Raw genomic sequence first — 226,622 nt, forward strand, 5'->3', positions numbered from 1 at the left:
CGCCTGGCCGGCCGAGACCACTTGGCCGGGCTCGCCAAGCGTTTGGGTGACCGTGCCGTCCGCGTCTGCCACCAGGATGGAATAGGTCGCCTGGTTCTCGGCGACCCCTGCCTCGGCTTCGGCCGCGGCGAGCTGCGCCTTGGCTGTATCCGAGGCGGCCTTCGCCTGCTCGTAGCGCTGCTTGGACGTCCATCCGTCGTTGACCAGGTTGGCATATCGCCGCTCATCGGCATCCGTCTGCACGACTACCGCGCGAGCCGCGGCCACGGCGTTACGCTTCGCCGCAAGCGCAAGGCGGAGGTCGGTCTCGTCGATCCGCATGAGAGGCTGCCCGGCTTTGACCTGCTCGCCGACATTCACCAGCCGCTCGACGATCTTGCCGGCGACGCGAAAGCCGAGATTGCTCTCCACCCGCGCGCCGATGGTGCCTGTGAACCCGCGCTCGGAGCCGTTCACCCGCGCGGCCTTCACCAAGCTGACCATCGGCGGCTCCTGCCTCGGGTCGCTCACGGCAGAGGCCTTTGGGGTGAAAATGCCGAGACTGACGAATGTGGCCACCCCCGCCGGGATCATAATACCGGCCAAAACGGCAGTTCCCCTTTTCATGACAGTCTCCTGTGCGATTTAGATTTCGTTCGAACTCTATATCGAATTAGAGGTCGAACACAATCTAAATTTGGCGACCTGACGGGAACGTGATCTCAGGAAATCACCGGTCCAGCTGCAACTGCCCACTTGATAGATGTCATTCGACATCTATATTGGACATAGATTTCGGCTGAAATCCAAATGGAGGAGCACGATGCGCGTCAGTCGCGTTCAAGCCGCGGAGAACCGCCAAACCGTGATCAATGTGGCAAGTCGCCTCTTCAGGGATCGCGGCTTTGACGGCATTGGCCTCAAGGATCTGATGGAGGGGGCCGGGCTCACCCAGGGCGCCTTCTACAAGCAGTTCGCGTCCAAGGAGGACCTGGCGGTCGAGGCATCCAAGCGCGCGTTGGAGAGCGCTTCCGGCCGATGGTCGGACGCGGCCGCGCGCAATCCTGACGATCCGCTCAGCGCAGTGATCGGATTCTATCTCAGTGCAGATCATCGCGAAGAGAGAATGGACGGCTGTCCGATCGTGGCCCTCGGCGCGGACGCCGCCCGGCAGGGTCCCGACGTCAAGGCCGAGTTCGAAGCGGGCATCAAGACCCATCTCGACGTGCTCGGCCGCTTCATCACCAAGGACGGCGACCAGGGGTCCAGAGACAAGGCCATGGCCATTCTCGCGACGATGGTCGGCGCCGTGACGCTGGCGCGCGCGGTCAACGACACCGACCTCGCACGAGCCCTTCTGGATGCCGCAGCCGCGCTGGTCCGTGAAGCCGCCGCCGCCGCTTGAACGACCGCCCCCTCGAAACTTGGAGAGATCGGATGCTTGACGTGAGCGAAGCCGGGCCGAGTTTGCTCAAATTATCGGAGAGGCTCAGTGTGCGTTTTCACAAGACCGGCAGCGGGCCTCCGCTACTCCTCGTCCATACGATCCGGACGCAGCTCGAGTATTTCCGCAGCCTCGCGCCTCTCCTCGCCCGGTCGCACACGGTGTACGCCATCGATCTGCCCGGCCACGGACACTCACCGATCGATCCGGGCGCGAGCTTCAACGAGCCCTATTTCAGGCAGGCAGTCATACGCTTCATCGAGGCGCTAGACCTCTCGGATGTAACGCTCGTCGGCGAGTCGATCGGGGGCGCATTGGCTCTCACGGTGGCGGCCTCTCTCCCACACCAGGTGAAGCGGGTTTATGCAATCAACCCCTACGACTATGAAACCCGCTACGGGGACGGCATTCGACGCGGCAACTGGCTCGCGAACTTCATTATCGGAAGTCTGCAGATCCCGGTGCTCGGGGCGATCAACGCGTCGCTCGAAAACAAGATCGTTCTCGGCAAGATCATGGGTGGTGGATACCACGACCCGCGCAAGCTGCCGGCCGATCTGCTCGCCGAGTTCGACAAGGTGGCCCATCGCCCGGGATACAAGCTGGCCGCACGCAAGGTGTTGGCCGGATGGCGATCCTGGAGCCAGGCCCGCGACTATTATTGGCAGATCTCGGCGCCGGTGACGCTCATCTATGGCGACAGCGATTGGTCCCGGCCCGACGAGCGCGAGCGCACACGGTCTCTCATTCCCAACTCGCAGGTGGTGACGCTCAGGAATACCGGCCACTTCTCGGCTGTCGAGAATCCGTCGGAGCTGGCTCGCACGATATTGGGGGCAGAATGAGCGCATGATCAAACAGAGCATGCTCCTCCGACAGAAGGAGGCGAAGTGCGGCCAATATGCTATCCTCCCCGCCACCAACGGAGACAACCCAATGCCAACCAGCGTCAAGCAAATGCTCGAAGCCGCCAACGCGGCGGTGCCCAAAATCACGTCGGAACAGGCCACTGACATGATCAAGAACGGCAACACGCTGGTCGTCGACGTGCGCGATGCGCCGGAGGTGGCGGCCAGTGGCAAGATCGCAGGGGCCGTGAATGTCTCGCGGGGGATGCTGGAGTTTCGCGCGGATCCGGAGTTGCCCTCCCACGACAAGGCGTTCGACAAGGGCAAGAGCGTCATTCTCTACTGCGCGTCCGGCGGCCGGTCGGCGCTGGCCGGCAAGTTGCTGAAGGATTTGGGCTACGAGAAGGTCTACAACCTCGGCGGCTTCAAGGACTGGACGGGCGCCGTCGAGAAATAGGACGCGCGGGCCGGTCTGCAGGGGCTCGTTGCCGCCGAACGTCATCGCCGGCGGCTCGGCGCGCGATCCCCGCTCTAGTCGATCGACGTCATCTGCCGCCGGCGCAGCTCGGACGGGCTGTGGCCGAACTTCCGGCGAAACACCGTGCTGAAGTGCGACGAGCTGCTGAAGCCGAGGCGATAGGCGATCTCGGTCACCGACAGCGCGCGCAGCTCCGGGCGCATCAGCGCGTCGTAGCAACGCTGCAGGCGGCGGTTCAGGATCCATTCGGACACCGACATCTCGGTCGAACGAAACAGGTAATGCAGATGCCGGAGCGAGACGCCGTTGTTCCTGGCAATCTTCTCCAGCGACAGATCCGGATCGGTCAGATGCTCCTCGATCCAGCCCTTGACCGAGCGCAGGCGCGCGTTCCGCGCCGTCGCGTCTTCCGAGAACTCGTCCTTGTCGCCCATGTCCAGCGCGAGCGCCAGCACGTCCATCAGCTCATGACCAAGCCGGGTTCGCGCCGTCTCCTCCAGGCTCGAGGCCTCCGATGCCAGCAGCGCGCAGAATTCGGCGGCGATCCGCCCCAAGCCCCGTCCCGTCGCAATTGTCGCCGCCGACGGCATCTTTCCTTCGGCGAAGCGCGACGAAAATTCCTTGCGCGGGATCTCCAGATACAACGACCGGAATTGGTTCGAGCATTCGAGATCGTAGGCGTCGGACGCCGAGAAGATCGCACCAACGCCCGGGCTGGTCACCAGGGTCTGGCCGGCCTGGAGCACGTCCATGCTGCCCTGTTGCAGAAACTGGACGTAGTAACAATCCTTGTCGAGCTTTGCGATGTGCCGGTCGCGCCGCGATATCCGCTGCTCCGACAGGAAGACGTCGCTCATCGTGACCGAGCCAAATTGCGCCTCGCGGATAAAGCCCTGGTAGTCGGCCGGCTTCACCGCGTTCACGTCGACATGAACATAGTGGTCGCAGATCGCATCTTGCCAGGCTGCGAAGCGCTTGGCGGGGTCTAGCTCCTCGGTCGTAAACACGAGATCCATGGTGGCCCGTTGCAGCGAGGTCTGGCTGTGCAGCGCACAAAAGTTGCCGGCCGATCTTAGGTTCCTGTCAGCTTCGCGCAAGACTCTTTGCGCGCCAACGCAAAAGGTTTGCGCGTTCAAGCAAGCCGCCTTGAGGCTCCTCGCTTATCAAGCGCAAAACAAATCTTGGGACGGGGGGAGGCAAGCGCGCGCCGAGACGGCGATCCCGCACGCGCGATGCCGATCCCAGGGATGGCAAGCGATGAAGCGCGTTCGGATCAGCCAACAGGAGATCGTGTTTGCGGTCTTCGCCGCACTTTTCCTGACCTTCTCGGTCTTCCTCAGCGGCTTTCTCTCCGCAGACAACATGCTGACATTGCTGCAGAACGTGGCGGTGCTCGGCATCCTTGGCCTCGCCATGGCAATCGTCGTGATCGGCCGCGGCATCGACCTGTCGCTGATCGCCGCACTCGCGGTCCCCGGCGGCCTCGTGCTGCAGATGGTGCAGAATGGGCATTCGCTGCCGGCCTCGCTGCTCGCCGCCGGCCTGCTGTCGATCGCGATCGGGCTCGTCAACGGCTGGCTCATCGCCTATGCGGAAGTGCCGCCCTTGTTCGCGACGCTGGCGACCGGCCTGTTCGTCGCTGGTCTCGGCCAGGCCGCCCTCTTCCAGCTCGACGTCGTGCAATGGAGCGACGGCATGGCCGGGTTCGAGCGGCTCGGCCAGGGCAGCATCCTCGGCATCCCCACCTCGATCGTCATGTTCGCGATCGCCTGCGTCGTGGTTTTCATCCTGCTGCGCAAGACGCGCTGGGGCGCCTACATCTACGCGATCGGCGACAACCCGTTCGCCGCGCGCGTGACCGGCATCCCGTCGCGGCCCATCATCGTGCTGCAATACGTCCTTGCGGCGCTGATCGGCTGCTTTGCCGGCCTCGTGCTGGCGGCGTCCGTCAACTCCATGCCGACCAGGATCTTCAATTCGACGCTGATCTACGACGTCATCCTCGTCGTCGTGCTCGGGGGCATCGGCCTGTCGGGCGGACGCGGCGGGGTCGTCAACGTCATCATCGGCACGCTCCTAATCGGAACGATGCTGAACGGAATGACGATCCTCAACGTCCCCTATGCCGGCCAGAACCTCATCAAGGGCCTCGTGCTCCTGGTCGCGGTCATCACGGACACGCTGCTCAACCCACGAAACGAAGAAACGGCCCAACAGGGCGACATCTGATCTGCCTGAAAAAAACGCGTATCCAACAAGGAGGAAGACAATGGCCTGCGTTCATAAATTCGCGCTTGGAAGCATCGCCGCATTGGCGCTTTCAGCCGGCGCCGCTCCGGCCCTTGCCCAGCAGGGCCTCGACGAGCCGTTCCAGAAGCCTTTCCGCGAAGCGCTCGCCGGCAAGACCGTCGCCTACGTGCCGGTGGCGATGAACTTCGACCTGACCGAAGGCTGGTACGCCGGCCTCAAGAAGGAGCTCGAGCCGTTCGGCGTCAAGTTCGTGATTCGCGATCCCAACTGGAATACGAACGCCGGCGCGCAAGCCGTCACCTCGCTGATCTCGGAGAAGCCGGCGGTGATGGTGATCCACAATCCCGACGTCCAGACCTACGCCAAGCTGCTGCAGCGCGCCGAGAACGAAGGCATCTACGTCATCCAGATCAACATGGGCTCGGCCTATCGCAGCTCGGCCTTCGTCGGTGCCAACTGGATCGAGATCGGCGAGCGCCAGACCGAAGGCGTGGTGAAGGCCTGCCAGGGCAAATCGAACAAGATCGCCATCATCCAGGGCGCGCTCTCGGCGGCGGCCAGCGCCTACACGCTCAAGGGCGTCGAGAACATTCTCGCCAAGCATCCCGAGATCAAGGTCGTCTCCAGCCAGGCCGCCGATTGGGATGCCGCCAAGGCCAAGGCAATCACCCAGACGGTGCTGAAGCAGAACCCTGACCTCTGCGGCATCGTCGGCTTCTGGGACGGCATGGACATCGGCACCGCCGCCGCGATCAAGGAAGCCGGCCTGACCGGCAAGGTGTTCCTGGCGACCTCGGGCGGCGGCGAGCGCAAGGGTGCGTGCGAGCTCGTGAAGAACGGCTCGTTCGATCTCAACATGAGCTACGACGTCCCGACGCAGGCCGCGCAGATGGCCGGCACGATCAAATGGCTGTTGTCGTCGGGCGCCAAGCCGGGTTCGGTCAAGGGCTCCGAATACACGACGCTGATCCCGATCACGAAAGAAAACGCCGACACCCAGACGGCGTGCTGGAATCTCTCCGATCTCAAGAAGTGATCGCACACTAAAGCTGCGCGTTCCGTCGCTCCGGGTGCGGAACGCGCAACCTTGCTCATGGAATCAGCGGAAGGCAGATGCGCGAGACACTGACGAGGCTCCGATATCGCTACTGGCCGGACCATCTCCTCGGCGAGATCCTGTCCAAACGCTGGACCGAAACCGCCATCCCGGTGATCCTGCTGCTGATCGTCGGCTTCGCGCTCAGCCGCTCGCTCGAGCATTTCCTGTCCCCATCGAGCCTCGCCGACACGGCGCGGCAGGCCGGCGAGATCGGCTTCATCGGTCTCGGCATGGCGCTGGTCGTCATCGTCGGCGGCATTGATCTCTCGGTCGGCTCGATCTTCGCCCTGACGGATTTCTGCGCGCTCTATCTGCTCGACGTGCTCAACTGGCCGGTCCCCGCCGTGGTGGTCGTCACCATGATCGTCGGAGGGCTGCTCGGCGCGGTGAACGGCGTGCTGATCGGCTATCTCAGGCTCCGCGCCTTCATCACCACGCTGATCACGCTGATCATCTATCGCTCGGCCTACGATCTGCTGATCCAGCGCTATTCCAACGCCATCGCGTCGGCTTTCCCGGACATTCCGTCCTGGGATTTCATCGGCGGCGGCAGCGTTTTCGGCATTCCCAGCGTCGCGCTGGTCTACATCGTCATCGCGATCTTCGGCCACGTCTTCCTGACGCGGCTGCGGCCGGGCTGGCACATCACCGCGATCGGCGGCTCGCGGCGCTCGGCCTACAATTCCGGCATTCCGGTCCGCCGCACAATCGCGCTCTGCTACGTCGCGAGCGGCGTGCTGACCAGCATCGGCGCGCTGTTCTTCGCGGCCCGGCTCGGCACGGTCGGCGGCGATATCGGCGTCGGCCTCGAGGTGATCGTGCTGACGGCAACCGTGCTCGGCGGCATCACGCTCGGCGGCGGCAAGGGGTCGGTCGTCAAATCGATGGTCGGCGTGCTCGTCGTCCTGCTCGTCACCAACGGCCTGACCGCCATGAATGCGCGCGGCGGCGTCAACCGCATGGCGCTGGCGACGATCCTGCTGGCGGCGGCGATGGTCGACATCCGTTGGCAGAAGAATCGCACCCGCATCATCAGCAAGGTCTATGTCGCCCCGACCTATCACGCGCTGCCGCCACCGCCGCCGACCGAGATCGGCAGCGGTGGGCCGTTCGAGCAGAACGACAAGCTGCGTGACGTCTCGCTGATCGGGCTCGGCCGGATCGAGGCGCCCGAGGACGTCATTCTCGACCGCAACGACGTGCTCTACGCGGGATCGCGGCACGGCGACATCATCCGCTTCTTTCCGCCCGATTACGAGCGGATGGAAGTGTTCGCACATATCGGCGGCCAGCCGCTCGGCATGGCGTTCGACAAAGAGGACAACCTCTATGTCTGCATCGGCGGCATGGGCCTCTATCGCATCAAGCCGGACGGCACCGTGGAGAAAGCCACCGACGAGACCAACCGCAGCATCTACTCCGTGAACGACGACAGCCGTCTCCGGCTTGCCGACGATCTCGACATCACAGACGACGGGTTGATCTTCTTCTCCGAAGCCACCGTCCGCTACGAGATGGACGAATGGCCAGTCGACGGGCTGGAAGCGCGCGGCAACGGCCGCATCATCTGCTACGACACCAAGACCGGCACCACCCACACCGCGCTGCGCGGGCTCAAATTCCCGAACGGCGTCGCAGTCGCCAGCGACGGGCAATCCATCCTGTTCGCGGAGACGTTCGGCTGCTCGATCAAGCGCTACTGGTTCGCAGGTCCCAAGAAGGGCAACGTCGAGACCGTCATGGACAATCTGCCGGGCTATCCCGACAACATCAACCTTGCCTCGGACGGCAATTACTGGCTGGCGCTGGTCGGCATGCGCAGTCCGTCACTGGATCTCGCCTGGAAGATGCCGAGCTTCCGCCGGCGCATGGCCAAGCGCGTGCCGGTCGACGAATGGCTGTTTCCGAACATCAACACCGGCTGCGTCGTCAAGTTCAACGAGCAGGGCAAGATCCTGGAATCGTTCTGGGACCTCAAGGGCCTCAACCACCCCATGATCACCTCGATGCGGGAGCATCGCGGCTATCTCTATCTCGGCGGCATCGCCAACAACCGGATCGGCCGCTTCAAGCTCGACAATGCCGATCCCGACTTCGTTCAGTACGACAAGCGCTGGGGGAAGCCGTCGTGATCGTCGCTATCAGAGAATTCGCCAACCGCTTCCTCGGCCGTGGCGAGGCGGCTATCACCGTGCCGTCGTTCGACGGGGCGTTGAAGCCCAACCAGGCGCTCGAGCAGGCGGAGATCCTGCTCGAATGCGACGCGCCGGAGGATCTCGCCCCGGACGGCACCTCGCTGCTCATCGCCGATGGCGCGCGGCTGACGCGTTTGACCGGAAACTCTACAACGACGGTTCGCAGCTTCGAGCGGCCGATCTCCGCGCTGGCGTCCTTGCCCGGTGGTGGCCTTGCCGTCGCGCTCGGCGGCATGGAGGTCCGGCTCTACGACAACGCCACGGCCGAGACACCCAGGGCCGCCTTTACGCAGGGGCTGCACGCCGTCAATGCGCTGGCGCCCGCGGCCGACGGGAGGTTGATCGCAACCGATGGATCGTCGTTGCACGATGTCGGCGACTGGGCGCGCGATCTGATGGAGCTCGGCAGGACCGGCCGGCTGCTGCGGCTCGATCCGAAGACGGGCGCGATCAGCGAGCTTGCCGGCGGATTGGGCTACGCTTTCGGCGCCATCACAAGCAACGGCGCCGTACTCGTCAGCGAAAGCTGGCGGCATCGCCTGGTCTCGATCGCACCGGACGGAAGCCGCAAGGATCTGCTGCGGCACCTGCCCGTCTACCCATCCCGGCTTTCTCCAGCGAGCGGCGGCGGCTTCTGGCTCACCGCGTTCACCGCGCGCACCCAACTGGTCGAGTTCGTGCTGCGCGAGCCCGCCTATCGCCGCCGCATGATCGCGGAGATCGACCCGGAGTTCTGGGTGGCGCCGCGTCTGCGCTCGGGCCACTCCTTCAAGGAGCCGCTGCAGGGCGCCCACATCAAGACCATGGGCGTGATGAAGCCCTGGGCGCCGCCGCGGTCGTATGGTCTCGTCATCCGGCTCGGAGCCGACGGCTTTCCACGCTACTCGCTCCACAGCCGGGCCGACGGCGTCAACCACGGCATCGTGTCCGCCGTCGAAGTCGGCAACGACCTCGTGATGATTGCCAAGGGCCCCGGGCGCGTCATCAAGCTGCCGCTGGCATCCCTCGGCGAGGAGGCCCGCGCATGAACGACCTCGTCCTGTCGCTGTCGAAGGCGACCAAGCTCTACGCCGGCGTGCCCGCCATCGACGGCGTCGATTTCGAGCTTCGGCGCGGCGAAATCCACGCCCTGGTCGGCGAAAACGGCGCGGGAAAATCGACGCTGACCAAGGTCATGGCCGGCGTCGTGACGCTGACGTCCGGCGGCATGATTGTCGACGGCGTCGACGTCACTCCGAGGACTCCGCTGGAGGCGCGCAACCTCGGCATCGCCATGGTGTTCCAGGAGAACAGCCTGGTGCCGACGATGACGGTGGCGCAGAACCTGTTTCTCGGTCAGGAGAAGTTCTACAATCGCCTGCGCGGCATCTACATCGCGGCCCAGCAATTCCTGCAATCGCTCAACTTCGACGTGACGCCCACCGCGACGGTCGGCGGATTAGGAGCGGCCAAGAAGCAGATGGTCGAGATCGCACGTGCGGTCCTGCACAAGGCCAAGGTGATCATCTTCGACGAGCCGACAGCGACGCTGACGCCGGAGGAGAAGAAGTACTTCTTCGACCTGGTCAAGGACCTGAAGAAGCGCGGGGTCTCCATCATCTTCATCTCGCACGCCCTCGAAGAGGCGCTGCTGCTCGCCGACCGCATCACGGTGCTGCGCGACGGCAGGCATGTCGTGACCGACGACGCTTCCCGCTTCGACCGGGCGCGCATCGTCCAGGCGATGGTGGGGCGGGATCTCTCAAACACGCTCTATGGCGCGCGCAAGGCGACGGTCCGCGCCTCGGGCAAGCGGGTGCTGACGGTGCAGAACCTGAAGATGGCGCCGATGGTGAAGAATAATTCGCTGTCGGTGTTCGCCGGCCAAATCACCGGCGTCTTCGGTCTTGTGGGCGCGGGACGCACCGAGACGTTCAAGATCGTCGCAGGCATCATGAAGCGCGACTTCTTCCACGGCGGCGAGGTGATCCTCGAGGACAAGCGGGTACGCTACCGCGTCCCCGCCCCGGCGGTGCAGGCCGGCATCGCCTACGTGACGGAAGACCGCAAGGTCGAAGGATTTTTCGAGACCGCATCCATTGCGCGCAACATCTATCTCGGCCTGCTCGCCAAGTTTCCCAAGGGACGCGCCTGGCTGTCACGACGCGAAGGCGCGGCGACCGGAAAGTCCTGGATCGAACGGCTCAAGGTGCGCGCCATCGGCGACGAGGCCAAGGTCGTCGAATTGTCCGGCGGCAACCAGCAGAAGGTCGTGATCGCCAAATCGCTGATCCAGGATCCGGACCTGATCATATTCGACGAACCGACGCGGGGCGTCGATGTCGGAGCCATCGTCGAGATTCACGAGCTGATCAATTCGCTGGCCGACAAGGGCAAGGCGGTGGTCGTGATCTCCTCCTACCTGCCCGAGATCATGGCGCTGTCGGACCGCATCCTGGTTTGCAGGCAAGGCAAGGTCGTCGAGGAGTTTTCCGCGCTGGAGGCGACCGAGGAATCCATCATGTACGCGGCGATCCATTGACGGTTGCCCTTCCGCCACGTCGCTGCACAATCAACGCGGACGGATCAGGCGGAACGCGACATCGAGGCGGGCTGCGCGCTTCGCTCGCCCAGCAGCTTGCCGGTGGTGCTGTTGACGAAGTGCAGCGACATGCAGGCCGGGCACCTCACGGACACATAGCTGTCCGCCGGCTCGGAACTCTCGGGCCGCTCGTCATCGATCCGATGCTGGACGTTTATGCCGGTGCGCGGGCACCTGAAGAGAATCTGGCGCTGCATGTCGTTATTCATGCGCCCGAACCGCGGCCGGCGAAATTGCGGATGATTCCTTAGGGGCCCTCCCTGTGTTTGAGATGGGTCAATGCAAAGGCCCTGCTCACGCCTATGCTCTGCATGACATCGGCCGCGCTCCTGCTCCGGTGCCGAACGAAGCGGAGCCCGGACTCCTAGGCACTCCGGGCACCGCTTCGCAAGACGGGGACCGACCGACCGCGACCAGGAGCCGGCTCCGGACGAGCGGCTTCGCCGACGGGTTCGATGGAACCAGGGCAAAAGCCGCGGGTTGAATGCAGCCCTGGACGAACACGCGATCGGCCTCGGTGCTTCCAAGGAAGCCGGGGTGGATTGACGTCGCCCTTGTCGCCTGACCGGACCGACACGGCCGTACGGTACCCCCGCCGCCGGAAACAGGCCACCATCGGGACCGCCACGATCAGGAGAGCAGCCATGATATCCGCCAACGTCGACGATCTGACCGCAGTGGTACGCTACGCGCTCGAAACCACCCGTGCGACCACGGTCTGCCCTTTCCACGATGAGGTGATCGTTCGCGTCGGCGACGACGCCGCCGAGAGCCACGCCTACGAACGCGCCAAGCGAATCCTCAGGAGCGACGGCACGGCCTTCGAGGCAGACGCTCTCAGGGAAGAGATCGGCCACCAACTCGCCGCCGCCGCGGACGGACGATGCCCCAAATGCGACCGGACCGATCCGAACAGATAGGCCTCAATCCCTTCAATCCTCCACCCGAAACAGCCGCCACCGCTCCGGCACGCCCTTGAGCTGATGCACGCCGTGATCCCTGAAGCGGATCTCCGACTGCGCCATCAGGTCCTTGACCGCGCTCGAGACCAGGACTTCGCCGGCGCGCGCTTTGGCGGCGACGCGCGTGCCGATGTGAAACGCGAGACCGACCATCTCGCCCCCGCTCACACTGTACTCGCCCGCATGCAGCCCGACCCTGATGTCGAGCCCCAGCGTGCGCACGGCCTTTTGAATCGCGGTCGCGCAGCGGACGCCGGAAGCCGGCGCCTTGAATGTCGCCAGCACGCCGTCGCCGGTCGTCACCACTTCCTTGCCACGCGTACTCTTCAGCTCCTTGCGCACGGCCGCGTAATAGTGGCCCATGACCTTGGTCCAACGCGCATCGCCGAGCTTTGCCGCCTTTTCGGTGGAGCGGACGATATCGACGATCAGGATGGTGGCGAGTGCCTGCTTGAGTTCCGCGCTCCGCTCGGCGGATCGGCGCCGGAGCGCGATCGGCCCGGCCAGCGGCTCGTAGCGGTGGCTGCGGCGCCGGGCGATGGCGGCTTTGGCGTAGTCCTGGGCGCGCTGCGTCGTGCCGCAGCGAACTGTCTTCTCCTGCGGCAATCGCGTCCAGTAGACCCTTCGTCCATCACCGGCGCCCTGCACCTCAACGGCACCCCACTTCAGGAACACCGCCGAGCCGACGCGCCGAACGCACCACGCCTTCGACGTGTAGCCGGATACGTTGGACTGCAGGACTCCGATGCGAAGGAATTTGGGCATGAACGTGCGGCCGATTTGAAGGACCGTTTGGGCGTCTTCGGGGCGGAAGCCTATTCGTACAATCCTGCATCGGCAATAGGGGCTTCCCAAGACTGTCGGCGGCACCTGACACCGGGATCGTGCTGACAGTGCCAAAACGCGAGCCGCCCGTCCATTCGTCGGTCGAGAGTTTTCACTCGTCCAAGCAACGATCAGCCTTCAGACGTGTTCTTCCGACATCAGACACGGTGAGGCGCGCCATGAGCAAGGATGACGGACTGAAGCCTGACGACTTCCCGATCGAGGCCGACAAGGACAAGCTCAGGACACGCAAGGGCGAGCCCGTCGCCTCGGCGGAGTCGGAGCAGATTGCGGACCAGATCGCCGAACGTCTGAACGAGCACGCGCACCAGCAAGAGCAGGATCGCTGGTCCGCGTAGGCGTTACGGGGGTGCCACCCCAGGGCCTGGGCCTGCACCGGGTCTCACAGGTCCGGCGAATGGCGGCCTCGGCTCGACCTCCGCCCCCTGGACGAACCGCAAATAGATGCCGCCGCTGGGAATTCGTCCCGGGTGAGGCAGTCGCCCTACCCGTGATACGCGAACAGCTCGATCGGATCGCTGAAGCCGCGCACCTCGTGCTTGCCGACTTGCTCCAGCTCGAACTTCCGCTCCACCAGCTCCGCAAAGTCGCGTGACAGCAGCACCGTTCGACCGAGCTGCTTGGTAAGGGCTTCGAGGCGGGAGGCCATGTTGACGGCGGGACCGATCACGGTGAAGTCGAGCCGGCTGGTCGAGCCGATATTGCCGTACATGACATCGCCGACATGGACGCCAATACCGTAATTCAACGGCGCGCGGCTGGTCGCATTGTTCCGCTCGTTCAGCGCGGTCATGGCCTGACGAGCCTCGGTCACGGCGTGGAGCAGGTTCGCGCAGGCATCGGGCTCTTGAAGCGGGAAGATGGCGAGCAGGCCGTCGCCGATGAACTTCAGGATCTCGCCGCCGTGCCGCGCGATCGGCTCGGACATCGCGTCGAAATAATCGTTGAGCAGATCGATGACGTCGTCGCGCGGCCAATTGTCGGAGATCTTGGTGAAATCCCTGAGGTCACAGATCATGATCGCGGCGCGCACCGTCGTGCCGCTGCCGCGCCTGGTGGCGCCGGCGAGGATCAGCTGGCCGGCATGGGAGCCGACATAGGTCTCCAGCAGCGTGCGCGCCAGCCGGTTCTTGATGCGGATCTCACTGACCAGCGCCAGCACCGGCAGGAGCTTCTTGAGCGCGGCGATATGCGAATCCTCGAAGCCGCCCGGACGGTCGGTCGCGAAGGTGATGAGATGCCGCTTGCCGAGCGTGTGGTAGAGCGGCCAGGCCACATAGTCGGTCAGGCCCTTTTCGCGCATCTCGTCGTACAGGGCGTGCTTGCGGCCGAGCAAGGGATCGCGTTCGAGATTCTCGCGCACCTCGCTCGCGCCGTCCTGCATTTCATTGGCGGGGCTGCCGATGAATTCCGACCGCTCCCGGACGTCATAATCCACCCGCGCGATCTCCGCCTCGCGCATGCCGTCGGACCACATGAACCGGGCGCCAAGCCATTGCGGATGGTGGATCAGGACATGGAGCGTCGACCGCTTCAGCGGAATGCCCGCCTGCTGCAGACGGATGCACATGTCGGCGAAGATATTGTCGATGAAGCGCTCGTCGCGCGTGCCGTTGGTCAGCCAGTCGGCGACACCGTCGGCCTGCGTGGCGGGGGCGTGATTGTCTTGCGCGGTCATATCCTGCCCTTCACGGCGGTCTGCATCAGGGCAGATATCGTGCCCCGGCTCCGCCGCGTCAACCTAGCCAGTTGCATGGATTGTGCGCATCGGGCTGTCGGGGCTGTGCCCCCTTAACCGACGATCCGGATCGACCCCAGCACCACCGGACCCGAAACGAGCGCGAGCCTCGATGTCTCGGTCAATTCGATCCTGAGCGTGCCGTTGCCGGGGATGGCAAGATCCTCTCCATCGAGGCGAATGCGGCAATCGCCGTGCGGCGCGTAAACCAGATGCGTGCCGGCATGCAACGGTCGATCGCCGGCTTCCCTGAGCGCTTCGAGCTCGATCTCCGCCGCACCGCGCCGCGCCATCAGGTTAACGACCTCGACCGGCCCGGCCTGAAGCTCCGTCACGATCTCGAGCTCGCCGGTGAACCGCACGGTCGTAAAAGGTTCACGCTCGTCGAATTCCTGGCCGGGGGCCTTGAGCACCAGCCCGCGCCCACTAACCACCATTTGCAAGCGGTCGATGCCCGGCATGTGGGAGAAGGGACCGGGCGCCACGATCGGCGTGCTCGCAAAGCGCCAGAGCAGGCTGCTCCAATCCTTCACCCCAGCGTCAGCGCGATGTGCATCCGCGATATCGGTGAAGACGCCGCCGCCGTTCTTCCAGGGCGAGCGGGTGTAGTCTTCAGGTCTGAGCAATGTCGTCTTCATGGGGATCCTCGATGCGAAGAGGCTGCAGGGAAGCGCGTTCGTGTGCGTCCAGGAACGGCTCGGCCTCCTTGCGCACCACGTTCAGGTGCGTGAACAGCGCCACGTGGCCGCCGTCGGGGAGCGCCAGCAGCTTTGCCTGCGGGATCGCCCGGCAGACGTTCTCGGCATGTGAGAACGGCACGACATTGTCGGCGCGGCCGTGAACGATGAGCGCGGGTGCCGAGATCGATCCCTCGGGCAACTCCCCCAGCGCGGCAAACTGCGCGATGTCGTTGACGGTCCCCGGAAGCCGGGCGTGCAGATGCTCGAACACCGTCGACTGCAAGGCGCGGAACAGCGGCCCTGCCTCCGGATGTCCCAAGGTCCGTTCGCGCATGGCGTCATCGGGAATCGCGCGGCGCGCGGCAGCCTGCGGATTCCGTTCACTTCGCCACTTCAGGATGCGGGGCAATCCGGGAAGACGCGCAAGGTGGCGCATCATGCGCAGGCGCGCGGTGATCTCCGGCGGCGTTTGCAGTTTCCCCGTGCAGGCCGATACCAGCACGAGCGAGCGGCAGCGCGAGGGATGCCGTGCGGCGAATTGCAGTGCGGAGGGACCGCCGGCGGAGACCGCGACGACCGCCACGGTCGAAATCCCCAGCGCATCGAGCAGCGCGCCATAGACGTCAGCCTGGTCGTCGGGCGACGCGCCAAGCTCGAGGCGCGAGCCGAGATAGCCCGGGCGGGACACGGCCACCACCCGCTTGTCCCTGAGCGTCGCGGCGAGGGCGCGCGCCAGCAGCCACGACTGGTCGTGGCCGCCCATGCCGCCATGGATGGCCATGATAGCGGGCCCCTCGCCTGCGATTGCGCATTGGACTGTCCCGCGGGAGGTCCGCACCGAGACCGGAGCGGGCCCGGCGAGCGGCAATGCGTCCGGATTTGCGATCATGTCGCGGCTTCCGGTCGTCCGGATGCGCTGGCCTTGAGGTGGCGCAGAAGCGCTGCCGCCTCCGTCGGCGGCCGACGCTCGATCCTGCGATACGCGCGTCCGTCGGCCGTGCGGGAGACCAGGCCGTGATCGCACAGCGCGCGGCGGAGCAAGGCATCATCGGCGAAAGCGTGCTGACGGCTCAACAACGTCTTCACTTGCGCCTCGGCCAGACTGCACCGCGGCGGGAAGCCGGCCCACAACACCCAGAGGCTCAACTGCTGCAGGCTGTGGCGGGCCGGCCAGCGAAGCAGCCTGCCGTGGTCGTCGAAATGGCGCGCGGCGCGCTGCACGCGCTTCAGATCGACCGCATCGACTTGTGGTGCCGGCGTGCCGCGATCGTCCACGGCAGTGCCGACCGCACGCGCGCGGAAATGCTGATAGTTCCTGTGCCCCGTCGCACGTGCAAGAATGTTGAGGAGCTCGACGTGACCGGGCGGCGACGTACGCTCCAGAAGCTGGGCGCGCAGGGATTTCGCGAGCGCGGAAATGTCGCCCGCAACGAATTCAATGGGGGTTCTGGTCATGACCAATCCTCGATGTGCCGTTCCACAGATGGATTGTCGGAGGTCACCAGCTTACGACGCGGCACGAGGTTTGGTGTCGATTCGATTGAGCCTTGCAGGTTTAGCTTCCCTCGCGGGACGGTGACGCCTGGGTGAACTGCAGACCCGGCCGAACCCTTACTATAGACGCCCGGCAAGCTCAAGAGCCCCGCCCACCGGATGGGGCGCGGGTGCACGTGGTGCGCAGCGCAATCCGGACTACGTATCCGCTCTCACATTCCGCTCAGGCCGCTATCGACCGCGAGCGTCTGCGCGGTGACATAGACGCTTTCGTCCGACAGGAAGAACAGCACCGCATAGGCGATCTCCCACGCCGTGGCCTGGCGGCCGAACGGGACGTGGCCCTTGCCGCGATTGGGACGGCCGGCGCCGGCTTCGCGGCCGTTCGGGGTGTCGACGAGGCCGGGATAGACGAGGTTGGCGCGGACGCCACGGCGCGAGCCGAGATGAGCGATGTTGCGCATGAGGCCGCCGAGTGCGGCTTTCGATGAATCATACACCGCCATCTGCGATCCCGCCTTCAACGCCGCAATCGAGGAGATGAAGACGACCGAGCCGCCATCGTCGAATTTCGGCATCGCGGCGCGGCAGCACAGCATGGGACCGCGGACGTTGACGTCGTAGATCCTGTTCCACTCCTCGGGGCTGACGTTATCGAGGCCGGTCTTGCCGAAGGTGCCGATGTTCAGCACCATGCCGTCAAGGCCGCCCATCGCGCGGTGGGCTTCCTCGATCATGCGCTGGACGTCAGCCTCGGACGTCACGTCGGCCGCGATGGCAAAGGCCTCGCCGCCTTCATCGGTGATGTGCTTGACGGTCTGCTGAGCCGAGGCATGGTTGAGGTCAGCCACTGCAACCTTCGCGCCCTCCCGCGCGCATAAAATGCTCATGGCGCGGCCGTTGCCGATCGGATCGGTGGCGGCATCGAACACGCGCTGGCCGCCGCCGACGATCAGGATGCGGTGGCCCTTTAGCCGTCCCCTGCCCGGCGCCTCACCGAGCGATTCCGCGCTCGGCGGACGAACATAGCGCTCCGGCTTGCTGTCGGTTTCAGTCATCGCGACCGCCTACTTCTTGCCGCCGTCATAGACCGTCATGCCGGCTGCGGGATCGAGATCGGTTTCGGTCGCCTCGGTCAGGCGCGCCATCATCATGTAGAAGCCGAGCGCGACGATGGATTCCACGATCTCCTGGTCGCTGAAATGCTTGCGGGCAGCAGCAAAGGTCGCCTCGGGCACGCGGACGTTCTTGACGACCTCGCGCCCGAAGTTCAGCAGCGCGCGTTCGGCCTCGTTCAAGGCAGCCGCGCCGTAGTCGGAGCGCTCGACCGCGTCGACCTGCGCTTGCGTGCAGCCGACGCCGAGCGCGATCGGAACATGCTGACGCCATTCATAGGCGCCGCCCTCTAACTGGGCAGCTTGAAGGATCAGGAGCTCGCGGTTGACCGCGCTGAGCTTCTGCTTGTGCAGGATCGAATTGCCGAGCCGCATCGCCGGGATCATGTTGGCCTCGGCATGGGCCATCATGCGAAAGATATTGAGTTTGACCGGCATGCGGTCGAACGAGGCGCGGATATCGCCGCTCGTGGTCTCCGGATCAATCAGGGGCAGCCTTGCCACGCGTTTCTCCCTTAGGCTTTCGTTTCTTGTCGGTGTCCTCGCCTGCCGCGATCAGCGACAGGAAGAAGGCGAGATAGCGGTCGATCGCCTCGATCACCTTCTGCCGCGGCGAGGGCGCGGCGCCCATCACGTAGTGCTCGAGGCGGATGTAGATCAGGCCGGCCGCGAACAGCCGCGCGGTCTCGCGCGGGTCCGGCGTCTTGACCAGGCCGGCGAGCGCAAAGCCGCGGAAATAATCCGTCATCATGCTCTGCTCGCGAGCATAGAAATGATCGGCGAACTTGGCGCGGATGCCGGGCACACGGTTACGCTCGGCGGTGATGACCTTCTGAAACTGGTGCTCGCGCGGATCGGACCATTGCTCGACGAGGTCGAGCGCAAACTGGCGGCAGAACGCGGCGGGCTGGCGCGCGAGCTGCTTGTAGCGCGGCTCCTCCAGCCGGCTCGCCGAGCTTGCCGGACCGTGCTCGCTGACGATCGCCTCGAGGATCGCCGCCTTGCCGGAGAAATGATTGTAGAGGCTGCTCTCGCGGATGCCGACGCGGCGCGCGAGCTCCCGCATCGAGGCGCCGCCATAGCCGCTCTGCGCGAACAGGTCGAGCGCTTCGGTGAGGATGCGCTCACGGGTCGTGGGCGCAGCCGCTTCCGCCGCGCTGGAGGTGTGGAGAGCCATGCGACTTGACTAACGAACGATCGTTCGCTAGTCAACCGTACGAACGATCGTTCGTCTCGCCCACTCTGGCGGCAACGGTCGCGGCCCGCAAGCCTGCTTCGGGCGCTGTTCTCGCGTTTCAACTCCGCTCGATCGAGAGGCGGAGAGCAATTTTTGGGAGACGACCCATGGCGCGCTTCGCCCGCCCTCGCCTCACTGCGGCCTGCATCCTGTTGCCGCTGCTCGCGGCCAGTATCGCCTCAGCCCAAACCGCAAAATACGATCCCGGCGCCGACGACAAGACCATCAAGATCGGCACCACCGCGCCGCTGAGCGGCCCGGTCTCGGCCTTCGCGCAGATTGCGAAGTCGGCCGAAGCCTATTTCCGGAAAGTGAACGACGACGGCGGCGTCAACGGACGTCGCATCCAGATGATCATCGCCGACGATGCCTATAGCCCGCCCAAGACGGTGGAGCAGACCCGGCGCCTGGTCGAGAGCGAGGAGGTGCTGCTGATCTTCGGCGGCGTCGGCACGCCGACCAACAGCGCCGTGCACAAATATCTCAACGACCGCAAGGTGCCGCAGCTCTTTTTGGGCTCGGGCGCGGCGAAGTGGGACGATCCCAAGAATTTCCCGTGGACCGTCGGCTGGCAGCCGACCTATCGCGACGAAGCGATCGCCTATGCAAGATACATCAAGGCGAGCCGCGCCAATGCGAAGATCGGCGTGCTCTACCAGAACGACGATCTCGGCAAGGATTACCTGAAGGCGCTGGAGGAAGGCCTCGGCAGCGGCGAAGCGATCGTCGCGCGCGCGGCCTATGAGACCTCGGCCCCGACCGTCGACACCCAGATTTTGCAGTTGAAGACCGCGGGTGCCGATGTCGTGCTGGTCGCGGCGACGCCGAAGTTCGCGGCTCAGGCGATCCGCAAGATCGGCGAGATCGGCTGGAAGCCGACGACCATCATCTCCAACGTTTCGGCCTCGATCAGCGGCGTGCTGGAGCCGGCCGGCAAGGACAATTCCACCGGTGTCATCTCCAGCCAATATCTGAAGGACGCAACCGATCCCGCCAACAAGGATGACCCCGGCTACAAGGAATGGCTGGCGTTCATGGACAAGTACATGCCTGATACCAACAAGAGCGACTGGCTCAACGTCTACGGCTACACCATCGCGCAGACGCTGGTGACGGTGCTGAAGGCCTCCGGCAACGACCTCACCCGTGCCAATGTGATGAAGCAGGCGACCACGATGAAGGACGTGAAGCTGCCGATGCTGATCAACGGCACCGCGGTGAGCAACTCGCCCGAGCGCTTTACGCCAATGACGAGCCTCCAGCTGATCCGTTTCGACGGCACGCGCTGGGTGCCGTTCGGCGATCTCCTGAAGAACTGACCGATGCGGCAGGTGACGATCGGCAGCATGCGGGTCGATCTCGTCAGCGAGATCCCCGCGCTTGCCTTCGACAAGAGCTGGCTGTTCGCCAACGTCACCGACGAGGTGATCGCGGAAAACCGGAGCTGGCTCGATCACCGCTACATCGAGCCGGAGACCGGCCGCTTCATCCTCAGCCACCACTCCTATCTCGTGCGCACGCCGCGCTGGACCGCCATCGTCGACACCTGCTGCGGCAACCACAAGAGGCGGCCGCGCGTGCCGGCGTGGAACAACCTCGACCAGCCTTATCTCGAGAACTTGCAGGCGCTGGGCGTTACGCCCGAACAGGTCGACTTCGTGATGTGCACGCATCTGCATGTCGATCATGTCGGCTGGAACACGCGGCTGATCGACGGTCGTTGGGTGCCGACCTTCCCCAATGCGCGCTATCTGATGGGCCGCGCCGAATATCGCCACTTCGAGGCCGCGCACAATGCGGCGCCGAGGAGCCCGGTGAACCACGGCTCGTTCGAGGATTCCGTGCTGCCGGTGGCGGCGGCCGGCCTTGCCGAATTCGTCGAGACTGATCATCGCCTGTTTAGCGACCGCGACGCTGCCTTGCGCTTTGCGCCGGCACCTGGGCACACCGCCGGCAACATGCAGATCCACCTCACCGGCCGCCACGATCACGCGGTGATGTCGGGCGACGTCATTCATCATCCGATCCAGTGCGCTGCGCCGTGGCTATCGAACGCTGCCGACGTCGATCCGGCCGCGGCGCTCGCAACGCGCATGGCGCTACTGGAAGAGCTCGCGGATACCCCGAGCTATCTCCTCGCCGGCCATTTTCCGGCCCCGACCGCGGGACGCGTGGTTCGGCACGGCGACGCCTACAGATTTCGTTTCGAAGATTAGGGAATGCCATCATGATGCTGCGCACCGTCACGCTTTCGTTTCTCGCATTGCTGTCGGCGGCACTGCCGTCACACGCCGAAGAACCCGCCGCCTATCCCACGCACAAGATCAAGATGCTGCTGCCCTACGCGGCCGGCGGCGGCGGTGACGTGGTCGGCCGGCTGCTCGCCGACAGGATGGGCAAGACGCTGGGGCAGAGCATCTATATCGAGAACCACACCGGTGCGGCCGGCACGCTCGGCACGCAGATGGTCGCGACATCGCCAAACGACGGCTACACCATCACCGTCGGCGGCATGACCACGCATGTGCTGGCCCCCGCGATCTATCCAAAACTGCCCTACGATCCGATCAAGGATTTCACGACCATCGGCCGCGTCGGTACCTCCTCGATCATGCTGGTTGCAACCAAGAATTTTGCCGCCCACGACATCAAGGGCCTGGTCGCTCTGGCCAGGAAGGGCGAGCCGATCCAGTACGGCAGTTGGGGCGTCGGCTCGACCGGCCAATTCTGCGCGGAGATCCTGATGCAGCAGACCGGCATCAAGATGGACCACGTGCCGTTCAACGGCATCGCAAAACTCGCCGGCGACCTGCTCGGGGGACACATTTCGCTGGCCACACTCGACGTGGCCACCGCAACACCGTTGGTGAAAGACGGTTCGATCAAGGCGCTGGCCGCCTGCGGCGAGCGCTCGCCGAGCCTGCCCGATGTCGCCAGCTACGGGGAGCAGGGCGTGCCGTTCGACCGTAGCCTGTCCTGGGCGATGTATGCGCCCGCGGGCCTCGCGCCGCCGGTTGCGCAGAAATTGTCGGGGGCGCTGAAGGAGGCGCTCGATGACGAGGTGGTGAAGCAGAAGCTGCTGGCACTCGGCATCACCCCGCAATTCGTCCCCGGCGACGAGCAGCGCGATCTCAACGCGCGCGACATCGCGGCCTGGAAGCAGGTTGCCAAGGACGCCGGCATTGAGGTCAAGTGAGCAGGAACGTGGCGGGCAGCTCGCGTGCACCATCCTTCGAGACGCCCGCCGGCGGCGGGCCGTCAGGATGAGGTCCCGTCGTGAATAGGCAGAGAACAGGAGCGCGGGCATGAGCCGCATCTTCGGCGCGGTGCGCCAGAACGGATATGTGGTGCGGGACATCCAGGCCGCGATGAAGCACTGGATCGAGGTGATGGGTGTCGGCCCCTGGTACTACATGGACCGCGTCAAGACCGACTGGTTTCGTCACCGCGGCGAGGACTCCGCCGTGGAGATGAGCATCGCGCTGGCAAATTCCGGCGACCTCCAGATCGAGCTGATCCAGCAGCGCAACGACGCGCCCTCGCTGTACAAGGAGTTTCTCGATGCCGGGCACGAAGGCCTCCAGCACATGTCCTACTGGAGCCACGACTATCAGGCCCTCTACGACAAGGCGATCGGGCTCGGCTACAGGATCGGCCATGAGGGCCAGATCGGCGGCGACAAGGGGCGCTTTGCCTATTTCGACACGCAGGACCATCCGGGCACGGTGATCGAGATCTCGGACATCAGCGGCACCAAGGGACCGTTCTTCGAGAAGGTCCGGCAAGCCGCGATGAGCTGGGACGGCACGCGGCCGATCCGCGAGGTCGGTGGGGCAAAATCATAGCCGGCAAGGCCGGTGCATCACTTGCACGCCTGTGTGGTAGGGTCCGCTGATTGAAACCGCCTTGGCCGGAGGTCCGCTCGACGGGGATATCATCAGGGGCGCAAGATGAGCCGAGACCAGGTCTTTGGGTTGCTCCGCAATCTCAAATGGTTCGTCGTCCTCAGCCTGGTCTTTTCTGCGATCCTGTCGCTGCCGGCGCAGATCGTCGAGCTTTATCGCATCAGCTACGCCGACCTGAAGTTCCTGAGCCTCGTCCTGCTGTGGCTGACGCTCCTTCTCGTCGGCAGCCTGATATGGTTCGGCTCCGCCATGGTGGTTCTGGAGAGCCGGGCCCGGCTCTCCGGCAAACCGACGAGGATGTTCAACTGGACTGCCAGATTCGCACCGATCGTGCTGGGAGCGCTCCCGCTGATCGCAGGTGCGGCCGGGCACTTCGGCGCAATTCCGCTGCGGCTCGGCGAAGCCGACGCCAAGCTGAACGAGATCTACAACGCCCCCGGAAGCGCCTTCGACAAGTTCGACGCCTCGCTCGCCATCTCGGTCGGGCAGTCGCTGCACCGAAGCGGCTATGCAGTCCTGTTTCTCACACTTCTTGCGGCCTGCCTCTGGTACGCTGTGGGAAAGGGGCACGCGGCCGACCCATCCTACGTTCAGCGCTTTCGCAGCCGATCGTTCCTGCTCGGCACGATTGGGCTTATCCTTGCCACCACCGCGATCTTCGCCGTCGGGCCGACGGGGTTTGCCGGCGCGCTCGGGCCCTTCGTCGTCCTCGCGCTCTTCGCCGTTTGCATCACCGCGTTCTGTACCTATGCGAGCCTCATTACCGTCCGTTCGCGCATGCCGTGGTTGCCGCTGTTTCTCGGCCTGGCGGTCGTCCTGTCCTGGATCGACTGCAACGACAACCACGGGATCCGGACACTGGACGGTCCGGCACCGGCGTCGGGCCTTGATTCGGCGACATCCGAATTCACACGATGGCTCTCACTCCGCCCCGACCGCGATCAGTTCAGCAAGGACTATCCCGTCTATGTCGTCGCCGCCCGCGGCGGCGGCATTTACGCCGCCTATCAGAGCGCGATCTTCCTGGCCCGGCTGCAGGATCTTTGTCCGGCCTTTCGCCATCACCTGTTCGCAATCAGCGGCGTATCCGGCGGGAGCATCGGCGCTTCGGTGTTCTCGTCGGCGCTTGCGACCGTTGCGCAGAAGGAGGCCGGCGAGACGGCATGCCCCAAGATCGCCAGCTATCTCGAACGGCAGTCTCCGCTGGACGCGGCGATCGAAACGCCGGGACCGAACGAGCGGTACGTTCGACAGGCGCTTTCTGCCGACCTGCTCTCGCCGCTCATCGCCTCGACGCTGTTCGGCGACTTTCTCCAGCGCTTCATCTTCCGTGCGGTCGGACCGCTCGACCGGGCCCGCGCGCTCGAATATTCGCTCGAAAGCGCGACGAGATCCGGCGCGACGGCCGGGCCGCTGGAGCAGCCGTTCATGGCGCACTGGCTGGCGGATGGCAGCAGGCCGGCGCTGCTGCTCAACGCAACCGATGCGGCGAGCGGACGGCGCGTGGTATTTTCACCGTTCACGTTCGGGAGGGAGGCGAACGGAGACAATGTCGATTCGCTGTCGTTCTTCCAATCCCTCAAGCCGCCGGACGGCGGGCCACCCAACTCCGGTCCCATCAACGTTCCCCTGAGCACCGCCGCGTTCGTCAGCGCGCGATTTCCATGGGTCTCGCCCGCAGCCAGCGTGACGGCGAAGGACCCTTCGTCGCCCGGCATCGACAAGATGCGGCTGGTCGACGGCGGCTATTTCGAGAATTCCGGTGTCGATACGGCCATGGATCTGATCGACTCGCTGCGGGGAACCATCGCGGAGATCAACAAGTCCGCCGATGATGCGCCTGATGGTGCAGCGAAGCCGAGCCCCCGTGTCTCGATCAAACTGATCGTGCTCGGAGGCGGCAGCTATCCCGAGCGCACCTCGTTCAGTTTCGGGGAGATGCTCGAACCGATCAAGGCGCTGCTGAACACACGCGACTCCCGGGCCTACATCGCGATCAACCGTGCGGCGCGGGCGCTGTCGGCTCAGTCTTTCGTGATCGACGTCCATGGGACGCAGGAGACCAGCATCGTCAGGAATCTGCGTCTCGCTTCACTGAGCAACCCGTACTACCCGCTCCCGCTCGGATGGACCATGTCGGACAAGACCCGCGAGATCATCGAAAAGCAGAGCGGCCGTTTTTGGGATTGTGAAGCCGGGCGAGACTTCACCCAGAGCGATCGCAGCGGCGCGACAGCGGATTGCATTCAGGTCCTGCTCGCGCACGAGCTGGATGAGACGGTCGACTTGGCCGCCCACGAGATCGCCATCGAGAACCACTATCGAGAGCTCGGCGATGCTCGTCAGGACGTTCCGTCGCGGCTCGACATCAGGGCGATCAGCCGATGCTACGCCGACGGATCGGGACTTCCGGTGAAGTCGTTCCAGGTCCATGCGCTGCAGGCGCTGCTCAGGGAATGGGACCACCATCCAGAGCTGACTGACCTGCGGCAGCTCGCCTATGTTCTCGCCACCGCGGCCTACGAAACCTGGGATTTCAGGATGTTGTCCGAAAATCTCGTCTACAGGAACGCGACAAGGCTGACGTCCGTATTTCGTATCCCCCAGGACGAAGCGCCACGGTTCGTCAACAATCCCGAGGGTCTGGCAAACAGGATTTACAGCGGCAAGATGGGAAACACGGAGCCGGCCGACGGCTGGCGCTATCGCGGCCGAGGCATGATCCAGTTGACCGGCCGCGGCAACTATCAAAAATATGCGGCACTGATTGGCGAACCGCTCGAAGAGGAGCCGGACCTGCTGTTCAATGCCAGCGTCGCCTCCCGCGTGACCTTTGCGCTCTTTTTCGGTGGTGGCGTCAACAAGCTGACATCTTATTTCAACGACGCGCAGGACGACTGGGAAGGCGCGCGCGCCGTGGTCGCGGGACGAGCGCCGGCCCAAATACTTCGCCAACAGGCAAAACCCATCCTCACGACCGGCAAGCGATTGCTTGCCTGCCTCAGAGCTGCGCAGCCGCAGGAGACGCCGGCCAAGCTCAAATAGAGTTTGTCTTGCGGCCCCGGCCGGCTATTCTCGCAAATATTGCAGATCCCGGCTTGGGGGCCGTGATGAAATTCTTTTTTTCTTTCTTTTTCAGCGGGCTGACTATGGCATGCGTGCCCGCTGGCGCGTTTGCCGACCAGCGCATGGCGCTGGTGATGGGAAATTCGCATGTGCCCGTGTCCGAACCTTCAGCGAGGCAATCATGTCCGACACTGACAAGGTTTTCGCCGGCTCGATTCCGAAAATCTACGACGAGTATCTCGTTCCGATGATCTTCTCTGTCTATGCGGAGGACATCGCAAGACGCATCGCCGCCCGCTCGCCCTCCGTGCTGCTCGAGATCGCCGCGGGCACAGGCGCAGTGACGCGCGCCGTGGCGGCGGCGCTGCCGCGCGGCATCCGTTACGTAGCAACCGATCTCAACGAGCCCACGCTCGCGGTCGCCGCGCAGCGCCAGAAGGACGATGACCGCATCAGCTGGCGCCAGGCGGATGCATCGGCCCTGCCCTTCGGTGATACCGAGTTCGACGCGGTCTGCTGCCAGTTCGGCGCCATGTTCTTTCCGGACCGCACCAGAGCTTACGCGGAAGTGAAGCGCGTCCTGAAGCCGGACGGCACGTTCGTGTTCAACGTCTGGGATCGGATCGAGGACAATGTGCTGACGCATGAAGCGACGGTCGCGCTCGGCAAACTGTTTCCCGACGACCCGCCGCGCTTCATGGTCCGCACGCCCCACGGCTATCACGACAGAGACGTCATCAGAGCCGACCTCGAACGTGCCGGCTTCCGCGAAATCTCGATCGAGACGCGAGCTGAAACAAGCCGCGCGCCATCGCCCGAATATGTCGCGCTCGCCCTTTGCCAGGGCACGCCGCTGCGCGGCGAGATCGAGGCGAGGGATGCCAGCACGCTTCAGGCCGCGACCGACATCGTCGCCGAGGCGATCCGGACGCGTCATGGCGCCGGACCGGTGGAGGGCAAGATTCAGGCTGTGGTGATCGAAGCGCGTCCGTAACTGCAGGTCGTCCGGGCGGCTATCCCGCGTCCTACCACCAGCTTCCCTGCATCGGCTGCGTCGACTGATAATATTGGTACTGGCCGCGCTGCCGGCGCGGATTGGCCGGCTGTACGTAGGGGTCACGCTGGTAGAAGAAGCCGAAGCCGTTACCGCCGTTGTCCCAGCCGTCATCGCTGGCGATCATGGCAGGTGCGGTCGGCTTGCGCGTGATGAAGCCGCCTTGCGGCTGGTCGCTTAACACCGCGACGAATTCGGTCCGGTAATTGGTTTCGCTGCTCAGCGGCTCGTCCGAGACGATGATGGAAGAGCGCGGCAATGCGGTCGGCCCGATGCGATCCCACACCTCTTGCGGGATGGTGATGCGGTCGAGCGCATTCCTCGCCTCGTCGCCGTTTTCGATCGTGACCACGCTCCAGCGCAGGCCCGTAGCGGACTTCGCCATCGCCGTGAAGATATGCGTGCCGATCGGCTGCTCGGGATTGCGGATCGTGACGGGGACTTCGATGCTGGTGTCGAACACCTCACCGCCGCCATCGGGTGCTGGCTTATGCGTGTTTCGCCGCACGTAGAGCTTTTGCGTCGAGCGGCTGATGTAGACCGAGACCGGCTCACCGGCGAGCTTTGCGTCGGTCGCTGCCTTCACCGCGTCGGCCTTCCTGGCCGCGGTGGCCTTCGCGGCTTCCTTCGTCGCGGCCACGGCATCGCGCTTCGGCTGCGCGGCGGCCTTGGCGGCGTCGAGCTGCGTCGCCGCGTCGGCGGCCTTGGTCGCCGCCTTCTGCTTCAATTCCTCGGCCTTGGCGCGGGCCTGATCGTTCTTGGCATTCGCGAGCGTCTTGTCGGCGAAGGCGAGCTCGGCGTCAGCGCGGGCCTTCTGCTGTTCCAGCTTGCGCAGAACGGCAGGAAGCGAAGCAGCTTCCTTCGCGGCAGCGGAAGCAGCCTTCTTGGCCTCGTCGGCAGCCCTTGTGGCCTCGTCGGCTTCGGCGGAGAGCTTGTCGGCCTGCCTGGGCGCTGCCGCGATCGCTTCCGGCTTCGGTACGAACAGCGAGGGGTGAGAGATATCGGTCGGGACCGTATCGTGCGGCGAGATGATCACCCGCATCCCGATATACGTCTTGTCGAACAGGTTCTCGGCAAAGCCGAAGGGCATGCGCACGCAGCCGTGCGAGGCGGCATAGCCGGGCAGCGGTCCGCCATGCAGCGCGATGCCGTTCCAGGTGATGCGCTGCATGTTCGGCATCCAGGCATCGTCATACATGGTCGAGCGGTGGTCCTTGTCCTTCTCGATGATGGCGAAGACGCCGGCCGGCGTCTCGCGTCCCGTTGTGCCGGTCGACACTGGCGCGCGCAGGATCCAACCATCGGCATCGTAGAACGTGACCTGCTGACTCTTGATCGACACGATCGCCATGATGGGGTCGCCGGCCTGGCGCTGGGCCACCGCCTCGGCCGGCTGGCGCGCCTGCTTGGCCGCGCTCGCCGGCGCCACCGCCGCCAGGACCGCCATTGCCGCCAATGTCACGATTCCGGGAGGCACCCGACGCCGCATCGCCTTGGTGGGTTGCGCCGTCGTCAGTCGGTTTTTCATGCCATCCTCGGTCGAAATGCCGGCCCGCTCGTGCCGATCATGTATCAGATTGCGGTCATTCAATTAAGAAATCGCAGCCGCCATACGTTCCGTCTGTGGCGATATTCGGCCCGGTCCGGCGACAAATCCCTCATATACGACGGCCTGAGCCGGCGGAAGGTCGGTTGCAGCCGCGAACCAGGTGCAGTCACTGCGGCAGAATGTCCGGCTGTGCCGGCGAGGACACGCCCGTCAGACGCCCAGAGCCTTACGGTTGAAGCCTCGCAGGAAGCGCAGCGACAGCGTCCGGACATTGGCGACGTTGAGCAGCCAGGCCGCTCCGACATAGGCAAGGCCGCCGGCGAGGCTGACGATGACGAGCGCCACGAAGCCGGTGCCGCCCGCTTGCGACCGCGCAGCCAGGATCGCAGCCACCATCGCCGCAGCGGAGGCCGCAATACCGGCGAGGCGGCCGAGGTCGAACGGGACCGGGTGGGCGCGATGCATCAGGACGACGGCAACGAGGAAGCCGAGCGCCTCGGTCGCAAGCGTCGCCAGCGCCGCGCCGTAAAGGCCGTAGCCGGCGACCAGCGCGAACATCAGGACCACGCCGACCACCAGCGTGAGGAAAGATTGCGCCGCCAGCATGAACGGCCGCTCGGCCAGCTGGAAGCTGATCTGCACGTAGAACTGATTGGCGATACCGAAGAAGCGGGCAAGCACCAGGGTCGGCAGCAGCGCCGACACGCCGGCGCGGAAGTCGACGCCGACGAGCGTGCCGGCGACCTGATCCGCTGCCAGCGCGAGCCAGATCGCAACGGGCGTGACGACGACGAGCAGCAGCTCGAGACTTTCAGTCAGCCGCTCCCGCGTCGTCTCCTTGCTGTTCTCGGACAATGACCGGAACACCAGCGGCACGGTGGCCGCGGCGACGCTGGAGGCGATCATGACCATGAACTGGCGCGGCAGGTCGGCGGCAACGCCGAAGATGCCGGCGGCGTCCTTGCCGAGCAGATAGGCGACAATCAGCCGGTCGCAGGCCGAATAAACTGCGACGGAAAGCCCGGCGAGCGTCAGCGGCAAGCCGTAGCGCGCGAGCTGCATGAACTGGCTGCGCTGGAAGCGGGCAATCTTCGTGCGGTCGCCGACGAGGTTCAGGATGATGCCGGTGAGCGACCCCAGGCCGAACGCGGCCAGCAGGCCCAATCCACCCCAGCCGAGCCAGATGCCGAGGAGGCCGAAGCCGACGCTCGACACGCTGCGCACGATCGAAATCGCGGCAAACCGGTAGGGTCGCAACTTGGCGCGTTCGAACTCCTGGCCGACATCGACCGCATTGGCCATGATCGCGACGAACATGCTGGCGAGCAGCAGCTCGACACTGAGGTCGCTGCGGAACAGGAAGACCAGCGGGGTCGTGGCGCAGAGCACCGCGACCGTGAGCCCGAAAGCCACCATCGCCGGGCCGCGAAAATCCACCTCCGCCGACATCGCCTGATAACGCGACACCGACAGCTTGATCCAGGCGAAGAAGATCGCACCCAGAATGCCGGCGAGGCTGATGCCGACGACATAGACGCCGTACTCCGCCGGCGTCAGCAGCCGCGTATAGGCCGTGACCGCGAAGAAGCCCACCGCCGCAGGCAGGATGTAGGCGACGAGATAAATCGAGAAATGGCGGTTCAGCATGCGAGCATGGGACCGGCAACGGTCTTGCGAGTGTGGCGGCCGTTCATCAATGGGGCCTTGAATGTGGCCTTAAATGGGACCTTGGCGGGGCGAGCGAATGCGCCGCAGCATCGCTCAAGAGTGTCACATAAGTCTGCAGATCGGGCGGCGAATGAAGCCTTGAAGCCGCTTTCGCGCGTTAGCGTTAAATTTGCCCTTCCTCGAATGGCAAGGCGCGATCACGAAAAGGAACCGACTTCCAAGCGGCAGAGGTTAACCCAACAAGCCGAAACCCCGGCGTCGCGAGGCGCCGCTTGGTACGATGGTGCGTTGGTTCGAAAAGGACTGAAGTGACCAGGCTCGACAGACGCGAATTTCTCCTCGGCAGCGCCGCAGCACTCGCGGCGGGCGCATCCGCGTCGGCGGCGCCGGCGTCGAAACTGGCGCAGCGCCGTCCGGGGTTCGGCGCAGCGGCCACGCTCTGGGACCTGCAAGCCGATCCCAGGCTCGGCGAAGCCATCAGCACCTATTGCACCCAGGTCGTCCCGGTGCTCGAGTTGAAATGGCCGATGCTGCGGCCGAATGCGCACACGTTCAATTTCGAGCGCGCCGACGCGATTCTGGATTTTGCGCGGGACAACGATCTGACGATGCGCGGCCACGCGCTGGCCTGGTATCACGACATTCCGGACTGGGCCAAGCAGATCAAGGACACCCGCGGCGTCGAGCGCGCCTATGTCGACCACATCGGCACCGTCGTCTCCTACTACAAGGACAAGCTGACGTCGTGGGACGTCGTCAACGAGCCGATCCCGGACAATCCCCGCAGCCCAAAGGACCGGCGCGACACGTTCTGGACGCAGCATCTCGGTCAAGGCTGGATTCCGCTGGCCTTCCGCACGGCGGCTGCGGCAGATCCGTTCGTCAAGCTCGCGATCAACGAATATGACATCGAGTCGGCCAAGGACTCCTTCATTGCCAAGCGCGCGGCTTACCGCAATCTGATCATGGACCTGCTCGACCAGGGCGTTCCGCTGCACGCCGTCGGACTGCAATCGCATCTGCATGCCGAGCTCGAGATTGACACCCATGGGCTCGCCGAATTCGTCACCGAGCTGCGCTCGTGGGGACTTGAGGTGTATGTCACCGAGCTCGACGTCGACGACCAGAAGCTGACCGGAAGCCCGGCGGAGCGCGACGCCATCGTCGCCAAGCGCGTCAACGACCTGCTGACGGCGATTTCGACCAGCGGCCCGGTGCGCTCGATCCTGACCTGGGGTCTCTCGGACCGCTACAGCTGGATCAACGGCACCTTCGCCCGCGCGGACAAGCAGCCGAACCGCCCCCTGCCGCTCGACGGCGAGTTCAAGCCGAAGCCGTTCATGGACGTGATCAGCAAGTTCACGAAGGATGCCTGAACGCGCGAGCTTAGCCGCGCGTCTTCACCTCGAACTCGGCCGCCTCTCCCATATCTTCGGGCGACAGGCTCGGAGCCCGGCGATCGCGCGAGCTGAGGCGGAACACATCGCGGATGTCCTCGACCGAGGTCGACGAATAGGACTGGATGCAGAGCGCGACCTGCTCGGGCGAGGCGGCACGCATCAGCGCTTCGATAGCCGGGCGGTCGAGCGGCGTGTCGTCCCAATGCGAGACCGCGACGCTGTCTTCGGTGACCCGATGGGCGGCAAGATGCCCGGGCGAGTTCGCGACGAAATGGCCGTACATCAGATATTCCGAGAACTTCTTCTTCCGGCACAGCGCCAGAACCCAGTTCAAGCCGGTCGCCGACTTGATTTGCGCAGTCATCGCGCGCGCGGTGTCCTTGTCCCAGACCAACGCATTGCCGACATAATCGTCGGCGGGGAAGGAGCGGTTCTTGATGCCGAGCAGCTGATCGACGGTGCGCAGCCACAGCCCATGCAACGGGTGGTCAGCACCGATGTCCTTCGGCGTGACGAACAGCGGCGTCTTCTCAGCCCCGGCATATTGCCCGACGTCGAATTCGCGGAAGAACAGATTGTCCGAATCCAGGATGCAGATGCGCTGCTCGGGCGCGTTGAGGACGCCGGCAATCTTCAGGATCTGCTGGATGTGCCAGCCGTGCACCGGCGAGGACAGCAGCGACAGCCAGACGCGGCGCTTGCTGATGAACTGAAGCGCCGGCGGCAGCGCAAACAACCATTTCGGCAAGTAGCGCGAAGCCGGAACGATGACCCGCTTGTCGGAGGCGAAGCGCTCGAACAACGGCACGTCTTCATCGTTAACGAGAACATAATGCCGCGTGTATCCCGTGAGCCAGGTATCGATGCTCTCGCTGAGCAGCGAAAAGCGTTCGATATCCTTGGCATAGCTGGCGGTCAGCAGGGCAACGGAATGCATGGAGCGCGCTCAAATGGCCATCAGGCCGTACTCATAGCGGCGTCGGGGTGCGTTGGATACTTCCATTCGCAATCAAGGTAAAATGAAACGAAGCGTTAGCCATCCGACGGCAGTCCCTGCTCGATCCCGCGAAAGCGCAGCGGCGCCAGAGCTGAGGCGCGCTGCCACCAGTCGGCGACGCGGTCGTCGAGCGCGGTCGTGCCGCGGCCGTGGCCGGGGAAGATCCGGATCTGCTGCACCGCCTCGGCTTCGTACCCCCTGCCCTTGCGCGTGATCTTGAGGGCGGCGCCTTCACGGTCCCGCTGGGTCAGCGGCACCAACAGGCGGCCGCGCGGCCGAAGTGCCTCGAGCCAGAGCGGATGCGGATGTGAGAAGCCGGCGTGGATGATGATCACGTCAGCGGGCTCGCGGATCTCCTCACATCCATCGCCATGAAACATGATGACGTTGCGATAGGGGCGAAGATAGTTCGCAGCACGGAACGCCAGGCGCTGGTCGCAATCGACCGCCATCACGCGCCCTTTCGGACCGACCATCTTCGACAGGATCGCAGTGAAATAGCCGAGCCCGCAGCCGATCTGGACCACGCGGTCCTTCTCCTTGATGTCGAGCACGTCGATAAGATGGGCCCACAAGCTCGGCAGCCCGGTGTCGAGCTTGCGGCGCGCGTCGATCGCGACCAGCACGTTGTCATAGAGATGAACCGGATCCGCATCGGGCGTCAGCCGGTAGCTGCGCGCCGCCTCGCTCTTGATGCGCCAGCGGCCCCTCGGCAGAAAGTCTTCGCGCGGGACGGCAACGAGCGCTTCGAGCAGGCGCTTTGAGGCAATCCGCTCGCGCTTTGCAATCAGCTCGACGTAACGCGCTCGCGCGGCGGCAAGATCACTCATGTCAGGGGTCGGCGCGTTCGCGGACCGGCGCGTCCGCACCGAGCTCGTTGACGAGCTGCACCGCCTGCTTCAGGTCCGGGGTGTAAAAGCCCTCGCTGAACTTGCCGACAACGGGCACGAGCAGCAGACTCGCGTGCTCGCGCCTGCCGGCCTGATGCGACAGGCGCGCGAGGCTGACGGCCGTGCGAAGCTCCCAGGACAGCGCGCCCTGCTTGCGCGCGGTCTCCAGCGACAGCGCGAACAGATCGCCGGCCTCCTGGGCCGAGGCCGGGTCGCCGTCCGACAGCGTGATCTCGCCTTGCAGGCGATAGACTTCGGCGAGATAGGAGTGATCGCCGGTCCGCCGCGCGGTCGCGAGCGCACCGTCAAGCGCGCGCAAGGCGGCCTCGCGCATCCCGACCTTGGCGTAGGCTTCCGCAAGCAGGCAGCGGAACCAGCACCCGGCGAGCCAGGAATCCATCGCCTCGTACTCGTCGAGGCCGAAGCGCATCTGGCTGAGGCCTTCGTCGGCCTCGCCGAGTTGCGTCAGCGCCCAGCCGCGCAGGATCGCCGCCTGCTGCTTCCAGTGCAGGAAATTATGTTCGGTGGCGATGATCATGGCGCGGTTGGCATGGTCGCGCGTGCCCTCGACGTCGCGCAAATGCTGGCAGAGATACGCACCGAACACGAGCGCGAAGGCGAGCGTGAAGGGATGGCGGATCTTCTCGGCATTCGCGATCGCCTGCTCGCTGTGCTGGCGCGCCGCGTCGGGCCGGCCGAGGAACCACAGCAGGTAGCCGAGATAGGACAACGAGACGACGCCGGGATCGGTGCCGTGCCGCTCCATCAGATCGGAGTGCAGATCGGGGCTGTAGAGATTGATGCAGCGGTGCAGATGATGCTGGGAAGCTGCAAAACGGCCGCGATAGAGCATGGTCATCGCGATCGAGCGGTGCGCTTCGATCAGATAGCCGGTCTGCTGCGCCGGCTGCGTCCGCTCGTTGAGCCGCTCGCGCTTGGCGAATTTCAACAGCTCGACGCTGAGATCGTGCGCGCGGGTGAGATCGGCGCGGATGAAGTGGCAGACCCACAGGCCGCGGGTGGCGGCAAAGATCTTTTCGTCGTCGTCGAGCTGCTGGCCGAGCTCGAGCGCGCGGATGTAGTTCTCCTCGACCTCCTGGACCGCGTAGCCCTTGGCGGCGATCAGCGCGTTGCCGAGCGCGATGCGCAGCTCGAGCTCCATCTCGTCCGCGCCCTGCATCCGCGCATTGGCCTGCACGACGCTGAGACCGCGGCGCAGATGGCCGATCGCCTCCAGATTGGCACCGCTCTTGGCCGCCTGCTTGCCGGCCTTGAGCCAGAAGCTCGCGGCGCCCTCGCTCTGGCCGGATTCGGTCATGTGATGGGCGAGCAGCTCCGGTTCGCGCTCGGTCTTCTCCGGATACATCTCGGCAAGCACCTGGGCGATCCGCGAATGCAGCTTGCGCCGCTCGCTGTGCAGCAGGCTCGCATGCGCGGCGTTCTGGATCATGACGTGCTTGAAGGAGTAGAGCGCATCGGGCGGAAGACCGCGTCGCATGATCAGCCCGGCCTGCTCCAGATGATTGAGCGCCGCCTCGATCTGTTCGGCCGGCGTGTTGGCGACGGCATGCAGCGTCTCGTAGGAGAACTCGCGGCCGATGGTGGCGCCGATCTGCGCGATGCGCTTGAACGGCCCCATCCGGTCCAGCCGCGCCATCAGCGAGTCGGTCAGGGTTGCCGGGATCGCGAGCTGCCGCCACGGGCCCGACAGTACGTAGCGCCCATGCCGCTCGGTCAGCAGGTTGGATTCGAGGACCGTCTTGGTCAGCTCCTCCAGGAACAGCGGCACGCCGTCGGTCTTGACGATGATCTCCTCGACGACCTCCTTGGGCAGCTCTCTGCCGGCGACGCGCTCCACCAGCGTGGTGCGCAGCTGCCGGCTCAGGCGGTTCAGCACCAGCGTCGTGATGTGCGAATGCGCGTTCCAGCTCGGCTGGAATTCGGACCGCGCTGTGATGATGGCCAGGATCGGCCGGTTCTGCACCCGGTCGACCAGGAGATCGATCACCTCGCGGGAGGTCGGGTCGATCCAGTGCAGATCCTCGAACGCGATCACCAGCGGCATCTCGCGCGCAAGGCCGAGGAAATGATTGACCAGCGCCCCGACGGTCGCATCCTTCTGCTGCTGCGGCGACAGGTCGAGCCGCGGATAGCGGTCGCCGGTCGGTATCGACAACAGCGCGGCAAACAGCGGCGTGACCTGCTCGATGTCGCCATGAGCGGCGGCAATCGCGCTCTCCAGGCTCGCCAGCGACAGCGCGGAGGCATCCTCGCGGTCGAGGCCAAGGGAGAATTTGAGCTGCTCGGCGAACGGATAGAACGCAGTGGACGTGTAATAGGGCGAGCACTGGAACGAGACCTGTCCATGCCGGTCGCCCGATATCCGCTCGAATATCTCCTGGATGATGCGCGACTTGCCGATGCCGGGCTCGCCGAACTTGACCACGACCTGACCGTCACCATCCTTGGCCTGCTCCCAGCGGCCCATCAATAGCGCGATCTCCTCCTCACGGTTGACGAGCGGCGTCAGTCGCGTGCCCATGGCGGCGGCGAATCGGGTCTCCACCCGCGAGGCGCGCACAACGTGCCAGGCCTGCGTCTTCTCGGATATCCCCTTCAAGGCGTGGACCCCGAGATTGCGGTAGTCGAACTTCCCCTTCAGCAGCGACTGGGTCGATGAGGAAATCACCACGCCATTGGGCGGCGCGAGGCCCTGCAGGCGCGCGGCGAGATTGACGGTTTCTCCGACCGCGGAGTCGCGCTCTTCGGTACCCTGTCCGACGAGGTCGCCGACCACGACGAGGCCGGTCGCGATCCCGATGCGGACGGCGGGTGCGTGGCTGAGCCCACCGCGCAGCTCGGTCGCGCGTGCGGTCGATAGCAATCGCACGATCTCGAGCCCGGCGCGCACCGCGCGCTCGGCATCGTCCTCATGCGCGGTCGGATAGCCGAAATAGACGAGGATACCATCGCCGACGAAACGGGCGGCAAAGCCCTCGTAATGCTTGACCACGCGGACGCAGGTTTCGCGGAAGCTCGCGATCATGTCGCGGACGTCTTCCGGATCGAACTGCACGGACAGCGAGGTGGAATCCACCATGTCACAGAACATGGTGGTGAGCTGACGCCGTTCAGCGCCGACCTCGGTGCGGGTTTGCGGCACCATTGTCGCGGGCGCCTCGGCCGTTTCCGCCTGGAACAGCGCCGCCATCGCCCGCTGCAGCCGCTTGCGATCGCCGAGCGGCAATCCGAGCTCGACCAGATCGGATTCGGTCAGGTCGCCCATGACGTCGAGATCGAGACGGTGCTGTGCGAAGAGATCGGTGTAATGGCCGAGGCCGACGCCCTCGAGCCAGCGCTTCAGCCCGCCATCCGTTCCCGTGTCCGGCTCATTCTCCAGCATGGTGATTTCCGCCCGACCATAATTCCGTCGAAGGGCTTAGGGCCCCTCAACCACAGATTTTGCGGCCAAAACTTCACCTCAGACTGGACGCGTTCCCTGACTTCTTGGAAGAATAGCTCAATCGGATCAAAAGGGAACGGAATTGTCGGACGTCACACTCCCAGCCCCGGAGGAATCAAGCGGCACGGCAGCCGAAACCAAGACATTCGCCCATATCGGCGGCGTTCTCGATTTCTACGCCCGCAAGACGCCAGCGGCACCCGCCCTCCTCGCCCCGGGTCGGCCCGTCCTCAACTACGGCGCGCTTGGCGAGGTGACGCAAAATCTTGTCGACACGCTGCGCCGGCTCGGCATCACCACTGCCGACCGGATTGCGGTTGCATTGCCGCGCGGCGCCGACAGCGCACTGGCGCTGATCGCGGTTGCCTCGAGCGGCGCCTGCGTCCCCGTCAATCCCGATCTGACCGCGGACGAGCTGCAGCGCTATTTCAGCGAACTGAAGCTGACCGCGCTCTTGACCCGGGCCGACATGAACTCGGCGAGCCGCGACGTCGCCAAGGCGCTGGATATCGCGGTGATCGATTTCGTGCCGGGACCGCAAGACGATCTGGGCGGCTGCAAATTCATCGGTCCGACGGTCGGGCCGGCGGCGACCGGGGGCGCCTCGCGCGGCGACGACGATGCGTTCATCCTGTTGACGTCGGGCACGGCAGCGCGGCCGAAGATGGTGCCGCTGACGCATCGCAATGTATGCCTGTCCGCCGCCAATGCCGGCCGCGTGCTGTCGCTCACCTCTCACGATCGCCTGCTCAACGTCCTGCCGCTGTTTCACGCCCATGGCTTGATCTCCGGCCTTCTGACGGCGTTGGCCGCAGGCTCCAGCGTGATCTGCACCGACGGTTTCGATGCACCGTCCTTCTTCGGCTGGATGCGGGAGCTGCAACCGACCTGGTACACCGCCGTGCCGACCATTCACCGCGCGCTGCTGACGGCGGCGGAATCCGACCCGGACCGCGCCCGATCGTCGTCGCTGCGCGTGATCCGCTCGGCCTCGGCCTCGCTCGCGCCCACGATCCTCGAAGGGCTGGAGGCGACGTTCGGCGTTCCCGTGCTCGAGACCTACGGCATGACCGAAGCGGCCTCGCAGATCGCAGCCAACCCGTTCGAGCTGCGCAAGGTCGGATCGGTCGGGCGCGCTGCCGGCCCCGAGATCGCCATCATGGACGAGACGGGCCGCGCACTTGCGAGCGGCGAGCGTGGCGAGATCATGTTGCGCGGACCGAACGTGAGCCGCGGCTATTACAACGACGAGGCGGCGACGCAGGCCGCCTTCCGCAACGGCTGGTTCCGGACCGGCGATCTCGGCTATCTCGACGCTGACGGCTATCTCTTCATCGTCGGCCGCATCAAGGACGTCATCAACCGCGGCGGGCAGAAGATCTCGCCGCTCGAGGTGGAAGAGGTCCTGCTCAGCCATCCGGCCGTGCTGGAGGCTGGCGTGTTCGCGGTGCCGCACGAAAAGCTCGGCGAAAACGTCGCCGCCGTCGTGGTGCTGCGACCGGATGCCGAGGCGACCTCGGATCACCTGCGCCAGTTCGCGCGCAAGCGGCTCGCTGCCTACAAGGTGCCGAGCTTGATCCGCAGCGTGGCAGCCCTGCCGAAAGGCGGCAGCGGCAAGGTCAAGCGCAACGCGCTGGCCGAGCTGATCGCCGAGCCGGAGGACGGCGACGAGGCGCGGCTGCCCCGCACCGCGCTGGAGACACAACTCGCCGCGATCTGGGCCGGCCTGTTGGAGCTGCCGCAGGTCGGCGTCGATCAGGACGTCTTCGCGCTCGGCGCGGATTCGCTCGCAGTGACGCAGATGCGCTCTCGTCTGCGCGAACGCTTCAACATCGACTTCTCGTTCGAGGACATCTTCGATTGCGCCACGGTCGCCGCGCTTGCAGCCCGGATCGATACCGCCGCAAGCCGGCATGGGGCGGCACTGCCGGCCTGGCGGCAGGTGACGGAAGCAGACGCGCCGCTCTCGTTCCAGCAGCAGCGGATGTACGTGCTCTCGCGGCTCGATCCGACCCGCTACAATTACAACGTCGTCGAAGTCGCCGTGCTCAAGGGCCAGATCGACGTCGCCGCACTTCAGGCAAGCCTTGCGGCGATCTGCGCACGCCACGAGGCGCTGCGCTCGGTCTTCATCGAGCGGCAGGGCGAACCGGCGCAGCTCGTGCTGCAATCGCCGCCGCGGTTCGAGCGGATCAAGCTCAAGCCCTGTCCTGCCGACAAGCGGGCCGCAGTGATCAGGCGCGAGGCGCTCAAGCTGGCGCAATACAAGTTCGATCTGGCGCGCGAGCCGCCGCTGAAAGTCACCCTGCTGTCGTTCGATAGGACGAGCCATGCGCTGGTGGTCAATGTCCATCACCTCGTCACCGACGGCTGGTCGCAACGCCTGTTCTGGGAGGAGCTTGCCGCCCACTATGCCGCCGCACACAAGAAGAGCGTGGCGGCCCTGCCCGCGCCAGCTTTTCAATATCGCGACTTCGCGCTCTGGCAGCAGAGCTGGGCACAGACGCCGGCAGCCAAGGACCAGTTCGACTATTGGCGAGGCCAGCTCGACGGCGTCACCACGCTGCCGCTTCGGACCGACCGGCCAAGGCCGGAGGCCTGGAGCGGTCACGGCGCTCGCCACTATTTCGCGTTCTCCAAGGCTCTCTCGGGCGATGTCCGCGCATTGAGCCAGGATCAGGGCGTCACGCCCTTCATGACGCTGCTCGCGGTCTTCCAGTGCCTGCTGTTCCGCCACACCGGGCATGAGGACGTCGCGACGGGATCGCTGATCGCCAATCGCAACCAGATCGAGAGCGAGCGCCTGATCGGGTTGTTTGCCAACACGCTGATCCTGCGCAACGATTTTGGCGGCGACCCGAGCTTCGGCGAGATGTTGCGGCGGGTCCGGCAGGTCACGCTCGATGCCTACCGCAACCAGGACCTTGCGATCGAGGAGGTGTTGCGCGCATTGCAGATCGCACGCCGCAGTGACGGCAATCCGCTGTTCCGGATCATGTTCATCCTCCAGAACGCCTCGATCGAGGCGGCACGCTTTCCCGGCCTCTCGACGCGGCGGCTGGAGATCGATCCGAAAGTGGCGCGCTTCGACATCACGCTCGAGCTGGTCGAGGCCGACGGCCACTTCACCGGCTTCTTCGAATACGCCACCGACCTGTTCGACGCCGCGACGATCGACGGCATGGCCGCGCAGTTCAAGACAATGCTCAAGGCTGCCATCGCTAATCCGGAGCAGCGCATCTCGCGCCTGCCGCTCCTCAACCAGGCCGAACGCCGGCAATTGCTGGCGACAGGCCGGGGCGTGCCGGCCAATTTCACCACCCGCGGCAATGTGAGCGAACGCTTCGACCGCCAGGCCAGGACGACGCCGACCGCAATCGCGGTAACGGACGGACACACCTGCCTGAGCTATCGCGAGCTGGCGCGCCGCAGCCGGTCGGTTGCGCGCTGGCTGGTGCGCGAAGGGATCGGTGCCGAGAGCGTGGTGGCCTTGCTTGCGGATCGCGGCCCCGACTTGCTCGCCGCGATGATCGGGGTGCAGCGCGCGGGCGTGGCCTTTCTCAATCTCGATCCCGATCTTCCACCGGCGCGGCTCGCGACCATTCTCGGATCGAGCTGCGCCCGCATGCTGCTGACCGGCCGCGCGCGGTCACCCATGGTCGGCGCGCTGCTCGAACCGCTGGTCGAGCGCATCCCGGTGGCCGAACTCGAAGATACGATCGCCTCGGGATCGACCAAGCCGGCCCGTGCGGTACGGCGCGCAGCCTCCGGCCTCGCCTATCTCATCTATACGTCCGGCTCCTCCGGCGCGCCGAAGGGCGTCATGATCGAGCAGCGCGGCCTGTCGAACCATCTGGCCTCGCTGATTGCCGAGCTCGGCCTCTCCGCCAGGGACGTCATCGCGCAGTCCGCGCCGCAGAGCTTTGTCATCTCGGTCTGGCAGTTCCTGGCGGGGCCGATGGTCGGCGCGCGCGTGCATGTCTGCGACAATGCGATCGTGCAGGACCCGATCCTGCTGGCGCGGGAGATCGAACGCGAAGGCATCACGGTGCTCGAGATCGTCCCATCGCTCTTGCGCGTCATCGTCGAACGGATGAACGAGGCGCAGGTCCAGCGCGCCTTTGCGAGATTGCGCCTCCTGATCTCGACCGGCGAGCCGCTGCCCGTCGAGCTCTGCCGGGCCTGGTTCGCCTGCTGCCCGAAAGTGCCGCTGATCAACGCCTATGGCGCGTCGGAATGTTCCGACGACGTCTCCCTGCACCGCTTGACCAAAGCGCCGGCGACCGCGACGGGCAACGTTCCGGTCGGCGCGCCGCTGCCGAACACCCAGCTCTACGTGCTCGACGCCAACCTGCAGCCGCAGCCGGTCGGCGTGATCGGCGAGCTCTGCATCGGCGGCGCCGGCATCGGCCGCTTCTATGTCAACGATCCCGCGCAGAGCCGGCAGCGCTTCCTGCCCGATCCGTTCTCGCGCCAGCCAGGCGGTCGGCTTTACCGCACCGGCGATCTTGCCCGTCGCCGCGCCGACGGGACGATCGAATGCCTCGGCCGCGCCGACCATCAGGTCAAGGTCCGCGGCTACCGTATCGAGCTCAAGGAGATCGAGAACGCGCTGGCCGACCATCCGGGCGTGCGGGCCGGCATCGTCGAGCCGCGCCGCGAGGCGAGCGGCGACGTCAGGCTGATCGCCCATATCGTCGCAAAGCCCGACAGCCGGATCAGCGCCAGCGAGCTGCGCGAATTCCTGAAGAGCCGGTTGCCGGGCCACGCCATCCCGTCCGCATTCCTGTTCCTGGATCACGTACCGCTCAATGCCCATGGCAAGATCGACCGGTCCGCACTGCTGGCGCCGACGCAGCACGAGGCGCCCGGACCGGACGCGCCCGTGCCGGCGCGGCGCTTTACTGAAAAGGTGCTGTCCGACATCTGGATCGACCTGCTCAAGGTGGAAAGCCTCGGCGTCACCGACAATTTCTTCGACCTCGGTGGCCATTCGCTGCTGGCGGGCCAGGCGATGGCGCGCATCGCCCGCGCGCTCGGCGTGTCGCTGCCGATCAAGACCATCTTCGAGGCACCGACGATCGAGGAGCTTGCCCGGCGGGTCGACCAGGCCATGGCGGCGACGCCGCGCAAGCCTGTCGCAAGCGTGACGAGCCTGGCTGAAGCGAGCCGGGCCGACAGCGGCGGGCCAACGCTCTCGATCGCACAGGACCAGATGTTGCGGATCGAGCAGAACCTCCCGGGGTTGCCGCTGTTCAACCTACCCTTCGCCTTCCGTCTTCAGGGTCCGCTCGATGCGGCCGCCTTGGCACAGGCGATCGAGGACCTCGTGCGCCGGCACGAATCGCTGCGGACCGCGTTCGGCTGGAACGGCGAGGAGCCGGTCAGCCATATCGCCGCACCCGGATCCCTCGGCCGTGTCCTGACCATCGAGACGATCGGCGACGGTCACGCTCACAATAACAAGCGGCGCAAGGCCCTGGAGCTCCGGAAGATCGATCTTCTGATCCAACAGGAGACCTCTACGCCGGTCGACACGTCGCGCGCGCCGCTGCTCCGCGCCCGGGTGTTGCGGCTCCACGACGACGATCACGTGCTGCTGCTGACGCTGCATCACGCCATTGTCGACGGCTGGTCGATCGGCGTGCTGTTCGAGGAATTGTCGAGCCGCTATGCGGCGCTGGCCGGATATCCGTCGGTACCGCTACCGAAGCCGCCCCCGGCCTTTTCGGACGTCGCACGCTGGCAGCGCTGGTGGTGCGGCACGGACGCCGCCCGCCGGCAGGCGGCGGATTGGACGGAAAATTTGCGCGGCGCGGTCCCTGTCTTCGACGGCGAATCGAGCCCGGGCGCGTCCACCGGGCATCATCCGGTCAATCTGGATCGTGAGCTGCTCAGCCGGCTCACGGCGTTCGCCGGCCGGCACAATTGCACGCTGTTCATGTGCCTGCTCACCGGTCTGAAGGCCTTGCTGCTGGCCCGGACGGGTCGCACCGACATCTCTATCGCCACCGCCATGGCCAATCGCGCCCAGCCGGACACCGACCGAATCGTCGGCCCGTTCGAGAACACGGTGATCGTCCGCACCAAGATCACGCCGGAGCTGTCGTTCACGCAGGCGCTGGTGCGGGTACGCCAGAGCGTGCTCGACGCGCATGCGCGGCAAGAGCTGCCCTTCAACATCCTGGCTAACCATCTGGAGCGGGAGGGGATCGATCCGGCCTTGCTGCTCCAGGTCTATTTCACGCTGCAAAACCCGCTGCGCCAGCCGCTCGATCTGCCGGATCTCACGACAGGATCGATCGGCAACATCGCACGCGAAGGTCAGCCGGTGCTCCCGATCGACCAGACCTGGCTGTCGCTGATGCTCAAGGAGCGCCCGACCGGCATCACCGGCTCATGCAATTACAAGCGCGAGCTGCTCGACGGCCGCACGGTCGGCGCGTGGATGGAGGATCTCGTTGCGCTGCTGGGGGCCGCGGTCGCCCAGCCCAACACGCCGCTCGACGGATTACTCGCGCGCAACGCGGCGTGAGCGGATGACATCACGGACGAATACGGGTTCACTCGTCAAAGCTGTGCATGACCAAGTTGCATCTTGATTATTTGGCGTCGTCGCGCAAGATTATTCCGGCGTTTTGATTTGGACGATTATTTTCAACCGGGGGAGTGTTATGGGTTTCATCAAATTTACCAAGGGTACCTCGTTGAGCGACAAGGACCGCAAGGCCCTCCAGAAGCTGCTCGGTGCCGAGAAGAAGAAACTCCAATCCGCGCTGAAGGACGTCGACGCCAGCCTTTCGGTGCTTGGCGGCTCGAAGAAAGCCAAGAAGAAGAAGAGGTAAGATTCGTCGGCCGGGACGCCGTACGAATCTTCAAGCTTCGCTTTTCGGGGATGGGCCGCTCGCGTGTCGAGTTAAGGTCTCGCACAAGCTTGCGCCTGTAAACCGGCCTGCAAATCGACAAGAATTCGCCCGGGTGGACCGCTAGAAGCGGTCCGCTTGATTGATTCTTGCTCAGTTGTTTCTTCCGTCGGGACCGGGGATCATCCCTCGGCCTGACGCAAAAGGCCCAATTGATGGCGGACGACAGAATTGAACTCTTTGTCGGACTGATCGAGTCCATTGACGCACCGGGCGCGGTCGAGGCGTGCCGACGGCTGCTCTCGGTCGACGAACGGGTCCGGGCCGATCGCTTCATGTTCGAGCGGCACCGACGGCAATATATTTTCGCGCATGCGATGCTGCGCCTGGCGCTGTCGCAGATCGCCTCCAACGTCGCGCCGTCCGACTGGTCCTTTGCAGCCGGCCGCTATGGGCGGCCGTTTGTCGCAGCGCCCGCGACCTCGAGCGCGCTGCATTTCAGCCTGTCTCATGCCGACGGCTGCGTCGCCTGCGTGGTGTCGAGGCATGAGTCCGTCGGCGTCGACGTCGAAACCGTGTCGCGGCGGGTGGCGCCGCTATCCACCGCGCTCCGCTTCTTTGCGCCGGAGGAGGTCGAAACGCTGCGCGGACTGCCGGAGCCCGCGGCGACCGAGCGCTTCTTCGACTATTGGACGCTCAAGGAGGCCTATCTGAAGGCCAGGGGCTTTGGGCTCAATCTGCCGCTCGACGCTTTCGCGATGCAGGTCTCGCGCGAGGCCATCGAGATCAGCTTCAAGCCCGATATCGCCGACGATCCCGACGGCTGGCGCTTCTCGCTGTGCTCGCCCTCGCCCTCGCATCGCCTCGCGATCGCCGACGGCTCCCGTGCGAACGGTGGCCTTCCCATCAGCCGCAATGCCTGGCCGCTCCAGGAAGCGGCTGAATGACGCCGCCGCGGCTGCGCGTCTTTCCCGCGATTTCGCGCAACCGCGACCCCCAGAAATATATCGGCGAGCTGATGCGGGTGGCTGAGTTCGCCGACCGCAACGGCTTCGAAGGCATTTTGCTGTTCGAAGGCAACGACGTGTTCGTCGAGCCCTGGGCGATGGCCCAGCACATCATGGCTGCGACGACGCGCTCTTCGCCGCTGATCGCCGTCAATCCGGTCTACATGCACCCGTTCACCGCGGCGAAATTCGTCTCCTCCCTGGCGCAGCTTCACGGCCGCAAGGTCTATCTCAACATGATCACGGGGACGGCGGTCAGCGACTTGCAGGGGCTCGGCGACGACCAGTCGCATGCCGACCGCTATATCAGGCTCGGAGAATTCGTGGGGCTGATGCGGCAGTTGCTGGCGAGCCCGCGACCGGTGAATTTCGCGGGCCGCTTCTACCGTGCGCACCATCTGCAGCTTCGCCCGCGCCTGCCGGCGGAGCTGATGCCCGAATTCCTGATCGCGGGGCAATCCGAGGCGGCCCAGCGCGTGGCGAAGGAGACCGGCTGCATCAAGATGCAGATGCTGCCGCCGGATCTCGATCGCGGCCTTGACGCGCCCGGCATGAATTTCGGCATCTTCGCCCGCGAGGGACGCGAGGAGGCGCGGCAGGCCGCAAAACTGCGTTTCCGCGACAACCCTGACGATCGCGAGCTTCTCGTGCTCACCATGGAGAACACCGATTCCGTGTGGAAGCGGCATCTCTATGCCGGCCAGAGCGGCGAGCTCGGGGACAATGGCTATTGGCTACTGCCGTTCCTGACCTTCCAGGCCGACTGTCCCTATCTCGTCGGCAGCTACCAGGAGATCGGCGCGAAGCTGAAGGACTTTGCGGCCAAGGGTCTGACCACTATTATGCTCGACATGGTCGCCGACGAGACCGAGATGCAGCACGTCTGCAAGGCGCTCGCGGCGAGCGGGATGTTTAGATCACTCTCGCCGTCATGGCCGGGCTTGTCCCGCCATCCACGCCTTGCTCCACGCTCGAAGAACGTGGATGCCCGGGACAAGCCCGGGCATGACGACCAACGCGGGAAGAGGTGAAGATCCCTCACCGCGCCTCTTCAAATCCGGCCAGCACCGAGGTCAGGTTCGCGCCCAGAATATCCGAGAGATAACCGCCCTCCTGCACGAACACGGTCAGCAGGCCCATCCTGGCGATGGCCTGGCCGATGCGGCGGAAGCCGGGCGTGGTGACGGCCAATCCCTTGAGCGGATCATGCTCGGAGGCATCGAGGCCGAGCGCGATGACGAGCGCGCCGGGCGCAAAGGACTCGATTGCCTTGCGCGCCACGTCCATCGCCTGGATGTAGCCGTCATCGCCGGTGCCGATGGCGAGCGGGATGTTGAGATTGGTGCCGAGGCCGGGCCCCTCGCCGCGCTCATGGGCATAGCCCCACACATAGGGATAGTAGGCAATGGGATCGGCGTGGATCGACACCGTGTAGACGTCGGGCCGGGCGTAGAAGATGCCTTGCGTGCCGTTGCCGTGATGGACGTCGACGTCGAGGATCACGACGCGCTCGTGCTTCTGCCGCAGATGCGCCGCGGCGATCGCGCTGTTGTTGAGGAAGCAGAAGCCGCCGGCCATGTCGCGATAGGCGTGATGACCGGGCGGACGGCAGAGCGCATAGGTCGCATCCTCACCATCCATCACCATCTGCGCGGCGGTGACCGCAACATCCGTCGCGGCGCAGGCCGCAGCCCAGGTGCCCGGACCGATCGGCGCCGCGGTGTCGGCGGTGTGCCAGCCGAGCTTGCCGACGATGTGGGTCGGATAGGTCGCAGCGTGGCGCACCGGATGGATGTTGCCGATCATCTCCGGACCGGAATCGCCGAGCGCGGTCCAGGCGTCCCAGGCTTCGCTCAGGAACGACAGATATTCCGGACTGTGAATGCGCTCGCGAGGGCCCTGTCCGAATGTGGTCGGCTCGACCAGCTGGTGCTTGCCGTCCTTCAACCCCTTCAGCAGGCGGTCGGCGCGCTCCGGCTGCTCGGTGGTGCGCTTGACGACACCGCGAACCAGGAAGAATTGCGGATCGTGGCTGCGGTGCAGTTCGGTATGGACGGCTTTCACTCAAACACTCCGTGCTTGCATGCTCTGGTCTTGAGGCGTTTTCTTCACGCGAACCGGTATCCACTTCGCTCGAAAACGCTTTGAGGCGTTGCCACAGACGTCTTGATCGCTGCGGCGGCCAGATGCAAGCAAGAAGAATGCCGTCTCGCCCTGCGGCGGAAGCAGATCGCAATCGGCGCTCAGCAGCGCCCGCGCTGCAGGCAGTGCTCGCGGCCCGGCTGATCGGTGCGGAAGGACTCGATGAAGCCGCCCTGACGCTGGGTGACGAAGACGGTCTTGCCGTCGCTGCCGCCGAAGGCGAGGTTGGTCGGCTCCTTGGCCTTCAGCGCGATCTCCCGCTCGACCGCGCCGTTCGGCTTCATCAGCGCGATCGTGCCCTTGAGAATGCGCGCGACGTAGAGCCGGCCGGCAACGTCGGTGCGCAGCCCGTCGACGGTGTCGGGCTGAAACGCCTTGACGAGTTTTGCAGCCGTCAGCTCGTTGCCGTTGATCGCATAGGACCAGATCTGGCCGCTGTTGGATTCGCCGACATAGAGCGTCTTGCCGTCAGGGCTGAGATCGATGCCGTTGGTGGTGCCCATCGCGCGCGGCGCCGACATGATCTGTCCCTGCACCGTGCCGTCGGCGGCTTTCGTAATCCGCCAGATATGGCCTTCCCGGCCCTTCCAGTTCGGATCGCTCGCATAGATCGTGCCCTCGCGGGCGATCGTGATGTCGTTGGGCTGGTTCATCTCGTCGGAGTGAAACCAGATGCCCGGCTCGGTCGTCCCCTTCGCAATCGCGAAGATGTTGTGCTTCTTGTAGTCGGCGATGAACATGGTGCCGCTCCGGTCGAAGCGGATGGCGTTGCCGACACTGCCATCGGGCAGCGCCGTGAACGGCTCCGACGCGGTGCCGCCGGCGGGCAGCCGGCCGATGGTGCCGGGCCTGCCGAGATTGACCACGAACAAATTGCCCTCGAGGTCAGCCGCCGGGCCCTCGATGCCGAAGGTGTATTCGCCGGGAGGCGTCACCTGCGCACTCTCGAACAGCTTCCTTTCCGCATGGGCGGACGCAGCCGCGACGGCGAGTAGGACGCTACTGCACAGGCACCAGAAATTCCTGCCGGATGTAATAGCCATCGCCGTCGGTGCACTCGCCATTCAAATAGGGATCGGCCGGCCGGAAGAATCGGCTGAAGCCGGGTTTGTCTACAGCGCTCCTTTGTGTCACGACAACGACCTTTCCGGCCGGTATTTCGCCGCATTCCTTGCTGGTTTTGCCAAAGAACTTGCGCTGCGGCGGGCCCGGCTTGATCCGCATCCGCGTACCCGGAACCATTGTCGCGACGAGCAGATCCGCCGTGTCCAGCAGACGTCTGTAGCCGGGCTCGGTCTTCGGCAGGCTCTCGCCGCCCGGCGGCATCAGCTTCTCCGCGCCGAGACCGCGGAGCCGCGTGCGCAGCTTGCCGGCGTCGGGATCCCCGGGATAGATCCAGCCGTCCTGCGAAAGCATGAAGCGGAGCACCGTTGCATCCTTCTCCGCCTCCGATTGGCCGCCCTTCAAGCCGAAATCGGAATGGCAGCCGACGCAATGCTTCTCGACGAGGCCTTTGCGCAGCGTGGTCAGCCGGGCGCTGTTCTGCGCATCCCTGGCGACGAAGGCCGCGAGCTGATCGATCATCGCCTGGCTGCGCATGTCGCACGGCAGCGGTGGCGGCGGATCACCCGCGGCACGATCGATCCGGATCACCGTCTGGTTCTTGTCCTCGACCAGCCAGATCGCGCCGTCTTCCGCGACCGTCATGCCGACCGGCGCCCCTTGCGGCCGCGCGCCGTTGACGCGGTGCCAGCCTGCGATCAGCTCGTCGAACGGCGCGGCGGCGACCTCGCCGGCGTCGGACTGAAAACTGCGCACCGGATCCGCGGCGCAACTGACGTGGTAGCGCACCGGCGCGGGGGAAGGCTTGGGGAAGCCGCGATCGTCGACGTCGTAGACGAGGACGCGGCTTCCGGTCGGACGATAGCCGTGCAGGCCGACCAGCAGCTTGCCCTCCAGCTCCGGAAATTTGCTGCCATGATAATAGAGCATCGCGAGCGGCGCGCCGTGCGGCGGCATCAGCGAGAGCGGCGGCTTGTAGAGCGCGTTGGCCGTGCAGAGCGATTTGTAGAGCCCGCCTTGCAGCACGTTCCTGAATTCCGGGCTCGGCGTCGACAGATCGTAGCAATAGGGCCAGCCATAGTGCCTGCCCTGCTCGATCGCGTTGATCTCCTCGTTCGGCTTGAAGATGTCGGGCAAGTCGCGGCTGTTCTCGCCCTGCAGGAAGGCGTAGCCGGCCTCGGGAAACTTCGGATGCAGCGCCAGCGCCATCGAATTGCGCAAGCCTCGCGCATAGACGGTGTGCGGCGGATCGGCATCGCCGGGCTTCAGCGCCGGGAAGACACCACCCGGGGGCGGCGTGAACAGCCAGATTGCTGCCATCGCGAAAGCGCCCTCGGCCGCCGCGCAAGGCTTTGTGATTGGCGCCGGCGTGATGCAGTCGTCGCTGTGCGAGCCGACATTGACGAATAGCCGTCCGTTCCAGTCGAAGACAAACTGCTTGAGCGGATGCGCGCTCTCCTGGAGCCTTGTGCCGTCGGGAAGCGTGATCCGGCGGCCCGGCATATGACGGATGATGGTCTCGACCGTGCCGCGCGGATTGTCGGCGATGGGATCGAACCGGAAGATGGTCTCGGCGGTCGAGGCGTAGAGCTTCCTGTCCGGACCGATGGCGAGGCCGAACGGATATTCGATTCCCGCCAGGAGCTCCCTGAACCGCTGGCCCTGGGCCGCGCGCGGATCGAGCAGCAACAGCCGTCCGTCGGTGTGGCCCCAGCCACCCATGTCGGCCACCACGAACAGCTCCCGGCCCGGCAGCTGGACGATCGCGCGCGGGAATTTCAGGCCATCCTCTTCGCTGGCGACGAGCCCGGCGCAAAATCCGGCCTTCATGTCGATCTGGATCCTGGGAAAAGCGAGATCGCCATTGCCGCAGGTTTCCGCGCCGATCGCATAGCCGCTGCGGCGGAGCGGCTCCGATGACGCCGCCGAGATGAGCCCAAGCAGGGCCGCCAACACCCCCGCACACGCGCGCAGGCTTCGGCGTTCACGCCTGGATGTGAAGTAGCTCACGGCGGCCCCCCAGATTTCCCCCGAAAAAGCTGTTTCATGCCGTCCGAACGCCGTCCAGCCGAACATCACTCGCCTGTGATTAAACCTGTAACGACCTCTGAGCCGACCAATATCCGTAGATTCCCTTACCGGGCTCGACCCGAATGTTTCGCGAAGGCTTCGGGTGGTATCGATTTGCCATCCAAGTTGCTCCGCCAGGAGGCGCATATGGTCCAGGTCTATTTTCACTGCTCCAACACCGAGGGCACGCTGATCGACCGCTACGGCGCCGCCGTCTCCAATCTCACGGAGGCGCGCGACCGTGCCTCCCAGATCATGAATTCGATGATCCAGACGCCCGGCGCTGAAGACTGGCGCGATTGGGTGATCCATGTCAGCGGCTCCGACGGCGAGGATCTGTTCGATCTTCCTTTCACCGCCATGCTCGGCAAGCCGCATTGAGGTGATGTCATGTTGCTCGCTTCACTGAGCCTGTTCCGCCAGCCCGTGAACTTCGTCGCCGCCAAATGGCAGACGCTGATCAGGGTCGCGGGCGACCCCTACCGCCCCGAGTTGCACTACATGCGCGGGCCGGGCCCCAAATGGCGCGCCAAGTATCAGGGCAGCCGGCTGAACCGCTCGCTCTGAGCGCTACGGCCTCGCCGCTTCCAACTCCGTCTCTCCTTCGTCATGGCCGGGCTTGTCCCGGCCATCTACGTTTTTAGATCACCTAAGCGAGACGTGGATGGCCGGCACAAGCCCGGCCATGACGGCTTGGTGATAGGACCCCACCTCACCTCCCGGTAAACGTAGCCTTGCGCTTCTCAACGAAGGCATTGCGCCCCTCGATCGCGTCCGCGCTCTTGCGAACCACCGCCTGGAGCTCGATCTCGCGGCGGAATTGCGCCTCGTAGGTCGCATGCTCGCTCTCCTCGACGAGCAGGCGCGTTGCCACCAAAGCGCGTGTCGGGCCCTCCGCCAGACGGCGCGCCAGAATCAGCGCCTCGTCCATCAGCTTCGCGTCGTCCACGACCTGCCGCACCAGGCCGATCTCCTGGGCCCGTTCGGCCGTCAGCGGCTCGTTCAGCAGCATCAGCTCGAGGGCGCGCTGGCGACCGATCAGCCGCGGCAACAGCCAGGTCGAGCCGAGATCCGGCACCAGCGCGATGCGGCTGAACACCTGGATGAAGCTCGCCGACCGCGCCGCCACGATCATGTCGCCGGCCATCGCCAGGCTGAAGCCGCCGCCGGCCGCGACGCCATTGACGGCGACGACGACGGGCACGCGGCATTCGCGCAGCGCCTTGAAGGCGGGCCAGTAGAGGCGCATGACGCCGGCAGCAAGATCCTCACCCAGCGCTTCCGACGCCTTCAAATTCTGTCCTGAGCAAAAACCGCGCCCCGCGCCAGTGAGGATCAGGGCTCGAATACCCTCGTCCTGCGCCATCTCGCCGATGGCGGCGGCGAGCGCGCCGAGCAGGTCCGGCGTCATCGCGTTCAGGCTCGCCGGCTCGTCCAGCGTCAGGATCCCGACCGCGCCATCCCGCGCCTGTTTCACACCAGCCATGTCGCGTCTCCCTTAGGATTTTCTCGTTGGTGGCAATGTGCCATCCTTCGGATGCCCCGCCAATGCTGAGCTTCCGCGCCAACACAGCTGGCGCCAGAACAACAGAGATCAAGACGACATCATGCCTCATCAGTTCAGCCTCAACCAAACCGTCCGCAAACCCGCCGTCACCTCCAAGGGCGGCATCGTCGCCTCGCAATCGCGGCGAGCGGCCGAAGTCGGGGCGCAGGTGCTGGCGGCGGGCGGTGACAGCGTGGACGCGATTGTGGCGACCACCATGGCGCTGAATGTGCTGGAGCCCTGGAATAGCGGCATCGGCGGCGGCGGTGCGATGGTGCTCTACCGCGCCAAGGAAAATCGCTTTGAGGTGATCGACTACGGCATGTGCGCGCCGCAGAGCCTGCGCGTTGCCGACTATCCGCTCAGCGGCGAAGGCGCGGCGTCCGATCTCTTTCCCTGGCCGCGGGTGAAGGACGATCGCAACATCCACGGCCCCGGGTCGATCGCCGTGCCCGGCGTCGTCGCCGGGATGGAAGAGGCGCATCGCCGTTACGCCAGAATGCCGTGGAAGGATCTGGTCGCGCCGGCAGCCAGGCTCGCCGGCGAAGGCCTGCTGGTCGATTGGTGGACCACGGTGACGATCTCGGGCTCGGCCGCCGATCTCAGGCGCTATCCCGCCAGCGCGGCGGCGTTCCTGAAGGATGGGCTGCCGCCGAGCGCGCCATGGGGCATCAAGGCCGAGACGCGACTGCCGCAGGACACGCTGAAAGCGACGCTGTCGCATCTCGCCGAGGCCGGACCGCGCGATTTCTACCAGGGCGATCTCGCCAGGAGCATCGCCTCCGACATCAAGGCCGATGGCGGTTCGCTGTCGGTCGAGGACCTCGCCGCCTTCCGCGCGCATCTGCGCGAGCCGCTGGCGATCCCGTATCGCGGCGGCAAGGTGTACGCGACGCCTGAGCTCACGGCCGGGCCCACCATGGCGCACGCGCTGCGCCTGTTGCAGCAGAGCCTGAAGCCGGCAAGCGCGCCGGACGCAGCCGCCTATGTCGAATATGCGCTCGCTCTGCAAGCGGCCTTCCGCGAGCGGCTCAAGGACATGGGCGATGCCGACGGCAAACGCTCGCTCGGTGCCGAATATCTGGCGCCCGCCTGCACCACGCATTTCTCCGTGGTCGACCGACACGGCAACATCGCCGCGGTGACGCAGACGCTGCTCTCGTCCTTTGGCTCGAGATATGTGACGCCGCACACCGGCATCGCCATGAACAACGGCATCATGTGGTTCGATCCGACACCGGGCACCACCAATTCGCTCGCGCCCGGCAAGCGCTGCCTCTGCAACTACACGCCCGTCATCGCCGAGACCAGGGACGGCAAGCGGCTCGCGGTCGGCGCCTCAGGCGGCCGCCGCATCCTGCCGTCGGTGATGCAGCTCGTGTCGTTCGCGATGGACTTCGGCATGGACCTCGATGCCGCCATCCACCAGCCGCGCATCGACGCCAGCGAGGGCGCGGTGGTGATCGGCGATGCTCGCTTGCCTGAGGACGTGCGCAAGACGCTGGGCTCGCGCTTCGACTATGAAGAGACCCGCGTGCAGGCCTTGCCGCAAAAATTCGCCTGCCCGAGCGTGGTGATGCGCGAGGGCGACACGAATTCCGGCGCGGTCGAGATCTTTCAGCCCTGGGCCGAGGCGGTGGCAGAAGCCTGAGCGTTCGTCGAATAAGAAGCGGGCGCTAGCAGAGACGCGCAACTGCTTCAACGGGTCATCGCGCCCACGCGGCCACGACGCGAGCCTCTCTCGTGTCCCGGACGCGCTGCAGCGTTCTTACGCTGCTGCGCAGCGTCCGGGGCACGCTCGACGCGCAGATCAGTACCAGACTGCGCCAGCTTGCGTTGATTCGATGCGCCATCGCGCATCTCCGCGAGCGTCACGACTCCTCCACATTCGCAGGGAACTTACCTACCCGTCGTTCATTGATTGAACGGACAAATGCGCTCGCCCCAGTGGAGGACATGATGAAGAAACTTGCGCTCGCCGCGTCGCTGATCCTTGCAGCCGGCCTCACATTCACCAGTCCTGCCCTGGCCAAGGGCGGGCATGGTGGCGGACATGGAGGCGGACATGGGCACGGCCATGGTCATGGTCATTCGATGGGCCATCATCACCACGGCTCACCGCCCGGATGGTCGCGCGGACGCAAGGTCGGCTGGCGCGGTCACGGGTGCCCGCCCGGCCTGTGGAAACAAGGCCGCTGCTGAAGTCGGATATCTGCCAATGATGCAAGGCGCCGCTCCTGACCGGGCGACGCCTTCTTCACATGCCGAGCCGGTCCCGTATGCGGCCCGTAATCACCGCGGTCGTCACACCCACCGGCCAGAACGCGTGCATCGGGATCGGCTTGATGCCCGTGATGGGCATGTCGATCTCCGCCTTGGCGCCGCCGATCAGCCGGCGCGCGAGCTGCGCCCCCATCGCGGTCGCGAGCGCGACGCCGCGGCCGTTGCAGCCGAGCGAGATCAGGATGCCTTCGGCCGGCTCATGCACATGGGGATAGTGATCCCCGGTGATGGCGAGACGGCTATTCCAGCCGTGAGTCCAGGCAACGCCTTTCAATTGCGGCCACAGCCGCTCGGCATAGCGCATGAGATAGGCGACGTCGTGCGGCGACTTGATCCAGCGCATCGGGCCGCGGCCGCCCATTAGCAGGCGATTGTGCTGGTCGATGCGGTAGTAGACGGTGATGTGGCCGCTCTCGTACAACACGGACCGCGTCGGCATGATCGAGCTGGCCACCGCATCGGAGAGCGGCGCCGTGGCCGCGATCGACGAGAACACCGGCACGATGGTGCGGCGGAGCGCGGGCCAGAGATCTCCGGTAAAACCGTTGGTGGCGAGCAGGACCTTGTCGGCATGAACCACCGCCCGCGGCGTCTCGATGCGCCAGCTTCTGCCATCGCGGCGCAGTGACAGCGCCGGCGTCTCGCCATGCACCTTCGCGCCGGCCGAGATCGCGGCGCGTGCGAGACCACGGGCGTAGCTGAGGGGATGCAGATCGCCGCCGCGCGCATCCAGCATGGCGCCGATGTAGCGGTCGGTGCCGGTCATCTCGCGCAGCTGCTCGCGGTTCAGATATGTCACCGGCATGCCGCGGCGGGCGCATTGCTGCGCCGTCGTCTCGATCGCCGCGGCGCTGGCCGCGTTATAGGCCGCACGCAGCGTGCCGTTCTGCCGCGCCTCGCAGGGGATCTGGTAACGGCGGATCAGGTCATGGGTGAAGTTGGTGGTGCCGTAGGAGAACGCGATCATGCGGCGGCCGAGGTCAGCGCCGAAATCAGCCTCGATCTGATCAGGATCGTGCTTCAGGCCGGGATTGGTGTGCCCGCCATTGTTGCCGGACGCGCCCCAGCCCGGCTCCTGCGCCTCCAGCACCAGCGCCTCGACACCCTGCTCCGCCAGATGCAACGCGCTGGACAGGCCGGTGTAACCACCGCCAATGATCGCGACCGAAACATTCTTGTCCGTATCGAGCGGCGGCGTGGCAACCGGCGCGACGGCGGTGTCGGCATAGAGCGAGGGCGGCAGAGGCAGGCGCGCGGGCATGGCGAAGTCCGGTCAGAGCGGATGCAGCACACGCCGCAAGAAATCCTGCGTGCGCGGATGCTGGGGGTGGTTGAGCAGCGCCTTGGCCGGCCCCTGCTCGACGATGACACCGCCGTCAATGAACAGCACGCGGTCGGCAACGTCGCGGGCAAAGCCCATCTCGTGGGTGACGACCACCATGGTCATGCCGTCGTCGGCGAGCTTGCGCATCACGCCGAGGACATCGCCGACCAGTTCAGGATCGAGTGCCGAGGTCGGCTCGTCGAACAGGATCGCCTTGGGCTGCATGGCGAGGGCCCGCGCGATCGCGACGCGCTGCTGCTGGCCGCCGGAGAGTTGCGGCGGATGCGCATCGGCCTTCTCGGCAAGCCCGACCTGGGCGAGCAGCGCGCGGCCGCGATCGAGCGCCTGCGCGCGCGATTCCTTCTTCACATAGAGCGGTCCTTCGATGACGTTCTCAAGCGCGGTGCGATGCGGAAACAAATTGAAGCGCTGGAACACCATCGAGACCTGGGTGCGGATGTTCACGATCGACGGCGCGTCGCGGTCGACCTTGAGCCCCTCGACGCTGATCTCCCCGCGGTCGTAGCTTTCGAGCCCGTTGATACAGCGCAGGATGGTGGACTTGCCGGAGCCGGAGGGACCGACGATGCAGACCACCTCGCCCTTCTGCACCGAGGCCGTGATGCCCTTGAGCACCTCGTTCTCGCCAAAGCTCTTGTGGACGTCGTTCAGATCGATCATCGCTTGCCGGCCCGCTTCTCGAAGTGACGGACCAGCAGGATCAGCGGGATGCTCATGGTGAGGTACATCAGCGCAACAAGCGTGAACACGCTGGTGTTCTTGAAGGTCGAGGACGCGATCAGCTTGCCCTGCAGTGCGAGCTCGGCGACCGTGATGGTCGAAGCCTGCGAGGAATCCTTCAGCATCATGATCATGACGTTGCCGTAGGGCGGCAGCACGATGCGCACGGCTTGCGGCAGCACCACGCGGCGCATGGTGAGCCACCAGCCCATGCCGATCGACTGCGCCGCCTCGATCTGGCCCTTGTCGATCGCCTCGATGCCGGCGCGAAAATTCTCCGCCTGATAGGCCGAATAGGCGATGCCGAGCCCGAGGATCGCAGCCTGCAAGGCGGACAGCGTGACGCCGAGATCGGGCATCACGAAGTAGAGGTAGAACAACAGCACGATGATCGGGATGCCGCGGATCACGTTGATCAGGCTGGCGCTGATCATCGACAGCGCCTTGATGCCGGAGACCCGCATCATCGCCCAGATCAGGCCGAGCACCGTCGAGAGCAGCAGCGAGCCGATGGTGACGACGATCGTCAGCACGACGCCGTTCATCAGGATCGGGAAGAACTCGGCGGCGTCGTGCCAGAAGCCTTTCATCGGGCAGCCTAGTCTCTACCGATCAGCCCTGAGCCTTCAGGCCCCATTTATCGAGGATCTTGTCGATGGTGCCGTTGGCTTTCAGCTTGGCGAGCGAGGCGTTGATCTTGCCGAGCAGCGCGGTCTCGCCCTTGCGCACGCCGATGCCGACCGAACCGACGGTGACGGGCTTGTAGCCGTCGACGAGACGCACCTCGGGGAAGCCGCCCTGCTTCAGGTTATAGGCGAGGATCGGATAATCGGCGTAGCCGGCCTTGAGGCGGCCGGTGTTCACGTCGCGCAGGATGTCCGGAATGGTGTCGTAGGCCTTCACGTCGGCGAACAGGCCGGACTTCTTCAGCGCGTCGACGAAGGCGGTGCCGACCTGGGCGCCGACCGTCTCGCCCTTCAGATCCTCCTGCGTGGCATAGGCCTTGGTGTCGCTCTTCGGCACGACGAGGCCTTCGCCATAGGTGTAGATCGGATCGGAGAAGTCGACGACCTCCTTGCGCGGCGCGGTGATGAACATCGCGGCGGCGATGATGTCGATCTTGCTCGAGGTCAGCGACGGGATCAGCGCCGAGAACTGCATCGGCTCGATCTGCACGTTGAAGCCGGCATCCTTGCCCACTTCAGTGACGAGATCGACCATGATGCCCTGGATGGTGTTGGTCTTGGTGTCGAGGAAGGTGAAGGGAATGCCTGTCGGGGTCGAGCCGACCTTCAGCACCTGCTGCGCCGAAGCGGGCGTCACGGCCGCCAGTGCGAGCGCCGCGACCGCGGCCAGACCAAAACGCTTCATCGCATCCTCCTTTGGGTCTGGCCGATGGCGGCGCTCGCGGGTGTTGCGAGTCGAGCCGTTTCGGCCTATTTTCACCAATATGAAAATTTGGTCACACTTTCGCTGATGATGCAAGTGGTTTTCATGCACATGAAGGAAGCGGTTTGACGTGAGCGGTGGCAAACGAATGCGCAAACCGGCGGCAACCAAGCCGGCGAAGCGGGTGAAGCCCAAAGCCGTCACCAAGCCGGCGGAGCCTGCGATGGACGTGGCGGTCGGCCGCCGCATCCGGGATCTCAGGCGCGTCAGGCAATTCTCGCTGGAAACGGTCGCGGCGCGCACCTCACTGTCGATCGGCTTTCTCAGCCAGATCGAGCGCGGCCTGTCGTCACCATCGCTGCGCGTGCTGGCGACGCTCGCGGATGTGCTCGGCGTCGGCATCGCCGCACTGTTCGGCGCAAGCCCGAGCGCCGACGGCACCTCCGATCAGGTGGTGACGCGTGGGCTGCAGCGGCCCGAGTTGAAGCTCTGGCGCACCGGCGTGTCGAAGCAATTGCTGAGCCCGGCCAGCGCTGACAACAAGCTCAATCTGTTCCTGGTGCATCTGGAGCCCGGCGGCTCCACCGGCGACGAGCTCTACACCCATGACGGCGAAGAGGCCGGCCTCGTGCTCGAGGGCGAGATGATGCTGACAGTGGACAGCGAGACATGGTCGCTGAAGACCGGCGACAGCTTTCGCTTTGCCAGCCGAAGGCCGCACCGGTTTTCAAATCCGGCCGAGGATGCGAAGGCTGTGGTGCTGTGGGTGAACTGCGTGACGGGCTAGCCGAGCTTACGATCAAGCAAGGCGCCCACAGGGAACTGCATCGCATAGATCATGCGACAGACTTCATAGCGGTGTAGCAGCCCCCTCTCCTAGGCCCACTGAGGCTGTGAGTGCGGAGCATCGTGGACCGTGGGAGAGCAACCGTCAGTTAGCAGCTTGAAGTAAATATGATAGATCAAGTTGAACAGAACTTCGCAGTATATACTTGGATTGTTATAACCATTTTCCCTCGAGTAGCGGTGGGGTACAAAGCCCGACCTGCAGATATTGTAGACCGGACACTCGGAACATTTTTGGGGTACCCGTTCCGTCTGGTTCAACTTCTTGAAAGTAGGATCATCAAAGACCCTCGAAATCGAGTCACGATGTACATTGAACTCGAAATGTGCCCCACTCTTGTTTATTCGCGAAACGTCGTGGGCTTCAATATCGCCATCGCTGTCGATAATGATCGACCGACACTCAGCCGATCCGACAAGGTCAGAGCTGGCGTCCGCTCCGACTATTTTGTTGATAATATCCTCAAAGAAGCGAATATTTGTGCGTGGATAACCACAATTTTGCGGCCTTTTTTCCGGTGTGGGATTTGGTGTTTGGCACCTACCAAGCGCCGATTCGGGATGAATTCCCTCCCACAGGTTTGATGTCGAATGAAAAGATTGAGTCTCTGACAGAGGTTGTGGGCTGGCCTATGAGGCGATGGATAGCAACACTGACTAAAATGAATCGTCGCTTGAGACGATAGTGACCTTCTTAGCCCACGGCTCACGCTTCGATCTTTCCAAAGCGCAACGGTAAACCGCCTAGCTTATCGTGCCGGGAAGCACATTACCCGAACCGGTGCTGATACCGCTCCACCGTCAGCGCACTCACATCGATGTCCGGCTTCTTGCCCGACAGCATGTCTGCGAGCACGCGCCCGGAGCCGCAGGACATGGTCCAGCCGAGCGTGCCGTGGCCGGTGTTGAGGTGGAGATTGGCGTATTGCGTCGGGCCGATCACCGGCGGGCCGTCCGGCGTCATCGGACGCAGGCCGCTCCAGAACGTCGCCTTGGCGAGATCGCCGCCGCGCGGGAACAGATCGGTCAGCGAATGATCGAGCGTAGCGCGGCGCGCATCGTAGAGCTTGTCCGAATAGCCCGAGATTTCGGCGGTGCCGCCGACGCGGATTCGATTGCCGAGCCGCGTGATCGCGACCTTGTAGCTCTCGTCCATCACGGTCGATTCCGGCGCGCCTGCGGCCTCCTTGATCGGCACCGTGATCGAATAGCCCTTCACCGGATAGACCGGCAGCGAAATGCCGAGCGGCGCGGCGAGCCGCGACGACCAGCTTCCGAGCGCGAGGACGTAAGCGTCGGCCTGCAATGTGCCGGCACTGGTCACAACACCGCTGACGCGCGCGCCGTCGGTGATGATGCGGTCGATGCCGGTGTTGAACATGAAACGCACGCCGAGCGCCTCGGCATGCTTGGCCAGCGCCTGCGTGAACATGTGGCAGTCGCCGGTCTCGTCCTGCGGCAGACGAAGCCCGCCGACGAACTTTTCCTTCACGCCTGCGAGCGCCGGCTCGACCGCGATGCAGCCCTCGCGGCTCAGTACCTCGAACGGCACGCCGTATTGCTTGAGCACGGCGATGTCCTCAGCGGTGCCGTCGAGCTGGGCCTGGTAACGGAACAGCTGCAGCGTGCCTTGCGAGCGCTCATCATACTGGATGCCGATGTCGCGGCGCAGATCGCGCAGGGAATCGCGGCTGTACTCCGCGATCGGGATCATCCGGCTCTTGTTGACCGCGTAACGTGCGCTGGTGCAATTGCGCAGCATCTTGAGCAGCCAGACCCACATCACCGGATCGAGCTTCGGCCGGATCACGAGCGGGCCGTGCTTCATCAGCAGCCACTTGACCGCCTTTACCGGCACGCCGGGGCCCGCCCAGGGCGAGGAATAGCCGGGCGACACTTCGCCGGCGTTGGCGAAAGAGGTCTCCAGCGCCGGCTCAGGCTGACGGTCGACGACCGTGACCTCGTGGCCGGCACGCGCAAGGTAGTAGGCAGAGGTGACACCGATGACACCGCTGCCGAGGATCAGAACTTTCACGCTTGGTCAAACTCCCGCGGCATCACGCTCGCCGCTGCAAGGAAACAACTCGCAACGGCGAGAGCAATTATCAGGCCACCCGCTTGATGGCGTCACCAAGGATCGACACGATATCGTCGATATGGCTCTTCTCGACAATGAGCGGGGGCGACAGCGCAAAGGAGTCGCCGCTCATGCGGAAGTACAGCCCGCGATTGAAGCAGTCGACCATGACGTCGTAGCCACGCGCACCGACCGCGCCGTCGCGCGGCGACAACTCTACCGCGCCCATCAAGCCGCAGTTGCGGATGTCGATGACGTTGGGCAGGCCTTTCAGCGAATGCAGCGCGTCGCGCCAGTATTCGGCGATCGACGCACCGCGCGTGAGCAGGCCCTCGTCCTTGTAGATGTCGAGCGTCGCGATTCCGGCGGCACAGGCGGTCGGATGCGCCGAATAGGTGTAGCCGTGGAACAGCTCCATGACGTTTTCCGGGCCGATCATCATGGCGTCATGCACCTTGCGATGCGCGAACACCGCGCCGCAGGGAATGGTGCCGTTGGTGATGCCCTTGGCGGTCGTCATCATATCAGGCGTGACGCCGAAGAAGTTGGCGGCGAACGGCGTGCCGAGACGGCCGAAGCCGGTGATGACCTCGTCGAAGATCAGGAGGATGCCGTGCTTGTCGCAGATCTCGCGCAGGCGCTGCAGGTAGCCCTTCGGCGGCGGCAGCACCGCGGTCGAGCCCGGCACCGGCTCGACGATGACGGCGGCGATCGTCTCGGCGCCGTGCAGAGCTACCAGCCGCTCGAGATCGTCGGCGAGCTCGGCGCCATGCTCCGGCTGGTCCTTGGCGAAGGCGTTGCGGGTGAGATCGTGGGTATGGCGGATGTGGTCGACGCCCGGCAGCAGCGTCGCGAAGGCGCGGCGGTTGGCGACCATGCCGCCGACCGAGGTGCCGCCGAAGCCGACACCGTGATAGCCGCGCTCACGGCCGATCAGGCGGGTGCGGCTCGCCTGGCCGTTGGCGCGGTGATAGGCGAGCGCGATCTTCAGCGCGGTGTCGACCGATTCGGAGCCGGAATTGGTGAAGAAGATGCGGTCGAGGCCCTTCGGCGCGATCTCGGCGAGACGCTCGGCGAAGTCGAACGCCAGCGGATGGCCCATCTGGAACGACGGCGCGAAGTCCAGCGTCATCAGCTGGCGCTCGACTGCGGCGGCGATCTGCTTGCGGCCGTGGCCGGCATTGACGCACCACAGGCCGGCGGAGCCGTCGATCACCTTGCGGCCGTCCACGGTGGTGTAGTGCATGCCCTCGGCCGAGGAGAACAGGCGCGGCGCCTTCTTGAACTGCCGGTTGGCCGTGAACGGCATCCAGAACGAGTCGGTCTTGATAGTGTTCGGAATCTGATGAAGGGTCACGGCCGCGCTCCTTTGCTGACCCTCTAGCAGAGCCACGGCTTGGAATGCGCAACAAGTCCTTTTCTGGTGACCTGCAAGCCATTGATTTAGCTGGGGCTGTCGGGCCATATTTGCGCGATCCGCAACACCTGCAACACAGGACCTGGGCCATGAGCGTCGACATCGGTGGACGGCTGCGATTCATCCGGGCGCGCCACAAGCTGTCGCAGCGCGAGCTGGCCAAGCGTGCCGGGGTCACCAATTCGACGATTTCGCTGATCGAATCCAACCAGATGAACCCCTCGGTCGGCGCGCTCAAGCGCATCCTCGACGGCATCCCGATGGGGCTCGCCGAGTTTTTCGCGCTGGAGCCGGAGTCCAGGCGCAAGATCTTCTACCGCGCCGAGGAGCTGACCGAAGTCGGCAAGAAGCCGATCTCGTACCGGCAGGTCGGCGACAATCTGTTCGGTCGCAGCCTGCAGATCCTGAAAGAACGCTACGAGCCCGGCAGCGACACCGGACGCGTCCATCTCGTCCACGACGGCGAGGAAGGCGGCATCGTGATCTCGGGCAAGCTCGAAGTCACCGTCGAGGACGAGCGGCGCATCCTCAATCCGGGCGATGCCTATTATTTCGAGAGCCGCCGCCCGCATCGGTTCCGCTGCGTCGGCGGCAAGCCGTGCGAAGTGATCTCGGCCTGCACGCCGCCGACGTTCTGAATTGCGAACAGTCGCATCCGGAAGGTTACGGGCGGCCACCGGTATCTTACGGTGGTTGAGCCATCTCAATTTCTGTGCGTCAGACCGCTATATATTACGAACCGTAGCCGAGCAGCCTGGCTTAGAGGTGCTGAGGTTATGGCCCCGGACTCCAGGGTATTCCGGGGCCGCTTCGTAACAGAGGCCCGCGCATGAAGATCACTCTTGTCAATGCGGAAGCTGCGCTCGACGAAGTCCTGCGCGACACGGATAAGCTCCACTCGCGCGAGCTGCGCAAGGCCATCGCAAAACACATCGAAGCGCAGAGAGAGCAGATCAAGGCTCTCCGCAGGATGATGAACTGATCGCCGCTGCGGAGCGAGCAGGGCTCGCCCCGCCTGCCGCCTCAACGCTGCGTCAGCAACTCCTCAATCCGGATCGGGAATTTGCGCACGCGCACACCGGTCGCGTGCCAGACGGCGTTCGCGACCGCGCCGGCACTGCCGGTGATGCCGATCTCGCCGACGCCCTTGATGCCGAGCGCGTTGACGTGCGGGTCGTGCTCCTCGACCGTGATCATTTCGAGCGGCGGCACGTCGGCATTCACGGGGACATGGTACTCGCCGAGATCAGCGTTCATGATCCGGCCGCTGCGCCGGTCGGTGACGGCCTCCTCGTGCAACGCAAACGACATCCCCCAGATCATGCCGCCGAACAGCTGGCTTTGCACCATCCGCGGGTTGACGATGCGCCCGGCCGCGAAGGCGCCGACCATGCGGGTGACGCGGACCTGACCGAGTTCGGGATCGACCTTCACCTCCGCGAATACCGCGCCATGGGCATGCATCGCATATTCCTCCATCGCCGCAGGGTTCGGCGCACCAGTGCCGCGCGCCTCGACCTCGGCGAGGCCGGCGCGCGCCAGGATCTCGGCATAGCTCTCGCCGCGGCTCTCGTCGTCGCGTCGGATCAATCTACCGTCGCGCGCGATCACGCCGGCATTGCCGGCCCCGAACAGCGGCGAGCGCTCGTCATTGGTGGCGAGATCGGCGAGCTTTGCGATCACGGCCGCGCCAGCGCTGTGGATCGCCGCACCCGCGGTCGCGGTGTGCGCGGAGCCGCCGGCGATGCCGGCATCGGGCAGGTCAGATGTCCCCGCCTTGAACGCGACGCGGTCGATATCGAGGCCGACGGCGTCGGCCGCGATCTGGGCCAGTGCCGTCCAGGCGCCCTGCCCCATGTCGTGTGCGCCGATCTCCATGGCGCCTGAGCCATCGCGTCGAATCGCCGCGCGCGCTTCGGCCTGAAACATCAGCGCGGGGAAGGTCGCGGTGCCCATGCCCCAGCCGACCAGCAGGCCGGCATCGTCGCGCATCTGCCGCGGCTGCAACGGACGCTTCGCCCAGCCGAAGCGCGCCGCGCCCTGGTCGTAACAGGCCCGCAGCGCCTTTGAGGAGAACGGCTTGCCGGTGATCGGCTCGACCTCGCCATAGTTCTTCAGGCGGAAGGCGAGCGGATCGACGCCGCAGGCCCAGGCCATCTCGTCGATCGCACTTTCGAGCGCGATCGATCCCGTTGCCTCGCCCGGCGCGCGCATGAACAGCGGCGTGCCGGTATTGACGCGCACGGCGTCATGCGAGGTGCGGATCGCAGGTGCCGCATAGAGCGTATGCGAGGCGTCGGCCGCCGGCTCGTAGAAATCGTCGAACGTGCTCGATACGGTTCGCGCATGGTGATCGAGCGCGGTGAGGCGCCCCTCACCGTCGGCGCCGATGCGCAAGCGCTGACGGGTCGGCGCGCGATGGCCGACCGGGCCATACATCTGCTCACGGCGCAGCACCAGCTTGACCGGCTTGCCGACCAGCTTCGCGGCCATGATGCCGAGGACCGGCGGACCGCCCATGAGCCCCTTCGATCCGAAGCCGCCACCGAGGAACGGGCTGCGGATGTGGATCTTGTCGTGCGCGATGCCGAACAGCTCGGCGATGCGCGCGAGCGACAGCTTCAGGCCCTGGGTCGGCATGTCCACGGACAGCCTGTCGCCATCCCAGTGAGCCACGACCGCATGCGGCTCCATCGCGTTGTGATATTGCGGCGGCGTCTCATAGGTCGCGTCGATCTGCGTCTCGGCCGAGGCAAGGCCCGCCTCGACATCGCCGCGGTGATTTTCGGTGGGGTTGCCGACGCCGACGACTGGCGGCACAAAACTCTCGCCGGCATCGAGGCCGATGAGCGGAGGCTGCGCCTCGTAGCGCGGCGCCAGCAGCGCGGCACCTTCCGTCGCGGCTTCAAGCGTCTCGGCGATCACGACCGCGATCGGCTGATTGGCGTAGCGGACCTCGTTGCTCTGCAAAGCCTCCATCCGAAACACGAAGGGATTGGTCTTGATCTCGGGGTCGATGGCGAGCGGTGGCTTGTGGTCCTGCGTCATGACGTCGACGACGCCGGGATGACGTTTGGCGGCAGCGACATCGAGCGACGCCACACGTCCGCGCGCGATGCTGGAGGTCGCGATCACCGCAAACAGCATGCCGGGCGGATGATTGTCGGCGGCATAGGTCGCCTGCCCCGTGACCTTGAGGACGCCGTCACGGCGGGTCAGCGGCTGGCCGATGTTCGAGCCGTGGCGCAGATGGGCAGGCGCGCTGGTGAGATTGAGCTCAGGCATGGATGGCTCCGGACGTCGAGGCAAAGGGAGAGGCCGGCAGGGCGGGCAGGCGCGCGGGCGTCCCGGCGGCGGCGAGGGTCAGCGCGCGCACGACGATGCGGCGCGCGAGCTCGATCTTGAAGGCGTTGTCGCCGGACGGCTTTGCGTCGGTGAGCGCACGCCAGGCGGCTTCCTGGAAGGCGTCGGCCGTGGGCGCGACGCTCTTGAGAACGTCCTCCGCAGCGCGGGCACGCCAGGGCTTTGCGGCGACGCCGCCGAGCGCAAGCCGCGCTTCGGCAATCCTGCCGTTCTCGATCCGCAACGCAGCCGCGGCCGAGACCACCGCGAAGGCGTAGGAGGTGCGCTCGCGAACCTTGAGGTAGCGCGCATGCGCGGCAAATTCGCGCGCCACCGGCGGCAGGCGCACCGCAACGATGAGATCGCCGGGCTCGAGCGCGGACTCGCGCTCGGGCGTATCGCCGGGCAGGCGATGTAGTTCGTCGAGCCCGATCTCGCGCCGGCCGCCCCGGCCCTCGATCTCGACGACCGCACCGAGCGCGACCAGCGGCACGCAGAAATCGGAGGGATGCGTGGCGATGCAATTCTCGCTCCAGCCGAGCACCGCGTGGGTACGGTTCTCGCCGCCGCGGGCGTCGCAGCCGCTGCCGGCCTCGCGCTTGTTGCAGCGGCTGGCGGTGTCGTAGAAATACGCACAACGCGTCCGTTGCAAGAGATTGCCGCCGACGGTCGCGGCATTGCGCAGCTGCGCGGATGCGCCGGAGAGCAGCGCTTCGGCGACGGCCGGATAGGACCTCGCGAAGTCCGCATCATGCGCGAGATCGGCGTTGCTCACCAGGGCGCCGATGCGCAGGCCGCCGTCGGCGAGGCGCTCGATGCCGTCGAGCCCTTCGAGGTGCGTGATGTCGACGAGACGATCCGGACGGCTGACGCCACCTTTCATCAGATCGAGCAGATTGGTGCCGGCGGCGAGATAGACGGCGCCGGGCTGGGCGGCGGCGGCAACGGCTTCAGTGACGGTGGCGGGCCTGACATAATCGAACGGTTTCATGCCGGGCGCCTCTGGTTGGATTCGTCCATCTGTCCTTGCGCGTCGAGCACGGCGTCGACGATGCCGGCATAGGCGCCGCAGCGACAGAGATTGCCGCTCATGCATTCGCGGATGCGTTCGGGATCGTCGCCGGCCTGGCCTTCACGCATCATGCCGATCGCGCTCATGACCTGACCCGGCGTGCAGAAGCCGCACTGAAAGCCGTCATGGGCGATGAAGGCGGCCTGCACCGGATGCAGCTGGTCGCCGCGCGCAACGCCCTCGATGGTGAGGATATCGGCGCCGTCATGACTGATCGCGAGCGCGAGGCACGAGTTGATACGCTTGCCGTCGACCAGAATGGTGCAGGCGCCGCACTGGCCGCGGTCGCATCCCTTCTTGGTTCCGGTGAGATGGAGGCGCTCACGCAAGAGATCGAGCAGCGTGACGCGCGGATCGTCGAGGACGAAGTCGCGCCGCGCACCGTTCACGGTGAGGCTGATGGAGTGGTTCATACAAGGCTCCGATCAGATTTGGACATGAGTGATCGCGCAGCGCGCCACCGCCGTGGCCGCCGTCGATCTACGTTGACGCGGGCAGAAGCCGGCCAACATCCAGGCGAAGATACGGAGGCTCCCTCCGTTTAACAAGGGCCGGTGGAAAAATATTGGAATTTGTCAAAAGCCCGTGCGCCACCAACGCGATGCAGCCCGGCAAGGGTTCAACAAGGGTTCAATCTAACCAATTCGTGATCTACATTGCCCGATATGGACGACCACAGCGACCAGACCCGGAAGCCCCGCGCCGATGCCGTGCGCAATCGCGAGCGCGTGCTCGAAGCCGCCAAGGCCGTGTTCAATGCGGGCGGCCCGGAAGCGAGCCTGGAGGCCGTGGCCAAGCGCGCCGGCGTCGGCATCGGCACGCTCTATCGGCATTTCCCAACGCGCGAGGATCTGTTCGAGGCCGTGTATCGGCGCGAGGTCGAGCAGCTCAGCGAGCTTGCCGAGCATCTGCGAAGCGCCAAGGATCCGGTCGAGGCGCTGCGGCGCTGGCTGCAATCCGCCGTCGAGTTCGTCGCCACGAAAAAAGGCATGTTGGCCGCGCTGGCGCTTGCGTATCAGAGCTCGTCGGAACTTGCCGTTTTCTCGATGGACCGGCTGACCAAGGCGATCGGCTCGCTGCTCGAGCGCGCGGTCGCGGCCGGCCAGATGCGCGCCGATATCAGCCCGGAGGACCTGCTGCGGGCGTTTTTCGGGATGTGCTACATGCACGATCAGCGGGGGTGGCAATCCTCGGTGCTGCGCCTGCTCGACGTGTTCGTCGACGGGCTGCGGGTGCAATCCGCTGCCAAGACCAGGGCGCGCGTGGCCAAGCCAGCGAAGCCGGCGGTGAAACGGAAGCGATAGCGCGCCCGTATTTCCCTGAGGTCATGCTAGGATCAGCATTGCCGGGATTTCAACGCGGAGCCTGTCATGCGCATTGCCGCCTTGCTGGTCGCTCTCATTATTGCCTTCAACCCTATCTCAGCACGCGCCGACGATGTCGCGACGGCACAGGGCGTCATCCGCGCCCAGGAGCAGGCTTTTGCGCGCGACGATGCGGCCGCGGCCTATTCCCACGCCGCGCCGGCGATCAAGGAGATCTTCCCCGCACCTGGCGCCTTCATGTCGATGGTGCAAAGCGGTTATGCGCCGGTCTACCGGCACAAGAGTTTCGAGTTCGGAGACAGCAAGAGCGAAGGCAGCTGGATTGCGCAGCGCGTCCACATCATCGACGCCAATGGCGAGGCGTGGGAAGCCCTGTACACGCTCGAGCAGCAGGCGGACGGCAGCTACAAGATCACCGGCTGCTCGCTGCTGAAGGCGGGACAGGCGGCTTAGGTTGCAAAGCCCGGTCCGGTCCTGGCCGACTTCATCCGCGAGCGGATCAGCAGCGTCAGGACGATGCCGATATTGAGCGCGTTCCACGCCACACCGTTCGCGAACGCCGCGGCGTAGGAACCGGTCGCATCGAAGATGATGCCCGACACCCAGCCGCCGAAGGACATGCCGAACACCGAGGCGAAGATCACGATGCCGACGCGCGTTGCGGCTTCGCTCGCCGGCATCGCCTCGCGCACGATGATGGCGTAGCTCGGCACGATGCCGCCCTGGAACAGGCCGAACATCGCGGAGATGAGATAGAGCGAGGCGAGGCTGTCGAAGAACAGATAGAACACCAGCGCGAAGCCCTGCGCCAGCGATCCCACCAGCAGCGTGCGGATGCCGCCGATCTTGTCGGCGAGGAAGCCCGAGCCGATCCGGCTGACGATGCCGCAGGCCATCATCAGCGACAGCATCTCGGCGCCGCGCGCCACGCCGTAGCCGAGATCGCCGCAATAGGCGACGATATGCACTTGCGGCATCGCCATGGCGACACAGCAGGAAATACTGGCGATCGAGAGCAGCACCGTCAGCGTGTTGGTCGACAGCCTGAGATCGACGCGCGGCGGCGGCGCATTGGCGTGGTCGTGGACCTTGTCGTGACCTATCTGCGCGCGCAGGACCAGCACGAGGATCGTCATCAGGCTGACGCAGACGAGCCCGATGCCGATATGAGTGTAGCGCCAGCCAACCTCCTGCATGCCCCAGTTCACGATCGGGGGCCACATCGTTCCGGCGAAATAATTGCCGCTCGCGACGATGGTCACGGCGAGGCCGCGATAGCGCTCGAACCAGTGCGAAGCCTCCGCCATCAGTGGCGCGAAGGTCGCCGACGTTCCGAGCCCAATCAGAAAATAGGCCGCCACGAACTGCCAGAGTTGTCCGGACAGCCCCGCGAGCACATTGGCAACGCCGAGGAAGGCGATGCTGATCGCCATTGCCGGCACGATGCCGAACCGGTCGGTGATCTTGCCGGCGATCACGCCGCCGAGCCCGAAGCCGAACATCATGAGGGTGAAGGCCAGCGACACCGCGCCGCGGGTGGCGGAGAATTCGGTCTGCACCGCGGGAAGCATCACCACGATCGCCCACATGCCGACTCCACCGATCGAGCCGATCACCAGCGCAAGCACAAGCCGTATCCAGGCCTGACGGGAATCAGGGCTGAATGTTCCAGGCGTTTGTCCGGAGTGATTTGGCGCGTGCACGGGGCGGAACATGGCCCGCGGATCGTCACAGGGTCAAGCATCGTGGCGCGATATTGGGCATGCGCGGTGCACTGCGGTAAGAAGCAGCTTGGCGAACGCGCGATTTGCCATTAGTTTGCAATCCGCGTGAGCAAATCGCCGCGCGAAAGCATGTCGGCGGAATGTTGCTGCGATTGACACGATCGATGCGGATCAAGGTGGGGCGCTTCATTGCCCTCGCCTATCTGTTCTGCGTGCTCGCGCCGGCGGCAAGCCTCGCCTGGGGCAGCGGCCCGGCGCCGTGTCTCGATGAGACCTTGCTGGCCGATCTCGCACCGGTGCATCAGCAGATGCCGGGCGGTCACATGCACGACGGCAGCTCGCACGATCACGCGGCGGCACACGCGCATCACCAGGCCGCCGCGCAGGACGCGCCCGCTTCTTCGCATCATCATGGCGGCAAGGGCACGGCCGGACCGTGCTGCGCGATGATGTGCATCAGCGCGCTGCCGGCCGATCTGCCTGGCTTCGCCAAGCCGGTTCAGCCCGTCTCCGCCTGTGCCCCCGAGATCGTGGCCAGCCTGCACAGCACGGCGCCGCCCCTGCACTACCGCCCTCCCATCGCCTGATCTGACACGACGATTTCGGGCCGAGCGCGCGTTTGCGCGCGCGGACCTGTGGTCTTTCAGATCAGGGATGAAGCATGCTGACGCTTTCCGTGGCGACGTCCGCCGCCGCATCTACGGCGCGAGGACGACACTTTCGATTCCATTGGCCGTTGCTGGCCGCACTTGCGCTGGCGCTGTCCGGCTGCATGCCGGCAACGACGCAAGTCGCCGGCGCCGATCCCGCTGATCCCTCGGCGAAGGTCGCGCCTGTCGGCTATGGGTCGACCATTGCGCCCTACACCAGCCTGCGGCCTGCAGCGCCGGCGCCATGGCGCGACCGCAACGAGGCCGTGACGCCGCAGCCGAAGCAAGACCGGTAGGAGCGCGCCATGACACATCAATTCGCGCGAGGCCTGCTCGTTCTCGCCACGCTCAGCCTTTGCGCACCCGGTCTTGCCGGCTGCGCCGCGTTCTCGCCCGACAGCGGCATGAGCGCGGTCTCCGAGCTGACGAGCCAGACCATCAACAAGGATGTCGCCTTCGTTCGCACGCCCGAGGGAGCGGGCGTGGTCGACGCGCGCGTTCGCCAATTATTGTCGCGGACGCTCGGCGTGGACGCCGCCGTTCAGGTCGCACTGCTCAACAACAAGGGATTGCAAGCCGTCTATAACGAGCTGGCGCTGGCCGAGACCGATCTGGTCGAGCAGAGCCTGCCGTCCAATCCCGTGTTCTCGATCTCGCGGATCTCAGGCAACGGCGCCAGCGAGATCGAGCGCCAGGTGGTCGGCGACATCCTAGCGCTCGCCACCCTGCCGTTCCGCTCCGACATTGCCCGCGACCGGTTCCGCCAGGCGCAGTTGCGCGCGGCGCTGGCGACGTTGCGGCTCGCCGCCGACGTCCGCGGCACCTACGTGCGTGCTGTCGCCGGCAACGAGATGGTGGCGCTGCTGACGGATGCGAAGGCGACGGCGGAATCGACAGCGCAGCTCGCGGTCAAGCTCGGCGAGACCGGCTCGCTCAACAAGCTCGACCAGGCCCGCGAGCAGGTGTTTTACGCCGAGACCACCGCCGACCTCGCCAGCGCGCGCCAGGCTGCGGCGAGTGCGCGCGAAAAGCTCGCGCGGCTGATGGGATTGTGGGACGGCGGCCTCGACTTCCGTTTGCCCAACCAATTGCCACCGCTGCCGCGCCGGCCGCAGGCACTGCCCTTGATCGAGGCCGATGCGGTGGCCCATCGCATCGATTTGCAGATCGCCCGGCTGGAGCTGACGGCGCTGGCGAAGTCGCTGAACCTCACCGAGGCGACGCGCTTCGTGACGCTGCTCGATCTCGCCGGCATCTCCCGCCGCACTCGGGATCCCGAAGGCGCGCCCTTCCGCGAACGCGGATTCGACGTGCAGTTCCAGATCCCGATCTTCGACGGCGGCGAAGTCCGCGTGCGGCAGGCGGCCGAGACTTACAATCTCGCCTTCAACCGCCTGACCGAGCGCGCCGTCAACGTGCGCTCGGAGGCACGCGATGCTTATCGTATCTATCGCTCGGCTTACGACGTCGCCAGCCACTACCAGCGCGAGATCATCCCGTTGCGTAAGATCATCACCGAGGAGATGCAGCTCCGCTTCTCCAGCATGCAGGTCGATATCTTTGCGCTGCTCACCGAGGCACGACAGCGTCTGGCCTCGCTGCGCGGCGCGATTGACGCCCGGCAACGATTCTTCCTCGCCCAGTCCGATCTGCAAACCGCCGTCAACGGCGGCGGCGCGCCTGCTGCGGGCGGCGACACTTCAACCACCATCGCCGCGGCAACGCCTGCCGACGGCGGCCACTGAGATGGAGGCCGGCATGTTTTCCCGCAGAGGGTTTTTGGGCACCGCCGCGCTCGTCGGCGCATCCGCGGTCCAGGGCCGCGTGCAGGCGGCATCTATCCCGGAAGCTGCGCACATGGACAAGGTGGTGATGCAGCCGCCACTGCATCCCGTCAGCGGGCCCGACTATCGCCCCGTCGTCACGCTGAACGGCTGGTCGCTGCCGTTTCGCATGAACGGCGACTGGAAGGAATTCCATCTCGTCGCCGAGCCCGTGGTGCGCGAATTCGCCGAGGGCATGAAGGTGAATCTGTGGGGCTACAACGGCCAGTCGCCGGGCCCGACGATCGAGGCGGTCGAGGGCGACAAGGTCCGCATCTTCGTCACCAACCGCCTGCCCGAATACACCACCGTGCACTGGCACGGCATGATCATTCCGAGCGGCATGGACGGCGTCGGCGGGCTGACCCAGCCGCACATCCAGCCGGGCAAGACCTTCGTCTACGAGTTCGAGATGAGGAAGAGCGGGACCTTCATGTACCACCCGCATTCCGACGAGATGGTGCAGATGGCGATGGGCATGATGGGCATGGTCGTCGTGCATCCGCGCGATCCGAACTTCCGGCCCGTCGACCGCGACTTCGTCTTCGTGATGAGCACCTATCGCGTCGATCCCGGCACCTATCTGCCGCAGGTCAACGAGATGACCGACTTCAACATGTGGACCTGGAATGCGCGGGTGTTTCCCGGCATCGATCCGCTGCCGGTCAGGCTCGGCGACAAGGTGCGCGTGCGGATCGGCAATCTCAGCATGACCAACCATCCGATCCATCTGCACGGCCACAGCTTTGCCGTGACCTGCACCGATGGCGGCTGGATTCCGGAGAGCGCGCAATATCCGGAGACGACGACCGACGTGCCGGTCGGCGCGGTGCGCGTGTTCGACGTGCTCGCCGACAATCCCGGCGACTGGGCATTCCACTGCCACAAGTCGCATCACACCATGAATGCGATGGGGCACGCGGTGCGCAATTTGATCGGCGTGTCGCGCAAGGACCTCGCCAAGGCGGTCGGCAAGCTCGCGCCTGACAGCATGGCGATGGGCTCGACCGGCATGGCGATGGGCAACATGGAGATGCCCGCGCCCGACAACACGCTGCCGATGATGACGGGCACCGGCCAGTTCGGGCCGATCGAGATGGGCGGCATGTTCACGGTGATGAAGATCCGCGAGGACCTCGCACGCGACGATTATCGCGATCCCGGCCCGTACAAATTCCCGCAAGGCACCGTCGCCTACGAGGTCGAGGCGCCCGATGCGGCACCAGTGCGGCAGCCGGGCAAGCCGACGCACAAGATGAAGATGTGAGCGTTTCGATGAACCACCAACTGGAGATGACGATGAAGAAGACGATCAAGCTCGGCCTCGCGCTGGCGGCGCTGTCGACCGCGCCGGTCCTTGCGCACGACAAGCACGGGCACGCGAGTTTTTCGGCCGGCGAACCCGGCGATCCCAACAAGCCCGCGCGCACCATCGAGATCCTGCTCAACGAGATGGACTACGCGCCGGCCAAAATCGACGTCAAGCGCGGCGAACAGGTCCGTTTCGTGCTGCGCAATGTCGGCAAGGAGGACCATGAATTCCTGCTCGCCACGCCCAAGGAGAATCTCGCGCATGCGGTGGAGATGAAGAAGCATCCGCACATGGAGCACGACGATCCCAACGGTGTCAGGCTCGCACCGAACAAGACGGCCGAGATCCTCTGGAAGTTCAGCAAGGCCGGCACGTTCGAATTTTCGTGCCTCATTCCCGACCATCGCGACTACGGCATGGTCGGCCACGTCACCGTGAAGTAGCGACAAAGGAGCCTCCCATGAACCGCATCATCCGCATTGCCGCAGCGCTGACGCTGGCTGTCGGCCTTACCACTGCCGCCCTCGCGGCGGGGGCCGCCGCGATCAACGGCGAGGTCAAAAAGATCGACGAGGGCGCCGGCAAGATCACGCTCAAGCATGGGCCGGCCAAGAGCCTCGGCATGGAGGACCCCATGACCATGGTCTACCGCGTCAAGGACGCGGCGATGCTCAAGCAGGTGAAGGTCGGCGACAAGGTCACCTTCGAGGCCGAGGAGGCGGCGTCGGGGTATACGGTGACCAAGATCGACAAGGCGAAGTAGGGGTCGCCCGGTCATTCCGGGGCGCGCGCGGCGCGAACCCGGAATGACGAACTTTGCTCCCGAAACACCCCGGTCCGCCCCTCTTCCCACCCCGCGTTAACCCTTTGCTAACCATACACCCGGCAAGAATTGCCGGGTGAAGTCGAGTGTCGTCAGCCGCGTAAAACGGGAGCTCCCGTGGACGCCAGTGCGGTGCCTCACTTTCGGAACGGCGGCCCTTCGGCCGCCGCGCAGACATTTGGGGCGCGCGGACGGCAGTCGCGCGGGGAGGCAGCTACCATGGTCGACGTCACCGCGGGACAGGGCGTAGGCAGCGCAAGGCCCTCGATTCCCTCCCTCAACGAGATCGTCAACGTCCTCAAGCGCGGCGACATCGCGCTGGCGCTCGGCATCCTCACCATCCTGGTGGTGCTGATCCTGCCGCTGCCCGCGATCGTGCTGGACCTGTTCCTGGCGATCTCGATCACGCTGTCGATCCTGATCCTGATGACCTCGCTGTTCATCCAGACACCGCTGGAATTCTCGGCCTTCCCGACCATCCTGCTGATCTCGACCATGCTGCGCCTGTCGCTCAACATGGCCTCGACCCGGCTGATCCTGTCGCACGGTCACGAGGGCACGGCGGCCGCCGGTCACGTCATCGAGGCCTTCGGCAGCTTCGTGATGGGCGGCAATTTCGTCATCGGCATCATCGTCTTCGCCATCCTGATCATCGTCAATTTCGTCGTCATCACCAAGGGTTCGGGCCGTATCGCCGAGGTCGCCGCCCGCTTCCACCTCGACGCCATGCCCGGCAAGCAGATGGCGATCGACGCCGACCTCGGCGCCGGCCTGATCGACGAAAAGGTCGCCAAGCACCGCCGCAAGGAGCTGGAAGACGAGAGCGGCTTCTTCGGCGCCATGGACGGTGCCTCCAAATTCGTCCGCGGCGATGCCATCGCCGGCCTGTTGATCGTCTTCATCAACGTCGTCGGCGGCATGATCATCGGCGTGGCGCAGCAGGGCATGTCCTTTGCCGATGCGGGGCGCAGCTACACGCTGCTGACCGTCGGTGACGGCCTCGTCACCCAGGTGCCGGCGCTGATCGTCTCGACCGCGGCCGGCCTGCTCGTCTCCAAGGCCGGCGTCTCCGGCGCCGCCGACAAGGCTCTGATGAAGCAGTTCTCCGGCTATCCGCAGGCGCTCGCGATGTCCTCGGCGGTCATGCTGGTGCTGGCGGCCCTGCCGGGCATCCCGACCCTCCCCTTCCTGGCGCTCGGCACCGGCGCCGGTGCGCTCGCCTGGCACGCCCGCAACCGCAATCGGGTGACGGCCAAGGCCGAGGAAGCCGCCATGGCCGCACCCGCTCCGGGAACGCCCGGTGCGGCGGGCACGGCTGCGGCCGAAGAGCCGATCTCGGCGGCGCTCAAGATCGACGACCTCAAGATCGAGCTCGGCTATGCGCTGCTGCCGCTCGTCAACGGCCCCGACGGCACCGACCGCCTCACCGAGCAGATCAAGGCGCTGCGCCGTTCGCTCGCGATCGAGATGGGTTTTGTGATGCCGGCGGTGCGCATCCTCGACAACGTCCAGCTCGAGGCCAACACCTACATCATCAAGATCAAGGAGGTCGACGCCGGCACCGGCAAGATCTGGCCGAACCAGTTCATGGTGATGGACCCCGGCGGCAGCCAGGTGCAGGTGCCCGGCATCCACACCACCGAGCCGACCTTCGGCCTGCCCGCGACCTGGGTCGATGCCAGTCTCAAGGAGGAGGCCTCGCTCAAGGGCTACACCGTCGTCGACGCCGCGACCGTGCTCTCGACCCATCTCACCGAGCTGCTCAAGGCCAACATGTCGGACCTGCTCTCCTACGGCGAGGTGCAGAAACTGCTCAAGGAGCTGCCGAAGGAGCAGGGCGAGCTGGTCAAGGACATCGTGCCGGGACAGGTCACGGTCTCCGGCATCCAGCGCGTGCTGCAGCTGCTGCTCGCCGAGCGCATCTCGATCCGCGATCTCTCCACCATCCTCGAAGGCATCGCCGACTCGCTCGCCTTCTCGCGCAATCCCGCCACCATGGTCGAGCACGTCCGGGCCCGCCTGGCGCGGCAGATCTGCGCGCAGAACACCTCCTATGCCGGCTATCTGCCGCTGATCGCGCTGTCGGCGCGGTGGGAGCAGGCCTTTGCCGAATCCATCATCGGCCAGGGCGAAGAGCGCAGCCTTGCGATGCAGCCCTCGAAATTGTCGGAGTTCATGACCGGCGTGCGCGAGGCGTTCGAGCGCGCCGCCCGCGAAGGCGAGGCGCCGGTGCTGGTCACCTCTGCGGCAATTCGTCCCTTCGTCCGCTCCCTGGTGGAGCGGTTCCGGGCCCAGACGACGGTGCTGTCGCAGGCCGAGATCCACCCCAGGGCGAGATTGAAAACTGTCGGAAGCATCTGATTTGCCTTAAGAAGCCGTGTGTTTTTCGGCCACAGGCAAATGGTTTCTGAGTTCCTGGCGCCTTGTGGACCAAACCTCGACAAGGCGCCTGACAGGCACATTACAGCTTTGAAATAATTGCAAAAATGCACGATCAAGGGTCGCTTTTGATCGCGATCTTTCACGTCTTGTCACGCTCTTGTGATGGCCTCTTGGGAACGAATCCCCCCAATACTAGGTTGTTGGGCACCGGAAGCATGAACCTGCCTGAAACGGCCGGCGACTACTTCGGGTAGATGGCGGCAGGAGGCTTCCATGAACCACTCGATCTACAGCGCAGATCGCGCGACCCATTTGAAAGTCGTGGTCGTTGCCCTCGTCGCAGGGATCGCGGTGGCGGGCCTCGGCATCACGGCACGCACGGGTTCGGACGAAGGTCTGACCCAGACCGCCCGCGTCATCAAGGCCGACAAGCCGGTTGTTATCACCAGCGCGAATGCATCCCTCGTTCGCTAAGGAGATCTGACGAGTTTTTTGAATTCACGCGGCTCTTTACCAGCCCCCCAAAGTCGCCACGTGGATATGTAGACGACCCCAACCCCAAGTCGACTACAGAAAGCGCCCGCCCCCCACGGGCGCTTTCTCATGTCTGGGGGTGTGATTGCAGGCGCGCTCGCCAAATTCATCAAACACACGACTGTCTCCTCTCGTGTTCCGGACGCGCTGCAACGCGATTTCAGCACCCGCCTCACTCCGTCATTCCCGGCCCGCGTAGGATGGGTTGAGCGCAGCGATACCCATCATCTGCCCTCTCCTCTTTCACCGTATTCGTGTGCATCCTCCGAACGATCGCCGGCCCAGTCGACCGGATAATTGCCAAGCCTCACATGGCGATGAAACGAGGACCATGCCCAGTCGCATACGCGCGGGACCAGCCCATGCTTGACCGGATTGATGTGGACGTAGTCGACATGGCGCACGAAATCGCCTTCATCGCGTATGGCATGCTCCCAATAGCGGCGCTGCCAGATTCCGCGTTCGCCCCTCGCGGCGCGGCTCGATGATATTCGTTCACCGCGCTCGACGCCGCGAGAAAATGCCGACTTGACCAGTCGCCAGCGTGTTGCGAAATCGGAATCGCCTTCGGGTAACGACCATACCGCATGGAGATGATCGGGCAGCACAACGACGGCGTCGATCGTGAAGGGATGACGTCGGCGTGTTTCGCGGAAGGCCGCGCGCAAGATCTCGACATGGTCCGTCAGCAGGGAAAGCCTGCGCTCCGCCAGATTGACGGTAAAGAAGAAGCTGCCTCCCGGGACGAAGTTGCGACGATAATTTGTCATCATGAATTGGCCGAGAAGAAAGTGATGGGTTTCGCAAGGGCTCAACCCATCCTACGGGCTCAGCAAGACTTGTTCACTTTTTCCTGAGCTGGACCTTTTGAAGCCAACTGCAACTCCCGCCGGTCCCGAATATCAAAATGCTCGAATCGGAATGCGGGAGCATGAACGAGGCACGCCCATTCGATCCGTCGCACACTCGCTCTACCGTATTGGGGAGAAGATCACGGGTGATTTGGGCCGTTGCCCGCTCTAGATAAAAAAGGTTTGTACCTTCCGCAGCGACACAGAAGGTGATCAGACCACCGTCTAGAGGAGCAACAACGGTACGAGGGCACGGCATGGGTCCTAGGCGACCTGGCACAACAGTATCGGGAACGTCTTTCTGCCAAATAATCTGGCCCTTCGGAGTGATGCGCGCAACGCTCAATGGCTTTGCCGAAGGAGGCTTCGACCATGGCTCAGTCCACGCAGTCGCTGCGTAAAGGTCGCCCCGTCCGGAAACAACTTTCATTAGCCAAGCGGAGCTTGGATTTTGAGCCGGCTCTTCACGGACAAGTTGACGATCAAGAAGTCGACCTTCAGTCTCAAACCGCCATAAAGCGACTCGCACAGCAGCGCCGACAGGATGGCCATCGACAGCTTCGAAAGCCACTACCGCAATCAAATCATTCAATACAGTAACCGAGGCGATTTTGCCCGCGCCGAACGTCTTCTCCCAAACGATCTCTCCATCTCCAGATATTCGCGCGAGCCAGCTTGCGTCGTCTTCTCTCCCGACGATCACCGCGTCACCGCTGGGCAAAACCGCTATATCAGCAATTGTGTTATCACGATTGCGCGCAACCTCAATTTCCCGAATCACGTGCCCGGCCGGGTCGAGCTTTGCGATGTAGCCATCAGACAAAGGAGCACCACCGATCGAACGTCGGATGTTCTGCGTTCCCCCGACCCAGAGCGAGCCGTCCGCTGCCACTGCCAAATGGATGGCGGAGGCAGCAAGCATCTTCGCACTCAGAATTGGAACGCGGGTACCAGTGCTAAGCTCGCTCGCGCCGATCGACAATGCCAGGCGCTTCTCACGATCTTGAAGAAGGAGGACCGCGGTGCCGTTCGTCGCTGGAGCAACCTCCAGTACCGTGACCTCCGGGATAGACCAAAGGTATTTTGACGATGATATAAGTCCGTTACCGCTACTCGGCTCGGCAGATAGAGGAAAGTTCAGACAGCTAAGCGAGCTGAGGAAAAACAATGCAGCCGGAAGCGCCCTAATGGTAGGCTCTAGGCAGCTCGCGGCAACAGACAGCAGCCGACCACACCAAGCTGCATTAGCCAATCGATACGCATAAACGCGGAACACAGGCGGCATCGAATTTACCACTTACCGGGCTCTATTTGATCGCGCATCTCGCTTTCGCCCCCAAACGGAGCAACCACATCGATGATCTTCCTGTTCGCCCCGCTCTTCCATTCCGTCGGCGTCAACCGCACATCCCCCGCATCGATCCGCTTCGCAACGGTCTCATCCGCCAGCGCCCAGAATGCGACGCCAACCGGCTGCTCGCCCTTGTAGAAGATGCGGAACTGCTGCAGCAGGATCGCCGGCATCACCAGCCATTCGAGATCGCCGAGCGGGATCGCCTTGTGGCGCGGCGACTGCGTCATCAGCCAGGTGATCTCGCCGAGCACCTGCGACACGGTCTTGGGCGGCGGGACCGCTTGCGCGGCGGCGGTGGAAGCCCCGGATTCGTTCGCGGCCTGGGCGCCGTTCGCGTGCGGAGCGCTGCCGGACGCTCCGCCAAGGCCGGCGCTCGCCTGCCCCGCTGCGCCTGGCGTCGGCTCTTCGATCCGCTTCGCGGCTCCGGTCTTCGTCATCCGCTTCTCTCCACGCGTCTTCTTCCCGGTGCCCGGCATCGGCCTGTTCTCCTTGCGAGAAAGGCCGAAGTTGAGAGCGGCCGTAGGATGGGGAGCGAAGCGATACCCATCGTTTCAGCGGCAGAGGATGATGGGTTTCGCAAGGGCTCAACCCATCCTACGGGCTGCTATGGACAGAATGCCATTCCCAACCCCTGCGGGTGACGCTAGACGAAACAACCTGGGCACATCAAGCAATAATTTGATGACGGAGTTGTCGGCGCGCGAGGCGTGTGGATTTCGCCACGCCGGCGTCATGAAGGATGTTGCAGCTTGCCGCGTCACGATACCGCCTGCTCTGTTGTGCGAACGCCGTGACGGAGTGTGAAGTACCAGCGCCCACCACTCTCGTGTCCCGGACGCGCTGCAGCGATCTTACGCTGCTGCGCAGAGCCGGGACCCAGGAAGCCACAGCATTTGCTGCCACGTGGGCCCCGGCTCTGCAGCGCATCGCTGAAGAAGCGCTGCGCTGCGTCCGGGGCATGAGAGCGGAATTTGGACGCAGCTCGTAGGATGGGTAGAGCGCAGCGAAACCCATCAACACTTCCCCTGTGTTGAAACATGATGGGTTTCGCAAGTGCTCTACCCATCCTACGCTTCCGAGACACGCCTTCGCATCCTCGCGGCTGATCTCGCCCGAGCTTTGCTTGATCTCTTCACCCTCTTGAATGGAGAGGGCGCAGGGAAGACCGGGCGCCGGCTGGCACCCGCGGTCCACTGTGCGAATCCTGCGTAACAAGAAGCTGCACAGCGGCATACAGGTGTAGCCAGGACATCCCGGCCTTCCCTGCGCAGTGGCTTTACGGCTTATGTCGTGATCTCCCCGGGGAGCGTTGCACTATTGCCCCCGTCGCCTTGCGGATGGCTGATGCGTGGGCCCGGTTGGACCGCACACATCACCACAAGACTTGGCGCACAGACCCCGGGCGCCAGGACCACACGATTTTGCCGTACGCCGATCTCACCGGTCGTGTGCGCGATGCTTTCGCTCACGGCTCTCCGCCCTGCGAAAGCTCTTCGCGCCGATGCAATCAGCGTCCACCGCCGCCCGGCCCGCGTTCGTGACGATCGCGATACGCCCCTCTTCCTTGGGCCGGGTTGCGACGACACATACGCCCTTTCCGAAATTCGGTAAAGTGGAATATTTTTAAGGCGCCGATTGACCGATGGATTGGGTGTTTTGCCCGTCGGGCAACACAAGGGCTTGTAAGCTGGGCCCATCCACCGAATTGGTCTCGGTCAGTAGCCTCCGTGTCAAATTTCCAGGATTGCAATCAAGGCTGATGTCGGCGAACCGCACCGCAAGTCAGGTATAAAGCTTAAAGCCGCTCTTCCAGCGGCGTTCCTGGAAAGCTACATGGAAATCACGATCAGCCGCTAGACGTCGCGCCCAATGGCTTTCCATCTCGAGAAAAACGCCGACCGCTTAAATGAAGCGCAGGCGGCGGCTTACCAGCCCCCGGGAGGGTGAGAGCAAAATCCCGATGAAGGAGAACGAGACCTGAATTCAAGATGGCGGCAGTAGGCCCGGCGAGGTCAGCCACTTGTTGAGCTCCCCAGCAACATCGATCTGGCGGGCTTTTCGCAGAAGCTCCGCGCGGCGGACGCCAGCGGGCATCCCGTTGGCCTGTAGGCGGAGATTGATCGCCTCTTGCGCAAGGCGGTATTCGAATGTCAAGGATTGTCGTGGGGACCGTTGAGCCGGCATGTATGACGCTCCGCTGCGGGGTTGAGCGGGAGCGCAACTTGCGTTCACACCACCGATAGATGCTATGGGCCGCTCGATGGTCGTGGGACAGTGCGCCTTTATCTGCCGGATAGCGAGCGCTTTGTTCGGTTCCTGGCAGCAACTATCCGCATCCACTGGCGCCTTGTGCGGTCTGCCCTCCCATCCAATACCGTGCCAGCCAGATGAAGAGCACGCTTTCGTTGGCGCACCACTCGACAACCTTTGGCATCATCGTTCGTCATCTCACAGGCTCTCTCAATTGGCGCGCATGTTCGGAAGCGAGACTCAGCAACCGCGGCAAATATTCTTGAGCTTCGCGGCGGTTCGGGCTTCTTCCGCACGAAATGGATCTTTGTAACCTGACGATGGGTCGATGCCGGCTTCATCGGGCTTCCTGGTTCTTGGAGGAAATGCCGCATCGTAACAGGAAAGGCGCGCGCTGGTACTTTCGATCGCACGGCAGTTCGGCTCGGCGGCAAAAGCTGTTGGCGTGAATGTGCCCAGTGCGAATGCCAGCAAGAGCGCCGCGGTCCATGTGCCTGTTCGAACCATCCTCATGCTGAACACTCCATAGCTATTTGGTTTTACTCGCCCAGGTGGGACGCTCGCCGGTCCAGGCCGGAAGAGCATCCCATTCGGACCAACGCATCCGGCGCTCCTCACCTCCGACCCTCACGAAAACAAAGGGCGCATCGTCCCGGCCAGTCTTCGAACCAACGAAGATTGCCGGAACCCCGTAGGCATCCCTGATGATCGCCGTGTTTGCCATTTTGGGCTCCCGTTAGCTTGAACTGGCTCAACGCCGCGGTTTGCAGTTCTGACGCATGGTGATTGAACCGACTTGCCGCTACAAAATGGCCGTCACCGCAATCAGCAGCACGAGAAAGACCGGCACCAACCACTCACGAATGTCGAATTTGTCGAAATCTGACATCTGACCGCCTTCTCTTGGGTTGAGGCGGGAGCGCGAAGCTCTCAGTCACCGATAACGGCCACGTAGCGCACGGTGATGCGAACTGTGTAGCAGTCTTCTAATCAGTTAGCGAGATCAATCTCAGCCGCCTGGCACCCAATCGCCCAAGGCGAGCGCTCTACACAAGTTCATCAGTCCACACCTTGAAGCTGACGAGCGTGTTGGGTCCGAAAGTCTGGGCAATCGGAACATCCGCCGCATCGCGGCCTTGTGCAATCAGGACGCGCCCAATTCGCGGAGTGTTGTTGCGTGCATCGAATGTGTACCAGCGACCGCCAAGATAGGCTTCGAACCAGCCTGCAAAGTCTCCGGGGGCGTGGGGCGGCGGGATGCCGATGTCGCCGAGATAGCCGGTGCAATAGCGCGCTGGAATGTTCAAGCAACGGCAGAATGCAATGGCAAGATGCGCATAGTCGCGACAGACGCCCTTGCCCTCGTTGAATACGTCCCAAGCCGTCATGGTGGCCCGCGCATGCTGGTAGCCGAATGCGATGTGATTGTGCACGAAATCGCAGATCGCCTGGACCCGTGACCAACCCGGCGCCACGTTCTCGAACAGCTTCCATGCGATGTCAGAAAGCCGATCGGTTTCGCAGTAGCGGCTGCCAAGCAGATAGACGATGGTATCAGGTGGCAGATCCTGCACCGCGCATTGCGTGGCGGAAGGCACAATGACATCAGGCAGCCCGCTATCGCGCACTGTGCCGTTGGCGGAAAGACGCATGCGGCCGGCGGGCGCGACAAATCGATTGCACCAGTTTCCAAAGCCGTCGCGGTAGGGCGAGATCGGCACGGGAGGCTCGGTGATGAGATAATCCGGCACGATGATGTCGGATGCCCGGGTGAAATGCATACCGACGACAGCAATCAATGGTGTGACTTGCTGGAATTCGTAGGTCATCTCGAAGCCAACCTGTATTTTCATGTTCAGGGCCTGCCTCGACTGCATTGACTCGAAATGGCTGCGGGGACGATCGCGTTGGCAACGGCGGCCGGCGGTCCGCTACTTCAAACTAGAGGCCTCCTTGGTGATGGCCGAGATTGAACTGCCAGACTTGCGAACGACGTTGGTAAATTGCTCATCCGATAGCTTGAGCCGCCTGCGCAGGATCCTGACCTGCACTTTATCTCTTAAATCCAGCGAATTGCGGAAATGGGTCGGCTTTGGTCTGTTCATATGTTTCTTTCGCGATGAGGGGATGGACTAGATCGCGCGACCAGGCGGGCGTTACGCCGCTCCTGCTGCGACGGCGACTGTCCGCTGCTCACGAAGATTTTGTCTCCGTCAAGCCAACATTCGCCAGGGAGCGACGTTCCTCCGTTTTTAGGATTATCTGGTCGTGAGCGGAGGGGCAGATACGCACGAGCCAGCTCAACGACGCGGAGCCCCGTAAGTCGGCGGCGGTGCCTGCACCGTCGGCGCAGCGGCGGCGAACAGCTCATCCTTGCTGCCGGTCAGCGGCGGATAGATGCGCTTGCGGTTGATGATGTTCTTGGTCGCCTTCGCAGCCTGACCGGTCGCCTTGACCTCGCGATCCCAGCCCTCGGTATAGAGCGCGCCCCAGCCGCCGAGATCGAGCACGGTCACGTACCAGTCGATCCGCAGCGGCAACATCGGCAGGCCGGCGAGATCGGCGACCACGTTGTGGCCGGCGAAACGACCCATGGGACGCGCGAACTGGCAGGACATCACGGTCGGATGCAGCCCGTCGACCACGCTGGAGGCGACGTCGCCGGCCGCGAACACGCCACCGACATCGGCAACCCGCATGAAGGGATCGACCAGCAGGCGCCCGAGCCGGTCGCGGGCGTCCGGAAAGCGCGCCGCCAGAGGGCTCGCACGCATCCCGGCACACCAGATCACCGTCTGCGCCGGAATGAACTCGCCGGAGCTCAAGCGAATGCCGGCGGCCTCGACCGAGACGACGCGCACGCCGAGACGCGTCTCGACGTCGAGCGCGGCCAACGCCGTCTCGATGATGGGACGCGCCAGCGCGCCGATGGTGGCGCCGACCGCGGGATTGGGATCGACCAGGATGATGCGGCGGCTGCCGGCGATGCCTGCCCGCGCCAGCCTGTCGGGCATCTCGGCTGCGACCTCGATGCCGGTAAAGCCGGCACCGACCACCACGACGGTCGACCGCCCCGGCGCGGGCGCGCTGCGGCCGAGCGAGGCGAGATGGTCCTCGAGGCGGAGCGCCGCAACATAGGTATCGACATCGAAGGCGTGCTCGGCAAGGCCTGGTATGTCGGGACGCATCACCTCGCTGCCGAGCGCCAGCACCAGGCGGTCATAGGCCAGCGTCCGCTCGCCGCTGCTCGTGACCAGCGAAATCTCGCGCCAGACCGGATCGATGGCTTCGACCTCGCCGATCTCGTGACGGACACCGACGGGATCGAGCAGCTTCGGCAACGGTATCGCGACCTCGCGGAGATCGACCTCGTAATTGCGCACCCGGATGTTGTGATAGGGATTGCGATCGATCACGCAGATCTCGATGTCGCTGACAGCACCGATCTCGTCGCGCTTGCGCGCGGCACCGATGGCCGCCCACAGGCCTGCAAATCCGGCGCCGAGCACGACGATACGCGCCATGTCCGTTGACTGCACTTTCCCAATGGAACGACGAGCGAACAACAAGCGATCGAGCGGTCTACCCGCACAGGTAGATATAGCTCATCGCCGCCAACGGGCCAACCGTGATCCGCAGAACGAAACCGGTGCGCCTCACGCCTCGCGCAATTCCGACGGTGTCGCGCCAAAGCGCTTGCGGAATGCACGGTTGAAATAGGACAAATCGGAAAAGCCCGAGGAATGTGCGATGTCGCTGATCTTGCGCGTCCTGGCGCGGGGATCGCCGAGCAGCTTGCGTGCCTGCAGCAGGCGCTGCTCCAGCACGAATTCGGTGAAGGTCGTGCCGGCCTGCTCGAACAGGCGTTGCGCCTGGCGCGGGCTGAGGCCCGAGCGCGTCGCGACCTCGGACAGGCAGAGATCGTTGCGGCCGAGCGCGGCCATCACATCGGCGCGCATGAGGTCGAGGCGCGCCGCCGCATGGCCGCGGCCGCGCGCAAGGCTGGCATGCTCGGCATCGGTGCCGAGCAGGAGGCCGACGAGATCGACCATATGCTGCGCGGTCAGGCGCTGGCCCACCGCGTCGAGATGCGGCGCGTGATTGGCAGCGAGCGCGTGGTAGCGGAAGATGGTCTCTGCGACGGCACCGTCGCTGAGCACTTGCGACAGCTTGTCCTCGGCACGCGGACTGATGTCAAGCAACGCGCGGCGCGGCATGCGGATGGTGGTGAAGCGGTTTTCATCGGTGTGACCGACGGTGCCGGTGATGCTCATGTCGACGAGCACCATCTGCGCGGGCGCAAGCTCCACGGTGTGGCCGTTCTGCCCGACACACACGAGGCCGGCATGTGCGGCGATCAGCACGAGGTCGTCGCTGCCGTCGGCAAGGTGGCTCTGGGTGCGGGAATATTGCGCGGAGGCGCCTTCCGGAATGGCGAGCGCGATGTTGTCGACCACGCTGATCTGGAGCCGGCAATCGATGCTGTCGCCATGACTCGGCCCGATATCGAGGCCGCAGGCCCCGAAAGCCCGCTCGCGCCAATGTTCGAACGCAGGGCCGTGCGGCAGTCCCGTGTATTGGTGAACGAAGATGCCGGACGTTTTCGCTGCATCCATCTGATTTCTAGCCCCTCTCCGGCGTCACGATCGGCGGCGCCGACTGCAAATTCCGGGGATTTGACGCCGCAAATTGCGGCGAGGTTCAAATCGGGGGCGGATTCAGGGAGACTTGTCGGGATGCGACGGCGAAGCGGACCCTGACGACAGGGTCGTAGCCCGCATGAACGGCACCTATTTCTTCGCGGGCGCCTGCGGCTGGGACGGCGGCACGGTCTCGATCAGCTTGCCGGAAAACACCGGGGCCGAGGTCGGCCGGCCGTCGGGCGAGCCGCCGGCCTGCTCGACGGTGACCGCGTAGGTCGCGCCGTTGACGACGTCGGCATCATAGGAGGCGAGCAGCGGACGCGCGGTGAATTCGCCCGCGCCGATCACGCCGAGCGAGCGCGGGCGCGGCAGCTTGTCGGAGATCAGCCAGAGCTCGAAGCTCTTGCCGGGCTCCGGCGTCGCGCCGACCTTGCGCACCGTGAAATTCCGCGTCGCGCCGTCGATGGTGAGGATGAAGGCGGGGCCACCGCCCTGGCCCTGCAGCAGCGCGACATATTGCGCCGCGGCGGCGAGCGGTGCGGCCGGTGTCTTCACTTCCACCGTCTGGATGCGCGGCGCCGGACGTAAAGCCCCCGGCAGCGCGTCGGGCAGGAAGATCTGAAGCGATAGCGTCACCAGCAGCGCAGCCGCGAGCGCACCGACCGCGGATGCGATCGAGCGCCAGCGCTTCACGCGGCCCTCGAGACGGATCACGTTGGTGTCGTCGGCGATGGGCACCTGCGGCGTCCGGACGACCTCAGGATCGGGCGCATGGACCTGCGGCATGAACACCGGCGCGATGTCGGGTATCACATCGGATCCGGAGCGCATCGGCTCGGGCTGCTCTGCTTCGGGAGGCTGCGGCTCCGGTTGCGGTCCCTGCTCCAGCGGCGCTTCCGGCGGCGCGGCCTCGACGGGCGGGATTGGCGGCGGTACGATTTCGGCCAGACCGGGCGGCTGCTGCGCAAGCGCCGTGCGCGCGATCTCGGACCTGATGTTCTCCCACACGATCGGACGCGGCTCGACCGAGCCGACCATCTGGTTGAGGGCGCCGAGCCGATAGGCCCAGGCCTGCACGATGTCGGCGAACGCCGGGTCCACCGCCATCATGGTCTCGACCTGCGCGCGCTCATCGGCATCGAGGGTGCCGAGCGCATATTCCGCGGCGAGCGCGATATGGTCCTCCGAGTAGGCCATCACATGCAGTCCAGAACCACCCTCACAGTATAAACCCTCATAGTCCGAGGCACTCCCGGATATCCAACATGCTGCGCCGGAGCCACGTCTTCACCGTGTTGACGGGAGCGGCGAATTTCTCCGCCAATTGCTCGCGGCTCCAGCCGTTGTAATAGGCGAGAAGCACGAGCCGCTGACGGTCCGGCTCGAGCCGGCCGACGCATTCCAGCAGCCGCTTCAACTCTTCGGTCATCTCCCGGCGCGCCAGCGGATCGGGGCTGTCGGCCGCGACCTCCATCGCCTGAGGCTCTTCCTCGATCGAGACCTCAGACTTCTTGCGCACGATGTCGATCGCACGGTTGCGCGCAATCGAGGCCATCCACGTGATCGGCGACGACAGCGCCGGATTGAACCCGCCGGCACCGTTCCAGATCTTGACGTAGGTCTCCTGAATGACCTCCTCTGCGAGATCCTGTCGGCGCAAGATACGGAGCACGACGCCATAAAGTTTCGCGCGCGTGGCGGCGTAGAGGCGCTCGAACGCCGTCTGATCGCCCTTCGCCACCGCCTCGATCAACCCGACCAGCTCTGCTGGCGTCAGCATTCAGCCCCCCGACACGCGGGCCATCGCGTTCCGCGCAGGCCCCGGCACTTCGCTACCATAGCGCGCGGCCAAGCCGTCCACCAAGGGGTGCGGCGCCACACTGTGGATAGCACATGCGAAAACCCGGACCTTGCGGGTCCGGGTTTGGCAATAATTCCAGGATGGTCTGGCGGCTAGCGGCTCAGGCGACGGCGCCGATGCGGGCGCGCATCAGGCCGATGCTGTCGAGATCGGCCTGCTCGCGCGCATTTTCCTCGGCGCGCTCGCGGGCCTGGTCGCGCTCGTCCAGGAGCTCGACCTTCTTGAGCTCCTCGAAGGCCTCGGCCAGCGCGGCCTTGGCTTCGTCGAGCTGGCCCTTGAGCTCGTCCGCCGAGCGGGTCAGGTTCTCGCGGCGCTGAATGGCGGCCTTGGCATAGGTCGGATAGGCGAAGTGCGAGGGATCGTTGATCCCGGCTCGCTCCTGCTCGGTCGTGATCTCGCGCTCGAGATCGGTCGACATCCGCTGGAAGTCGGCGATCATGGTCTCGATCTGGGTGACCCGGCGGCGCTTCTCGTCGACCTGAAACTTCTTCAGGCGGATGAGGGTATCTCGTGACTTCATCGACTCGTACTCCCCAGAAGTCCCCTCGCTGCACGTGGGACGTCACCGGTCTCCCCACAGGCCCAACAGGGGCCAAGACCGGCTCTGCTACTCTGTGGGATGGGATGATGACCTGACAAAGTTAGCGTTCCGTTTCCAAATTACCGAGGATTTGCGCCAATTGGCGATACCCGTCCGCCAGAGACGCATTTTCGTCCTTGCGCTGGCGCAGGAACGCCTCGAGCGGTTCGTGCAGGCGGATCGCCTCGTCGACCTCGGGGCTGGAGCCGGCCCGGTAGGCGCCGAGCCGGATCAATTCCTCCATGTCGGCATAGGTCGCCATCACCGCCCGCGCCTTCTGGATGACGGGCCAGAACTGCGGATCGGCCGATTTCGGCATGGTGCGGGAGACGGATTTGAGGATGTTGATGGCGGGGTAGCGGCCGCGCTCGGCGATCGAGCGCTGCATCACGATGTGGCCGTCGAGGATGCCGCGGACCGCATCGGCGATCGGCTCGTTATGGTCGTCGCCGTCGACCAGCACCGTGAAGATCGCGGTGATGGCGCCCTCCCCCAGGCCCGGTCCGGCGCGCTCCAGGAGCTTCGGCAGCTCGGTGAAGACGGTCGGCGTGTAGCCCTTGGCCGTCGGCGGCTCGCCGGCGGACAGGCCGATCTCGCGCTGGGCCATGGCAAAGCGCGTCACCGAGTCCATCAGGCAGAGCACGTCCTGATCCTCGTCGCGGAAATATTCGGCGACCGCGAGCGTGAGATACGCCGCCTGCCGGCGCATCAGCGCCGGCTCGTCGGAGGTTGCGACCACCACGACCGAACGGGCGAGGCCCTCCTCGCCGAGGTCGTCCTGCAGAAATTCCTGCACCTCGCGGCCGCGTTCGCCGATCAGCCCGATGACGCTGACCGCGGCATCGACGTTGCGCGCGAGCATCGACAGCAGCACCGATTTGCCGACGCCGGACCCTGCGAAGATGCCCATGCGCTGGCCGCGGCAGCAGGTGAGGAAGGTGTTCATCGCGCGCACGCCGAGATCGAGCGGGGCGCCGACACGCTTGCGCGAATGCGCCGGCGGCGGCGCATTGCGGAACGGCATCGGCGAGGCGCCCTGCGGCAGCGGTCCCTTGCCGTCGATCGGCTCGCCCAGCGCGTTGACGACGCGGCCGAGCCAGGCCGACGACGGCCGCACCAGATTGGCGGCATTGGCGATGACGGCCTTGCAGCCGCGACGCACGCCGTCGAGGCCGGCGAACGGCATCACGACAGCATTGTTGCCGGAGAAGCCGATCACCTCGCAGGGAATCGAACGGTTGGCGCCGGTCTCGATCACCAGCCGCGCGCCGACCGACATCGCATGAATCGGGCCGGCCACCTCGACCATCAGGCCGCGGACACCGACGACGCGGCCATAGATATTGATGCCGTCGATGTCGCCGATCTGTTCGGCAAGCGCCTTCATAAGGGAGCCTTCATTAAGGACCGCGCCTTGGTCATCCCCAGGGTCGCCCTTTGCGATCCCCGGGACTTCACGGTGAAAACCTTAAGTTTCGCCATATTTCTGAACGGCGCTTAACTTCGTGTTTACCCGCATCATTAATCATTGCGTCACTGTCTTTGTGACTGAGCGTGACTCCCCTTCAGAAGAAGGCTGAGTCGCGGGAGTCGGTTAGGCCCGTCTCTTAAAGTGGAACTTGAACTGAGCTGGGTGACGAAAGCTGCTTCGCGCACAGGACCTTAGGGCGATTCGACAAAAATTGCACCCGGGGGACTTGCGTTCCAGAATCAGGATTTGTTAACCATCTGTTGTCAGGATCCGAATCAGTTGTTCAAAGGCGTTTTGTTGAGTGCCGCGAATGCGGCCGACCTGACGCCCAGGAGCGGCGACTATGGGGAACTGGCATGCGCGTTTTGCTGATTGAAGATGACAGCGCCGTCGCGCAGTCGATCGAGCTGATGCTGAAGTCTGAGAGCTTCAACGTCTACACGACCGATTTGGGGGAAGAAGGCGTCGATCTCGGTAAATTATACGATTACGACATTATCCTTCTCGACCTCAACCTGCCCGACATGTCCGGCTACGACGTGCTCAAGCAGCTTCGGGTCTCCAAGATCAAGACACCGATCCTGATCCTCTCCGGCCTCGCCGGCATCGAGGACAAGGTCAAGGGTCTCGGCGTCGGCGCCGACGACTACATGACCAAGCCCTTCCACAAGGACGAGCTGGTGGCCCGCATCCACGCGATCGTGCGCCGCTCCAAGGGTCACGCCCAGTCGGTCATCCAGACCGGCGACCTCGTCGTCAACCTCGACACCAAGACGGTGGAAGTCGGCGGCCAGCGCGTGCATCTGACCGGCAAGGAATACCAGATGCTGGAGCTGCTCTCGCTCCGCAAGGGCACGACCCTGACCAAGGAAATGTTCCTCAACCATCTCTATGGCGGCATGGACGAGCCCGAGCTGAAGATCATCGACGTCTTCATCTGCAAGCTCCGCAAGAAGCTGGCCAACGCTTCCGAGGGACGCAACTTCATCGAGACCGTGTGGGGCCGCGGCTACGTGCTGCGCGAGCCGCACGAGCACGAAGAGCGCATTCCCGCCTGATCTTCTGGGTTTACGTCGCGGGCCCTTTCGGGCTCGCTCCTCCCAGCCTGGACCCCGCCGCAAATGGCGGGGTTTTGTTTTTTGGGGACGTGAAGGCGGCTTTGTCGCCGTCCCGCCATTGAACCGCTATGCTTCCCCCGCCGACGAATGGTCGCTGCACGATGGGGGAACGATGATCCTGCAATCACTGGCCGGCCTGCCCGCCTTCCTGGTCTATTTCTGCACCGGGCTGATCGCGATCGTGGCGTATCTGTTCGTCTATACCCGCATCACCGCGCATAACGAGTTCCAGCTGATCCGCGACAACGAGCCGGCCGCGGCGATCGCGCTCGGCCTCAGCCTGCTCGGCTTCGTGGCGCCGCTGGTCAGCGCCATCGCGCATTCGGCCAATGTGCTGGACTGCCTGATCTGGGCGACGATCGCGCTGATCGTGCAGATCATCGTGTTCTTTCTCGTGAGAGTGCCGGTGCCGAAGCTGTCGGAGCGGATCGCCGCCGGCGAGCTTGCGCCCGCGATCTGGCTCGGGCTGTCCTCGCTCGCCGCGGGCCTGCTCAACGCCGCCAGCATGATCTATTGAGATGGCCGACAAACCGTCCAAACAGCAGTTCGGCAAGCGTCGGCCGCGCCTGCCACGGCCATTGCCGCTGCCGGCCAAGGAGCCGACGAAGCGCTCAGGCCATGTCGCCCTGCTGGTGATGGGCACGCTCGCGGTCGGCACCACCGCCTACACGATGATGCCGCGGCAGAATTGCGAGCCCACGCCCGGCGCCGTGCCGGGGCAGACGACCACGACCTGCACAAGCAGCAGCGGCAGCAGCTCGTCAGGCGGCAGCAGCTCGCGCTGGTCGTCGCGGTCGAGCTTCTTCAGCAGCGATTCTTCGAGCCATTCCTCCTCGAGCACGTCGTCCGATTCCGGCCACAGCAGCGTCAGCCGCGGCGGCTTCGGCTCGTTCGGCCATGGCTTCTCGGGCGGCGGTTGATCCATGCAGCGCATCAATTGCCTGGAGCGCGACGACTGGCGGGAGACCGCGGCGCAATGCGGCTTCGTCTTCCACACCATCGACGGCGAACGCTATTGGGACGAGCGCGCTTATTACGGCTTCACGCTCGACGAGATCGAGCGCGGCATCGAGACGCCGACCGCCGAGATCGAGGCGATGTGCCTGGAGCTTGCCGGCCGCGTCATCGGCGAGGAGCGATATTTGCGGCGCTTGCAGATTCCGGAAGCGTTCTGGAGCCTGATCGCCGAGAGCTGGCAGCGCGACGACCGCAGCCTCTATGGCCGGCTCGATTTGAAATTCGACGGCAAGTCGCCGGCAAAACTGCTCGAATACAACGCGGATACGCCGACCTCGATCTTCGAGGCCGCGGTGTTTCAATGGACCTGGCTCGAGCAGGCGATCGAGCGCCGCATCGTCCCTGTTCGCGCCGATCAGTTCAACTCCATCCATGAGCGATTGATCGCGGCGTGGAAGGAGATCGCCGCGGGCCGCCACGTCCATCTCACCGGCACCACCGACAACTCGGAAGACGCCGGCACGCTCGCTTATCTCGAGGACACCGCGCGCCAGGCCGGCCTCTCGACCAGGTTGCTCGACATCGAAGAGGTCGGCTGGCGCGATGAGCCTGCCGGCTTCGTCGATCTCGACGAGGCCGACATCGCACTCGCCTTCAAGCTCTATCCCTGGGAATGGATGTTCCAGGATTCCTTCGGCGCGAAGCTGAAGGAGGCGCCGACGCGCTGGATCGAGCCGCCGTGGAAAGCGGTGCTCTCCAACAAGGGCATTTTGCCGCTGCTGTGGGAGATGTTTCCGAACCATCCCCATCTGCTGCCGGCGTTCTTCGAGGACGACGCGCGGGCAGCGGAGCTCGGAACGTCGTATGTCCGCAAGCCGCTGCTGTCGCGCGAAGGCGCCAACGTCACGATCGTGTCCGGCGGCGTATCGCTGGACGAGCAGGAAGGTCCCTACGGCGCCGAAGGTTTCGTGCGCCAGGCGCTCTCGCCGCTGCCGAATTTTTCAGGCTTCTATCCGGTGGTGGGAAGCTGGCTGGTGAACCACGAGCCGTGCGGATTGTCGATCCGCGAGGACGAGAGCCCAATCACCGGCAACCGCTCGCGGTTTCTGCCGCATGCGATTTTGTGATTTGTCGTTCCGGGGCGCGACAAAGTCGCGAGCCCGGAATCCATAGTCACAGGCGGATCGAATGGCCCCGCGTCTAACCACCTGCCTGTTACGATGGCTTGTGGTTATGGATTCCGGGCTCGGCGCTGACGCGCCGCCCCGGAATGACGAGGAGAAGATTCACCTCGCAGCAGTATCGTAGGGTGGGCAAAGCGAAGCGTGCCCACCATTTCAGTTGCACAATTGGATCGATGGTGGGCACGGCGCAAGTGCGCCTTTGCCCACCCTACGATTCCTAACGCGTGGAGGAATTCACCTCGCCGCAGCAATCTTCAGCGGCTGCGGCATCAATCCGCCCATGGGGCGGCCGGAGCGTGCGGGGTTGAGCTGGTAGAGACCGCGGCGGTCGGTGATGGGACGGAACGCATCGGTGATACCGACGACGGATTCGGCGGCGCCAAGCAGCAACGTGCCGTCGGCCTCCAGGCCCTTCGCCATCCGCTCGAAGATCACCGCCTTGGTGTCCTGGTCGAAATAGATCAGCACGTTGCGGCAGAAGATCACGTCGAACGTGCCGAGATGGGAGAAGTCCTGCAGCAGATTGAGCTGGCGGAACTGCACCATGGCGCGAATGTCGGCATTGAGCTGCCAGGTCTCGCCGGCTTGCGTGAAATACTTCATCAGGTGCTGGATCGGCAGGCCGCGCTGCACTTCGAACTGGCTGTAGATTCCGGCCTTGGATTTCTCCAGCACCTCCTGCGACAGATCGGTGGCGACGATCTCGATGCGCCAGCCGGCCAACGCTGCGCCCATCTCCTTCACGCACATCGCGATCGAATAGGGCTCCTGACCCGTCGACGACGCCGCCGACCAGATGCGCAAGCTCTTGCGCGCCGCGCGCGCCTTGATCAGGCCCGGCAGGATGGTGTCGCGCAAGTGATCGAAGGGAATCTTGTCGCGGTAGAAGAAGGTCTCGTTGGTGGTCATCGCTTCGACGACGTCGGTGGCAAGCCGGCCGTCGCCGTTCCTGATCTTCAGCACGAGATCGGGAATGCCTGACAGACTCGCCTTGCGCGCCAGCGGCAAGAGCCGGCTCTCGACCAGATATTGCTTGTCAGGGGACAGATCGAGTCCGGAGCGCTCTTTCAGGAACTTACGCAGATAGTCGTAGTCAACCGGCGTCACGCGCGATCTCCCGCGAACAGGCGGTTGACCTTGGCGCCGATCTGGTTGAGCGGAAGGATCGCCGCGCAGATGCCGGCATTGGCCGCCGCGCCCGGCATGCCCCAGACCACGCTGGAGGCTTCGTCCTGCGCGATGACGCTGCCGCCGGCGGCAACGATGTCCTTGCCGCCGCGCATGCCGTCCGAGCCCATGCCGGTCAGGATCACGGAGAGGATGCTGCCGTGCCAGATGTCGATGGCGGAGGTGAAGAGCGGATCGACCGCGGGCTTGCAGAAATTGACGGCGGGGCCGTCGTCGAGCGCGATCACGGTGTCCGCGCCGCTGCGCACCACGCGCATGTGCTTGCCGCCGGGCGCAAGATAAATCCGTCCCGGCTTCACCGGCTCGCCGTCGACCGCCTCGGCTGCCGGCTTACGGCTCGAACGCGCCAGATGCTCGGCAAGGATGGTGGTGAAGGTCGGCGGCATGTGCTGGGTGATCAGCACCGGGAAGCGGTCGATCACCGGGCCGAGCTCGGTGACGAGCGCCATCAGCGCCTGCGGACCGCCGGTCGAGGAGCCGATCAGCAGCACCTTGGGCGCCTGAGTGGAGAACGGGCGCATGGTGAGCGCCCCTGACGACGCAGCAGGCACCGCCGGAACGGGCGCTGTGGGCCGCGCAACAGGACTACGCGGGGCCGGAGCCGGGCTTGCGGGCGCCAGCGGCGGGCTTGCGACCGCGGCCTTGCGACGCAGCCGCGCACCGAGATGGCGGATCTTCTGGATCAGGTCGTGATGAAAGATGTCGGCGGCCGACGCCTCGCGCGTCGATTCCGGCTTCGGAATGTAATCGGCGGCGCCGAGCGACAGTGCCTTGAAGCTGATCTCCGCGTTACGGCGGGTCAGCGTCGAAGCCATGATGATGACGAGATCGCGCTTCTTCGCCAGCAGCTGCGGCAGCGCCGAGATGCCGTCGAGCTCGGGCATTTCGATGTCGAGCACGGCAACGTCGGGATTGATGCGTTCGATCTGGTTGACCGCTTCGAGCCCGGTGCGCAGCGAGGCAGCGACCTCCATGTCGTGCTCGGCACCGATCCAGCGCGAGATCAGACCGCGGATGACGACGGAGTCGTCGACGATCATCACCCGCAGCGGCCCCGCTTCGCGCGAGCCGGTCGTGGTCGAATTACCTGCGAACGCAACACTCATTACTCACCAACTCAGACTGAAAGGGTACAGTTGAAAACGAGCGCCGAAGCATCCTTCGGCCTCCGGCCGATCGCTCAGATAAGGCCGACTTCCTGGAATTTCGCCGTCACAATGTCCTTGTCGAACGGCTTCATGATGTATTCGTTGGCGCCGGCATGCAGTGCGCGCGCGATATGCGCGACGTCGTTCTCAGTGGTGCAGAACACGACCTTGGGCTGATCGCCGCCGGGCATGCGCCTGAGATGGCCGAGGAACTCGTAGCCGTCCATCACGGGCATGTTCCAGTCGAGCAGCACCGCATCGGGCAAGCCGCGCTTGCAAGCCTCCAGCGCCTTCTCACCGTCCTCAGCTTCGAGGATCTGGAAGTCGAGGCCCTCCAGGATCCGGCGCGCAACCTTGCGAATGACGCTGGAATCATCAACGACGAGACAAGTTCGCATGTGAACCTCTGCTTCCTCCCCCTTTGCGGGGGGCACTTCCAATTGCAAGTCCGTCGGCGACGATGCCGCAGTATCAGGCCGCCATCATCTCGGGCGCGAGCTCGAGGACGCGATCGACGTCGAGGACGACCATGAGCTGGCCGTCGAGGCGATGGACGCCGCCGGCGAGCTTGGCCATGCGGGGGTCGAGGTTGACGGGATTTTCTTCCATGCCGGCTTCGGGCAGGCGCAGCACCTCGCCGATCTGGTCGATCAGGAGGCCATAGGATTCGCCGCGGAGGTCAACGCCGACCGCCATCGGCACCTTGCCGTCCTCGGGCTGCGGCAGGCCGAGGCGGGCGCGCATGTCGACCACGGTGACGATGCGGCCGCGCAGATTGAGCACGCCCGCGATCTCGCGCGAGGACAAGGGCACGCGGGTGACGCGCTCGGGCATGAACACGTCCTGGACCCGGGAGATCGGCAGGCCGAACAGCTGGCCGCCGATCATCGCGGTGACGTATTCGACCATGGCGCCTTCGCCCACTTGCGTCTTCTTGTTCATCTGCTTCTCCTGATCCCTGTCCTACCCTTACGCCGCTGCCCGGTTCAGCTCGGAGGCGCCGGCGGCACCCGCGGTCTGCTCCTTCAGCGCCGCGATCAGACCGGGACGGTCGAACTTGGCGACATAGTCGTGGAAGCCAGCCTGACGGCCGCGCTCGATCGCCGCCGGCGACACCAGCGCGGACAGGCCGATGATCGGCATCGAGCCGAGGTTGTTGTCGGAGCGAATAACTTCCGCGAACTCGAACCCGTTCATGTCGGGCATCTCGATGTCGGTCAGGACCACGTCGAAGCTCTGGGCACGGAGCGCAGCGAGGCCCTCCTGCGCGGTCGGCGCGGTGCGGACGCGGTAGCCGGCGGCCTTGAGCACCGGCGCCAGCATGTTGCGGAAGAAGGCGCTGTCGTCGACCAGCAGCACCGACTGCGAGTGCATCGACGGCTTCATCTCCTTGCGGGTGAACCAGTCGGCGAACGCCATCGGGAGGAAGTGGCCGACGTCGATCACCTCGGTGGCCTGGCCCTTGATCACGGCCGAGCCGAGGATGCCGGAGGCGGAGCCGCCGACCTCGATGTTGAGCCGTTCCTCGACGATGTCGATGATCTCGTCGACGACGAGGCCCATGGAGCGGCCGTCATCGGCGAACACCAGGATCGGCTGGGCGCCCTGGCTGGCAATGGTGACGCTCTCCATGGCGACGAGCGGCATCAGCTGCTCGCGGTATTGCACCATGTAGCGGCCGTTCGAGAACTCGATCTTGTCGGCGGGCAGCTCTTCCAGGCGGGTGACGAGGCCAAGCGGGACCGCCTTGGGCTGCGACGAGCCGGCGCGGAACACCAGCAGCGAAGTGGTCTGCTCGCCGCTTCCGATGTGATGCGCGCCGTTCTCGTCGCCCATGTCATGGGCCGAGGAGCCGGCGGCGCCGAGCGCCTTGGCAATGCCGTTGGGGTCGATGATCATGATCACCGCGCCATCGCCCAGGATGGTGTTGCCGGAGAACATGTCGATGTGACGCAGCTTGGTCGACATCGGCTTCACCACGATCTCTTCGGTGTGGAACACGCCGTCGACGACGATGCCGAAGGTCTGGCTGCCGACTTGCGTGACCACGATGAAGCCGTTCTCGGGATCCGACGCGGCGCCGTCGTCGATCTTGAGCAGCTTCTTCAGATGGATCAGCGGCAGCAGCTTGTTGCGCAAGCGGAGGACCGCGGTGTCCTTGATGCGCTCGATGCGGTGCTCTGAGTTGGCGCGGGCCCGCACCAGCTCGACCACCGAGAGCTGCGGGATCGCAAAGCGGTCGCCGGCGGCTTCGACGATCAGGGCGGAGACGATGGCCAGCGTCAGCGGGATCTTGATGGTGACGGAGCTTCCCTCGCCGGCCACCGACTTGATGTCGATGGTGCCGCCGATCTGGTCGATATTGGTGCGCACCACGTCCATGCCGACGCCGCGGCCGGAGACCGAGGTGATGGCGGCTGCGGTGGAGAAGCCGGGCGCGAAGATGAACTTGTGGATCTGGGCTTCGCTCATCTTCTCGAGCTCGGCCTCGGTGACCAACCCTGAGGAGATCGCCTTGGCCTTGATCTTCTCGGTGTTGAGGCCACGGCCGTTGTCGGCGATGCAGATGATGATGTGGCCGCCCTCGTGATAGGCGGACAGGCGGATGGTGCCCTGCTCGCCCTTGCCGGATGCGAGACGCTCGGCGGGGGTCTCCAGGCCATGATCGGCGGAGTTGCGCACCATGTGGGTGAGCGGGTCCTTGATCAGGTCGAGCACCTGGCGGTCGAGCTCGGTGTCGGCGCCGTGCATCTCCAATTCGATCTGCTTGCCGAGTTCGCTCGACAGGTCGCGGACGATGCGGGGCAGCTTCTGCCAGGCATTGCCGATCGGCTGCATGCGCGTCTTCATGACGCCTTCCTGCAGCTCGGCGGTGACGTTGGACAGGCGCTGCAACGGCACCTTGAACTCGGTGTCCTCGTTGCGGCGGGAGATCTCCAGCAGCTGGTTGCGGGTCAGCACCAGCTCGGAGACCATGGTCATCAGATGCTCCAGCGTATCCACGTTGACGCGGATCGACTGGTTGGCGATGCGGTCGCCTTCGCTGGCGCCCTCGTCGGCCATCGACTTCTTCGGCGCGGCCTTCTCCTTGGCGGGCTTTGCGACTTCCTTGGCAACGGGCGCGGGCGCTTCAGCGGCCGGCGCGGGCTCGGCCTTGGCTTCAGGCTTGGCGACGGGCGCGGGCGTCGGCGCTTCGATCGCGGTCTCGCGGAAGGCACGCTCGAGCTCGTCGAGCGAGACTTCGCCCGGACGCAGCGGGCGCTCCAGGGTCTGGTCGATCAGCGTGCCCGAGGTCAGGTTTGCCGGCGCAGCAGCGGCAACCGGTGCTTCCGGCACCAGCGGCGGAGCTTCGGCAACGGGAGCGGCGGCAGCGCCCGCGGCCATTGCCGCCATGCCCTGCTCGACCATCGCTTCCAGCTTGTCGATGAGATCGCGGTCGGTCCCCTCGGGCTCGGCTTCGGTCGCCTCGAGGCCGGCGAGGATTTCCTTGATGCGGTCGATCGAGGACAGGATCACCGTCACCGCCTGCCCGGTCACCGGCATGCCGTCACGGAATTTGCCCATCAACGTCTCGCCGGCATGCGCCAGCGCTTCCAGCCGCGGCAATCCGAGGAAGCCGCAGGTGCCCTTGATGGTGTGGACCAGGCGGAAGATGTTATCCAGGATCTTGGCGTTGTTCGGCTCCTGTTCGAACTTCACCAACTGGTTGTCGACGGTGTCCAGGCTCTCGCTGGTCTCCGTCAAAAACTCCCGCAACAGATCATCCATGAAAACAGGCCTTCATACAGGGCGGGCACGCACGAATTGTGATGCGCCTATTCGGAATGGGGCCAGCTTCACCGCAAAGCGTTTAATATTGGTTGAGTATGTGCAAAAGAACGGAACCAACAAAGAGATAAGGCGCTCCGGACAAGCCGAAGCGCCTCGTAAAGTTTTGATTAAGATGCCGAGCGCTGCGCGCGTTTACGAAGCGGTAATGATGATGGCTTCGCCTTCCGGCTTGAGCGTCACGGTGAGCCCGCAGGCCTGCGCCAGCAGCCGCGTATAATAAGGCTGGATCGCATGCGCATCCGCGGCAGGGCCGCGCTCGCCGCTCAAGAGCTCGGAGATGTTCTGCGGCAGGCGCGCATTATGTCCGGTCGCGGTGATGCGAAAGCTCATCGTTTCGCCCTCGCCGATCGGGTCGATCGTCAGCATGCCGCCGCGCGGGATCGTGTGCTGGGACACGACCAGCATGTTGAGCAGCAGCTTGACGCGATTCTTCGGCAGCAGGAGCCGGGGCAGATTCCAGGTGATCGAGCACTTGCCATCCTCGATGTGGCCGCGCGCCATGGTCTGGGCATCGCCGAGATCGATTTGCGCCCCGGACGAGCCGGCGGCGCCGAAGGCGAGACGGCAGAACTGCAGCCGGGCGGAGGCGGTCTTGGCGCTCTTGCGAATCAGGTCGAGCGCGAATTCGCGGTCTTCCGGCTTGGGATCGTCGTCGAGCACTTCGAGCCCGTTGACGATGGCGCCGACGGGGCTGATGAGATCGTGACAGACCCGCGAGCACAGCAGCGCTGCGAGTTCGAGCATATCGGGAGCAGTAGCAGTCGCGGGCGACGAGGCGTCAGACATATAAAGGGGTCCTGGAGGGTTCCTGAAATTGCACGGCGGACGCCGCGAATCACGCATGCTTGACGGATGCTTCGGGTTCTAACATTCGCCAGCCCGTGGCAGCTAGCTTGCGATAGGTTCGAAGCGGCCATAAAGGGGCTGCGGGCGAATCAACTGAGGGGCGAGACTTGCTGACGAATGAGGCACACAGGTGAGGATCATCGACGCCGAGGCCGCATCCCGGTTGATGGAGCCGCTCACCGCGCTGGTGGTGAAGGCGGGCGAGGCGATCCTCAGCGTCAACCGCGCGGCGATGCGGATCGACGGCAAGCAGGACGGCTCGCCGGTAACCGAGGCGGATCTCGCCGCCGACCATATCATCGCGGACGGCCTGGCCCAGCTTGCGGGCGACGTGCCGACCCTTTCGGAAGAGCGGACCCAGCTCGCCTCGCCCTCGTTTGATGGCAGCTTCTTCCTGATCGACCCGCTCGACGGCACCAAGGAGTTCGTCGCCGGTCGCGACGAGTTCACCGTCAACCTCGCTTTGGTGACATCAGGCGTGCCGCTGCTGGGCATCGTCAGCGCGCCTGCGCTCGGCCTGCTCTGGCGCGGCATCGTCGGCCGCGGCGCCGAGCGCGTGAGCTTTGACGGCGCTACCATCGGCGTGGCCGAGCCGATCCACACCCGCAAGCTGCCTGCGCAAGGCGAGCCCTGGATCGCGGCGGTGAGCCGCTCGCACGGCGATCCCAGGAGCGAAGCGTTCATCGACAGCAGGCCCAAAGCCGTCAGACGGACCGTCGGCTCGGCCGTGAAATTCGGCCGGATCGCGGAAGGCAGCGCCGACATCTACCCCCGGTTCGGGCCCACCTGCGAATGGGACGTCGGGGCCGGCTCTGCGGTCGTAACCGCGGCCGGCGGCAAGGTGACCGACGGCAAGGGCGGCGAGCTCCGCTTCGGCGAACGGCACGCCAGCGGCTTCATCATCCCGGAGTTCATCGCCTGGGGCGACCCGCAGGCGGCAAGACTCTGAAGGCTGCTACTGACCGAGCTTGTCCTGAAGGGCCGGCCAGCGCTTGCCCACCTCATAGAGGAACCGCTCGGGATTGGCGGCGAAGGCGTCGCGGTTGGCTTCCCGGCTGAACAGATAGAGCCGCTGCGCCACGATCGCGAAGAAACGGGGATTGCCGGCGACGGTCACCCCGCGGGCGATGTCGGCGGGGTCGTAGCCGCCGAATTGCGGTCCATAGATTTCGGGATGGGCCAGGAAGGAGGCGCGGTTGCCCTCGTTGCGGAAGCGCCAGACCGCGCCCCAGAGGTTCGCCTCGAACTCCGCCGTGCCCTGCATGGCCGCCCCCGCGACGAAATAGGCGACGGGATCGAACCCTTCGATGGCGACGCCGGTGAAGCGGTTGACGACGACCCGCTCGGTGGTGGCGGCCCCGGCCGGCGTGACCGGGCCGGTCAGCCATATGCCCGACAGCAGGCAGACGAGGAGGCCGATCAAGGCAATTCCGGGGCGCAAAGGGCTATCTTCCTGCCGTTGTGCCGTCATAGTTGCTGCGGATAACATCCGAGTCGAGGGGACATCCGGCGCAACCTAGAGCCTCGCCTGTTGGCGTCAGGTTAAGGAAGCGACCGGTTTCGGTACCAGGGGTTCTTTTATGACTTTCGCATCACGCCTTGCTGCGCTCGCGCTTGCCGCGATGGTCGGCTGGATCGTGCCGGCCTCCGCCCAGCAGGCGCCGCCGCCCAATCTGCCGCCGCCGCAGCGGACCCCGACGCCCAGCACCTATGGGCCGGACGAGCTCGTCGGCGCCGGACACCGTTTCTTCGGCAACGTCTCGCGCGGGCTCGCCTCGATCATCGAGAAGGCGATCAGCCAATGGGGCTTGCCCAACGGCTATATCCTGGGTGAGGAAGGTTCCGGCGCGTTCGTCGCCGGCCTGCGCTACGGCGAAGGCACGCTCTACACCAAGAATGCCGGGGATCTGCGCGTCTACTGGCAGGGCCCCTCGCTCGGCTTCGACTGGGGCGGCGACGGCGCGCGCACCATGACGCTGGTCTATAACCTGCCCGCCACCAACGCGATCTACCAGCGCTTCGCCGGCCTCGACGGCTCGGCCTACATCATCGGCGGCTTCGGCATGACGGCGCTCACCGCCAACAACATCGTGCTGGTGCCGATCCGCTCCGGGCTCGGCCTCAGGCTCGGCGCCAATATCGGCTACCTCAAATACACGCCGCGTGCGACCTGGAACCCATTCTAGGGTTTTCCTCTCCCATCGGGCTTACGGATCAAGGTTAACGACAGGCCGGGGCTGGCTTTTTGCCGGGTCGCCATGGCATGGTCGTTGGTGAATTTTTCCTTAAGCTTGGGAGTTCTGCCCCATGGTCGAACCGATCATGTACCTGGCGATCGGTTTCCTGCTTTCGATGCTGTGCGGGCTCGCGATCGTGCCGCTGGTGCATAACCGCGCCGTGCGCCTGACCACGCGCCGGCTGGAGGCCGCAACGCCGCTGTCGATGGCCGAGATCCAGGCCGACAAGGACCAGCTCCGCGCTGAATTCGCCATGTCGGCGCGGCGGCTCGAGATGAGCGTCGATCAGCTCAAGAACAAGACCACCAGCCAGCTCGCCGAGCTCGGCAAGAAGAGCGACGCCATCAACCGCATGAAGATCGAGCTTGGCGAGAAGAACGCCACGATCTTCGCGCTGGAGGCGCGCGAAAAGGCGGTGAAGGAGCAGCTCCGCGCCACCGAAGAGGAATTCAACGCCAAGACCGAAGCCCTGCGCGCCGCCGAGAACGCGCTGACCGACAAGCAGAACGAGCTCGCCAAGATCAACTCCGAACTGTCCGACCGCTCGATGATGGCGGAGAGCCGTCAGGTCGAGCTGGTCGCGGTGCGCGCCCAGATCGAGGAATTGAAGAACCGCGTCGACGATGCCGAGAAGGAATTTGCCGCCACCCAAGCCCGCCTCGCCCAGGAGCGCACCGAATCCGAGACCGCCTCGCGCGAGCTCGGCGATGCCCGCGGCCGGGTCGAGAATCTGAGCCAGCGCGTCACCGAGCTCGATCGCCAGCTGATCGGACAGGTGAAGGAAGCCGAGATGCTGTCGAGCCGCGTCGCCGACCTCGAGGGACGGCTCGCCACGCAGGGCAAGCTGCTCGCCGAGCGCGACTATGAGAACAACCAGCTCCGCCAGGCCAATGAAGGCGCCGAACGCACCGTCAAGGAGCTGCGCGTCGAGATCGCGGCCTTGAGCGGCGGCAAGTCGTCGGCCGCCATGGAAGCGCTGCGCGCGGAAAAGACCGCGCTGGAGGAACAGCTGCGCACCGCCCGCGACGAGCGCGCCAAACTCCAGCGCGACATCAACGCGATCCAGCAGCAGGCGGAAAGCTCCTGGGCGACCGAGCGCATGGAGAACGCGCTGCTCCGCGAGCGCATCAACGACATCGCCGCCGAGGTGGCAAAACTCGCGATGCAGCTCGAAGGCCCGAACTCCCCGATCGAGGCGTTGCTGGCGGCCGAGGCCGGCCAGCCGCCGAAGCCGGCGCCGCGCCCGGCCAACGACGCCGCGACCAATGGCGCGCCGAGCCTGCCCGAAGGCGGCGGAACGCTGGCCGAGCGCATCCGGGCGCTGCAGGCCCACGCCTCCCGGGCCCGCCAGCAGGGCGCGTAAGCAGCCCGAAATCCGGTCTCCCTTGCGAATTGCGCGACCGGGCCAAGGTTTTCCGCCCCCCGCGGCGCCTGGAAACTTGACACCTTAAGCCCGCACTTCTAAATCGCGGGCTCCGATGCGCCGGCCGGCCGAACAGGTCCGGCCGTCTGCATGATGGTCCCGGGCGCATAGCTCAGCGGGAGAGCGTTCCCTTCACACGGGAGAGGTCCAAGGTTCGATCCCTTGTGCGCCCACCACCAAAACCTCTGTTATTCCAGCCTTTTTTTGTAATTTCGGCCGCGGGCATATTCGGCTGTTGCAGGCACGAAAGAGCAGAACTAAGCAGCAACACTCGGGGAAAGGCGGGGGAATTTGTTCTTGCAGCGTTCTGGCTCATAGAAGCTTAGCTCCCGCCTCTTCATCCCACTCCAGTTCACATAGCACCTCGGTATGGACCGACGTCTCCGCGGTAAAGCAGTTGGCATTCTCGGTCATAAGTCTCCGAGCCGCCTCCTCTGCTTTCGCTTTGGAATCGCAGCGCTCACCGACGCTTGCGATCACTTCTCCAGTTCGTTGAACCGCATCCCATCGCAGTATCTCCACAAGCGCGTACCAGATACCCCGTCCTGTGCGTCGGCGAACCTGGATCTCGTGATAGCGATCAGCCGCCGCGGCAATCCCGAGCCACAGCGGCCCATCCGCTTCGATCTTGGCGTTCTCGCGAGCCTCGAACGCGGCGCCTTTCAGAGCAGGCTCGCTTAGCCATTGAAGCTTGTTGGCGATGCTAATCAGGCTCGTCCTGATCTCTCGGATCGCCTCCTTGGCCTCGTAGGTGACCTTAGGAGCTTAGGAGCGATCCCCTGGGCGCGCTCGATGCGCGGCTGACTCGCTTCCTTGCGTCTCCAGATATCGTCCGCAATGGCGTCCAGGTCGTCCTTGGAGAGTGTCCATCGGTTCTCTCTCTCCCACTTCTCGCGATTGAGCTTTGGCGTGAGGTCCACGATCTTGGTCTGCGGTTGCTTTAAGGCTTCCTCGAGCGCCATGCCGGTTTCGAGCGCCGCAAAGCCAGATGCCACGAGGTCCTTGTGCACCTTACCCTTGTCGTCGAACGTCAGGAAACTCCCCTGCACTGTTTCGATCCGGAGCGGTTTCTTGCCCTCATTCTCAAGGATGACGTCGGCAACCTTCTGCTTCGTGCCAGCGTACTGCGGCATTGCGTCTTGGCCGCGGATCAGTCCCATCATGACGCGCTGCGAGATCGCTAGAAGCCCGTCCTCGGCGAACAGATAAAAGCGAATTGACAGACCCATGCGTGTCACCGTTTTACGGAAGCCGATGCTCTCGTGACATCGCTCTACCAATCAAGAGCTATTGGGTTGGATATTTCCGAAAGTTCGAGCCGCGCTCTACCGGGCGTGAAATCGGAGCGCTTCAAAGCAAGCATCTTTGACTGGGTGGTTACCTGGTGCAACGCGGGCTGCGCTCACGTCTCGTAGTTTGAGCCAGTGACATGGACCGACGGAAAAGGTTATTCCCGAACGATTTTCTACTTGACCAGCCAGAACCACTTAGACACGCTAGGGATGTATGGGGTGGCACCTGCTCGCTTTGTCGGTGGGCTCGAGAAATTTCGTCAGTAAGAATTTTTAGTTTGCGAAGTCTTTTAAGTTGGACGGGGGCAACGATGCGCGCGGTGAATTGGGCTGTCTGTATCTTGACGGCGGGGCTTGGAGGTTGTTCATTTTATCCCATACCCGACGACGTCGGCTATTCAAAGACTGAGGACATCGTTCGCTATGCTCGTTGCGAGATGAGGTCCGCAGTCATCAACTACATGCTTTCCAAAGAACTCATCGATCTTCCAGCTACCCCCGAACGGATTGCAGCACAGATTGCCGCAGCGAACGGAGAGTCGAAGAAACCCCTAACAAGCTTGAGCCCAAAGCAGAAGGTGTTGCTCCGAAAGATAGCAAAAGTCGCGGTGGTTTACGCGTTCGACTTCGATATCAAAGAGCGGAACATCTCTGGCGCCAGTGCAGCATTTAATCTTCCCTGGATGACGTCAAATGTGCTGGACGCCGGGGCTTCCGCGTCGCTCGATCTGACGCGCCAAGGTCACCGTGTTTTCACCTCCGAGGACACTTGGGACGAACTGCTCACCAATCGCGAACGGTGTCTGGGGGTTTTTGAACAGCCAGAAAATCCAGCAAACTTCATCTATCCGTTAACAGGGGCGATCGGAGTGGGACGCGTTGTCGAGACTTTCATCGATATCGAACAGCAAGGGGGTGCTAAGGACAGCTTTGTCGACACACTGACCTTTACGACAGACGCCGGTGGAGGCGCTGGCGCCGCGGTAAGACTGGACCCAGTGCCTAATCAGTTCCGGCCTGTGGCGGCGACTGCCGGCATCAGCGCGTCGCGACTGGACATTCACAAACTGACGCTTAGCCTTGTGTTTCCCCGTTTGGATCCGCCGTCAGAGGGGGGAATCAAAAATGTTGTTCGTTTTGATGGAGACCTAAACGCGCCATTCTTGCGGCCTGCACCTTGGCGAGCGCGCTATAACCTTTGCGTCCAGGATGCCCGCACAAGAGAGAACACATTTAAGCAGCTGCGTCTCACTGATCCCGTTGTCTATTGCATCACTTACGCTGACGAATTTGCACCCCAATATGGCCGCCAGCCACAGCGCACAATTGCGGTAACCTTGACGCAAGGCGCCAACTTGGCACCTGGGCCCGGCGGAGTAGAACAAGGGAAGCGCAGGAATACGGACGATGAACGCGAGCTGCGAGAGCGGATACCAGTGCGCCCTAACCGCCCCGCCGGCCTTCTACCTTTCTGAAGTTAAGACAGGGCAGCAGCTCAAACCGTAAGCCCAACCCGAATTGTTTCTTCTACGAATTTGGATCGAGCGACATTTGAGGAGAGTGAAGATGCTAGTCCGCGCATTGTTGATCGTTGGATTGGCTGCGGCGGCTTCGAGCGGAGCGTTTGCCCAAGCGGCACCCACAGCGGTGCCGTCTTGCGATCCGCCTAGCACGATGGAACTTCAGGTCACCTTACGCCCACAAAAGACGGGTATGTGGTGCTGGGCGGCAAGCGGTCAGATGGTCATGGAGTATCTAGGAAAGTCGGTCGAGCAATGCATTCAGGCGAACTATCGTCTGCACCGCAGCGACTGCTGCAATTCCCCGACACCCGACGAATGTGTTTCGGGCGGTTGGCCGGAGTTCGAGAGATACGGATTTCAATTCAAGCGTACAAACGGCACTCCGTTGACTTGGAATCAGCTGCGCAGTCAGCTTGCCGCCAAGAAGGTGGGCGAGCCTTGCAGCTTCACGCCTTTCGCATTCAGTTGGCGCTGGATCGGGAATGGTGGCCATATGATGGTCGCAACGGGCTACACCACGACACCCGATGGAAAGAACTACGTCCATGTCAACGATCCATGGGAACCGAATATCGGAGCGACTCGGACAATCCTCTACGAGGTCTACGACCAGCTTCCAGGTGATCACACTCATTGGGACGACTTCTATGACATTCGCTAACACGGTAGCTCTGTCGAGCATCCTCGTCCTTGCCGCGGCGCCAGCCATATCACAGGACGCCAAACTGCAAACTGCAGCGCCTGCCGCGGCCACGTCCGCTGCGGCCCAATCCCTCGACACTTTCCGCTCGATCTCGAACGCTCCGACGCAGTTCAAGACACTTGGTCTTGACGCTCCCGGTGACGCCTCCCACGCTTCGATCGGAGACCCCGTTGCCGACTACATGATCGGGCTTGATCCTCTGCGGGAGTGGGACGGCGGCGATCCGATGAAGCTGCTGCGTCCGACGGGCCAGTTTGTTTATTCGATCACCGTCGATGGAAAGACCAAATCCTCCGTCACTATCGCAGAGATAAAAGGGGAATGGGTCGCTGCAGCGTTCGGAACGCCAAACGAGGCACGTGCCCGCAGCGATATAAAAGCGAACTCGACCGCGCAAGCACCTGGCGGTACCAACCATTTTGCGCAGGTACGCGTGCCCGCTTTGCGCACTACGTTTGTGGCCCTTCAAGCAAATGACGGCCTCGTCCTGACGTCCTTGACGTCACGTCCTGAATTTGGCCTTGAGCCTGGAAAGTGGGAGTCCGCATCAACGGTACTGAGGCGCTTGCAGCCATTTGCGAGACGAATTGATCCGAACCTACCAAACTGATCACCATCACTGTCTACATGGATCACGGTATCGCCAGGCAGCAGGTCTTTCCGCTCAACCTTGATCATAATCATCCTGTTGTAAAATCTCTCTGACCACCGCCCGATCATCAATACCCGTCCGACGGCTTGCAAAGGTCAAACCATGACAATTATAGCTGGATGAAGGACCACCGCGCCGATGATCAGCTTGGGGATGCTTACTCTCCCAGTTCCTGCATTCAGCCCTCTGCGAGCTCGGATCGATCGAAATAGTTCTTGATCTGTTTTACCGTGCCGAGTTTCGGTATTTAGGGAACCCCTTACTTGAATTACCAATTCCAGCCTCCCCGGGGACGTTCCGGCGCCCACTATATCCCGACGGCGCCGATTCAGGCACGTCTAGACTTCGAGCGGGCGCGGTGCATTAGCCCTTAGAGGCATGCATTCCCACTCTGGTGGGGCCGGCGGCTTGCGCAATAGTCTGACCATCCGCCATCGACCCCGCCCTTCTCCCGCATGTTGCCGAGGCGGTAGGCCGGCTCGACCTTGTCGGCTATCGTGTGGGGCTAGGCCATGTCGGAGATGGTTGGGGGAGCCGGCCTGTTCGGTGCACCAGTCCTTGAATGTCGCCCGGAAGCCGTGCGGCACGGCGTCCCTGCTGAGGTTGGGATCGGCCCAGCGCGGGGCGCCCAGCGCCTCGCCGGCCCCGTTAAAGCGATTGATCGCCGCAGCCACTGCGTCCGTGCTTACAAACTAACCAGGCCCTCGGCCGGCAAGCTCTCGGGGACGGGCGGCGTTGCCTGCAGCCATAGGGGCAATCCGCAGAATCTCCGATGAGCCGGCGCTGTGCGGGTTAGCGGGCCCATAGCTCCAATCCCCTCTGGGGTGGGGAAAAGACGGGGAGATCGCGTTGGTCACGAAATTTGCAAATTGCATCAATCGCAGGTCTGGCCTTCACACGGGAGAGGTCCAAGGTTCGATCCCTTGTGCGCCCACCATTCATTTTCCTGACCGCTGCCGGTTGCGGACGATCGCCCTGGCCTCACGGCTGTTCGGGACCGCCCATATCAAGAACATCGAAAACAACCCCATGCACGGTAGCCGGCCTCAGTCGGATCAAGGGGCTGCGCCTTTTCCGAATCCTGGTTTGACCCGGGGCAAGACAGGAGCAGGGTTGCATGATCTGAAGAGAATCGTGCGGCGCTAATGAGCCATCAGGACAGGCAGATCCGCATGCTCCATGATATAGCTGGTCGCCCCGCCGAATATCATTTGCCGCAACCGGGCGCGGGTGAAGGCTCCCTTGATCAAGAGGTCGCAGCCCTCAGCTCTAACGGCATCGAGGACTGCCTCTCCGGTGTCGCGATCCTCCAGTTCAACCGTTCTCGCCTGCGCTGCAATGTCATTGTACCGCAGTTGCTGGACGATCTGATCGGCAGACGGTCCCGGTACCGCTTGGCCGCCAACGACGGTTAGGACAGATACCTTTTCGGCCAGACGAAGCAACGGCATGGCAAATGCGTTTGCCCGAGCTTGCTCGGTACTACCGTTCCAATGGATCATGATGTTTGTTGCGATGCTTCTTGGTGCATTCGACGGCACAAGTAGAACGGGCCTGCCGCTCTCGAACAGCGCAGATTCAATCGCGCGACGGTGAGGGCCCGCAGCATCAATGTCAGACCGTGCCATCACGATCAGATCGAAAGCGCGCCCATAGCTTCCGACAAAATCTTCGCCCTCAGGGGCGGTCTCCAGCCAGCCGAAACATGGTCGACCCAATCCAGCGGATCGAGGAACATCGTGCTTCAGCATGAATGCTTCGAAAAAGACGCGCATGTCGTTCAATTCGGCTGCGCTCTTCACTTCATACGAATCTAACAGAATGCCGGTGGCCAACTCCGCGGCCAGATATTGAGGGATGCCGAACCGGAGCGGAAAGCCTTCGATATAGGCGCCGGTACGATGCGCGAGGCGTACGGCGGCATCGAGCGTGGGTGTCATCATCGGAATATTCTGAAGCGGGACCAAGAGCGTCTTCATTTTCGACCTCCGGTGTTTGCAGTGAAGTTCGACGCAGGATTCCTAGTTTCGCTTGAATTGATGCCTACGATAATTTCACTTCGCGTCGTTCCGGTGCGCCGCCAGCCTACGCGGCAGCCTGATGATGAACTCCGTATAGTCGCCGGGCTCGGTATCGACCTCGATGCTGCCGCCGTGCTGTTTCACGATGATGTCGTGGCAGATTGAAAGGCCAAGGCCGGTTCCTTCGCCTGCGGGCTTGGTTGTGAAGAATGGGTTGAATATTTTCCCTCTCACGTCGGCCGGGATGCCGGCGCCATTGTCGCGAATCCGGATCTCGACGGCGCCGCCGAGGTTTGTCGTCGTCGCGCGCAGCCTTGGCTCGAAGCCGTCGCCGGCGGCGTCCTTTTGTTTGCTCGCCGCGTAGAAGCCATTTGAAACGAGATTGAGGAACACCCGCGTGATTTCCTGCGGATACAGATCGAGCGCCCCCGCAGACGGATCGAGGTTCCTTTCGAGCGTGATGTTGAAGCCTGCTTTCTCGGCGCGCGCTCCGTGATAAGCAAGGTTGAGGCTTTCCTCGAGGATGGCGTTGATATCGGCCGCGCGGCGTTCGCCAGACCCTTCGCGAGAGTGCAGAAGCATATTCTTGACAATGGAATCGGCGCGCGTTCCGTGCTGCACGATCTTTTCCAGGTTGCCTTGTAGCATGTGTATCAGCACGTCGATGTCCAGCCTTGCTGCCTCGCCGAGTCCGGCTGAGCGCAGCGCGTCGCCGAGTTCTTCGATCAGTTCGGAGGAAAGCGCAGCAAAATTGTTGACGAAATTGAGCGGATTCTTGATCTCATGCGCAATGCCGGCGGTGAGTTGCCCGAGCGAGGCAAGCTTCTCGGTCTGGATCAACCGATCCTGCGCATTTCGCAATTCCTCGAGCGATTGGGACAGTTCCATGGTGCGCTCGCGCAGCTCGTTCAGCAGGCGTGCATTCTCGATCGCGATCACGCCCTGGTGTGCGAAATTGGACACGAGCTCGATCTGCTTGTCAGTGAAGGATCTAACTTCCTGGCGAAAGATCGTGATGGTGCCAATCAGCTCATCTTCCTTCAGCATGGGCACGATGACGAGGGTCCGTGCGCCGGCAAGGTCGGCAAGCGCGCGAACGTTCGGGTTGCCTTCGACGTAGGGCGGCTGAGTCCTGATATCGTCGATATGAACCGTCTGATGAGTTTTCTCGACGGTGCCTAGCCCGCTCGCCGGATGTGGGCGAATGCTCTGGTACAGCCGGGTATCAACATAAGCCTGTGGCGCGTTGTGTAACGCAACCGTGCGAAAGCCGCCATCCTCGTAGAGATTCATGGTGCCGAAGCCGGCCCCGCAAATTCGCGTCGCGTTCTCCAGCATCTTGTGGAAGACCGGAGTCAATGCGCCCGATGAAGCGCTTATGATTTCCAGCACCTCCGACGTTGCCGTCTGCCGCTCCAACGATTCATTCAATTGTTCGAACAGACGCACGTTACCGATGGCGATGACAGCTTGATCCGCGAAAGTCTGAAGCAGGTTGATCTGCTTCTCGCCAAATGGACGAATCTCCGTGCGACGAAGCACGATCGCACCCATGCTCTCGTCATCGCGCAACAGCGGCACGCTCAGAACGGTCCGAACGTTTGAGCGAAGCGCATATTCGCGTCCGGTCGGGAACTCCTCGCCTTCGGGCCCGAGCAGGTCGTGCACATGAACGGTGCGACGGTCGATAATCGCCCGGCCGGTGGGCGATTTGACACTGATCGCCCGCCGGCTCCACACCACGGGAACTTGTCCATGATGGGCCTGGATGACGATGTCGTCGCCGTCCCTCAGAACCACCAGTGCATCATATGCCTCGCAAAGTCCGCATGCGCTTTCCACGATCGCCTTGAGCACCGGACCGACCTCGGTCGGCGAGGAAGCGATAACCCGCAAGATATTGGCGCTGCCGGTCTGGTACGTCAGCGCCTCAGACAGATCTCGCGTTCTGGTCTGCAATTGTTCGAACAGCCGTACATTCTCGATGGCGATCACGGCCTGGTCGGCAAATGTGGCGACCAGTTCGATCTGTTTTTCCGTGAAGGGCTGCACGCGCTTGCGAGCGATTACGAGCGCGCCGATCGGCTCATTTTCGCGCATGAGGGGAACACCGAGCGCCGTGCGCTGACCAGCCATGGTGATGGACTCGTGCAGGCCGTATTCGGCATCGGCAGCGACGTCGAGGATCTGCACTGGGCGGCGCTCAAGTACGGCCCGACCTGTTACCGTGCTCCGGCCGGGCGTAATCGGGTGACCCTGCAGAAACTCGATGTATTCCTCGGAAAACCCCACCGCTGCTCCGGCCTGATATTCATCGCCTTCGCGGCGCATGATGAATGCCATCTCCGCTTCGCACAGCCGTGCCGCCGAATCGACCAGCGTGTTGAGCACGGTCTGCAGATCGAAGGTCGAGCGGCTGATCACTTTCAGCACATCGGCAGTCGCGGTTTGCTGCTGGAGCGATTCGGCGAGATCGCGCGTCTTCGCCTGGACCTCATCGAACAGCCGGACATTCTCAATCGCGATCACGGCCTGATCGGCGAAAGTTGAGACCAAGTCGATCTGCTTGTCCGTGAACGAGTTCACGGCCTTGCGGCCCAGGAACAGCACGCCGATCGTTTCTCCGGATCGAAGCAAAGGTACGCCCAGGAGGGTCCGGTAGCCGCCGGCCCTCTGCTGCTCGGGATAAGCGTATTCGGGATCGACCAGGACATCCTGGATCTGGACAGCCTTGCCGGACAGCAGGACACGCCCAACGACGCTGCCGCGTCCAGCATTGAGTCGAATGCCCGCCGAGACCTCGGCCCACTCGGGCGAGAAATTGTACCGAGTTGCATGATAGTATGCGCCGTCGGTGTCCTGCCGGACGATTGCCGCCATGTCGGCACCACACAGCCACGCCGCCGATTCCGTGAGCGTGTCGAGCACCGTTTGCAAATCAAACGCGGAGCGGCTGATGACCTTCAACACATCGGCAGTCGCCGTCTGCTGCTGCAGCGATTCCCGCAAGTCGTCAGTGCGCGCCTGCACCTCATCGAACAGCCGCGCATTCTCAATGGCGATAACGGCCTGATCGGCGAAAGTCTGCAGAAGTTGCACATGATGCGGAGCGAAGGCACCCGGCGCGACCCGCGTGACGCTGATCATGCCGATCACCACGCCGCCGGTCGCGAGCGGAACGAACAACATGCTGCGAAAGCCGCGGGCGCGCGCGATGAATTTGATGTCGTTTGTCAGCGCTTCGGTATCGGGGGTCGGCACCACCTTACCGGCCCGCGCACTTTCAAAACTCTCGAAATCGGCAATCGGCCGCGGAAACATCTGCTGCAAAGCTCGATCGGCCGCAGAATTCGTCGGCGTGAAGGCCGCCAAATGGGCAGTGCCGTCAATGAAGCGGAATACGGTCGTCGAAAAGCCGCCGAGCAGGGCATTGGCGCGCCTCGCGATCGCATCGAATACCGGCTTCACCTCCGATGGCGAACTGGCAATGATTTTGAGGATGTCCGCGGTGGCGGTCTCGCGATCTTGTGCAGCGCGCAATTCGGCCAGGAGCCGCGCGTTCTCGTGCTGCAATTCCGCCACAACGCCCTGAGGAAGCGCGGCCATGATGAAAATCCAGGTCGCCAGCCGGTTCGCGGCCGACGTCAAAATCCAATCAAGAAAGCGTCGGAATTATTCCACCATCAGGTGCCTCCGACCAGACGTATCGCTAGTTGATTTTCAATCGACCACGCGTCAATTCGCCTCCTCGATCTACCGAGGCAGCGAGCTCCACAAGTCGCGCCGCTTTGGTCCACATGGTGGCAGATCGCCGGATCCAAGTGCGGCTATTGCGGCGGCTGATTTCGGACCGCCTCTAATCTCTCAATGGGAGATACGGGTTGATTTAATTTTGCGCTAGCTTTTTCCGCACCAATGCTTCAGACTTGCCTTTATTATGGATTTAATTTTTCAGGGCGCTGCGATGGGAAAACCTGCCGTTTCCCGCGATGCTTTCCGTGGGCTGTTTGCTTTATATGCTGCGAAGGCGCATCACGACCGTAAGGCCGAGGGCGAACATTGTCTCTTGAAGCTATTCGGATCTGCGGAAGATTTACCCGATGCTTTACTGCTGCAGTGTTCGGACAGAGCTGAGCTGCTCCGCTCTGAAACTGTTGGTCGCTTGGTGAGCCCGCGCGTCCGTCAAATCACGAACGGCAACGCTCAATATGACCATGCCAGCGACTTTCTGCACGCGCTACTGAGAGACCTTGAGCAAAAAGTGCACTAATCGATACTCGCTGCGCTATCGTCGCTGATCCAGGAGCAATTGAATCTGGTGATGCGAGCCAACTCATGCCGGGGCGAAGCGGAGCGATCAATCAGCTGCACCAGATACCTGGAGCATGGCAGGGACGCCTACGGGCCAACGTGACGAGCCGAATGTTATGTCCGTTTACGATCCATTACGGGAAGAGCTACAGCGCACAGGGCCGCAAACGATTCGGCTCACATTCTCGGAAATTGAAGCAATTCTCGGCAGACCGTTGCCGCCGTCAGCGTACAAGTTCAATGCCTGGTGGGGAAACAATTTGCGCAAAGCCGGTCACACGCAATCTATGGCTTGGCTGCATGCCGGCTTTGTAGCCAGGGTTTCACTAAGACAGCGAGCCGTGGAGTTCATCGACCTCGACGAATTCCACCGCGCCGGGCTAGCGCCCCGCCCGTACCGGCAAGGTCCATCAGAGACATCGCCAAGAGGGCACCTCAGGAACGCATCGCGTCAATCGCGTGGGCTATCAGGACCGCAACGCTGACGCCGATAAGGATAACGAGGACCCAGTTCAAAAACACGTTCGCCTCCACCTTTGGAATTGAACGCGAGCAACCGTGCACAGTCAAAAACAACCGGCCAAAACTATTAATTTCGGCTTGGGTTGAGGATTCAATGTAACTGTTGCGTCCGTTGTCGGCCCTATCGATGGAATGCCATAAATAGAAGAACCCCGACAACGCACGCCGCGAGCGAGAGCAAGTAAATACCCACGGCAAATCCCGACTCATCTCGAACTGGAGATTTAAATGGGAACTCGCATTATGCGCCGGTCAAGCCCAAAGCTTACTGGAAACGGTTGATAGGACCTTTAAGCTTCCTGCTGCGGCAATCATGGCACGGCAGCCGAGTCTCTGCCGCGACACTCCAGCTTTAAATGGCTAAATTAAATGCACTTTGCCATGGAGATTAGGTCTGATTTAATTCCGCTCTCACGCGACTGCGACCGGCGCATTCAAAGCAAGAAGCGCGCGATTTGCGTTTGCTCGCACAGGCCTTACCGACGCCTTTTTCCACATTTATGACAAGCGACCTCGGTTTGGGGCCGAGATCGCCAACCTTGGGGAAGGTTTGCTCCCGACGGGGGCTTTTGATTTGGGGACTTGTCGGAAGCTTGGATTCGACTCGGAATTGGGAAAGTCGTTCCGCTTACCGAGCAAATAAAAGCGGCCTCAGCGAACGGGTGCCGGGGCCGCTGCATTTCCGACCATTCATTCAGCTCACCTGTCCTATCGGGGTTCGTCCCCATAGTCATCGGACTTGTAAGCGCTATCGGTCCACCTGATGGGTTTGTCCCTTCCTGATGCGGAAGGCAATAATGCTCATCGAATTGTCCTCAAAGAGCAGCCGTGGCCGCGCGCGTTCTTGAAGCAGTCTGGGCGGCTGAGGCCGGCTGGGCTCTGCTTCGGCTTAGAGAGCCTTTGGGCCAGAGCAAAACAGCAATTCACACTTCACGGTCGCGTGCACGAAACCATTTTGGCGGCCAAACGAAGCGGCGCTGAAACAACGGCGTCCGATGCTGAGATCGAGTGAGGGAGGATTAAATGCGCAGCCTAATTTTCGGGGTAGTGCTCGTAGCGCTAGCAACGATCGGATCTTCATCGTTTGTTTCGGCCGCTCTTTCGGCAACGCGGGATGCGAAGTCCGCAACGATCTCAACGCGGTTCGCGCCAGCACCAAATGCTCCCAGTTGCACTTTCGCCCCCAGGCCGCGGGCGGGTTTGAGCGTGCGTTCTTGAGCGGCTATTTTCCGAACCATGGATCGGCACTTCGCTGGTCGATCAGAACCTGATTCAATCTCAACGGCTTGAACGAATAGCAATTGCGACCAAGGATAATTGCGCATTGTGCGTAGCTTGGGGATACCTGCTAATAGGTCAACGCATCTGCATTTTCCGAATCGACGTTCCATGGTCGCTGGCGCATGCGCCGTATTCGGGGGTGTAGGTGTGAGCCAGTTTCTATCGATGCTGCTGCTAACAACAGCCGTGGTTTTAACCGTCTGCTTCGGGGTGGCGGCGTGGCGCCTCTCTGACGAAAAGGACACCGATATCACTGGCCAGATCGCACGCCAGTCGTATGGATGGAAAGCGGCACCGGCCAGATAACCCTTTCGCTTGCCTCCTGCGCGCTCTCTGGCCTGAAATGCCGGTTGCGCTTCCCTGGCACGGTCCTTGCCAATCCCGGCCTATCTTTACCGGTCCTGGCAGGGAGCCGTTTCGCGATGAAACAGAAATCTCGAACCTCAAAGCCGCAAAAGCCTACTCTGGCACACATAGCTTCCGATTTGGTGAGATTGCTTAAGGCGATACAGGATCTCGAGGGCCTCAGAGAGAAAGTCCGGCTAGCAGAAGCCGCTCGCGTATTGCACTAAGCTTGGCGGGTAGAGGCGCATTATTTAGGTGTGGCTAGATCAGCGCCGTCGCCCTGAAGCTGTCGATCGCAGGCGATCACGGCGCCCGCCAGCGGTCCTTCGAGCTGCCTCAAAATGTCGAAAACAACCCCATGCACACAAGTTGACGGGCGTTGAGCTGCCGGAGGTGTAAGACGGAGCAGGCTTCAGGCGACCCGCTCCGGCCGCCAGGCCGCGTAGAGGCCAACAAGCGTCCCCATGGCGGCCAGCGCTGCCGCCAACAGCACCTGCAATTCGCCGTCATCAGCAGGGCCGACGGACGATACCAACCTGGTCACGATCACGAACAGGATGCCCACGGCGGCCGCTGCACCCGCGCAGAGATAGGCGAGCTCTCGCGTCAGGCTGCGGCCGAGAAGTCCGAGCGCCGTGAAATACATCGCGCAGGCGTTGGGATGAACGAACAAGGCAATGCGCGCGTAAGCGCCATAGGCGTCGAACAGGGACTCACATCGGCGCAGGGCCGCCTTCGAGGCCACCCGCTGCAGGAACGGCCTGAAGAAACGAGCCTGTCCGTAACTCAAGACGGCGCCCAGGATGATAGCGAGCCACGCCACCACAAAGACGGAAGCATCCGCCGACTTTGGATTGAGCGCCACGGACATCAGGATGAGGGCGGTTCCGGGAAAATAGCCGAAATACGGGAAGACCGACTCCAGGAGCACGCAGACGAACATGAACACCAGAAACCACGACGAACCGGTCGCACCCTGGACGATGGCGTTCAGATCGAAAAGGTTTGCCCTGTACAGGACGAGATACATGCACATGGCCAATGCAGCCAGCGCGTAAAACGGCAATGCTCCCGACAGAAACCGTCTCATCCAACCATCGGGCTTTGTTTCGCGGACACGGCGGGGATCATCGATATCAGGACAAGACAACGGAAACACATAACTCATGCTTTAGGCGAATGGGATTGCTCCTGCAATCCTCGCCTCACCCTGCACGCTGCTACGCAATCGACAGAATCTCGATCTCTTGCGCGCCCGTCCCTACGACGTCACCCACCGCCTTCCCCATCAGCGACCGCGCGACCGGCGCGACGAACGAGATCGTCCCCGCCTTCGGGTCGGCTTCGTCCTCGCCGACGATGCGGTAGGTCTGCACGCGGCCGTCGGTGCGGCTGAAGGTCACGGTGCTGCCGAAGGCGACCGTTTCGGTCGAGGTCGGATCGGGAATGAGCTGCGCCGTGCGCAGCCGTTCGGTCAGATAGCGGGCGTCGCGCAACGGCACCGCCGACTGCCGGCGCTTTTCGTTGACGTCCTCGATGGCCTGCGCGGCCTCATAAGCCTCGCGGGCCTGCTGAAGCTGCGTCTGCAACGCCTGCAGCCCTGCTTCCGTCACGAGGTTGGGATGCGGCGAGATCGGGCGATCCGGCAACAGCGTCTCGGACGCGGTTTCGGCGCTTTCTTCCTTGGTAAAGGCGACGCTCAATTCAAAGATCCTGTCGAACTGTTTCGGGTAACGGCGCGCACCATCATGCTGCGATTCACCGAGGGGAAATCGCGCAGAGGCGCCGCTGACGATTGCCCTGGACTATATCTCAAGTTCGACGAAACGACGGAGCTTGAAGACGAGGTCCGGCATGGCCTGGCGGAACCGCGTCGCGTTCTGGAAATTGGTCGAGAACGGGGCGAAGGTAATCATGGCGTTCCAGTGCCGGTAGCCATAGACCGTGACCGAGGCGCCGGTCGCCGGGAAATTCTCCAGCTTGCGCAGCTCGCCGAGCACGAGATCGGCGATCGCTTCTGCCGGCAACAGCTGCTTGCCATCCCGCGTCGTGACGATTTTCGCAGGCGGCTCGACCGGTTCCACGGTGGCCGGCGCGGCGCTGGCCGCATCCTCCTGCCCGGTCGACGTCGCCTCAGGGACGGGCGTCGCGACCGCGTCCGCTCCGTTCGACGGCACGGTCGGCGGCCCCTCGGTGAGCGGCGGCGGTGCAACACTGTCTGCGCGCTTGTTGCCTCCAAGGATGCTGCTGATCATGGCCACAAGGCCAGCATCCTTCACGTCGTCACTCATCACTCCCCCCAGGCTTCGGCCTACTCTAGCACTGCGCTCGCAGACCGCCACCGGGGATATGAGGTCGGCAGCCGCCCGGCCGGCGCCCATCTGGGCAGGCACCGGCGGCGCGACGGCTGATCACGTCGCGCCGCCGTGCGACCCGTCACTGCTTATCGAACGGGATATATTGCTGGTACTGCTTGGGCACCGAGCTGCGATAGCGCGCGGGCACGGTGCCGCTGTCGACGGAGTGGTCGATTTCCTGCTGCCGCGTCATCTTCTTCTTCGCCGGCTTCTTCGACGCGCCCTTCTTGGAGTCGGTCGGCTGGCTGGACGTGTCGGTGGTTGCGCTCGGCGCCGCCGTCGTGGCCGGCGCAGTGGTTGTCGCCGCAGGCGCCGCGGTTCCGCCGGCAGCAGGCGTGCTTTGGGCCAGGGCATGCGGCGTTTGCGTCATGAGCGCCAGCGCTGCCACTGCAGCCAGCAAATATGATTTCTGCATCAGAACCTCCAAATGCCTTGATCCGTATGAGGCAAGCCTAGTCCCACGGGATCGAGGCGTGCAAGTTCGCCGAGGATAGGTCGGAACCCGTGCGCGAACTGTGGCGGAGATCACAGTGCAAGCCGCTGGCTGCGTCACGATGTACCTCGCTTCGAACGCATCCGGCGTCGCGGACACCAACACAGCATGACCCCGCGTCAGACAGGCCACGGGAACGCCAAGGCTCGGTCGTTCCACCTACCATTGAAGGAGATCGAAATGCGTCGCACCATCCTCACGCTTGCATCGTTCGCAACGCTGATCGCCGCATCGTTGTCGGCGGCCCCGGCCCAGGCCGGAAGCGACAGATACTGCCTGCAGGGCCGCAACTGGGGCTATCCCGGCAACTGCCAGTTCGCGAGCTACCAGCAATGTGCCGCCACGGCCTCCGGAACGTCGGCCTATTGCGGCATCAACCCGCGCTACGCCTATTCGCAGCCGTATCATTACTGATGACGCAGGTGGTGAGACTCCCTCTCCCGCAAGCGGGAGAGGGAGAGCACCTGTTGTGCCGGAAGTGATTAGCCCGGCCTCTGCGCGCTGGCTCCCAATCCGCTTTCCTCGAGCCGCGTCGCGAACCAGAGCGAGAGCGGCTGATCGATTGCGGCGCTGACATACACCTCCGACATCGTCACATGATGCTTGTCCAGCACGAGCAGCACGCCGATCCAGTAGGGAAACCAGACATGCACGTCGGTCAGCGCCCGCAGCTTGTGCTGGTCGTGCTCAAGCGGGGTGTGATTGCTCGCCTTGCGGATCTCCACCGTGAGCAGATTGTTCGGGATCTCGCGCTGATGCACGACGACATCGGGGTAGATCGACTTGCCGAGATGGTCGTCGGTCGAGATGATGGTGCCGTGCGGCAGATGCAGCGTGCGCTCGCCGAGCCGGTCGTAATTGCAGTCGACCGACCAGCCGGCGAACTGCTTCTCCAGATGCACGGCGAACCGGTGGGTGACCGCGCGCTCGCCGATGTCCTTCTCGAACAGGAAGCCCTCGTGGGCGTAGAAGTCCCGCAGCGCCGCGATCACCTTGTTCAGCTCGGTCTGCATCGTGCCTCCGGGCCCATCTCACGCACCTGGTTCGGTGTCGTCCCGGCGAACGCCGGGACCCATACCGCGAGGTCTATCGAGTGTACACGGCGCACGTACCGAACTCCGAGTCTTCGCCAAACCTCTCCCTGGGGTTATGGGTCCCGGCGTTCGCCGGGACGACGTGGGGAGAGAGCTTGTTCAATCACCCCCCTACATCTGGACTTCGATCAGCCGCGGCCCCGGCTCGGCCACGGCTTCGGCCAGCGCCTTGTTGAACTCGTCGGCATTGGTGACGGCGCGGCCGGGCACGCCCATGCCCTTGGCCAGCGCGACGAAATCCAGCGTCGGGCGGTCGAGCCGGAGCATGTCGTTGGCGCGCTGACCGGGCTCGCCGGCGCCGACATTGTCGAACTCGCCGCGCAGGATCTGGTAGATGCGGTTGGCGAACACGATGGTGACGATATTGAGGTTCTCGCGCGCCTGGGTCCACAGCGACTGGATCGTGTACATCGCGCTGCCGTCACCGACCATGCAGATCACCTTGCGGTCGGGGCATGCGATCGCGGCGCCAATCGAGAGCGGCGTCGAGAAGCCGATCGAGCCGCCCATGTTCTGGAGCCAATCGTGCGGCGCGGCGGCGGCCGTCGGCGGGAAGAAGGCGCGGCCGGTGGTGAGAGACTCGTCGACCAGAATCGCATTCTCGGGGATCGCGTACGCAATCGACTGCGCGATCGAGGCATGGGTCAGCGCGCCGGTCGGCTTGATCAGCTCCTGCACCGCCTGCGGCTTGACGTCCTTGGCGCTGGCCTTGACGGCGCCGGCGAGCGCTTCGAGCGCTGCGACCGAATTCTCGCCCCACGAGGTCATGCGATGCACGTCGCAGCCCTCGGGCTTGAGCATGCTCGGCTTGTTCGGATAGGCGAAGAACGCCACGGGATCGTCGGACTCGACCAGCACGATGTGACGGAACTTGGCCAGCATCGGCAGCGCGTTCTCGATCACGTAATGGATGCGGTCGATCGAGTAGCGGCCGCGGCCGCGCGCCATCTTGGGGCGGAAGGTCGGACCCATCACGGTGCAGCCGGTCTTGGCGGCGATGCGCTCGGCCAGCGCAAGGCCCTGCTCGCTCAGGGCGCTGCCGGTCATCAGCAGCAGCGTACCCTCACCGTCGCCATGCAGGATTTTTGCGGCCTGCTCGACCGCCTGCGGCGAATAGCTCGCGCGCTGCTGCTCGGCTGGAACCTCGGCAACGCCGTCGGCCTCGTTCCAGGCGGTGTCGGCGGGCAGGATCAGGGTCGCGATCTGCGGCGGGGCGCTCTTGGCGGCGGCAATCGCCGCGGCGCCGTCGGCGGCGACCGATTTGGCATCCGGCGAGGTGCGGACCCAGGACGACATCGGCCGGGCCAGGCCCTCGATGTCGGAGGTCAGCGGCGCGTTGAAGCCGATGTGGTAGACCGCATGCTGGCCGACGATGTTGACGATGCCGGAATTGGCCTTCTTGGCGTTGTGCAGATTGGCAAGGCCGTTGGCGAGGCCTGGGCCGAGATGCAGCAGCGTCGAGGCCGGCGTGCCCTTCATGCGGAAATAGCCGTCCGCTGCACCGGTCACGACGCCCTCGAACAGGCCGAGCACGCAGCGCATGCCGGGCACGCGGTCGAGAGCTGCGACAAAATGCATCTCGGAGGTGCCTGGGTTGGTGAAGCAGACATCCACCCCACCCTTGACCATCGTCCGCACCAGGCTTTCCGCACCGTTCATTCGTTCTGCTCCCGCAACCGGCAATATCCAAAGACCCGTTCGATCAATCATTGTTCGCTCGTCCCGTCAAAGCAATAGGCGGCATCGCGGCCCTGCCCCGCGCGACGATGCGCCGGCTTGGCTAATAGCCCGTTCCGATAGAGTCGGAACGGGGTATTAGCCCCATGTTTTGACGCGTTTTCTTGATGCGAACCGGTATCCACTTCGCTTGAAAACGCTCTGGCGCTTTTCGGCAAATGGCATGGTTGCCGATTTGATAACGCCTGTGCTGGATGATGTCCCTCACGGGGCCGTGGCTTGCGAAAAGCCCGCAAATATGGCCTGTGGCCTGTGTTGAATCGATTTTTTGCTGGGGGAAACAATGATCCGGTTTTTTGCCGCGCCGATTGCCGCCGTCGCACTGCTGTCGGCCATGGCGGGCGGCGCGTTCGCCGAAGAGTTCGACTCGCGCGACATCATGGGCGGCGGCCCGAACTTCTTCCGTTCCGGCGCCAATCCGATCCCCCGCACCACCGTCATGTATAACGGCAATTACGCCCCCGGCACGATCGTGGTGAACACCAGCGAACGGCGGCTGTATCTGGTGCTGCAGAACGGCCAGGCGCTGCGCTACGGCATCGGCGTCGGCCGCGACGGCTTCCGCTGGGGCGGGGTGCACAGGATCACCGCCAAGAAGGAATGGCCGGACTGGACGCCGCCGTCGCAGATGCTGGCGCGCCGGCCGGACCTGCCGCGCCACATGAAGGGCGGCGTCGAGAATCCGCTCGGCGCGCGCGCAATGTATCTGGGCTCGACGCTCTACCGCATCCACGGCTCCAACGAGCCGGAGACGATCGGCCAGGCGGTCTCCTCGGGCTGCTTCCGCATGACCAATGACGACGTCAGCGATCTCTACGGCCGCGTCTCGGTCGGTACCACGGTGGTGGTGCTGAACAACTGACGCAACTCTCGTAGGGTGGGCAAAGCCGGAGGATCGCGCGAACGCGCGGTCTGCCGGCGTGCCCACGGGTTTGAGATGGTGGGCACGGCGCTTTCGCGCCTTTGTCCACCCTACGACACTGTAACTCTCTTGTTACAGACAACGCCGGGAACCCGCAGGCCGCGTGAATCTGCGGCCTTGTGCGCGCGACGTGAATACGGCAGCGTCGCACGACGATGAGCGCACTCAATCCGTCCTCGGCTGCCCTTCGCATCGCCCTGCTGGCGCTCGGCGCGCTCACCTTGCTTCCTGATACCGCTACCACGGCCGCCCCGGGCGAATTACCCGCGATCTCCTCGCGCCAGCGCTCCGAGAAGAAGAATTTCACCGACGGAGAGATCGTCGAGGGCTTCCTGAAGACGGCGTTCGGCGCCGAATATCATCTCGCCGGCCGCGTCGACCGCATCCGCAAATTCGACGGGCCGGTGCGCGTGTACGCCGAGAGCGACCGCGCCGACCGCAAGACGCAGCTCGCCAAGGTCGTGGCCGACATCGCCCATCGCGTGCAGCACCTCGACATCGCCATGATCGCGACCGCCGAAGCGGCCAATGTGCGGGTGAAGCTGGTGCGCGACCGCGACCTCTTCCGCACCATCTCCAGCTTCTACGGCGCCGAGAAGGCGCGCGAGATCCGCACCTCGCTCGACCCGCAATGCCTGTCCGGCTTCCGCAAGAACGACAATTTCGAGATCGAGCATTCCGACGTCATCCTCACCGTCGACAACGGCGATTTCGTCTTCCTCGACTGCGCCTATGAAGAGCTGCTGCAATCGCTCGGGCCCATCAACGACACCGCGAGCGTGCCGTGGACCATGTTCAACGACAACGTCTCGATGGGCTATTTCGACGTCTACGACCAGTACATCCTCAATCTGCTGTACGATCCCCGCATCAAGCCCGGCATGACCGTGGCCGAGGTCAAGGCGGTACTGCCCGCCGTGCTCGCCGACGTGCGCACCTGGGTCAGGCAGGTGAATGATCTGAAGGAGTGAGCCGCGCGACCCTCCCCATGGTTCGAGACGCCTGCTTTGGCGGGCTCTCACATGAGGCAGAATCTCACGGTCAAACGCGCCTCACACCTTCCTTGCCTTCGACATCAGGAACTGCTGGCGCATCACATTGTGGCCGGCGTCGAAATATTCCGAGATCAGCGCCTCGAACTCGGCTCGGAAGCTCTTGAGCTTGTCCGGTTCGTCCTTGTACTGGGCGACGAGCTTGATCAAAGGCCCGATCGTCGCTTCCATGGTGCGGCGGAAATGCTGCGGGCTGAGGGCGGACGGCGTCATCATGTCCATCTCGAAGGAGAGATCCTTCGTTTTCCCCGCGAGACGCTCGGCGACGATCTTCGGATCGCCCCACAACACCGGCGATGCCACGCCCTCGGGCGGAGGCAGATGGCGGCCGATCAGCGCGAACATCCGCCCGACATACAGATGCGGCGGCCAGGTGGAGAAGGCGATGGTGCCGCCGGGCTTCAGCACGCGCAGCATCTCGCCGATCGCGACGTCCGGACGCGGCGCGAACATGTGGCCGAACTGGCTGAGCACCACGTCGAACTCGTTGTCGCCATAGGGCAGGCTTTCGGCGTCGCCGTCCTTGAAGTCGACATCGAGGTTCAACAGTTGCGCATGCTCGCGGGCGCGTTCGATCAGGACCGGCGACAGATCGAGACCCCTGACCTTCGCACCGCGGCGCGCCGCCGTGATCGCGACCACGCCGGTGCCGCAGCCGACGTCGAGCAGCCTTTGGCCGGCGGCAACGCCGGCAAAACCGACGAGCCTGGCGGCGGTCGGTGTCGTGAAAACTTCCATCGGCGTGAACAGCGACCAGGCTTCCTTCTGGACTGCCTTGAAAGCTGCAAACGGGTCCTGCGCAGTCATGGAACTCTCCCTTTGCTCGAGGTCGATCTCCATGAGGCTGGCGAAGGTCACCGAAGGTTCAACGCGGGCTCATGACGGCGACGGCACGGTCTTTCATCGTCGCGGCCCTATTGCACGAGATCGGCAACCGTGGTCGCGGCCTTCAGGCCGGTGCCGGTGAGGACGGCAACCGTGGTCTCGTTCGCCTTGATGGCGCCGATGGCAGATAGTTCTTCCAGCGCGGCGGCAGCACTTGCGCTGGTCGGCTCGGCGAACAGGCCTTGGCGCGCGAGGCGCCGCAGGGCGGCGACGATCTCGTCCTCGGTGAGCGCGACGGTGGCGCCGCCGCTCTCGCGCAGAGCTGCGACGATCTCGCGCAGGCGCAGCGGGTGCTTGATGGCGGTGCCTTCGGCGATGGTCTTGTTGACCTCGCGCGCGACTGGCGTATCGACGCCCGCCTTGAAGCTCGCATCGATCGGCGAGCAATTGAGCGGCTGCGCCGCGAACAGCCGCGGTAGCTTCGCGATCTGACCGGCCTTCAACAGCTCGCGGAAGCCGAAGGCGCAGCCGAGCAGAGAGCTGCCGGCGCCGACGGGAACGATGACGTTGTCGGGCGCGCGGAAACCGAGATCCTCCCAGATCTCATAGGCGAGCGATTTGGTGCCTTCGAGGAAGAACGGCTGCCAATTGTGGCTGGCATAGAAGGACTGGCTCGACTGGCGGATCGCCTCGGCCTCCGATTCCTCGCGCGGGCCCTCGACGAGCTGCACCGCAGCGCCGTAGGCGCGCACCTGCGCGATCTTGGCCGGCGACGTCGAGGCCGGCGCCAAAATCTTCACGCGCATGCCGCCGGCGGCACCGAGCCCGGCCATCGACGAGCCCCCATTGCCGGAAGAATCTTCGAGAATTGCGTCGACGCCGATCTGGCGCAGGAACGACAGCATCACGGCGGAGCCGCGATCCTTGAAGCTGCCGGTCGGGTTGAACCATTCGAGCTTGAACAACGGCCGCAAATCGCCCCAGTCCTGCTGCACCAGCGGCGTGCAGCCCTCGCCGAGCGTGATCGGAGCCTTGATCTCGACTGGCAGCGCCGCCCGGTAGCGCCAGAGCGAGCGCGTGCGGCCATCGATGTCCTCGCGCGTGATCCCCGCCCCCGGCGTCACCAGTAGCGGCGTGCGCTCGTCCGAGCACCAGCGCGGCTGGTCGAGCGGGTAGAGCTTTGCGTTGCGGGGGTCGATGTAGCTGGCGGGCATGGGGGTCTCCGGGGCGGGCAGCCGATCCAGTCGATATGTCTGAATATACGGGCTTTATCCAGTCACGCGTTTGGAGGCCGAGGCGCCGCCCGCCCCTTTCAAAAATTCAAACGATTACATAGATATAGGGAGCATTTCGGCGTCGACCGCCGATCCGGACGGGCGCGGGAATGATCCTTCCGGGGCGCGCAGCACGATTAACTTGTCTGTCGCGTCTTGCCGCTACAATATGTTGGATTGAGCTTGCGTCGCCGATGTTCCGCGTCGGCAACGCGACCGAGCCAGGCCCGTCCGAGCGGCGGGCCGTTGGCTTTTTGGGAGTTTGGTCATGAGCCGCGCGAACCGTACCGACCACATCCGCCTGACCTCCCATCCGGAGCCGGGCCGGAAGTCCGCCTTCCCGATCCACTGGGGCGCCCCTGACGCGCGCGCCCGCGGACCGATCATCGGCACAGTCTCGCGCGCCGGGGATCGCAACGTGATCGGCAGCCATGGCGGGTCCTATGCGATGTACCGCGCGCTCGCAGTGTCCGCCGGCGCGCTCGATCCCATTCGGAGGCCCGACCTCACCAACACCTTTCCGGCGGCAACCATCGGTCCGTTCGAGCAATGGCGCGATCCCGCCAAGATCGTCGCGCTCGATCCCTGGGGGCATCTGGTCGCGGAGAATTTCGGCAAGGAGATCGCAGAAGGCTCCGACATCCGCCCGAGCATCGCGGTGACGCGGGCGCGGCTCGACCTGCCGGAGATCCGTGAGGCGCTGGCTGCAAAACGCTTACGTGCCGACGGCGAGGTCGTGCATGCCAATGGCAGCGTCTCCGTGGTGAAGATCGCGATCGATCCGGTCTGGCACCTGCCCGGCCTTGCGGCGCGCTTCGGCACCGGCGAGACCGAGCTGCGGCGCACGCTGTTCGAGCAGACCGCCGGCATGTTCCCCGAGCTCGTCACGCGGCCGGACATGAAAGTGTTCCTGCCGCCGATCGGCGGTACCACGGTCTACATGTTCGGCGATGTGACGAAACTGCCGGACCATCGCACCAAGATCATCTGCCGCGTGCATGACGAGTGCAACGGGTCCGACGTGTTCGGCTCCGACATCTGCACCTGTCGGCCCTATCTGATCCACGGCATCGAGGAATCCGCACGCGGCGCGCAGGAGGGCGGGCTCGGGCTCGTCGTCTACAATCGCAAGGAAGGCCGCGCGCTCGGTGAGGTCACCAAATTCCTGGTCTACAACGCGCGCAAGCGCCAGGAGGACGGCGATGCGGCCGCCGCCTATTTCGAGCGCACCGAATGCGTCGCCGGCGTGCAGGACGCACGCTTCCAGCAGCTGATGCCGGACACGATCCACTGGCTGGGCCTGAAGCGCATCGACCGCTTCCTGTCGATGAGCGACATGAAGCACGACGCGCTGACCTCCCAAGGCATCGACATCGTCGAGCGCGTGCCGATCCCGCTGGAGCTGATTCCGGCCGATGCCCATGTCGAGATCGCCGCGAAGAAGGCCGCCGGCTATTACTCGACCGACATTGCGCCCGAGAAGGACGTGGACGGCGTGGTCGGACGTTCGCTGGAAAAATACTGATCGCGCGATGGCGGAGGCTTTGGAATTGCAAGCACGCTCCCTGCTCACCGCAGATGCGGTGCGCGCGCGGGCCGGGCAGATGCTGGAGATCGGCCTTGCCGGCGGGTTGAGCCACTTCACGATCGATCTCGACCACATGGACGGCGTTGCCGACGCCGTGATCGCGGTCACCCGAAAAGCCTATCCGACGCTGGACGTGCCCTTCCACGCGCGCTGGCGTCACTTCGTGCTCGGCGGCGTCGACTGCTGGGCGAGGCTTGCCGAGGCTGCATTATGGCCGGATCGCGCGGCGCGGGCGCGGGCCGAGTTCGACCTCGCGATCGTCTCCGTCCTGCTCGATGCCGGCGCCGGCGCTGCGTGGCGCTATCGCGGCGCGGTGACGGGCGAAGCCATCGGCCGCTCCGAGGGGCTTGCGATTGCGAGCCTCGACATGTTCGCGAGCGGGCTCTTTTCCGGCGATGCGCGTGCGCCGTTCAGGGCTGATGCGGATGTGCTCGCACAGCTGCCCCTCGCCTTCCTCACCTCAGCGTTTCAGGTCAGCGATGCCAACCCTCTGCTCGGCCTCGAAGGGCGTGCGGATCTGCTGCGGCGCCTGGGCGAGCATGTTGCGAACTACCCGGAGATTTTTGCACGGCACGATGCGCCGCGGCCGGGCGGGCTGTTCGATCATATCGCAGCTCGCGCTGTGAGCGGCACCATTGCCGCGCCCACCATCCTGACCGCCGTGCTGAACCAGCTCGGGCCGATCTGGCCATCGCGGCTGGAGCTTGCTGGGATTCCGCTTGGCGATTGCTGGCGCCACCCGGCGATCAAGGCGAACAACTCAACGGAGGGCCTCGTGCCCCTTCACAAGCTGTCGCAATGGCTGAGCTATTCGCTGATCGAGCCGCTGCAGCGCGCAGGCTTCGAGGTCACCGACATCGACGGCCTGACCGGGCTTGCCGAATACCGCAACGGCGGCCTGTTCGTCGATCACGAGGTGCTGCGCCTGCGCGATGCCGCCGATGCCGAGCGCGCACATGCGGTGGATTCGCTGCTCGTCGTGGAATGGCGCGCGCTCACCGTCGCGCTGCTCGATCGGCTTGCGGAGCGCATCCGCACCAAGCTCGGTCGCTCGCCGGAGTCGCTGCCGCTCGCCAGCATCCTGGAAGGCGGCACCTGGGCCGCCGGCCGCGCCATTGCGTTTGCGCGCCGTCCCGATGGCTCCCCCCCGCTCAAGGTCATCAGCGACGGCACGGTTTTCTAATCCTCGCTGCCGCTCACACATTCACTTGATGAATTTCAGGAGCATCCCATCATGGAAGGCGTCACGATCGTCGATCACCCGCTGGTGCAGCACAAGCTGACGCTGGTGCGGGACAAATCGATTTCAACAAAGTCGTTCCGCGAGCTGATCAAGGAGATCGGCATGCTCTTGTGCTACGAGGTGACGCGCGACCTGCCGCTTGCTGACACCGTCATCGAGACGCCGCTGGCGACGATGCACTCGGCCAAGATCGCCGGCAAGAAGCTGGTGTTCGTGCCGATGCTGCGCGCCGGCACCACCTTCGTCGACGGCATGATGGATTTGGTGCCGACCGCGCGCGTCGCCCATATCGGACTCTACCGCGAGCCGCACAGCTTTGCGGCGGTCGAGTATTTCTTCAAATCGCCGTCCGACCTCGGCGAGCGCCTCGCGATCGTGGTGACCCCGGTGGTCGCCACCGCCAACACGGCTGTCGCTGCCATCGACCGCCTGAAGGAGCGCGGCGCCAGGGACATCCGCCTCGCCTGCCTGATCGCCGCCCCGGAAGGCCTCGAACGGCTGCGCGGCTTGCATCCGGACGTGCCGATCTGGACCGCGGCGGTGGACGAGGGCCTCGACGAGAACGGGTTCATCCTGCCGGGCCTCGGCGACGCCGGCGACCGCGCTTACGGGACGCGGTAAGAGAAGTTCACACCTTCCCGCTGCCGCAAATCCCCTTCAGTGACTGCCATTCCTTGTCCGTCAGCAGCGGCGGGCCGCTGGCCGGGCGATCTTCCCTGGTCATGCGGGCGAGGCGGTCCTCGGTCAGCGGGTGGCTGGCGAGGATCGACGTGAGCGTGGAGCCGCCCTCCTTGCCGGTGATGCGGAACATCAGCTCGGCCGCGGGCTTCGCCGAACGGCCGAGCTTGTGCATGATCTCGATCGCGAACGTATCGGCGGCGGTCTCGGCCTCGCGCGAATAGGAGGCTTCGACGACGGTGCGCGAGGCAAAGATCACGGCGGATGAGCCGGTGACGTCGCCGAACAACAGGCCGATCAGGAACGACGTGCCGCCGTTGTAGATCAGGCCGCGCATGTTGTCGTAATGCTTGAGATGGCCGAGCTCGTGGGCGAGGATGCCGGCGAGCTCGTCGGGGTTTTGCGCCTTGTCGAGCAGGCCCCTCAGCACGTAGACCTTGCCGCCGGGCAGCGCGAACGCGTTCGGCACCGCGGTCGGCAGCACGCCCGCCGTCATGGAATCGTCGTCGAGGCCGGCGGCATCGCGCAGGCGGTTGACCAGCTTTGTGAACGCGGCCTTGCCCGCGGGGTCTTCGCACACGCTGCGGCCGAAGATGGTCTTCACCTGGACTTCGGAGGCATCGCCGATGCGCCGCTCGATCGGTTTCGGCACCAGCGGCGCGAGGCGGTCGGCGGCGAGCGGCACGCCGAACAGCACGACGCAGACGATGGAGACGGTGGCGGCCACCGACCAGCCGACGATTTTTGCGACGCCGCGGCGCGAGGTCCGGTGCTCGTCGAGATGGGTGCAGCGGATGGTCACGTCTGCCGCGAGTACGGCGTCGCGGATCTCGAGCCGCGCCAGCGGCGGCGCCGTGGTGCAAGCCAGACGCAAAATCCCGGGCGGACTGTCGGCGCGGCGAATGTCAGCATAGGACCAGCGAACCGGCGTTCCGCCCTCCTCAAGGATATCGAGCGCGTCGGCGAACGTCAGCGTCACCTGCCGCCGGCGGCTCGACGTGCCGTCGAAGAAGATGGTCGGCTTGGCGGCCTGCGCCGGCGCCTCGGCAAATACGTCAGTCACAGCTCAGAATCCCGCGACATCGAGCCCGTCGGCAAAACCTTCGCCGAGCGCGCTGGCAAGTACGCCGCGCCCCTGCACATCCGACGCCGCGCCGATGTCGTGCACCTTGACGGTCTCCAGCACCTTGGCCCAGAGATCACGCTGAAGATAGACCCGCATGACGATGTTGATCGCAAGCGCCAGCGCGAGATAGCCGATCACCATCATCACCACCATCGGGATGCTCCTGGCGGCATTGTCGGAGCCGAACACCTGATCGGCCGGAACGCCGCTCAGCTGGACGACCGCTAAGGCGCTGCCGCCGAGATAGGCGGAGAACACCATCGAGAGCAGCGTCCACCAGCCGATCACCTTCCAGTACAGGCCGTAGAAGGCATCGTGCGGCAGGTCCGAGGACAGGCTGACGCCGCCGATGCGGATGCCGTCGAGCCACCAGCGCCACTCGCGCGCCTTGAATTCCGCATAGAAGAACGGCGCAAGCGGGAAGATCACCAGCGCGATCGGGCTGAGCAGCCACAGCCACCAACCGCGCTTGAAGAAGGTCCAGCCGTTGCCCTCAAAATCGCCGCGGAGATCGCCGTAATGGGTGTGCTGCATCTTGTAGCGTTCGAGCGCGGCCTCGCGCCAGGGCAGCGCCAGGCCGAGCGTCAGGAACACGAGCAAGCCCCACGCCATGGCGCGGAACGAATAGGCCCAGCCCGAGCCGTCCATCCAGAAGCGGACGCCGCGCCAAACGGTGCGCGTCAACCGGTAACGTCGCGCGCGAAAAATCGCGAACTGGCCGAAGGCGTAGAAGCCGATGAACAGCGGCGTCGAGGCAAACCCCTGCCAGCGCTCGAACTCGATGCCGATCAGGAAGTAGGCGAGGTAGATCGGCACCAGGATCGCGAGCGCGAACAGGAAGCCGACCAGCAGCTCCTTGGCGCGGCCGGTATATTCGGCGGCATCGCCGTCGATCGCGGTGTTCGCCCACAGATGACGACGGATGTCGGTGACGAGCCAGAACCGGTAGAAGCCGAAGGTGACCAGCTCCAGCATGGCACCCTTGGTGACCATTTTGCGGAACTCGGAGCGGTCACCGCTGAAATCGACCCGCGTGGGCGGCAGCGGCGGCGGTAAGGGCTCGGAGCCGATGGGGGTCCATTGCATGTCGTTCACGGCGGCAACCTCGGGATGCGGTCTTGATCGGGTCAAACTATAGATCAGAGGTTGGTCGGCCCCCAAGATGGCGGGGTTCGATTTACCTTGATTCCAGTCGGTTTCTGGCACGTTTTCACGACAAACGGTGTGCGGAGGGTCACGCTGATCGAGATCCCGTCAGCGTAATCCGTGATCGTGCCCCAAGCGACGCCGGCCCCGGATGACGCGGAGCCTGTCATCGGGCGGCGCTTTGCGCCGACCCGGTGGCTCCATTCGGGCTTCACATCCACCCTCTCGCAAAGGTTGGATGTGACAAAACTCTCCCTTGCTCCGGCGCAGATAACCGGCTGTAATTGCACATCAAATACCGCAGCGCAGAATTCAACGAGAACGCGCGGTACATGCCAGGGAGAACGGTCATGCATGGGACCATCGAGAGCGCGGCCAAGCTCGACGCCCTTCGCGAGCGCGCCACGACACTGCCGCTGGAGCAATTCGATCCGGGCGATCCGGAATTGTTCAGGACCGATACGTTCTGGCCGTATTTCGATCGGCTGCGCCGCGAAGATCCCGTGCACTACTGCAAGGACTCGATGTTCGGCCCGTACTGGTCGGTGACGCGCTACAACGACATCATGGAGATCGAGACCAACCATTCGGTGTTCTCCTCGGCCTCCTCCCTCGGCGGCATCACCATCCGCGACATCGATCCGGACCTGCGCCGCGAGAGCTTCATCTCGATGGACCCGCCGCGCCATGCGGCGCAGCGCAAGACCGTGGCGCCGATGTTCACGCCGACGCATCTGGACAATCTCGCCCTCAACATCCGCAAGCGCTCGGCCGAGTGCCTGGACAATCTGCCCCGCGGCGAGGTGTTCGACTGGGTCGATCGCGTCTCGATCGAGCTGACGACGCAGATGCTGGCGGTGCTGTTCGACTTTCCCTGGGAGGACCGCCGCAAGCTGACGCGCTGGTCCGACATCGCCACCACCATTCCCGGGCCTGACGGACTCGTCGCCACCGAGGACGAGCGGCAGGCCGAGCTGACCGAATGCGCCGGCTATTTCGCGCGGCTGTGGAAGGAGCGCATCGCGCAGCCGCCGAAGAGCGACCTGCTCTCGATGATGGCGCATGGCGCCGCGACCCGCGACATGGACGCCAAGAACTTCCTCGGCAATCTCGTGCTTTTGATCGTCGGCGGCAACGACACCACGCGCAACACCATGTCGGGCTCGCTCCACGCGCTGAGCCAGCATCCCGAGCAGTATCGCAAGCTGCGCGAAAATCCCGCTCTGCTCGACAGCTTCGTGCCCGAAGTGATCCGCTGGCAGACGCCGCTGGCGCATATGCGGCGCACGGCGCTCGCCGACTTCGGGTTCCGGGGCAAAGAGATCAAGAAAGGTGACAAGGTCGTGATGTGGTACGTCTCGGGCAACCGCGACGAGGAGGCGATCGAGAAGCCCTACGAATTCATCATTGACCGCGCCCGCCCGCGCACGCATCTGTCGTTCGGCTTCGGCATCCACCGCTGCGTCGGCCTCAGGCTTGCCGAACTCCAGCTCAAGATCATCTGGGAGGAGATCCTGAAGCGGTTCGATCATATCGACGTGGTCGGCGAACCCAAGCGGGTCTATTCGAGTTTCGTGAAGGGTCTGGAAGAACTGCCGGTGAAGATTGCGGCGTGAGACGAAAAACCCTCCCTCCGTTCTTACGGGGAGAGGGAGGGGGTGAGGGGCTCTCTCCCCGAAGACGGCGACAGCCGAATCGCAGAGAGTCCCCCTCACCCGGATCGCATCTAACGATGCGATCCGACCTCTCCCCGCAAGCGGGGCGAGGTGAAGGAAGAGCCAACTGGAGCCACGACGATGAACATCCAAGCGCCGGTTAAAGTGGACAAGGCCGAACGCATGCGCAGGGCCCGCGAGGAGGCCTATGCGACGCCGTTGGCGCAATTCCACCCCGGCGCGCCCAGGCTGTTCCAGGACGACACGCTGTGGCCGTGGTTCGAGCGTCTGCGCAAGGAAGAGCCGGTGCATTACTGCACCAACGCGCCGATCGAGCCGTACTGGTCGGTGGTGAAATACAACGACATCATGCATGTCGACACCAATCACGGCATCTTTTCCTCGGACTCCACGCTCGGCGGCATCTCGATCCGCGACGTGCCGGAAGGCTACGACTATCCGAGCTTCATCGCGATGGACCAGCCCAGGCATTCGTCGCAGCGCAAGACGGTGTCGCCGATGTTCACGCCGACACATCTGGACGAGCTGGCAAAGCTGATCCGGCAGCGCTCGCAGACCGTGCTCGACAATCTGCCGCGCAACGAGACCTTCAACTTCGTCGAGCGCGTCTCGATCGAGCTGACGACGCAGATGCTCGCGACCCTGTTCGACTTCCCCTGGGAGGAGCGGCGCAAGCTGACGCGCTGGTCGGACGTTTCGACCGCGCTGCCCAAGAGCGGCATCGTCGCCTCCGCCGAAGAGCGCCGCCGCGAGATGGACGAGTGCTACGCCTACATGTCAAAGCTGTGGAACGAGCGCGTCAACTCCGCACCGCGCAACGATCTGCTGTCGCTGATGGCGCACAACGATGCCACGCGCCACATGGACCCCGACAACCTCATGGGCAACATCATCCTGCTCATCGTCGGGGGCAACGACACCACGCGCAACACCATGACCGGCTCGGTGCTGGCGCTGAGCGAGAACCCGGAGCAATACGACAAGCTGCGCGCCAATCCGGAGCTGATCGACTCCATGGTGCCCGAGGTGATCCGCTGGCAGACGCCGCTGGCGCATATGCGCCGCACCGCCTTGCAAGACACCGAGATCGGCGGCAAGCACATCAGGAAGGGCGACCGCGTGGTGATGTGGTACGTCTCCGGCAACCGCGACGAGGAGATGTTCGACAAGCCGAACGACTTCATCATCGACCGTCCGCGCCCGCGCACCCACCTCTCCTTCGGCTTCGGTATCCACCGCTGCGTCGGCATGCGCCTCGCCGAGCTGCAGCTGCGCATCGTCTGGGAAGAGATGCTGAAGCGCTTCGACCGCATCGAGGTGGTCGGCGAGCCCAAGCGGATCTATTCGAGCTTCATCAAGGGGTACGAGACGTTGCCGGTGAGGATTCCGGGGTAGGCTCTAACCTCCGTCATTGCGAGCGAAGCGTCTTCTTCGCTCATGTCCCGGACGCAGCGCGTAGCGGTGCGGCGCAGAGCCGGGACCCAGCAAGCAACGGCCTCGCTGCAACATGGGCCCCGGCTCTGCAGCGCATCACACACCGGACGATGCTTCGCATCGCCGGGCGTGCTGCGCTGCGTCCGGGGCACGAGAGCGGTATGTTGGCGTTCCAGCCCAGCTATAAAATTTCGGCATGACAGCTCGCGCCAGATGCGATGGCCGGGCGGCGCGCGGCTGTTCTACGACACGAGCCGCATCTAACTCAATTTGATATCCCACACGCCTTCCTTGCGGCAGGCGGCGACTTCCTCGCGCAGAAGCGCCGTGACGGCGAGCGAGGCCGTCGAGACCGGGCGGTCGATCGGAGAAGCGAAAATGAGCTCGCGCGTCATCGGCTTGGAGACGACAGCGGTTTCCAGCCGCCCGTCCGCGACCTCGCCGTGGACCGACGACGGCGGCAGCAGTGCAAAGCCGAGCCCCTCCTCGACCAGGCTGGTCAGCACGCGGAACGAATCCGCCTCGAGCTGGACGTCGAGCTTGATCTTGCGCTGGGCGGCCGCGTGCTCGATCAGCGCACGGAGGCCGTGCGAGTGAGAGGGCAGCACCAGCCGTTGCCGCAGCAGCCAGCCGATGTCGACGCTCTTCTTGCGCGCGAGGCCGCAGCCGCGCGGGCCGACCGCGACGATGTTGTCGCGCCCCAGGCTCTCCACGTTGAGATGCAGATCGGCCGAGCGGCCATAGAGGATGGCGAGATCCATCTCGCCGCGATGCAGCCATTCGACCAGATGGCCGCTGTAGCTCTCGACGATGCGCAGCGAAATGCCGGGAAATTTTTCGACGCAGCGCCGCGCAAAGCGCGCCGACAGCACGCAGCTCACGGTTGGAACCAGGCCAAGCACGACCTGGCCGGACGGCGGCCCCTGGGACGACTGGATATCGTCGCGGATCTGGTCGATCTGACGCACGATGCCCGAGGTGCGCGCCAGCAGCAGGCGCCCGGCCTCTGTGAGCACCATGCCGCGGCCGTTGCGCGTGAAAAGCTCCGTGCGCAGCTCGTGTTCCAGCAGCTTGATTTGCCTGGAAAGCGCCGGCTGCGCCACGCGCAGCGTGTCGGAGGCCTTGCTCAGACTGCCGAGCTCCGCCACGCAACTGAAGGTCCTGAGCTGCCGGAAATCCATGCTTGCCAATCCTGGAAGGCTACTCCATACGCTATAACAAATGAGCATAGGGGGTTGGCGTTGTTTTCACAACGCCTGAGGATCGGCCGGCGTTATCTTAACTGCCGCTAAGAACTGGAAACGCCATGAGTGAAGAACACCACACCGAAGATTACGCCGACATCCGTGAAGCCGTCGCAAAGCTCTGCGCCCAGTTCCCCGGCGAATATTGGCGCAAGCTCGATCGCGAGATGGCCTATCCCAAGGCGTTCGTCGACGCGCTGACAGCGGCCGGCTATCTCTCGGTGCTGATCCCCGAGGAATATGGCGGTGCGGGGCTGAAGCTGTCCGCGGCGGCCGCGATCCTCGAAGAAATCCAGCGCGCGGGCTGCAACGGCGGCGGCTGCCACGCCCAGATGTACACGATGGGCACCGTGCTGCGACACGGCAACGCCGAGCAAAAAGCAAAATATCTGCCGAAGATCGCCAGCGGCGAATTGCGCCTGCAGGCCTTCGGCGTCACCGAGCCGACCAGCGGTACCGACACCTCCTCGCTGAAAACCTTCGCGCGCAAGGACGGCAACGACAGCTACATCGTCAACGGCCAGAAGATCTGGACCAGCCGCGCCGAGCATTCCGATTTGATGGTTCTGCTGGCGCGCACCACGCCGAAGGAGCAGGCCAAGAAGCGTACGGATGGCCTGTCGGTGTTCATCGTCGACATGCGCGAGGCCAAGAACAACGGCCTCGAGATCCGCCCGATCCGCACCATGATGAACCACGCCACCACCGAAGTGTTCTTTACCGACATGAAGGTGCCGGCGGAGAATCTGATCGGCGAGGAAGGCAAGGGCTTTCGCTACATCCTCTCCGGCATGAACGCCGAGCGTATCCTGATCGCCGCCGAATGCGTCGGCGACGCCAAATGGTTCATCGCCAAGGCGACGAACTACGCCAAGGAGCGCAGCGTGTTCGGCCGGCCGATCGGCCAGAACCAGGGCATCCAGTTCCCGATCGCCAAGGCCTATGCCTCGATGCGCGCGGCCGAACTGATGGTGAAGGAAGCCACGCGCAAATACGAGGCCGGGCTCGACTGCGGCGCGGAGGCCAACATGGCCAAGATGCTGGCGGCGGATGCGTCCTGGGAGGCGGCGAACGCCTGCATCCAGACCCATGGCGGCTTCGGCTTCGCCGAGGAATACGACGTCGAGCGCAAATTCCGCGAGACGCGGCTCTATCAGGTGGCGCCGATCTCGACCAACCTCGTGCTCTCCTTCGTTGCCGAGCATGTGCTCGGCATGCCGCGCTCGTACTGAGGCCGTCATCATGGGAGCATTGGACGGGATCAGGGTGATTGCGGTCGAGCAGGCGGTGGCGGCGCCGTTCTGCTCCTCGCGCCTGGCGGATGCCGGCGCGGAGGTGATCAAGATCGAGCGGCCCGAAGGCGACTTCGCCCGCGGCTATGACGCGGCGGCCAAGGGCCAGAGCAGCTATTTCGTCTGGCTCAACCGCGGCAAGCAATCGGCGGTGGTGGATCTCGCAACGAAAGAAGGCTGCGCCGAGCTGGAGAAGCTGATCGCCAGCGCCGACGTGCTGATCCAGAACCTCAAGCCGGGCTCGATGGACAAGCTCGGTTTTTCGCGCGAGCGGCTGCTGAAGGACTATCCGAAGCTGATTTCCTGCACGATCACCGGCTATGGCGACGAAGGTCCCTACGCGCATCGCAAGGCCTATGATCTGTTGATCCAGGCCGAGAGCGGCCTGGCCTCGATCACCGGCAACCCTGATGGCGCCTCGCGCGTCGGCATGTCGATCGTGGACGTCGCGACCGGCGCGACCGCGCATGCGGCGATCCTGGAGGCGCTGATCGGGCGCGGGCGTACCGGCAAGGGCTGTGACATCCGCATCTCCATGTTCGACGTGATGGCGGACTGGTGCACCGTGCCGCTGCTCAACTCCGAAGCCGGCAATCCGCCCAAGCGCATGGGGCTGCGGCATCCCTCGATCGCGCCCTATGGCGTGTTCACGTCGAAGGACGGCAAGGACATCCTGATCTCGATCCAGAGCGAGCGCGAGTGGAGGACGCTTTGCGCGAAGGTGCTGGATCAACCCGATCTGCCCGCCGATCCCCGCGTCGCCAACATGGTCGAGCGCGTGCGCAACCGCGACTTCACCGATACGACGGTGGCGGATATCTTCGGCAAGATGACGCGCGACGAGCTGCTCAAGCGGCTGTCGGATGCCGATATCGCCTTTGCCGAGGTCAACACCATGGCCGACCTCACCAACCACCCGCATCTGCGCCGCATCGAGGTCGACACGCCGCAGGGACGCGTCAGCTATCCCGCGCCGGCGCCGATCGTCGTCGGCGAAACGCGCGCTTACGGCGCTGTGCCCGCCATCGGCGAAAACCCAAAGTCCAAGACGTAAGAAGAGCGAGGCGTCATGACCGAGAAGCTCGACATCGATCACTTGCGGCAATGGATCGGCCGCAGCACGGAGGCCACCGACATCGTCACCGCGCAGCTCGTGATGGGCCTGCGCGCGACGCTGTTCCAGGAGGTCGGCGAGCCCAGGAGAGGCGACGCCGCGCCGTTCACGGTGCATTGGTGCCTGGCGCAGCCGGTGTTCCCGATGTCGATGCTGGGGCCCGACGGCCATCCCACCCGCGGCGGCTTCCTGCCGCCGGTGCCGCTGCCACGCCGGATGTGGGCCGGCGGCGAGATCGAGTTCCTGCAGCCGCTGCAGGTCGGCGATGAATCGACTCGGACCTCGCGCATCGCCGACGTGCAGGTCAAGACGGGCTCGACCGGCACGCTGTGCTTCGTCTCGGTCGAGCACAGCATCTCCTCGCCGCGCGGCGTCGCCATTCGCGAGCGGCAGGACATCGTCTATCGCGAGATGACGAGCAGCGCGCCGGCTGGCGCCAAGGCCCCGCCTCCGCCGCCGAAGGCGCAGCACCGCGAGACCCATGTCTCCGACCCCGTGCTGCTGTTTCGCTATTCCGCGCTGACCTTCAACGGTCACCGCATCCATTACGACCGCGACTACGTCACCAAGGTCGAGGGCTATCCGGGCCTGATCTTCCACGGCCCGCTGCAGGCCGCGCTGATCATCGAGCTGGCCGCGAAGCTGCACGGCGGCGAGGCGCCGAAGAAGTTCACCTATCGCGGCCTGCAGCCGCTGTTCGAGGGCACGGAGTTCTCGGTCAACGCCAACGAGACCACTGATGGCATGGAGCTGTGGACCGCGAATGCGGAAGGGCAGCCGACGATGAAGGGCACGGCGGTTTGGTGAGGGACGTCCCGTCGTTCCGGGGCGGTCCGCAGGATCGGACCTCAGGTGCGCAAATTGCGCACCGGGGAATCGCGAGATTCCGGGTTCGCCTCGCGCCCCCCGGCATGACGCCGCCAGGAGCGCGCCCTTCACAGTTCATCGAGCGCCGTCCACTGCGGGACATGCTCGGCCAGCTTGTCGAGCAGACCTTCGAACACCTTGCGTTCGGACACGCTGAGGCATGACAGCATCGCCCGTTCGCGCTCGCGCAAGGTGGGGATGTATCTGGCATAGAGCGTGCGTCCGGCTGGCGTCAGATACAGACGCTGGCGGCGATTGTCGTTCTTGTCGACGTCGCGACGCAACAGCTTCTTCTTTTCCAGCGCAATGATCCCGCGGCTGATATTGGCCTTGAGATGACCGGAAAACTCGCAGATCTCGCTGGCGGTCACGCCCTCGCGAAAACTCAGGAAGATGAGCGTGACGATCTCCGGACGTGTGATGCCGAGCTCCATCTCGATCTTCCGAAACGACGGCTCACGGTAGAAATTCAGGACGTAACCCATCTTGTAGGCGATCCTGACTTCGGTGCCGCCGAGCACGTCCCTGGCGCGGTCGGCGCTTTCCCCTGAATTGGGCCGGGTCGCGTCTTTGCTAGATCGTCTCATATGTGACTTTCTCATTGCCTTTCGGATTGATCTCATCCTAACATCGCAGCGGAATAGAACAGAACTCTGGGAGATCGCCGGCTGTGAACAAGGCGGGACCCGTCGCGTCCGCGCGACGGAGGCATTTGCTGCGCGCGCAGGGGCCATCGTGCTTCTACGCAGGGACTGAGGTGCATCCGATCTATGTCGATCACGTCCGACCGCCCGAAGGCGGAACCGAGCGGACGCCCGTCGTGATGGTACATGGCGCTGCGCACACCGGCGCCTGCTACATGGCGACGCCTGATCTGCGGCCGGGCTGGGCGCCACGATTCGCAGGTACCGGCCGCCATGTGTTCGTGCCTGATTGGCCCGGCCATGGCCGCTCGCCACAGCGGGCGGATTTTCCGACGCTTGGCAGCGCCGACGTCGCCAACTCGTTGCTCGCACTGCTGGAGGAGATCGGCCCCGCCGTATTGCTGGTGCATTCCGCGAGCGGGCCGATGGCATGGTGGATGACCGAGCGACGGCCCGATCTGGTCCGCGCCGTCGTCGGCATCGCGCCGGGCCCGCCCGCCGATTTGCTGAAGGATCTGCCCGACGATCCGGCCGCGCTTGCAGCGCTACGCGACGACGCCAGCGCCGGTCGGCCGGTGCATGCCGCCGAGGATCGGCCCGTCCGGCTGAACGCCGAATTCGCCGCTTCTTCCTGGGCGAACACATCGCGATTTCCGCAACATGCGTTCAAGCACTATTTCGCGTCCATCGTGCCCGAAAGCCCGCGTATCCTGAACGAGCGCTTCAACATCGGCGGACGCGGCCTCCGCGTCGGCGATCTCAACAGACTCGGCAACCATCGCATCCTGATCGTCACCGGCGAGCTCGATCCGCGTCATCCACGCGAGGTGGACGCTGCGACCGCGGCCTATCTCGATGCCGACTTCATCTGGCTGCCGGATCGCGGCATCACCGGCAACGGCCACATGATGATGATCGAGGACAACAGCGATGATCTCGCCGCGCTGGTCCTCGATTGGCTCGATGCGGCCGGCTGCTGACCCGACAAGACACGAGAAGATCAGGAGGAGATGAAGATGAGATCGAACCTGCTCGGCGCGGCCCTGATCGCGCTGATCGTTCCGATTGCGGCACAGGCGGAAGTCTCGGGTGGCGTCGTCAAAATCGGCGTCCTGACCGATATGGCTGGTGTAACCGCTGATGTCACCGGCAAGGGTTCGCTTGTTGCCGCCGAGATGGCGGTTCGCGAGTTCGGCGGCACCGTGCTCAGCAAGCCGGTTCAGGTGATCTCAGCCGATCATCAGCACAAGCCCGACATCGGCACCGGAATTGCCCGCCAGTGGTTCGATGTCGAGGGCGTGGATGCGATCGTCGACGTACCGAATTCCGGTGTCGCGCTCGCGATCCAGGGCCTCGCGCGCGAAAAGAAGAAGATCGTGCTCTATTCCGGCGCGGGCACGACGGCACTAACCAACGAGCAGTGCTCGCCGTTCGGCGTGCACTGGACCTACGACACCTACGCGGTCTCGCACGGAACGGCCTCGGCAGTCGTCGAGGCCGGCGGTACGACGTGGTTCTTCCTCGCCGCCGATTATGCCTTCGGCCAGCAGTTGCAGAAAGACGCCAGCGACGTGATCGCGGCGGCCGGCGGCAAAGTGCTGGGCGCCGTCCGCCATCCGCTCAACACGCCGGATTTCTCCTCGTTCCTGCTCACCGCGCAGTCTTCCGGCGCCAAGGTCATCGGCATTGCCAATGCCGGTAACGACACCATCAATGCGATGAAGCAGGCCAACGAGTACGGGATCGTGAAGGGCGGGCAAAGTCTTGCGGCGATGATCCTGTTCTTGCAGGACATCCACACCCTGGGCCTGGAAGCCGCACAGGGCACGTATCTGACGACGGCATCGTACTGGGACATGAACGAGGCGACGCGCGCCTGGTCGAGGGAGTTCATGGTGAAGACCGGCGCGCCGCCGTCGATGCTGCATGCCGGCGTGTACGGCGCGGTGCGGCACTATCTGAAGGCTGTCACCCAGGCCGGCACCGACGACGCCGAGCGGGTCGCCGCCGCCATGCGCGCGATCCCGATCGACGACATCTTTTCGCAGGGCGCGACGCTGCGCGAAGACGGCCGCGTGACACGCACGATGTATCTGGCCCGCGTCAAGAAGCCTTCGGAGTCGAAATATCCCTGGGACTATCTGGAGATCGTGCGTCCGATTCCATCGGAACAGACCGCGTGGCCGCTCTCGGAGAGCAAGTGCCCACTGGTCAAGGGCGCCACGCGCTAGCGCCCCAGCATCACACGCAGCCTCATCTTGACTTCGCCAAGCAATCCACCGAGAGGTAGGTTGCTTTTGCCTGTGCTCAAAGGCCAAGGCGGACAAATCGTCGCTCATGCTCGGCACGGCGACGGAACACAAGAAGATCAGGGGAGCCGTCCGATGTCGTCCCGCAAGCCCGCCGCGACAAAAAGCAAGTCCGTCACCGTCAAGCAGGCGACGCTCGACCTGCTGCGCTCGTTCGGCATCACAAAAGTGTTCGGCAATCCTGGTTCAACCGAGCTGCCGTTCCTGAGCGACTGGCCCGATGACATCGACTACGTGCTGGCGCTGCAGGAAGCCTCCGCCGTCGGCATGGCCGACGGTTACGCGCAAGCGACCCGCAATGCCGGCTTCGTCAATCTGCATTCGGCCGCCGGCGTCGGCAACGCGCTCGGCAACATCTACACCGCGCATCGCAACCAGACCCCGCTGGTGATCACCGCGGGCCAGCAGGCGCGCTCGATCCTGCCCTTGCAGGCCTTCCTCTATGCCGAGCGCGCGTCGGAGTTTCCGCGGCCTTACGTGAAATACAGCGTCGAGCCGGCGCGGCCCGAGGACGTGCCGGCTGCGATCGCGCGCGCTTATTACACCGCGATGCAGCCGCCGTGCGGGCCGACCTTCGTGTCGATCCCGATCGACGACTGGGCGCATGCCTGCGCGCCGTCCGAGGCGCGCAAGGTCAGCCGGGAAATCGGCCCCGAGCTTGAGCCGATGAAGGCACTGGTCGCCGCGCTCGGTTCCGCAAAGCACCCTGCCCTCGTCGTCGGCCCCGGCGTCGACCGCGCCGGCGCGGTAGACCTGATGGTGGGCGTCGCCGAGAAGGCGAAGGCCAGCGTCTGGGTCAGCCCGTTCTCGGCACGCTGCTCGTTCCCCGAGCGGCATCCGCAATTCGCCGGCTTCCTGCATGCCTCGCCGGCGCAACTCTCCGACGCACTGCGTGAGCATGATCTCATCGTCGTGATCGGTGCGCCCGTGTTCACCTTCCATGTCGAGGGCCATGCCGCGATCTTCGATGGTAGCACGACGATCTTTCAGATCACGGATGACCCGGATGCGGCGGCTGTGACGCCCGTCGGCACCAGCATCATCGCCACCATGAAGCCGGCACTGAGCACGCTGCTCGACCTGCTGCCGGAGAGCAAGCGCGCCACGCCGAACGGCCGCACACTGCCGCCGGCGCCGCAAGCCGCCGATCCGCTGCCGGTCGAATTCCTGCTGCATTCGCTGTCGCAGGCGATGCCGGATGGTGCGTCAGTCGTCGAGGAAGTGCCCTCGCACCGGCCGGCGATGCAGAAGTTCATGCCGATGCGCGGCCAGGACAGTTTTTACACCATGGCGAGCGGCGGCCTCGGCTATTCCCTGCCCGCCGCCGTCGGCATGGCGCTCGGCAAGCCGAACAGCCGCACGGTCTGCCTGATCGGCGACGGCTCGGCGATGTACTCGATCCAGGCGCTGTGGACCGCCGCGCAGCGCAAGCTGCCGCTGACCATCGTCGTCATCAACAATTCCGGCTACGGCGCGATGCGCTCATTCAGCCAGGTCATGCAGGTGCGCAATGTGCCGGGGCTGGAGCTGCCGGGGATCGATTTCGTCCGGCTCGCCGAAGGCATGGGATGTCACGCGGTGCGGGTGACGAAGGCGGCTGAGCTCGGCAAGGCGCTGAAGCGCGGGATGGCGTTTGAGGGGACGAGCCTGGTCGAGGTCGTCGTGGATTCGGCGGTGCCGGTGCTCTACGGGCAGAAGCATTGAGTTGTCGTCCCGGCGAAGGCCGGGACCCATACCCACAGGGAGAGGTTTGGCGAAGACTCGTAGTGGGCAGCTTGGTGCCACAACTACTGCCTGGGGTTATGGGTCCCGGCCTTCGCCGGGACGACATCGAGTTTGCCGCACCACCGCTGCCAACTACGACGCCAGAAATCCCCCGTCCGCCGCCAGCACGTGCCCGACGACATACGACGACGCATCCGACGACAGCCACACCACGGCCTCCGCCACCTCCTCCGGGCTCCCCATCCGCCGCAGCGGCAGGCCAGCACTCACCGTTGCGATGTCGCCGACGCCGGCGCGCAGCATCATGTCGGTGACGACGCGGCCCGGCGCGATGGCATTGATGCGGATGCCGCGCGGGGCATTCTCCAGCGCGGCCGAGCGCGTCAGCGAGATCGCGGCGGCCTTCGAGGCCGAATAGAGCGAGAAGCCGGGATTGGGATTGCGCACGCCGCTGACGGAAGCGTTGACGACGATGCTGCCGCGCCCTTGCGCCAGCATCGCCGGCAGTTGGTGGCGCAGGCACAGGAACAGCGCGCGGACATTGGTGTCGAACACGCTGTCGTAGATATCAGTGCCCTGCTCTTCCAGCGGCGCGCGGCGCTCCTGGAAGCCGGCATTGTTGAAGGCGACGTCGAGCCGGCCGCAACGTTCGATGGCGGTGCGGACGAGGCGCGCGACGTCGTCCTCGCGCGTGATGTCGGTCTTGAGCGCGATCGCCTCCGCACCGAGCTCGCGGCATGAAGCGGCGGTCGCCTCGATCTCGGCCTCGCGCCGGCCCGCCACGATGATCGCCTCGGCACCCTCGGACGCCATCCGCAGAGCGGTGGCGCGGCCGATGCCGCTGCCGCCGCCGGTCACCAGGCAAACCTTACCCGTCATCCGCGTCCCCGTCGGCAAAGCTCCGCTCATGGTCAACTCCAAAACGCTTGCGCGCGCCGTTGCGCACATATAGTTGTATGATACAACTATATGCCGGGAGTCAAGATGGCCGAGCTTGCGCTGATCGACGACATTCGCGCCGCCTCGCGGTTGATGGTGCGCGAGCTCGGCTTCATGGATGCGACGGTGGCGGCCTCGGACTATCCGCCCTCGGCCGTGCACACGATCCTGGAGATCGGCATCCGCGGCCCGATGACATCAGGCGAGCTCGGTGATTTTCTGCGGCTAGAGAAATCCAGCGTCAGCCGCCTGGTGCGCAAGCTGATCGATTGCGGCGAGCTCAGGGAGACGCCGGATGAGAATGATGCACGCAGCAAGCTATTGTCGCTGACCGCGAAGGGTCGGCGCACGCTGGAGGGGCTGCACGCGTTCGGCCGGCAACAGGTGCGCGGCGCGCTGGCGGCGCTGACGGCGGCGGAACAGCGCACGGTGCGCGAGGGCATGATGCTCTATGCGCGGGCGCTCAGGCAGAGCCGGGGGGAGGAGACGTTGCCTCGGTAACCACCGGTGTCGTCCCTGCGAACGCAGGGACCCATACCGCGTGATTTATCCGTAAAGCGCAGGTGTCAGTACCGCGCGCAAGAACATCTACCAGTGTTCGCCAAACTTCTCCCTGTGGTTATGGGTCCCTGCTTTCGCAGGGACGACAGCGAGTGTTTGGCGCGAGTGTGCCTCAATAGCACCGACCTCACGGCTACTTCGCGAAATCCTCCCGCATCCTGGCCTGGATCTTGGCCATGCCGCCGATCCAGCGATCATAATTCTCGGTCTTCTTGCGCATATAGCCGAGCACTTGCGGATGCGGCAGGATCAGGAACGTCTCCTGCTCGAGGCCGGCGAGCACGTCTTTCGCGACCTGCTCGGGCGTGAGATCGCCGTCGCCGGATTGCGGGCCTTTCGGGATCGAGCGCAGCATGTTGGTGTCGACGCCCTGCGGGCAGAGGATCGAGACCTTGATGTTGTCAGCCTTGTGCGAGATCGCGAGATTCTCGGCAAAGCCGACCGCGGCGTGCTTGGTGGTGGAATAAGCGGGGCTGCCGACCTGCGACAGCAGGCCCGCGGCCGAGATCGTGTTGAGGAAATAGCCACCGCCGCGCGCCTTCATGCGCGGGATCAGATGCCGCGCCGCATAGACATGGGCCATGACGTGGATCGCCCAGCTGCGCTGCCACGGCTCGTCGGAGGCTCCGCCGGCATTGACCGACATCGGATCGAAGCCGCCGCCGATGCCGGCATTGGAGCAGAACAGGGCGATGGGGCCGAACTGCCGCTCGGTCTCCTCAATGACGTGCGAGATGTCTTTCTCCTGCGCGACATCGCATTTGAAGGCCGCGCCATCCACCATGGCCGCGACCGCCCGCGCATTGGCGGCGTCCATGTCCGCGACGACGACCTTGGCTGCGCCCGCATTGTAAAACGCCTCGCACAGCGCCTTGCCGATGCCGTTTGCGCCGCCCGTGACGACCACGACCTTGCCGGTCACCTGCATGCGACGTCTCCTCTTGTCTTATACTGCTTCTTGGAAGACCCCCTGGGTCTTGCTCAGCTCAACATGAGGTCGAGCACCGCGGTATAATGGCACGCCGCGCCGGCCAACACAAAGCCGTGCCAGATCGCATTCTGGAAACGCAGCCGCCGCCAGGCATGGAAGATCACGCCAAAGCTGTAGAGCAGCCCGCCCGCAAGGATGAAGCCCAGCACCAGCGCGGGCAGCGCCCGGACCACGGCGTCGTAGAGCATCACGCCGCTCCAGCCCATCGCGAGATAGATGCCGACCGAGACGCGGTCGAACCGGCCGGGATAGAAGAGCTTCAGCACGATGCCGAGGATGGCGACGCACCAGACGCCGGCGAGCAGCACCAGCGCGAATCCGCTGTCCTTCACCTCGAGGATGAACGGCGTATAGGTCGCCGCGATCAGCAGATAGATCGCGGAGTGGTCGAACCGCCGCAGCAGCCATTTGGCCGGCGACACCGGCCAGAGATTATAGGTCGCCGACAGCACCAGCATCGAGAGCAGGCCGGCGACATAGATCGAGACGCCGACGATGTCGGTCGCATCGGCATAGATCGCCGTCAGCACCACCAGCACGGTCGCGGCGATGAGGCCGGAGAGGACGCCGATCGCGTGGATGATTCCGTCGGCGATCAGCTCGGCGCGGTCGTAATTCCAGCCCATCACGTCGGCTGCGGCGTGGACGGAGGTGGAGGCGAACTCTTTCAGTTGGAAGACGGTCATGGCAATCCGCAAGATGAGGCAATGTCCTCTTGTATGGGTCTTTCGGGATCGGCGCGTCGTTCAAACGGCTGATTTTCCGACAAAGACGGTGGAAGTATGGAGCTTGATTTTCTTCACGCAATTGCCACTTTTGTGATCGGTCACACAGTCCCGCCGCCCCCGATCCACTAACGTTCATATGGCATTCAGTTTCCAGGATATGGTCGAAGAAGCGCGCTTGTCCGCGCAGGCGCTGATCGACTATGGCGAGCACTTCTTCAACCCGACGGTGCGGTTGGGCGTTACCGGCCTGTCGCGGGCCGGCAAGACCGTGTTCATCACCGCGCTGATCCACGGCCTCACCCGCGGCGGCCGGTTTCCGGTGTTCGACGCTTACGCCTCGGGCCGGATCGCGCGGGCGCATCTGGCGCCGCAGCCCGACGATGCCGTGCCGCGGTTTGCCTATGAGAGCCATCTGCGCGCGCTGATCGAGGAGCGCCGCTGGCCGAACTCGACCGTCGACATCAGCGAGCTCAGGCTCGTCATCGACTATCAGCGCCCGAACGGCGCCGACCGCACGCTGACACTCGACATCGTGGACTATCCCGGCGAGTGGCTGCTCGACCTGCCGCTGCTGCAGAAGAGTTTCGAGCAATGGTCGGCGGAGAGCCTGGTCTTGTCGCGCGAGGCGCCGCGCGCGCATCTTGCGGGCGAATGGCACGCGCATCTGGCAACGCTCAAGCCCGACGCGCGAGAGGACGAGCAAGCGACGCTGACGGCCGCAAAACTCTTCACCGATTATTTGCGCGCCTGCCGCGACGAGCGCTTCGCGATGAGCCTGTTGCCGCCCGGCCGCTTCCTGATGCCCGGCAATCTCGCAGGCTCCCCGGCACTGACCTTCGCGCCCCTCGAGGTGCCCGCAGGCGGCCAGGCGCCGGATGGGTCGCTGTGGGCGATGATGGTGCGCCGTTTCGAGGCCTACAAGGACGTCGTGGTGCGGCCGTTCTTCAGGGATCATTTTGCCCGGCTCGATCGCCAGATCGTGCTGGCCGATGCACTGTCCGCGTTCAACTCCGGACCCGAGGCGCTGCACGATCTCGAAGCAGCCCTCGCCGGCATTCTCGATTGCTTCAACATCGGCCGCAGCACGATCCTCTCCAGCCTGTTCCGTCCGCGCATCGATCGCATCCTGTTTGCAGCGACCAAGGCCGACCATCTGCACCATTCCAGCCACGACCGGCTCGAGGCCGTATTGCGCCGCGCCGTCTCGGGCGCCGTTGCGCGCGCGGAAAATACCGGCGCGGCGATCGACGTGGTGGCGCTCGCCGCGGTGCGCGCCACGAGAGAGGCTCAAGTCGCGCGCGGCCGCGACAAATTGCCGTCGATCCTTGGAACACCGGCCGCGGGCGAGAGCGCTGGCGGCGAATTCTTCGACGGCAATACGGAGGTTGCGACCTTTCCGGGCGACCTGCCCCTGGATCCCGAGCCATTGTTCAACGGCAATGCCGCGTTCCGCGGCCTCGCGACCGAGACCGCCGGGACAAGCGACTTTCGTTTCCTGCGCTTCCGCCCGCCCACACTCGACCGCGAAGGCTCCGAGCCGCCGACGCTGCCTCACATTCGCCTCGACCGTGCCTTGCAGTTCCTGATCGGAGACAAGCTCGCATGAACGACCGATCGAAGCCACGGCGGCCGGCGACGTTCCGGCTCGACGATCCCGGCGTCGTCGTCACCGAAGCCGACGAGACCAGCCGGCTCAGCCGCGCCACCATCCAGATCACGCCGGAGCCCGATCCCCTGGCGCTTCCGGTCCCAGTTCAAGCGGCGCTGCCGGCGCGCCGCGGTTTTCCCTGGGGTACGCTGTTCTGGTCGGGCCTCGCCGGGCTGACGCTGCTCGGCACCGGGCTCGGCGTGGTGCATTTGATCGAAGACCTGTTCGCGCGCAGCGAAACGCTCGGCTATGTCGGTCTCGCCTTCGCGCTCGTCACCGCGCTTGCGCTTGCGGTGGTGATCGGCCGCGAGGCAGTCGGTCTGGCGCGGCTGGCGACGATCGAGCAGTTGCATGCGCGCGCCGCCGCTGTGCTCGCCAGCGACGACCGCAAGGAGAGCCGCGTCATCGTGCAGGATCTGCTCAAGATCGCGCACCAGAACCCGCAGCTCGCCCGCGCCCGCGCGACGCTGGAGAGCCACACCGGCGAGATCATCGACGGCGCCGACATGATCCGGCTCGCCGAACGCGAGTTGATGTCTCCGCTGGATGCGGAGGCGCGGCGTCTGGTGTCGTCAGCCGCGCAAAAGGTTTCGATCGTGACCGCGGTGAGCCCGCGCGCGGCGATCGACGTGCTGTTCGTGTTCGTCGCCGCGCTGCGCCTGATCCGCCAGCTCGCTTATCTCTACGGCGGGCGCCCCGGCGCGCTCGGCATGATCCGACTGCTCCGCCACGTCATCGCCCACCTCGCCATCACCGGCGGCATGGCCGCGAGCGACAGCCTGGTGCAGCAGATGCTCGGCCACGGCATCGCGGCAAAGCTGTCACAGCGGCTCGGCGAAGGCGTGCTGAACGGATTGCTGACGGCACGGCTGGGCCTGGCGGCGATCGACGTCACGCGTCCGCTGCCGTTCGCCGCGCTGCCGCCGCCCAAACTGTCGGATCTCGCGACGGATCTCTTGCGGAAGAAGGACGACGAGGCGTAGCTTCTTCGCCTCTCCCCGCGTGCGGGGAGAGGCCGGAGCGCATCGCCAGATGCGATCCGGGTGAGGGGGACTATCCGCGAGTTCAACTGTCACCTCCCCCGCGGAGAGTCCCCCTCACCCCAACCCTCTCCCCGCAAGCGGGGAGAGGGAGAGGAAAGCCAGCACCTTCCACCAAAACAGCGGCGAATCCTTCGACGGCGACAGCTCGGGGGTCCAGCCGGTGAGCTTTTCGATCACATAGGTGTCCGCGAGAACACCGCGCCAGCGGCGCTCGACTTCGCCGAGCTGCTCGCGCTTGGCTGGGATGTTCTCCCATAGCGAGGAACGATCGTCCGGCTCGCGGCCGACATAGATGCCGGCATGGCCCTTGATCCGGTCCAGGCCGGGATCGCGGAAATCCTGGAAGCGGCCGCGCTCGTTGATCTCGATGACGGGCACGCGGCCCCTGAACAGCCAGCGCATCATCGCGTAGGTGCGATAGTCCGTGGTGGCGATCCAGGTCGCGCCGGTCTCGTCGAGCGCGGCCTGCGCCCGCGCGGCGACCTGCTCATAGCCGGCCTCGGCGCCGATCGGATCGATCTTGCCGAGGAGATTCCAGGGCGCTGCGACGTAATAGAGGAACACGATGACGACGAAGGCGATGCCCGAGCCGACGGCTGTCTTGGCCCAGAACACCGACGATCTCAGCATACGGGCCGACCAATCCTCCTTCGCCATCGCCGCGAGGTTCACGGCGGCCGCGGCGAAACCGACCGGCCACATGAACATCGGCCAGGTGTCGCCGACCCGAAGCGTGGTCGACTTCGCGAGGAAATACAGAAACGGCACCAGCACCGCCGTCGACAAGAGAATTCCAACGGGCTCGCGCGCGCGATAGCCGCGCCATGCCGTCAGCACCAGCCCGGTCAGCACCACCGGCAGCATGACGAAGCCGACCAGGCCGAACTGCAGGCCGATAAAGTCACCGATGGTCCGCAGCGAGATGCCGTAATTGGCGGTGGCGCGTACGCCCTGGAAACGAAACGAGGCCCAATCGTGCTGCGCATTCCAGACCAGCACCGGCGAAAACACGGCTATTGCGACCAGCACCGCGAGATAAGGGTAAGGACTGCGCAGCCAGCGCCAACGCCAATCCGGCACCAGCAGAAAGGCGGCAACCGCCGGCGCGAACATGATGGCGGTGAATTTCGACAGCATCGAGAGGCCGGCGAACAACCCGGCCGCAAGCCACCAGCGTCCGTCGCCGCTTTGCGCGAGCCGCACCAGCGACCATATCATTGCCACCGCAAACGGGATCATGGCGACATCGGGCGCGACCTTGGCCATCAGCAGGCCGTAATAGAGCGCGGCTTCCGGCATCAGCACCGCGAACAATACGGCGCGCACATCATGGGTGAGGCGGCGGACGACGTCGGCAAGCAGGAGCTGCGTCGCCAGCATCGCGACGATGCCGCCGAAACGGACCCCGAGCGTGGTGTCGCCGAAGATCGCGGTTCCGAAACGGATCAGCCAGGCGATGCCCGGAGGGTGATCGAGGAAGCTGAGCGCGCCCTCCTTCGACCAGGTCCAGTAATAGGCCTCGTCGGTGCGCAGCTCGATCGCGCCGGCGTAGACGATGCGCAGCAGCGTCATCGCGGCGATGACGAGCACGGCGATGACGAGGGGCCGGCGCGCGGCGCCACGGGGAAACACGGTGATATCAGGGGATGTCGTCACGGCCGCGCTTTTCGCCAACCTGGGAGGGGGAGTCAATGTCGGCTGTCCAGACATAGGTGTCGTCCCGGGCAAGCGAAGCGCAGACCCGGGACCCATAACCACAGGGAGGGGTTATGGCACGAGCTGGTAACCACGAGTCTTCGCCAAACCCGACCCTGTGGTTATGGGTCCCGGATCGGCGCGCTTAGGGCGCGCTTGTCCGGGACGACGGCGGAGTGTGAGGCGCCTTCCCGGGCATGTGATCCCCGAACCTGTCCACATCGGGAATTAACCGCTACGCTGGCTGTTCTCCTTCATGAACTGATACAACCGAATCATGGCCACCGCTGCTGCATCCATCTCCGAACTCGTCCGCGGGACCAGCGTGCGGCAGGTGCGGCTCGTCTGCGGCGTGATCCTGTTCTGTTATGTGATCAGCCATTTCCTCAACCATGCGCTCGGCAATATTTCGGTCGAGGCCATGGAGGCCGGGGTCTACTACCACACCGTCTTCTGGCAGTTCCTCCCCGTCTCGATCGTGTTCTACACCGCCGCGCTCACGCATATGGGGCTCGGCATCTACGCGCTGTATCAGCGCCGGCAGTTCCGCTGGCGGACGATCGAGCCGCTTCAGCTCGTGCTGGGCCTCAGCATCCCCGCACTGATCATGGGGCACGTGGTCGGGGTGCGGCTCGGCTACACGCTGTACGATCACCAGAAGCTCTATCCGCAGGAGCTCTATCTGTTCTTCGTCGCGGCGCCGGGCCGGCTCTGGCAGATGACGATCTTGCTTCTCATTGCCTGGGTGCACGGCTGCATCGGGATTTATTTCTGGCTCCGCCTCAAGCCGTTCTTCACGCGCGCCGCACCCTATCTGCTCGCCGCCGCGGTGCTGGTCCCGACATTGTCGCTGCTCGGCATCTACCAGGGCGGCCGCAGTGTCGCGATCGAGGCCGATGACGGGGAATGGCGCACGCACAATCTCACGCGACGCCAGGTCGGCACGGTCGCGGAAGGCAACACGCTCGATCGCATCACCGGCGCCTTCACCGTCACCTATTTTGGGCTGCTGGGCCTGGCGCTGGCGGCACGCGGCGTGCGGGCCTGGCGCGAGCGGCGCGGCGGCATGATCGCGTTGTCCTACGGCAACGGCAAGACGGTGCGGGTTCCCAAGGGTCTCTCCGTGCTGGAAGCGAGCCTGCGCCATAATCTGCCGCATGCCAGCGTCTGCGGCGGCCGCGCCCGCTGCTCGACCTGCCGCATCCGCGTCATCGGCGATCATGGCGTCCTGCCCGAGCCGTCGCAGCGCGAGGCCTTCGTGCTCACCCGCGTCGGCACCAACGACCCCTCGATCAGGCTGGCCTGCCAGCTGCGGCCGACGTCGGATCTCTCCTTCTTCCAGCTCTTCACCCCGCAAACGTCGTCGGCCAACGCGCAGGCCTCGGCGCCGGCGAGGATCGGCCAGGAGCGCTATCTCGTCAGCCTGTTCGTGGACATGCGCGGCTCGACCCAGCTCGCCGAGAAGCGGCTGCCGTTCGATACCGTCTTCATCGTCAACCGCTTCCTCGGCGCGGTGTCGCAGGCCGTGATCGAGAATGGCGGCCAGCCGAACCAGTTCGTCGGCGACGGCATGCTGGCGCTGTTCGGACTCACGGCCGATCCGCAAACCGCCTGCCGGCAGGCGCTGAAGGCTGCCAGCGGCATCGCCACCCATATCGACGAACTGAACGAGCTGCTGAGCCACGATCTTCGCCAGCCGATCCGCTTCGGCATCGGCATTCACGGCGGCGAGGTCATCATCGGCGACATCGGCTATCGCGATCACATCGTCTTCACGGCGCTGGGCGATGCCGTCAACGTTGCCGCCCGCCTGCAGGACATGACCAAGACGCTGGCCTGCGAGGCGATCGTCTCGGACGAAATCCGCGGCACCGCGGGCCTCGCCGACGATACGCTGCCGCAACAGGAGGTCGCGATCCGCGGCCGCGACGAGCCGATGGCCGTGCGCGTCGTCGCGGATGCGCGGGAGCTGGCAGCCCTGGTCGATCGAAGCGAGCGCGTCGCGGCCTGATGTTCGCCTCTCCCCGCCTGCGGGGAGAGGCCGACGCGCGCAGCGCGGCGGGTGAGGGGGACTCTCCGCGAGTCCAACTGCTTCCTCCCTCGCGGAGACTCCCCCTCACCCCAACCCTCTCCCCGCAAGCGGGACGAGGGAGCACACCGCCGCCGCGGTGAGAACTTGGCCACATGCATGTCTCCGTAACACCGGCCTGCTGCAACGCAGCGGCATGGGCCTGCTGCGAAAGCACGAATTGACTTCGTTCAAATCGTTGCGACAGATGAGCGCGGCTCGCGGTGATGACCGCAAGCCAACGAAAAGCTCCGGGAGGGGACCAGATGTTCGATCGACGCGACCTGCTCAAAGGAGCGGGGCTTGCCGCCATGGCGGCCACACTGAATGCCACCAGGGCGTTGGCACTCGACACCGTGACCCTGCCCTTCGCCAATGGCGAACGGCCGCTGGTGAAATACCCGCAGAAGCGGCCGATGATCGGCCTGACCAGCCGGCCGCCGCAGCTCGAGACGCCGTTCGCGATCTTCAACGACGGCCCGATCACGCCGAACAATGCGTTCTTCGTCCGCTATCACCTCTCGGACCTGCCCTACAATCTCGACCCCGACAAGTTCACGCTGGAGGTCAAGGGCAAGGTCGACAAGCCGCTGAAACTTTCACTGAAGGACATCAGGAAGATGAAGGCGACCGAGATCGTCGCCGTCAACCAGTGCTCCGGCAACAGCCGCGGCTTCTTCGAGCCGCGCGTCGCCGGCGGCCAGCTCGCCAACGGCGCCATGGGCAATGCGCGCTGGCGCGGCGTGCCGTTGAAGGCGGTGCTGGAGATGGCCGGCGTGCAGAGCGGCGCCAGGCAGGTCACCTTCAACGGCATGGACGGGCCGGTCAGCGACAAGACGCCTGACTTCGTCAAGGCACTCGACATCGCTCACGCCAGTGACGGCGAGGTGATGCTGGCCTATGGCATGAACGGCGAGGATTTGCCGTTCCTCAACGGGTTCCCCCTGCGCCTGATCGTGCCCGGCTATTACGGCACCTACTGGGTCAAGCACCTCAACGAGATCACCGTCATCGACAACGTCTATGACGGCTTCTGGATGAAGTCCGCCTATCGCATTCCCGATACGCCTGATAACGCGATCGAGCCCGGCACCGCACCGAAGGCGACGATCCCGATCAACCGTTTCACCATCCGCTCCTTCATCACCAGCATCCCCGATGGCGCCAAGCTGAAGGCGGGAGCTGTGACCCTGCGCGGCATCGCCTTCGACGGCGGCAAGGGCATCAAGGAGGTCCAGGTCTCCACCGACGGCGGCAAGACCTGGGTGAGCGCCAAGCTCGGCAAGGATCTCGGCAAATATTCGTTCCGCGAATGGAAGCTGCCGGTGAAGCTTGCGGCGGGAAGCGTTGAGCTCAAGGTGCGCGCCACCGGCAATGGCGGCGAGACGCAGCCGGACACGCCGCGCTGGAACCCGGCGGGATACTTGCGCAACGTCGTCGAAACCGTCCGCGTCACCGTGGCCTGAAAGGAGAATGACCATGCAGCGCACCGCTCTCCTCGCCGTCACGCTCGCCCTCGCCACCGGCCTGACGGCCGTGACCGCGGCGCCCGTCAACTACCAGCTTCCGGACGAGGTCGCCGCCTTCAAGGCGGGGCCCAATCTCGAAATCGTCCAGGGCAATTGCAGCGCCTGCCACTCGGCCGACTACGTCAAGACGCAGCCGCCGATGAAGGACAAGAAGGGCTTCTGGCAGGCCGAGGTGACCAAGATGATCAAGGTCTATGGCGCACCGATCGACGATGCGGATGTCGGCAAGATCGTCGATTATCTGGCGGCGACGTATTGACGGACAGCGCGCAGCACGCCGGCCATTTGACCGCGAAACGGGCAAAACCGGCAAAAACGCCGCGAAGTTGAGCGGAATTCGGCGAAAGGCCGATGTGGTTTGAGCTACCAAGCCGGCCACATTCCGCGTATCCTGTTAGGACCGAACCGGCCGGTTGGCGGGGACTGGCGGTTCGAGATCTCGGAGGAAGACCCGCGGAGAAGTCGTGATGGCTAAAGGTACGGTCAAGTGGTTCAACCCGACGAAGGGTTATGGATTTATCCAGCCTGCGTCGGGCGGCAAGGATGTGTTCGTGCATATCTCGGCAGTGCAGAAAGCCGGTCTGTCGTCCCTGAACGAAGGACAGACGGTGGAATACGAAGAGATCGCAAACCGGGGCAAGACCTCCGCAGAGAACCTCAAAGTATAAGCCCGCCAGCTTTTGCTGCCTCCCGGATCGATCCGGGGGCCGGGCCAAGAAAATTTTAGAAGACGGCCAGTGCATTCGACGACAGGCGTTGCGACTGCACACGGAGAGCTATTTTCCCGCGAGGACCGCTCGTTCAACGCCTCAGCAATGACAATCGCGACGGCACTTCGTCAGCCCACCGGTAACGGTGCGTCGCGCTTGATCTCCTCCATCACCGCATAGGTCCGCGTCTCGCGCACGCCCGGCATCGACAGCAGGGTCTCGCCGAGGAAGCGTCGATACGCCGCCATGTCCGCGAGCCGCGCCTTCACAAGATAGTCGAAGCCGCCGGCAACCATGTGACACTCCAGAACTTCAGGCGCGAGTTTCACCGCGCGCGCAAAACGTTCGAAATTGTCCGGCGTGGTCTTGTCGAGCAGCACCTCGACGAACACCAACAGACCGAGGCCGAGCCGGTGCGGGTTGAGCCGCGCGCCATAGCCTTCGACAAAGCCCTCCCGCTGCAAGCGCTTCAGCCGCTCGCCGATCGAGGTTGGCGACAACCCGATGCGCTCGGCGAGTTCGACATTGGCGATGCGCCCATCCTCCTGCAAAATCGAGAGGATCTTCCGGTCGATTCGATCGAGTTCCATGTTTAATCAGGCCAAGTTGCTTCTTGTCTTCATTTTCTAAGGCAAATTGGCTAGATTGTCTATCGAACTACGGTCACGCGGGCCTTATCCTGGATCTAGCCACAGGACACGCCATGCCGAACATCCCGCCGCCCTTCACCGCCCCCTACGCGCCCGATGATGCCGAGATCGCCGCGCGCCTGTTGCCGGCATCGCATCTGTCCGCGCCGCAGGAGGCCCGGATCGACCGCACCGCGACCCGGCTGATCGAGGCGATCCGCAAGCGCGACGACCGTCTTGCAGGTAGTCTTGGCGGGGTCGAGGACATGCTGCGGGAGTTCGCGCTCTCGACCAAGGAGGGGCTGGCGCTGATGGTGCTGGCCGAGGCCCTGCTGCGCGTGCCGGACGCGCGCACCGCCGACCAGTTCATCGAGGACAAGCTCGGCGAGGGCGACTTCATCCACCACGAGACCAAGTCCACGGCCTTCCTGGTCAACGCCTCGGCCTGGGCGCTCGGCCTGTCGGCGCGGGTGATCCAGCCCGGCGAGACGCCCGACGGCACCATCGGCCGTCTGGTGAAGCGGCTGGGCGCACCTGCGGTGCGCACCGCGACGCGCCAGGCGATGCGGCTGATGGGCAGTCATTTCGTGCTGGGCGAGACCATCGAGCAGGCGCTGGAACGGGGCCGGCCGCGCTCCGGCCAGAAGCCGCGCTATTCCTTCGACATGCTCGGCGAAGGCGCGCGCACGGCCGCCGATGCCAGGCGTTATTTCGATGCCTATGCGAGTGCGATCGAGACGATCGGCAAGTCTGCGGGCAGCAATCCCCTGCCCGACCGGCCCGGCATCTCGGTCAAGCTCTCGGCGCTGCATCCGCGCTTCGAGGCGATCAGCCGCGACCGCGTGATGGCCGAGCTGGTGCCGCTGCTGCTCGACCTCGCGCGGCGCGCCAAAGCGCATAACCTCAACTTCACCGTCGATGCCGAAGAGGCAGACAGGCTCGAGCTGTCGCTCGAAATGATCGCCGCAACGCTCGCCGATCCCTCGCTGAGAGGTTGGGACGGATTTGGCCTCGCCATCCAGGCCTATCAGAAGCGCGCCAGCGCGGTGATCGATTACGTCGACGCGCTCGCCCGCGCGCATGACCGCAGGCTGATGGTGCGGCTGGTCAAGGGGGCCTATTGGGACACCGAGATCAAGCGCGCGCAGGAACGCGGGCTCGACGGCTATCCCGTGTTCACGCGCAAGGCGATGACCGATCTGAACTACGTCGCCTGTGCGACGAAGCTTTTGAGTCTTCGGCCGCGCATCTTCCCGCAATTCGCCACCCACAATGCGCTGACGGTCGCGACCGTGCTGGAGCTTGCCGGGAAGAGCGGCGGATTCGAATTCCAGCGCCTGCACGGCATGGGCGAAGCGCTCTACGAGCAGCTCGCCAAGGATCATCCTGATATCGCCTACCGCACCTATGCGCCGGTCGGCAGCCACCGCGATTTGCTGGCGTATCTTGTGCGTCGCTTGCTGGAGAACGGCGCCAACTCGTCGTTCGTGGCGCAGGCCGCCGATTATCGCGTTCCGGTGCCAGCGCTGTTGCAGCGACCGGCGGACGCCATCGTCCGGCCGCAAGCGGCGGCGCATCCCAAAATCCCGTTGCCCGGTGATCTCTACGCGCCGGAGCGGCGCAATTCGCGCGGCGTCGAGTTCGGCGCACGCGTCGCGCTCGATCATTTGCTCGCTGACGTCAAAGCCGCAGCGACCGAGCTCGAGCCGATTGCGGATGCCACGCCGGATCAAGCCAACGCGGCAGTGACTGCCGCGCGTGTCGGCTTTGCGGCCTGGAGCCGGACACCTGCGGCCACGCGCGCGGCGGCGCTGGAGCAGGCCGCGCATCTCCTGGAGAGCCGCAGCGCCCGCTTCATCGCGCTGCTGCAAATCGAGGGCGGCAAGACGCTCGACGATTCGCTGTCGGAGCTGCGCGAGGCCGCCGATTTCTGCCGCTATTATGCCGCAGAGGGCCGCAAGCTGTTCGGCGTTGATGCGGCAATGCCAGGCCCGACCGGCGAAAGCAACGCGCTCGCGATGCGTGGCCGCGGCGTCTTCGTTGCGATCTCGCCGTGGAATTTTCCGCTGGCGATTTTCCTCGGCCAGGTCACGGCGGCGCTGATGGCTGGCAACAGCGTGGTGGCAAAGGCCGCCGAGCAGACGCCGCGCATCGCGCGCGAGGCCGTGGCCCTGCTGCACGAGGCCGGCATCCCGAAAGATGCGCTGCATCTCGTTGTCGGCGACGGCCGTATCGGTGCCGCCCTGACCGCGCACGCTGATATCGCGGGCGTCGTCTTCACCGGCTCGACCGAGGTCGCCCGCAACATCAACCGGACGCTCGCCGCCAAGGATGGGCCGATCGTGCCGCTGATCGCGGAGACCGGCGGCATCAACGCCATGATCGCGGATGCCACCGCGCTGCCCGAGCAGGTCGCCGACGACGTCGTGACCTCCGCGTTCCGCTCCGCCGGCCAGCGCTGCTCGGCGCTGCGGCTCTTGTTCGTGCAGGAGGACGTCGCCGACCGCATGATCGAGATGATCGCGGGCGCGGCACGCGAGTTGAAGATCGGCGATCCCCGTGACGTCGCGACCCATGTCGGCCCGGTGATCGACATGGAGGCCAAGCAGCGGCTGGACGCCCATATCGCGCGGATGAAGAGTGAGGCGCGACTGCACTTTGCAGGCCACGCGCCGCAAGGCTGCTTCGTCGCGCCGCACATCTTCGAGCTCAAAGACGCCGGCCAGCTCACCGAGGAGGTGTTCGGCCCGATCCTGCACGTCGTGCGCTACCGTGCCGAAAACCTCGAACGCGTGCTGCAGGCGATCGAGCGCACCGGCTACGGCCTCACCCTCGGCGTCCATTCCCGCATCGACGACACCATCGAGGCCATCATCGACCGCGTGCAGGTCGGCAACATCTACGTCAACCGCAACATGATCGGCGCCGTGGTCGGCGTGCAGCCGTTCGGCGGCAACGGCCTGTCCGGAACCGGTCCCAAGGCCGGCGGCCCGCACTACCTCGCGCGCTTCGCGACCGAGCAGACCGTGACGATCAATACGGCCGCAGCCGGCGGCAATGCGGCGTTGCTTGCGGGGGAGGAGTGAGGCCCTGCGCCGAGCGCCGTTGCATCCCGGCAAAACATCAGTCTAATTGCTCCATCACCAGCCCGCACCAATTCCAGCGCGCGGGAAACGACAAGAGCGAGGGAGCAACGCCGCGATGGAAAAAGGCATCTTTTCAGGCCTGAAGGTTCTGGACTGCGCGAGCTTCATCGCAGCGCCCGCGGCGGCGACCGTGCTGTCGGATTTCGGCGCCGACGTCATCAAGATCGAGCCGCCCGGCGCCGGGGATCCCTACCGCAATCTGCCGAATTTGCCCGGCTATCCGACCGGCGAGCACAATTTCGCCTGGCTGCTGGAAGCCCGCAACAAGAAGAGCATCGCGCTCGATCTTGCCAAGCCGGAGGCGCAGGCCGTGCTCTACAAGCTCGTGGCAGAGGCCGACGTCTTCATCACCAACATGCCGCCGCCGGTGCGCGCCAAGCTCGGCATCACCCATGATCACCTCGCCCATCTCAACGACCGGCTGATCTACGCCTCCTTCACCGGCTATGGCGAGAAGGGCGAAGAGGCCAACAAGCCCGGCTTCGACAGCAATGCCTATTGGGCGCGCTCGGGCCTGATGGACCTGGTCCGTGCCGACATCGACACCACCCCGGCCCGCTCGGTCGCCGGCATGGGCGACCACCCCTGCGCCATGGCGTTCTACGGCGCCATCGTCACCGCGCTCTATCAGCGCGAGAAGACCGGCAAGGGCTCGCACGTCGCCTCCAATCTGATGGCGAACGGGGTGTGGGCCGCGAGCGTGCTGGCGCAGGCAAAACTCTGCGGCGCCAAGTTCGGCGAGCGGCGTCCGCGTGAGCGCGCGCTGAACGCAGTCGCCAACCACTATCAATGCAGGGACGGCCGCTGGCTGATCCTGTCGCTGCTGAGCGAGGAGAAGCAGTTTCCGACGCTGGCGAAATGTCTGGGACGCGAAGACCTCATCACCGATCCGCGCTTCGCCACCAAACCCGACCGTCACGCCCGTTCGGTGGAGTTGATCAAGATCTTCGACGAGACTTTCGCGACCAGGGATCTTGCCGAATGGCGCAAGATTCTCGACGGCAACGGCCTCGTGTTCGGCATCGTCGGCATTCTCGACGACATCCCCAACGACAAGCAGATGCTCGACAACGAGGTGCTGGTGCCGTTCGAGAACGACACCATGCTGACCATCTCCAGCCCGATCTGGATCGACGGCACCAAGAAGGTCCAGCCGCGCAAGCCGCCCGCTGTCGGCGAGCACAGTGACGAGATTTTGCGCGAGGCGGGATACGACGAAGCGGCGATCAAGCAGCTGAGGTCGTCGGGGGCGGTGGGCTAGGAGCGCACTCACACTCCGCCGTCGTCCCGAGGCGCGCAAAGCGCGAGCCCGGGACCCATAACCACAGGGAGTGGTTGTGGGCGCGACTGGTCACTCCGAGTCTTCGCCAAACCACGGCCTGTGGCTATGGGTCCCGGATCTTCGCTTCGCTCGTCCGGGACGACAGCGGGGAGACAGCCCGTCTTCACGACCTCCGTCATTGCGCGCAGCGAAGCAATCCAGAGTATCTCCGCGGCTGCATTGCTGGATTGCTTCGCTACGCTCGCAATGACGATGCCGGGCGATCTCGCTATAAACTACCGGCCCAAAACCACGCCGCGAGGTCCCATGCCCAGTTACCGCCTGCACTACTTCCCCGAATCCGGCAACAGCTACAAGCTGGCGCTGATGTTGACGCTTTGCGGCGAGAGGTTCGAGCCGGTCTGGACCGATTTCGGCGGCGGCGTCACGCGCACGGCAGAATGGCGCAAGGCGGTCAACGAGATGGGCGAAATCCCGGTGCTCGAAGTCGATGGGCTGAAGATGACGCAGACTGCGCCGCTCCTCTTGAAGCTCGCCGAGCAGTACGGCCGCTTCGGCGCCGACACGGAGGAAGAGAAGTTCGAGCTGCTGCGCTGGCTGTTCTGGGACAACCACAAGCTCACCGGCTACATGGCGACCTATCGCTTCATGCGGGCCTTCACCGAGAAGAACGATCCGCAAGTGCTGAAACACTTTCGCCGCCGGCTCGAGGACTTCCTCGGCATCCTGGACGGGCATCTTCAGCACAACGCCTTCGCGATCGGCACTAGGCCGACCGTCGCCGACATCTCGATGATGGCCTATCTGCATTATCCGAGCGACGAGCACGGCTTCGATTTCGCCACGAGCCATCCTGCCATCCACGCCTGGCTCGGCCGCATGGCCGCACTGCCCGGCTGGAAGCCGGCGTACGAGCTGCTGCCGGGCAAGCGGATGACGAACTACGCGACGTGAGGGTGCGAGCACTGAACCCCCAGCCCCGTCATGGCCGGGCTTGTCCCGGCCATGACGAAAGAGAGCGCAGCTACCGCAGCGACAGCCAGCCGAGCGTGAACAGGATGCCACCGACGATAACGGCCATCGCGATCGCCCAGATGCTGACGCGGGCGCCGCCGGTGACCTGCTTGACTTCCTCGTTGCGTGCAATCTCGCGATTGCGCTCCTTGTTGGCGTCGCCGGTATTCGTCATGAATCATCCAAATCGCTTTGCGGGCTCAACGCGTCTTGATGAAGCACATGCCGATGCGGCGCGAGGCCGGGGCAGCCTGACAGGTGAGACCGTTAGCACAGCTCCATGACGTAAAACTCTCATCTCGCGTTCCCGATCCCGCATCTTGCAGGGAACAATGCGCGCCCCAGCCGTCCTGATATTCGCTCCCGGCGAGCTCCCGGCTGCCGCGGGTCTGCGGCCGGCTGGCAAATCCGCGTGAGAAATCAGGGCGTCTGCCTGCGGCGAACGCGGTCAGGATGTCGCGGCGGCGGGGCTGGTCGCCGAGAAAGTGGGGCGAGGCCGGTACGATGCTCGCATTGGACGGCCTGTCCGCCAGCCAATCGACGCCCGGAAAGTGAAAGCCGCCGATGCCGCGAGTCTGGTGGCAGCCTGAACAGGTGACGTCGTTGAGCCGGCGCTGGAAGCCCGCGACCGAGCGGATGTTCTGCATGTCGCCGCGCGCGGCCGCCTGCTTCAACGCACCGACCACGTCGTTATCGGCGAAGACCGCTTTGCCCTCCCCCTCAGCCTGCATCAAGCCGAATTCCGGCTGCAGCGCCGAAGCATCGAGGCCGGCCGGCGTCGGCACCACCGCACTCCTTGCCAGGAATTTCTCGGGGATCAGCACGGTGCCGCGATCGAACTCGCGAAGATGCTCGGGTGCGAGCAGCCAATCCTTGAAGTCGCGCCGAAGCGCCTCGTCCGCCATGATCCGGTCGCGGTCGATCTGGTTCTCCAGCGTCGATTCCTCGAAGGCCTTCGTGGCGGAATTGTACTTGAACACCTTGAGCAGATAGTCGGAGCGGAAGTCATGCAGCGCCGACTTGGCCGCGACCGAGAGCTGGATGTTGGTCTCGATGCGATCGAGCATGGCGTCGTCTCGACTGCCGATCAGCTCCTGCCAGTTGCCGTTGTCGAGCCAGCGCCGCGCGAGTTCGGCGCAATTGATCGGTTTGCCGTTCGCGTCCGTCTGGCGCGCATCGCGCGCCTTCATCACCAGATTGAGCGTCATCGGCAGCCGCGTCGCGGTTGTGCCGTCGAAACGCGCCAGCCGATAGATCAGTCGGATCTCGCCGCAGGACTCCTCCGAGGCGTAGGCGCGGTCCATGCGGTTGACGATGCCGGCCAGCACGAAGCGCGTGTCGCGCGATTTCAGCACGGCCCGATCGAACAGCTGCACGTCAAAGCCCTCGCCGACGCCGATGGTCTCGCTCGGATAGGCCGCCTTCTGCCCTGTGATGTAGCGCTCGAACTCCGCATCGATCGCCGGCGGAATGTCCTTGAGCTGGGACAGCTCTGAAAACAGCCGGTCGGTCGTCAGCGAACCATTCGCTTTGCGCTCCGGCGCCAACAGGTGCTGGAGCGTGAGAGCGTCGCCGTCGTCGAGCTTGCGCAGCAGATCGGGATCGGTGATGGCGGTGCCGCGCGTCAGCGACGGGGTCTGCGCGGCCGACAGCGCGGCAGTACCGCCGAACAACACGGCGGCAGCAAGGAAAATTCGCAACGCGCGGCTCATGCCTGAGGTAACACCGCGGCGGTCCGCCTATTCAAGCAAAAAGGCGCTTCACATGGTGGTGAAGCGCCTTTCGAAAGTCGTATCCGAGCCGCTCAGCGTCCGGTGATCAGGCCCTTGCTGGTGACGACCACCCAGCGGCCGTCCTGGCGCCGGATCGCATCGACGCGACCAAGGCCGGGGATGGGATCGCCGGGATAGACCTCGTAGAGCCCGTCGCGGCCCTCGATCAGCGCACCGCCATTGCCGGCGTTGCGCAGCCGCCAGCCTTCGACCGTCGGCAGGCGGCCGACCTCGGTCTTGGGTGCGGCAGCTACTGGGGCCGGCGCGGCGGCGGCGGTCGCAACCTGGGTCGGCGCGATCGAGCCGGTGGTCTCCTTGGGCACCGCTGCTGCGGCCTGCGCGGGGGCGGCGGGCGGCGTGGCGCGGAGCTTGTCGACGGTCTCGGACAGCTTTGCGATTTTGGCCATCGGCTCGGCCTGCGCCTTCTCGAGCTTGTCGAGGCGGTCGTTGGCCCGGTTGAACTGGGTGACGCCGGTTTTCGAGCTGTGGTCGACATTGGCCTTGAGCGCGACGAGGTCGGCATCGATCCGGGCGACCGAAGCATCGAGCGCGCTGGTGTCGGCGACCTGCACCGGCGCTTGGGCCGGGGCGGCGAAATGCATCATGCCGGCGGTTGCGAGCGCGCCGCTGATGGCGCCAACGCCGGCGGCGATCGCCACCACCGCGGCCATCGCCGACAGGCGGCGCTTGCTGCCGGTCTCACGCGGCTCTTCCGCCTTCACATGCGGAGCAAAATCCTCACGGTCCCAGTTCCGCTCCGACGGCGCCATGACGATCAGCTTGCCGGGCTTCGGCTCGGGCTTGGTTTCGGCTTTGGCTTCGAGCTTCGGCACGTCGATCCGGGATGCCTCAATCTTCGGCGGCTCGATCTTCACCGGATCCGGCTTGGGTGGCGCCTCATGGTCCGGCGCAATCGAGGGAGCCTCGATCCCAGCGGCCTCATTGGCCTGCGGCGCGGTCGCAGCAGCTTCGACGACGCCGGCGTCCTGGGCAGCCTGCTCGGGCATTGGTTCGCTCACGGCTCAAATACTCCAGTCTGGGTTGACCTTTTGGTAACTTTCATTGCTTGCGAAATCCTTACCTGCGGACCCGCTTACCGAAATTTTAGGAAGTTATCCGGGGCCGAATTTGGCCGGGAAAGTGGAACCGGTGTGGCGGGCGTGAAACAAATTGTAATCGGGCGAAGATGAACGGCCGCGGAATAGGCGCTGGGCGTCCCTTGTCACTTCCGTCATCCCCGCGCAACGGCGGAGCCGTTGCGCGGGGATGACGGTGAGAGAACGGAGCGCGCTCCGTTCACATCACGACCGGCGCATCCGGCAGCTCGTTCGCATGCGATGCGCCGGGCGGAAAATGCCGCGCCAGTTCGCGCGACACCGCCGTGATGCCGTCGATTACGCCGCGCTCGAACTGGCCCGACCTGAACTCCGCCTCCATGGCGCGGCAGATGCTCTCCCAGCCTTCGGCACCGACCTTGGCGTGGATGCCGCGATCGGCGACGATCTCGACATCGCGGTCGGCGAGCAGGAGATAGATCAGGACGCCGTTGTTATGCGCGGTGTCCCAGATGCGCAGATGCGCAAACACGTCGAGCGCGCGCTCGCGGGCCGGCTGGTTGCGGAACAGCGGCGCGCCGTCGAGCGCGCCTTCGACCACGAAGCGGACCTGGCCGGAATGGGTGGTTTCGCCCTGCCTGATCGCCTGCTCGATGCGGGCGAGCACGGCCGGCGGAAAGATCTGCTTTGCCCGCCAATGATGCTGCACGAGATGTCTGGCGATGCGCTTGATGCTCATACCGCTACCAGCTCCCCGAGGCGCCGCCGCCGCCAAAACTGCCGCCACCGCCGCTGAAGCCGCCACTGTCACTGCTCGACGATCCGCTGCTCCAGCCGCCCGACGAGGAGCCGCTCGACCAGGAGCCGCCGCGCGAGCGGCCAGTGCCCGGCGTGATCACCGAAAACAGATCGGCGACGAATCCGATGATGAAGCCGAGACCACCCAGCGCGAGGGCAAGTGCGAAAGACCCGAGAATGAACCAGGTCAGCGCCGCAATGATGCCTCCAGTCACGAACGATCCGAGCAGCCGTCCGAGCGCGGCCCGGAAGGCGCCGCCGATGCCCACCGAGACGAACAGCGTGACGATGAAGAGCGGCGCGAGATCGTCGAGACTGCCGAAGTTCACGGTGGGCGAGGGAACCGGCAAGGGTTCGCCGTCGATCACCCGCATCATGCGCTCGACGCCGTCGGCAATGCCGCCGGCGAAATCGCCGCTCCTGAATTTCGGTGTGATGATCTCATCGATGATCCGGCGCGAGGTGACGTCGGTGAGCGCGCCTTCGAGGCCGTAGCCGACCTCGATGCGCAGATGCCGGTCGTTCTTGGCGACGACGAGGATCGCGCCGTCGTCGACCTTCTTGCGGCCGATCTTCCAGGCCTCCGCAACGCGGATCGAGAATTGCTCGATCGTCTCCGGCTGCGTGGTCGGCACGATCAGGACGGCGATCTGGCTGCCCTTGCGTGTTTCGAAGTCACGCAGCTTTTGCGACAGCGCGGCGGTCTCGCTGCTGGACAGCGTCCCGGTCTGATCGACCACGCGGCCGGTGAGCTGGGGGACGGCGACGTCGGCTGAGGCGGGGAGCGCGAAGACGAGTGCGATGGCGAGGACAAGTGAGGCGACCACCGAATACGCTCGCCACACCCTCGCTGTCATCGCCCGCGAAGGCGGGCGATCCCGTATTCCAGAGGCCGCAGTGCATGAGCCGTGAAGCCGCGGCGTACTGGATTCCCCGCTTTCGCGGGGAATGACGGCGGTGGGTGGAGCTTGGCGCATTGCAAAACGGCGCGCGCTTACTTCGACGGTGCCGGCGCCGGGTTGAAGTCCACCTTCGGCGCGGTCGAGATTTCCTTCTCGTTTGCGACCGAGAAGTTCGGCTTCTCCTTGTAGCCGAACATCATGGCGGTGAGGTTGCTCGGGAATGAGCGGATGGTGACGTTGTAATCCTGCACCGCCTTGATGTAGCGGTTGCGCGCCACCGTGATGCGGTTCTCGGTGCCCTCGAGCTGCGACATCAGATCCTTGAACAGCGCGTCCGACTTGAGCTGCGGGTAGTTCTCGGTGACGACCAGCAGCCGCGACAGTGCGCTGGAGAGCTCGCCCTGCGCGGCCTGGAACTTCTGGAAGGCGGCCGGATCGTTCAGCACCTCGGGCGTCGCCTGGACGCTGCCGACCTTGGCGCGGGCATTGGTGACGCCCAGCAGCACGTCCTTCTCCTGCTGGGCAAAGCCCTTCACCGAGTTGACGAGATTGGGCACGAGGTCGGCGCGGCGCTGATACTGGTTCACGACCTCGGACCAGTTGGACTTGATCTGCTCGTCCTCGCTCTGGATCGCGTTGTAGCCGCAATTGGTGAGGCTCAGCGAGGCCAGCGCCGCCAGCACGGTCAGGATCTTGCGCATTAAATTTCTCCCGGTGGAATCCCGTAACTCAATATCAGATAGCGATAACGCGGTACCAGCTTTTCGGGTTCATTCCGGGGCGCGAAGCGAGCTATGGTGCGCCCTTGCGCACCTGAAAATCTCGAGATTCCGGGTCTGGTCCTTCGGACCATCCCGGAATGACTGCGCTGCGCACCCCAGCCGACTGACGCAAGCCTCTTGCCTATCCCTGACCGACATAGTCAACTCGACGAAACAATAAGACAGAACACCGGGGGAACGCGATGACCTCGTTCGAGACCATCCTCGTGGAGAGGCCGGATCCAGCGATCACCCGGATCGTGATGAACCGGCCGGAGGCGCGCAACGCGCAGAACCTGCAAATGACCTACGACCTCAACGCCGCCTTCGACGCGGCGGTGCAGGACGACTCGGTCAAGGTGATCATCCTCGCCGGCAACGGTCCGCATTTCTCCTCCGGCCATGATCTGCGTCCCGGCGGCAAGAATACCGCCGGTGTCGATTTTCCACCGATCGGAAATTGGGGCGGTTTTGCTGAACCAAATGCCCATGGCCGCTTCGCGCGCGAGCAGGAAATCTATCTCCAGATCACCCGGCGCTGGCGCAACCTGGCCAAGCCGACCATTGCCGAGGTGCACGGCAAGTGCATCGCCGGCGGACTGATGCTGGCCTGGGCCTGCGACCTCATCATGGCCAGCGACGACGCGCAGTTCTGCGATCCCGTGGTGACCATGGGCGTCTGCGGCGTCGAATGGTTCGTGCACCCCTGGGAGCTCGGCGCGCGCAAGGCCAAGGAGTTCCTGTTCACCGCCGACAACTGGAGCGCCGAGGTGGCGCGGCAGCTCGGCATGGTCAATCAGGTCGTGCCACGCGCGGAGCTTTCTGCGCGCACGCTGGAGCTGGCGCGCAGGATCGCCGCAAAGCCGGCCTTCGCGCTGAAGATGACCAAGGAAGCGGTGAACCGCTCCGTCGACGTGATGGGCCAGCCCGCCGCGATCGACCAGGCCTTCGCGCTGCATCAGCTCTGCCACGCCCACAATCTTCAGGAATTCGGCATGATCGTCGATCCCTCCGGTCTGCATCCCTCCGTGCGCAAGCCGCCGGCGGCCGCGGAGTAATTGCGATGGATCTTAACCTCAGCGACGAGCAAAGACTGCTGCGCGAGAGCGCGGAGCGCTTCGTGGCCGGAAGCTACGATGCCGATCACCGCCGCAAGATGGCGAACGATCCACTCGGCTTCAGCCCGGCGGTGTGGAAGCAGTTCGCCGAGCTCGGCTGGCTGGCGCTGCCGATTGCGGAAGAGTTCGGCGGGCTAGGCGGCGGTGCCGTCGAGATCGGCATCCTGATGGAAGCGTTCGGCCGCGGGCTGGTGTCGGAGCCCTATGTCGCGACCGTGGTGCTGGGTGCTGCACTGATCGACCGCTGCGGCACCAATGAGCAGAAGCAGGAGAGCCTGCCGAAGATCGCGGATGGATCCTTGAAGCTTGCGTTTGCGCATTCCGAGCGCGCGGCGAGGTTCGATCTCGCCAAGGTCGCGACATCAGCCAACAAGACGGCGAACGGCTGGCGCCTTGCCGGCAGCAAGATCGCCGTGCTCGACGGCCATGCCGCCGATGAGATCATCGTCTCCGCGCACATTCATGATCATCAGAGGCCTTCGGGACGGATCGGCCTGTTCCTCGTGCCGGCGACGACGCCTGGCCTCGTCGTCAGCGACTATCCGCGCCTCGGCGGCGGACGCGCCTGCAACATCGAGCTGTCCGACGTGCATCTGCCGGAGGACGCCCTGCTCGGTGACAGCCACGACGCGCTGCCGGCCATCGAATGGGCCATTGACCGCGCCATGGCCGCGCTCGGCGCAGAAGCCGTCGGCATCATGCAGACGCTGCTGGACACCACGCTCGAATACACCAAGATCCGAAAGCAGTTCGGACGGCCGCTGTCGGCCAACCAGGTGATCCGCCATCGCCTCGCCGACATGGCGATGCAGGTTGACGAGGCGCGCTCGATGGCGCTGCGGGCTGCGCTGAAGGCGGATAGCCCGCCGGTCGAGCGGGCCCGTGCGGCGTCTGCCGCGAAAGCCAAGATCGGCAAATGCGCACGGTTCGTCGGCGAGCAGTCGATCCAGCTTCATGGCGGCATGGGCGTCACCGAGGAGCTCGAGGTCGGCGCCTATTTCAAGCGGCTGGTCGCCTTCGACACGCTGTTTGGCGGCAGCGCGCACCACTATGCCCGTCACGCCGAACTTGGCCGCAAGGCCTGATATCGGGAGAGCCTCATGGACCTGTCGTTCAATGCCGAGGAGCGCGCCTTCCAGGACGAGGTGCGCGGCTTCATCGCCAAGAATCTCACCGAGGAGATGAAGCGCGCGACCGCGCTGACGCCGTCGGTATTCTCCGACCCTGATATCGGCATGGCCTGGCAGCGCGCGCTACACAGGCAGGGCTGGGGCGCGCCGGGCTGGCCGGTCGAGCATGGCGGGCCGCGCTGGACGCCGGCGCAGCGCTGGATCTTCGAGACCGAATCCGCACGGGCCGGCGTACCGAACGTCAATGTGATGGGGGTAAAGATGGTCGGGCCCGTCATCATCGGGTTCGGCTCGCCCGAGCAGAAAAACTTCTACCTGCCGCGGATTCTCTCCGGCGAGGATTATTGGTGCCAGGGCTATTCCGAGCCGGGCTCCGGCTCCGATCTGTCCTCGCTGAAGACGCGCGCGGTGCGCGACGGCGACGACTACGTCATCAACGGCACAAAAATCTGGACCACGCATGCGCATCACGCCAACCGCATGTTCGCGCTGGTGCGCACCAGCGACGGGCCGCGGCAGCAGGACGGCATCAGCTTCATCCTGATCGACATGAAGACGCCGGGGATCACGATACGCCCGATCCTGACGATCGGCGGCGACCACGAGGTCAACCAGGTGTTCTTCGACGACGTCCGCGTGCCCGTGGCCAACCGGGTCGGCGAGGAAGGCAAGGGCTGGACCTACGGCAAATATCTGCTCGAGTTCGAGCGCGGCTCCGGCATCGCCTCGGCCAAGCTGCGCGAGGGGCTGAAAGCGATTTCGGATCTCGCCGAATCGGACCTGACCGGCCGCGCCATCGACAGCCCCGATATCGCGGCGCGCATCTCGGAGGTGGAAGTCGATATCGACGCGCTTGAAATGACCGAGCTGCGCGTGCTCTCGGCATTGCAGACCGGACAGAATCCCGGCGCGGTGTCGTCGATCCTGAAGCTGCGCAACAGTGAAATCCGCCAGGCCGTGACGCGGCTCGGAGTCGACGTCATCGGCCACGACGCCCTCGCCGTCGAACCGATGCGTCCACTCTACAAGCTCAACCACGAACCGGCGACGCCGGAGGAGATGCTGACAATGGTGCCGGAATATCTCAACGGCCGCGCCTACACCATCTTCGGTGGCACCTCGGAGATCCAGCGCGATATTATTGCGAAGATGATGCTGGGGATTTAGCGCCGCAGCCCGAGCATTTGGCGCGAGCGAGCACTACACACTCCACTGTCGTCCCGGACAAGCGTAAGCGCAGATCCGGGACCCATAGCCACAGGGAGATGTGATTGCGGGGATTCGGAGTTACCAGTTCGCGCCACAACCACTCCCTGTGGTTATGGGTCCCGGATCGGCGCGCGCTTATGGCGCGCTTGTCCGGGACGACAGCGGAGTTTGGAGCGAACGACTACCCCGCCGCCTTCGCCTCCTTGATCGCCTGCCAGACCTTCTGCGGTGTCAGCGGCGTGTTCAGCTGGGTGATGCCGAGCTCGGCGAGTGCGTCCATCACGCCGTTGGTGACGCAAGGCGGGCCGCCGATGGCGCCGGATTCGCCGCAGCCCTTGGCGCCGAGCGGATTGGTGCGGCACGGCGCGGTATCGTCCAGCGTCACCACGATCGGCGGCACATCGTCGGCGCGCGGGATGCAGTAATCCTGGTAGCTGGCGGTGAGGAGCTGGCCGTCGGCATCATACGAGACGCCCTCATACAGCGCCTGGCCGATGCCTTGCGCAACACCGCCATGGATCTGGCCGGTGACCAGCATCGGGTTCACGGCGACACCGACGTCGTCGACGGTGGTGTAGCGCACGACCTTGGAGACGCCGGTCTCGGGGTCGATCTCGACCTCGCAGATGTGCGTGCCGTTCGGCCAGCTCGGACCATCGACCTCGCCTTCGGAATCAACGCTGAGCTTGGCCCCGCTCTCCTTCTCCGCAATGTCGAACAGGCTGATGCGGCGATCGGTGCCGACCACCGTGAGCATGCCGCCCTGATATTCGATGTCCTCGACCGAGGTCTCCAGCACGTTCGCAGCCTTCTCGCGCGCCTTCTGGATCAGATCGTTGGAGGAGACCGCGACCGCCGTGCCGCCGACGAACAGCGAGCGCGAGCCGACGCTGCCAAAGCCCATCGCGAGATCCGTGTCGCCCTGGACGACGTCGATCTTGTCCATGGCAATGCCGAGCGTGTCGGAGATCATCTGGGTGTAGGTGGTCTGCAGCCCCTGCCCCATCGCCATGGTGCCGGAATGCAGCACGACGCGGCCCTGCGAGGTCGCGTGCAGGCTGACTTTCTCGGTGTGGGCGCGGCCGCCGGTCCATTCGATGTAGGAGGTGAGGCCGCGGCCGTAGAGCAGGCCCTTCTTCTTCGCCGCCTTCTTGCGCGCGGCAAAGCCGTCCCAGTCGGCGAGCTTCACGGCGCGGTCGAGCATGTGCGCGAAGGCGCCGGAATCGTACACCTGACCGGCGGCATTGGTGTAGGGCAGCTGGGCCGGCTTGATGTAGTTGGCCTTGCGGATCGCGCGCGGATCGATGCCGATTTTTCGCGCGGCGGCGTCGAACAGGCGCTCGACGATGAACACCGCCTCGGGCCGGCCCGCGCCGCGATAGGCGCCGACCGGCGCGGTGTGAGTCATCACCGACTTCACCTCGAAATGCACCAGCGGCAGATCGTAGACGCCGGTCTGCACGAACGGCCCGAGCACCAGCGGGATGATGTTGGCCGCGCCCGAGGAATAGGCGCCGGTGCAGCCGATCGACTTGACGCGATAGGCCAGCACCTTGCCCTTCTCGTCGAGCGCGAAGGACGCCGTCGAGGTGAGATCGCGGCCGTGGGTGCCACCGACGAACTCGTCGGTGCGATCGCCGCGCCAGCGGATCTTCTTGCTCAGCTTGGTTGCGGCGTAAGCGACGATGCCGTCCTCGGGATAGAGGTTGGTCTTCTGGCCAAAGCCGCCGCCGATGTCGCCGACCAGCACGCGCACGCTGTCCTTGGGACGCTTCAGCACGGCCTCGGCGAGCACGTCGCGGGTCGAGGCCGGGGTCTGCGACTGCACGTGCAGCAGCAGGCGGCCGGTCTTCTTGTCGATCTCGGCAATGGTCGAGCGCGGCTCCATCGCGGACGGCACGAGGCGCTGGCTGACGAGGTCGAGCTCGACGGTGTGCGCCGCCTTGGCAAACGCCTCGTCCACCTTGGCGGCATCGCCGTAAGCCATCGCGCCGACGATGTTGTCGGGCGCCTCCGGCCACACCACGGGCGCGCCCGATTTCACGGCCTCGACGGGGTCGACCACCGCCGGCTGCACGTCGTACTCGACGACGATTGCCTCTGCCGCGCTCTGCGCCTCGACGCGGGACGACGCCACGACGGCCGCCACGGCCTCGCCGGCGTAGCGGACGACCTCATGGGCGAGCAATCGGCGCGGCGGCACTGTCATCGGCTTGCCGTCGGGGCGCTTGAAGATGCTCAGCGTCGGGATGCTGCCGACATCGTCCTTGACGAGGTCGGCGCCGGTGTAGATCGCGGTCACGCCCGGCATCGCGGCGGCTGCACTGGTGTCGATCGAGACGATCTTGGCGTGGGCATGCGGCGAGCGCAGGACGTAGAGCCACAGGGCGCCGTCGCCCGGCTTGTCGTCGATGAATTGCCCCTTCCCGGTCAGCAGCCGCTGGTCTTCCAAACGCTTGACGGGCTGCCCCGCTCCGAAACGCAAATTGCCGGGAAGAATGTTCATTCCGTGGGGTCCTTGAGGTCTTTTCGAAACTGCGGGCAGCCTTTTAGCGGATCGATCAAGGGCATACCAGCCGCGGTTTTGGGCGGGATATCCGCGGATTCGGCATGCTGTCCCGCGACCCGCGAATCCGTAGGGTGGGCAAAGGCGCACTTGCGCCGTGCCCACGATCTCTTGGACGTCGAGAAAAGTCGTGGGCACGCTTCCGCCTTCGCTCTTCGAGCTACGGCGGACAAGTCGCTTTGCCCACCCTACGGAAGCTACGCCAGCTCACGCAGCGCCGCCTCCACCACCTGTCGCGCCTCGGCCGTCAGCGCCGCCTGCGGCGGGACGGGGTCGCCGACGTCGTAGCCCTGGATCGAAAGCCCGGCCTTGATGCAGGCGGCGAGATTGAAGCGGGCGAAGGCCTCGTTGATGCGCCACAGCCGGCGCTGCAGCGCCATGGCCTCGTCCCAGCGGCCAGCCTTGCAGAGGTCGTAGAGCGCGACACTCTGGCGCGGGATGATGCAGGCCGGTCCCGCCATCCAGCCAAGCCCGCCGATCAGCATCACCGCGGCAGGGATGTGGGCGGAGGCCGAGAACACCCGCAAGGCATCGCCGCAGCGGTTCATGATCGAGAGCAGCCGACCGGTGTTGGTCGAGGCGTCCTTGATGTAGCCGATGCGCGGATGCTCGGCGAGGCGCGCGATCACGTCGAGGGTGAGGTCCGAGCGCTGGAATTGCGGGTTGGTGTAGATGACGACGGGAATGTCGACGGCATCCGCGATGGCGCGGAAGTAGGCTTCGACCTGGGCATCATTGAGCGGAAAATACGCCTCCAGGATCGCGAGGATGCCGTCGGCCCCACACTTCTGGTAGGCCCTCGCCTGCGCCACCGCATCCGCCGTCGAGGTCGAGGCGACGCCCGCGATCACGGGCACCCGGCCCCTCGCCGCCTCGATCGTGGTCTGCACGACCGCCGTGCGTTGCGCGGCACTGAGATAGGCGAACTCACCGGTCGAGCCCAGCGGCGTCAGTCCGTGCACGCCGGCGCCGATCAGATCGTCGCAGAGCTTTGCGAGGACGCCGGTGCGCACCGTGCCGTCGGCATCGACGGGGGAAACGAGGTAGGGGAAGACACCGTGGAATTCGGACATGTCGGGGGCTCCGGAAGCTGGCACCCGATGGGTCTTAGCAATGCCCGACCCCGCGATCAAACCTTGAGCAAGCGTACTCGCGTGCCCCAGGGATCAATCGCCTCCACGCCGTCGGCAAGCGCCGTGACCTTCGCACCGCCTTTGCGCAGGCGCTCTTCCTGCGCGGCGAGCAGCTCCGGCTTCGCCATGACCAGCGAGAACCAGGCGAGACCAGTCATCTGATCGTCGCGCTGGCCGGCGCCCTGGCTCTGCCAGACGTTCATGCCGAGGTGATGATGATAGCGCCCCGACGACAGGAACGCGGCGCCATTGCGGCTGCGGGTCGGATCGAGGCCGATCGCGCCATGATAGAAGCCTCCGGCCTGCGCGAGATCGCCGACCCGCAGATGCATGTGGCCGATGCGCATTCCGTCCGGTGCCCTGGCGTAATCAGGCACGCGCGTATTGGTCAGCGACAGCAGGTCGGGAATGTTGAGCTCGTCGGACGCCATCTTCACGCTGCCCTCGCTCCATTGCCATTGCGAGGGATCGCGGTCGGCATAGACCTCGATGCCGTTGCCTTCGGGGTCATCGAGATAAACGGATTCGCTGACGAGGTGATCGGCAAAGCCCGACAGCTTCACGCGGTGCGAGGCCGCGTGCACAAGCCAGCGCGCCAGGTCCTTGCGGGTCGGCATCAGGAAGGCGGTGTGATAGAGGCCGGCGGCATTGCGCGGCTCGATTGCCGCATCGGGGCGGGCCTCCAGCACCAGCAGCGCAATGCCTGATGTACCGAGCTTCGCCGCAGTCGCCGAGCGCTCCATCACGGTGAGGCCGATGACATCGCGGTAGTAGTCCGCGACCTTGTCGAGATTCTTCACCCGGAGCGTCACCATGCCGACCCGCATCGGCGTGCGGCTGGCATAGGTCGGGCCGCCGCCCTGCGGGGTGCCCTCGGCGCGCGCCGCGGCCGCGGCCGCCATGGCCAGCGAGGTCGCGCCGGCGAGTTGCAGCAGGGTGCGGCGGGTGAGGTCGATGGTCATGGTCAGTCAGGGCTCGCTGAAAGGGCTTAAGGCCGTGAGGCGCAATCTCGGGCCGATTGCTACACGTTCCCGTGAGCCGCTCCCAATCACATGTTCGTCGGCCGTAACAGGCTCTGTCCTGACCACCGGCCAGTTTCGCGTTTCCCCCCGACATCCCAGATTGGGGCAGCTTACAGGAGTCAGCCATGACCGACCCAACTCCCCTGTCCTCACTATCGTCCGCCCTCGCGGACGTAGTGGCGCACACCGCGCCCTCTGTCGCCTCCGTGCACTCGCATCGCTCCCGCGCGACCGGCTTCGTCTGGAAGGGAGGCCTGATCGTCACCGCCGACGAGGCGCTGGCCGATGAGGGCGAGGTCGAAATCGGCTTGCCCGACGGCAGCCGGGCGGCCGCCACGATCGTGGGCCGCGACCACACCACCGATATCGCGCTGCTACGCACTGAGGCCGCTGTTGCCCCGGTCAAGCTCGCCGCAACCGTCCCGCCCCTCGGCGCGTTGTCGATCGTGGTGGCCACCAACCGCGAGACGCCGAGTGCCGCGCTGGGGCTGGTGTCGGCATCCGGCAGCGGCTGGCGCTCCTTGCGCGGCGGCGAGATCGATGCGCGGATCGAGCTCGATGTCCGCCTGCGCGCCAGCCAGCAGGGCGGCCTCGCACTCGATGCTTCGGGTGAAGCCTTCGGCATGGCCGTGCTCGGGCCGCGGCGCGTGCTGGTGATCCCGACGGCGACGATCGAGCGGGTCGCGGCGCAACTCGAGACGCGCGGCCGCATCGCGCGCGGATATCTCGGCCTCGGGCTCCAGCCGGTCCGGCTCGACGACGGCATCGGCGCGATGGTGATGAATGTCGACAAGGCCGGTCCGTCGGCCGCGGCCGGCATCCGCCAGGGCGACGTGATCGTCGCGGTCAACGACCAGAAGCTATCAGGCGTGCGCGCGCTGTCACGAACGCTGGGACCTGCGAGCGTCGGCGCGGTGGTCGATGTCGCGGCGCGCCGCGGCGGCGAGCCGGTCAGCTTCAAGGTCACGGTCGGCGAGAGGCCGGAGGCGTGAGCGAGGACAACGCACCGGAAATCGTGCTGTCGCTGGAGATCGACGATCCTGCGCTGGCCGATCGCCTGGCGGCTTTGCTCGGCAATATCGCCGGACTTCGCCTTGCCGCGCCGGGCGAGGCCGCCACGGCGACGATCGTCGCCCGCGATCCACGCATCATGCCCGCCGACATCGCGCTGACGCAGCGCGAACTCGACGTGCTGGCGCTGATGGCCGAGGGTGCCTCCAACAAGATGATCGCGCGACGGCTCGGCATCTCCGTGCACACCGTCAAATTCCATGTCGGCTCGCTGCTCGACAAGCTGGACGCCACCGGCCGCACCGACGCGGTGGCGCATGCGGCACGCCGCGGCGTGATCGAGCTATAGCGCGATCGGGAAGCTGAGTTCGACCGTCAGGCCCGGCGCATTGTCGCTTAGCGCTACTCCCGCGCCGTGAAGGCGCGCGACCGCGGCGACGAGACTGAGACCGAGCCCGTTGCCCGGCGTGTAGCGGCTCTGCTCGAGCCGGTAGAAGCGCTTGAAGACGTGATCGCGCTCCTCCGTGGGAATGCCCGGACCATCGTCGGCGATCGCGATCACCGCGCCGCCCTCGGCGCTGCGGCACGTCACGGTCACCTGCCCGCCCGGCCGGCCGTGCTTGATCGCGTTGTCGACGAGATTGGCGATGGCATCGAACAGCAGGTCGCGATCGCCGGTGATCGGCACCTGGCGGTCTCCGGCAAGGCTGAGGCGGGTTGCGACCTGCTCGGCGGCGGCGTCGTAGAGCTCGACGACCTCGCCGGCGATTTCAGTCAGGTTCAGCGCGCGGAAGGCGCCGGTGCGGGCGCGGGTCTCGATCTCGGAGATCCGGGTGATGGAGGCGAACATGCCGAGCACGGCGTCGAGATCGGCGATGGTGTCGCCGATCAGCGCGGCATCCGCCTCGCTGTTGCGCTCGTGGTGATAGGCCTTTTCCAGCCGGCCGCGCATCCGCGTCAGCGGCGTGCGCAGATCGTGGGCGACGTTGTCGCTGACCTGCTTGACCTCGCCCATCAGCGTCTCGATGCGGTCGAGCATCTGGTTTAGGTTTTCGGCGACGCGGTCCCATTCGTCATGGCTGCCGCGCAAGGGGATGCGCTGGTCGAGGCCGGAAAGCATGATGGCGCGGCTGGTGGCGTTGATCTCCTCGATCCGCCCCACCGTGCGCCGCGTCACCAGCACGGCGGCGAGCCCGGCGAGCACCAGCAGCAGCACGGCAACCGCGGCCATCGCAAGCTCGATCATCGCGGTGAACCCGCCGTGATCGCCGGCGTCGCCGACCCGGCTCTCCACATAGGCCAGCGTGCCGAAATAGACATAGGCCATGATCGCCGCGACGATCAGCCCGAAGGCCGCGATCGCGATCAGCGCCAGGCGGAAGGTCGAGGAGCGGAGCGTCTTAACCAGGAGCACGGAGGCAATATCCGATGCCGCGTATGGTATGAATCAGCGGATAGGCCTGGGCATCGTCGACCTTGCGGCGGACGCGACCGACATAGACGTCGATGATGTTGGTGGAGGGGTCGAAATGCAAGTCCCAGACGTGCTGGAGCAGCATCGCGCGGGAGACGACGCGGCCCTCGTTGCGGACGAGATATTCGAGCAGCTGGAATTCGCGCGGCAGCAGCGGGATCTTGCGGCCGCGGCGGCTGGCGTTGCGTGCGATCAGGTCGATGGCGAGATCGCCGACCCGCAGCAGCGTCTCCTTGGCGATGGTCTCGCTGCGGCGGCCGAGCGCCTCCAGCCGCGCCAGCAATTCGGTGAAGGAGAACGGCTTGACGAGATAATCGTCGCCGCCGGCGCGCAGGCCGCGGACGCGATCATCGACCTCGCCGAGCGCGGAGATGATCAGGAACGGCGCGGCGACGCCGTCGTCGCGCAATTGCCGCATCACGCTGATGCCGTCGATATCGGGCAACATGCGGTCGATCGTGATCACGGCATAGTCGCGCGCGGCGCCGTGGCTCAGGGCTTCACGGCCGTTGGCTGCGAGATCGACGTCGTAGCCGGAGGTCGTCAATTCCTCGACGAGCTGGCCTGCGGTTTCCGGATCGTCCTCGACGACCAGGATGCGACGGTGACCTCCGGTCATGCAAAACTCCGCGCGACGATCGCCACCAGACTATCCCGTTCCGGGGCTGGACGGAACCGCCCGGTGGCGACCGCGACAATGGTGCGGTACGGCGATGCGACTACCAATAGTCTCCGCACACATTGACCCATTGCCATCCGTAGGGCGTCCAGCTCCTGCGCCAGCAGCCGTCATTGTAGCCGGCGTAAATGAAGGGCGCGCCGAAGACGGCGAAACGACGGAAATGATGATGGTGGAAGCCGCGGTGACCGTGCCAGCCGGCACCGGCGAACCGCGGCCCGATCCCCGCATGCGCGAAGCGTGCGCCGCCAAAGGCGGGACCGCCGACATGGGCGAAGCGCGCGCCGCCCATCCCGCCGACATGCATGCCGCTAAAGCCGCCGGCGCGCATCCCGCCGCCACCGAAATGGCCACCACCACCGAAATGGCCACCACCGCCGAAGCCGCCATGTCCGCCACCGCCGCCTCTGGCGAGCACCGGTGAAGCTGCCGCCATCACCGCGGCGAGCGTCACCGCGGTGAGGCCTTTGAGAAGCCTGCTGTTCATCGAAGCATCCTCCTTGCAGTGCGGCGGTCTTAACGCCGCACGAGGACGATCAGATGAGAGGAAGCGAGCGGCGCCTTCAACTTACAAACGCGCCAGATTCTGACGCGGGTGTTAGGGAGAGGGAGCCCAACTCTCTCCCCGTCATTGCGAGGAGCCCTTGCGACGAAGCAATGACGACGTGGAGAAAGCTTTCCACCGTCGAGCAGCTCACCTCTCCCCGCAAAGGGCGGGGAGAGGTTAAGATCTCACGCCCGCTTGCCGTTGTTCTTCTCCGCCGCGCGGCGCAGGGCTTCGGCGAGCGCACCGCCGCCGGACGATTCCTGCTTGCGCGGTGCGGACGACGTCATGCGGGAAGGGTTGCGCGAGCTGTTGTCGCGCTGCATGCCGGGGGCGTCCTTCTTGGCGCCGACCTCGTCGTCGAGGCGCAAGGTCAGCGAGATGCGCTTTCGCGCGACCTCGAAGTCCAGCACCTTGACCTTGACGATGTCGCCGGGCTTCACCACCTCGCGCGGATCCTTGATGTAGGTCTTGGACATCGCGGAGATGTGCACGAGGCCGTCCTGGTGCACGCCGATGTCGACGAAGGCGCCGAACGCGGCGACGTTGGTCACGGTGCCCTCGAGGATCATGCCCTTCTGGAGATGCTTGATCTCCTCGACGCCTTCCTTGAACACGGCGGCCTTGAACGCCGGACGCGGATCGCGGCCGGGCTTTTCCAATTCCTTCAAGATGTCGGTGACGGTCGGCAGACCGAAGGTCTCGTCGACGAAATCCTTCGGCTTCAAGGTGCGCACGATCTCGCTGCTGCCGATCAGCGCCTTGATGTCGCTCTTGGTGGCGCTGAGGATCCGGCGCACCACCGGATAAGCTTCCGGATGCACGCCGGACGCGTCGAGCGGGTCCTCGCCGCCGAGGATGCGCAGGAAGCCGGCGCACTGCTCGAACGCCTTCGGCCCGAGCCGCGGCACCTCCTTGAGCGCCTTGCGCGACTTGAACGGGCCGTTGGCATCACGATGCGCCACGATGCTCTGCGCCAAGCCCGAGCCGACGCCCGACACACGCGCCAGCAGCGGTGCGGACGCGGTGTTGACGTCGACGCCGACGGCGTTCACGCAATCCTCGACCACGGCGTCGAGCGATTTTGCGAGCTTGGCCTGGCCGAGATCGTGCTGATACTGGCCGACGCCGATCGCCTTGGGCTCGATCTTGACGAGCTCGGCGAGCGGATCCTGCAGACGCCGCGCGATCGAGACCGCGCCGCGCAGGGTGACGTCGAGACCGGGCAATTCCTCCGAGGCGAACGCCGAGGCCGAATAGACCGACGCGCCGGCCTCCGACACCACGATCTTGGTCATCTTCAGCTCGGCCAGACCCTTGACGAGATCGCCTGCGAGCTTGTCGGTCTCGCGCGAGGCGGTGCCGTTGCCGATCGCGATCAGCTCGACACGATGCTTCAGTGCGAGCTTGCCGAGGATCGCGAGCGACTCGTTCCACTGCCGCTGCGGCTCGTGCGGATAGATCACGGCGGTATCGACCACCTTGCCGGTCGCATCGGTGACGGCGACCTTGACGCCGGTGCGGTAGCCGGGATCGAGCCCCATGGTGACGCGGGTGCCGGCCGGCGCGGCCAGCAGGAGATCGCGCAAATTGGAGGCGAACACGCGCACGGCCTCGGTCTCGGCGGCGTTCCACAGCCGCATGCGCAGGTCGATATTGAGATGGACCTGAATCTTGGTGCGCCAGGCCCAGCGCACGGTGTCGATCAGCCAGCGGTCGCCGGCGCGCTTGAGGTCGGCGATGCCGAACCGCTTCATGATCTTCAGTTCATAGGCGCTGGGCACGCCCGGCGGCGGCGCCTCGGCCTCGGCCTGGATCTGCAGGTCGAGGATCTCCTCCTTCTCGCCGCGGAACATCGCGAGGATGCGGTGCGAGGGCAGCTTGGTCAGCGGCTCGGAGAACTCGAAATAGTCGGCGAACTTCTCGCCCTCGGTCTTCTTGCCGTCGCGCACCTTGGAGGCCATGCGCGCATTGGTCCACATTTCCTCGCGAAGCGCGCCGATCAGATCGGCGTCCTCGTCGAAGCGTTCGACCAAGATGGCGCGGGCACCATCCAGCGCGGCGGCGGCATCCGCAACGCCCTTCTCGGCGTTGATGAAGCCTTCGGCCACGACCTTCGGATCGTTGGTCGGCTCCGCCATCAGCTGGTTGGCGAGCGGCTCGAGGCCGGCCTCCTTGGCGATCTCCGCCTTGGTGCGGCGCTTCGGCTTGAACGGCAGATAGATGTCTTCGAGACGGGCCTTGCTGTCGGCGGCGAGAATGGAGGCCTCGAGCGCGGCATCGAGCTTGCCCTGCTCGCGGACTGATTCGAGGATGGCCTTGCGGCGGTCCTCGAGCTCGCGCAGGTAACCCAGGCGCTCCTCCAGGGTGCGCAATTGCGCGTCGTCGAGCGCACCGGTCGCTTCCTTGCGGTAGCGGGCGATGAAGGGAACCGTGGCGCCGCCATCGAGCAGCGTCACCGTCGCCTCGACCTGCTCCGCCCGAACCCCAAGCTCCTGCGCAATTTTCTGGTTGATATTTGCCACGCGAGAATTCCTCTATCCAAGCACGCAACGCGGGGGCGAACCACCGGCCACGGGACGCCGCTTATGGACCAACCGGGGTTGATTCATCAAGGTACCGCGGAGGACCGTCGACAGGGGATTTTTTTGTCGAACAGATGCGATCTCGCCACATTCGTGGGGACGTGCTGCTCGTGTCCCGGACGCGCTGCAGCGCGCTAGCGATGCGGTGCAGAGCCGGGATCCAGGAGGCCGCACGGCACAATGCGGGCGAGATGGGCCCCGGCTCTGCAGCGCACCGCTGAAGGAGCGCTGCGCAGCGTCCGGGGCACGAGAGCGCAATTCGCTTCATTGTCATCTTCAAATCGCAGACACGCTTTTTCGTCCTCGCGGCGCATTTCGCCCGAGCTTTGGCTGGTCGCTCCACCCTCGAAGCCAAGAGGGCGCAGGGAAGGCCGGGTGCTGACCTCGCACCCACGGTCTGCTGCGCGAAGTGTAGCGCAAAGAGACCGCACAGCAGCATACAGGTGGCGCCAATCACTCGGCCTTCCCTGCGCGATGGTCGGACGGCTTATGCCGCGCTCTCCCGGGAGCCGAACTTTCCTTCTGGCCTCCCTCGCCCCGCGAATTGACGATGCCGTCCGCCCGGTTGGGCTCGCGCGCATCTCCGCCAAGGGCTTGACCGTAGCAACGACGGCCAGGACCACACGGTTTTGCCGTACGCATCAGCGCCGCTCGTCCGCACGCGGCCAACGGGCTCACAGGGACTACCCGCCCTGCCCTTGACCTCTCGTGACGACGCTGCTGCGTCCATCGCAACCCGGCTCGCATATCGTGACGACGTACGACCGCCCCTCAAGGATGAGCCGGGATGGGCCGACACATACGCCGAAACCGAATTTCGGTAAAGTGGAATATTTTTGCGCTTATGGATTGACAGAGGGCGACACAGTAACGATGGATGCAGCGCAGGCGTAATCCGGGATTGGCGCGGCAGGCTACGGGCTACGGTCGAACGTCCGCCAGCCCGGTTGCAACCATCGCACCACTGCCGGATTGAGACCCGCCTTGCGACCTCTCCGCCCCATGCAACCCTGCCCCTCGTGCCGGCTCAGTTGATTCAGGCGGTCCCTTGCTAAAGGAAGGTGGCGCCGCATCAAAGGGATTTGGACTTCATGACTTTGCCGATGAGCTGGACTGAATGGGCGCAGCACGATGGCGTCGCGCTGGCGGGGCGTGTCCGCAAGGGCGAGCTGACGGCGAAGGAATTGGCGCGCCAGGCTGCCGCGGGTGTCGCCAAGGTCAATCCGGCGCTGTCGGGCGTGGTCGAGCTGTTCGAGGACGTGATCGCCGATCCCGCCAAGGACGGCGCCAATCTCGCAGGTCCGTTCGCCGGCCTGCCGTTCCTGATGAAGGACCTCGGGCCGACCATGAAAGGCCGGCTGCAGGAAATGGGCTCGCTGTTGATGCGCGGCAATCGCGCCGCGGCCGATACGTTCCTCACCGGCAAATTCCGCCAGGCCGGCCTCAACCTGATCGGGCGCACCACGACGCCGGAATTCGGCGTGTGCTCTTCGGCCGATAATCCCGCCGTCTACGTCACCCGCAATCCCTGGAATACCGACTACACCACCTGCGGCTCGTCGGCCGGCAGCGCCGCGATGGTCGCGGCCGGCGTGGTGCCGATCGCGCATGCGACCGACGGCGGCGGCTCGATCCGCATTCCCGCCGGCGTCAACGGCAATATCGGGCTGAAAGTCTCGCGCGGCGTGTTCTCGCTCGCCCCCCACATGTCCGATCTCACCGGCCTCGTCTCGATCCAGGGCTGCCAGTCGCGCTCGGTGCGCGACACCGCCGCCTTCGTCGATCATGCCCGCGGGCCTGCGCCCGGCGAGTTCATGCCGTTCTGGACCACGGCGCAGCCTTATTCCGAGATGATCAAGCGCGATCCCTCGAAGCTGCGCATCGCGCTGTCGCACACATGGGGCAACTACACCGCGACGCCCGAGCTCGCAGCCGAGCTGGAGAAGGCCGGACGCTTCCTCGAAGGCCTCGGCCATCACGTCGACTATGCGCTGCCGGAGATCGACCTTCCCGCTGCATTCGAGGCGCAGACCACGTGCTACATTTCGAATTTCGCGGTGGTGATCTCCAACATGCTCGCCGCCCGCGGGCTGGAAAGACCGCCGGAAGACCTGATCGAGCCGATGAACATCCGGATCTGGGAAGCCGGCCGCCACACCACCTTTGCCGAGCGGGCGAAGATGCAAGGCGTGTTCAACACCACGTCACGCGGCTTCGGCGCCTTCTTCGAGCAGTGGGACGTGATCCTGACGCCAATCACCGCGCTGCCGACACCGAAGGTCGGCACCAGGGAATATCTCACCATCTCCGACAATCCCGATGTGCGCGACTGGTTCGACAATCTCTGGCGCTTCTTCGCCTTCACGCCGCTCGCCAATCTCTGCGGCATGCCCGCGATCTCGATGCCGATGGCGGCCCAGGACCACGGCCTTCCGCTCGGCATCCAGGCGATCGGGAAGCAGGCCAATGACGGCCTGCTCTTGCAACTCGCCGCCCAGATCGAGCGCGCGCTCGACGGCAAGTGGAACGGCGGCAAGAAGCCGAAGGTGCATGTGGGCTGAGGCAGGCCTATTTGTTTCGTAGGCCCTCGCGCTCGCGGCCATCCTTCGAGACGCCCGCCGATGGCGGGCCCTCAGGATGAGGTCTTGTTTCGCGACGAGATCCTAGAGCGTTCCGATCTCAATTCTTCACCGCCGGGATCTCCTCCGTCACCGGCTGTTGCTGGCCCTGCCGGAACATCGCCAGTGCCTTGTCGAGGGCTTCGCGCAGCGCAAGCGCTGCGGCGACGCTGCAGCGCAGATGCGCGGTCTGGATCACGTCGACCCTGACGGCCGCGCCGACCGGCATCAGGAGGTTCGCGGCGAGCTCGATCTGGATCGCGCCGTTGTGATGGCCGAAGCAGGACGCACCGTCGAAATAGATGATCGGCGCCCGCTCGGAGCTGGAGCTCGAAATGGTGACGGGCCCCTGATTGTTGGCGGGCGTTTCGGGGTCGGCCATGGGCGCTCCTTGCGGCTAGTCGGCGAACGAAGCGCCCACCATCGGTGCTTCGGCCTGCCCTGTCGAGGCCAATTCGGGGTTTTGCGCGGCGCCCGACACTGGTCTAGAACCTTCCCATGAGCACCATACCAACCACGCTCCCGTTCGAGGAACTCGCCGACGCCGTCCAGGGCCGCCGCTCCGATTACGGCCATATCAGCGGGCTCCAGCTCGACCGCTTTGCGCCGGCTGAGGCCTGGTCGAGCCTGCCCTATCGTCCCGTCTTCGTCGGCGACACCGAGACCGGCGTGCTGCATGGCGGCGTCGTCACCGCGATGCTGGACGAGAGCTGCGGCATGGCGGTGCAACTTGCGCTCGACGGCACGCGCGCGATCGCAACCCTCGACCTGCGCATCGACTACCAGAAGCCGGCGACACCCGGCCTCGACATCAAGGCGCATTCGGTCTGCTACCGCACCACGCGCTCGATCGCCTTCGTGCGCTCCACCGCCTATCAGGAGTCCGAGGACGATCCGGTAGCGACTGCGACCGCCTGCTTCATGATCGGCGCCAACCGCACCAACATGCTCGCCGACCGCAGGATGGATGCGCGCAGCATCCCGGTGCTGGAGGCGCCGGAAGATCCGGATGGCCCCTTCGCGCGCAGCCCGTTCGCGCGCGCTCTCGGCATCCGCGTCAATGACGACGGCACACTGACGATGCCGTTCTCGCCAAAAATCATCGGCAACCCGATCCTGCCCGCGATCCATGGCGGCATGACCGGAGCCTTCCTCGAGACCACGGCTGTCATCGGCGTCGCGCGCGAGCTCGGCGCCGCCGCGCCACCCAAGCCGATCGGGCTCACCGTCAACTATCTGCGCTCCGGCCGTGCGCTCGACACGTTTGCCAACGTCTCGATCGTGAAGCAGGGCCGGCGTATCGTCGCCTTCGAGGCGCGCGCCTGGCAGGATGACGCGGCCAAGCCGATCGCCACCGCCTTCGGCCATTTCATGCTGCGCCCGACGCCCGGAAGTGACGAGGAATAAGCGCATTTTGACTTGACGGCCGCAGCTCCGGCCACAACGATAGCGCGTCCCCGCGAGAGGTATTGAATTGCGGCATCCGCTCGACATCGTCGCCATGTTCGCCGCACTCTGGCTGCTGGCCGCGATGATGCTCGACGCGTTGACGCCGAAGGAGCTGACCGCGATCATGATCGGCGTTGCGATCGGCCCCGCGATCGTCATCACCGCCGTGTTCTACTATTTGCGCTGCGCGCGAACGGACTTTGCGGTGATGTTCGCAGCGCTCTGGCTGATCTCGGACATCGCCATCGCCTTCGTCTCGCCGACGCAGCTGCCGCATTTCCTGATCGCGCTCGGCTTCCTGCCGGCCCTGCTGATCGGCAGCGTGCTGCACTGGCAGCGCTTCCAGCGCCGCCAGGAGCAGCTGCCCGCGCCTTCGGTGAAGCGGGGCTAACGCGGCAACAAATTCGTCTTCGCAAGATCAAGCACCTCGTCACCGCGGCCGTTCATCACCGCGCGCAGGACCCAGAGGCTGAACCCCTTGACCTGCTCGGTGGTGATGGTCGGCGGCATCGACAGCTCCTGCTTGGCGGTGACGACGTCGAGCAGGGCCGGGCCGTCATGGGCGAGCATCTCCTTGACCGCACCGGGGAGCTCGCCGGGGTCCTCGACGCGTTTGGCAAAGATGCCCATTGCGCGCGCCATCGCCGCGAAATCGGGATTCTCCAGGTCGACATTGGTGTCGACGAAACCTGCCGCCTTCATCTCCAGCGCGACGAAGCCGAGCACGCCGTTGTTGAAGATCACGACCTTCACCGGCAGCTTCTCTTGCGTCAGCGTGATCAGATCGCCCATCATCATGGTGAAGCCGCCGTCGCCGGAGAGCGAGATGACCTGGCGGCCCGGCTGGGCGGCCTGCGCACCGATCGCCTGCGGCATCGCGTTGGCCATCGAGCCGTGCACGAAGGAGCCGATCAGCCGGCGGCGGCCATTCATGTCGAGATAGCGCGCGGCCCACACCGTGGGTGTGCCGACATCGGCGGTGAAGACCGCATCGTCGGAGGCATGATCGCTGATGATCTTTGCGAGATATTGCGGGTGGATCGGCTTGCTGCCCGGCGTGCCCTTGGCGAGCGAGTCCAAACCCTCGCGCGCCTTCTTGTAGTGCGCGACGGCGTCGTCGAGATGCTTGCGCTGCGTCTTCGCTTTCAGCAGCGGCAGCAGCGCTTCGATGGTCAGCTTGACGTCGCCGACGAGGCCGAGATCGATCTTGCAGCGCCGTCCCAGATTTTCCGGGCGGATGTCGATCTGCGCGACCTTCGCATCATCAGGGAAGAACTGCTTGTAGGGAAAATCGGTGCCGAGCATCACCAGCGCGTCGCAGGCGTGCATGGCGGCATAGCCCGAGGAGAAGCCGATGAAGCCGGTCATGCCGACGTCATAGGGGTTGTCGTATTCGACGTGCTCCTTGCCGCCGAGCGCATGCACGATCGGGCTTTTCAGCGCTTCGGCCAGCTGCATCAAGGGCGCATGCGCGCCGGCGCAGCCGCGGCCGCAGAACAGGGTGACGCGCTCGGTGCCGTTGAGAAGGTCGGCCAGCGCCTTCAGCTCATTCGCCTGCGGCACCACATGGGGCGCCGACAGCGCGAGTCCGCGCGTGGTCGACAGCGCGCGCTTGGGCGGGCTGCGGAACGCGACGTCGCCGGGCATGGCGACGACGGCGACACCGCGCAGGCCCACCGCCGCACGGATGGCATTCTCCAGCACGTAAGGAAGCTGGCTCGGGTCGGACACCAGCTCGCAATAATGGCTGCATTCGCGGAACAGGTTCTGCGGATGGGTCTCCTGGAAATAGCCACCGCCGATCTCGGCGGTCGGGATCTGCGCCGCGATCGCCAGCACGGGAACGCGGCTGCGATGTGCGTCGAACAGGCCGTTGATCAGATGCAGATTGCCGGGGCCGCAGGAGCCCGCGCACACCGCAAGGCTTCCGGTCATCTCGGCTTCGCCGGCGGCGGCGAACGCGGCGACCTCCTCGTGGCGGACATGGATCCATTCGATGGTGCCGCGGCGGCGCAGCGCCTCGGTCAGGGCGTTCAGGCTGTCGCCGACGATGCCGTAGATGCGCTTGACGCCGGCCTGCTCGAGCGTTGCCACGAACAGATCGGCCACGTTGTTGATCGCCATGTCGGTCTCCTGATTCAGCCAGTCACATCACACGATGCGCAAATATCAGCATCGCGACTCCATGTGGTGGCACAATAGGCTATGTCAGGATCACGGCTAGTTATTGTCCGTTCAATCTTTCTGAATTGCCCGATCGTAAGCCGCGATCGTCGCCTTCGCGCGCGCGGCGACGTCGGCGACGCTCATGCCGGGCTTGTAGAGGCTGGAGCCGAGCCCGAAGGCGGTGACGCCGCCCTTGATGTACTCGGCAAAATTCTGATCGGAGACGCCGCCGACGGCCGCGATCATGACGCCTGATGGCAGCACGGCGCGGATCGCGGCAATGCCGGAGGCACCTAGCACGCTGGCCGGAAAGAATTTCAGGCCCGATGCGCCGGAGCGCGCGGCAAGCAGCGCCTCGGTCGGCGAGAACACGCCGGGTAGCGTGACCATGGCGTACTGATGCGCACGCACGAGCACCTGCGTGTCCACATTCGGCGAGACCATCAGCCTGCCGCCGGCGTCGTTGAGACGATCGACATCCGCGGTCGCCAGCACCGTGCCGGCGCCGATCAGCACGCCCGGAGGTGCCTGCTTCACCGCCGTTGCAATGGAGCGGAACGGATCGGGCGAGTTCAGGGGGATCTCGATCGCGGTCATGCCGGCTTCGATCAGCACGGCGACGATCGCCTCGGTCTCCTCGGGCTTGACGCCACGCAGGATCGCAACCAGCGGCCGCTTCATCGGCGGAAAGGGAACGCTCATCTCAAAGATCCTCTGATTTCGTCCAGATCGCGGCAGCTGCCATCGAAAGGCCACGGCGGACGGCTTCATCCGCATCGACCGTATCAGCGTTGACCGACAGCGCCTCAAACGCCAGCCGGTACAGCATCGCAAGCCGCCCCGAGGCGATCAGCTTGACGCCCGCTTGCGGCACGAGGCCCGAAAGCCCCGCCGCCAGCTCGACGCCGATCAACGTCCCCGACAGCGTCTCGCGCGCCGCGGCCGGCGTGCCGCCGAACAGAAGCTGGCGCGACCGCGCGCCGAACAAGAGATTGGCGGCGAAGGCCGGCGCCTCATAGGCGGCCTTCACCGCCGCCTTGAAGCTCGCGACATCCTCGGCCTCGTCGGCGCCGGCGACCGCGAGCGACAGGATGGTCTCGCGCGAGACGACGCTGAAGAGCTCGCCGGTCATGAAGGTGGAGAAGCGTTCGACCACGCCGTCCCTCACGCGCACCCATTTCGAATGCGTGCCGGGCATGCAGACCAGCGCCTCGCCCGCGGCATCGAGGCCGAGCGCGCCGAGCAGCTGCGTTTCCTCGCCGCGCATGACGTCCGGCGCGGCTGCATCGCGCTGCGCGATGCCCGGCAGGATGCGGATGCCGCGCGCTTCGCCGGGGACGCGCACGGCCTGTTTCAGGACGGCCGAGAGCGGCGCCGGCGTGTCGACATAGCCGGCTTCGACCCAGCCAGTCTTGGCACCGGCCATGCCGCAGACCAGAACCGGCAGATGATCCGGCGCTTCGATCGCCGCAAGATGCGATCGCAGCACGGCGGGAAAGCCTGCCTTCGCCGCCGCCAGCATGCCCTCGCCGCTGCGGCGCTCGGTCAGCACCTGGCCGGCACGATCGACCAGCCACAACCGGAAACTGCTGGTGCCCCAGTCCACCGCGACATAAGCGGGTTCGGTCATTCGAAACTGTCCTCGTCTCACGGCCGGGACGCCGTCTCGCGACAATGAGACGACGTCTTGCGGGTCTACCGCCGGGATACCGGCTATTGTGCGGGCAAACCAGCCCTTTCTCCGCAATTCGAGGCTCAGCCGTGCTGGCACAGCGCTTGCTGAACCGCTGGCACAGCGCTTGCTGAAGCTTCGTTGCTCAACTCCGTCAACGCGCGACAAGACGCGTCAACATCAGATGAGGAAACCCATGGAGATCGGCTATTTCACGATGCCTTCGCATCCGCCGGAGTGCGGCCTGAAGGAAGGGAACGATTGGGACCTGCAGGTCATGCGCTGGCTCGACGAGCTCGGCTATCAGGAGGCCTGGGTCGGCGAGCACCACACCGCGCCCTGGGAACCCAATCCCACGCCGGACCTCCTGATCGCGCAGGCCCTGATGCAGACCAAGAAGCTTCGGATCGGGCCGGGCGGATTCCTGCTGCCCTATCACCATCCGGCCGAGCTCGCCAACAGGGTCGCGATGCTCGACCATCTCTCCGAGGGCCGGCTCAATTTCGGCGTCGCGGCCTCCGGCCTGCCGAGCGACTGGGCGATGTTCAACGTCGACGGCATGAGCGGGCAGAACCGCGACATGACGCGCGAGGCGCTGGAGATCATCCTGAAGCTGTGGACCGAGCCCGCGCCCTTCACCCACAAGGGCAAGTTCTGGACGGTGACCAAGCCGGACACGATGTTCGACTTCCTCAAGCCGCACATCAAGCCGCTGCAGGCGCCGCACCCGCCGATCGGCGTCGCCGGGCTGTCGAAGAACTCGGACACGCTGAAGCTCGCCGGCGAGCGCGGCTTCATCCCGATGAGCCTCAACCTCAACCCGGCCTATGTCTCGAGCCACTGGGACTCCGTCGAGATCGGCGCCGCCAAGACCGGGCGCAAGCCGAACCGGCAGGATTGGCGTCTGGTGCGCGAGGTGTTCGTCGCCGACACCGACGAGGAAGCCTGGAAGCTCTCGACCGGCGACATGATGGGCCGGATGATGGGCGAGTATTTCCTGCCGCTGCTCGGCCATTTCGGCTTCAAGGATTATCTCAAGCACGCCCCTGATGTGCCCGACAGCGACGTCACCGTCGAATATTGCGCCAAGCGGAACTGGATCCTCGGCTCGCCCGCGACCGTCGCCGAGAAGATCGAGAAGATCTACGACGAGGTCGGCGGCTTCGGCGTGCTGCTGGTGTTCGGCTTCGACTACAAGCACAAGGCGGAAGCCTGGCATCACTCGCTCTCGCTGCTGAAGAACGAGGTGATGCCGCGCCTTGCGCATCTCGGCTCCGCGAAGAAGGCGGCTTGACGCTCAGCGGGTGCGGCGCGATCGTGCCGCACCCGTTTCCATTTCGGAGGCCTCGGCGTGAGCGTGGACGCAAAGGATTTCAAGCAGGCGATGCGCCAATGTGCCGGCGCCGTCGCGCTGGTGACGGTCGGCGCCGAGCACGGCAAGCGCACGGGATTGACGGTGACCTCGGCCTGCTCGCTGTCGGACTCCCCGCCGTCGCTGATCGTCTGCGTCAACCGCAACGCCAGCGCACATGCGCGCATCCGCGAGGAAGGCGCCTTCGCGATCAACTTCCTGCACGAGGATCACGCCCTGCTCGCGCTCACCTTCAGCGGCCAGAAGGGCGTCAACGGCGACGACCGTTTTGCGTTCGGACAGTGGACGCGCGGCGCGACCGGCGCCCCGGTGCTGACGGATGCGGTCGCCGCATTCGATTGCGTGCTGGCGCAGGAGTTCGAGACGACGACGCATTCGATCTTCGTCGGCGAAGTGCGCGGCGTGTCGCATTTGGCGACCGCAGCGCCGCTGGTGTACCTGCGCAGCAGTTTTCACACGCCGCATGAGATGCGCGAAACGGTGACGGTCGGCGACCTCGATTCACGGCATCTGAGCTGGACGGATTTTTCGTAAGAGGCGCCACGCAAGCGATCCACGACTACAGAGATCGTAGGGTGGGCAAAGCGACTTGTCCGCCGTAGCTCGAAGAGCGAAGGCGGAAGCGTGCCCACGTCTTAGGTCCTAAACGAGAAGACGTGGGCACGGCGCAAGTGCGCCTTTGCCCACCTTCCGACGTCTGTGATCTGGGACAGAGACCGCTACTGCGCCGTTTCGATCTTCAGCAGCTTGATCTTCCGATAGAGCGTCGCGCGGCTGAGCTTCAGTGCCCGTGCTGCTTCGGCGACGCGTCCGCCGTGCTTGCGCAGCGCCTCGACGATCGTGGCGCGCTCGGCCGCTTCGAGGTCCGGCTCCGCTTTTCCGAACGGCGGCAGGTCGAGATCCGCATCGGTGATGACGCCGTTCTCCGCCGTGCAGCCGGCGAGCCGCAGCACGTGGCGAAGCTGGCGCATGTTGCCGGGATAGGAATAGGCCGAGAGTTGCGACCACGCTTGGTCCGAAAGCCTGCAGTTCGGCGCCTCCTCGCGCGCGATCTGGCGGATGACGTCGTCCCGGTCGGCACGCTCGCGCAAGGCCGGCAGCCGTACCTCGAGGCCGCGCAGGCGGAAATAGAGGTCGGCGCGGAAGCCGCCTTCTTCGGCCATGCGGCCGAGATCGCGGTGCGTGGCGCTGATGAGGCGGATGTCGACGGCGACAGGCTTGAGTGCGCCGAGCGGCCAAACCTCTCGGTTTTCCAGCACGCGTAGCAAACGCGTCTGCAGCGCGATCGGCATGTCGCCGATCTCGTCGAGGAACAGCGTGCCGCCGTCGGCCTGCACGATCAGGCCCTTCGAGCCGTCGCGCCGCGCCCCGGTGAACGCGCCGGCCTCGTAGCCGAACAGCTCGGCGTCGATCAGGCTCTCCGGCATCGCCGCGCAATTCAGTGCGACATAATTGCTGCGCGCCCGGCTGCTCGCGGCGTGAATGGCGCGCGCGAACACGTCCTTGCCGACGCCGGTCTCGCCATGGAGCAGCACCGGCAGATTGTGATCGCCGATGCTTCGGAGCCGCTTCACGCTCCTGATCAGCCCGGGATCGCGACCGGCAAGCCGGTGCAGCGCGTCGAAGCGATCGACAGGCGCATCGCGGCGCGGCGCGAGCGGACGCGCCGATGATCTCGTCTGCAGGGGCGGCGCAACATGCCCCTGCCCTAACGCACTGCCATCGGCGCGACGCAACTCGACTGTCTCGTCCGCGCCGCGGGCGGCATGACGATCGAACTTGACGTAGCGCGACAGGTCGATGCCGGATGCGATCAAGCCGTCGGTGAGGCCCAGCAGTGCGCGCGCCGAACGGCAGGCGCCGACGATGCGGCGATCGTCGTCATAGGCCAGCAGACCGCTGCCGCCGTCGCCCGGCACGGTCGCGATCCAGGCGTTGCGGAAATGACCGCGGAAGATCGCGCCCTCCATGCGCCGCGTCGCCTCCATCGTCACCGCGAGCGCGAGCTGATGCGCAGCGCGCTCGAGATCCTCTCGGCAAGAGGTGATGTTCACGGCACCGGCGAGGCGACCGGCGTGGTCGAACAGCGGCGCCACGGCGCAGGAGAACATGTGCCACTGCGCGCGAAAATGCTCGTCACGATGCACCAGGATCGGCCTTTGCTCCGCAAGTGCGGTGCCGAGCCCGTTGGTGCCTTCGAAAGCCTCGGAAAAATTCGAGCCGGTATAGACCTTCCAGCGCATGAATATCTCAGTATCGGCCGGGCCGGGCAGCCGGCTCCACAGCATCGTGGCGCTGGGGTCGGCGAGATTGACGCAATAGCCGGCCTCGCGCAGCACCCGCGCGAGGTCTTCGAGCTCCGGCGTCGCCAGCTGGATCAGCTGCTCCATCGGTTCGGCGACATGCCGGACCTCGGCCTCGGTCAGCGTCTGCGGCGGTCCCTGGCGGGCGGGGTCGAGCTTGTGGCTGATCAGGCAGCGCCGCCAAGAATCGGCAATGCGCGAAGAGGCATCGACGTCGGCCAATTGATTGGCGACGGACAAGACGCGGGCGACATGGTTCGAGGCCGACAGGCTGGCCATCGCGGACGTCTCCACCCTGTATTATTGTGCAAAGTCTGGCACCACAGGCGGGGATGTCAATCCGGAACCGAAACGCAGCTATTGCTGCACCGCCCTCACCACGTATCGATGCACGGCCGCTTCTTCCCGGCCCTGGCCGGCGGCTTCGGCACCGAACGGAGTCCGGCCATGATCCAGCGCCGCGTCTCGGCGGGGTCGATGACGTTGTCGATCTCGAACACCGAGGCGATCGAGACCGCCTTGCCGTTGGCATAGAGCTCGGCGACCTTGTTGCGGTAATAGGTCTCGCGCTCCTCGGGGTCGGCGATGGCTTCCATCTCCTTGCGGAAGCCGAGGCGGACGTACCCCTCCAGCCCCATGCCGCCGAACTCGCCGGTCGGCCAGGCCGCGGTGAAGAACGAGGCGTGGAAGCCGCCGCCGATCATCGACTGTGCGCCGAGGCCATACCCCTTGCGCAGCACGATGCCGAACAGCGGCACGGTGAGGCTCGCGCCCGTGACGAACATGCGGGAGACGTGGCGCACGATCGCGGTCTTCTCCGCTTCCGGGCCGACCATGAAGCCGGGCGTGTCGCAGAGCGAGACGACGGGCAAATCGAACGCGTCGCAGAGCTGGAGGAAGCGCGCGGCCTTGTCGCCGGCATCGGCATCGATGGCGCCGCCAAGGTGACGCGGATTGTTGGCGATCAGGCCGAACGGTTTTCCCTCGATGCGGATCAGCGCGGTGATCATGCCGACGCCGTAGTCGCGGCGCAGCTCCAGAACGGAATCCTTGTCGGCGACGAGATCGATGACGCTGCGGATATCGTAGACGCGCAGGCGATTCTCGGGGATGGCCCGGCGCAGCAGGCGCTGGTCGGCGGCCTCCCACTCCGTCACCGCGCCCTGGAAATAGGACAGGTATTTTTGCGCGATCCTTGTCGCCTCCTCCTCGTCTTCGACGAGGATGTCGATGACGCCGTTCGGCGATTGGAACGAGACAGGGCCGACCTCGGCGGGGTGATAGACGCCGAGGCCGCCGCCCTCGATCATCGCAGGACCGCCCATGCCGATCGAAGCGTTCTTGGTGGCGATGATGACGTCGCAGCAGCCGAGCATCGCGGCGTTGCCGGCGAAGCAATAGCCGGAGACGACACCAATCACGGGCACGAGGCCGGAGAGCCTTGCGAACTGCACGAAGGACGGACCGTCGAGACCGGTCATGCCGAGCCGATCAGTGTCGCCGGGCCGGCCGCCGCCACCTTCGGCATAGAACACCAGCGGCACGCGCCAATCTTCCGCCAAGGTCAGCATGCGGTCGATCTTCTTGTGGTTCATGTGGCCCTGCGTGCCCGCGAGCACGGTGTAGTCATAGGCCACGACGATGCAGCGCGCACCCTCGGGCCCGAACTTCTCGCCATTGACCGTGGCGACGCCCATGACGAGACCGTCGGCCGGCGTGTTCTTGATGAGATCGTCGAGCTTGCGGCGGCGGCGCTGCGCCGCGATGGCAAGGCTGCCGTATTCCATGAACGAGCCTTCGTCGACGAGCTGGGCGACGTTCTCGCGCGCGGTGCGCTGATTGGTGTTGCGGCGGCGCTCGACCGAGGCGGGGCGATTCGCATCCAGCGTGTTGGCCTGGCGCGCGATCAGCTCGGCGAGGTCGGGGCGGATGTGGTCGAGATCGATATCGGCTTCGGCCGTCGTGCTGTCGGCCGCGACGTCGAGCGGCTCCAGATAGAGGATCGCCTCGCCATGCAGCAGCGTGGCACCGTCGCCGGCGGCGAGTTTTGTCACCCGGCCGCCCTGCTCGGCCATCACGAGATGCTCCATCTTCATGGACTCGATCACGGCGAGCTGCTGGCCGGGGCGCACGATCTCGCCCTCCTTCACCTGAATGGTGACGATGGTTCCTTGCAAGGGCGCTGCGACCATCACCGTGCCTTCAGGCACGATCTGCGCGACATGCGTCTCCGCGCCGTAAACGCCACTTCCTTCGGTCGGCGCAAAGTAGAGCGGCTTGGCCGCACCGTCGGCGGCATCGACGAGCTTTGCGATATTGCGATCGATGAAGTCGGTCGCGATTCGGTTGGTCCTGAAATCAGGATGCGCCAGCACCGCCTGCAGGAAGGCGATATTGGTGACCACGCCGTCGATCCGGAACTCGCGCAAGGCGCGCGAGGCTTTTGCAACGACATCATGCCAGGTTTCGCCCGGCGTATGCACGATGACTTTCGCGAGGAGCGAGTCGAAGGCCGCGCTGGTCTTGTAGCCGGCGTAACCAAAGCTATCGACGCGCACGCCCGGCCCTGACGGCGGCTCGAAAACAGCGAGCACGCCGCCGGTCGGATGCGTCGCGCCTGATGCGTCCAGCGTCTCCATGTTGACGCGGAGCTGCATGGCATGGCCGCGCGGCTTCGGGATCGATCCCTGCGCAAGGCCAAGCGAGGCGAGTGTGCTGCCCGCCGCGACCGCAAGCTGGGCGCGGACGAGGTCGAGCCCGAGTACCTCCTCCGTCACGGTGTGCTCGACCTGAAGCCGCGGATTGGCCTCAATGAAGGCAAAGCTGTCCTCGGCCGTGCCGTCGACCAGGAACTCGAAGGTGCCGAGATTGTCGTAAGCAGCCGCTGTCGCAAGCTGCTTCGCCGCCTCGATGATTCGGCCGCGCAAGGGCTCGCTCAGCGAGGGGCTCGGCGCCACCTCGATCAGCTTCTGGTGCCGGCGCTGGATGGTGCATTCGCGCTCCCAGAGATGGGAGATCGCGCCGTGCTTGTCGCCGATGATCTGCACCTCGATATGGCGCGCCTGCCGGATCAGCCGCTCGGCATAGACACCGTCGAAGCCGAAGGCAGCCTTGGCCTCGGACTGGCAGCGCGCATAGGCCTCCGTGAGATCGGCCGCGTTCTCGACGACGCGCATGCCGCGCCCACCGCCGCCAGCCATGGCCTTGATCACGATCGCAGCATTGCTGCCGAGGGAGCTGAAGAACGCCGTGATCTCCTCCAGCGAGGACGGCCCGCTGGTGCCGGCAATGATCGGCACGCCGCAACGCTTTGCCAGTTGTCGTGCCGCGACCTTGTCGCCGAACAGTTCGAGCGCGGCCGGCTTCGGGCCGACGAAGGTGAGTCCTGCATCGGCGCACGCGTTGGCGAATGCCGCGTTCTCGCTAAGGAAGCCGTAGCCGGGATGCACGGCATCGGAGCCGACGCTCTTTGCCGCCGTCACCACCGCATCGATGTCGAGATAGGCCCTGGCGCCACGGCCGGGGATTTCGACCGCTTCGTCGGCAACACGCACGTGCAGCGACAGCGCATCATCAGTGGGATGGATCGCAACGGTCGCGATGCCGGCATCGGCTGCCGCGCGCGCGATGCGGATGGCGATCTCGCCGCGATTGGCAATCAGGAGCTTCTTGAACGACATCGTCTCTCTCATTCAGACAGCAGCAGGAAGATTCGGGTCGAGATCCTGCTTCTTCACCTTGCCCGTGGCCGTCAGCGGCAGGGCATCGATAATACGCACTTCCGGGATCTTGTAGACGGCCATGCGCTCGGCGCACCAGGCGCGCAGATCTTCCGCAGAGATGGTGCCGACCGCCTCAGGCTTGAGCTGGATATAGGCCACCGGCACCTGCCCCTTGTCAGGATCGTCGCGCCCGACCACGCCCGAGCCTAGCACCTTCGGGTGCTGGCCCAGCAGTGCCTCGATCTCCGGCGGAAACACGCTCATGCCCTTGACCTTCAGCATCTCCTTGCGGCGGCCCAGGAAGTGCAGGAAGCCGTCCTTGTCGATGTTGCCGATATCGCCGGTGCGCAGCCAACCGTCGACGAGCGACTCGGCGATCGCCTCCGGCTTGTTCCAATAGCTCTTGAGCAGCGAGGGCGTCCGTACGCGGATCTCGCCTTCCGCGCCGAGCGGCAGCAATGCGCCGGTCTCGAAATCGGTGATCTTGAACTCGGCGCCGGGGACCGGCAGGCCGACGAAGATCGGCTGGTTGTTGAGATCGAAATCGTCGTCTTGGAAGCCAGATGTGAAAGTGTTGGAGGTGTGGGTCTCGGTCATGCCCCATGCTGCCTCCATCAGGATCGTGCCGGTGAGGTCCTTCCAGCGCTTGCGATAGTCGGCGTTGAGCTTCTTGACGAAGGAGACGACGCGGACCTGCTGCAGCGACGACAGATCGAACTCGCTCCAGCGCGGATGGTCCATCAGCTCGACTGCGCCGTCGACCGGCATCGCGGTGATCGTGACCTTGTATTTGTCGATCGCCGCCATGGCGCCGACGGCATCCCAGCGCGCCAGCAGCACCAGCGTCGCGCCGGAGAACAGCGGGAAGATCAGGCCAAAGTTTTCGCCGGCGATCCAGAATTCCGGAAAGAACGACATGAACACGCTGTTCTCGTCCGACAGCACCGAGATGCCGTAATTGGCGGCGGCCGTGTACACCATGTCGCGATGGGTATGGACGCAGCCCTTGGGCATGCCGGTGGTGCCGCCGGTGTAGTTGAGCGCGGCGACGTCATCGAGCCCAGGCGGCGGCAGCGGCGTAGGTGTGGGCGTTGCGGCGAGCGCCGGCAGCAGATCGGTCGCGCCCGGCACCGCGACGCGCGGCGTGCGGATCGAGTCCGGCGTGGGGAACGCGGGCGCTGCCGGAACGACGTCGGCAAAGCTGGTGACGATGATCTCGCGCAGGCGCACCTCGCCCCTGACTTGCTCGACGACGGGGGCGAGCTGGTCGAGCGCCACGATCACATCGGCCTGGGTATCCTTGAGCTCGTAGGACAGCTCGAACGCGCGCGACAGCGGGCTGACGGGGACGTGGATCGCGCCGAGCTTCAAAATGCCGAAGAACACGATGTGGAATTGCGGGCAGTTCGGCAGGAACACGGCGACGCGGTCACCCTTGCCGACGCCCTTGGCTTGCAGCAGCGCCGCAAAACGGTCGCTCTGCCGATCGAGATCGGCATAGGTGGTGACGTGGCCGTAGAAGATGATTGCGGGCCGCTCCGGACTGCGCTTCGCCCAGGCGCGCAGATATTCCGACAAGGGAACTTCGCCGTGCAGATAATTCGGCGAACGCGGCATGCCTTTCGGCCAAGCCTTGTCCCACAGGCCACGCAAGGTAGCGAGATAATCCTTCTCGTTGAGACCCGCGCTCATGACGTCTTTCCCGTGTTGCTTTTCTTTTCGAAGGCACGCACGTGCCGTCAATCGACATCGCTACACGTCGAGCACGGCAGAGGTCATGTCAAGAAAAACAGCATCGGCGTCGCGGCCGATGCCGCGACGCGGAAAAAGAAAGTTTCTCGCAGCGCGTTTCGCTACGCCGCGCGCACGCCCGCGACGAAAGCGCTGACTTCGTTTTCGAGCGATTGCAGCTTCTGCGTCAGGCGGCCGCTCGATTGCAGCACGAGGCCTGCGGCCTGGCCGGTCGCCGCGGTCGCGTCGCTGACGCCGGAGATGTTCTGCGAGACCTGGTCGGTGCCGGAGGCCGCCTCCTGCACGCTGTGGGCGATCGCCTGCGTCGCGGCGCCCTGCTCCTCGACCGCGGCAGCGATCGATGAGGAGATCTCGTTGACCTCCATGATGGTGGCACGGATGCTCTCGATGTTGCCGACGACCTGATTGGTCTCGGCCTGGATCGCCGTGATCTGAGCGCCGATCTCGTCGGTCGCTTTTGCCGTCTGGCTCGCCAGCGACTTCACTTCGCTCGCAACCACCGCAAAGCCCTTGCCGGCTTCGCCCGCCCGCGCCGCCTCGATCGTGGCGTTGAGCGCGAGCAGATTGGTCTGCGAGGCGATCTGGTTGATGAGGTCGATGACCTCGCCGATCTTGTGCGCGGCCGCTGCCAGCCCCTGCACGGTGTCGTTGGTGCGCTGACCGTCGGCGGCGGCCTTGTCGGCCACCGTCGCGGCCTGTGCGACGCGCTGGCTGATCTCCGAGATCGAGGACGACAGCTGGCCGGCGGCGGAGGCCACCGTCTGCACGTTGCTCGAGGCCTGCTGGCAGGCGGAGGCGACGAAGCTCGCGCGGTCGGTCGCCTTGTCCGCGGTTTCCGACATGCCCTGGGCTGCCTGCTGCATCGCGCGCGCCTCGTTGAAGACGTCGCGGACGACGGCCTGAACGCTCGCCTCGAACTTGCCGGCGAGATCGGTCATCGCCTTGCGCTTCTCGCCGTCGGCCCGCTGCTTCAGCTCCTGCTGCTCGGCATGCATCCGCCCGACGGCCGACGCATTGTCCTTGAACACGGCCAGCGCCTTGGCGAGCCCGCCGACCTCGTTGTTGCGGTCGGTATAGGGCACCTCGAACGCGCTGTCGCCGGCGGCAAGCCGCTCGGTCAGCGCGGTGATTTTCGCCAGTGGCCGGGTCACGCTGCGGCCGATCAGGAAGGAGGCGCCGAGGACCAGGACCAGCACGGCCAGACAGACATAGCCGAACGTCGTCGCGGCCTGGCGGAAGACGGCGTCGACATCGTCGAGATAGATGCCGGTGCCGATGATCCAGCCCCAGGGCGCAAAGCCCTTCACATAGGAGATTTTCCCGACCGGCTGGTCGAAGCCGGGCTTCGGCCAGAGGTAGCCGTAGAAGCCCGCGCCCTGCTTCTTGACGACGTCGACGAAGCCCATGAACAGCGCGTTGCCGGCGGGATCCTTCATCCCGGACAGATCCTTGCCGTCGAGCTCCGGCTTGATCGGATGCATGACCATCTTCGGGGCCATGTCGTTGATCCAGAAATACTCGACCTTGTCGTAGCGCAGGCTCTTGATCTCGGCGATCGCGGCGGCCTGGGCCTGCTCGCGCGGGAGTTTCCCGTCACTCTCGAGCTTCTGGTAGTGGGCGAGGATGCCGTAGCCGACATCGACCATCTGCTGCGTCTTGGCCTGACGATCGGCGACCATCTGCGTGCGCAGGGTCGACAGCGCGATCGGCGCCAGCGCGATCATGCCGAGAAGGCTGATGCCGACAATCAGGACCAGCTTGAAACTGATGCGGGAGAAAATCATCGGAGCTCACGAAATTTGGCGGGACAGACATGCCAATTTATCCCGATCCTCTTAGCAAAGCTTTAAGCATTCGGGTTCCCCAAGCGGCCGCCGAGGCCCGGCCCGCCGCGCACGGCTTTCGCGCCCTCGCGGCGCCGCGCCCGTCTTCGAATATAAACCTCTTCAAAACTAGAAGACCTCGATATCGCCCCTGCGAGCGTTGACTTGGGGAGGGCTCCGGCAGAACGATCGATGCAGACAATCAGCGCCAGCTGTGGCGTGAGCGCAGCCAAGGGCCAGAGGTTTCATGCATCAATCGACATCATCAGGGTCTGTCGATCTTCCCGCGCTCAGTGCGGCGGAACGGCTCTTCATCTGGGGATTCCGGGCCAAGGCACGCAGCGGCGGCGCCGTTCCGACCGCAGCCGATGTCCAGGAGGTGTACGACCATTTCCGCGTGGGCGATGCCGTGCTCTCGCTGGAATCCATCATCGAGATCTTCGCCTGTACGGCCCATACCGCGATCGAAGTGCATTGCCCGACCTGTCCGCGCATGTCTGGCAGCGAGCGCGCGATTCTGCAGGCCATCGCCGCGGCCCAACAGGATCGCATCGACATCGTGCGCGAACGGTTCGAGAGCTGGCTGCCGCCGGTCGGCGCCGATTGGGCGCTGGCGCCCGTGCGGGGCCTCGCCACGATCTTCCGCATGGCAGGCCTCATCCTGCCCGACCGGCAGGTGCGATCCCTCGACCATGACCGGACCATGGCGATGAAGAGCTGGCTGGTCGGAAGCCCGACATTGCACTGACGAGATCGATCATGACCCCAGCTATTTGCGCCTCGGTGCCGGTCGCGGACGCCGGCCAATCGCGGCTCTGTCCGCTCCAGGCCGCGCTTGGAGCGCGCCCCTGCGTCGACAGCTACGATGATTTCTGCCGCGTCGCGTTGTCGCTGTTCCGCTTCATCGGAGCAGCCTACACCACCGGCGCCTCCGATTGCTGGGAAGCCGCCTATCGCTTTGCCGACGAGGCACCTGATATTGCCGACAGTCCGCTGCTGGTTGCGCGCGTGGCCGCGCTGGTCAGGATCCTGCGCAGCGGCCGCCCATGCGAACTGTGCTTCATGCCGCCGTCCTGTCGTCGGCTGTCGAAGGATGAGACGGAATTGATGCGATTGCTGGCGGTCGCGCGCCGCAAGCAGCCGGGCGAGCTCGAATCCATCGTCTGCGCGTTCGTCGGCTCGGGCAAGGAAGCCGCGGCGACACGGGCGGTCAACGCGCTTGCTCTGTGCTGACATCTAGCCGCCTTTCCTGCCGAGCACGAGATCGATGGTGTGCGCGGCGATCTTGCGCAACTGCGGCTCGTCGCCGAAGGCACGTTCGAGCACGGCGAGGCCGCGCGTCACGGTGACGATGTGCAGCGCCGCGGCCGCGGCATTGCCGTTGAACTCGCCGCGCTCGGCGCCTGCCGACAACGTGTCCTGAACCAGTGCTGTGATGCGCGAAATAAGGCCCGCAAAGACCTGGCGCGCGTCTTCGTCCAACCCCTCGCCTTCCGCGGCGCCGAGCTCCATGAGCCCGCGCGTGGTCGGACAGCCGCGCGGCGGCGTGCCCGAGCGGAAATTGGTGATGGTCAGTTCGAAGAACGCGGTGAGGCGCTTGCGCAAGGAGCCCGTCCCGAGCGCCTTCTGCAGCGCTGCGAGATTATCCCCGGCATAGCGTTCATAGGCCTGCAGGAACAGCGCTTCCTTGCTGCCGAAGGCGTTGTAGAGGCTGCCGCGCTGGACGCCGGCATCGCGCGCGATGTCCGACAGCGAGGTGCCGCGCACGCCCTTGCGCCAGAACTGGTCGAACGCGATGCGCAGGACCTCGTCATGATCGAATTCGCGCGGCCGCAAGCTCGGCTCCTTTTGGAAGTATTTGACACGACGTCAAGAACATGCTTTCTCGACATCGTGTCAAAAACCAATCGGAATTGATAGCCCGTTTCAACACTGGGCCGAACAGCGGCGCACGCATTCGCCCTGCTGGTCGGGCCCGCATGCAAAGGGACGCGCGATGCCTCTGCTCCACATCTCGATGCGCGCCGGCAAGCCGCAAGCCTACCGGCAGGCGATTCTCGACGGCCTCTACCGCGCCATGCGCGTGGCGCTGAGCGTGCCCGAGGGCGACGAGTTCATGACCATCAGCGAGCACGAGCCGGCGAATTTCCGCTGCGGCAACGCCTACGGCGTCGAGCGCAGCGACGACGCGGTGCTGATCCAGATCACGGTGTTCGCCTCGCGCACTCCCGAGCAGAAGAAAGCGCTGTACCGCCGCATCGCGGACATTCTCGGCGAAAGCCCGGGCATCCGGCCCGAGGACGTGTTCGTCAACGTGCTCGACGCCCCAGCTGAAAACTGGTCGGTTGGAAACGGCATCGCGCAGTTCGCGTGAGACGGCACAGACTGCAGCTTCATTCGGCAACGCACGCCTCCATGATGCCGTCGAGCTCGGTCTTCGACAGCACGCCGAGCTCGGCGATGAAGACGATCCGCGACCGTGGCACGCCTGCCGCCGGCGCCTCGCCAGGCGCGAGCGTGGCGCGGCCGGCGGCGAATTGAAACACCATCAGGCGGCCGGGCTGCTCGACGGTCTCGAACAGGCCTTTTGCGCGCGCGAGTTTTGGCGCCAGCTTGCCGATGGCCTGCTGCAGGCGGGGCAGCGAGATCGCGCGGTCCGAGGTCCAGCTCAGCGTCTCGAAGCGCTCCTCTGCCGGTCGTTTCGGGCCCGGATCGCGCGCCACGGGCGGACGCTCGACGTTCGCGGGGAACAGCAGCGCGGACGGAATCTCGCCATGCCGCGCCTCGACCACCACGGCGGGAAGGCGCAAGGCGCGGATGGCCTGACGCATCCGCGCACCCGCGCCCTCTTCCGCCAGATCCAGCTTGGTCAGCGCCACGATATCGGCGACGCGCAATTGCGAGCGCTGGAGGGCATCGTCCAGGGCGGCCGGCGGTGTCGCGGCGTCGATCACGCACAGCACCGTCTCCAGCGGCGCCTCGCGCAGGATCACGGGGTCCATCAGATTGCGGACGATGTCGGCGGGATCGGCGACGCCGCTGGTCTCGATCACGATGTAGTCCGGTTTCGGATCTCGCCGCAGCAGTGTCGAAAGCGTGCGCAGGAGATCGCCTTCGAGCGAGCAGCAGATGCAGCCGTTGGCGAGGCTGACAACGCCGTCGCTGGCGCCCGCGATCAGTTCCGCATCGATGTTGATAGCGCCGAAATCGTTGACGATCGCGGCGATCCGCCGTCCCTCCGCATGCGCCAACAGATGGTTCACGACCGTGGTCTTGCCCGCCCCCAGAAAGCCCGTCACCAGGAGAATGGGGACCGGCATGGGTCAGCCCCCGACGACGGGGCGGCGCACCGGCTTACCCGGCCGCGCCGCCAGATCCAGCACGCCGTCGCTGATCAGCACCTGGCCGCTGACCACGAGATGCCGCACGCCTTCGGAGGGACGGTTCATCGCCGTGAAGGTCGCACGGTCCGAGAGCTTCTCGTAGTCGAACACGACGATGTCGGCGTCCGCGTCCTTCGTCAGCCGGCCCTTGGCGCGCATCGCCGGCGTGCTCTGCGACAGGATTTCCGCCGGGATCAGCGCGCATTTGCGCACGCCTTCGAGCAGCGACACGGTCTTGCGCTCGCGCACCCATTCGCGGATGAATTTCGTGAAGCAGCCGGCCGAGCGCGGATGCGAGGTGGCATCGTCAGGCAGCGGCCAGGCATCACCGGTGTAGGTCTTGCCGTCCGACGTCGTCCACGGCATCGCGTCGGACGCGATCGCGCCGCCGGGATACAGCACCGACATGTCGAGCAGGTCGCGGTGATGCGCATTGTTATCGATGTCGAGGATGTGCCAGAGCACCAGCGAGGACGGCTCTTCGGCCTGCGCCTTCAAGAGCTCCTCGCGGTCATGGAAGCGATAGCCGTCGGTCACGCGCTGCACGGAATCGTAGCCGGTGCCGTTGCGTTCGACGAATTCGGGGTCGCTGAAGAAGGCGGCGGCCAGCACGGTCGAACCGGTGCCGTAAGGATAGGCTTCGACCGTGATGGGCAGGCCCTGCGCCTGCGCCTTCGCGATCAGCACGCGGCAACGCTCGACGTCGGTCTTGCTCGACGAATTGAAATGGCAGATGTGCATGTGCGCGCCGGTGGCGCCGGCATAGCCGATCAGGCGAATATAGGCTTCCACCGCGCTCTCGGGGTCGATGCGCGACATGAAGGCGACGTGGGTGAAGGTCGGCACGTCCTTGGCGGCGGCGAGCTGGCAGACCGCGGTCAGCTCCTGCACGCCGGCGCCCGGCGCGTAGGCATTGAGGATGCCGACGCCGATGCCGCCTTCATCGAGACCGCGCGAAAGACGCTCGAGAATGCCGGCGACTTCCGCATCACTCGCCACGTTGTCCATCCAGCGGCGGTCGCGCATGGCGTTGCCGAACGCCTCCAGCGAGCTCTCCGCATTGGAGCCGGTCATCGCGCCGATACGCGCAAACGCCCAGTTGGTAGCGGCGCCGTAGTTCAGCACGCGGCCTTTTCTCGCCTGGCGCTCATACCAGGACCCGACCGGCAGCACGCCGGCCTCGAGATCGAGCGTCGTCGTCACCCCGTCGAACGCCTGCATGCGGTCCGCCGGAATGGATTGGCCATGGGCGTGCAGGTCGATGAAGCCGGGGGCGACCACGAGCCCGGTCGCGTCGATCACCCGCTCGGCGCTGCCGAGGCCCGTGCCGACCGCGGCGACCTTGCCGTCCACCACCGCCACGTCGCCGACGGCGTCCATCCCAGTCGCGGGATCCACCACCCGGCCGCCAGAGATCACCAAGCCGCTCATATCGTCACTCCCTCCACCTCGAAAACGCATCAAGGCAGATTCCGGAAGCGACGACCACCTCCACTGAAGCCGACGCAGCATGCTCGCACGGAAGGTCATCTGGCAGGCAACCCGCGGACGCGCGCACGCGTCCTCGCGGCATGTTTTGCCCGAGTGATGCTGCTCTCCTCACCCTCTCGAAAGAAAGGGCGCAGGGAAGGCCGGGCGCCGGCTGGCACCCGTAAAGCCCCCGTGCTGAACAGATTGCACACGCAATGCACAGGGGAGACACAGGGCAGCCGATACCAGGCCTTCCCTGCGCGATGGTCTGACGGCCAATATGCCGCGCTCTCCCGGGAGCCGAACTTTCCTTCTGGCCTCCCTCGCCCCGCGAATTGGATGATGCAGTCTGCCCGGTTGGGCTCGCTCGCATCTCCGCGAAAGGCTTGACCGTAGCAACGACGGCCAGGACCACACGGTTTTGCCGTACGCAGGAGCGCCGTTCGTCTTCGCGGGTCACGCGCGCTCACGAGGTTCTCTCGCCCTGCACGCGCAAGCTCCGCCTTTAACGCCGCCCGCGTCCACCGCAACTCCCCGCCCGCGTTCGAAACGACGTACGACCGCCCCTTTGGTGGGCTGGGATGGCCGACACATACGACAAATCCGAATTTCGTTAAAGGGGAATATTTTTGCGGGGAGGGGTTGACAGAACTCTGGCCTGTTTCGCTTGACGGGGCGGGCCTACGCGGCGAACGCCACGGAGTAAGCCTTGCGCGATTGTGCACGCTCCACGCGATCGGCATCATCGGCTGATGCGGCCGCTGTTCGAAGGCCATGACTTTGAACCGGCCGCGAAGCGGCTCCGCCGTCTTCTCGCCTGCATTGTCATTCAGTGAGCTAGGCGGGGCGGCGTGAGGTGGGCAAAGTTCCCAAAGGTTCCCAGTGATCGTCCGACGTCCTCTGCAACGCGACTCCCAGCATTCCGTTTCGCGCCGCGCTTTCCTCGGCGGACTCATGTCGGCAGGGAGTGCCCTCGCGCTCGGCGGATGCGCCGGCCTGGGTGCGACCGGCGCGCGCTTCGACGCCTCGTCCCTCTCCGTCGATCCGACAGTGCTTGTCACCACCACGCGCAAACCCATCAACGGCGCCCGTGTCAAACCCTGGTTTGGGCCGGAACGCGCGACGGCCATGACGGTCGCGCGGGCCAAGCTGGCGGCGCCGGACGAGAGTCGTCTTTCCCTCGCCTCCGTTGGACTTGGCGATTGGCGCCTTGATCGGGTCGAACCGGTGCCGGCCGACGCTGGCGATCTCGCTGCGCAGGCCGGGACAGGAGACGTGCTGATCTATGTGCACGGCTTCAAGCAGACATTCGAGACGGCGGTGCTGGACGGCGCCCATCTCTCCGACGGGATCAAGTTCCGCGGCCGGACCATGGTGTTCTCCTGGCCCTCCAAGGCCGGCCTGTTCGACTATGCCTATGACCGCGACAGCGCGATGTGGTCTCGCGACGATTTCGAACGCGTACTCTCTGCGCTCGTGTCGGCGCCAAGCGCCGGCCGCGTGCACATCGTCGCCCACAGCATGGGAACCATGCTGACGCTCGAAAGCCTGCGTCAGCTCCATGCGCGATACGGCGACACCGTTACGAGCAAGATCGGCGCGGTCGTGTTTGCCGCGCCTGATATCGACATGGACGTGTTCTCGTCGGCGATCCAGCGCATCGGCCCGCTGGCCGGCAAGATCACCGTGATCGCCGCGACGAACGACCGCGCACTCGCGCTGTCGGGCCAGATCGCAGGTGGAATGACCAGGGTCGGCGCCGCCGAAAAGGCCGTCATCGCCCGGCTCGGCGTGCGCGTGGTCGATGCCTCCCAGGAGGGCTGGGGCATCATCAACCACGATCTGTTCCTGTCGAATACGGAAGTGCAGAAGGTGATCCGCCGCTCGATCGACGGCACGACGGCGTGACGGAGTGGCTGCCCCGAGCCATGCGCAAACCCCTGCGCACGCTCGCTGCGGCCCGAAGGACGGCCGGCTTTGAGTGCCAGTCTCGACCGATGGCGCTCCGCGCAGAATAAAACCGCGAACGCTGAATTGCAGCTTGCGGATGGAAGACCTATGTTGGGTCTCTAGTCAGGCAGCCGCCCATCGTATGGCGAGAGTCTGCAGGTCGACCTCACGGTGGATGGTTTGCATTCCGCATCGGAGGTGATGCCATGGCCGTTGCTCCCACGCTCCAGAAATACCTCGCCGCTGAGAACATCCAGTACGAGGTGATCCCGCACGAACTCAGCATGACGTCGGCTCGAACGGCCGAGGCATGCCATATCTCGGGCGATCGCCTCGCCAAGGGCATCGTGTTGCGGCGCGACGGCGGATACGTGCTGGCCATCTTGCCCGCATCGCATCACCTCCGCCTGTCGGACCTGAGGACAAGCCTCGGCGACAATGTCCACATGGCCAATGAAACCGAGGTCAATCGGCTGTTCAGCGACTGTGCACACGGTGCGGTTCCCGCCGTCGGCAAATGCTACGGATTGGAAATGATCGTCGACGACAGCATCGAGGCACAGCCAGACATCTATATGGAAGCCGGCGATCATGAGACGCTGCTCCATATGGGTCACGCGCAGTTTGCGCGCCTGACGGCCAACGCACCGCACGGGCGCTTCAGCGCGCATGACTGAGGATTAGACCGCCCATTGCCGTTGCGATCTTGGGCGGGAACTCTGGCCGCGAGGTCGCCGCCATACTGTTCCGCAGGATGGCGGCGAGAGTGTCTGCGCTTGTCTGGTCGGAGTTCGGAAGATTGGGGGTGCCGTTGCATTGCATCAACGCACTTGAAACCCACGAACGGAGGCTCGCCATGAAAGTCAAAGACGTGATGCACAAGGGTGTCGACTGGGTCAGCCCCAACACCCCAATCACCGAGCTTGCCAAACTGATGCGGGCGCATGACATCGGCTGCATTCCGATTGGCGAGGATGACAAGCTGGTCGGAATGGTGACCGACCGTGATATCGTCTGCAAAGGGCTCGCGAGCCACAGCTTCGATGCCGGCCGCGCGACGGCGCGCGACGTGATGACCGAGGGCATCCATTGCTGCCGCGAGGACGATGACCTCGCCAAGGCGATGCATCACATGGAGAAGCTGCAGGTCCGCAGGCTGCCGGTGATCAACAAGAGCAAGCGGATGGTCGGCATCATCAGCCTGGGCGACGTCGGCCATTCCACGTCCGGTGATATGCTCACCGAGACCGTCAGGAGCATTTCGGCGCATCACTGAACTTGCGGCCAGGACTTATGGCCAGGACTTGCGGCCAAGGGTTGCGGCCAAGACTCTTCTCGCGATCGCCACTCAAACAGGCGTTGAGGGGAGCCCGAGCCGTGCGCTCGTCATGCAACCATCGCGCGGCACGGAAGCGACGGCGCGATGTGGCTTACTTTGCGCCGGAGTGAATGTGAGGGCGGGTCCACTCGATCGCTTCATCAGCATCAGCGTCGACGCTGCGGCGCGCAACCTATGACCAAGCGAGATCGCGCGGCGGACAGGGCCGCCGTCGGATGGGGGCGCAGCAAAAAGTCGAGGAATATCGCGGATTTGGCGCTCCCTAGGGGAATCGAACCCCTGTTTCAGCCTTGAGAGGGCCGCGTCCTAACCGCTAGACGAAGGGAGCGTGAGGGCTAGCCAATAGCCTCGAAATTTGTCCGCCGCAAGGACCCCGAGGAGCCTTTTACGGCTCATTGGCGAATTTCAGTCGTCCGGCCGGCTTGAGCGTGTGGGCGTCGAAGGCGCGGATCTCTATCACGCCCCCCACATCCAGGGTGACCACGAGGCGGTCGCCGGCGAGGCCGGTCGAGACGATTTTGGCGCCCTTCGGCAGGATGGCGGTGACGTCACTGGGCGCCTCGGCCGCCCTTCCCTCGGACTTGAAAAGGCGGTAGCCCACCGCGATCAGCACGGCGCAGATCGCCAGCGCCGTGGTCAACCCCGCGATCAGCATCATCCGCCGCACCCGCGCGAACAGCGCGGCCTGCTCGGGGCTCGGTTCGGGAACAGCGGTATCAGTCGTCGTCATGGAAAATTCTGGCTCTGCGCAAAGGTTGGAGGTTGTCGTCGCCGGCAACGAGGGCTCGACCCGGCTCGACCGCGTGCTGGCGGCCCACCTCACCGACCTGTCGCGATCGAGGCTGAAAGCCCTGATCCTGGCGGGCGCGGTGAGCCTGAAGGCCTCCGCGGTCCGCGACCCCGCTTATCACGTCACATCCGGGGATACGATCATAATCGACGTGCCGGAAGCGGCCCCACCGGAGCCGAAGGGGGAGGATATCGCCCTCGATATCGTGTTCGAGGACGACGATATCATCGTCATCAACAAGCCGAAGGGCCTGGTCGTGCACCCCGCGGCCGGCCACGAGACCGGCACGCTGGTGAACGCGCTGATCGCCCATTGCGGCTCTTCGCTGTCGGGCATCGGCGGGGTGCGCCGGCCCGGCATCGTGCACCGGCTCGACAAGGACACGACGGGGCTGATGGTGGTCGCCAAGAACGACCTCGCCCACGCCTCGCTGACCGCGCAATTCGCCGACCACGGCCGCACCGGTGCAATGCGCCGCGGCTACATGGCCTTTGCCTGGGGCGTCCCTGGCCGCCATCGCGGCACCGTCGACGCGCCGATCGACCGCCATCCGCATGCGCGCGAGAAGATGGCGGTGCGCCAGGGCGGCCGCGAGGCGGTGACGCATTGGGAGATCCTGGAGAGTTTTAACGGGCGCGACGGCAAGCCGATCGCGACGCTGCTGGCCTGCGAGCTCGAGACCGGGCGCACCCACCAGATCCGCGTCCACCTCGCCCATATCGGTCATCCCCTGATGGGCGATGCGGTCTATGGCCCGCATTTCAAGACCAAGGCGAACCAGCTCGGTCCCGAGTCGCAGGTCGCGCTGACCGCGCTTGGGCGGCAGGCCCTGCATGCCTATTTGCTGGTATTGGAGCACCCGAGGACTGGAGAATTACTCCACTGGGAGGCGGCTTTGCCGGAGGATTTGCTTCTCCTCCAGGGCTCCCTGAAAGCGGCGGTATGACGCAGGCCCTTTAAGAAAAGCGTTACATTACAAAAAGTTATAGCTGCCACACGGGGTCGTGACGTCAGCAATCCTTCCCTTTTTGGCCCCCCATGGGGTATATTGCGCGTGCGTTGGAAATGACCAACGGAACATCGCAGCTACGGCCGGCTTTAACACAGCGGTCGTCTGCCTGGCCCGCCGCTATCGGGGGCCTGAACCTTTGGAGGGCTTCAGTATGGCCCGTACCGCTGCTTTGCCGGTCCTCAATGGAGAATCCGGCCTTTCCCGTTACCTCGCCGAGATCCGCAAGTTCCCGATGCTGGAACCCCAGCAGGAATACATGCTCGCCAAGCGTTGGCGCGAGCATGACGATCGCGACGCGGCGCACCAACTCGTCACCAGCCATCTCCGGCTCGTGGCCAAGATCGCCATGGGCTATCGCGGCTACGGCCTGCCGATCTCCGAGGTCGTCTCGGAAGGCAATGTCGGCCTGATGCAGGCGGTGAAACGTTTCGAACCCGAGAAGGGGTTCCGTCTCGCCACCTACGCCATGTGGTGGATCAAGGCGTCGATTCAAGAGTACATTCTGCGTTCCTGGTCGCTCGTGAAGATGGGCACCACCGCGAACCAGAAGAAGCTGTTCTTCAACCTGCGCAAGGCGAAGAGCAAGATCAACGCGCTGGACGAGGGCGATCTGCGCCCCGACCAGGTGAAGATCATTGCCAAGCGCCTCGGCGTCACGGACCAGGACGTGATCGACATGAACCGCCGCCTCGGTGGCGACGCGTCGCTCAACGCGCCGATCCGCGACGACGGCGAAGCCGGCGAATGGCAGGACTGGCTGGTCGACAATACGCCCAACCAGGAAGCCATGCTGGCCGAGCACGAGGAGTACGACGAACGCCGTGACGCGCTGAACGGCGCCATGGGCGTGCTCAACCCGCGCGAACGTCGCATCTTCGAGGCTCGCCGCCTCGCCGATGAGCCGATGACGCTGGAAGACCTCGCTGCCGAGTTCGGCGTGTCGCGCGAGCGCGTCCGCCAGATCGAGGTCCGCGCCTTCGAGAAGGTGCAGTCCGCGGTCAAGGGCACGATCGCAAGGGCCGAACAGGCCGCGCTGGAAGCCGCGCACTAAGCGGGGCTTCGCCGCGGCGAGAAATTGGCGGATCGAAAAGAGAAAAAGCCGGCGGCAACGCCGGCTTTTTTGCGTGTGATGTCCAGCATGTTCGCGGAGGCGCGGGGCCAGTCATCTTGAACCGGCCTCGCCGGTCATCCGACCCAGAATGATCGGACCGACAGCATCGATTGGACGAACACCATGTCGATCATCCTGCAATCCACCGTCGGCGGCTTCTCAGCCCAGTTCATGCGCAAGCTGCCGCTGGTCGAGCAGGCGATGCGCGAGCGCGGGCTGGAGCCGTCCGAGTTCGTGATATCGAAGGATTATGCGGGCACAGCGACCATCCCGCTCATGGGTCCGTTCTTCTTCAGTTACAGCGTGTTCTTCGGCGAGGAGAATTTCACCGTCACCGAGCCGAACGACATGGTGTTTTTGGATTACTTCTTCAAACGCGTGCTGGCGGCAGATGGACCGCCCGAATTGCCGGAGCGGCCGGGATTGATGCGACGGTTCTTCGGCTGGATGGCGCAGGCGGTGTGACGCCTCCGTCACTCCCCCCACATCCTCGCCAGGGTCGCGAGCCAGCAGCCTTCGCAATAGCGCGCGTCCTTGTAGTCGATCCAGTTGTGGGCATAGACGCGTTCGAGCGGGATGTCGTAGCGCGAGCGCAGCACCTTCACGAGGATCTGCCACGCAGCGACCTGCGCCTCGGTGGGGCCGGCCGCGACATCAGGATAATTGCCGGCGAACTCGACGCCGATCGAATTGTCGCGCACGACCTGGCGATAGGTCGCGCGGTTGTCGATGAACTTGTTGTCGTTGCGGTTGGCGCCGTCGCCATGGGTCGGCACCAGGTTTTCCGCGACCGCCCAATACACCGTGCCGTCGGTCTCGACCCACACGGTGACGCCGCGCCGCGTCGGGGTCTTCGCTTGCGCTTGCGCGCCGCCGCGCGCCGAGCCCGCCGGCCCTTCGGTCTGGTGCACGATGATGTTGCGCCAGGGTCTTGCGCTCCGGACGTCACCCCATGGCGCCAGCCAGACTATCTTCAGGCCGGGAATGTCGGGCGTGCCGGAGGCGCGGGCGAGCTTTGCGAGCTCAGCATCCACGGCAGCGGCGGGGGCGGTCAGAAAGAAAACGGCCAGGGCGGCCGCGAGCAGGCGAGCGATCATCATGCAGGTCCAACAGAGACCAAACCTAGCATGGCCTCAGGCGAAATGGCGCGCGGCCTCGCCCCGGCCGATCGGCTCAGGCGAGAGCGGCGGCGACGGATCGTAGACGGCAAAATCGTTCTTGCCGTTCTTCTTGGCGGCATAGAGGGCGTGGTCGGCATTGGCCATCAGGCGATCCGGGAATTCGCCGACGCCGCGATCCCACTGCGCGACGCCGATCGAGATCGCGATCGGGATCTCGCTGCCGGTGCAGGCCTCGGCATCCTGACGGCAGACCTCGAGCACGCGGCGGGCGATCGCGGCGGCCTCGCGCAAGGACGAGGACGGCAGCACGACGCAGAACTCGTCGCCGCCGGTGCGGGCCAGCATGTCGCCGGGCCGGAGCCGCGTCTGCGCCATCAGTGTGAAGTGCTGCAGGCAGGCATCGCCGGCGGCATGGCCGTGGGTGTCGTTGATGGTCTTGAAGCCGTCGAGATCGATCACCAGCAGCGAGAACGGCGCGCCGCTACGCTCCGAGCGGGCGCATTCCTCGGTCAGGCGCTGCAGCAGATGCCGCCGGTTGGCGACGCCGGTGAGATCGTCGAGCAGCGCGAGATCGGCGACCTCGCCGCGCAGCCGGTCCATCGCCATCAGCAGGAAGCCGAAATTGAGCGTCATCGACAGGAACAGCAGCCCCAGCACCATGACGGCATGGGTCTGGCCGCCGGCCTTCGCCGACAGATCGTGTCCGAGCAGATTGCCGATCGTGCGGGCAATGAGGATCGCGATGATGGTGAGGATGACGATGCCGGACAGCCGCGCGCCCGGGCTGACGCGCCCTTCCGGCGGCGACAGCAGCAGACGCAGCGCCAGCACCAGCGGCAGGGCCTGACCGAGCGTGTAGCTGAGCATGCGCAGTTGCATGTGCTCGAAGCCGACCATGAAGACCACGACGCCGGCAAGGCTCGGGCCTCCCGTAGCCGTCATGAGGCGCCAAGAGACCGGCCGGCCATAGAAGCGCTCTATGCCCATCGCGGCGAGGCAGCTCGCGGCGATGACGCCGGCTGCGCCGAGCAGAAGCGGGAGGGGAGAGGCGACGAACAGGCGGACCAGGGCCGTCATCGCCCCGATCGCGCCGACGAAGGACGATGCCATCCAGAACCGCGCGGCGGCGAATTTCGGATAGGAGCGCGTCACGTAGGCCCAGATCACGCCGAGCGCCAGGAAGTTGACGACGAAGACGGTCCAGAGCGTCGGTACGTTCAGCATGACGCGTGCGGCATGCGCAGCGTCGCGCCCCCCGTCCCTGGCAGCCGTCCGTCCATGACCCATCCCCGTTTTCTTGCGGAGAAGAATGCGGCGCTCGCGCTTAATGGAGTCTCACCGCGATCCGGCAAAACGCGCCTTTGGTTTTGGATTCATGAACGGCGCCGCTTGCGTTGTCGGATCGTTAGGGATGTCGGCGGCGACGCTGCTTCGACGCCGCGATGCGGATTCGCGCACCAAAATCACCCGAAAATGCATCTGAGCTGTGGATAACGCGATGACACGGATGTGACAGCGCGGGGCAGAGACCCGCGAATCTGCTGAGTTTGTCGTCGAGGATGTTGCGAGGCTGGCCCTCCGCCGAGCATCCCTCGTGTCGCGTTCCACCATTAACCCTTAAGAGGATCCTATGGCTAAGAAAGCGAAGAAGGCGACGAAGAAGAAGGCCAAGAAGGCCAAGAAGGCGAAGAAGAAGTAACGAGGCTTCTGTTTCTTTGCCCGGGTGGAGCCTCGCTCCGCCCGGGCTTCGGGTAGAGAGTTTGAAGGCGGCGGGCGCGAGGCCCGCTTTTTTATTGGCTGAGTGTTGGAGACGCGGACGCTCCCGCACCTTCGAGAGGGAAAGAAGTTACCTCTCCGCGAAGGCCAGCTTGGCGCCGAGTGCGGCGAAACCGGCGGCGAAGCTGCGGCGCAGCCAGGCCATGATGCGCGGGCGGGAGATGACGTGCTCGCGCACCGAGGCGGCGCAGAGGCCGTAGACCACGAACACCGCAAGGGTCATCGCCATGAAGGCGCCGCTCAACTCCAGCATGCGCGCCAGCACATGGGCTTCGTCCGCGGTGATGAACTGCGGCAGGAAGGCGAGGAAGAAGATCGACAGCTTCGGATTGAGGATGTTGATGAGAAAGCCGGTGACGATCACACGGCCGACCGAACGCTCGCGGATCTCGCCCTCGACCGCCAGCGCACCTTGTTCGCGCAGCGCCTGCCAGGACATGTAGAGCAGATAAAGCACCCCGCCCCATTTCAGCGCGGCAAAGGCGAGCGCGCTGGTGTGGAGCACGGCGGCGAGCCCGAGCATCGCCGCCATCATGTGCGGCACGATCCCGAGCGTGCAGCCGAAGGCGGCGGCGAGGCTGGCGCGCGAGCCGCGCGTCAGCGCCGCAGCCAGCGTGTAGAGCACGCCGGTGCCGGGGGAAGCGACGACGATGAGCGAGGTGAGCAGGAAGGACCAGGACATGGGCCGACGCTATCACCCGGCATCACGGCGGGAAAGTCAGACCTTGGGCCTTCAGGTTCTCATTCCGTCACCCCCGCGCAACGGCGGAGCCGTTGTCGCTGGAGGTGCTCGCCTCTTCGGCCAGCCTCGAAGGGCGACGGCCCGGCTGCATCTCGGCCGTGCATCCTTCGAGGCTCCCGGTGGGGCGCCGAGCGCCCCATCACTCGCGCCTCAGGATGACGGATTTGATAGTGAAACCTTCGCTCAAGCCAGTTGCGCGAGCTCGGCTTCGCGCAGCACGTCGAGTGGCGCCCAGGGTTTGGCCCAGAACTTTGCGCCGTCGGGCAAGGGCTGCCTCAACGGACGGCCGGAGGTGACGACGACGTCGAGCTTGGGATTGCGGTCCTTGGCGACGTGCGCGAGTTCGACGCCGGTCATGCGCCCCGCGAGCTGGACGTCGGTCATCATCAGGCAGAGCGCGCCGGCGCTCTTGTCGAGGACGCGCTCGGCGGCTTCGGCGCTTTCGCACTGGATGACCTGGTAGCCGCTCTCCTCCAGCAGCAGGCTGAGCATCTCCCGCTGCATGACGTCGTCCTCGACGATCAGCGCAGTCGCGCGAAATGGTTGTGCTTGTCCCATCGGCGTCTCCCAATGCTTGCTCGCGTAACGTAAGTTAAGGAGCCAACTCGGCTGCGGTTCGGTTCCATTCTGAAAAAGTGTAAAGCATAGTTCCCGCATCAGGGGCTTGACGGGGAACATCATGACAGCGATTCGCGGCGCCGCCGCCATCACGGGAGCCGCCAGCGGCATCGGCCGGGCGCTGGCGATCGAGCTTGCGCAGCGCGGCTGCGATCTCGCGCTGGCCGACCGTGACGAGGCCGGGCTGAAGACGCTCGCGGCCGAGATCGGTGCGGGACGCAAAGTCAGCGTGCACCGCATCGACGTCGGCGAACCCGACGACATCGCGCAGTTCGCAAACGAGGCGATCTCCGCGCATCCCGCGCTCGGCATCGTCGTCAACAATGCCGGCGTCGCGCTGATGGGCTCGTTCGAGGAGATCGACCAGGCGCAGATGGACTGGCTGTTCGACATCAATTTCTGGGGCGTGGTGCGCGGCACGCGCGCCTTCCTGCCGCATCTGAAGACGAGGCCCGAGGCGCATATCGTCAACCTCTCCTCGATCTTCGGCATCATCGCGCCGCCGGGGCAATCGGCCTATGCGGCGGCGAAGTTCGCGGTGCGCGGCTTCTCCGAGAGCGTGCGGCATGAGCTCGCGGTGGCGGGCAGCCCGGTCAGGCTGTCGGTCGTGCATCCCGGCGGCGTCGCCACCGCCATCGCGCGCAACTCCCGCACCGGGGTCGGCGTCACCGACAATTCCCGCCGCGCGCAATCAATCGAGCGGTTCGAGACCGCGGCAAGGACCACGCCGAAAGACGCCGCGCTGCGCATCATCAGGGGTGTCGAGAAGAACGAACCCCGCATCCTGATCGGCAACGACGCCCGCTTCATGGACCTTTTGCAGCGCTTCCGCCCGGCAACGTATTGGGCGCCGCTGCAGCGGCGGCTGGAGAAAATGGCGAAGGGGACGTGAATTCGTAGGATGGGTAGAGCGCAGCGAAACCCATCATGTTTCCGCAAAGAGAGTACGCGATGGGGTTCGCTGCGCTCTACCCATCCTACAAACGACAAGCTGCGCCGTCGTAGGGTGGGCAAAGCGGAGCGTGCCCACGACTTCCGACGACGGATGGAAATGGTGGGCACGGCGCGTTGCGCCTTTGCCCACCCTACGAGACTGAGTATGTGGTCACTGCCCCGCGAGCCGATCGGCGAAATACCCGATCGTCTTGCGATACACCACCGCCCTGTTCCACTCGCGCATCGCTTCGAAATTGGCGGTGCCTTCGCCGTAGGGCTGGCCCATCTTGAAGCCGCTGGTGTGGAGCAGGTTTGCGGTCGAGGCGAGCACGTCGGGGACGCTGTGGCGGAGATCGACATGGCCGTCGCCGTCGAAATCGACGCCGTATTTGATGTAGGACGACGGCAGGAACTGGGTCTGTCCGATCTCGCCGGCAAAGGCGCCGATGAGGTCGTGCAGCGGCAGGTCGCCGCGCTGCACGATCTTCAGCGCAGCGAGCAGCTCGCCCTGGAACAGATCGGTGCGGCGGCAATCATGCGCGAGCGTCGCCAGCGTACGCACCACCGGCATCTTGCCGATGTCGCCCTTGCCGAAATCGCTCTCCAAGCCCCAGATCGCGACCAGGATATAACGTGGCACGCCGAACTGCTGCTCGATGCGCGAGAGCAGCGCGGCGTGGCGCTGTAGCAGCGCGCGGCCGCCATTGATGCGGCCGGGGCCGACGCGGGTCGAGACGTACTGCTCAAAGCTCTTGTTGAAGGTGTGGCGCTGGCGCCGGTCGAAGGCGAGCACCGCGCCATCAGGAGTGACGCCGCTGAGCGCCGCGCTGGTTACGCTTGCCGAGACGCCGGCCGCTTGCGCTTCCTGGGCCATGCTGGCGACGAAGCTGTTGAAGTCGCCGCCGCAGCGCGCGGCCTGCGCCGATCCGCCGGCCAGACAAAGGACGGACGCGGCGGCAAGAAGCAGTCTCAGCATGTGGAGCAATCCCCTGAAAATCCTAGCTGCGAAGCAGCGTGCGGATCATGCCCGGGAAAGACGCGAGCGTCAAAGCGCAAGGCTTGAAAGCGCAAGACTTGAAAGCGCAAGGCTTGAAGGCGCAAGGCTTGAATCGGAAGGCTTGATCCGCATCAAACTGTCTCACGTCCCGCTTCCTAGATTGCAGCGAACAGGAGAGTCGCCCAGGAGAAGCGTCCATGACCGGAATTACCTTGACCGCCGAGCAGATCCGCAATGCCCCCGCAGCGGTGCGGCAATGGATCGAACAGGAGGTCATCACCTCGCTCGGCCTTGCGCCGCGCGCGCCCGTGACGATCCCGCCCCAGGCCTCCCATCTCGTCGCCTGCAGCGTGGAGGACGTCGCCGGCGTGCTCGAGCACATCAGGGGCGTGCTTCCGGCCGTGAACGTGCTGCTCGAGCTCGGCCGTCCCGGCATCAGCTTCGGCCAGCCCGCGGTGATGACCTTCCGCCTGATGGACATCCTGCATCACACCCGCCTGCCCGACATCGGCGGGGTCATGACGTGCCTGGAGATGATCAACCAGGCGCTGATCGAGGTGAAGAAGGACCCCTCGGTGCGGTTCTGCGGCTTCGACAATGAAGGCCACTGCCTGATCGCGCCGCAGACGCAAGCGAGCATCGCAACGCTCTGGCAGACCATGATGGAACGGCAGCAGGCGGCGCAGGAGCGTGGGGCCGTCGGCCGGGCCACGCCTGCGGCCTGAGGCGGCTGCGCGCTTTCCGGGACAATCGAACCGGGATTGGTTCGTCGGTTAGAACCGGCAGGACGGCGCGCGAGACTAACGTCTTGCGTCCCGTCCCCCGCAACCGACAGAGAGTGCCGATGTCCGCGCCGCAGAACATCCCGGGAATGCTCGTCCTTGCCGCCCTGCTCGTCCTGCACGCAATCCCCGCCTCCGCGCAGACGCGCGACGTGGCGGGCGCGCGCGACTATCCCGGCATCGGCCGGTTCGCCGGCAGCGTCGTCACCGGCTATGTGGTGAAGGATTTTGACGCGGCACGGATGCAGGCCGCAAGCTTCAGGGACGGCCAGCCGACCGACGCGCGGCGGCTCGAGGGCCGCATCATCCGCATCGCCTATCGCACCAATCCCGGGCCCTCGATCCTGGAGGTGTCGCGCAATTTCGAGACGCAGCTTGCCAAGGCCGGCTTCGAGACCTTGCTGGCCTGCGACACCGACGCCTGCGGCGCCATCCCCTTCACCGAAAGCATCGACACGCTGCCGGTGCCGCAGATGTGGGTCGACGGTTTCAACTACCGCTATTTTGCCGGCCGCAAGGCCGAAGGCGGGCGCGAGATTTATGCCAGCGTCATCGTCAGCCAGAACAACCAGGACATCACCGCGCAGGTCACGATCGCCGAGCTCGGGGCCATCGCGAACAAGATGGTCGACGCCGCCGCGATGGCGAAGGGTCTTGGCGAGACCGGCCACATCGCGCTCTACGGCATCTATTTCGACACCGACAAGGCGGTGCTGAAACCGGAAAGCCGGCCGACGCTGGAGCAGATCGCCAGGCTGCTCGCGAGCCAGCCGCAACTGAACGTCTTCATCGTCGGCCACACCGACAGCCAGGGCGCCTATGAGTACAATCTCGACCTCTCCAAGCGTCGCGCGGAGGCGGTGGCCGCCGAGCTCGTGAAGAGCTTTCGGATCGTGCCGACACGCCTGCGCACCGCCGGCGTCGGATTGCTGGCGCCGGTCGGCCCGAACGCGACGGACGCCGGCCGCGCGCTCAACCGGCGCGTGGAGCTGGTGGCGCCGTGAAACGTCGCGCGGGAGTTTGATGCGGGTCAACATCGCGGCGCGGACGGCGTGAGATGGATGCCGCAGACTTCTCTCTCTCGTCATTCCCGGGCGCGACAAAGTCTGAGGCAACCAGCGATGCCCGACCATCAGAACAAGCCGGCCCGCCCCTCGCTCCTGCGCATCCCCTTGTTCCGCCTGCTCGCCATCAACCTCGCGATCGGCGCCTGCGCCGCGGCGCTGCTCGTCGGCGGCCTGCTCTGGCTCAACCCCGGACATCTGCGCGAGCTGATCTTCGCCGACAGTTCGCCCGGCATCGCGCTCGCGCTGCTGCTGGCATCCTTCCTCATCACCTTCGGCTCGGCTGCGATGGGCAGCGCGATCATGGCGCAGGGACTTAAAGAGCACAGCGGCAAGGGCGGCGGACACGGATCGCGGCTCGCGGCTCGCGGTGCAGGAGACGGCGCGGCGCACGCGCACGCATTGAGACATGAGCGGCGACGATGGAACCCGCTATTGCGGATCGGGATCACACTGTCTGCACGCAGGCGGGAAGAGGTGCAGGTTGGCGCGCCTTCCGACACAGCACGGCACGCGCGTTGCATCGCGAAGCCGGCAAGATGAACAAATTGATTTGACGTTCTAAACAATTGCTTCGACGTGGATGGTAATCACACGTCGCAACCACCGCATATCTGATCCGCTGGCTGCGACATCGACGCCGCCACGATTTGCCTTGCCATCGCAGGGCACTTTCTATAGCCTTCTATTTTAGGTTGTCGCCCCGCCAGCCCCGGGCGACACTGAAGACCAGAAATAGACGGCGGGCTTCGGCCCGCCGTTTATTGAGGCAAGCGTTGCCTGAACAAGGGCTGGTTGAGCAAGGGTCTCGCCAGATCGCAACAGGCGCCCGCCGCCCTCCCCGCAGCCCGATTTCAATCAGCCGCATCGATCCCCGTCGCGTTCGGGCCTGGACTGACGTCGGTGGCCGCCAAAGTCATTTGACTGCGGCCCTCCAATCGACGACAAGCCGCCATGGCCAAGAAACCCGGAACCAATCCCAAAGGCGAATTCGCCTTCTTCAACGTCTTCTATGAAGACGATTCCCAGCGCTCCAACCGCCGCGTGCCCTCAGAGCTGCTCGGCGGCCTCGACGGCGACGAACCCGCGCGCAACTTCATCATGGAGCAGGACCGCGAGATCGCGGAAAAGAGCGGCCGCCCCGCGCTCGAGATCAAGCGGATCGAGCGGGTCGGGGTGAAGAAGAAGTAGGACGACATCAGCAGGCGCTCACCAGCGCCCGCTCCTCTTATTCCAGGCAAACAGCAGATCGGCAAACCGGTCATAGACAAACCGCGTGAACGGCAGCGCCACGCGATTGCCCAGCAGCCCCGCAAGCCACCCCTCCCCCGGCGTCAGCCGCCACAACGCGATCGCAACGTTCGCACGGACGATGAGCCGGCCGGCCTCATCGGTCGCATGCAGGCGGCGCCTGATGTCGTCGAGCGAGGCACCAAAGCGCGCCAGCGCGTCGGGCTGCTCGTTGATGTCCCTGAACTCGATCGTCCCCGCGCGCACCAGCGCCAGCAGCTTGTTGCGCTGCCAGTCGATGCCGGCGTCACAGACGGGGCAGAGCATGTCGTAGAATTTCGAATGATACATGCTCGTCCGAATTTCCTGCGGACGGAGATTGATCCCCCCTGTATTCAAACGGTTGAACACCTCGTACATCGACGAGTCATCATCGACTGGACTATTTTGCTTTACAATAATATTGCGTATGGGGCGCAGATCGAATTGTGTCTTGTAATCGCCTAGGGTCGAATAGTTTAAGCCGTGAAACTTGTTGGTTTGATTAGGAAGCTTCTCTGAAAGCTTCAGCTTGAAATCGTCGAAATATTCATCGTTGTGCAAAACTTCGTCTGGAATTCTTCCTTCCTTGTCAAAGATCGCCCGTATCTCAACGCGCTTATCTTTTCGAGGGAATCTTCGCTTGATGAAATAATAGATAGACATCAATCGTTGCTGGCCATCGATCACCAGAAAACGATTCCGAGCCTGCTCGTACAAGAAGAGCTGAGGAACTGGGATGCCAAGTATGAGCGACTCGATGAGCTTGGATGCCCGCACCTGATCCCAAACAAAGTTACGCTGAAATCCTGGTATTCGAACCGCGCCCGACTCTATGAAATTGAAGAGCGTAGAGACATTGAAATCGTTTGGAGTCGCCGTAATGTCGTATTCGTCGATCTGTAGTTCGTCTTCCTCATCGGCATAGTCTTCAAACCACTCCGCCATCGTTCCTCCGGCAAGTTGCGACAAACGCGCTTTTCGCAACTATAGCGCGCATAGTGGAGTGAACAATAAGAAAAATGGCGGGCTTTCGGCCCGCCATTCTCGTTTGGATGAATGCCCAGGTCAGACCCGGGCACGACGGTCGGATCAATTATCCAAGAAGCTCCGCAGCTTCCGCGACCGCGACGGATGCTTCAGCTTGCGCAGCGCCTTGGCTTCGATCTGGCGAATACGCTCTCTCGTCACCGAGAACTGCTGCCCCACTTCTTCCAGCGTGTGGTCGGTGTTCATGCCGATGCCGAAGCGCATGCGCAGCACGCGCTCTTCGCGCGGGGTGAGCGAGGCCAGAACGCGCGTGGTGGTTTCGCGCAGGTTGGACTGGATCGCGGCGTCGATGGGGAGGATCGCGTTCTTGTCCTCGATGAAATCGCCGAGGTGTGAATCCTCTTCGTCACCGACCGGCGTTTCGAGCGAGAGCGGCTCTTTCGCGATCTTGAGGACCTTGCGGACCTTCTCGAGCGGCATGCCGAGCTTTTCGGCCAGCTCTTCCGGGGTCGGCTCGCGGCCGATCTCGTTGAGCATCTGGCGGGACGTGCGCACGATCTTGTTGATCGTCTCGATCATGTGCACGGGAATGCGGATGGTGCGCGCCTGGTCGGCGATCGAGCGGGTGATCGCCTGCCGGATCCACCACGTGGCGTAGGTCGAGAACTTGTAGCCGCGGCGGTACTCGAACTTGTCGACCGCCTTCATCAGGCCGATGTTGCCTTCCTGGATCAGGTCGAGGAATTGCAGGCCGCGGTTGGTGTATTTCTTGGCAATCGAGATCACGAGACGGAGGTTGGCTTCCACCATCTCCTTCTTGGCCTGACGTGCTTCGCGCTCGCCCTTCTGCACGGAGTGCACGATCTTGCGGAACTCGACGATCTCGAGGCCGGTCAGCGCAGCAAGCTGATGCACCTCGTGACGGAGGTCCTTGATGCGGTCCTTCTCGTGATGGACGAAGTTCTTCCAGCCCTTGGCCGAAAGTTTCGAGACACGGTTGAGCCAGCGCGGATCGAGCTCCGAGCCGGTGTAGTTGCGCAAAAAGTCCTCGCGCGCGACGCCGTGGCTGTCGGCAAGGCGCATCAGGCGGCCCTCGTGCGAGACGAGGCGCTTGTTGATGTCGTAGAGCTGCTCGACGAGCGAGTCGATACGCGCCTGGTTGAGGCGCAGCGACTTCACCTCGACGATGATCTCGTCCTTCAGCTTCTTGTACTTGCGCTCCTGGTGCGGCGAGAGCGACTCGTTCTGGAGCTGGTTCTGGATGTCCTGCTCCTGAAGCTTGCGCAGCTTCTTGTAGCTGTCGGCGATCTTGTCGAAGATCTCGACCACCTTCGGCTTGAGCTCGGCCTCGATGGCCGCGAGCGACATCTGGTTCTCGAACTCGTCGTCGTCCATGTCGGACTCGGCCGCGGCCTCGCCCGGATCCTTCTCCTCGCCGGCTTCCGTGCCGCCCGGCGCAGGCGCGGCACGGAACGGGGTCGGCGACGGCGGCGCGGCGGGCGGAGCGACATGCGCGGGCGCACCGGTCGCGGCGGCCTGGCCCTCGGCGGGCGCTTCGCCGTTCTCGCCAGTGGGACCTGCGATCATCGCATTGTTCATGCCGGCCTTGGCGTCGGGGCCGGCATAGGTGGCTTCGAGATCGATGATGTCGCGGAGGAAGATCTTGCCTTCGTTGAGCTCGTCGCGCCAGATGATGATGGCCTGGAAGGTCAGCGGGCTTTCGCACAGCCCTGCGATCATCGCCTCGCGGCCGGCCTCGATGCGCTTGGCGATGGCGATTTCGCCTTCGCGGGACAAGAGCTCGACCGTGCCCATCTCGCGCAGATACATGCGCACGGGATCGTCGGTGCGCTCGCCCGGCTCGCTCTTCTTGACCTCGGTGACGGCCTTCTGGGTGACCTCGACGAGCTCGTTGTCGGTCTCGTCCTCGCCGCCCTCGTCCTTGTCGTCCTCGCCTTCGCTATCGTCGGCTTCGGTGACGTTGATGCCCATGTCGGAGAGCATCGACATGATGTCCTCGATCTGTTCGGGCGAGGTCTGGTCGGACGGCAGGACTTCGTTGAGCTGATCGAAGGTCACGAAGCCGCGCTTCTTGGCCTGCTTGATCATCTTCTTTACGGCGGCGTCGGACAGGTCGAGCAACGGCGAGGGCGCGTCCTGGGAATCCTTTTCCGGCGCGTCCGCTGCCTTGTCGTCTTTTTCCTTGTCCTTCGCCTGCAGCGTCTTTGCCTTGGTGGCCATCCATTGCTCCTAAACGCGCTTCAATGCAGTCGGCTCGCCGCGCCTGCCTGAATTCACATGAACCTGTTGCCCGACGCTCTCGCTTCGGCAGCTCTCGACACGGAAAGGGCGGCGCACATGTCTCTCGCCACCCCCAACTCTCTCTCGCCGGAAATGCCTAACGCTTCGTCAGCCTCTTTGTCGCAGCGGATGCAGGTGTAGTGCCAACAGCAATGCGCGGATTCATTCCTGACGCGTCTGTTCTGCCTGCGGCCGCCTGGTGGCCAAAGTGCTACAAGACCGTTAAGCCTCGATTAACCCTGTTTTTGCCGCCAAACCTTGGATTTGGCGAGTCTTTTAGCGGTTCCGGCTCCGGCCGTCCGCATGATTCTTTCATCATACGCTCTTCTGGAACCGGCCCGACAGCTCGCCAAAACCCTCGATCAGGGCCTCGGTGCCGTCGACCTCGGCCAGACGGGCCTTGACGTCACGCAGCCACGCCAAATTGGCCTCGCTGGGGTCCTCCCCCAAGGCCAGCTCGGCGTCCTTCAACTCTCTAAGTAGTGAATGGTATTGCCGATGCAAGGCAACCAGCTGGTGCCAGGTGGCGAGAACGTCGTCGGGGGCGGCGCCTTCGCGGGCGCCCCAGACCGCCGCGGTCGTGATGCCACTCTCAACCCTTTGAAGAACTTGCGAAAATCCGCTCCTGGCGAGATCGCCGCGCATCTTTTCGGCCTGCTCGCCCGGGTCCGGGGAATGGTGGTGGTCGTTGGCAAAGGCGGCGATGATGCCGGCCCTGAGCTTGTGGGCCTCGGGATGGGCCAGCTCCAGGGCGGCGACCTCCTCGAGGTGGTCGTGCAGCAGCCAGGGATGGTTGATCAGACTTTGCAGGATCAGGGCCTCACGGCGGGAGATGGCGCTGCGCTGGCCGCGCATGATCGGGCTGGCCGCCAGCTGCGGGCTCGCCGCCTGGTAGGGGCCGGAGGGTAACAGGGTGGGGCCGGGCGCGCCGCGGCGGCCGCCACCGAATCCTTGCCCCCCGAATCGATTCGCGCCTCCCGCAGCCCGGGGCTGGAATTGGCGACTGGAATTGCCTTGAAAATTGCCTTGGAAATTACCTTGGAAATTGCCCCGGCCGGCAAAGCCGCCGCGGCCACCCTCGGGCGCGAAAGTGCGCCGAAGCCGCTCGGCAAAATCATCGCGGTAATAGCGCCGCACCACCTCGTCGCGGATGCCGTTCGCGAGCTCCTTGATGCGCGCCTCCAGCGCAGCGCGGCGCTCGGGGGTGGCAAAGTTGCCGCCTTCGAGCTCGCGCGACCAGATCATCTCGGCAAGCGGCTTGGCCGCCGCGATGACTTCCTCGATGGCGCCGCGACCGCCCGAGCGCGCGAGATCGTCGGGGTCCTGCCCCTCCGGCAACAGCGCGAAACGAAGACTCTTGCCGGGTGCGAGGAAGGGCAGCGCGAGATCGGCAGCACGATACGCCGCCTTCTGCCCGGCGCGGTCGCCGTCGAAGCAGAGGATCGGCTCGTCCGCCATCTTCCAGAGCAGCGCCAGCTGGCTTTCGGTGAGCGCGGTGCCGAGCGGCGCAACCGCGCCCGCAAAGCCCGCGGTGACCATGGCGATGACGTCGACATAGCCCTCGACCACGATCAGCGCGCTGCCGTCATGGGTGGCCTTGCGCGCGGTCTGGTGGTTGTAGAGATTGTCGCCCTTGTGGAAGAGCGGCGTCTCCGGCGAATTCAGGTATTTTGCCGGAACGTCCTTCTCCAGCGCGCGCCCGCCGAAGGCGATGACGCGGCCGCGCAAATCGGTGATCGGGAACATCACGCGATCGCGGAAGCGGTCATACGGCACGGGAATGTCGTTGCCGGCCACCAGCAGGCCGGTCTCGACCATGTCGTCGACGGAGATTCCGAGCTTGCCGAGATGCTCCTTCAGCGCGAAGCGATCGGGCGAGGCGTAGCCGAGGCGGAATTGCAATTGCGTCGCCGGCGAGATCGCGCGGTCGGCGAGATAGCCGCGCGCCTTGGCGCCGACGCGCGAGGCCAGGGTCTCCGCGAAATAGGTCGCGGCGAGATCCATGACGTCATGCAGCGTGCGGCGGCGCTGCTCGTGCCGCGCCGCATCCGGCGTCACTGCCGGCAGCGCCAGGCCCGCCATGCTGGCGAGCCGCTCGACGGCCTCCGCGAACGGCAGGCCGTCGGTCTCCATCACGAAGCTGATGATGTCGCCGTGCTTGCCGGAGGAGAAGTCGTGGTAAAAACCCTTCTGGTCGTTGACGTAGAAGGACGGCGTCTTCTCCTGCT

198 protein-coding genes, 2 tRNA genes and 2 pseudogenes (2 of these 202 cut by a window edge) are annotated in these 226,622 nt (G+C 64.8%); 98 read left to right on the forward strand and 104 right to left on the reverse strand.

Annotated elements, in window-relative coordinates; genetic code table 11:
* Window positions 1-606, reverse strand: partial view of an efflux RND transporter periplasmic adaptor subunit gene (locus tag GDN70_RS31600; RefSeq protein ID WP_152103487.1) — the 5' portion only. The gene continues 501 nt to the left of window position 1, outside the view; only the first 606 of its 1,107 coding nucleotides appear in the window; its start codon is at window positions 604-606; its stop codon lies off the left edge, out of view.
* A gap of 196 nt (window positions 607-802) precedes the next feature.
* On the opposite strand from GDN70_RS31600, the gene GDN70_RS31605 reads away from it, so the two are divergent.
* The 3 genes from GDN70_RS31605 to GDN70_RS31615 all read left to right on the forward strand — a co-directional run bounded on the left by GDN70_RS31605 (window position 803) and on the right by GDN70_RS31615 (window position 2,728).
* The gene (locus GDN70_RS31605; RefSeq protein WP_152103488.1) at window positions 803-1,384 is read left to right on the forward strand and encodes a TetR/AcrR family transcriptional regulator; all 582 of its coding nucleotides are present in this window, start codon (window positions 803-805) and stop codon (window positions 1,382-1,384) included.
* 32 nt (window positions 1,385-1,416) lie between these two features.
* Window positions 1,417-2,268 carry an alpha/beta fold hydrolase gene (locus GDN70_RS31610; protein ID WP_152103489.1) on the forward strand — a complete coding sequence of 284 codons (852 nt, stop codon included), beginning with the start codon at window positions 1,417-1,419 and terminating at the stop codon, window positions 2,266-2,268.
* A gap of 91 nt (window positions 2,269-2,359) precedes the next feature.
* Window positions 2,360-2,728: a rhodanese-like domain-containing protein gene (locus tag GDN70_RS31615; RefSeq protein ID WP_152103764.1), complete on the forward strand. Its 369-nt coding sequence runs from the start codon at window positions 2,360-2,362 to the stop codon at window positions 2,726-2,728.
* A 74-nt stretch (window positions 2,729-2,802) separates the two neighbouring features.
* On the opposite strand, the gene GDN70_RS31620 is transcribed toward GDN70_RS31615, so the two are convergent.
* Window positions 2,803-3,765, reverse strand: coding sequence for a helix-turn-helix domain-containing protein (locus GDN70_RS31620; RefSeq protein WP_095425558.1), 963 nt, complete (start codon window positions 3,763-3,765; stop codon window positions 2,803-2,805).
* A 241-nt stretch (window positions 3,766-4,006) separates the two neighbouring features.
* Between GDN70_RS31620 and GDN70_RS31625 the strand changes: the two genes are divergently transcribed.
* The 5 genes from GDN70_RS31625 to GDN70_RS31645 all read left to right on the forward strand — a co-directional run bounded on the left by GDN70_RS31625 (window position 4,007) and on the right by GDN70_RS31645 (window position 10,814).
* A complete protein-coding gene (locus GDN70_RS31625; RefSeq protein WP_028142253.1) occupies window positions 4,007-4,978 on the forward strand; it encodes an ABC transporter permease in 972 nt (323 codons plus the stop codon).
* Window positions 4,979-5,018: 40 nt separating this feature from the next.
* Window positions 5,019-6,035, forward strand: a complete 1,017-nt coding sequence (locus GDN70_RS31630; protein ID WP_028142252.1) for a sugar ABC transporter substrate-binding protein — start codon at window positions 5,019-5,021, stop codon at window positions 6,033-6,035.
* 77 nt (window positions 6,036-6,112) lie between these two features.
* Window positions 6,113-8,230: an SMP-30/gluconolactonase/LRE family protein gene (locus GDN70_RS31635; protein WP_028142251.1), complete on the forward strand. Its 2,118-nt coding sequence runs from the start codon at window positions 6,113-6,115 to the stop codon at window positions 8,228-8,230.
* On the forward strand, window positions 8,227-9,321 hold the full coding sequence (locus tag GDN70_RS31640; protein WP_049806644.1) for a hypothetical protein: 1,095 nt from the start codon (window positions 8,227-8,229) through the stop codon (window positions 9,319-9,321). Before GDN70_RS31635 ends, GDN70_RS31640 begins: the two co-directional genes overlap by 4 nt.
* A complete protein-coding gene (locus GDN70_RS31645; RefSeq protein ID WP_152103490.1) occupies window positions 9,318-10,814 on the forward strand; it encodes a sugar ABC transporter ATP-binding protein in 1,497 nt (498 codons plus the stop codon). Before GDN70_RS31640 ends, GDN70_RS31645 begins: the two co-directional genes overlap by 4 nt.
* 44 nt (window positions 10,815-10,858) lie before the next feature.
* Here the strand turns inward: GDN70_RS31645 and GDN70_RS31650 are convergent, their stop codons facing one another.
* Window positions 10,859-11,083: a hypothetical protein gene (locus tag GDN70_RS31650; RefSeq protein WP_240536433.1), complete on the reverse strand. Its 225-nt coding sequence runs from the start codon at window positions 11,081-11,083 to the stop codon at window positions 10,859-10,861.
* Between the two features lie 435 nt (window positions 11,084-11,518).
* Between GDN70_RS31650 and GDN70_RS31655 the strand changes: the two genes are divergently transcribed.
* Entirely contained in the window at window positions 11,519-11,794 is a 276-nt protein-coding gene (locus tag GDN70_RS31655; RefSeq protein WP_028142247.1) for a hypothetical protein, read from the forward strand.
* Window positions 11,795-11,806: 12 nt separating this feature from the next.
* Here GDN70_RS31655 and GDN70_RS31660 read toward each other — a convergent pair whose 3' ends face one another.
* Window positions 11,807-12,601 carry an adenylate/guanylate cyclase domain-containing protein gene (locus GDN70_RS31660; protein ID WP_028142246.1) on the reverse strand — a complete coding sequence of 265 codons (795 nt, stop codon included), beginning with the start codon at window positions 12,599-12,601 and terminating at the stop codon, window positions 11,807-11,809.
* Window positions 12,602-12,840: 239 nt separating this feature from the next.
* Between GDN70_RS31660 and GDN70_RS31665 the strand changes: the two genes are divergently transcribed.
* A complete protein-coding gene (locus GDN70_RS31665; RefSeq protein ID WP_038949715.1) occupies window positions 12,841-13,020 on the forward strand; it encodes a hypothetical protein in 180 nt (59 codons plus the stop codon).
* A gap of 146 nt (window positions 13,021-13,166) precedes the next feature.
* On the opposite strand, the gene GDN70_RS31670 is transcribed toward GDN70_RS31665, so the two are convergent.
* The 7 genes from GDN70_RS31670 to GDN70_RS31700 all read right to left on the reverse strand — a co-directional run bounded on the left by GDN70_RS31670 (window position 13,167) and on the right by GDN70_RS31700 (window position 18,886).
* Window positions 13,167-14,360: an adenylate/guanylate cyclase domain-containing protein gene (locus GDN70_RS31670; protein ID WP_038972043.1), complete on the reverse strand. Its 1,194-nt coding sequence runs from the start codon at window positions 14,358-14,360 to the stop codon at window positions 13,167-13,169.
* A 113-nt stretch (window positions 14,361-14,473) separates the two neighbouring features.
* Window positions 14,474-15,058: a HutD family protein gene (locus GDN70_RS31675; protein ID WP_152103491.1), complete on the reverse strand. Its 585-nt coding sequence runs from the start codon at window positions 15,056-15,058 to the stop codon at window positions 14,474-14,476.
* Entirely contained in the window at window positions 15,033-15,881 is an 849-nt protein-coding gene (locus GDN70_RS31680; protein ID WP_063711748.1) for an alpha/beta fold hydrolase, read from the reverse strand. The genes GDN70_RS31675 and GDN70_RS31680 overlap by 26 nt, the downstream gene beginning before the upstream one ends.
* 104 nt (window positions 15,882-15,985) lie before the next feature.
* On the reverse strand, window positions 15,986-16,555 hold the full coding sequence (locus GDN70_RS31685; protein ID WP_028142242.1) for a DUF2087 domain-containing protein: 570 nt from the start codon (window positions 16,553-16,555) through the stop codon (window positions 15,986-15,988).
* A gap of 251 nt (window positions 16,556-16,806) precedes the next feature.
* Window positions 16,807-17,652, reverse strand: coding sequence for an SDR family NAD(P)-dependent oxidoreductase (locus GDN70_RS31690; protein WP_152103492.1), 846 nt, complete (start codon window positions 17,650-17,652; stop codon window positions 16,807-16,809).
* A 9-nt stretch (window positions 17,653-17,661) separates the two neighbouring features.
* Window positions 17,662-18,213: a carboxymuconolactone decarboxylase family protein gene (locus GDN70_RS31695; protein WP_038949724.1), complete on the reverse strand. Its 552-nt coding sequence runs from the start codon at window positions 18,211-18,213 to the stop codon at window positions 17,662-17,664.
* Complete coding sequence (locus GDN70_RS31700; RefSeq protein ID WP_152103493.1) at window positions 18,191-18,886, reverse strand: TetR/AcrR family transcriptional regulator; 696 nt, start codon at window positions 18,884-18,886, stop codon at window positions 18,191-18,193. The genes GDN70_RS31695 and GDN70_RS31700 overlap by 23 nt, the downstream gene beginning before the upstream one ends.
* 167 nt (window positions 18,887-19,053) lie before the next feature.
* Here GDN70_RS31700 and GDN70_RS31705 point away from each other — a divergent pair, with 167 nt between their 5' ends.
* The 6 genes from GDN70_RS31705 to GDN70_RS31730 all read left to right on the forward strand — a co-directional run bounded on the left by GDN70_RS31705 (window position 19,054) and on the right by GDN70_RS31730 (window position 26,911).
* Window positions 19,054-20,265: an ABC transporter substrate-binding protein gene (locus GDN70_RS31705; RefSeq protein ID WP_152103494.1), complete on the forward strand. Its 1,212-nt coding sequence runs from the start codon at window positions 19,054-19,056 to the stop codon at window positions 20,263-20,265.
* Between the two features lie 3 nt (window positions 20,266-20,268).
* Complete coding sequence (locus GDN70_RS31710) at window positions 20,269-21,162, forward strand: MBL fold metallo-hydrolase (protein WP_152103495.1); 894 nt, start codon at window positions 20,269-20,271, stop codon at window positions 21,160-21,162.
* Between the two features lie 11 nt (window positions 21,163-21,173).
* A complete protein-coding gene (locus GDN70_RS31715; protein WP_173015911.1) occupies window positions 21,174-22,142 on the forward strand; it encodes a tripartite tricarboxylate transporter substrate binding protein in 969 nt (322 codons plus the stop codon).
* 109 nt (window positions 22,143-22,251) lie between these two features.
* Window positions 22,252-22,791 carry a VOC family protein gene (locus tag GDN70_RS31720; protein WP_028142235.1) on the forward strand — a complete coding sequence of 180 codons (540 nt, stop codon included), beginning with the start codon at window positions 22,252-22,254 and terminating at the stop codon, window positions 22,789-22,791.
* Window positions 22,792-22,896: 105 nt separating this feature from the next.
* Window positions 22,897-25,896 carry a patatin-like phospholipase family protein gene (locus GDN70_RS31725; protein ID WP_152103496.1) on the forward strand — a complete coding sequence of 1,000 codons (3,000 nt, stop codon included), beginning with the start codon at window positions 22,897-22,899 and terminating at the stop codon, window positions 25,894-25,896.
* 202 nt (window positions 25,897-26,098) lie between these two features.
* A complete protein-coding gene (locus GDN70_RS31730) occupies window positions 26,099-26,911 on the forward strand; it encodes a class I SAM-dependent methyltransferase (protein ID WP_152103497.1) in 813 nt (270 codons plus the stop codon).
* Between the two features lie 31 nt (window positions 26,912-26,942).
* Here GDN70_RS31730 and GDN70_RS31735 read toward each other — a convergent pair whose 3' ends face one another.
* Both GDN70_RS31735 and GDN70_RS31740 read right to left on the reverse strand, forming a co-directional pair.
* The gene (locus tag GDN70_RS31735) at window positions 26,943-28,499 is read right to left on the reverse strand and encodes a L,D-transpeptidase (RefSeq protein ID WP_152103498.1); all 1,557 of its coding nucleotides are present in this window, start codon (window positions 28,497-28,499) and stop codon (window positions 26,943-26,945) included.
* A gap of 231 nt (window positions 28,500-28,730) precedes the next feature.
* On the reverse strand, window positions 28,731-30,167 hold the full coding sequence (locus GDN70_RS31740; protein ID WP_152103499.1) for a lipopolysaccharide biosynthesis protein: 1,437 nt from the start codon (window positions 30,165-30,167) through the stop codon (window positions 28,731-28,733).
* Window positions 30,168-30,496: 329 nt separating this feature from the next.
* Between GDN70_RS31740 and GDN70_RS31745 the strand changes: the two genes are divergently transcribed.
* Window positions 30,497-31,564 (forward strand): endo-1,4-beta-xylanase, encoded by a 1,068-nt coding sequence (locus GDN70_RS31745; RefSeq protein ID WP_152103500.1) that lies wholly within the window; start codon window positions 30,497-30,499, stop codon window positions 31,562-31,564.
* A 10-nt stretch (window positions 31,565-31,574) separates the two neighbouring features.
* On the opposite strand, the gene GDN70_RS31750 is transcribed toward GDN70_RS31745, so the two are convergent.
* From GDN70_RS31750 to GDN70_RS31760, 3 genes are all read right to left on the reverse strand, one after another.
* Window positions 31,575-32,525, reverse strand: coding sequence for a DUF6492 family protein (locus GDN70_RS31750; RefSeq protein WP_152103501.1), 951 nt, complete (start codon window positions 32,523-32,525; stop codon window positions 31,575-31,577).
* Window positions 32,526-32,620: 95 nt separating this feature from the next.
* Window positions 32,621-33,415: a protein-L-isoaspartate O-methyltransferase gene (locus GDN70_RS31755; RefSeq protein WP_152103502.1), complete on the reverse strand. Its 795-nt coding sequence runs from the start codon at window positions 33,413-33,415 to the stop codon at window positions 32,621-32,623.
* A gap of 1 nt (window position 33,416) precedes the next feature.
* Window positions 33,417-36,878 carry an AAA family ATPase gene (locus tag GDN70_RS31760; protein ID WP_152103503.1) on the reverse strand — a complete coding sequence of 1,154 codons (3,462 nt, stop codon included), beginning with the start codon at window positions 36,876-36,878 and terminating at the stop codon, window positions 33,417-33,419.
* A 142-nt stretch (window positions 36,879-37,020) separates the two neighbouring features.
* On the opposite strand from GDN70_RS31760, the gene GDN70_RS31765 reads away from it, so the two are divergent.
* The 4 genes from GDN70_RS31765 (at window position 37,021) to GDN70_RS31775 (ending at window position 45,839) form a co-directional block, all read left to right on the forward strand.
* Window positions 37,021-43,473 carry a non-ribosomal peptide synthetase gene (locus tag GDN70_RS31765; protein WP_152103504.1) on the forward strand — a complete coding sequence of 2,151 codons (6,453 nt, stop codon included), beginning with the start codon at window positions 37,021-37,023 and terminating at the stop codon, window positions 43,471-43,473.
* Between the two features lie 139 nt (window positions 43,474-43,612).
* Window positions 43,613-43,783, forward strand: coding sequence for a hypothetical protein (locus GDN70_RS35275; protein WP_162832248.1), 171 nt, complete (start codon window positions 43,613-43,615; stop codon window positions 43,781-43,783).
* Window positions 43,784-44,016: 233 nt separating this feature from the next.
* Window positions 44,017-44,748 (forward strand): 4'-phosphopantetheinyl transferase superfamily protein, encoded by a 732-nt coding sequence (locus GDN70_RS31770; RefSeq protein WP_028142226.1) that lies wholly within the window; start codon window positions 44,017-44,019, stop codon window positions 44,746-44,748.
* Entirely contained in the window at window positions 44,745-45,839 is a 1,095-nt protein-coding gene (locus GDN70_RS31775) for an LLM class flavin-dependent oxidoreductase (RefSeq protein ID WP_244625846.1), read from the forward strand. The genes GDN70_RS31770 and GDN70_RS31775 overlap by 4 nt, the downstream gene beginning before the upstream one ends.
* Window positions 45,840-45,846: 7 nt before the next feature.
* Here the strand turns inward: GDN70_RS31775 and GDN70_RS31780 are convergent, their stop codons facing one another.
* The 3 genes from GDN70_RS31780 to GDN70_RS31790 all read right to left on the reverse strand — a co-directional run bounded on the left by GDN70_RS31780 (window position 45,847) and on the right by GDN70_RS31790 (window position 49,968).
* Window positions 45,847-46,872: a histone deacetylase family protein gene (locus GDN70_RS31780; RefSeq protein ID WP_152103505.1), complete on the reverse strand. Its 1,026-nt coding sequence runs from the start codon at window positions 46,870-46,872 to the stop codon at window positions 45,847-45,849.
* A 179-nt stretch (window positions 46,873-47,051) separates the two neighbouring features.
* Entirely contained in the window at window positions 47,052-47,993 is a 942-nt protein-coding gene (locus GDN70_RS31785) for an SMP-30/gluconolactonase/LRE family protein (protein WP_173015912.1), read from the reverse strand.
* On the reverse strand, window positions 47,950-49,968 hold the full coding sequence (locus GDN70_RS31790; protein ID WP_371731442.1) for a sorbosone dehydrogenase family protein: 2,019 nt from the start codon (window positions 49,966-49,968) through the stop codon (window positions 47,950-47,952). Before GDN70_RS31790 ends, GDN70_RS31785 begins: the two co-directional genes overlap by 44 nt.
* Before the next feature lie 261 nt (window positions 49,969-50,229).
* Here GDN70_RS31790 and GDN70_RS31795 point away from each other — a divergent pair, with 261 nt between their 5' ends.
* Window positions 50,230-50,463, forward strand: a complete 234-nt coding sequence (locus tag GDN70_RS31795; protein ID WP_018316955.1) for a hypothetical protein — start codon at window positions 50,230-50,232, stop codon at window positions 50,461-50,463.
* Between the two features lie 9 nt (window positions 50,464-50,472).
* Entirely contained in the window at window positions 50,473-50,649 is a 177-nt protein-coding gene (locus GDN70_RS35280) for a hypothetical protein (RefSeq protein WP_162832249.1), read from the forward strand.
* Between the two features lie 145 nt (window positions 50,650-50,794).
* Here GDN70_RS35280 and GDN70_RS31800 read toward each other — a convergent pair whose 3' ends face one another.
* A complete protein-coding gene (locus GDN70_RS31800) occupies window positions 50,795-51,568 on the reverse strand; it encodes an enoyl-CoA hydratase-related protein (RefSeq protein WP_028142222.1) in 774 nt (257 codons plus the stop codon).
* Between the two features lie 121 nt (window positions 51,569-51,689).
* On the opposite strand from GDN70_RS31800, the gene GDN70_RS31805 reads away from it, so the two are divergent.
* Together GDN70_RS31805 and GDN70_RS31810 are read left to right on the forward strand one after the other, a co-directional pair.
* Window positions 51,690-53,279, forward strand: coding sequence for a gamma-glutamyltransferase family protein (locus GDN70_RS31805; protein ID WP_152103508.1), 1,590 nt, complete (start codon window positions 51,690-51,692; stop codon window positions 53,277-53,279).
* 92 nt (window positions 53,280-53,371) lie between these two features.
* Entirely contained in the window at window positions 53,372-53,830 is a 459-nt protein-coding gene (locus GDN70_RS31810) for a hypothetical protein (protein WP_173015726.1), read from the forward strand.
* Between the two features lie 55 nt (window positions 53,831-53,885).
* On the opposite strand, the gene GDN70_RS31815 is transcribed toward GDN70_RS31810, so the two are convergent.
* From GDN70_RS31815 to GDN70_RS31830, 4 genes are read right to left on the reverse strand one after another with little or no spacing between them, the layout of a single operon-like run.
* Window positions 53,886-55,172, reverse strand: coding sequence for an FAD-binding oxidoreductase (locus tag GDN70_RS31815; RefSeq protein WP_152103509.1), 1,287 nt, complete (start codon window positions 55,170-55,172; stop codon window positions 53,886-53,888).
* Between the two features lie 12 nt (window positions 55,173-55,184).
* Window positions 55,185-55,916 carry an amino acid ABC transporter ATP-binding protein gene (locus GDN70_RS31820; protein ID WP_152103510.1) on the reverse strand — a complete coding sequence of 244 codons (732 nt, stop codon included), beginning with the start codon at window positions 55,914-55,916 and terminating at the stop codon, window positions 55,185-55,187.
* Window positions 55,913-56,566 carry an amino acid ABC transporter permease gene (locus GDN70_RS31825; protein WP_028142217.1) on the reverse strand — a complete coding sequence of 218 codons (654 nt, stop codon included), beginning with the start codon at window positions 56,564-56,566 and terminating at the stop codon, window positions 55,913-55,915. The genes GDN70_RS31820 and GDN70_RS31825 overlap by 4 nt, the downstream gene beginning before the upstream one ends.
* 22 nt (window positions 56,567-56,588) lie before the next feature.
* Window positions 56,589-57,347 carry an ABC transporter substrate-binding protein gene (locus GDN70_RS31830; protein ID WP_028142216.1) on the reverse strand — a complete coding sequence of 253 codons (759 nt, stop codon included), beginning with the start codon at window positions 57,345-57,347 and terminating at the stop codon, window positions 56,589-56,591.
* Window positions 57,348-57,513: 166 nt separating this feature from the next.
* On the opposite strand from GDN70_RS31830, the gene GDN70_RS31835 reads away from it, so the two are divergent.
* Window positions 57,514-58,152: a helix-turn-helix domain-containing protein gene (locus GDN70_RS31835; protein WP_038974372.1), complete on the forward strand. Its 639-nt coding sequence runs from the start codon at window positions 57,514-57,516 to the stop codon at window positions 58,150-58,152.
* Window positions 58,153-58,980: 828 nt separating this feature from the next.
* On the opposite strand, the gene GDN70_RS31840 is transcribed toward GDN70_RS31835, so the two are convergent.
* Both GDN70_RS31840 and GDN70_RS31845 read right to left on the reverse strand, forming a co-directional pair.
* Window positions 58,981-60,246, reverse strand: coding sequence for a D-amino acid dehydrogenase (locus GDN70_RS31840; protein ID WP_028142213.1), 1,266 nt, complete (start codon window positions 60,244-60,246; stop codon window positions 58,981-58,983).
* Between the two features lie 70 nt (window positions 60,247-60,316).
* Entirely contained in the window at window positions 60,317-61,645 is a 1,329-nt protein-coding gene (locus GDN70_RS31845) for an aspartate aminotransferase family protein (RefSeq protein ID WP_049801758.1), read from the reverse strand.
* Window positions 61,646-61,794: 149 nt separating this feature from the next.
* On the opposite strand from GDN70_RS31845, the gene GDN70_RS31850 reads away from it, so the two are divergent.
* Both GDN70_RS31850 and GDN70_RS35285 read left to right on the forward strand, forming a co-directional pair.
* Window positions 61,795-62,343 (forward strand): cupin domain-containing protein, encoded by a 549-nt coding sequence (locus GDN70_RS31850; protein WP_018646206.1) that lies wholly within the window; start codon window positions 61,795-61,797, stop codon window positions 62,341-62,343.
* Window positions 62,344-62,534: 191 nt separating this feature from the next.
* Window positions 62,535-62,687 carry a hypothetical protein gene (locus GDN70_RS35285; RefSeq protein WP_167456551.1) on the forward strand — a complete coding sequence of 51 codons (153 nt, stop codon included), beginning with the start codon at window positions 62,535-62,537 and terminating at the stop codon, window positions 62,685-62,687.
* Window positions 62,688-62,728: 41 nt separating this feature from the next.
* On the opposite strand, the gene GDN70_RS31855 is transcribed toward GDN70_RS35285, so the two are convergent.
* Genes GDN70_RS31855 through GDN70_RS31865 form a run of 3 tightly spaced genes read right to left on the reverse strand, consistent with a single transcriptional unit; the run spans window position 62,729 to window position 66,532 of the window.
* Window positions 62,729-64,990 (reverse strand): xanthine dehydrogenase family protein molybdopterin-binding subunit, encoded by a 2,262-nt coding sequence (locus GDN70_RS31855; RefSeq protein WP_152103511.1) that lies wholly within the window; start codon window positions 64,988-64,990, stop codon window positions 62,729-62,731.
* A complete protein-coding gene (locus tag GDN70_RS31860) occupies window positions 64,983-66,038 on the reverse strand; it encodes a xanthine dehydrogenase family protein subunit M (RefSeq protein WP_097668791.1) in 1,056 nt (351 codons plus the stop codon). The genes GDN70_RS31855 and GDN70_RS31860 overlap by 8 nt, the downstream gene beginning before the upstream one ends.
* Complete coding sequence (locus GDN70_RS31865) at window positions 66,035-66,532, reverse strand: (2Fe-2S)-binding protein (protein WP_038972077.1); 498 nt, start codon at window positions 66,530-66,532, stop codon at window positions 66,035-66,037. Before GDN70_RS31865 ends, GDN70_RS31860 begins: the two co-directional genes overlap by 4 nt.
* Window positions 66,533-66,784: 252 nt before the next feature.
* On the opposite strand from GDN70_RS31865, the gene GDN70_RS31870 reads away from it, so the two are divergent.
* Both GDN70_RS31870 and GDN70_RS31875 read left to right on the forward strand, forming a co-directional pair.
* Window positions 66,785-67,423: a TetR/AcrR family transcriptional regulator gene (locus tag GDN70_RS31870; RefSeq protein ID WP_038972078.1), complete on the forward strand. Its 639-nt coding sequence runs from the start codon at window positions 66,785-66,787 to the stop codon at window positions 67,421-67,423.
* Window positions 67,424-67,489: 66 nt separating this feature from the next.
* A complete protein-coding gene (locus tag GDN70_RS31875; RefSeq protein ID WP_038972079.1) occupies window positions 67,490-67,897 on the forward strand; it encodes a DUF4864 domain-containing protein in 408 nt (135 codons plus the stop codon).
* Here GDN70_RS31875 and GDN70_RS31880 read toward each other — a convergent pair.
* Window positions 67,894-69,159, reverse strand: a complete 1,266-nt coding sequence (locus GDN70_RS31880; protein ID WP_097668792.1) for an MFS transporter — start codon at window positions 69,157-69,159, stop codon at window positions 67,894-67,896. The genes GDN70_RS31875 and GDN70_RS31880 overlap by 4 nt on opposite strands.
* Before the next feature lie 173 nt (window positions 69,160-69,332).
* On the opposite strand from GDN70_RS31880, the gene GDN70_RS31885 reads away from it, so the two are divergent.
* The 8 genes from GDN70_RS31885 (at window position 69,333) to GDN70_RS31920 (ending at window position 76,632) form a co-directional block, all read left to right on the forward strand.
* Entirely contained in the window at window positions 69,333-69,755 is a 423-nt protein-coding gene (locus tag GDN70_RS31885; protein ID WP_244429174.1) for a hypothetical protein, read from the forward strand.
* A gap of 74 nt (window positions 69,756-69,829) precedes the next feature.
* A complete protein-coding gene (locus tag GDN70_RS31890; RefSeq protein ID WP_028142204.1) occupies window positions 69,830-70,114 on the forward strand; it encodes a hypothetical protein in 285 nt (94 codons plus the stop codon).
* Window positions 70,115-70,123: 9 nt separating this feature from the next.
* Window positions 70,124-71,563, forward strand: a complete 1,440-nt coding sequence (locus GDN70_RS31895; RefSeq protein WP_152103512.1) for a TolC family protein — start codon at window positions 70,124-70,126, stop codon at window positions 71,561-71,563.
* A gap of 13 nt (window positions 71,564-71,576) precedes the next feature.
* Window positions 71,577-72,908: a copper oxidase gene (locus tag GDN70_RS31900; protein ID WP_028142202.1), complete on the forward strand. Its 1,332-nt coding sequence runs from the start codon at window positions 71,577-71,579 to the stop codon at window positions 72,906-72,908.
* Window positions 72,909-72,940: 32 nt separating this feature from the next.
* Window positions 72,941-73,396, forward strand: coding sequence for a cupredoxin domain-containing protein (locus tag GDN70_RS31905; protein ID WP_173015970.1), 456 nt, complete (start codon window positions 72,941-72,943; stop codon window positions 73,394-73,396).
* Between the two features lie 17 nt (window positions 73,397-73,413).
* Window positions 73,414-73,716 (forward strand): copper-binding protein, encoded by a 303-nt coding sequence (locus GDN70_RS31910; RefSeq protein WP_152103514.1) that lies wholly within the window; start codon window positions 73,414-73,416, stop codon window positions 73,714-73,716.
* A gap of 279 nt (window positions 73,717-73,995) precedes the next feature.
* Window positions 73,996-76,137: a flagellar biosynthesis protein FlhA gene (gene flhA / locus GDN70_RS31915; RefSeq protein ID WP_173015913.1), complete on the forward strand. Its 2,142-nt coding sequence runs from the start codon at window positions 73,996-73,998 to the stop codon at window positions 76,135-76,137.
* 294 nt (window positions 76,138-76,431) lie between these two features.
* The gene (locus tag GDN70_RS31920) at window positions 76,432-76,632 is read left to right on the forward strand and encodes a hypothetical protein (RefSeq protein WP_028142198.1); all 201 of its coding nucleotides are present in this window, start codon (window positions 76,432-76,434) and stop codon (window positions 76,630-76,632) included.
* 284 nt (window positions 76,633-76,916) lie between these two features.
* On the opposite strand, the gene GDN70_RS31925 is transcribed toward GDN70_RS31920, so the two are convergent.
* The 12 genes from GDN70_RS31925 to fliI form a co-directional block, all read right to left on the reverse strand.
* Complete coding sequence (locus tag GDN70_RS31925; RefSeq protein WP_028142197.1) at window positions 76,917-77,462, reverse strand: transposase; 546 nt, start codon at window positions 77,460-77,462, stop codon at window positions 76,917-76,919.
* Window positions 77,463-77,535: 73 nt separating this feature from the next.
* On the reverse strand, window positions 77,536-78,465 hold the full coding sequence (locus tag GDN70_RS31930; protein ID WP_131233109.1) for a hypothetical protein: 930 nt from the start codon (window positions 78,463-78,465) through the stop codon (window positions 77,536-77,538).
* A 368-nt stretch (window positions 78,466-78,833) separates the two neighbouring features.
* Window positions 78,834-79,334 (reverse strand): toxin-activating lysine-acyltransferase, encoded by a 501-nt coding sequence (locus GDN70_RS31935; protein WP_173015914.1) that lies wholly within the window; start codon window positions 79,332-79,334, stop codon window positions 78,834-78,836.
* A 2,053-nt stretch (window positions 79,335-81,387) separates the two neighbouring features.
* Window positions 81,388-81,660 carry a hypothetical protein gene (locus tag GDN70_RS31955; protein WP_080670183.1) on the reverse strand — a complete coding sequence of 91 codons (273 nt, stop codon included), beginning with the start codon at window positions 81,658-81,660 and terminating at the stop codon, window positions 81,388-81,390.
* Between the two features lie 533 nt (window positions 81,661-82,193).
* The gene (locus GDN70_RS31965; protein ID WP_028142196.1) at window positions 82,194-83,000 is read right to left on the reverse strand and encodes a transglutaminase family protein; all 807 of its coding nucleotides are present in this window, start codon (window positions 82,998-83,000) and stop codon (window positions 82,194-82,196) included.
* Window positions 83,001-83,078: 78 nt separating this feature from the next.
* Complete coding sequence (locus tag GDN70_RS31970; protein WP_081494336.1) at window positions 83,079-83,252, reverse strand: DUF3606 domain-containing protein; 174 nt, start codon at window positions 83,250-83,252, stop codon at window positions 83,079-83,081.
* Between the two features lie 195 nt (window positions 83,253-83,447).
* On the reverse strand, window positions 83,448-84,671 hold the full coding sequence (locus GDN70_RS31975; RefSeq protein ID WP_028142194.1) for an NAD(P)/FAD-dependent oxidoreductase: 1,224 nt from the start codon (window positions 84,669-84,671) through the stop codon (window positions 83,448-83,450).
* Between the two features lie 132 nt (window positions 84,672-84,803).
* Window positions 84,804-85,763: an AraC family transcriptional regulator gene (locus GDN70_RS31980; RefSeq protein ID WP_152103515.1), complete on the reverse strand. Its 960-nt coding sequence runs from the start codon at window positions 85,761-85,763 to the stop codon at window positions 84,804-84,806.
* A 174-nt stretch (window positions 85,764-85,937) separates the two neighbouring features.
* Complete coding sequence (locus GDN70_RS31985) at window positions 85,938-86,987, reverse strand: anti-sigma factor domain-containing protein (RefSeq protein WP_152103516.1); 1,050 nt, start codon at window positions 86,985-86,987, stop codon at window positions 85,938-85,940.
* 37 nt (window positions 86,988-87,024) lie between these two features.
* A complete protein-coding gene (locus GDN70_RS31990; RefSeq protein WP_028142191.1) occupies window positions 87,025-87,570 on the reverse strand; it encodes a sigma-70 family RNA polymerase sigma factor in 546 nt (181 codons plus the stop codon).
* Between the two features lie 181 nt (window positions 87,571-87,751).
* Window positions 87,752-88,171 (reverse strand): flagellar export protein FliJ, encoded by a 420-nt coding sequence (gene fliJ, locus GDN70_RS31995; protein ID WP_008138882.1) that lies wholly within the window; start codon window positions 88,169-88,171, stop codon window positions 87,752-87,754.
* Between the two features lie 121 nt (window positions 88,172-88,292).
* Window positions 88,293-89,618 (reverse strand): flagellar protein export ATPase FliI, encoded by a 1,326-nt coding sequence (gene fliI / locus GDN70_RS32000; protein WP_038972090.1) that lies wholly within the window; start codon window positions 89,616-89,618, stop codon window positions 88,293-88,295.
* A 440-nt stretch (window positions 89,619-90,058) separates the two neighbouring features.
* Between fliI and ctrA the strand changes: the two genes are divergently transcribed.
* The 4 genes from ctrA to GDN70_RS32020 all read left to right on the forward strand — a co-directional run bounded on the left by ctrA (window position 90,059) and on the right by GDN70_RS32020 (window position 92,904).
* Window positions 90,059-90,760, forward strand: coding sequence for a response regulator transcription factor CtrA (gene ctrA, locus GDN70_RS32005; RefSeq protein ID WP_008138878.1), 702 nt, complete (start codon window positions 90,059-90,061; stop codon window positions 90,758-90,760).
* A gap of 172 nt (window positions 90,761-90,932) precedes the next feature.
* Window positions 90,933-91,337 carry a DUF350 domain-containing protein gene (locus tag GDN70_RS32010; RefSeq protein WP_028142189.1) on the forward strand — a complete coding sequence of 135 codons (405 nt, stop codon included), beginning with the start codon at window positions 90,933-90,935 and terminating at the stop codon, window positions 91,335-91,337.
* A gap of 1 nt (window position 91,338) precedes the next feature.
* Window positions 91,339-91,740 carry a hypothetical protein gene (locus GDN70_RS35640; RefSeq protein ID WP_152103517.1) on the forward strand — a complete coding sequence of 134 codons (402 nt, stop codon included), beginning with the start codon at window positions 91,339-91,341 and terminating at the stop codon, window positions 91,738-91,740.
* Window positions 91,741-91,743: 3 nt separating this feature from the next.
* A complete protein-coding gene (locus GDN70_RS32020) occupies window positions 91,744-92,904 on the forward strand; it encodes a glutathionylspermidine synthase family protein (RefSeq protein ID WP_152103518.1) in 1,161 nt (386 codons plus the stop codon).
* A gap of 291 nt (window positions 92,905-93,195) precedes the next feature.
* Here GDN70_RS32020 and GDN70_RS32025 read toward each other — a convergent pair whose 3' ends face one another.
* From GDN70_RS32025 to chpT, 6 genes are all read right to left on the reverse strand, one after another.
* On the reverse strand, window positions 93,196-94,068 hold the full coding sequence (locus GDN70_RS32025; RefSeq protein WP_028142186.1) for a protein-glutamate O-methyltransferase CheR: 873 nt from the start codon (window positions 94,066-94,068) through the stop codon (window positions 93,196-93,198).
* Entirely contained in the window at window positions 94,065-95,255 is a 1,191-nt protein-coding gene (locus GDN70_RS32030; RefSeq protein ID WP_152103519.1) for a chemotaxis response regulator protein-glutamate methylesterase, read from the reverse strand. The genes GDN70_RS32025 and GDN70_RS32030 overlap by 4 nt, the downstream gene beginning before the upstream one ends.
* A gap of 74 nt (window positions 95,256-95,329) precedes the next feature.
* Entirely contained in the window at window positions 95,330-95,695 is a 366-nt protein-coding gene (locus GDN70_RS32035) for a PleD family two-component system response regulator (protein ID WP_007600538.1), read from the reverse strand.
* A 73-nt stretch (window positions 95,696-95,768) separates the two neighbouring features.
* Complete coding sequence (locus GDN70_RS32040) at window positions 95,769-96,239, reverse strand: chemotaxis protein CheW (RefSeq protein WP_095425226.1); 471 nt, start codon at window positions 96,237-96,239, stop codon at window positions 95,769-95,771.
* A 27-nt stretch (window positions 96,240-96,266) separates the two neighbouring features.
* Window positions 96,267-99,065 carry a hybrid sensor histidine kinase/response regulator gene (locus GDN70_RS32045; RefSeq protein ID WP_109866543.1) on the reverse strand — a complete coding sequence of 933 codons (2,799 nt, stop codon included), beginning with the start codon at window positions 99,063-99,065 and terminating at the stop codon, window positions 96,267-96,269.
* A gap of 195 nt (window positions 99,066-99,260) precedes the next feature.
* Window positions 99,261-99,914 (reverse strand): histidine phosphotransferase ChpT, encoded by a 654-nt coding sequence (chpT, locus tag GDN70_RS32050; protein WP_026202749.1) that lies wholly within the window; start codon window positions 99,912-99,914, stop codon window positions 99,261-99,263.
* A gap of 226 nt (window positions 99,915-100,140) precedes the next feature.
* Here chpT and GDN70_RS32055 point away from each other — a divergent pair, with 226 nt between their 5' ends.
* Window positions 100,141-100,923, forward strand: coding sequence for a 3'(2'),5'-bisphosphate nucleotidase CysQ (locus tag GDN70_RS32055; RefSeq protein WP_050995753.1), 783 nt, complete (start codon window positions 100,141-100,143; stop codon window positions 100,921-100,923).
* A gap of 6 nt (window positions 100,924-100,929) precedes the next feature.
* Here GDN70_RS32055 and GDN70_RS32060 read toward each other — a convergent pair whose 3' ends face one another.
* Window positions 100,930-101,415, reverse strand: a complete 486-nt coding sequence (locus tag GDN70_RS32060; RefSeq protein WP_152103520.1) for a YHS domain-containing (seleno)protein — start codon at window positions 101,413-101,415, stop codon at window positions 100,930-100,932.
* A gap of 139 nt (window positions 101,416-101,554) precedes the next feature.
* On the opposite strand from GDN70_RS32060, the gene GDN70_RS32065 reads away from it, so the two are divergent.
* From GDN70_RS32065 to GDN70_RS32075, 3 genes are all read left to right on the forward strand, one after another.
* Window positions 101,555-102,160, forward strand: a complete 606-nt coding sequence (locus tag GDN70_RS32065) for a DUF1134 domain-containing protein (protein WP_018322430.1) — start codon at window positions 101,555-101,557, stop codon at window positions 102,158-102,160.
* Window positions 102,161-102,281: 121 nt separating this feature from the next.
* Complete coding sequence (locus tag GDN70_RS32070; RefSeq protein WP_038973584.1) at window positions 102,282-103,574, forward strand: hypothetical protein; 1,293 nt, start codon at window positions 102,282-102,284, stop codon at window positions 103,572-103,574.
* Between the two features lie 161 nt (window positions 103,575-103,735).
* A tRNA-Val gene (locus GDN70_RS32075) sits at window positions 103,736-103,810 on the forward strand.
* A gap of 531 nt (window positions 103,811-104,341) precedes the next feature.
* Here the strand turns inward: GDN70_RS32075 and GDN70_RS32080 are convergent.
* Entirely contained in the window at window positions 104,342-104,863 is a 522-nt protein-coding gene (locus GDN70_RS32080) for a hypothetical protein (protein WP_038972714.1), read from the reverse strand.
* Window positions 104,864-105,237: 374 nt separating this feature from the next.
* On the opposite strand from GDN70_RS32080, the gene GDN70_RS32085 reads away from it, so the two are divergent.
* The 3 genes from GDN70_RS32085 to GDN70_RS32095 all read left to right on the forward strand — a co-directional run bounded on the left by GDN70_RS32085 (window position 105,238) and on the right by GDN70_RS32095 (window position 107,762).
* Complete coding sequence (locus GDN70_RS32085; protein ID WP_152103521.1) at window positions 105,238-106,401, forward strand: hypothetical protein; 1,164 nt, start codon at window positions 105,238-105,240, stop codon at window positions 106,399-106,401.
* 91 nt (window positions 106,402-106,492) lie between these two features.
* Complete coding sequence (locus GDN70_RS32090) at window positions 106,493-107,110, forward strand: C39 family peptidase (RefSeq protein WP_038948259.1); 618 nt, start codon at window positions 106,493-106,495, stop codon at window positions 107,108-107,110.
* Window positions 107,097-107,762: a hypothetical protein gene (locus GDN70_RS32095; protein WP_038948258.1), complete on the forward strand. Its 666-nt coding sequence runs from the start codon at window positions 107,097-107,099 to the stop codon at window positions 107,760-107,762. Before GDN70_RS32090 ends, GDN70_RS32095 begins: the two co-directional genes overlap by 14 nt.
* A gap of 1,184 nt (window positions 107,763-108,946) precedes the next feature.
* Here the strand turns inward: GDN70_RS32095 and GDN70_RS32100 are convergent.
* Both GDN70_RS32100 and GDN70_RS32105 read right to left on the reverse strand, forming a co-directional pair.
* Complete coding sequence (locus tag GDN70_RS32100) at window positions 108,947-109,783, reverse strand: universal stress protein (RefSeq protein WP_028140377.1); 837 nt, start codon at window positions 109,781-109,783, stop codon at window positions 108,947-108,949.
* 75 nt (window positions 109,784-109,858) lie between these two features.
* Window positions 109,859-113,431: a GAF domain-containing protein gene (locus tag GDN70_RS32105; protein ID WP_240536468.1), complete on the reverse strand. Its 3,573-nt coding sequence runs from the start codon at window positions 113,429-113,431 to the stop codon at window positions 109,859-109,861.
* A 358-nt stretch (window positions 113,432-113,789) separates the two neighbouring features.
* Between GDN70_RS32105 and GDN70_RS32110 the strand changes: the two genes are divergently transcribed.
* Complete coding sequence (locus GDN70_RS32110) at window positions 113,790-114,095, forward strand: hypothetical protein (RefSeq protein WP_028140378.1); 306 nt, start codon at window positions 113,790-113,792, stop codon at window positions 114,093-114,095.
* 2,601 nt (window positions 114,096-116,696) lie between these two features.
* On the opposite strand, the gene GDN70_RS32125 is transcribed toward GDN70_RS32110, so the two are convergent.
* The 4 genes from GDN70_RS32125 to GDN70_RS32140 form a co-directional block, all read right to left on the reverse strand.
* On the reverse strand, window positions 116,697-117,374 hold the full coding sequence (locus tag GDN70_RS32125; RefSeq protein ID WP_028140381.1) for a hypothetical protein: 678 nt from the start codon (window positions 117,372-117,374) through the stop codon (window positions 116,697-116,699).
* Between the two features lie 130 nt (window positions 117,375-117,504).
* A complete protein-coding gene (gene greA / locus GDN70_RS32130) occupies window positions 117,505-117,987 on the reverse strand; it encodes a transcription elongation factor GreA (protein WP_028140382.1) in 483 nt (160 codons plus the stop codon).
* 102 nt (window positions 117,988-118,089) lie between these two features.
* A complete protein-coding gene (locus GDN70_RS32135; protein ID WP_028140383.1) occupies window positions 118,090-118,575 on the reverse strand; it encodes a hypothetical protein in 486 nt (161 codons plus the stop codon).
* Window positions 118,576-118,720: 145 nt separating this feature from the next.
* Window positions 118,721-119,056 carry a hypothetical protein gene (locus GDN70_RS32140; RefSeq protein ID WP_028140384.1) on the reverse strand — a complete coding sequence of 112 codons (336 nt, stop codon included), beginning with the start codon at window positions 119,054-119,056 and terminating at the stop codon, window positions 118,721-118,723.
* Between the two features lie 258 nt (window positions 119,057-119,314).
* Between GDN70_RS32140 and GDN70_RS32145 the strand changes: the two genes are divergently transcribed.
* Window positions 119,315-119,548, forward strand: coding sequence for a DUF3551 domain-containing protein (locus GDN70_RS32145; RefSeq protein WP_028140385.1), 234 nt, complete (start codon window positions 119,315-119,317; stop codon window positions 119,546-119,548).
* A 68-nt stretch (window positions 119,549-119,616) separates the two neighbouring features.
* On the opposite strand, the gene GDN70_RS32150 is transcribed toward GDN70_RS32145, so the two are convergent.
* Window positions 119,617-120,147 (reverse strand): hypothetical protein, encoded by a 531-nt coding sequence (locus GDN70_RS32150; protein WP_028140386.1) that lies wholly within the window; start codon window positions 120,145-120,147, stop codon window positions 119,617-119,619.
* 192 nt (window positions 120,148-120,339) lie between these two features.
* Window positions 120,340-121,887 carry an acetolactate synthase large subunit gene (locus GDN70_RS32155; RefSeq protein WP_028140387.1) on the reverse strand — a complete coding sequence of 516 codons (1,548 nt, stop codon included), beginning with the start codon at window positions 121,885-121,887 and terminating at the stop codon, window positions 120,340-120,342.
* Window positions 121,888-122,248: 361 nt separating this feature from the next.
* Here GDN70_RS32155 and GDN70_RS32165 point away from each other — a divergent pair, with 361 nt between their 5' ends.
* A complete protein-coding gene (locus GDN70_RS32165; protein ID WP_028140388.1) occupies window positions 122,249-122,827 on the forward strand; it encodes a L,D-transpeptidase in 579 nt (192 codons plus the stop codon).
* A 215-nt stretch (window positions 122,828-123,042) separates the two neighbouring features.
* The gene (locus tag GDN70_RS32170; RefSeq protein ID WP_152103522.1) at window positions 123,043-123,858 is read left to right on the forward strand and encodes a DUF2927 domain-containing protein; all 816 of its coding nucleotides are present in this window, start codon (window positions 123,043-123,045) and stop codon (window positions 123,856-123,858) included.
* Between the two features lie 81 nt (window positions 123,859-123,939).
* On the opposite strand, the gene GDN70_RS32175 is transcribed toward GDN70_RS32170, so the two are convergent.
* Window positions 123,940-124,746, reverse strand: a complete 807-nt coding sequence (locus GDN70_RS32175; RefSeq protein WP_028140390.1) for a class I SAM-dependent methyltransferase — start codon at window positions 124,744-124,746, stop codon at window positions 123,940-123,942.
* 107 nt (window positions 124,747-124,853) lie between these two features.
* Entirely contained in the window at window positions 124,854-125,978 is a 1,125-nt protein-coding gene (locus tag GDN70_RS32180; RefSeq protein WP_038972725.1) for a pyridoxal-phosphate dependent enzyme, read from the reverse strand.
* Window positions 125,979-126,306: 328 nt separating this feature from the next.
* On the opposite strand from GDN70_RS32180, the gene GDN70_RS32185 reads away from it, so the two are divergent.
* The 3 genes from GDN70_RS32185 to upp are packed head-to-tail and all read left to right on the forward strand — an operon-like array spanning window position 126,307 to window position 129,490.
* Window positions 126,307-127,563: a GTP cyclohydrolase II gene (locus GDN70_RS32185; protein WP_038972726.1), complete on the forward strand. Its 1,257-nt coding sequence runs from the start codon at window positions 126,307-126,309 to the stop codon at window positions 127,561-127,563.
* Between the two features lie 7 nt (window positions 127,564-127,570).
* Complete coding sequence (locus GDN70_RS32190) at window positions 127,571-128,809, forward strand: URC4/urg3 family protein (RefSeq protein WP_038972727.1); 1,239 nt, start codon at window positions 127,571-127,573, stop codon at window positions 128,807-128,809.
* A gap of 51 nt (window positions 128,810-128,860) precedes the next feature.
* On the forward strand, window positions 128,861-129,490 hold the full coding sequence (upp, locus tag GDN70_RS32195) for a uracil phosphoribosyltransferase (protein WP_018317218.1): 630 nt from the start codon (window positions 128,861-128,863) through the stop codon (window positions 129,488-129,490).
* A gap of 7 nt (window positions 129,491-129,497) precedes the next feature.
* Here the strand turns inward: upp and GDN70_RS32200 are convergent, their stop codons facing one another.
* Both GDN70_RS32200 and GDN70_RS32205 read right to left on the reverse strand, forming a co-directional pair.
* On the reverse strand, window positions 129,498-130,610 hold the full coding sequence (locus GDN70_RS32200) for a M48 family metallopeptidase (RefSeq protein WP_152103523.1): 1,113 nt from the start codon (window positions 130,608-130,610) through the stop codon (window positions 129,498-129,500).
* 3 nt (window positions 130,611-130,613) lie between these two features.
* A complete protein-coding gene (locus tag GDN70_RS32205; RefSeq protein WP_038948237.1) occupies window positions 130,614-131,759 on the reverse strand; it encodes a YjgN family protein in 1,146 nt (381 codons plus the stop codon).
* Window positions 131,760-132,169: 410 nt separating this feature from the next.
* Here GDN70_RS32205 and GDN70_RS32210 point away from each other — a divergent pair, with 410 nt between their 5' ends.
* Together GDN70_RS32210 and GDN70_RS32215 are read left to right on the forward strand one after the other, a co-directional pair.
* Window positions 132,170-133,435: a cytochrome P450 gene (locus GDN70_RS32210; RefSeq protein WP_095426723.1), complete on the forward strand. Its 1,266-nt coding sequence runs from the start codon at window positions 132,170-132,172 to the stop codon at window positions 133,433-133,435.
* Between the two features lie 180 nt (window positions 133,436-133,615).
* Complete coding sequence (locus GDN70_RS32215; protein WP_028140397.1) at window positions 133,616-134,890, forward strand: cytochrome P450; 1,275 nt, start codon at window positions 133,616-133,618, stop codon at window positions 134,888-134,890.
* Window positions 134,891-135,189: 299 nt separating this feature from the next.
* Here GDN70_RS32215 and GDN70_RS32220 read toward each other — a convergent pair whose 3' ends face one another.
* Window positions 135,190-136,110: a LysR substrate-binding domain-containing protein gene (locus GDN70_RS32220; RefSeq protein WP_028140398.1), complete on the reverse strand. Its 921-nt coding sequence runs from the start codon at window positions 136,108-136,110 to the stop codon at window positions 135,190-135,192.
* Window positions 136,111-136,235: 125 nt separating this feature from the next.
* On the opposite strand from GDN70_RS32220, the gene GDN70_RS32225 reads away from it, so the two are divergent.
* The 3 genes from GDN70_RS32225 to GDN70_RS32235 are packed head-to-tail and all read left to right on the forward strand — an operon-like array spanning window position 136,236 to window position 139,386.
* A complete protein-coding gene (locus tag GDN70_RS32225) occupies window positions 136,236-137,405 on the forward strand; it encodes an acyl-CoA dehydrogenase family protein (protein ID WP_018317224.1) in 1,170 nt (389 codons plus the stop codon).
* 10 nt (window positions 137,406-137,415) lie between these two features.
* Window positions 137,416-138,519 carry a CaiB/BaiF CoA-transferase family protein gene (locus tag GDN70_RS32230; RefSeq protein WP_038948231.1) on the forward strand — a complete coding sequence of 368 codons (1,104 nt, stop codon included), beginning with the start codon at window positions 137,416-137,418 and terminating at the stop codon, window positions 138,517-138,519.
* 15 nt (window positions 138,520-138,534) lie between these two features.
* Window positions 138,535-139,386 (forward strand): MaoC family dehydratase N-terminal domain-containing protein, encoded by an 852-nt coding sequence (locus GDN70_RS32235; RefSeq protein ID WP_152103524.1) that lies wholly within the window; start codon window positions 138,535-138,537, stop codon window positions 139,384-139,386.
* Between the two features lie 128 nt (window positions 139,387-139,514).
* Here GDN70_RS32235 and GDN70_RS32240 read toward each other — a convergent pair whose 3' ends face one another.
* Window positions 139,515-140,033, reverse strand: a complete 519-nt coding sequence (locus tag GDN70_RS32240) for a MarR family winged helix-turn-helix transcriptional regulator (protein ID WP_240536470.1) — start codon at window positions 140,031-140,033, stop codon at window positions 139,515-139,517.
* A gap of 125 nt (window positions 140,034-140,158) precedes the next feature.
* On the opposite strand from GDN70_RS32240, the gene GDN70_RS32245 reads away from it, so the two are divergent.
* From GDN70_RS32245 to mdlC, 3 genes are all read left to right on the forward strand, one after another.
* Window positions 140,159-141,070, forward strand: coding sequence for an alpha/beta fold hydrolase (locus GDN70_RS32245; protein WP_050995704.1), 912 nt, complete (start codon window positions 140,159-140,161; stop codon window positions 141,068-141,070).
* Window positions 141,071-141,106: 36 nt separating this feature from the next.
* The gene (locus tag GDN70_RS32250) at window positions 141,107-142,321 is read left to right on the forward strand and encodes an ABC transporter substrate-binding protein (protein ID WP_197742266.1); all 1,215 of its coding nucleotides are present in this window, start codon (window positions 141,107-141,109) and stop codon (window positions 142,319-142,321) included.
* 153 nt (window positions 142,322-142,474) lie between these two features.
* Complete coding sequence (gene mdlC, locus GDN70_RS32255) at window positions 142,475-144,103, forward strand: benzoylformate decarboxylase (RefSeq protein ID WP_152103525.1); 1,629 nt, start codon at window positions 142,475-142,477, stop codon at window positions 144,101-144,103.
* 153 nt (window positions 144,104-144,256) lie between these two features.
* On the opposite strand, the gene GDN70_RS32260 is transcribed toward mdlC, so the two are convergent.
* A complete protein-coding gene (locus GDN70_RS32260) occupies window positions 144,257-145,033 on the reverse strand; it encodes an SDR family NAD(P)-dependent oxidoreductase (RefSeq protein ID WP_038972742.1) in 777 nt (258 codons plus the stop codon).
* A 75-nt stretch (window positions 145,034-145,108) separates the two neighbouring features.
* On the opposite strand from GDN70_RS32260, the gene GDN70_RS32265 reads away from it, so the two are divergent.
* Entirely contained in the window at window positions 145,109-145,564 is a 456-nt protein-coding gene (locus GDN70_RS32265) for a MarR family winged helix-turn-helix transcriptional regulator (RefSeq protein ID WP_049801853.1), read from the forward strand.
* 193 nt (window positions 145,565-145,757) lie between these two features.
* On the opposite strand, the gene GDN70_RS32270 is transcribed toward GDN70_RS32265, so the two are convergent.
* Both GDN70_RS32270 and GDN70_RS32275 read right to left on the reverse strand, forming a co-directional pair.
* Window positions 145,758-146,552 carry an SDR family oxidoreductase gene (locus GDN70_RS32270; protein WP_038948224.1) on the reverse strand — a complete coding sequence of 265 codons (795 nt, stop codon included), beginning with the start codon at window positions 146,550-146,552 and terminating at the stop codon, window positions 145,758-145,760.
* Between the two features lie 53 nt (window positions 146,553-146,605).
* Window positions 146,606-147,301, reverse strand: coding sequence for a hemolysin III family protein (locus tag GDN70_RS32275; protein ID WP_038948223.1), 696 nt, complete (start codon window positions 147,299-147,301; stop codon window positions 146,606-146,608).
* A gap of 178 nt (window positions 147,302-147,479) precedes the next feature.
* Here GDN70_RS32275 and GDN70_RS32280 point away from each other — a divergent pair, with 178 nt between their 5' ends.
* Entirely contained in the window at window positions 147,480-148,949 is a 1,470-nt protein-coding gene (locus GDN70_RS32280) for a YcjX family protein (protein ID WP_152103526.1), read from the forward strand.
* Window positions 148,946-149,974, forward strand: coding sequence for a YcjF family protein (locus GDN70_RS32285; protein WP_028140408.1), 1,029 nt, complete (start codon window positions 148,946-148,948; stop codon window positions 149,972-149,974). Before GDN70_RS32280 ends, GDN70_RS32285 begins: the two co-directional genes overlap by 4 nt.
* A 114-nt stretch (window positions 149,975-150,088) precedes the next feature.
* Here GDN70_RS32285 and GDN70_RS32290 read toward each other — a convergent pair whose 3' ends face one another.
* The gene (locus GDN70_RS32290; RefSeq protein WP_050995706.1) at window positions 150,089-151,606 is read right to left on the reverse strand and encodes a glycosyltransferase family 39 protein; all 1,518 of its coding nucleotides are present in this window, start codon (window positions 151,604-151,606) and stop codon (window positions 150,089-150,091) included.
* A gap of 400 nt (window positions 151,607-152,006) precedes the next feature.
* Here GDN70_RS32290 and GDN70_RS32295 point away from each other — a divergent pair, with 400 nt between their 5' ends.
* The 4 genes from GDN70_RS32295 to GDN70_RS32310 all read left to right on the forward strand — a co-directional run bounded on the left by GDN70_RS32295 (window position 152,007) and on the right by GDN70_RS32310 (window position 155,994).
* Window positions 152,007-153,740 carry an adenylate/guanylate cyclase domain-containing protein gene (locus GDN70_RS32295; protein ID WP_152103527.1) on the forward strand — a complete coding sequence of 578 codons (1,734 nt, stop codon included), beginning with the start codon at window positions 152,007-152,009 and terminating at the stop codon, window positions 153,738-153,740.
* A 323-nt stretch (window positions 153,741-154,063) separates the two neighbouring features.
* Window positions 154,064-155,263, forward strand: coding sequence for a molybdopterin-dependent oxidoreductase (locus tag GDN70_RS32300; RefSeq protein ID WP_038971047.1), 1,200 nt, complete (start codon window positions 154,064-154,066; stop codon window positions 155,261-155,263).
* Window positions 155,264-155,276: 13 nt separating this feature from the next.
* Window positions 155,277-155,585: a sulfite:cytochrome C oxidoreductase subunit B gene (locus GDN70_RS32305; RefSeq protein WP_038971048.1), complete on the forward strand. Its 309-nt coding sequence runs from the start codon at window positions 155,277-155,279 to the stop codon at window positions 155,583-155,585.
* Between the two features lie 208 nt (window positions 155,586-155,793).
* Window positions 155,794-155,994, forward strand: a complete 201-nt coding sequence (locus GDN70_RS32310) for a cold-shock protein (RefSeq protein ID WP_008134691.1) — start codon at window positions 155,794-155,796, stop codon at window positions 155,992-155,994.
* A 170-nt stretch (window positions 155,995-156,164) separates the two neighbouring features.
* Here GDN70_RS32310 and GDN70_RS32315 read toward each other — a convergent pair whose 3' ends face one another.
* The gene (locus tag GDN70_RS32315) at window positions 156,165-156,626 is read right to left on the reverse strand and encodes an Lrp/AsnC ligand binding domain-containing protein (RefSeq protein ID WP_018317238.1); all 462 of its coding nucleotides are present in this window, start codon (window positions 156,624-156,626) and stop codon (window positions 156,165-156,167) included.
* Window positions 156,627-156,739: 113 nt separating this feature from the next.
* On the opposite strand from GDN70_RS32315, the gene putA reads away from it, so the two are divergent.
* The 3 genes from putA to GDN70_RS32330 all read left to right on the forward strand — a co-directional run bounded on the left by putA (window position 156,740) and on the right by GDN70_RS32330 (window position 162,047).
* Window positions 156,740-159,751 (forward strand): bifunctional proline dehydrogenase/L-glutamate gamma-semialdehyde dehydrogenase PutA, encoded by a 3,012-nt coding sequence (gene putA, locus GDN70_RS32320; RefSeq protein ID WP_152103528.1) that lies wholly within the window; start codon window positions 156,740-156,742, stop codon window positions 159,749-159,751.
* A 115-nt stretch (window positions 159,752-159,866) separates the two neighbouring features.
* Complete coding sequence (locus GDN70_RS32325; protein ID WP_028140413.1) at window positions 159,867-161,072, forward strand: CaiB/BaiF CoA-transferase family protein; 1,206 nt, start codon at window positions 159,867-159,869, stop codon at window positions 161,070-161,072.
* A gap of 327 nt (window positions 161,073-161,399) precedes the next feature.
* Window positions 161,400-162,047 (forward strand): glutathione S-transferase family protein, encoded by a 648-nt coding sequence (locus GDN70_RS32330; protein WP_028140414.1) that lies wholly within the window; start codon window positions 161,400-161,402, stop codon window positions 162,045-162,047.
* A 70-nt stretch (window positions 162,048-162,117) separates the two neighbouring features.
* Here GDN70_RS32330 and GDN70_RS35295 read toward each other — a convergent pair whose 3' ends face one another.
* The 6 genes from GDN70_RS35295 to GDN70_RS32355 form a co-directional block, all read right to left on the reverse strand.
* Window positions 162,118-162,282, reverse strand: a complete 165-nt coding sequence (locus GDN70_RS35295; protein WP_162832258.1) for a hypothetical protein — start codon at window positions 162,280-162,282, stop codon at window positions 162,118-162,120.
* A gap of 25 nt (window positions 162,283-162,307) precedes the next feature.
* Window positions 162,308-163,819, reverse strand: a complete 1,512-nt coding sequence (locus GDN70_RS32335; protein ID WP_152103529.1) for a hypothetical protein — start codon at window positions 163,817-163,819, stop codon at window positions 162,308-162,310.
* 92 nt (window positions 163,820-163,911) lie between these two features.
* Window positions 163,912-164,886, reverse strand: a complete 975-nt coding sequence (locus GDN70_RS32340) for a hypothetical protein (protein WP_173015971.1) — start codon at window positions 164,884-164,886, stop codon at window positions 163,912-163,914.
* Between the two features lie 289 nt (window positions 164,887-165,175).
* A complete protein-coding gene (locus GDN70_RS32345) occupies window positions 165,176-165,673 on the reverse strand; it encodes a TPM domain-containing protein (RefSeq protein WP_028140417.1) in 498 nt (165 codons plus the stop codon).
* Between the two features lie 4 nt (window positions 165,674-165,677).
* Window positions 165,678-166,589: a YgcG family protein gene (locus tag GDN70_RS32350; RefSeq protein WP_038971052.1), complete on the reverse strand. Its 912-nt coding sequence runs from the start codon at window positions 166,587-166,589 to the stop codon at window positions 165,678-165,680.
* Window positions 166,590-166,726: 137 nt separating this feature from the next.
* Window positions 166,727-167,335, reverse strand: a complete 609-nt coding sequence (locus tag GDN70_RS32355) for a LemA family protein (protein WP_028140419.1) — start codon at window positions 167,333-167,335, stop codon at window positions 166,727-166,729.
* A gap of 263 nt (window positions 167,336-167,598) precedes the next feature.
* Between GDN70_RS32355 and GDN70_RS32360 the strand changes: the two genes are divergently transcribed.
* Genes GDN70_RS32360 through GDN70_RS32370 form a run of 3 tightly spaced genes read left to right on the forward strand, consistent with a single transcriptional unit; the run spans window position 167,599 to window position 170,810 of the window.
* A complete protein-coding gene (locus GDN70_RS32360) occupies window positions 167,599-168,453 on the forward strand; it encodes an enoyl-CoA hydratase (protein ID WP_028140420.1) in 855 nt (284 codons plus the stop codon).
* A gap of 5 nt (window positions 168,454-168,458) precedes the next feature.
* Complete coding sequence (locus GDN70_RS32365) at window positions 168,459-169,598, forward strand: acyl-CoA dehydrogenase family protein (protein ID WP_028140421.1); 1,140 nt, start codon at window positions 168,459-168,461, stop codon at window positions 169,596-169,598.
* A gap of 15 nt (window positions 169,599-169,613) precedes the next feature.
* Complete coding sequence (locus tag GDN70_RS32370) at window positions 169,614-170,810, forward strand: acyl-CoA dehydrogenase family protein (RefSeq protein ID WP_028140422.1); 1,197 nt, start codon at window positions 169,614-169,616, stop codon at window positions 170,808-170,810.
* Between the two features lie 223 nt (window positions 170,811-171,033).
* Here the strand turns inward: GDN70_RS32370 and GDN70_RS32375 are convergent, their stop codons facing one another.
* The 3 genes from GDN70_RS32375 to GDN70_RS32385 form a co-directional block, all read right to left on the reverse strand.
* Window positions 171,034-173,358, reverse strand: a complete 2,325-nt coding sequence (locus GDN70_RS32375) for a xanthine dehydrogenase family protein molybdopterin-binding subunit (protein ID WP_028140423.1) — start codon at window positions 173,356-173,358, stop codon at window positions 171,034-171,036.
* Between the two features lie 257 nt (window positions 173,359-173,615).
* Window positions 173,616-174,491 (reverse strand): dihydrodipicolinate synthase family protein, encoded by an 876-nt coding sequence (locus tag GDN70_RS32380; protein WP_028140424.1) that lies wholly within the window; start codon window positions 174,489-174,491, stop codon window positions 173,616-173,618.
* Window positions 174,492-174,547: 56 nt separating this feature from the next.
* The gene (locus GDN70_RS32385; RefSeq protein WP_028140425.1) at window positions 174,548-175,513 is read right to left on the reverse strand and encodes a VOC family protein; all 966 of its coding nucleotides are present in this window, start codon (window positions 175,511-175,513) and stop codon (window positions 174,548-174,550) included.
* A gap of 185 nt (window positions 175,514-175,698) precedes the next feature.
* On the opposite strand from GDN70_RS32385, the gene GDN70_RS32390 reads away from it, so the two are divergent.
* Together GDN70_RS32390 and GDN70_RS32395 are read left to right on the forward strand one after the other, a co-directional pair.
* On the forward strand, window positions 175,699-176,565 hold the full coding sequence (locus GDN70_RS32390) for a S1C family serine protease (protein ID WP_028140426.1): 867 nt from the start codon (window positions 175,699-175,701) through the stop codon (window positions 176,563-176,565).
* The gene (locus GDN70_RS32395; RefSeq protein ID WP_028140427.1) at window positions 176,562-176,933 is read left to right on the forward strand and encodes a response regulator transcription factor; all 372 of its coding nucleotides are present in this window, start codon (window positions 176,562-176,564) and stop codon (window positions 176,931-176,933) included. Before GDN70_RS32390 ends, GDN70_RS32395 begins: the two co-directional genes overlap by 4 nt.
* Here GDN70_RS32395 and GDN70_RS32400 read toward each other — a convergent pair.
* From GDN70_RS32400 to GDN70_RS32415, 4 genes are all read right to left on the reverse strand, one after another.
* Complete coding sequence (locus GDN70_RS32400) at window positions 176,928-177,998, reverse strand: HAMP domain-containing sensor histidine kinase (RefSeq protein WP_152103531.1); 1,071 nt, start codon at window positions 177,996-177,998, stop codon at window positions 176,928-176,930. The two genes, GDN70_RS32395 and GDN70_RS32400, sit on opposite strands and share 6 nt — an antisense overlap.
* A complete protein-coding gene (locus GDN70_RS32405) occupies window positions 177,985-178,677 on the reverse strand; it encodes a response regulator transcription factor (protein WP_038948196.1) in 693 nt (230 codons plus the stop codon). Before GDN70_RS32405 ends, GDN70_RS32400 begins: the two co-directional genes overlap by 14 nt.
* 100 nt (window positions 178,678-178,777) lie before the next feature.
* Entirely contained in the window at window positions 178,778-179,224 is a 447-nt protein-coding gene (locus GDN70_RS32410; RefSeq protein ID WP_028140430.1) for a hypothetical protein, read from the reverse strand.
* 245 nt (window positions 179,225-179,469) lie between these two features.
* Window positions 179,470-181,806 (reverse strand): Tex family protein, encoded by a 2,337-nt coding sequence (locus GDN70_RS32415; protein ID WP_028140431.1) that lies wholly within the window; start codon window positions 181,804-181,806, stop codon window positions 179,470-179,472.
* Window positions 181,807-182,957: 1,151 nt separating this feature from the next.
* On the opposite strand from GDN70_RS32415, the gene GDN70_RS32430 reads away from it, so the two are divergent.
* Window positions 182,958-184,427, forward strand: coding sequence for an amidase (locus GDN70_RS32430; protein ID WP_173015915.1), 1,470 nt, complete (start codon window positions 182,958-182,960; stop codon window positions 184,425-184,427).
* 118 nt (window positions 184,428-184,545) lie between these two features.
* Here GDN70_RS32430 and GDN70_RS35300 read toward each other — a convergent pair whose 3' ends face one another.
* Window positions 184,546-184,866: a hypothetical protein gene (locus tag GDN70_RS35300; RefSeq protein ID WP_028140433.1), complete on the reverse strand. Its 321-nt coding sequence runs from the start codon at window positions 184,864-184,866 to the stop codon at window positions 184,546-184,548.
* A 116-nt stretch (window positions 184,867-184,982) separates the two neighbouring features.
* Here GDN70_RS35300 and GDN70_RS32440 point away from each other — a divergent pair, with 116 nt between their 5' ends.
* Both GDN70_RS32440 and GDN70_RS32445 read left to right on the forward strand, forming a co-directional pair.
* Window positions 184,983-185,891: a PaaI family thioesterase gene (locus GDN70_RS32440; protein WP_038948194.1), complete on the forward strand. Its 909-nt coding sequence runs from the start codon at window positions 184,983-184,985 to the stop codon at window positions 185,889-185,891.
* A 67-nt stretch (window positions 185,892-185,958) separates the two neighbouring features.
* On the forward strand, window positions 185,959-186,324 hold the full coding sequence (locus tag GDN70_RS32445; RefSeq protein ID WP_173015916.1) for a hypothetical protein: 366 nt from the start codon (window positions 185,959-185,961) through the stop codon (window positions 186,322-186,324).
* Here GDN70_RS32445 and poxB read toward each other — a convergent pair.
* The 3 genes from poxB to GDN70_RS32460 all read right to left on the reverse strand — a co-directional run bounded on the left by poxB (window position 186,321) and on the right by GDN70_RS32460 (window position 189,729).
* The gene (gene poxB, locus GDN70_RS32450; protein ID WP_152103533.1) at window positions 186,321-188,057 is read right to left on the reverse strand and encodes a ubiquinone-dependent pyruvate dehydrogenase; all 1,737 of its coding nucleotides are present in this window, start codon (window positions 188,055-188,057) and stop codon (window positions 186,321-186,323) included. The genes GDN70_RS32445 and poxB overlap by 4 nt on opposite strands.
* A 111-nt stretch (window positions 188,058-188,168) precedes the next feature.
* Window positions 188,169-188,801, reverse strand: a complete 633-nt coding sequence (locus GDN70_RS32455; RefSeq protein WP_028140437.1) for a 2-dehydro-3-deoxy-6-phosphogalactonate aldolase — start codon at window positions 188,799-188,801, stop codon at window positions 188,169-188,171.
* Between the two features lies 1 nt (window position 188,802).
* The gene (locus GDN70_RS32460; protein WP_152103534.1) at window positions 188,803-189,729 is read right to left on the reverse strand and encodes a 2-dehydro-3-deoxygalactonokinase; all 927 of its coding nucleotides are present in this window, start codon (window positions 189,727-189,729) and stop codon (window positions 188,803-188,805) included.
* Window positions 189,730-189,967: 238 nt separating this feature from the next.
* Here GDN70_RS32460 and GDN70_RS32465 point away from each other — a divergent pair, with 238 nt between their 5' ends.
* The gene (locus GDN70_RS32465) at window positions 189,968-191,065 is read left to right on the forward strand and encodes an LLM class flavin-dependent oxidoreductase (RefSeq protein ID WP_152103767.1); all 1,098 of its coding nucleotides are present in this window, start codon (window positions 189,968-189,970) and stop codon (window positions 191,063-191,065) included.
* Between the two features lie 57 nt (window positions 191,066-191,122).
* Window positions 191,123-191,677: a flavin reductase family protein gene (locus tag GDN70_RS32470; RefSeq protein ID WP_152103535.1), complete on the forward strand. Its 555-nt coding sequence runs from the start codon at window positions 191,123-191,125 to the stop codon at window positions 191,675-191,677.
* A 185-nt stretch (window positions 191,678-191,862) separates the two neighbouring features.
* On the opposite strand, the gene GDN70_RS32475 is transcribed toward GDN70_RS32470, so the two are convergent.
* From GDN70_RS32475 to GDN70_RS32490, 4 genes are all read right to left on the reverse strand, one after another.
* Window positions 191,863-193,725, reverse strand: coding sequence for a sigma-54-dependent Fis family transcriptional regulator (locus GDN70_RS32475; protein WP_173015917.1), 1,863 nt, complete (start codon window positions 193,723-193,725; stop codon window positions 191,863-191,865).
* Between the two features lie 95 nt (window positions 193,726-193,820).
* Window positions 193,821-197,126, reverse strand: a complete 3,306-nt coding sequence (locus GDN70_RS32480; RefSeq protein ID WP_173015918.1) for a carboxyl transferase domain-containing protein — start codon at window positions 197,124-197,126, stop codon at window positions 193,821-193,823.
* A 12-nt stretch (window positions 197,127-197,138) separates the two neighbouring features.
* The gene (locus tag GDN70_RS32485; protein WP_038948183.1) at window positions 197,139-198,860 is read right to left on the reverse strand and encodes an AMP-binding protein; all 1,722 of its coding nucleotides are present in this window, start codon (window positions 198,858-198,860) and stop codon (window positions 197,139-197,141) included.
* 161 nt (window positions 198,861-199,021) lie between these two features.
* Window positions 199,022-200,704 (reverse strand): methyl-accepting chemotaxis protein, encoded by a 1,683-nt coding sequence (locus tag GDN70_RS32490; protein ID WP_152103538.1) that lies wholly within the window; start codon window positions 200,702-200,704, stop codon window positions 199,022-199,024.
* Window positions 200,705-200,990: 286 nt separating this feature from the next.
* Between GDN70_RS32490 and GDN70_RS32495 the strand changes: the two genes are divergently transcribed.
* Together GDN70_RS32495 and GDN70_RS32500 are read left to right on the forward strand one after the other, a co-directional pair.
* Complete coding sequence (locus tag GDN70_RS32495) at window positions 200,991-201,491, forward strand: hypothetical protein (RefSeq protein ID WP_038971071.1); 501 nt, start codon at window positions 200,991-200,993, stop codon at window positions 201,489-201,491.
* Between the two features lie 11 nt (window positions 201,492-201,502).
* Window positions 201,503-201,976, forward strand: a complete 474-nt coding sequence (locus GDN70_RS32500) for a hypothetical protein (protein ID WP_038971072.1) — start codon at window positions 201,503-201,505, stop codon at window positions 201,974-201,976.
* A 3-nt stretch (window positions 201,977-201,979) separates the two neighbouring features.
* On the opposite strand, the gene GDN70_RS32505 is transcribed toward GDN70_RS32500, so the two are convergent.
* Window positions 201,980-202,579, reverse strand: coding sequence for a TetR/AcrR family transcriptional regulator (locus GDN70_RS32505; protein WP_152103539.1), 600 nt, complete (start codon window positions 202,577-202,579; stop codon window positions 201,980-201,982).
* Window positions 202,580-202,739: 160 nt separating this feature from the next.
* On the opposite strand from GDN70_RS32505, the gene GDN70_RS32510 reads away from it, so the two are divergent.
* Window positions 202,740-203,117: a tautomerase family protein gene (locus GDN70_RS32510; protein ID WP_152103540.1), complete on the forward strand. Its 378-nt coding sequence runs from the start codon at window positions 202,740-202,742 to the stop codon at window positions 203,115-203,117.
* A 19-nt stretch (window positions 203,118-203,136) separates the two neighbouring features.
* Here GDN70_RS32510 and GDN70_RS32515 read toward each other — a convergent pair whose 3' ends face one another.
* Complete coding sequence (locus GDN70_RS32515; protein WP_038971075.1) at window positions 203,137-204,063, reverse strand: GTP-binding protein; 927 nt, start codon at window positions 204,061-204,063, stop codon at window positions 203,137-203,139.
* Window positions 204,064-204,066: 3 nt separating this feature from the next.
* Complete coding sequence (locus GDN70_RS32520; RefSeq protein WP_152103541.1) at window positions 204,067-205,557, reverse strand: amidohydrolase family protein; 1,491 nt, start codon at window positions 205,555-205,557, stop codon at window positions 204,067-204,069.
* Between the two features lie 993 nt (window positions 205,558-206,550).
* On the opposite strand from GDN70_RS32520, the gene GDN70_RS32525 reads away from it, so the two are divergent.
* The 3 genes from GDN70_RS32525 (at window position 206,551) to GDN70_RS32535 (ending at window position 208,822) form a co-directional block, all read left to right on the forward strand.
* A complete protein-coding gene (locus GDN70_RS32525; protein ID WP_173015919.1) occupies window positions 206,551-207,504 on the forward strand; it encodes an alpha/beta hydrolase in 954 nt (317 codons plus the stop codon).
* Between the two features lie 248 nt (window positions 207,505-207,752).
* Entirely contained in the window at window positions 207,753-208,223 is a 471-nt protein-coding gene (locus tag GDN70_RS32530) for an aminoacyl-tRNA deacylase (RefSeq protein ID WP_038971078.1), read from the forward strand.
* A gap of 179 nt (window positions 208,224-208,402) precedes the next feature.
* The gene (locus GDN70_RS32535; protein WP_038948176.1) at window positions 208,403-208,822 is read left to right on the forward strand and encodes a CBS domain-containing protein; all 420 of its coding nucleotides are present in this window, start codon (window positions 208,403-208,405) and stop codon (window positions 208,820-208,822) included.
* Between the two features lie 316 nt (window positions 208,823-209,138).
* On the opposite strand, the gene GDN70_RS32540 is transcribed toward GDN70_RS32535, so the two are convergent.
* Together GDN70_RS32540 and GDN70_RS32545 are read right to left on the reverse strand one after the other, a co-directional pair.
* Window positions 209,139-209,213: transfer RNA gene (locus tag GDN70_RS32540), tRNA-Glu, on the reverse strand.
* A 57-nt stretch (window positions 209,214-209,270) separates the two neighbouring features.
* Window positions 209,271-209,615 (reverse strand): hypothetical protein, encoded by a 345-nt coding sequence (locus tag GDN70_RS32545; protein WP_038948175.1) that lies wholly within the window; start codon window positions 209,613-209,615, stop codon window positions 209,271-209,273.
* On the opposite strand from GDN70_RS32545, the gene GDN70_RS32550 reads away from it, so the two are divergent.
* The 3 genes from GDN70_RS32550 (at window position 209,614) to GDN70_RS32560 (ending at window position 212,263) form a co-directional block, all read left to right on the forward strand.
* Window positions 209,614-210,621, forward strand: coding sequence for an RluA family pseudouridine synthase (locus GDN70_RS32550; protein ID WP_038948174.1), 1,008 nt, complete (start codon window positions 209,614-209,616; stop codon window positions 210,619-210,621). The two genes, GDN70_RS32545 and GDN70_RS32550, sit on opposite strands and share 2 nt — an antisense overlap.
* Before the next feature lie 217 nt (window positions 210,622-210,838).
* The gene (gene rpoH, locus GDN70_RS32555) at window positions 210,839-211,738 is read left to right on the forward strand and encodes an RNA polymerase sigma factor RpoH (protein ID WP_018318222.1); all 900 of its coding nucleotides are present in this window, start codon (window positions 210,839-210,841) and stop codon (window positions 211,736-211,738) included.
* Between the two features lie 183 nt (window positions 211,739-211,921).
* On the forward strand, window positions 211,922-212,263 hold the full coding sequence (locus tag GDN70_RS32560; protein WP_038948171.1) for a hypothetical protein: 342 nt from the start codon (window positions 211,922-211,924) through the stop codon (window positions 212,261-212,263).
* A gap of 8 nt (window positions 212,264-212,271) precedes the next feature.
* Here GDN70_RS32560 and GDN70_RS32565 read toward each other — a convergent pair whose 3' ends face one another.
* The 4 genes from GDN70_RS32565 to GDN70_RS32580 form a co-directional block, all read right to left on the reverse strand.
* Entirely contained in the window at window positions 212,272-212,898 is a 627-nt protein-coding gene (locus GDN70_RS32565; protein WP_038948170.1) for an N-acetylmuramoyl-L-alanine amidase, read from the reverse strand.
* Between the two features lie 33 nt (window positions 212,899-212,931).
* The gene (locus tag GDN70_RS32570) at window positions 212,932-214,143 is read right to left on the reverse strand and encodes a GGDEF domain-containing protein (RefSeq protein ID WP_173015972.1); all 1,212 of its coding nucleotides are present in this window, start codon (window positions 214,141-214,143) and stop codon (window positions 212,932-212,934) included.
* A 622-nt stretch (window positions 214,144-214,765) separates the two neighbouring features.
* Window positions 214,766-215,377, reverse strand: a complete 612-nt coding sequence (locus GDN70_RS32575) for a LysE family translocator (protein ID WP_038971080.1) — start codon at window positions 215,375-215,377, stop codon at window positions 214,766-214,768.
* 243 nt (window positions 215,378-215,620) lie between these two features.
* Window positions 215,621-215,995, reverse strand: a complete 375-nt coding sequence (locus GDN70_RS32580) for a response regulator (RefSeq protein ID WP_028140464.1) — start codon at window positions 215,993-215,995, stop codon at window positions 215,621-215,623.
* 121 nt (window positions 215,996-216,116) lie between these two features.
* Between GDN70_RS32580 and GDN70_RS32585 the strand changes: the two genes are divergently transcribed.
* Window positions 216,117-216,947 (forward strand): SDR family oxidoreductase, encoded by an 831-nt coding sequence (locus GDN70_RS32585; protein ID WP_038971081.1) that lies wholly within the window; start codon window positions 216,117-216,119, stop codon window positions 216,945-216,947.
* A gap of 213 nt (window positions 216,948-217,160) precedes the next feature.
* Here GDN70_RS32585 and GDN70_RS32590 read toward each other — a convergent pair whose 3' ends face one another.
* Window positions 217,161-217,967 (reverse strand): lytic transglycosylase domain-containing protein, encoded by an 807-nt coding sequence (locus GDN70_RS32590; RefSeq protein WP_152103544.1) that lies wholly within the window; start codon window positions 217,965-217,967, stop codon window positions 217,161-217,163.
* Window positions 217,968-218,185: 218 nt separating this feature from the next.
* Here GDN70_RS32590 and GDN70_RS32595 point away from each other — a divergent pair, with 218 nt between their 5' ends.
* The 4 genes and pseudogenes from GDN70_RS32595 to GDN70_RS32610 all read left to right on the forward strand — a co-directional run bounded on the left by GDN70_RS32595 (window position 218,186) and on the right by GDN70_RS32610 (window position 221,025).
* Complete coding sequence (locus tag GDN70_RS32595; protein WP_152103545.1) at window positions 218,186-218,713, forward strand: hypothetical protein; 528 nt, start codon at window positions 218,186-218,188, stop codon at window positions 218,711-218,713.
* 146 nt (window positions 218,714-218,859) lie between these two features.
* Window positions 218,860-219,774, forward strand: coding sequence for an OmpA family protein (locus GDN70_RS32600; RefSeq protein ID WP_370126370.1), 915 nt, complete (start codon window positions 218,860-218,862; stop codon window positions 219,772-219,774).
* Window positions 219,775-219,891: 117 nt separating this feature from the next.
* Window positions 219,892-220,240 (forward strand): annotated as a pseudogene (locus tag GDN70_RS32605) (hypothetical protein).
* A 548-nt stretch (window positions 220,241-220,788) separates the two neighbouring features.
* Window positions 220,789-221,025, forward strand: coding sequence for a hypothetical protein (locus GDN70_RS32610; protein WP_028140470.1), 237 nt, complete (start codon window positions 220,789-220,791; stop codon window positions 221,023-221,025).
* An 18-nt stretch (window positions 221,026-221,043) separates the two neighbouring features.
* Here GDN70_RS32610 and GDN70_RS35395 read toward each other — a convergent pair whose 3' ends face one another.
* The 4 genes and pseudogenes from GDN70_RS35395 to dnaG form a co-directional block, all read right to left on the reverse strand.
* Complete coding sequence (locus GDN70_RS35395) at window positions 221,044-221,415, reverse strand: DUF393 domain-containing protein (protein WP_197742278.1); 372 nt, start codon at window positions 221,413-221,415, stop codon at window positions 221,044-221,046.
* A 54-nt stretch (window positions 221,416-221,469) separates the two neighbouring features.
* Window positions 221,470-222,051: pseudogene (locus tag GDN70_RS35400) on the reverse strand (DUF262 domain-containing protein); the annotation flags it as partial.
* A gap of 144 nt (window positions 222,052-222,195) precedes the next feature.
* Window positions 222,196-224,334 carry an RNA polymerase sigma factor RpoD gene (gene rpoD, locus GDN70_RS32620; protein ID WP_028140471.1) on the reverse strand — a complete coding sequence of 713 codons (2,139 nt, stop codon included), beginning with the start codon at window positions 224,332-224,334 and terminating at the stop codon, window positions 222,196-222,198.
* Between the two features lie 375 nt (window positions 224,335-224,709).
* Window positions 224,710-226,622, reverse strand: the 3' portion of a protein-coding gene (gene dnaG, locus GDN70_RS32625; protein WP_152103547.1) for a DNA primase. It continues 121 nt past the right edge of the window; only the last 1,913 of its 2,034 coding nucleotides appear in the window; its start codon lies off the right edge, out of view; it ends in the stop codon at window positions 224,710-224,712.

Source organism: Bradyrhizobium sp. TM102 (genome assembly GCF_009176685.1).
Classification (GTDB): domain Bacteria; phylum Pseudomonadota; class Alphaproteobacteria; order Rhizobiales; family Xanthobacteraceae; genus Bradyrhizobium; species Bradyrhizobium ottawaense.

Excerpts from the sequence above, each read along its gene's own strand:
- GDN70_RS31615 (WP_152103764.1), top strand. The coding sequence starts at position 2,360 with ATGCCAACCAGCGTCAAGCAAATGCTCGAAGCCGCCAACGCGGCGGTG.
- GDN70_RS32350 (WP_038971052.1), bottom strand. The coding sequence starts at position 166,589 with ATGACAGCGAGGGTGTGGCGAGCGTATTCGGTGGTCGCCTCACTTGTC.
- GDN70_RS32165 (WP_028140388.1), top strand. The coding sequence starts at position 122,249 with ATGATCCGGTTTTTTGCCGCGCCGATTGCCGCCGTCGCACTGCTGTCG.
- GDN70_RS32585 (WP_038971081.1), top strand. The coding sequence starts at position 216,117 with ATGACAGCGATTCGCGGCGCCGCCGCCATCACGGGAGCCGCCAGCGGC.
- GDN70_RS32315 (WP_018317238.1), bottom strand. The coding sequence starts at position 156,626 with ATGGAACTCGATCGAATCGACCGGAAGATCCTCTCGATTTTGCAGGAG.
- GDN70_RS32070 (WP_038973584.1), top strand. The coding sequence starts at position 102,282 with ATGGTCGAACCGATCATGTACCTGGCGATCGGTTTCCTGCTTTCGATG.
- GDN70_RS31905 (WP_173015970.1), top strand. The coding sequence starts at position 72,941 with ATGAAGAAGACGATCAAGCTCGGCCTCGCGCTGGCGGCGCTGTCGACC.
- GDN70_RS31805 (WP_152103508.1), top strand. The coding sequence starts at position 51,690 with ATGCCTCATCAGTTCAGCCTCAACCAAACCGTCCGCAAACCCGCCGTC.
- GDN70_RS31730 (WP_152103497.1), top strand. The coding sequence starts at position 26,099 with ATGTCCGACACTGACAAGGTTTTCGCCGGCTCGATTCCGAAAATCTAC.
- GDN70_RS31910 (WP_152103514.1), top strand. The coding sequence starts at position 73,414 with ATGAACCGCATCATCCGCATTGCCGCAGCGCTGACGCTGGCTGTCGGC.
- GDN70_RS31900 (WP_028142202.1), top strand. The coding sequence starts at position 71,577 with ATGTTTTCCCGCAGAGGGTTTTTGGGCACCGCCGCGCTCGTCGGCGCA.
- GDN70_RS31665 (WP_038949715.1), top strand. The coding sequence starts at position 12,841 with ATGAGCAAGGATGACGGACTGAAGCCTGACGACTTCCCGATCGAGGCC.
- GDN70_RS31975 (WP_028142194.1), bottom strand. The coding sequence starts at position 84,671 with ATGGCGCGTATCGTCGTGCTCGGCGCCGGATTTGCAGGCCTGTGGGCG.
- GDN70_RS32300 (WP_038971047.1), top strand. The coding sequence starts at position 154,064 with ATGTTCGATCGACGCGACCTGCTCAAAGGAGCGGGGCTTGCCGCCATG.
- GDN70_RS31685 (WP_028142242.1), bottom strand. The coding sequence starts at position 16,555 with ATGACCAGAACCCCCATTGAATTCGTTGCGGGCGACATTTCCGCGCTC.
- GDN70_RS32155 (WP_028140387.1), bottom strand. The coding sequence starts at position 121,887 with ATGAACGGTGCGGAAAGCCTGGTGCGGACGATGGTCAAGGGTGGGGTG.
- GDN70_RS32205 (WP_038948237.1), bottom strand. The coding sequence starts at position 131,759 with ATGCAATGGACCCCCATCGGCTCCGAGCCCTTACCGCCGCCGCTGCCG.
- GDN70_RS31795 (WP_018316955.1), top strand. The coding sequence starts at position 50,230 with ATGGTCCAGGTCTATTTTCACTGCTCCAACACCGAGGGCACGCTGATC.
- GDN70_RS32580 (WP_028140464.1), bottom strand. The coding sequence starts at position 215,995 with ATGGGACAAGCACAACCATTTCGCGCGACTGCGCTGATCGTCGAGGAC.
- GDN70_RS31970 (WP_081494336.1), bottom strand. The coding sequence starts at position 83,252 with ATGAACAGACCAAAGCCGACCCATTTCCGCAATTCGCTGGATTTAAGA.
- GDN70_RS31655 (WP_028142247.1), top strand. The coding sequence starts at position 11,519 with ATGATATCCGCCAACGTCGACGATCTGACCGCAGTGGTACGCTACGCG.
- GDN70_RS32380 (WP_028140424.1), bottom strand. The coding sequence starts at position 174,491 with ATGTCCGAATTCCACGGTGTCTTCCCCTACCTCGTTTCCCCCGTCGAT.
- GDN70_RS31690 (WP_152103492.1), bottom strand. The coding sequence starts at position 17,652 with ATGACTGAAACCGACAGCAAGCCGGAGCGCTATGTTCGTCCGCCGAGC.
- GDN70_RS32410 (WP_028140430.1), bottom strand. The coding sequence starts at position 179,224 with ATGAACAGCAGGCTTCTCAAAGGCCTCACCGCGGTGACGCTCGCCGCG.
- GDN70_RS32250 (WP_197742266.1), top strand. The coding sequence starts at position 141,107 with ATGAGATCGAACCTGCTCGGCGCGGCCCTGATCGCGCTGATCGTTCCG.
- GDN70_RS31860 (WP_097668791.1), bottom strand. The coding sequence starts at position 66,038 with ATGAAACCGTTCGATTATGTCAGGCCCGCCACCGTCACTGAAGCCGTT.
- GDN70_RS31705 (WP_152103494.1), top strand. The coding sequence starts at position 19,054 with ATGGCGCGCTTCGCCCGCCCTCGCCTCACTGCGGCCTGCATCCTGTTG.
- GDN70_RS32080 (WP_038972714.1), bottom strand. The coding sequence starts at position 104,863 with ATGGGTCTGTCAATTCGCTTTTATCTGTTCGCCGAGGACGGGCTTCTA.
- mdlC (WP_152103525.1), top strand. The coding sequence starts at position 142,475 with ATGTCGTCCCGCAAGCCCGCCGCGACAAAAAGCAAGTCCGTCACCGTC.
- GDN70_RS32085 (WP_152103521.1), top strand. The coding sequence starts at position 105,238 with ATGCGCGCGGTGAATTGGGCTGTCTGTATCTTGACGGCGGGGCTTGGA.
- GDN70_RS31720 (WP_028142235.1), top strand. The coding sequence starts at position 22,252 with ATGAGCCGCATCTTCGGCGCGGTGCGCCAGAACGGATATGTGGTGCGG.
- GDN70_RS31895 (WP_152103512.1), top strand. The coding sequence starts at position 70,124 with ATGACACATCAATTCGCGCGAGGCCTGCTCGTTCTCGCCACGCTCAGC.
- GDN70_RS31625 (WP_028142253.1), top strand. The coding sequence starts at position 4,007 with ATGAAGCGCGTTCGGATCAGCCAACAGGAGATCGTGTTTGCGGTCTTC.
- putA (WP_152103528.1), top strand. The coding sequence starts at position 156,740 with ATGCCGAACATCCCGCCGCCCTTCACCGCCCCCTACGCGCCCGATGAT.
- GDN70_RS31850 (WP_018646206.1), top strand. The coding sequence starts at position 61,795 with ATGAGCGTCGACATCGGTGGACGGCTGCGATTCATCCGGGCGCGCCAC.
- GDN70_RS32290 (WP_050995706.1), bottom strand. The coding sequence starts at position 151,606 with ATGACGCTGCTGCGCATCGTCTACGCCGGCGCGATCGAGCTGCGCACC.
- GDN70_RS31980 (WP_152103515.1), bottom strand. The coding sequence starts at position 85,763 with ATGGATGCAGCGAAAACGTCCGGCATCTTCGTTCACCAATACACGGGA.
- GDN70_RS31955 (WP_080670183.1), bottom strand. The coding sequence starts at position 81,660 with ATGAGGATGGTTCGAACAGGCACATGGACCGCGGCGCTCTTGCTGGCA.
- GDN70_RS32500 (WP_038971072.1), top strand. The coding sequence starts at position 201,503 with ATGACCCCAGCTATTTGCGCCTCGGTGCCGGTCGCGGACGCCGGCCAA.
- GDN70_RS32385 (WP_028140425.1), bottom strand. The coding sequence starts at position 175,513 with ATGACCATCGACCTCACCCGCCGCACCCTGCTGCAACTCGCCGGCGCG.
- GDN70_RS31870 (WP_038972078.1), top strand. The coding sequence starts at position 66,785 with ATGGACGACCACAGCGACCAGACCCGGAAGCCCCGCGCCGATGCCGTG.
- GDN70_RS31885 (WP_244429174.1), top strand. The coding sequence starts at position 69,333 with ATGCGGATCAAGGTGGGGCGCTTCATTGCCCTCGCCTATCTGTTCTGC.
- GDN70_RS32570 (WP_173015972.1), bottom strand. The coding sequence starts at position 214,143 with ATGCTGAACGTACCGACGCTCTGGACCGTCTTCGTCGTCAACTTCCTG.
- GDN70_RS32595 (WP_152103545.1), top strand. The coding sequence starts at position 218,186 with ATGACCGGAATTACCTTGACCGCCGAGCAGATCCGCAATGCCCCCGCA.
- GDN70_RS32345 (WP_028140417.1), bottom strand. The coding sequence starts at position 165,673 with ATGAGCATCAAGCGCATCGCCAGACATCTCGTGCAGCATCATTGGCGG.
- GDN70_RS32495 (WP_038971071.1), top strand. The coding sequence starts at position 200,991 with ATGCATCAATCGACATCATCAGGGTCTGTCGATCTTCCCGCGCTCAGT.
- GDN70_RS32045 (WP_109866543.1), bottom strand. The coding sequence starts at position 99,065 with ATGGATGATCTGTTGCGGGAGTTTTTGACGGAGACCAGCGAGAGCCTG.
- fliJ (WP_008138882.1), bottom strand. The coding sequence starts at position 88,171 with ATGAAGTCACGAGATACCCTCATCCGCCTGAAGAAGTTTCAGGTCGAC.
- GDN70_RS32485 (WP_038948183.1), bottom strand. The coding sequence starts at position 198,860 with ATGAGCGCGGGTCTCAACGAGAAGGATTATCTCGCTACCTTGCGTGGC.
- GDN70_RS32355 (WP_028140419.1), bottom strand. The coding sequence starts at position 167,335 with ATGCGCAAGATCCTGACCGTGCTGGCGGCGCTGGCCTCGCTGAGCCTC.
- GDN70_RS32100 (WP_028140377.1), bottom strand. The coding sequence starts at position 109,783 with ATGAAGACGCTCTTGGTCCCGCTTCAGAATATTCCGATGATGACACCC.
- GDN70_RS32280 (WP_152103526.1), top strand. The coding sequence starts at position 147,480 with ATGGCATTCAGTTTCCAGGATATGGTCGAAGAAGCGCGCTTGTCCGCG.
- GDN70_RS32545 (WP_038948175.1), bottom strand. The coding sequence starts at position 209,615 with ATGACGACGACTGATACCGCTGTTCCCGAACCGAGCCCCGAGCAGGCC.
- GDN70_RS32055 (WP_050995753.1), top strand. The coding sequence starts at position 100,141 with ATGGAGCCGCTCACCGCGCTGGTGGTGAAGGCGGGCGAGGCGATCCTC.
- GDN70_RS32460 (WP_152103534.1), bottom strand. The coding sequence starts at position 189,729 with ATGACCGAACCCGCTTATGTCGCGGTGGACTGGGGCACCAGCAGTTTC.
- GDN70_RS32335 (WP_152103529.1), bottom strand. The coding sequence starts at position 163,819 with ATGAGCCGCGCGTTGCGAATTTTCCTTGCTGCCGCCGTGTTGTTCGGC.
- GDN70_RS31605 (WP_152103488.1), top strand. The coding sequence starts at position 803 with ATGCGCGTCAGTCGCGTTCAAGCCGCGGAGAACCGCCAAACCGTGATC.
- GDN70_RS32360 (WP_028140420.1), top strand. The coding sequence starts at position 167,599 with ATGACCTCGTTCGAGACCATCCTCGTGGAGAGGCCGGATCCAGCGATC.
- GDN70_RS32185 (WP_038972726.1), top strand. The coding sequence starts at position 126,307 with ATGAGCCGCGCGAACCGTACCGACCACATCCGCCTGACCTCCCATCCG.
- GDN70_RS32150 (WP_028140386.1), bottom strand. The coding sequence starts at position 120,147 with ATGCAGACCGAGCTGAACAAGGTGATCGCGGCGCTGCGGGACTTCTAC.
- ctrA (WP_008138878.1), top strand. The coding sequence starts at position 90,059 with ATGCGCGTTTTGCTGATTGAAGATGACAGCGCCGTCGCGCAGTCGATC.
- upp (WP_018317218.1), top strand. The coding sequence starts at position 128,861 with ATGGAAGGCGTCACGATCGTCGATCACCCGCTGGTGCAGCACAAGCTG.
- GDN70_RS32530 (WP_038971078.1), top strand. The coding sequence starts at position 207,753 with ATGGCCGTTGCTCCCACGCTCCAGAAATACCTCGCCGCTGAGAACATC.
- GDN70_RS35275 (WP_162832248.1), top strand. The coding sequence starts at position 43,613 with ATGGGTTTCATCAAATTTACCAAGGGTACCTCGTTGAGCGACAAGGAC.
- GDN70_RS32535 (WP_038948176.1), top strand. The coding sequence starts at position 208,403 with ATGAAAGTCAAAGACGTGATGCACAAGGGTGTCGACTGGGTCAGCCCC.
- GDN70_RS31710 (WP_152103495.1), top strand. The coding sequence starts at position 20,269 with ATGCGGCAGGTGACGATCGGCAGCATGCGGGTCGATCTCGTCAGCGAG.
- GDN70_RS32475 (WP_173015917.1), bottom strand. The coding sequence starts at position 193,725 with ATGGCCAGCCTGTCGGCCTCGAACCATGTCGCCCGCGTCTTGTCCGTC.
- GDN70_RS32515 (WP_038971075.1), bottom strand. The coding sequence starts at position 204,063 with ATGCCGGTCCCCATTCTCCTGGTGACGGGCTTTCTGGGGGCGGGCAAG.
- GDN70_RS32520 (WP_152103541.1), bottom strand. The coding sequence starts at position 205,557 with ATGAGCGGCTTGGTGATCTCTGGCGGCCGGGTGGTGGATCCCGCGACT.
- GDN70_RS31825 (WP_028142217.1), bottom strand. The coding sequence starts at position 56,566 with ATGAAAGGCTTCTGGCACGACGCCGCCGAGTTCTTCCCGATCCTGATG.
- GDN70_RS32370 (WP_028140422.1), top strand. The coding sequence starts at position 169,614 with ATGGACCTGTCGTTCAATGCCGAGGAGCGCGCCTTCCAGGACGAGGTG.
- GDN70_RS32090 (WP_038948259.1), top strand. The coding sequence starts at position 106,493 with ATGCTAGTCCGCGCATTGTTGATCGTTGGATTGGCTGCGGCGGCTTCG.
- GDN70_RS32305 (WP_038971048.1), top strand. The coding sequence starts at position 155,277 with ATGCAGCGCACCGCTCTCCTCGCCGTCACGCTCGCCCTCGCCACCGGC.
- GDN70_RS32455 (WP_028140437.1), bottom strand. The coding sequence starts at position 188,801 with ATGAGCGTTCCCTTTCCGCCGATGAAGCGGCCGCTGGTTGCGATCCTG.
- GDN70_RS32105 (WP_240536468.1), bottom strand. The coding sequence starts at position 113,431 with ATGGCCGCGCTTCCTCAGGGCGTTGTGGCGGAATTGCAGCACGAGAAC.
- GDN70_RS32600 (WP_370126370.1), top strand. The coding sequence starts at position 218,860 with ATGCTCGTCCTTGCCGCCCTGCTCGTCCTGCACGCAATCCCCGCCTCC.
- fliI (WP_038972090.1), bottom strand. The coding sequence starts at position 89,618 with ATGAAGGCGCTTGCCGAACAGATCGGCGACATCGACGGCATCAATATC.
- GDN70_RS32230 (WP_038948231.1), top strand. The coding sequence starts at position 137,416 with ATGGGAGCATTGGACGGGATCAGGGTGATTGCGGTCGAGCAGGCGGTG.
- GDN70_RS31660 (WP_028142246.1), bottom strand. The coding sequence starts at position 12,601 with ATGCCCAAATTCCTTCGCATCGGAGTCCTGCAGTCCAACGTATCCGGC.
- GDN70_RS31925 (WP_028142197.1), bottom strand. The coding sequence starts at position 77,462 with ATGACAAATTATCGTCGCAACTTCGTCCCGGGAGGCAGCTTCTTCTTT.
- GDN70_RS32110 (WP_028140378.1), top strand. The coding sequence starts at position 113,790 with ATGGGAAAACCTGCCGTTTCCCGCGATGCTTTCCGTGGGCTGTTTGCT.
- GDN70_RS32565 (WP_038948170.1), bottom strand. The coding sequence starts at position 212,898 with ATGATGATCGCTCGCCTGCTCGCGGCCGCCCTGGCCGTTTTCTTTCTG.
- GDN70_RS35280 (WP_162832249.1), top strand. The coding sequence starts at position 50,473 with ATGTTGCTCGCTTCACTGAGCCTGTTCCGCCAGCCCGTGAACTTCGTC.
- GDN70_RS32065 (WP_018322430.1), top strand. The coding sequence starts at position 101,555 with ATGACTTTCGCATCACGCCTTGCTGCGCTCGCGCTTGCCGCGATGGTC.
- GDN70_RS32145 (WP_028140385.1), top strand. The coding sequence starts at position 119,315 with ATGCGTCGCACCATCCTCACGCTTGCATCGTTCGCAACGCTGATCGCC.
- GDN70_RS32560 (WP_038948171.1), top strand. The coding sequence starts at position 211,922 with ATGTCGATCATCCTGCAATCCACCGTCGGCGGCTTCTCAGCCCAGTTC.
- GDN70_RS32235 (WP_152103524.1), top strand. The coding sequence starts at position 138,535 with ATGACCGAGAAGCTCGACATCGATCACTTGCGGCAATGGATCGGCCGC.
- GDN70_RS32575 (WP_038971080.1), bottom strand. The coding sequence starts at position 215,377 with ATGTCCTGGTCCTTCCTGCTCACCTCGCTCATCGTCGTCGCTTCCCCC.
- GDN70_RS32175 (WP_028140390.1), bottom strand. The coding sequence starts at position 124,746 with ATGACTGCGCAGGACCCGTTTGCAGCTTTCAAGGCAGTCCAGAAGGAA.
- GDN70_RS31630 (WP_028142252.1), top strand. The coding sequence starts at position 5,019 with ATGGCCTGCGTTCATAAATTCGCGCTTGGAAGCATCGCCGCATTGGCG.
- GDN70_RS32490 (WP_152103538.1), bottom strand. The coding sequence starts at position 200,704 with ATGATTTTCTCCCGCATCAGTTTCAAGCTGGTCCTGATTGTCGGCATC.
- GDN70_RS32285 (WP_028140408.1), top strand. The coding sequence starts at position 148,946 with ATGAACGACCGATCGAAGCCACGGCGGCCGGCGACGTTCCGGCTCGAC.
- GDN70_RS32480 (WP_173015918.1), bottom strand. The coding sequence starts at position 197,126 with ATGTCGTTCAAGAAGCTCCTGATTGCCAATCGCGGCGAGATCGCCATC.
- GDN70_RS31965 (WP_028142196.1), bottom strand. The coding sequence starts at position 83,000 with ATGAAAATACAGGTTGGCTTCGAGATGACCTACGAATTCCAGCAAGTC.
- GDN70_RS32215 (WP_028140397.1), top strand. The coding sequence starts at position 133,616 with ATGAACATCCAAGCGCCGGTTAAAGTGGACAAGGCCGAACGCATGCGC.
- GDN70_RS31750 (WP_152103501.1), bottom strand. The coding sequence starts at position 32,525 with ATGCATTCCGTTGCCCTGCTGACCGCCAGCTATGCCAAGGATATCGAA.
- GDN70_RS31635 (WP_028142251.1), top strand. The coding sequence starts at position 6,113 with ATGCGCGAGACACTGACGAGGCTCCGATATCGCTACTGGCCGGACCAT.
- GDN70_RS31770 (WP_028142226.1), top strand. The coding sequence starts at position 44,017 with ATGGCGGACGACAGAATTGAACTCTTTGTCGGACTGATCGAGTCCATT.
- GDN70_RS32340 (WP_173015971.1), bottom strand. The coding sequence starts at position 164,886 with ATGCCCGAGCAGGCTGCCCAGGACGCCGGCGTCGTCGAAGCTGCTGCG.
- chpT (WP_026202749.1), bottom strand. The coding sequence starts at position 99,914 with ATGTCTGACGCCTCGTCGCCCGCGACTGCTACTGCTCCCGATATGCTC.
- GDN70_RS31930 (WP_131233109.1), bottom strand. The coding sequence starts at position 78,465 with ATGCTTGCTGCCTCCGCCATCCATTTGGCAGTGGCAGCGGACGGCTCG.
- GDN70_RS32010 (WP_028142189.1), top strand. The coding sequence starts at position 90,933 with ATGATCCTGCAATCACTGGCCGGCCTGCCCGCCTTCCTGGTCTATTTC.
- GDN70_RS32275 (WP_038948223.1), bottom strand. The coding sequence starts at position 147,301 with ATGACCGTCTTCCAACTGAAAGAGTTCGCCTCCACCTCCGTCCACGCC.
- GDN70_RS31620 (WP_095425558.1), bottom strand. The coding sequence starts at position 3,765 with ATGGATCTCGTGTTTACGACCGAGGAGCTAGACCCCGCCAAGCGCTTC.
- flhA (WP_173015913.1), top strand. The coding sequence starts at position 73,996 with ATGGTCGACGTCACCGCGGGACAGGGCGTAGGCAGCGCAAGGCCCTCG.
- poxB (WP_152103533.1), bottom strand. The coding sequence starts at position 188,057 with ATGGCGATCAACAACGTGGCCGATCTGTTCGTGGCAACGCTCGAGCAG.
- GDN70_RS31835 (WP_038974372.1), top strand. The coding sequence starts at position 57,514 with ATGCGCAAACCGGCGGCAACCAAGCCGGCGAAGCGGGTGAAGCCCAAA.
- GDN70_RS31700 (WP_152103493.1), bottom strand. The coding sequence starts at position 18,886 with ATGGCTCTCCACACCTCCAGCGCGGCGGAAGCGGCTGCGCCCACGACC.
- GDN70_RS31610 (WP_152103489.1), top strand. The coding sequence starts at position 1,417 with ATGCTTGACGTGAGCGAAGCCGGGCCGAGTTTGCTCAAATTATCGGAG.
- GDN70_RS31855 (WP_152103511.1), bottom strand. The coding sequence starts at position 64,990 with ATGCCTGAGCTCAATCTCACCAGCGCGCCTGCCCATCTGCGCCACGGC.
- GDN70_RS31680 (WP_063711748.1), bottom strand. The coding sequence starts at position 15,881 with ATGGCCATCCATGGCGGCATGGGCGGCCACGACCAGTCGTGGCTGCTG.
- GDN70_RS31755 (WP_152103502.1), bottom strand. The coding sequence starts at position 33,415 with ATGAGTGATCTTGCCGCCGCGCGAGCGCGTTACGTCGAGCTGATTGCA.
- GDN70_RS32590 (WP_152103544.1), bottom strand. The coding sequence starts at position 217,967 with ATGCTGAGACTGCTTCTTGCCGCCGCGTCCGTCCTTTGTCTGGCCGGC.
- GDN70_RS32365 (WP_028140421.1), top strand. The coding sequence starts at position 168,459 with ATGGATCTTAACCTCAGCGACGAGCAAAGACTGCTGCGCGAGAGCGCG.
- GDN70_RS32330 (WP_028140414.1), top strand. The coding sequence starts at position 161,400 with ATGCCCAGTTACCGCCTGCACTACTTCCCCGAATCCGGCAACAGCTAC.
- GDN70_RS32430 (WP_173015915.1), top strand. The coding sequence starts at position 182,958 with ATGACTTTGCCGATGAGCTGGACTGAATGGGCGCAGCACGATGGCGTC.
- GDN70_RS32125 (WP_028140381.1), bottom strand. The coding sequence starts at position 117,374 with ATGAGACGGTTTCTGTCGGGAGCATTGCCGTTTTACGCGCTGGCTGCA.
- GDN70_RS32180 (WP_038972725.1), bottom strand. The coding sequence starts at position 125,978 with ATGCCCGCCAGCTACATCGACCCCCGCAACGCAAAGCTCTACCCGCTC.
- GDN70_RS32095 (WP_038948258.1), top strand. The coding sequence starts at position 107,097 with ATGACATTCGCTAACACGGTAGCTCTGTCGAGCATCCTCGTCCTTGCC.
- GDN70_RS32390 (WP_028140426.1), top strand. The coding sequence starts at position 175,699 with ATGACCGACCCAACTCCCCTGTCCTCACTATCGTCCGCCCTCGCGGAC.
- rpoD (WP_028140471.1), bottom strand. The coding sequence starts at position 224,334 with ATGGCCACCAAGGCAAAGACGCTGCAGGCGAAGGACAAGGAAAAAGAC.
- GDN70_RS32510 (WP_152103540.1), top strand. The coding sequence starts at position 202,740 with ATGCCTCTGCTCCACATCTCGATGCGCGCCGGCAAGCCGCAAGCCTAC.
- GDN70_RS31760 (WP_152103503.1), bottom strand. The coding sequence starts at position 36,878 with ATGCTGGAGAATGAGCCGGACACGGGAACGGATGGCGGGCTGAAGCGC.
- GDN70_RS31820 (WP_152103510.1), bottom strand. The coding sequence starts at position 55,916 with ATGATCGATCTGAACGACGTCCACAAGAGCTTTGGCGAGAACGAGGTG.
- GDN70_RS32220 (WP_028140398.1), bottom strand. The coding sequence starts at position 136,110 with ATGGATTTCCGGCAGCTCAGGACCTTCAGTTGCGTGGCGGAGCTCGGC.
- GDN70_RS31715 (WP_173015911.1), top strand. The coding sequence starts at position 21,174 with ATGATGCTGCGCACCGTCACGCTTTCGTTTCTCGCATTGCTGTCGGCG.
- GDN70_RS31645 (WP_152103490.1), top strand. The coding sequence starts at position 9,318 with ATGAACGACCTCGTCCTGTCGCTGTCGAAGGCGACCAAGCTCTACGCC.
- GDN70_RS35285 (WP_167456551.1), top strand. The coding sequence starts at position 62,535 with ATGAAGATCACTCTTGTCAATGCGGAAGCTGCGCTCGACGAAGTCCTG.
- GDN70_RS31815 (WP_152103509.1), bottom strand. The coding sequence starts at position 55,172 with ATGCCCGCGCGCCTGCCTCTGCCGCCCTCGCTCTATGCCGACACCGCC.
- GDN70_RS32035 (WP_007600538.1), bottom strand. The coding sequence starts at position 95,695 with ATGCGAACTTGTCTCGTCGTTGATGATTCCAGCGTCATTCGCAAGGTT.
- GDN70_RS31880 (WP_097668792.1), bottom strand. The coding sequence starts at position 69,159 with ATGTTCCGCCCCGTGCACGCGCCAAATCACTCCGGACAAACGCCTGGA.
- GDN70_RS31890 (WP_028142204.1), top strand. The coding sequence starts at position 69,830 with ATGCTGACGCTTTCCGTGGCGACGTCCGCCGCCGCATCTACGGCGCGA.
- GDN70_RS32020 (WP_152103518.1), top strand. The coding sequence starts at position 91,744 with ATGCAGCGCATCAATTGCCTGGAGCGCGACGACTGGCGGGAGACCGCG.
- GDN70_RS32325 (WP_028140413.1), top strand. The coding sequence starts at position 159,867 with ATGGAAAAAGGCATCTTTTCAGGCCTGAAGGTTCTGGACTGCGCGAGC.
- GDN70_RS31725 (WP_152103496.1), top strand. The coding sequence starts at position 22,897 with ATGAGCCGAGACCAGGTCTTTGGGTTGCTCCGCAATCTCAAATGGTTC.
- GDN70_RS32525 (WP_173015919.1), top strand. The coding sequence starts at position 206,551 with ATGTCGGCAGGGAGTGCCCTCGCGCTCGGCGGATGCGCCGGCCTGGGT.
- GDN70_RS32295 (WP_152103527.1), top strand. The coding sequence starts at position 152,007 with ATGGCCACCGCTGCTGCATCCATCTCCGAACTCGTCCGCGGGACCAGC.
- GDN70_RS35640 (WP_152103517.1), top strand. The coding sequence starts at position 91,339 with ATGGCCGACAAACCGTCCAAACAGCAGTTCGGCAAGCGTCGGCCGCGC.
- GDN70_RS32240 (WP_240536470.1), bottom strand. The coding sequence starts at position 140,033 with ATGAGACGATCTAGCAAAGACGCGACCCGGCCCAATTCAGGGGAAAGC.
- GDN70_RS32440 (WP_038948194.1), top strand. The coding sequence starts at position 184,983 with ATGAGCACCATACCAACCACGCTCCCGTTCGAGGAACTCGCCGACGCC.
- GDN70_RS31935 (WP_173015914.1), bottom strand. The coding sequence starts at position 79,334 with ATGACGAAGACCGGAGCCGCGAAGCGGATCGAAGAGCCGACGCCAGGC.
- rpoH (WP_018318222.1), top strand. The coding sequence starts at position 210,839 with ATGGCCCGTACCGCTGCTTTGCCGGTCCTCAATGGAGAATCCGGCCTT.
- GDN70_RS35295 (WP_162832258.1), bottom strand. The coding sequence starts at position 162,282 with ATGACGAATACCGGCGACGCCAACAAGGAGCGCAATCGCGAGATTGCA.
- GDN70_RS32550 (WP_038948174.1), top strand. The coding sequence starts at position 209,614 with ATGGAAAATTCTGGCTCTGCGCAAAGGTTGGAGGTTGTCGTCGCCGGC.
- GDN70_RS31735 (WP_152103498.1), bottom strand. The coding sequence starts at position 28,499 with ATGAAAAACCGACTGACGACGGCGCAACCCACCAAGGCGATGCGGCGT.
- GDN70_RS32375 (WP_028140423.1), bottom strand. The coding sequence starts at position 173,358 with ATGAACATTCTTCCCGGCAATTTGCGTTTCGGAGCGGGGCAGCCCGTC.
- GDN70_RS32310 (WP_008134691.1), top strand. The coding sequence starts at position 155,794 with ATGGCTAAAGGTACGGTCAAGTGGTTCAACCCGACGAAGGGTTATGGA.
- GDN70_RS32260 (WP_038972742.1), bottom strand. The coding sequence starts at position 145,033 with ATGAGCGGAGCTTTGCCGACGGGGACGCGGATGACGGGTAAGGTTTGC.
- GDN70_RS31670 (WP_038972043.1), bottom strand. The coding sequence starts at position 14,360 with ATGACCGCGCAAGACAATCACGCCCCCGCCACGCAGGCCGACGGTGTC.
- GDN70_RS31985 (WP_152103516.1), bottom strand. The coding sequence starts at position 86,987 with ATGGCCTACTCGGAGGACCATATCGCGCTCGCCGCGGAATATGCGCTC.
- GDN70_RS31740 (WP_152103499.1), bottom strand. The coding sequence starts at position 30,167 with ATGCTGAACCGCCATTTCTCGATTTATCTCGTCGCCTACATCCTGCCT.
- GDN70_RS32135 (WP_028140383.1), bottom strand. The coding sequence starts at position 118,575 with ATGAGTGACGACGTGAAGGATGCTGGCCTTGTGGCCATGATCAGCAGC.
- GDN70_RS32140 (WP_028140384.1), bottom strand. The coding sequence starts at position 119,056 with ATGCAGAAATCATATTTGCTGGCTGCAGTGGCAGCGCTGGCGCTCATG.
- GDN70_RS32040 (WP_095425226.1), bottom strand. The coding sequence starts at position 96,239 with ATGAACAAGAAGACGCAAGTGGGCGAAGGCGCCATGGTCGAATACGTC.
- GDN70_RS31650 (WP_240536433.1), bottom strand. The coding sequence starts at position 11,083 with ATGAATAACGACATGCAGCGCCAGATTCTCTTCAGGTGCCCGCGCACC.
- GDN70_RS31830 (WP_028142216.1), bottom strand. The coding sequence starts at position 57,347 with ATGAAGCGTTTTGGTCTGGCCGCGGTCGCGGCGCTCGCACTGGCGGCC.
- GDN70_RS32030 (WP_152103519.1), bottom strand. The coding sequence starts at position 95,255 with ATGAGTGTTGCGTTCGCAGGTAATTCGACCACGACCGGCTCGCGCGAA.
- GDN70_RS31800 (WP_028142222.1), bottom strand. The coding sequence starts at position 51,568 with ATGGCTGGTGTGAAACAGGCGCGGGATGGCGCGGTCGGGATCCTGACG.
- GDN70_RS32405 (WP_038948196.1), bottom strand. The coding sequence starts at position 178,677 with ATGACCGGAGGTCACCGTCGCATCCTGGTCGTCGAGGACGATCCGGAA.
- GDN70_RS31775 (WP_244625846.1), top strand. The coding sequence starts at position 44,745 with ATGACGCCGCCGCGGCTGCGCGTCTTTCCCGCGATTTCGCGCAACCGC.
- GDN70_RS32190 (WP_038972727.1), top strand. The coding sequence starts at position 127,571 with ATGGCGGAGGCTTTGGAATTGCAAGCACGCTCCCTGCTCACCGCAGAT.
- GDN70_RS31675 (WP_152103491.1), bottom strand. The coding sequence starts at position 15,058 with ATGAAGACGACATTGCTCAGACCTGAAGACTACACCCGCTCGCCCTGG.
- GDN70_RS31990 (WP_028142191.1), bottom strand. The coding sequence starts at position 87,570 with ATGCTGACGCCAGCAGAGCTGGTCGGGTTGATCGAGGCGGTGGCGAAG.
- GDN70_RS31865 (WP_038972077.1), bottom strand. The coding sequence starts at position 66,532 with ATGAACCACTCCATCAGCCTCACCGTGAACGGTGCGCGGCGCGACTTC.
- GDN70_RS32465 (WP_152103767.1), top strand. The coding sequence starts at position 189,968 with ATGGAGATCGGCTATTTCACGATGCCTTCGCATCCGCCGGAGTGCGGC.
- GDN70_RS32610 (WP_028140470.1), top strand. The coding sequence starts at position 220,789 with ATGGCCAAGAAACCCGGAACCAATCCCAAAGGCGAATTCGCCTTCTTC.
- GDN70_RS31875 (WP_038972079.1), top strand. The coding sequence starts at position 67,490 with ATGCGCATTGCCGCCTTGCTGGTCGCTCTCATTATTGCCTTCAACCCT.
- GDN70_RS32170 (WP_152103522.1), top strand. The coding sequence starts at position 123,043 with ATGAGCGCACTCAATCCGTCCTCGGCTGCCCTTCGCATCGCCCTGCTG.
- GDN70_RS31920 (WP_028142198.1), top strand. The coding sequence starts at position 76,432 with ATGAACCACTCGATCTACAGCGCAGATCGCGCGACCCATTTGAAAGTC.
- GDN70_RS35395 (WP_197742278.1), bottom strand. The coding sequence starts at position 221,415 with ATGTATCATTCGAAATTCTACGACATGCTCTGCCCCGTCTGTGACGCC.
- GDN70_RS32225 (WP_018317224.1), top strand. The coding sequence starts at position 136,236 with ATGAGTGAAGAACACCACACCGAAGATTACGCCGACATCCGTGAAGCC.
- GDN70_RS32270 (WP_038948224.1), bottom strand. The coding sequence starts at position 146,552 with ATGCAGGTGACCGGCAAGGTCGTGGTCGTCACGGGCGGCGCAAACGGC.
- GDN70_RS31785 (WP_173015912.1), bottom strand. The coding sequence starts at position 47,993 with ATGGCTATTACATCCGGCAGGAATTTCTGGTGCCTGTGCAGTAGCGTC.
- GDN70_RS32210 (WP_095426723.1), top strand. The coding sequence starts at position 132,170 with ATGCATGGGACCATCGAGAGCGCGGCCAAGCTCGACGCCCTTCGCGAG.
- GDN70_RS35300 (WP_028140433.1), bottom strand. The coding sequence starts at position 184,866 with ATGGCCGACCCCGAAACGCCCGCCAACAATCAGGGGCCCGTCACCATT.
- GDN70_RS32265 (WP_049801853.1), top strand. The coding sequence starts at position 145,109 with ATGGCCGAGCTTGCGCTGATCGACGACATTCGCGCCGCCTCGCGGTTG.